Source organism: Ferribacterium limneticum (assembly GCF_020510625.1).
Taxonomy (GTDB): Bacteria; Pseudomonadota; Gammaproteobacteria; order Burkholderiales; family Rhodocyclaceae; genus Azonexus; species Azonexus limneticus_A.
In genome coordinates, this window is record NZ_CP075191.1 from 2311154 (window position 1) to 2541839 (window position 230686).

The following is a 230686-nucleotide window of genomic DNA, read 5'->3' on the forward strand; positions in this document are numbered from 1 at the left end:
TTGGCGGATGGGCACGGCGAATCCCGGTGAAGGCAAGCATTCAGGTTAGCAAAATCGCCCGGCCCGGCAAATGTCGAAAAGACAAATAGTTACGCCGGCTTAACGGCAATTTACGCGACCTCTGCCGACAATTCGGCATCCTTCACCCTCTCATTTCAAGCATGAAAACCCAAGCCACCACCCTGCTCATTTTCTCATTGCTGGCCATCACGGCCTGCGCGCCGATGGATGGACGCAACGGCCCGGATGGCGGCCAGCCACGGCACGGCCAAATGGAAGGCGGCGGTGGCGCAACGGTCGTCGACAACCTGCAGACCCAATTGCAGAAAACGGCCGAAGCCCTGAATCTGACGCCGCCTCAGGCCGTGCTGTGGGATGCCTACCAGGAAAAAGTCGGCGCCCTGATGGCCGACCAGATGAAAATGCCGCCATATGCTGCAAGCCGCCAGAATGCCCTGCGGCAGATCAGCCAGAAGGTCGAGACCGTTCGCAACCGCCTGACGGCCATGGAGGAAATCCAGGAAGCGGCTAGCAAGCTCTATGGCTCACTCGACGAAAAGCAGAAAGCCATCGCCGACCAAACCCTGCCGCAGACCGTTCCGGCGCTCTACTCCGGGCTGGGCAGTGGCTCAGGCGGCAAATCCGGCGGAGAGCGCAACAGCGAACGCCCAAGCGGCCGCGGTGGCCCCGGCGGCGGTGGCGGAATGGGTGGCTCCGGCGGCGGAATGGGCGGGGGATTTGGTCGGATGTAGCAGCCCGTTTCGCCCCAACCCTGGCATTCGCCGATTCTGAGCGCCAGTGCCAGGCTTCTGATTGCTACTGCCGTTCAGGGCAAGTACTGAATGCGAACTGATCGGCCTTAGCGGCCGTTGATGTATGTCGCCGCCAATGGCGGCAACGAGAGGGGCAACGGACATCGCACAAAGAGTGGCCGCTAATGTACGCTTTGCACTTCAGGCTACAGCCGGCCCCGACCCAAAGCGGCCATTCGGCCTAATGTGGCGACTGCAGTCCAACAACCGGACATTTTGAGCGATCCATTAATCCACTCTCTCAGGCTCACCAATGCTCTTTAGCAAGGCGTTGTACTGCGCCTTGTCAGCGGCATAAATTTTATCCAGAACGTAGTTGGCAACCTTGGCAATCTCTGGAATTTCAACTGGCTTGAAACTCCGATCAGGAACAGCTTCAAGGTGGGAGAACTCATTGTTGAGACGGTTGACTAGTGCAACGGCTGTGTCTTCCTCTTCTCCGAAAAATTTCTTGATTCGTTCAAAGGCATCACTCCTATCATCGTGATGTGGATACTTGAAGAACAGGAATGCTTCTAGGAATTTACGCAGATTGTTGCCAAAACCGAAGAAGGGTTCATGGTTATCTGCTGCCGCAGCTTGGTTTTTGCACTTGTAGATTTGGTGGAAGAGATAGTGAAATTCCGTAACGTAGTCTTTGAGATAGGACGGCATGAGCAGGATGTTGCTTGACGCCCCATTGCGCTCAATCATGAAGTGCTCATGATCGCTGACATTCTTAGTTTTACCTTCTCCAGCCGGAATCTTTTTTGTCGGAATGGACAGTCGCTTAAGGTACTTTAGGAAGTCCAGGTTGTGTGTGGATATGAAGAGTTGCTTGTAGCGATATGAGTTAGAGCCGTCTGGCCGCTTAGTCGGTTTTGCGATCAAGCTCTCAATTAAGCTAAACATGAAGAAGATGTGATTTCCGTCCAAGCTTGAGATTGGATCATCAATGTAGATGATCAAGTCTTTGCCCTTGCTCTCTGGATCTTCAAGTTTTGCCATGAAGTAGCAGAATGCGATAAGGCTGCACTCGCCCTCACTGAGGTTGTACGCTGCCTTTCCGTTTCGCGTGATCTCAAACTTCATAGAGGCTTTGTCAGCACCGTCACGTGCTTCTAGCTTGATACCGTCATGGCCGAAAAAATTGTTCAACAAGGAGTTGACCCGTTCGGCACCCTTTCGCTCGTCCTTCTGCTTGGCCCTCAAAGCTTGGACTTCTGCCTCGGCGTCACGAATCAGTTTTTCCGCCTCCGTATGGGCCGTGCTTGCCAGGTCAGCCTCCGTCTTCAGGGTGGCTATGCAGTCAAGTTCCTTGTCGTAGCTGATTGCGTCCACAAACGCGAACACGTCAGCCAAGCGAAGTGCATCTCTGGCCGCGGTCTTGTCCTTTTCCAGTGTGGCAGTTTTGCCGTTGCTAGTGACGATCAACGCATTGATATCGTCAACATGCTTCCCAATTTCCTTTGCGTTATGCGAAGAAGCCTTCAACGACACAGGCTGGAACAGGTTGTTCTTCCGAGTCTCAAGCGATTTATTCAGCGCTTCCAAGTCCTTTTTGTAGAAGGCCAGAGCTTGCGACAGCGCTTTGCTGCTTGCTTCAAACGCTGTGCGTTCATCAGCGTAAAACTGAGCACCTGTGAAGGTATTGAGTCCTGCAATGGTGTCTATTTCGTTCGTAACTGCCGTGATAGCAGCGTCTAAGGCTGTTTCTAGGTCGCCTGATTCTTTGCTGAAGTGTTCATCGAGCACCTGCCATATGTCGTGCGGCAGATCTTGTCGGCAGAAAGCACAGGTGCTTCGTTTCTCCCGGTGGTGCCCCATCCCCTGCTTGACCCAGAGTTGCAATGCGCTGTCTTTGAGCAGTTCCTCAATCGCCTTGGTTGGGGTTATCGCCTTGGAAAGCAGAGGTTCGGCAGTTGCCTGCAGAACCTCCAGCTTAAGGGTGATGGCTAGGTTGTCAGTAATGTCAGGCAGGGCTTCTTGCTTGAGCAAGTTGAGTTTACTTGCCTGTTCCTCAGTGGTCAGTGCGACAAAGCCGGGCTTCTTGGTGGAAGCAATATCGCGTTTGATGTGGTCAATGTTGTAAACAGCGGTGCCGTACTGACGGTTCTTTTTTATTTTCTCCGCAGCATGTGAACGCAGCTTGCCCTCCAGAGCACCTACCGCGGAGGTGTGGGCAGAATTGGTGCGATCACCCTCTTTCCTCTTGGCTTCCAGATCAAAACGTAGTCCAGCTTTACCTTCCACGCTCCCAAGCTTGACTTCAATGGCAGCAATGGCGTCGTCAATTTCCTTGTTCTGCTCACCGACGATGGCGAAGGTCTTGATGACGCCAGCGTTTTCCTGATTGACAAGGAAACTCAGGTTGTCGGTCACGAAGTCGCGGTTGTAGACCCGAACGTCGTAGTTGTGGGTCTGCAGGCCAGCATGAGTGACTGCACCCTTATCACCTGTCACGGTGAAGGATGAACCTACATAGTTTAGGGGAAGCTTACCTGTCTCCAACGAACGGAAGATGCGAGAGAGCGTCGTCTTGCCAGAGTAGTTGCGCCCGTAGAGGATGTTCAGACGCTGGAAGAGCTTGACGTTTTTTCCGTTGTCCCGAACGGTTTTTTTCCATTCCAGACCTTGGAAGCTACCAAAGTTTGCAATATCTACATGATTGATCATCGGCTCAGTCCCTCTCCTGTGGCGCCCAGACTTTTCAAAGCACAATGCTTCTCAAGCTTACGATGCCTGCTTTGAATATGGAGGCAGCATAGCTTTCAAGGAGGCGCAGGTCGAGAAAAAGGGCTATTTGCTCCATCTGTGCGTACCACAATAATATTTCCATTCCCCCTGAATAAAAAAATGCCTATGGTCTTAGTGGATACCCTTGGCTTCTCTGCGCGAGTTAACGGCTAAGCAATCTGGCTCCGTCTGCTTGGAAATGGAAAGCAGACATTTATCGAAAAATGGCGAAGGACTGCTTCGGCCGAGGAGCCAAAGTAGGCCGTCCGGCAGCTTTCTTAGTGGAACTGACGCTCAAATGGCCGTGGTTACAAGAGGGCCACCGGCGGCATTCTGGCCGAATGCCGACGTCTCGAGAGCCGGGTTTGGGTAATTTGTTGAATCAAACTCAGGGAGCCTTTTTGACAACCCCGATGCCGGCAATTTAACCCTGGTTCCCCTGCCCAGCCGCCGCTCCGCAAGCATGACAGAAGCGGGCGAAGGCGCTCTTGCGTTCCTTGCAGGCGCCGCAATGGTCGAACAGGCAGATGCCGCAATGCGGGCAGTAATCGATGGCCGTATTGGTCAGATCGACCGGCCGCTCGCAGCCCGGGCAGACTTTCTTGGCCAGCCGGGCCAGCGCGGTGTCGTAGCTCAATTCCTTGCGCCGCTCGACATCTGGCATTGCTTCGGCCAGCTTCTGCTTCTCCAGATAGCGATTGAGCGCCACGATGGCGTAACGGCCGACCAGCACGGTAATGACAATGCCGACCACGTAGCGCACATAACCGCCGTAGCTTGGCAAATAGGGCACGAGCTCGACAAAGAAGGCAAACAGCGCAAAGTAGATGAAGCCCCAGACGAACGGCCACCAGGTGCTTTGCCGTTTTTTGGCGAACAGCCAGCCGGCAATGCCGAGTAGCGGCAGGGTCAGCGCCAATCGATAGGCGAAAACACGCAATTCCTGATCGCGATAGGCGACGGCGAGCTTGCCGGAGGCATCCCGCTCCAGTTCGCGCATGTCGCGCTGCGCCCGCTCCTCGGCCTGTCGCGCATCGAGCAGACCCTGCTGCTGGCGCTCAACATCGGCCAGCGCCTTGCGTTCGAGTATCTTCAGCTCATCAAGCGCCTGCGTCCGGGCAATCAGCTCCGCATCCTGGTCCGGCTGTTTGGTGGCGTGGCGCGTCGCCAGCCAGTTGTTGAAGGTGTCACGCGCTGCCGCTGAATTGGCCCGGGCGCCGTTGAGCTTGAGCTGGGCCTGATCGTGGGCATCCTGCGCCGCCTGCCGCTTTTCCTGCATCGCCTTCACTTCGGCCCGCAAGGTCTGTGCCGCCGGCTTGTCGATGAAATCTTCGAGCGTGACCCGGTGCTCGACCTTGGGCAGATTCTGGACAATCGTCCCGCCCAGCCCGATCAGGAAGCTGGCAAAAACGAAGGCCACGATCCACAGACCGAAGCGGAACCATTTTTCCGACCAGCGCAGTGCCTTGCTCATGCCTTTGCTCCTTTAGCCGCTCCAGCCAGCTTGCCGAAAGCGGTCACCGCGACCAGGGCCAGCGCCCCGCCGATGATGCCGACCAGGCCATCCAGGCCCATCGTGACGATACCGCCGAGCGCTCCGGCCAGCCCGCCAACATGCTCGATCCAGTGATGCACCGGCCCGATGCCATGGACCAGAATGCCGCCGCCCACCAGAAACATGGCCGCCGTGCCGATCACCGTTAAAGCTTTCATCAGTTTCGGCGCAGCGAGCAACAGCAGTTTGCCGACACCCCGCATGGCACCGCTGCCTTTCTTGAGCAGGTAATAACCAAGATCGTCCATCTTGACGATGCCGGCCACGAAGCCATAAACACCGACCGTCATCAGCAACGCGATGCCAACCAGCACCGTGATCTGCGACACGAAAGGCTTGTCGGCCACCGTGCCGAGCGCAATGACGATGATTTCAGCCGACAGCACGAAGTCGGTACGAATCGCGCCCTTGATCTTCTCCGCCTCGAAAGCGACGAGATCGACTGATTCGTCAGCCACCGCCGCCACTTCCTCGGCATGGTGCGCGGCATCTTCGTCGGCGCTGTGCAGCCATTTGTGCGCCAGCTTCTCGACACCTTCAAAACACAGGTAGAGGCCGCCGATCATCAGCAGCGGCGTCACTGCCCATGGAATGAAGGCACTGATCGCCAGGGCCGCCGGGACCAGGATGGCCTTGTTTTTCAATGACCCAACGGCCACCGCCCAGACCACGGGTATTTCCCGCTCGGCCCGCACGCCCGAAACCTGCTGCGCATTGAGCGCCAGATCGTCGCCCAGCACCCCGGCGGTTTTCTTGGCGGCGACCTTGGTCATCACCGCCACGTCGTCGAGAATCGTCGCAATATCGTCAAGCAGGGCGAGCAGGCTGGCACCGGCCATATCAGGATTCCGTATTCGTTGAGCCGTCGCCGGCCGTATCCAGAGAAAATTCGCGTATCCAGGTCGCCCGCCGCTCGCAGGGCGAACGTCGCTCGACGACCACCTTGCCCTCACGCGTGTAGAAAGGCGGCGGAGAAATGCGGGTCACGCCGCGGCGATCCTTGCCGCGCGGGCGCAGCGTGCGCTGCGGACCTTCGTTCTGGATTTCGTTTCCCATGGCAGTCTCCTCAAGCGAGGTGGTTCAGACCGACGATTATGCCACGCTGGTATCCGGGCAGCCCTGCCCGGAAGCGGGCATCGCCGGAATCAGATATCCGTGAAAACAGCCGTATCCGGCAGGCGCGACTTGGGCAGTTTGGCGTTGAAATCGCCTTCGCTGCGATAACCAAGCGCCACCATCACCACGGCACGCAGGCCCTTTTCACGGAGGCCAAGCGCGGCATCGACGGCCGCGACATCGAAACCTTCCATCGGGCAGGCATCGACGCCAAGCGCGCCGGCCGCCTGCAACAGCGTACCGAGGGCGATATAGACCTGACGGTCGATCCAGACATCGAGATCTTGCTTGTCGCGGTGCAGGCCGACATAAAAACTGCGCGACGTATTCTGGGTCGCCTTGGCTTCCGGCGTGGCAAAACGGCCATCGGCATCTTCCTGAGCCAGCACGGCGGCCAGATGCGCCTCATCCAGGTCGGTACGCGCGCAGAGCACGACGAGATGCGAGCAGTTCTGAGCCTTTGGCGCGTTGTAGGCAAAACCACCGGCCAGGGTAGCGACGATCTTCGCCTTGCCTTCATCGCTGGCCGCCACCACGAAATGCGACGGCTGGGAATTGACCGAGGCCGGCGCGAAACGCAGCACAGTGCGCAGGTCATCCATCACTGCCGCCGGAATCTTGCGGGCAGGGTCGAAGGCCTTGCAGGTATGGCGGGTGGTGGCGATCTGGGCGATGTTCATCGGGGCTTTCCTTTTTCGAAAAATGCTTTGGAGGATTACGGCAGGCGCGCTGGCAGGTAGAATCCGGGTCCGCGCCGCAACCTGCGGTGGACCGCCATTATCACCCGAATCTCAGAGCGCATGACCGACTACTCCGCCGCCTCAATCCGTGTCCTCAAGGACCTCGAACCCGTCAAGGAACGTCCCGGGATGTACACCAGGACGACCTGCCCGACCCATATCGTGCAGGAAGTCATCGACAATGCCGCCGACGAGGCGCTGGCCGGTTTTGCCAAGAAGATTTCCGTGGCGATTCGCGCCGATGGCGTGATCGAGGTCTCCGACAACGGCCGCGGCATTCCGGTCGAAATTCACCCGGAAGAAGGCCGGCCGGCGGTCGAACTGGTTTTCTGCAAGCTGCACGCTGGCGGCAAGTTCAACAAGAAGGAATCGGGCAACGCCTACCGTTTCTCGGGCGGCCTGCACGGCGTCGGCGTTTCGGTCACTAACGCCCTGTCGATCCGGCTGGAAGTCGAGATCAAGCGCGGTGGCGGCATCCATCACATCGCCTTCGGCGCCGGCTTCGTCACCGAGCCACTGAGCCGTCTCGGCGACTGCGGTCAGCGCAACACCGGCACCACGGTGCGCATCTCGCCCGATCCCAAGTATTTCGACTCGCCCAAGGTCAACCTCGCCCAACTGGAGCACCTGCTGCGCTCCAAGGCCGTGCTGATGCCCAATGTCACGGTCGAACTGGACATCGAAGGCCAGGACAAGAAGGTCTGGTGCTACCAGAACGGCATGGCGGACTACCTCAACGAAATGATGGTCGGCACGCCGGTGGCACCGATTTTCGTTGGTGAAAAATACGTTGAAACCGCCAATGGCTTTGCCGTCGGCGAAGGGGCGACCTGGGCGCTGGCCTGGTTCGAGGAAGGCGGCGGCAAGCCGGAAAGCTACGTCAACCTGATCCCGACGCTGGACGGCGGCACCCATGAAGCCGGCCTGAAGGCGGGCGTCTTCGAGGCGATCAAGGCCTTCGCCGACCACCACGCCATCCTGCCGGCCAAGGTCAAACTGGCGCAGGAAGACGTCTGCGGCAAGATGACCTATTTGCTTTCGGCCAAGGTACTCGACCCGCAATTCCAGGGCCAGACCAAGGAGAAACTGACCAGCCGCGACGCCTACAAGCTCGTTTCGCAGATGGTGCGCGACCCCTTCGAGCTGTGGCTCAACAGCCACGCCGATTTCGGCAAGAAGATTGCCGAACTGGCCGTCAAGGCAGCGCAGAATCGGATGAAATCGACCCAGAAGGTCGAAAAGAAGAAGTCGTCGGGCATCGCCACCCTGCCCGGCAAGCTGACCGATTGCGAATCCGACGATATCCTGCGCAACGAAATCTTCCTGGTCGAGGGTGACTCGGCCGGCGGCTCGGCCAAGCAGGGCCGTGACAAGGAAACCCAGGCCGTGCTGCCCCTGCGCGGCAAGGTGCTGAACACCTGGGAAGTCGAGCGCGACCAGTTGTTCAAGAACAATGAAGTACACGACATTTCGGTGGCCGTCGGCGTTGATCCGCACGGTATCGAACAGATCGACAGCGTCGATGTCACCGGCCTGCGCTACGGCCGCATCATCGTCATGTCCGACGCGGACGTCGACGGCTCGCACATTCAGGTGCTGCTGTTCACGCTCTTCCTCAAGCACTTCCCGGCCCTGGTCGAACGCGGCCACATCCACGTCGCCCAGCCGCCGCTCTTCCGGGTCGATGTCGAAGCCCGTGGCCATACCCGCAAGGTCTATTGCCTGGACGAGGCCGAGAAAGAACAGACGCTGACCAAGCTGCGCGACGAAGGCGTCTCGGAAAACAAGATCACCGTCTCCCGCTTCAAGGGCCTCGGTGAAATGAACCCGGATCAGCTGTGGGAAACCACGCTCTGCCCGGATACCCGTCGTCTGGTGCCCTTCCAGGCCAGCCGCGAAACGATCAAGGAAATGGCCACCACCTTCACGCTGCTGATGGGCAAAGGCGAAGCCTCCGGACGGCGGGCCTGGATGGAGAAGGACGGCGGGCTGGTTGAGGCGGACGTCTGATTTGTAGATGGGTGGATCGTGAACGGTTTGCCTCAGCCATACCGTGTCGCGATTCTGGGGGCCATATTGGCCGCAAGCTTGTCCGGGCTACTCAACGACTGCAACAGAAGACACAGCCAGCCCGCGCAAGTGGATCGCGTTTATACAGGCTATCGGATGTTTCTGGAGCGCTTGAACGCGAGCGATGCGCCGCAACTCACCCGCTTGATCAGTCTCGCCAACAGAATTCCGTTTCTGGCTACGGACGGGGAAATCCAAGGCTTTGAAGATCAAGCCGAAATCCTGCTTGAAAGACAAGGCATTGAGGAAATTTTGGTGCAATTTGATGTTGCAACCACCCCGCTCAAGGTCTACGGAACGAACGAAGTTCGCGTCATTCTGGATGACATCGGTAAAGCCTTGCTGTTGCGAGATGAGGATATCGATTGGCGGCGATACGGAACCATGATCGCATCTCGCCACGAATCAATACGTGAAGCGCAGGCGTCAGGCAGCGCCTACGGCCATGAAGAGCGAATTTCCCCGGACGAGCGACTGATGATCTACTCGTTCGCCCTTCTCAGCCAAAGATTGTTCGATCAACTCCGGTCAGAAACAGCTTGCAACACTTCAGCCCCCGGCAGAAATAGCTGACTTACATGTTTGCGCTTTAATCATCTCCAGCGCGGAACATTCCGCCAGTGATGATCAAGGAGAAAAAACATGTTGAAGAGCAAGAAACTGCGTATCGCCGCCCTGGTTATCGGTGCTACTGCTGCCGTCCTCTCCGCCCCAAGCTTCGCCCAGCGCGGCGGCTGCATGGGTGATGGTCCGATGGGCGGCCGTTATGCCGAAGGCCGCTACGCCGACCGCATGAAGATGCACCAGCAACGCCTGCACGATGCGCTGAAGCTGACGCCGCAACAGGAAGGCGCCTGGAGCAAGTTCCAGGAATCGCACCCGTTTGCCGGCAGCGCCAAGCGCCCCGACCCGGTCGACATGGCCAAGCTGACGGCACCGGAGCGCGCCGAGAAGATGCTGGAACGGCAAAAGCAGCATCAGGAAGCGATGAGCCAGCACGTCACCGCGATGAAGGATTTCTATGCCCAGCTGACGCCTGAGCAGAAAAAGACCTTTGACGAGCAGACGCAGATGGGCAAGCGCGGCCAGCGTGGCGGTATGCGCGGCCCAGGCCCGCAAGGCCCGGTCAACCCGCCGCCGGCCAACTGACCCCACCTTCGCTGCCAGACCCAAGGCCGGTGCTCATCCACCGGCCTTTTTGCGTGTTGCAAACCAGCACGCGCTGCTACGTATCGTTACGCCTCGCAACCGGGGTGGCAGGATAGAATCGTGCCTCCTCAACCTGAGCCCTCCCCCTGCATCGTGTTCCGTTCAACCCGCCGCCAGCTCTCCACCTATCTTGTTCTCACCGCCAGCCTGATCGTCCTCTCCGGCTGCGCCGGTTTCGGCAGCAAGCCGACGCCCGCCCCCGCGCCGCTGGCCCAGAAGCCGAAGATCGGCCTTGCCCTCGGCGGCGGCGCGGCGCGCGGTTTTGCCCATATCGGCGTGATCAAGATGCTTGAATCGCACGGCATCTATCCGGACTATGTGGTCGGCACCAGCGCCGGAGCCGTGGTCGGTTCGCTCTACGCGGCCGGTTATGACGCCTTCGCCATGCAGAAAATTGCCCAGCAACTCGACGAGAAAATCTTCGCCGACTGGACACTGGGCGGGCGCGGTCTGCTCAAGGGCGAGGCGCTGCAGGACTTCATCAACCAGCACCTGAACAAGCGGCCGCTGGAAAAGCTGAACCGCCCCTTCGCCACCGTCGCCACCGACCTCAACAGCGGCGAGCGCGTCGTCTTCCGGACTGGCGACAGCGGCATGGCCGTACGTGCCTCGGCCTCAGTGCCCGGTGTTTTCCAGCCCACCCAGTTTCGCGGCAAAAGCTACGTCGACGGCGGGCTGACCAGTCCGATTCCGGTGCAGGCAGCCCGCGAAATGGGCGCCGACATCGTCATTGCGGTTGATATTTCTTCCAAGCCAGAAGGCCAGCCGGTCGATAGCCTGACCGCGATCATCTGGCAGACGACGACCATCATGGGTGGCGCGATCGGCGCCAATGAACTCAAAGGCGCCGACATCGTCATCCGCCCGAAGCTGCCCTACGTCAAGTCCTGGGACTTCACGGCCCGCAACGACGCGATGCTCGAAGGCGAGCGCGCCGCACAAGCCGCCCTGCCCGCCATCAAGCAGAAACTTGGGCGCTGACCATCTGCCGTCCCCAAAGCGTCACGAATTTCTGCCAGAATTCCATTTTTGCAACAGTCCAGCGGATTCACCATGACCTATAAAGTCTTTGTCGACGGCCAGGAAGGCACTACCGGCCTGCAGATCAACGAATACCTCGCCAAGCGCAGCGATGTCGTGCTGCTCAAGATCGATTCCGACAAGCGCAAGGATCTTGCCGAGCGCAAGCGCCTGATCAACGAATCCGACGTCACCTTCCTCTGCCTGCCGGACGACGCGGCCAAGGAATCGGTGTCGCTGGTCGACAACCCGAACACCTGTGTGATCGACGCTTCGACCGCGCACCGCGTCAATCCGGCCTGGACCTTCGGCCTGCCGGAACTGGCCAAGGATCAGCGCGCCAAGATCAAGGCATCCAAGCGCATCGCCAACCCCGGCTGCCACGCCAGTGCCTTCATCCTGGCACTGCGCCCGCTGGTCGAAGCCGGCCTGCTGCCTGCCGCCACGCAGATCGCCGCCAACTCCATCACCGGTTACTCCGGCGGCGGCAAGTCGATGATCGCCGATTACCAGAAAGCTGCCGAAAGCCAGACCGCGCTCAAGGCGCCGCGCCCCTACTCGCTCGGCCTGGCCCACAAGCACCTGCCGGAAATGCAGGCTTATACCGGCCTGACCGTCGCTCCGATCTTCCAGCCCATCGTCGGGCCGTTCTACAAGGGCCTGGCCGTCACCGCCTATATTCACCCGCAGCAATTCACCCGCCCGGCAACGCCGGCTGAGGTGCAGAAGATCATCGCCGACTACTACGCCGGCGAGCCCTTCATCCGCGTGCTGCCGGTCGATCTCGACGCCACCACCGAAGGCGGTTTCTACAACGTGGAAGCCAACAACGATACCAACCGTGTCGATATCGCCGTCTTCGGCAATGAAGAGCGCATGCTGATCGTTGCCCGCCTCGACAACCTCGGCAAGGGTGCTTCCGGCGCCGCCGTGCAGGCGATGAACGTGCATCTGGGCGTCGAGGAAAGCCTCGGCCTGGTCTGAAGCTTCAGCACGCTCGGTAGCAAAAGAAAAAAGGCCATATCCCGCGGGATATGGCCTTTTGCATGGCAGCGGCAAACCGGCGATTAAACGCCCAGCCACTCCAGCAGCTTGCGCAGTCGGCTTTCTTCGGTGGACACGAAGCCAGTGACGCCGACCCGCTTCAGCACTTGCATGCCGTTCTCGGAATTACCCAAGCCGGCCAGTGCCGCCTGCATCTTGGCAACCTGATCAGCGCTCACGTCCTGCGACGCGACCAGCGGCATGTACGGCTGTGGCTTGGATTGGTGGATGACGCGGTTGCCCGATTTTTGCCACTGGACATACGCGCCGGAGTAGGACGCGATGCCGCCAACGTCCGAAATCCGGTTCTCGATCGAGAACGGAATGGCGCCCTGCTCACGGACATAGGTCACCGTTTCATTGTCGAGAATGATGCCCTGATCACGCAGTTCGGCGCGGCAGAAGCGCGTCATGTAGGCATTCTTTTCAGGCATCACGAAGCTCTTGCCCTTGAGATCGGCCAATTTCTTGACCGGCGAATCCTTGTGCGCGATCAATATGCACTGGCCATCCGGCTTGGCTGTGGCAACGAACTTGTAGCGGTAATCGCGCAGGCCGCGCGCCGGATAGTCGGATGGGCGTGCCAGCACCAGATCGAACTGGTTGTCCTTCATGCCCTTTTCGAGGGCCGAGAATTCGCGGACAAAGGCAACCTTGACTTCTCCGCCGATGGCGCGGCCAAGCACATCCGCCAAGGGCTGATACTTGGCGCGAGCCGCATCGGCATCGATGCCGCCGGAGGTGCCTTCGCTGACCGCAAAGACCAGTTGCTTCCTGGCTGCCTGCTGAGGCTCGGCAGCAGAAGCGCAAAATGCCATTGAAATAAGACAAAGAGGGTAAAGACGACGCATATTTTGAAACTCCAGGGGCTAAATTCATTCATAAAGCATCAGATTATTAATTTCTGATTTGCCGATGAATGATAAACGAAGGCCCCGAAATATCATCGTCATATTTGTTAATTTAATCTATTTTTTATTCATAAAATTAATTTTTATAACAAATTCGATACCGTACCCGATCAAATCCAGGCATCAACAAACATCAGCAGCGCCCCCGGAGGATGTCATTGGCACCATCCGCAATGCAGGTTCTTGATCCTTCAGCGCGAGAGCTGCAAACTCTTCCGAGCGGCCACATTTCCGGCTGAACTCCTTCCCTGCCAATGTCACTCCGGATGGCAGCGCTATCGCCACACACATCAAGCACCAGCATGGAGTCACAATGAACTACGTCATCGGCCACATCACGATCAAAGATGCTGCCAAATGGGACGAATACCGCAGCCAGGTGCCGGCCACGCTGTCCCCCTGGCAAGCCGAACTGGTCTTTCGCGGAGAAAAGCTGGCCGTGCTCGGTGGCGAGCATAAACACACCGATACCGTCGTCATCCGCTTTCCCAATGCCGAATCGGCCAACGATTGGTACAACTCGCCGGCCTATCAGGCACTGATTCCCCTGCGTCTGGAAGCCGCCGAAGTCGACCTGATCAGCTACGCGGCGAGCTGATCGAAATAACGCCGTCGCGCCACAGTGGCATGATCTTGGCAGTCCAGCATTGCAACAGGAGCACCGCATGCCCATTCAAGCAAGCACAACCCGCATCAGCCTCGCCCTGCAAGGCGGCGGCGCCCATGGCGCCTTCACCTGGGGCGTACTCGACGCCCTGCTCGAAAAGGGAAATTTCAGCTTCGACGGTGTCAGCGGCACCAGCGCCGGGGCGATGAACGCGGTTTGCCTGGCCCATGGCCTGATGACCGGCGGCCCCGAGGGCGCTCGCGAGGCGCTTGAGCGTTTCTGGCTGGCGATTGCCGACTCGGCCTTGTTCCAGAGCAACGACGATGGCACGGCCAGCCTCTCCCCCGCCCTGAAAATGATGCTGCAATGGACCAACCACCTCAGCCCGGAGCAACTTAACCCTTTCGACCTCAACCCGCTGCGCGACATTGTCGAAGCCCAATTCGACTTCGCCCGCCTGCGCCAGGAAAGCCCGGTCAAGCTGTTCATCGCCGCGACCCATGCCAACTCCGGCAAGCTGCGCATCTTCCACAACCACGAAATGTCGGCCGACGCCCTGCTCGCTTCTGCCTGCCTGCCGACCATCCACCGAACCATCTACATCGACGATCAACCTTACTGGGACGGCGGCTACAGCGCCAACCCGGCCATCTTTCCGCTGTGCTACCAGTGCGAATCGCCGGACATCCTGCTCATTCTGCTGACGCCGCTGCGCTACAGCGAAACACCGGACACCGCCAACGAAATCCGCGAACGTCTGCGCGAACTCGCCTTCAACGCCACCTTCCTGCGTGAAATGCGCATGTTCGCCCACCTGCGCGAACAGATCAGCCCCAGTCGATTGCCAACCTGGCTGCTTGACCGCCTGCCGGGCACCAGCCTGGAACGACGCCTGGCCCGACTGCGCTTCCATGCCATCAGCGCCGAACATTTTCTGGGCGAACTCCCCGCCGACAGCAAACTCGCCGTCAGCCGTCCCTTCTTCGAAAAACTGCGCGACGAAGGCCGGGCGCACGCCAAACGCTGGCTGGAAGGCAATCGCGATGAAGTCGGCAGGGCCTCGACACTTGACCTGGGCAAGCTGTTCTACTGAGCGTATCCGCAGGAAAATCCGTCGGCTTCCTGGTCACGCCATCGCCTCGTTCATGCACGAGACAGGACCTACATTCGGCGGACCGTTTCAACCTCGGTCATTAACCAGTCGCAAAATGCGGCGACCGGGGGCCGTTCGGCAAAGACCTTCCGCATGATCAGAAAGTAGGCGTAAGGCGACGGAACGCTCAGGTTGAAGGGAATGATCAGTCGTCCCGCAGCGATATCGGCCTCGACGAGCGGCAGCAAGGCCAAGGCAACCCCCTGCCCGTCCAGTGCGGCCTCGACAGCCAGCACGGCGTTGGAGAAACGCGGGCCACGCTCGGCATCAATCCCGCTCACACTCGCCCGGCTCAGCCACTCCTGCCAATTGGGCGGGTATGGATCGTCATGGATGGTTTCATCGTGAATCAGCACGTGGCGAGCCAGATCATCCGGGGTATCCAGCGGTCGTTCAGCCGTCGCCAGACGGGGCGAGCAGACAGGCACCCAGGCCGGGGCGAAAAGCTGCCGGACATGAAAACCGGGGTAATCGCCGGTCCCGTAGCGAATCGCCAGCGAAATATCGGCCGTTCGCAAATCAAGCGGCTCATCAGCCATTGCTGACTCGCCGGGCCGGTCGACCGCATCGCTCTGGCTCGACAGGCGCAATTTGACTTCAGGGTGCTCGGCAGCGAAGCGGGGCAAGCGGGGAACCAGCCAGCGCGTCGCGAATGAAGGCGGCGCGACGACGGTCAGCACGCCTTCGCCCGGCGGTCGCGTCGTATCCAGCGCCGCGGCCAGGCACTCGAAGCCCTCACGCAACTTCGGCAGCATCGCCTCGGCCTGCGCAGTCAGCGCCAGCGCCCGGGTCAGACGATGGAACAGGCTGAAACCGACGTATTCCTCCAGCGCCTTGATCTGCTGGCTGATCGCCGCCGGCGTGACATGCAACTCTTCCGCCGCCTTCTTGAAGCTTAGGTGGCGGCTGGCCGCCTCGAAGGCGCGCAGAGCAGCAAGGGGAGGCAGGCGATAGCTCATCGACGATTAAGTTTTTCTAAACCGCCGGATCATAATTTGTCGTTTGTTCCATCGCAAGCGATTCCCTATCTTTGCCATCCGGCTTATCCACAAGCCATCCCGCAAATTAGTGAAAGGAAATATCCCTGATGAAACGCTCCCTGCTCATGGTCGCACTGCTGGCCGTCGCCCTCTCGGCCTGTACCAAAAAAGAAGAAACCATCACGCTGCCGGCACCAGCCACGCCGCCCAGCCTGCCGGCAGCAGCGCCGAGCGCTCCGGCCGAAACCAGCCAACCGGCTGAAGCCCCGGCTCCGGCTCCGGCGCCCGAAGCAGCGGCTCCCGCCGAAACGAAGCCAGCCAACTGATTTTTGAGCCGAACGTGACGATTTAGTTTTTCTTAAGCATGGAGTAAAAATATCTCGTTCGTTCGGTTTCCGTATTTTCGGTAGATTTGCGCACTGTCTCCTCCAGACCTTCATGCGCTTAGGATCTGGATTTGGCCCGCCACCGTGCGGGCTTTTTTTCGATCTGGTCGTGGAGACTCCCTCTCTTTCATAACGCTATTCAGGAGCCTTTAGCCATGGGTGGAGCATCCCGCGTCCTTAACACCGCTTTGCGCAGCAAGATCATGTCGGCCAGCGAGGCGGCCAGCCTCATTCCCTCGGGAGTCAATGTCGGCATGAGCGGTTTTACCGGTGCCGGCTATCCCAAGGAAGTGCCAACCGAACTGGCCAAGCGCATCATGGATGCCAACCTGCACGGCCGCAAATTCAAGATCGGCGTGTGGACCGGCGCCTCAACCGCCCCTGAACTGGATGGTGCGCTGGCCATGGTCGATGGCGTCGAAATGCGCCTGCCTTACCAGTCCGACCCGACCTGCCGCAAGCGCATCAATGCCGGTGAGATGGAATACATCGACATCCATCTTTCCCACGTGGCGCAGTTTGTCTGGTTCGGCTTTCTCGGCAAGCTCGATGTCGCCGTGGTCGAAGTCTCGGGCATCCTGGAAGACGGGCGGCTGATTCCGTCGTCGTCCATCGGCAACAACAAGACCTGGCTGGATCAGGCCGACAAGATCATCCTCGAAGTCAATTCGTGGCAGAACCCGCTGCTCGAAGGAATGCACGACATTTATTACGGCACCAACCTGCCGCCCCACCGCCAGCCCATCCCCCTGGTTCGCACCGGCGACCGCATCGGCGAGCCGTATTTCAAGATCGATCCGAACAAGGTCATTGCGGTGGTCGAAACCAGCAGCCCGGACCGCAACTCGGCGTTTTCGGCACCCGACCATAATTCCCGCGATATTGCCGGCCATATCCTTGAATTCCTCGAGCATGAGGTCAAGAAAGGTCGCCTGCCCAAGGACCTGCTGCCGCTGCAATCCGGCGTCGGCAACATTGCCAATGCCGTTCTCGCCGGCCTCAACGATGGCCCGTTCGAGAACCTGACCGCCTATACCGAAGTGCTGCAGGACGGCATGCTGGAAATGATAAAGTCCGGCAAACTCAGCATGGCCTCGGCCACTGCCTTTTCATTGTCGCCTTCGGCACTGACCGAGTTGAACGCCGATCTGGCTCGCTTCAAGGACAGCATCATCCTGCGTCCGCAGGAAATCTCGAACCACCCGGAAGTCATCCGCCGTCTGGGCGTGATCGCCATGAACGGCATGATCGAGGCCGACATCTACGGCAACGTCAATTCGACCCATGTGATGGGCACCCAGATCATGAACGGCATCGGCGGCTCCGGCGACTTTGCCCGCAATGCCTACATTTCGATCTTCATGACGCCATCGCAAGCCAAGGGCGGCCAGATTTCCTGCATCGTGCCGATGGCCTCGCACGTCGATCACACCGAACACGACGTGCAGGTGCTGGTCACGGAGCAAGGCCTGGCCGATCTGCGCGGCCTGTCGCCCAAGCAAAGAGCCAAGGTGATTATCGAGAACTGTGCCCATCCGAATTTCAAGCCGTTGCTGATGGATTACTACAAGCGCTCGCTCAACCTGTCACCGGGCAAACAGACGCCCCATCTGCTCGACGAGGCACTCAGCTGGCACCTGAACTATCTGCGCAAAGGCAGCATGTGAAATAGCCACAGCCAGGCGATTGATTGCTGACCGAGAGCGCAGCGATCAATCGCCTGCATGGGCGCCTGGCGAGCCGCCTGATCAACGTAATTGACCAAGCCGTACGAAACGATTCTGCGCATCCACGGGTAAACTAAGGGCAATGACCTCTGCCGCCCCCACCCGCCCGCGCATCCTCTCCGTCATCCCGCCGATGACGCAGTTGAATACGCCCTACCCGGCCACCGCCTACCTCACTGGCTTCCTGCGTTCCCGTGGCTTCCAGGCCGAACAGACCGATCTCGCCCTGGCCCTGGTGCTCGAACTGCTCTCCCCGGCCGGCCTGCCGAAGATCAAGGCGGCGGCCGAAGCCATCCCCGGCAAGAAGCGCTCGAATACGCTGAAGGTTTTCCTCAACGAGTTCGACCGATACCTCGCCTCCATCGGCCCAACCATTGCCCTGCTGCAGGGCCGTGACAGCTCGATTGCCCACCGCATCTGCACCCGCGCCTTCCTGCCCGAGGGGCCACGTTTCGCCTCGCTCGACAATTACGTTGACGAAGAGGGTGGCGACCCGCTGGCCTGGGCTTTCGGCTCGCTCGGCGTGCAGGACCGGGCGCGGCACCTCGCCACGATGTACCTGAACGACCTGGCCGACGTGCTGCGCGAGGCGGTCGACACCCGCTTCGAATTCGTCCGCTACGCCGAATCACTGGCCCAGAGCCAGGCCAGCTTCAACCCGCTGGCCACGGCCTTGGCCGCACCGAAAACGCTGGTCGATTCAACGCTGGACACGCTGACCCTGCAAGCCATCGAGCGCAGCCAGCCGGCGGTCGTGCTGATTTCCGTGCCCTTCCCCGGTTCGGTCTATGCCGCCTTCCGCATTGCCCAGACGATCAAGGCCAGACACCCGAAGATCGTCACCGTGCTTGGCGGCGGCTACGTCAATACCGAGTTGCGCGAACTGGCCGAGCCACGCGTTTTCGACTATTTCGATTACATCACCCTCGACGATGGCGAAACGCCGCTGCTGGCGCTGTTCGAGTATCTGGCCGGCCAGCGCCCGCGCCTCAACCTCGTCCGCACCTTCACTCGCGTCGATGGCGCCGTCCGCTACTTCAACACCGGCGAAGCGGACGTTCCCTTCGAGGAAGTCGGCACGCCGACCTGGGATGGCCTGCCGCTCGACCGCTACCTGTCGCTGCTCGACATGCTCAATCCCATGCACCGACTGTGGTCAGACGGACACTGGAACAAGCTCACTGTCGCCCACGGCTGCTACTGGAAGAAATGCAGCTTCTGCGACGTCAGCCTCGACTACATCGGCCGCTACGACGCGGCCAGCGCCAAGGTGCTGGTCGACCGCATCGAGCAGATCATCGCCGAAACCGGCCACACCGGTTTTCACCTCGTCGACGAAGCCGCCCCGCCGAAAGCCCTGCGCGCGTTGGCCGAGGAACTGCAGCGGCGCAATCTGGCGATTTCCTGGTGGGGCAACATCCGCTTCGAAAAGTCCTTCACGCCGGAACTCTGCCTGCAACTGGCCGACAGCGGCTGCATCGCCATTTCCGGCGGTCTGGAAGTCGCCTCCGACCGCCTGCTCGACCTGATGAAGAAAGGTGTCTCGGTCGATCAGGTCGCCCGCGTCACGCGCGCTTTCACCGACGCCGGCGTGCTCGTCCATGCCTATCTGATGTACGGCTTCCCGACACAAACCGTGCAAGACACCGTCGATGCGCTGGAATACGTCCGCCAGTTATTCGCCGAGGGTTGCATCCAGTCCGGCTATTTCCACCGCTTCGCCTGCACCGTGCATTCGCCTGTTGGCATGAACCCGGCCGAATACGGCATCAAGCTTCAGCCACTGCCGCCCGGCAAATTTGCCAAGAACGACGTGCAGTTCATCGACCCCACCGGCGTCGATCACGACCGCCTCGGCAAGGCACTGAACAAGGCGCTCTACAACTACATGCACGGTATCTGCCTCGATCAGGATGTGCGTAGCTGGTTCGACGAAAAAGTGCCGCGCCCGACCGTGGCCCGCCACAAGATTTCGCGGGCCCTGTCAGGCCAGTCTTAAGGCGCCGAGCACCGAGACAATTTCAGCGAACAGCGGGCGGGCTGCGACGTTTTCCTGGGCGCAGTTGGCCTGCAGGGATTGCAATTTTTCGATTTTTTCCCGGTCGCCCCCAGGGCCAGCCTTTGTCTCTGTGGTCGCAAAATCAGAGTTAGGCACAGAGAGCGCCAGCAACTCTTCGAGCAAACAGGAAAACGCCCGCACTTCGATGCGCTGCAGAGCCGTGGCGACAAGCGGGTTGTCCGCCGGCACAAACGAGGCCGCGCCGAAATCGCCGAGCAGGGCCTGCCCGTCATCGCCATGCAGGATATTGTGGCCGTACAGATCGCCATGCACGATGCCCTGGGCGTGCAGGTGTTCGGCCGCCGAGGCGATGCCGTGTGCAATGCGAATGGCGGCGTCGAGGTCGAAACTGGCCTCTTCCGGATAAACGTCACGCGTACACGAATCGAGGCTGGGCGGCCCGGCCAGGTTGCGGAAGCTGCTATCGATCAAGGCCATGACCAACCCGTGGGCCTCCTCCGGGTGCGCCGCCAGCTTGCCGAGCACCGGAATCAGATGCGGGTGCATTCCGGCCGTGATGCAGGCATTCATCTCGTTGAGCGGCAAGCCGTCGCTGGTCATCGCGCCCTTGAAGAGTTTGAGCGCCACCGGCTGCGTACCCTCTCCACAGCGCCATTCAGCCTGATGAATGACGCCCGAAGCCCCCTCGCCGAGTTGATGACTGACCTGCAGATCGTCCCAGTGAATGGGCGACACTTCAGCTTGAACCGGTGCATCCTGGCAAAACGGATTGCCGGCGAAGGCGAGCCAGGAAAGCCGTGGCAGCGACAGCAGCCATTCCGGCAAGGCCGCAAGCTGGTTGGCTGCGATACGCACCAGTTCCAAATTGGTACAGCTTGCCATCTCGGCCGGCAGCGTTCGCAATTGGTTACCGGCCAACATCAGCTTCTGCAAGCGAAGACAACTGCCGATTTCCGGCGGCAGTTCGGCAATCCGGTTATCGGTCAGAATCAGCCAGCGCAGTCTGGGCGGCAATGCCGCAGCCGGCACCTGCCGAATCTGGTTGGCCTTGAAGCCAACCATTTCCAGCTGGGCACATTGCCCTATCACCGCCGACAACTCGGTGAACCGGTTGTCCGAACAAAACAGGATGCGCAGCTTGTGCAGTTGCGGAAGATCATCGGGCAAGGCCGACAGATCATTGCCCGACAAATCGAGAATCTCCAGCGTGTCGGCCAAAGCGAAAATCTCGCGCGGAAACTCACTCAGTCCGCAGGCCAATTTGATGCGCCGGCTCCCGGCCAGCTTGCCGGTGCGCAGGTCTTCAAGGGTGTTCAGTGGCATTCGGGGTATTCCACCGGGCGGGCGTGATAAGGTGCGGCAGGATAACAAAAGATGGTGAAAAAATGACTTGGGAGAAGGCTGCCGCTCCATCAATGACCGAACGCGGCATGCGCATCGCGCTGATTTTTGCGCTGGCCGCCGAGCGCCTGACGGCCTTCTACGAATACGGCCAGTGGCTGACTGAAGCTCAGGGCGCCAGCCTGGCCGCCGACTGGCTGTCTCGTTCAAAAAACAAGATGTCGCTCGCCGAACGCCGGCAACTCTCCGCCCTCAGCGACCAGCTCGCCCGCCAGATCGAAAGCAGCCTGTCGCGCGAAGCCGGCATGTACACGGCCCACGAAATGATGGAATCGCTCGACCCGAACCATCATTCGGAAATCGCCGAATCGCTGATGGTCGAATGCGAACGTCTGCTCGACGAGAGCCTCGCCGGCTGAGCCGCCAAATAATAAGGCCCGCCAAGAAAGCGGGCCTTCGAACAGAAACCGGGCAGGAAAATTACAGCAGTTCAGCCGGAATATTGCCGCCGTTTTCAGCCAGCTTCTGCAGCACGGTCTTGTGCAGCCACATGTTCATCTGCGCCGAATCGCCCATCTTATCGGCCGGGCAACCGAGTTCGGCAGCCAGTTCCTTGCGCACCGCCAGGCTGCTGTCCAGACCCAGCAGTTTCAGCAGATCGACGATGGACACCTTCCAATTGAGGTTTTCGGCATGCGCGCTCGCCAACGACTCCAGCTTGGCCACGACATCGACGGCACTGATCGCCACCGGCGCTGCAGCAACGGGCGCCTCGACGGCGGCTGGCGCTGCCTCGGCAACCACTTCCTTCTTCTCATCGCCAAAACCCAGTTTGGCCAAAATGTTGCTGAAAATTCCCATGCGATTTCTCCTGTGTGGCTGATTGAACAAATACGCCACCGGTAACGAATGACCGAGCGCAGCTTCATGGTAGTGGCATTCGACGACAGGTTTGGTGAATTTACATGAAAGGATTTTTACAATTCATCATGTTGCACCGGACAAGCGGCATCCCGGAAAGCCAACGAACTGCCCCCGCAGCATGAAAGTGCGTTAAATTCCCAGCCATGTCATATGCAAGTGACCACCACTGAAGCCGGGGCCTGACCATTTCCAGCAATTTCGCCTTTCTCGCCGAACATGATCCCGTTTTCCTGCAACTGGCCGCCACCGCCGAGCAGGTCTTCGCCGCCGACCCCAATACCACGCTGATCAAGCTGCGTCAGTTGGGCGAAGCGCTGGCCCAGGACATCGCGGCCCGCAGCGGTATCGAGTTCGACAGCGAAACCACGCAAGCCGACCTGCTGTTCCGGCTCAATCGCGAAATCCGCCTCGACCCTACCATCCGCGAGATGTTTCATATCCTGCGCATTGAGGGCAACAAAGCCACCCACCAGTTCCGCACCCGGCACAAGGAAGCCATGGATGGCCTCAAAGTCGCCCGGACACTGGCCATCTGGTTTCACCATTCCTTTGGCAAGGCCGGTGCCAGTTTCCGGCCCGGTCCTTTCCTGCCGCCAGCCGATCCCAGCCTTGCGGTGCGCCAGCTGCAAAGCGAAATTGACCAACTGCGCGCCGAAGTCGGCAGCCAAAACGCCGCCCTCGAAAGCAAACAGCAACTCGCCGAACTGATCGCCCGCGAAAAAGAGGAATATGCCGTCCTAGCCAGTCAAATGGACGCCGAAGCCCGCACCTATCAAAGTCTGGCCGAAGAACAGGCAGCCACGCTGGATCGCGTCAAACAGGAATTCGAGCACCGCCTGCAAACCCTGCAAGGCCAGCTCGAAGCCAGCCAGAAATCGGCGCAACAAGTCAGCCAAAGCACCCATGCCGCCAGCCAGCAACTCAGCCTCAATGAAGAACTCACCCGCATCCTGATCGACCAGCAACTGATCGAAGCCGGCTGGCAGGCCGACACTCAGGAAATCACCTACGCCAAAGGCAGCCGCCCGGAAAAAGGCAAAAACCGCGCAATCGCCGAATGGCCGACGCTCGGCAATGAAGCCGCCGATTATGTGCTGTTCGCCGGCCTGACACCCATCGCCGTGGTCGAAGCCAAGCGCGAAAACACCAATGTTGCCGGCAAGATTCCGCAGGCCGAACGCTACTCGCGCGGCTACCGGCAATTGCCGATCGCCCTGCCCGCCTGGCAACTCGAAGGCCTTGCCGCCGGCTGGCCCGACGCCCAGGGCAGCCACTTCGAAGTCCCATTCGTCTATTCCAGCAACAGCCGGCCCTACCTGCAACAACTGGCCGAACAAAGCGGCACCTGGTTCCGCGACGTCCGCAACCCGGCCAACCTCGCCCGGCCATTGATGGACTTCCACACCCCGGCCGGCCTGCTGGATATGCTGACGCGCAACAAGAGCGCCGCCGAAACCCGGCTGCAGCAAGAAGGCTTCGCCTACCTCCACCTGCGCAACTATCAGGAACGCGCCATTCAGGCCGTCGAAACAGCGCTTGCCGCCGGCCAATCCGATTGCCTGCTGGCAATGGCTACCGGCACGGGCAAGACGCGCACCATCATTGGCCTGATGTACCGGTTCCTCAAAACCGAACGCTTCCGGCGCATCCTCTTTCTGGTCGACCGCAGCGCCCTCAGTCAGCAAGCGCAGGAAAACTTCGACGAAGCCACGCTCGAACAAAACCTGCCGCTCTCCAAGGCCTACAACATCGCCGAAATGGGCGACATGGCGGCAGAGGCCGAAACCCGCATCCAGGTCGCCACCGTGCAGGCCATGGTCAAGCGTATCTTCCAGTCCGACACCCCGCCCGGCATCGACGAGTTCGACTGCATCATCATCGACGAAGCCCACCGCGGCTACACGCTCGACCAGGAGATGTCCGAAGGCGAACTGCAGGTGCGCGACCAGGCGCAATACCTCTCCACCTACCGCCGTGTGCTCGACTACTTCGACGCCACCCGGATCGCCCTGACCGCCACGCCGGCCAAGCACACCAGCGACATCTTCGGCCGGCCGGTCTACACCTACTCCTACCGCGAAGCCGTCGCCGACGACTGGCTGATCGACCACGAACCGCCGATCCGCTACGAAACCCTGCTCAGCAAGCACGGCATCAAGTTCGCCAAGGGAGAGCAAGTCAGCGCCATCGACCTTGGCACCGGCGAAATCGAGCAATCGGAACTCGAAGACGAACTCAAATTCGACGTCGACAGCTTCAACCGCCGCGTCATCAACGAAGACTTCAACCGCGTCATTTGCGAGCAACTAGCCCAGGAACTCGACCCCTTCGGCGAAGAAAAAACCCTGATCTTCTGCGCCACCGACCTCCATGCCGACATGGTCAAGCGCCTGCTCGACGCCGCCTTCAAGGCCCTCTACGGCGACGAATACGTCGAGGCCGCCGTGCGCAAGATCACCGGCCAGTCAGACAAGATCAAGCAACTGATCGCCCGCTACAAGAACGAGCGTTTTCCAAGCATCGCCATCACCGTCGATCTGCTGACCACCGGCATCGACGTACCCGCCATCAGCCACATCGTCTTCCTGCGCCGTGTTCGCTCCCGCATCCTCTACGAACAGATGATCGGCCGCGCCACGCGCCGCTGCGACGACATCGGCAAAACCGTTTTCAAGATTTACGACCCGGTCGGCATCTACCAGGCACTTGAAGCCGTCAACACCATGCAGCCGCTGGTCAAAGACCCGAACATCACGCTCGAACAACTGGTCGGCGAACTCGACAACCCGCTCAGCCACACCGCCCCCGGCAGCCGCAAGGGCCAGACCCACGCCCACGACGTGCTCGACGCCATCAGCCAGAAACTTATGCGCATCCTGCGCAGCGCCACCCATCAGGCCGAGAAAAAGCCAGCGCTAAAAACCCGGCTGGACGAACTCGAGCAACACTGGGGCGTCGCCCCCGCCATCCTGCACAAGCACCTGCGCGAACAAGGGCCCAAAGCCGCCCTCGACTTTCTGAATCAGCATAAAACGCTGATCGCCCAGGTCGAAGGCATCCGGCTGATGATCGGCAGCACCTACAAGCCCATCATCTCCGGCCACAAGGACGAACTGCTCGCCCGCGAACAAAGCTACGGCGACTACAACAAGCCCGAGGACTATCTCGACAGTTTCAACCACTTCATTCACCAGCAACTCAACCAGTCCGCCGCACTGGCCGTCGTCGTCAATCGCCCGAAAGACCTCTCCCGCGAGCAACTGCGCGAAGTCCGCCTGCTCCTTGATGAACACGGCTACTCCGAAGCCCGCCTGCAAACCGCCTGGCGCAACCGCAGCAACCAGGACATCGCCGCCAGCATCATCGGTTACATCCGCCAGGCCGCGCTCGGCGAAGCCCTGCAACCTTTTGAACAACGCGTCGCCCGGGCCATGCAGCGTATCTACACCCTCACCGCCTGGAGCACCGTGCAGCGAAAATGGCTCGACCGTCTCGCCAAGCAACTGCACCACGAAGTCGTCATCGACCAGCAATTCGTCAACCGCGCCTTCGCCACCGACGGTGGCGCCAAACGGCTCGACGCCATGCTCGGCGGCAAGCTCGACAACGTACTGACCGCGCTCGCCGAAGGGCTTTGGCCAAATGCGGCCTGACTTGACGCCTGCACCTGGCGTGCTATCCTGATTTACCACAAATGTAGCAAGAGGTTCCAATGTCGACCACCACATCCATCCGCATCGACCAAACGCTCTACGACCTGGCCAAAGCCGATGCCGCCGCCGAGCACCGGACCATCGCCGGCCAGGTTGAATACTGGGCAAAACTCGGGCGCGCTGCCCTTGATAACCCTGACCTGCCAGTAAGCTTCATTGCCGAATCCTTTGCCGCCATGGCCGAACCCCGGGAGCAAAGCACCCCCTTCGTACCAAGGAGTCGTGGGGCATGAGCTATGGCGTTCGCCAGACCCGCCGCTTTGCCAGACAGTACAAAAAACTTCACGACAACATAGCGGCCGATGTCGATACCGCCGTTGAGGAAGTCGCCGCCACCCCGGGCATTGGCGAACGCAAAAAAGGCGATCTGGCTGACTTGCTGGTCCACAAATTTCGCAGCCAGGGCCAACTCTATTTGCTCGGCTACACGCTCGATGACGAAGTCAGGCTGGTCTATCTAGAAGCACTCGGCCCACATGAAAATTTCTACCGCGACCTCAAGCGCGGTAATTGACGCCTCCTGAGCCGAACAAGCCCACGCATCGGCTCATTTGGTGAGCCGAATAATGCTAACATTCGGCTCATCGACCTAAACATCAGCCGCCCCCATGCCCCGCTGGATCTGGCAACACCCCGATTGGCCCAACTTCGGCCGGCAAGCCGAAACCCTCGCCCCGACGCTGCGCCAGGCCGCTGTCGCCCAAGGGCGCCTGCTCGGGCGCACCCGGGCCGGTGACGAAACCCTGCGCGCCGAATTCAATCTCGACACCCTGCTCCAGAACATCATCAACTCCAGCGCCATCGAAGGCGAACGCCTCAATGTCGCCTCCGTGCGCTCCAGCTTGGCCCGCAGGCTCGGGCTGCAAGCCGACGACAACCGGCCGGAGCCGGGCAGCGAAGGCCTTGCCCGAATGATGTGGGATGCCACCACCAACCTCGAAGCCCCCCTCGACGAAACCCGCCTCAAACAATGGCACACCTGGCTGTTTGCCGGCGACGACGGCTTTCTCGGCCGCAAAATCCGCATCGGCGACTGGCGCGGCAACGAAGCCATGCAAGTCGTCTCCGGCCGAATCGACCGCCCCACCGTGCACTTCGAAGCCCCGCCGCGCCGGGGCCTCGAAACCCGCGTCGTCGAATTCCTCGCCTGGTTCAACGCCAGCCGAAACGACGCCGGGCTCGACCCCCTGCTGCGCGCCGCCATCGCCCATTTCTGGTTCGTCACCCTGCACCCCTTCGATGACGGCAACGGCCGCATCGCCCGGGTCCTCACCGACCTCGCACTAGCCCAGGGCGAACCTGAAAGCATCCGCTTCTACGCCATGTCGGTCGCCATCCTGGCCGACCGCAAAGGCTATTACCAACAACTCGAAAGCGCCCAGACGCTGCCCGAGCACGAACAAGCGCTCGACCTCACCCCCTGGCTAAGCTGGTTCCTCGCCACCCTGCTCGACGCCATCGCCCGCGCCGAAAACCAGATCGACCGCGTGCTCGGCAAAAGCGACTTCTGGCGCCAGCACCGCCAGCACAGCCTCGGCCCCGAACAAATCAAGGTACTCAACCGCCTGCTCGACGGCGACCAGGCCGAGCGCGGCGGCTTCGCCCAAGGCATCAGCGCCGCCCAATACCAGGCTGTCGCCAAAGTCAGCAAAGCCACCGCCACCCGTCACCTGGCCGATCTCCTCGCCAAAGGCTGCCTGGTCAAGCTCCCCGGCGGCGGGCGAAACACCCGCTACCAGATCCACTGGCCCGCCTCACTAATCCCCTCGCCCCCTGCGGAAGAGTGGCTGGGGGAGAGGGGAAACAGCGCCACCATTTCACTTCAAGAATCACCATCAAGGCCCACCCCATGAGCAACAACGAAATCGTCCAGAAACTCTGGAACCTCTGTGACGTCCTGCGTGACGACGGCATCAACTACTCCGACTACGTCACCGAACTCGTCCTGCTCCTCTTCATCAAGATGGAACACGAAAACGCCCAGAGCGGCGTCATGCTCGGCCACAAGCTGCCCGAAGGCGCCCGCTGGCCGGACATCGCCCGGCTCGATGGCGCCAACCTGCTCAACCACTACAAAGCCACACTGCTCGGCCTCTCGCAAAGCACTGACCCGCTGATCGCCGCCATCTACGCCGACGCCCAAACCCGGCTCAAGGAACCCCGCCATCTGCGGCAACTGATCAGCGCCATTGACGGCATCGACTGGTTCTCCGCCCAGCGTGACGGCCTCGGCGACCTCTACGAAGGCCTGCTCGAAAAGAACGCCACCGAAACCAAATCCGGCGCCGGCCAGTACTTCACCCCGCGCCCGTTGATCGACACCATCGTTGCCCTGCTCGACCCGCAAGCCGGCGAAACCGTGCAAGACCCCGCCGCCGGTACCGCCGGCTTCCTGATCGCTGCCGACGCCTGGATCAAGGCCAAGACCGACAACCTCTACGACCTCAACGACAAACAACGCGAATTCCAGCGTAACCAGGCCTTCATCGGCATGGAACTCGTCCCCGGCACCCGCCGGCTCGCCCTGATGAACTGCCTGCTGCACGGCATGGAAGGCGATGCCGAAGGTGTCATCCACCTCGGCAACACCCTCGGCAACGCCGGCAGCAGCCTGCCCAAAAGCGACATCATCCTCAGCAACCCGCCCTTCGGCACCGCCAAAGGCGGCGGCGGCCCGACCCGCGACGACTTCACCCACAGCACCAGCAACAAGCAACTCGCCTTCGTCCAGCACATCGTCCGGCACCTCAAGGATGGCGGCCGCGCCGCTGTCGTGCTGCCCGACAACGTCCTCTTCGAAGCCGGCGTCGGCGCCGACATCCGCCGCGACCTGATGGACAAATGCAATCTCCACACCATCCTGCGCCTACCCACCGGCATCTTCTACGCCCAGGGCGTCAAGACCAACGTGCTCTTCTTCGACAAAGTAAGCCAACACGCCAGCGGCGGCACCAAGGAAGTCTGGGTCTATGACCTGCGCGCCAACATGCCCCGCTTCGGCAAACGCACCCCGCTTACCCGCCGGCACTTCGCCGAATTTGAAGCCGCCTTTGCCGGCACGCCGCCCTCTCCCCAACCCCTCCCCCCGGACGGGGGAGGGGCTAAAGCCGCCACCATCCCCAGCACCACCTCTCCCCTCGCCCATCCAAGCGCCGAGACCAACACCACCACTCCCCTCGCCCCAGCGGGGAGAGGGGCCGGGGGAGAGGGGGCGCCCCACCACCAACGCATCGACCAAGGCGAAACCGGCCGCTTCCGCCGCTTCAGCCGCGAATGGATCAGGGAACGCGCCGACAGCCTCGACATCGCCTGGCTCAAAGACGACAACGCCGAAGACGCCGCCGATCTGCCCGAACCCGCCGTGCTGGCGCAGGAAGCGATGGGCGAACTGGAAGGCGCACTGGCTGAATTGCAGGCGATTTTGGCGGAGTTGGGTCACGCGGAATGATCAATCAAGCCAAACGCGACCGCGCCCGCGAACTACGAGTCAACGCCACGCCTTTTGAGCAAACTTTTTGGAAAGTAGTCCGCGGGCATCGTTTCGCCGGCTTCAAGTTTCGCCGCCAACAAGTCATCGGCCCGTTTATCGTCGATTTCGTCTGCCTGTCGGCAAAACTCATTGTTGAACTTGATGGCAGTCAGCATGCAGAGGCGGTTGCCTACGACACGCCGCGCGATGCATGGCTAAATGCTGAAGGCTACCGGGTATTTCGCATTTGGAACAACGAATGGACTCAGCAGCAAGAAGCTGTGCTTGAACGGCTTTGGGAAATGCTGAATGCCACGGCGCCCTCTCCCCAACCCCTCCCCCCGGACGGGGGAGGGGCTAAAACCGCCACCACCACTCCCCTCTCCCTTCAGGGGAGAGGGGCCGGGGGTGAGGGTGCAGCGGCAAGCGCCGCTGACGCAGCGCAAACCACAGAGGAGGAAGCCGAATGAGCGATCAGCCAGCCGGCTGGACACAGACAACCCTCGGCGAAATTGCAGCCTGGGGCTCTGGCGGCACCCCCTCACGAAGCGAACCGAGCTATTACGGTGGCGGCATTCCATGGATCAAAACAGGAGAGCTTGGGCCACGCTTTGTTAGTTCAACCGAAGAATCCATTTCGGTGGAAGGTCTTTCCAAGTCCAGCGCCAAGCTATTCCCTGCCGGCTCCGTTGCAATCGCGATGTATGGCGCCACGATTGGCAAAACAAGCATTCTCGGCATCCCGGCCACGACCAACCAAGCCTGCGCCGTTGGGATTCCGCACGCCGAAGCAACGACAAAGGAATACCTGTACCACTTTCTCTGCTCACAAAAAGAAGCCTTTGTCGAAGCGGGAAAAGGCGGTGCACAACCCAACATTTCGCAAGCAGTCATTAAAGACTGGAAAGTCCCCCTCGCCCCGCTCCCCGAACAAAAACGCATCGCCGACAAACTCGACAGCGTGCTAGCGCGGGTGGATGCCTGCCGCGACCGCCTTGACCACCTCCCGGCCCTGCTCAAACGCTTCCGCCGATCTATCCTCGCCGCCGCCACTTCGGGACGGCTGACTGAGGATTGGCGTTTGGCTACGGGGGATACAGAAATTTACCCTTATCCCAAAGCAAAACTATTAACAGTTGCGACTTCCCGTTTAGGAAAAATGCTGGACAAAGGCAAGAACAGCGGCAGCCTTACCCCATATTTACGGAATGTGAACGTTCGGTGGTTTGACTTTGATTTGAACGACATCCAAGAAATGCGGATCGAAGACAGCGAACGGGATGCACTGTTGGTTAAAACTGGCGACCTTCTTATCTGCGAGGGTGGTGAGCCTGGCCGTTGTGCCATTTGGGAAGGTGAAAATGAACGATATATCTTTCAAAAGGCATTGCACCGCGTCAGACCAGACCCTAATAGGCTTTTGTCACAGTGGCTTGCGTTTTCACTGAAATTCGCAGCCGACAACAACACCCTTGAGGATTTGTTCACCGGCACGACAATCAAGCACCTGACAGGTGTTGCATTGGCAAACTTTGAAATTCAACTGCCCTCGCTCCCCGAACAAACCGAAATCGTCCGCCGCATCCAGCTCCTCTTCGCCTTCGCCGACCGCCTCGAAGCCCGGCTCGCCACGGCCCGCCAGCAGGTCGGCCAATTGACGCCGGCCCTGCTCGCCAAGGCTTTCCGGGGCGAACTGGTACCGCAAGACCCGGCCGATGAGCCGGCGGCGGAATTACTGAAGCGCCTGGCGGCCCAGCGGGCGGCGGCACCTTCGGCCAAGCGGGACCGCGCCAAGGCTTGAAGCCCCGCCGCTAGCGGCTGTCGTAGCCGAGCAGCCGCTTTTCGACGATCAGCCGGGCGACGCCTTCGGGCACACAGTTTTGCCAGTCGCTGCGGTGGTGTTGCAGGCTGGACAGGACTTCCCGGGCGTCGATGCAGAGGTGGCTGTCGTCGACCGGCTCGACGGCGAGCAGCTTGGTGTTTTCGACGAGGTGGGCCAGCAGATGCGACAGGTTGGCTGGCACTTCAACGTTGGCCAGCGTGATCAGCTTCGATCCTTGCTCGGCGCACAGGCGCACCGGATAGACGTAGACGTGGGTGTTGTCCGGGAAGAGTTTGCCGAAGGCTTCGAGGATGCCGCCTTCCAGCGAGTCGTAGAATTTCTCGTCAAACAGCACCTCGAATTCGCGTACCGAGAGCACGATGCCGATCGGCTTCTGGGTATAGCGCCGGAGATAGGCGCGTAGCCGGAAATAGCGCACGTAGTCCGAAATCATCACCGTGTAGCCGAGCGAGGCGAGCAGATCGACACGGGCCAGGAAATCGGTGCCGTCGAGCCGGTCGCCCCTGAGCAGCGAGCTGAGGGTCATTTCGGCCAGCGAAACGATGTCGCTTTCATCTACCGCAGCAAGCTGGCTGAACTGCTTGAGGCCGGCGGAAATCATGTCGACGTCGATGCAGGTGACCGGCTTGTAGTCGCCGCGCATGACCATGACTGGCTTGCTATGAAAGAGATCGCCAGGGACGACGATATTGCCGTCGGGATTGAAGACGACGGCCGGGGTCAGGCCGCTGCGGATCAGATGCAGGTTCATCAGGCGGTTTTCGACTTCTTCGAAGTGCGGCCCGGAGAAGTGGATGAGGTCGACCTCCATGCGTTCCTGAGTCAGGCCGTCGGCCAGCCCTTCGATCACCCATTCCGGATGTTCGTGATTGAAGCAGGCGCCGTAGATGAGGTTGACGCCAAGGATGCCGAGGGCGTCGGCCTGATGGACATTGTCGTTGTCGAGCATGCGGACATGCAGGATGACGTCGCTGGGCGGCGCGCCGGGATGAAGTTGCAGACGGATGCCGACCCAGCCATGGCATTCGTTCTTCTGCTTGAAGCTGCGCGCCGTGACGGTGGCGGCGTAGGCGAAGAAGGTGGTGTTCTTGGCGCGCAGCGGGGTCAGGTGGTCCACCACTTGCCGGAATTCGGTATCCAGCATCTGCAGCAGGCGGTCGCGACTGACATAGCGGTGCACGTGTCCGTAAATATCGTCGCTGATCGCCATGTCGTAGGCCGACATGGTCTTGGCGATGGTGCCGGCGGCCGCCCCAACCTTGAAGAAGCGGCGCGCCACTTCCTGCCCGGCACCGATTTCGACGATGGAGCCGTATTTGAACGGGTCGAGATTGACCGCCAGCGCCTTCTGGTCGGTCGTCAGGGAGGTGTCGCGCTGATACATGATGCCCTCTGATTCGATGAGGTTCGTCATCGGAAGCAAGCTCCGAACTGACCACTGGCCGACCGGGCCAAGCTTCTGTCGCCGCAGCATGCCGAATGGTTTCAGATAGCCTACTCGCCTCGCTAGAGCAAAGGAAGGGCTGATCGCTCCGCCATCAAGTGGCGCGGCAACCTTTCCGGACGATCACTCAAAACATGGGCAGCGGCCGTTTTGCCCAAGCGGGCCGAATTCAGCCTGCCGCCGGGCGCTCCGTCCAGCGGACTTCGCACGGATACGAAATAAACCGGACTTGCCCCGTAATCTCCTGCGGGATGTCGCTCTGACTCAAGGCCGGTCGTACAATGGAAGGCTGCTATCGGGAGGAACCATGCTCTTAAAAAAACTGTTTGGCCGTTGCCTGTTCATCGCGCTGCTTTTTTCCCTGCCATCCGCTCAGGCCCAGGAAAAGGAACTGCTGATTTATTGCGGCATCACGATGGTGCGGCCAATCACCGAACTGGCCCGACAGTTCGAGCAGACGGAAAAGGTACGCATCACCATTTCCCAGGGTGGTTCCGAAGACCTGTACCAGAGTGCCAAACGCAGCCAGCTTGGCGACATTTACTTCCCGGGCGAACCATCGTATCGGGCGCGTCATCAGGCCGAGGGCCTGCTTGGTTATCACAAGCTGGTCGGCTACAACCAGGTTTCCATCGTCGTTCCCAAGGGCAACCCGAAGCAGGTCAAGGCTGACTTGAAGGAATTGCTGCGCAAGGATCTGGTGTTGATTCTTGGCAATGTCGAAAGCGGCAGCATCGGCCAGGAGAGCAAACGGGTGCTTGATGGTGCCAGGATGTACCCGAAAGCCGTCGCCAAGGCGGCGCTGATGATGCCGGATTCGCGGGCGATCAACCTGAGCCTGCGCCGCGGCGAAGGCGATATTGCGCTGAACTGGCGGGCAACCGCCTTCTTTCCGGACAACGCGCCGCATCTTGAGGTCATCGACCTTGATACCAAGCTTGCCGCGCCACAGGCCTTGCTCCTGATTCAATTGAATTTTTCCAAGTCCCCGGCGCTTGCCCAGAAGTTCATCGACTTCGCGGCATCCCCGGAAGGTCAGGCCATCTTTCGCAAATACGGTTTTCTCGACAACCGCACCCGCTAAACCTTGTTGATGACGGAAACCGCCGACCGCCCCACGTCATTTTCCAGCAAGCGCGCAACGCTCTGGCTGATCGCGCTGCTTTGTTTCGGCCTGATGGCCGTGGTCGCGATCAGCGAAATCACCACCAACCTGATTGCAGATCTTGAGCGGCGCCGCAGCAATGAACGGGCCCGGCTCTCAATCGGCGAACACATCGTCAATTCCGTGCGCAACATCGAAAGCGTCTTCTTCCAGCTGTCAACGGCCAACCTCGCTGCGCGCAAGCGTCTGCTGCAGCAGATCGACCTCGACTCACAGGAGCTGGCTGGCGCCATCGAAGTACTGCACAGCGGTGGCGTGGTCACAAAGCGCCTGGCCCTGAATATCGAGGGTCAGGACGAAATGGTCCGCGAATATCGCTACATGCCCGAGGAAAAAAGTTCGGCCGCGGTGCTGGAAGTCATTGAAATCGCGCCCTACATCGAGCAGATCAATCAGCGTGCCAGGGCCTTGATTGCCGCCCTTGAACAGCGAGATCAATGCGGCCTGAACAAACCGGCCTGCCTTGAAGCGGCCACGGCATCGATCCAGTTGCAATACAAGACCATTCCCTCGTTCTTCTTCCGCCTCAACGAAAATGCCAACCGGCTGTTCTTTGCCGGCCACAACAGCCTGCTCCAGCTGGAAGATCGCCACGCCAGTCAGCAGAGCAACATGCGGCGCCTGCAGTTCATCCTGATCGGGCTGGTTATCCTGGGCGTTACCGGGCTGTCGTGGCGTTTCCTGCGCCTCATTCATGCCACGCAGCTGCAATTGAAAACGGCCAAGGAAGTGGCCGAAGACGCCAGCATTGCCAAATCGCAGTTCCTGGCCAACATGAGCCATGAAATCCGGACCCCGATGAACGGCGTCATCGGCATGACCGACCTTCTGCTCGACACCCCGCTGGACGCTGAGCAGCGCGAGCAACTCGGCATCATCAGGATCTCGGCTGAGCATTTGCTGGATGTCATCAACGATATTCTTGACTTCTCCAAGATCGAATCCGGCAAGCTTGAACTGGAGGCAATTCCGTTTGCCATTGCCGACCTCTTTCGGGAATGCCTGCAGACAGTCTCGGCCCGCGCCCGCGAGAAGCAGCTAGAACTCGTCGCCGAGATTGCCCCCGGTGTGCCGCAGCATCTCATTGGCGACCCGGCTCGATTGCGCCAGATTCTGCTCAACCTGGTCGGCAATGCGATCAAATTCACCGAGGCCGGACGTATTTCACTGCGCGCCGAAGTCCTGCCCGGTGCCGATACCGGCTATTGCCCCCTGCAAATTACTGTCGAGGATTCGGGCATCGGCATTGCCGCCGACAAGCTCGATGCCGTTTTTGAAGCCTTTACCCAGGCCGATACTTCAACGACCCGGCGCTATGGCGGCACCGGGCTCGGGCTCTCGATCTGTAACCGCCTGCTTGACTTGATGCAGGGCAAAATCCGCGTCGAGAGCACGCCCGGCCAGGGCAGCACCTTTTTCATTACGATCAAGCTGCCGATTGCTACGGAAATGCCGGCCGAGGATGCTGCACCGTCGGCCACTCCGGCTATAGAGCCACGCAGCCTTGAGATCCTGCTGGTCGAGGACAACCCGATCAATCAGAAGGTGGCGGCCAAAATGCTGCATAACTGGTCGCATCAAATCAGCCTGGCCTGCGATGGCCAGGAGGCCCTGGACATTCTGCAAGATCGGCATTTCGACCTGATTCTGATGGATATGCAGATGCCGGTCATGGGCGGTCTGGAGGCAAGCAGGCGGATTCGCGAGATGGAATCGGGCAACCGGCACATGCCGATCATCGCCATGACGGCCAATGCCACCGAAGCCGACCGTCAGGCCTGCCTCGAAGCCGGTATGGACGATTTCCTGGCCAAACCCATCCATAGCGCCCAACTCAAGGAAATGATCGCCCGCCATTCGCCTGACTGACCGGGCTGGCAACGCCGCGGTCAGTAACTTCGAGTAAGATCGCGCGCTCACGGAAAGAACTCCTACGCCGAACAGCATGACCGACCAATTGAACCTCTTCGACCCAAACGCCCCGCTCGCCACTGGCAACGAAACTGCCCAGCCGCTTACCGACTTGCCGGCCCCCGAAACCGAACTGGAGCCCTCGGCCGAGCAATCGGGAACGCCGCCGGATCTGCCGCCCTCGGCCAACGGCCCGGCCAGCGACATCCCCTCGCCGGCCGACTACGCCGCCCGCCGCTATCTCGAATACGCCATGAGCGTCGTCACCGGCCGCGCCCTGCCCTCGGCCGCCGATGGACAGAAGCCGGTGCAGCGCCGCATCCTCTACGCCATGCACCGGATGGGCCTGTACAAGAGCCCGCGCCATGTGAAGTCGGCCCGCGTCGTCGGTGACGTGATCGGTAAATATCACCCGCACGGCGATTCGTCGGTGTACGATGCCATGGTCCGCATGGCGCAGGACTGGAGCCTGCGTTACCCGATTGTCGATGGCCAGGGCAATTTCGGCTCGCGCGACGGCGACAACGCCGCCGCCATGCGCTACACCGAAGCGCGCCTGACGCCGATTGCCGAACTGCTGCTGGCCGAACTCGACGAAGGCACGGTCGACTGGAAGCCCAACTACGATGGCGCCAACGACGAACCCGCCCTGCTCCCGGCCCGTCTGCCCTTTGCGCTGTTGAATGGCGCTTCCGGCATTGCCGTCGGCATGGCGACAGAAATCCCCGCGCACAACCTGCGCGAAGTGGCCAATGCCGCGGTCAATCTGATCAGGAATCCCGATTTCAGCGAAGACGACGTGCTGGCGACGATCCCCGGACCGGATTACCCGGGTGGCGCGCAGATCATTTCTTCGCCCGAGGAAATCGCCGCCACCTACCGCAGCGGCCGCGGCAGCCTGCGCGTCCGCGCCAAGTGGAAAATCGAAAACCTGGCCCGCGGCCAATGGAAGCTGGTCATCACCGAACTGCCGCCGGGCGTGTCGACGGCCACGGTGATGTCGGAAATCGAGGCCTGCTCCAACCCGGTTGCCAAGGAAAAGGCCGGCAAGAAGGTGTTCACGCCGGAACAGCTGAACCTGAAAGCCGCCTTCCTGTCGTCCATCTCGGAAAGCGGCGTGCGTGACGAATCAGGCAAGGAACATGCCGTGCGCCTGGTCATCGAACCCGCCTCGTCGCGCCAGGGGCAGGATGATCTGGTCCGCATGCTGCTCGCCCACACCAGCCTTGAAACCAACGCTTCGATCAACCTGACGATCCTCGGCGTCAATGGCACGCCGCGTCAGGCCTCGCTGTACAGCATGATCGCCGAGTGGTGCCGCTTCCGGCTGACCACCGTTGAGCGCCGCACGCGCCATCGCCTGACCGCCGCCGAAAAGCGCATCCACATCCTCGAAGGCCGGCAGGCCATCCTGCTCGACATCGACCGCGTCATCAAGGTCATCCGCGAATCGGACGATCCCAAGGCCGACCTGATGGCGCACTTCAAGCTGTCGGAAATCCAGGCTGAAGACATTCTCGAAATCCGCCTGCGTCAGTTGGCCAGGCTGGAAGGCATCAAGATCGGTGAAGAACTGGCCAAGCTGCGCGAAGAAGCGGCCGGCCTGAACAAACTGCTCGACTCCGAAGAAGCCCTGCGCGCCTGCGTCGCGGCCGAAATCGAGGCTGATGCCAAGAAGTACGGCGACGACCGCCGGACATTGATCGAAGCCGACGCCAAGGTCACGATGTCCGATGCCAAGACGGTGTCCATCGTCGATGAACCAACGACGCTGATTGTCTCCAAGCATGGCTGGCTGCGTTCGCGCACCGGCCACAACATCGACCCGACCCAGCTGACCTTCCGTTCCGGTGACGGCCTGCTCGCCTGCCTGCCCTGCCGGACGGTCGATTCGCTGATCATCCTCGACCACCTCGGCCGCGCCTATTCCATTTCCGCCGCCGACATTCCCGGCGGCAAGGGCGATGGCGTGCCGGCCACTTCGGTGATCGACTTCCAGGATGGCGGCAAGCTCTGCCTTGCCCTCTCCGTCTCGCCCGACAAGCGCTATCTGGTCGCCGCCGACGGTGGCTACGGCTTCCGCTGCCAGGGCAGCGACTTCCTGTCGCGCGGCAAGGCCGGCAAGGCCTTCCTGACGCTCGGCGACGGCGAAGCCCCGGCCATCTTCATGCCGGCCCCGGCCGAAGGCGAAATCGCCTGCGTGACCAAGGATGGCCGCGCTCTGGTCTTCAACATCGAGGAAGTCCGCCTGCTGGCCAAGGGCCGCGGCCTCAAGCTGATCGACGCCGCTCCCGGCAAGACGGCGCTGGAAGAGGTCATCCCGGTCGTCGAAGGCGTTGCCGGCAAGCTGAAAGGCGAACGCCTGGAAATCTGCCGCGGCAGTCGCGGCGGCAAGGGCAAACCGATGAAGGCGCCGCGCAAGTAAACACGCGGCGTATCTTCAAAAATAAAAACGGGGCCAGTCAGCCCCGTTTTTCATGCGTGTTCCGCCTGATCAGGCAGCGTTATCCGCCGCATGCATTTCCTCGACCTGCTCGTGCTCCCACTCCTTGATCGTGTCGGAGACGAGTCGGGCTTTTTCGTGGGCGTCCGGCTGGTGGTGATGCACTTCCTGAAAAACCTCCAGTGCATCGTGAATCGCTTCAGCCTTCGTTGAGGCGTGGGTATGAGGCATGGGAATATCCTTTCCGAATCATCAAAGAAAAAGCCCTTGACCAGGCAAGGGCTTTTTCGGTGGCCGCAGACTGGCTCCGGCTTATTGGCTCAGCATCTTTCGACGCTTAGGCAGCCTTCTTGCCAGCCTTCGGGGCGGCAACGACGTTGGCAGCCTTCATCGTGGCGCTGGTAGCAGCAGCAACGCTGGCTTCAGCAACTTCAGCAGCTTGCTTGGCAGCCTTGTTCAGACCTTCGTAAGCTTCGTTGGCCGACTTGATGGCGGTCTTGACAGCAGCAACGGCAACTTCGGAACCAGCCGGAGCGGAAGCCAGAGCCTTTTCGACCAGGCCGGAAACCTTGGCGTTGGTTTCAGCAACGTGGGTTTCAACTTCCTTGGCGATCTTGTCCTTGGTTTCGGCAGCGATGGAGATCACGTTGCGCGAGTATTCCATGCCCTTTTCGATGGACGGGGAAGCCAGTTCCTTCTGGATGGCAACGAAGGACTGAACATCCTTGGCGCCCAGCAGGGTGGTGATGTTGGACAGGGAAGCTTCGAAAACGGAACGGGCAGCAGCCAGGTTCAACAGGGCCAGACGCTCGATACCGTCAAAGGTGGTGTTGGCAAAGAACAGGGCAAAATTGACGCCAGACTTCGCGAAATCTTCGGGTTTGGTGAACATTGTGATTCTCCTGGGGTTGGGGTGATTTTTTTGCCGCACCATTTATGTTGCAGTGCAGCATGAGTTCATTCTAACCGCAGTTCGTGGCTTGTCAACAACTTTTTGTGCACCGCACCATTCCCATCACGCGTGCCTGTGGCAAAGGCCACAAAAGTCAGCAATCGTCCGGGTCCAGCCCCAGCCGCTCGACGATCCCGCTCATCGCCTCGGCCGCCCCGAGCGGCAAATAATAATCGACGGTATCGCTGAGCTTGGTTCGCGCCGGGTTGATTTCGACGGTCGGTATGCCGCTGGCCGCCGCCAGCACGACCGGCTGCACGATATAGGGAAAGACGCTGGACGTGCCGATGCTGAAGACGATATCGAAGCCCTCCTGAAAGGCTTCGATGAAGCGATCCAGTTCATCCTCCGGCAAGGCTTCGCCAAACAGCACGACCTTGGGGCGGAGCACGGCGCCGCAAGCGGGACATAGCGGCGGCACCTCGCGTCCGCTCATGTCGGTGGCAGCTTCTTCGTGGCTGCAGGCCGTACACATCAGCTCCTGCAGGTTGCCATGAATCTCGACGATCTCCTGGCTCCCCGCCGCCCGGTGCAGGCCATCGACGTTCTGGGTGAACACCATGACCCGGTCGAGATGGCGTTCGAGGCAGGCAATCGTCCGGTGCGCAGCATTCGGCTTCGCGCCACGGCAGTTTTCCTCGATCTGGATCAGGTATTTCCAGGTGATGTCCGGACGCATCGAAAACACCTCGCCGGAGAGCGCATCCTCGATGCGCAGGCCCTCTTCGGTAGTTTCACTGTCGTAGAGACCACCGACACCGCGATAGGTCGGCAGGCCTGAGTCGGCCGAAATGCCGGCACCGGTAATGAACAGGGCGCGCCGCGCATTCCTTAGCTGCTCGGCCACGGCATCGAGCACCGCATCGATCGACGTGGAATAAGGCGTCATTGGGGCTATGGTTCCGGAATTACTGAATCAGGAACTTGGTAAACAAGACGTCCTTGACGCCCGTCTTTTCGTTTTCTTCGATGACATGGTTGGCCAGTTCGACGATCTCCTCGATCAGAGCCTTCTTGCCTTCCAGGGTCCGTAGAGTCGCCGAGTCCTTGCCGGAGAGCATCAGGATGATCTTGTGCTGAACCTGCGGCTTGTGGCTGGCCAGCAGATGGGCCGCCTCCGGCGAAGCGGTCTCGAAGATCAGGCCAAACTGCAGGTAATTGCCCGTGCCAAGATTGACCGTGAAAACCATCGGTTCAGGCGCACCGCCACCACCGTGGTCACTCGCCAGGGCGGTCAAGGGCAAAAGCAGCGACAAAACCATCAGCAAGCACGCCGCAAAGGCTTTGAGTATCCGGGAAGCGACGTTCATATCAGTCCTAGCAATTCAAATGGCAAATCGGGTGGTTCATGGCCTGGCCAGCGAACCTCGGGGCTTTATACCGCCTGAAAATGAAAAAAGCCACCGTGAAAAGGTTTGTCAGTTGATTTTCGGTAGCGGTAAAACGTTTCAATTGAAGCCAGCCGACAGTAAATCAACTGTCTTGTGCGATACCTCAAAACACCATCGCAACGGCGTTACGCAGGGGATGCGGCAATATGTCGCATCCCCTGCGCAGCACAAACTGGGTAGGATGGCGCAAACGCGTTAGGGAGAGCGCCATGAATCAAAAACCGAATACTCAGAATCAGCCAGAAATGGCTTCCTTGTTGCTTGGTGCTGGCTTTGCCTTGGCCTCGCTGATCATCCTGCCGGCCGTTGCCCAACGTGTCGGCCTCGGTTCAGCCGTGACCATCGCCCTGCGTGGCGCCCTGATGCGGGCCTCGAACCGTTTTTGATCTAACTGCTGGCAAAGCGGCATCACCACAGGCAGACTTCGCGTCTGCCCTTTGTTTTTCCGGACCATGAAAAAATTTGTCGTAATTGCCGTCGCCCTGGCGATGGTGGTGTTGCTCGGATGTCAGCAGGCACGGGATCCGAAATTGCCGGCTGGCGCCGATTTCGTGCTGCAGTCAGCCGATGGCCCGATCGATTCCAAAACCCTGCGCGGGAAAGTGTTGCTGGTCTATTTCGGTTACACCAACTGCCCGGACATCTGCCCGGCCTCGCTGGCTTCCGGTGGCCAGGCGCTGAAGGCGTTGAGCGGCGAGGAGCGCAGCCGGGTCAAACTGATCATGATCTCGGTCGACCCCGAGCGCGACAGCGTCAAGCATCTGAAGGAATACACGGCCTTCTTCCATCCGGAAATGATTGGCGCGACCGGTACCGCTGATGAAATCGCCGCGCTGGCCAAGGCATTCGGTGCGGGTTACATCAAGCAGGCGAAGCGCAGCGACGGCAGTTACGCCGTCGATCACACCACCTCGACCTACGTCATCGGGCCGGATGGCAAGCTGGCCAGCGTTCTTGAACTCGGCGCACCGACTGACAAGGTAGTCGCTGCGGTCAGAAAACTGCTTTGATGCGTCCATCGACTGTCGCACTCGGACTACTCGCGGCGCTGGCCGCTGCGTGCCTTTTGATTTTTGGCCTCTTTTTCCGCTTGACCATGGAAGACGAGCAAAAGCTGTCCGCCAACCGGGCGCTGGTCGAGAAATTCGGCCTGACCGATCTGGCACTATTCACCGAAGCCCGCTACACCCGCCATCCGACCCAGGCCGACCTGCATTCGGCGCTGCAGGATCACCCCGGCGCCTTCGACCATTTTCCGAGCGGCTCGCTGCTCCCTCCCCCGGCTATCCTGACCCAATCCCATGCGAATCTGGCTGGAAAAACAACGTCACCTGATTGATTTCACGCTGGCCTCACTGGCCCGGCGCAAGACGAAGAACATCGGCCTGCTGCTGGCCTACACGCTGCTCGTCTTCGTGCTGGCCTCGCTGACGCTATTCACCCACGCCCTGCGCAGCGAGGCCACCTTCGTCCTGGCGGGTTCGCCGGAAGTGATTTTGCAGCGCATGGTCGCCGGCCGGCATGACCTGATCCCGCCCGGCTACCTTGACAAGATCGGCCGCATCCGGGGCGTGCAAAAGAAGGAAGGCCGGCTCTGGGGCTACTACTACGACCCGGTGCTGAACGCCAATTACACTTTCATGGCGCGCCCCGCCGACGAAGTGGCCGATGGCCACATCATGGTCGGCAACGCGCTGGCCCGCGAGCGGGGGCTGGACAAGCACAACACGATTTCCTTCCGCTCCTATTCCGGCAAGCTGTTCACCTTCGAGGTCTCGGCCGTGCTGTCGCCGGACTCCGAGCTGCTTTCGGCCGATCTCGTACTGCTCTCCGAAAGCGATTTCCGCAGTTTCTTCGAGTACCCGGCCGGGCATTTCACCGACATTGCGCTGTCGGTGGCCAATCCACAGGAAGTCCGCACCGTCGCCGCCAAGCTGTCGAGCGCGCTGCCCGATTCCCGCCCCATCCTGCGCGAGGAAGTGCTGCGCACCTACCAGAGCGTCTTCGACTGGCGCGAAGGCATCATCCTGACGGTGCTGGCCGGCGCCATCCTCGCCTTCGTCATCCTCGCCTGGGAGAAGGCTTCCGGCTTGTCGGCCGAGGAAAAGCGCGAAATCGGCATTCTCAAGGCCATCGGCTGGGAGACTGGCGACGTCATTCGGATGAAGACCTGGGAGGGCCTGCTCATTTCGCTGACCGCTTTCCTGCTTGGCTTCATCGCCGCCTACGTCCATGTCTTCCATTTCGGTGCGGCGGTCTTCGAGCCGGTGCTCAAGGGCTGGTCGGTGCTCTACCCGAAATTCACGCTGGTGCCAGCAGTGGACGGCCTGCAGATCGCCACCCTTTTCTTCTTCACGGTGTTTCCCTACACGGCGGCGGTATTGGTGCCGATCTGGCGGGCGGCAATCACCGACCCTGATGCGGTGATGCGATGATCGAACTCAGCAACATCAAGAAAGCCTTCAACCAGAACCAGCCCAATGAATACTGGGCGCTGCACGGCATCGACCTGAATATCGAGGCCGGCAAGGTCACCGCCTTCCGTGGCCCGAGCGGGTCTGGCAAAACCACGCTGCTGACCATCGTCGGCTGCCTGAGCCGGCCGACCAGCGGCCGCGTGCGCTTCAAGGGCGAGGACATTTCCGGCCTGCCCGAACGTTTCCTGACCGACATCCGCCGGCAAAGCTTCGGATTCATCTTCCAGCAGTTCAACCTGATCAAGGGCCTGTCGGCGCTGGAAAACGTCATCCTGCCGGCCTTCCCGACCGGCCGGCCGCGCAGCGAACTGGTCACGAAGGCGGGCGGCATCTTCGACCAGCTCAAGCTCGGCCACCGCAGCGCCGCCAAGGTCGAATGGCTGTCCGGTGGCGAACAGCAGCGCGTCGCCATCGCCCGCGCCCTGATCAACGACCCGGAAGTGATCATCGCCGACGAACCGACGGCCAATCTCGACACGGCGCTATCGAAGGAATTCATGGGCATCCTCGAAGGCTTCACCGCCGCTGGCAAGACGGTATTGCTGACCAGCCACGATCCACTGGTCGTCGAATCGAGTGCCGTGCATCGCGTCGTCGGTATGCGCGACGGTCGCTTGACCGAAGACTGATGCTCTTCCAGCCCGCTATCATCGCGCTGCTCATGGCCGCCGGCGTCGCGGTGCTCATGCTGCTTGCCGCCGCGCCGTTTGCCGTGCAAGTCATCCGCTACTGGGACATCAACAGCGGCTCCGAGCGGCAACTGGCGCTCGAACGCCGTACCTACCTGTTCTCGACGCTGCTGTCCTTCGTCATGCTCGCCCAGCTGGCGGCGCTGCTGCTCTTCGTCTTCAACGCCGACCGGCTGTCGGTGATGTTCGTCGGCGCCATGTGCGCAGTCGGCACGCTCAACGTCAATGGCTACGGCTTTCCGTCGCTGATCACGCAGATGGCCATCTTTTTCCTGGCCGCCATGTGGCTGGCCATAAACTACGTCGATACTCAGGCCCGCGATTACCCGCTGGTGCGCATCAAGTACGGCCTGCTACTGCTCCTGCTGCCCGTGCTGGCCAGCAGTTTCTGGCTGGAATTCCAGTATTTCTCGGCCCTCAAGGCCAACGTGATCACCTCCTGCTGCGGCAGCATGTTCTCGGAGGAGTCGAAGACCATTGCCGCCGAGGCCTCCGGTCTGGAACCGCTGCCGGCCCTCTGGCTGTTCTATGGCACGATGGCCACCACCATCGGCGTTGCACTCTGGCACTGGCGGCGTGGCAGCCGGGTTAGCGGCTATCTGCTGGCCCTGACCAGCGCGGGCGGCTTTGTCGCCGCCATCACCGGCGTGCTCTCCTTCATCTCGCTCTACATCTACGAACACCCGCACCACCACTGCCCGTTCTGCATCCTGAAGCCGGAATACGATTACCAGGGCTACTGGCTCTACATTCCGCTCTTCGTCGCCACGGCGGCCGGCCTCGGTGCCGGCGCCATGCAGCCCTTCGCCCGGGTGCCGAGTCTGGCCAAGATCATTCCTGCCATTTCCAGCCGTTTCTCCGGCTTGGCCGCAGCAGGCTATATTCTGTTCACGGCGCTGGCCACCTGGTTCGTGCTGACTTCCAATCTGATCCTGATCGAACATTGAGATGCGCATTTTTCTCCTGATTCTTGCCCTGTTTCTAAGTGCCTGCGGCAAGGAAGCACCCAAGGCCAACGTCAACATCGGCAGCATTGCGCCCACCTTCCAGACTTTCCGGGCCGATGGCGGGGCCGAGCATTTCCCCGCTGCCTATTTCGGCAAGCCGCTGGTCATCCGTTTCTGGGCCGATTGGTGCAAGTATTGCGAAGGCGAAATGAAGGCCATTGAAACGGTCTATCAGGCCAACAAGGGCAAGCTGCAGGTGCTGGCCATCAACGCCGGACAGGACAAGGCGACGATCAATGCCTTCATCAAGAAGATCGGCGTCACCTACCCCGCCCTGCTCGACGAAAACTCGGCCATCGCCCGCAGCTACGGCGTGGTCGGCCTGCCGACCACCTTCTTCATCGACAGCAAGGGCATCGTGCGCGGCAAGATTGTTGGCGAGGCCGATGAAGCCACCTTCGCCCGTCATGTCCAGGAATTGCTGCAATGAGCGAGAACCGCGCCTGCGATCTGTGCAGCCTCGATGTCGGGGTCAAGCCCTTCGTGCTCAATACGCCGGAAAAGCAGTATCAGTTCTGCTGCGAGGGTTGCCGGGGAATTTACGAGATGTTGCATGACATCAAGGAAGCACCGGTTCAAAATGAGCAGAATCAACCGAACAAATCCTGAAAGGAAACGACCATGATGACCGAAGAAATGATGAAGCAGATGCCGCACATGATGAGTCAGGCCGGCCACATGATGACCAAGCCGGTCGCCACCGGCGCGATGATGGCCGCCACCGGCTTTGCCGCCGGCAAGGGCCTGATCGGCAGCGCCCTGTTGCGCAATCCGCTGACCCTGCTGGCGGTTGGTGCGGCGGGCGGTATTGCGGCCGGTTTCCTGCTCTTCAAATACCAGAAGGAAATCGTCGATGGCCTGTCCAAGGCGACCGGCATGGGCAAGGATTTCGCGCTGCATCAGAAGGAAAACCTGAACGACCTGATGGCCGAAGCCCAGGACAAGATCGAGGGCAATCCGCCACCGGCCGCACCGGCCAGCGAAACCCCGGCGGCCTGACGGAGGCAACATGACGCAAACCGCCGAACTGGCGCAACGAATCGTCGTTTTGCACCGCGAGCCGGGCTATCTGCGCCTGGAACTACCGGCGGAGATCTGTGGCGAAGCGGCCGTGGCCGCCATCGAGCAGGGCATGAAAACCCTGGCCGGCCTGAGCAGTGCGGCAGTGGACCGCGGCTGGAAGCGAATTTCCATTTGCTACGATGCCCAGACATTGAGCACGGCCGAGGTCGCCCGCCACCTGTTCAGCCTGCTGCCCGGCCTGCCGCTTGATGCAGCTCCGGCCGCCGAGCCGGAAGCCGCCCCGTCCTTCGACCTGAACAACGGCTTCCAGCCGCTGCTCGACAAGGTCAAGGCTGTGATCATCCCGGCAGCGCCGCCACCCGAAGGCTCACTGCAAGCCCGCTTCCAGCCGATGGTCGAAAGCGCGCTGACCGAAAAGGCGATCACCAATTTCTTCAATGACATCGTCGCCTTCTACCTGATCCGCGTGCATTGGGACCTGATCACCAAGCGCTGGCTGCAGAACCCGGTAGCCAACAGCAACGCCTGGCTGACCGTGTTCTATCTCGTCTTCCTGCTCGTTCGTTACCGCAAGACCAAGTGACCCCATGAAGCATTTCCGGATTGCCCACCGCCTGAGCCGCCGTCTGCGCATCCTCGCCCCTTCGCTCGTCAGGGAACAGGAGCGGTGCTACATCCTGGAAATCCTGTTGCGCAAGCATCCGGCGATCAAGGAGGTGCGCATCGTCGCCGACATCGGTTCGCTGGTCGTCGAATACGACCCCGCAGCCTTGCCGGAAGAGCGGCTGCTGGCGACGCTGGATGCCGTACTCGGCAACCTGATCGCCGCACCCAAGGCGGCGCCGGTCGTTGCCGCGCCGGTCGACGGCCCGGTGCAGGAATGTTCGCTGGCCATCGAAGGCATGAGCTGCGCGTCCTGCGCCCTGCTCATTGAAATGAAGCTCAAGCGCGACCCGCGCGTGCGCTACGCCTCGGTCAATTTTGCCGCCGAGACGGTGACGGTCAATGGCGTGATCGACCGCGATGGCGTGGCCAAGGTGGTCAGTGCGCTGGGCTATGCAACGCGGCCGATGGACACGCTGGCGCAGCGCCGGCTGATCGTCGAGCGCGAAAAGGAGCGCGTCGAGGAAGCCAAGAAGCGTTTCATCCAGGCAGCCATCCTGACCGTGCCGGTGATGATTTCCGGCATGGCCATGCATCGCTCGCCGGCGTTACGCGTTATGGAGTTCGCGCTGTCGTCGGCCATCCTGTTCGGCAGCAGCAACAGTATTTTTCGCAAGGCCTGGATGCTGACCAAGCAGGGCGAAGCCAACATGGACACCCTGATCGCCATCGGCGCCGGCGCCGCCTGGGCCTACAGCATTCCCGGCGTATTGCAGATGCATCACCACGTCTATTTCGAGTCGGCGGCTGGCATCTGCACCTTCGTGCTGCTCGGCCGCTACATGGAAGAGCGAGCCAAGGGCAAGGCTGGCGAAGCGATTCGCAAGCTGATCGAACTGCAGCCGGAAACGGCGCTGCGCATCGAGGCCGACGGAACTGAATTTGAAGTGGCCATCGACGAGGTGCAGACCGGCGACCGCCTACGTGTGAGAGCTGGCGACAAGATTCCGACCGACGGCTGCTTGCTCGAAGGCGCTTCCTCGGTCGATGAAGCGATGATCACCGGCGAATCGCTGCCGGTGGCCAAGGCGCCCGGCGACAAGGTGATTGGCGGCTGCCTGAATGGCAATGGCAGTTTCGTCATGACGGTGACCGCCGTCGGCGGCGACACCGTGCTCTCCGGCATCGTCAAACTGGTCGACCAGGCGCAGGGCAGCAAGCTGCCGGTGCAGAAACTGGCCGACCGCATTTCGGCGCGCTTCGTGCCGGCCGTCGGCGGCATTGCCGCGCTGACCTTCGGCGGCTGGGCCATGGCCGGCGCCCCGGTGTCCGCAGCACTGGCGCATTCGGTCGCCGTGCTGCTGATCGCCTGCCCCTGCGCGCTTGGCCTCGCCACGCCGACGGCGATCATGGTCGGCACCGGCCAGGCCGCCAAGCGCGGCATCTACATCCGCAACGGCGAGGCACTCGAAACAGCGGCCAAGCTGACCACCGTCGTCTTCGACAAGACCGGCACGATCACCGAAGGCAAGCCGGTAGTCACCGACACCTTCATCCTGCCCGGCATGGGTGAAGCGCGGCTGGCCAGCCTGATCGGTGCGGCCGAAGCCGGTTCTGAACACTTCCTGGCGCGAGCCTTGGCTGACTGGAGCAAACCGCGCCAGAAAGATGCGCTGGTTGCCGACTCCTTTGCCGCCCACCCGGGGCGTGGCGTTACGGCACAGGTTGACGGGCTGGACATCATCATCGGCAACGCCGCCCTGCTCGACGAAATGGGCGTCGCCTATGCGCGACTTGCCGATGAGGCGCACCGCCTGGCCGAGCAAGGCAAGACACCCGTATTTGCTGCGGTCGACGGCCATACGGTCGCCATTTTCGCCATCGCCGACCAGCCGCGCCAAGGCGCCCGGGAAGCCATCGCCCTGCTCCATCGCCTCGGCCTGAAAACCGTGATGGCGACCGGCGACCTGGAAGCCGTCGCCAGCCACGTCGCCCGTGAAGTCGGCATCGACCATGTGCTGGCCCGCTGCACGCCGGCCGACAAGCTGGCGGCCATTCGCCAATTGCAGGAAGCCGGCGAAAAAGTCGGCATGATCGGCGACGGCATCAACGACGCGCCGGCACTGGCGGCATCCGACGTCGGTTTTGCCATCGGCGGCGGTGCCGACATTGCCGTCGAATCGGCCGACATCACGCTGGTCGGCGGCGATATCGCCCGCGTTGCAGCCGGTATCGACCTGTCACGCCGGACCATGGCGATCATTCGCCAGAACCTGTTCTGGGCGCTCGGCTACAACGTGATCGCCATCCCGGTCGCCGCAGCCGGCCGACTCAACCCGATGATCGCGGCAGCCGCCATGGCGATGAGCTCAACCTCGGTCGTCGCCAACTCCCTGCGCCTGCAACGTTAAATACAGGTCGGGCAAGCCGTTCGCCCCCGGCGAATCAACATCCTTAAGTAACAAATGGCCAACATCAATAAAACACACAAATGCTCTGGACGCAGCAATTGCTTCACCTGTTCACTACGCAGCACGATGGTCTGCGCCGATGTGAGCCTTGAAGATCTTCAAGCCTTCCACATCCCCATCAACGATTTCGTTTTTGACGCCGGCGCCACCATTTACAACATGAATGATCCGGCCAACGCCGTCTATTGCGTCCGCCACGGTGCCATCAAATTGATGCGCTACGACGCAAGTGGCAATCAGCGGATTGTCCGGCTCCTGAAAAAGAATGACGTCGTCGGCCTGGAGTCGGTTTTCTCAGGTGAGCAGCAACATACGGCGATGGCGCTGACCGAGGCACATTTGTGTCGCATCCCGATTGCACATTTCCGTGATTTCATAAACAACCACCCAGGCTTGCAGCTGCGGCTATTTGAAAAATCACAAGAGGCGTTGCGCGATGCCGACAACTGGCTTTCCGAACTGGTCAGCAACACCGTGCCAGCCAAGGTCAGATTGGCCAGGCTCCTGTTGCAACTGCAGATTGGCGACAGCGACCGGGTGCATCGCCTCGGCCTGACCGACTTCGGCGGAATTCTGGGTATCACGCCGGAAACCGTGAGCCGTTTGCTGACTGAACTCGGCGACAAGGAAGTCCTGATCAAAACGGGGCGCGGCCCGAACGGCAGGAACTATCAGGCAGACATTCCGGCATTGACCGCAATCGCGCGCGAAGGAACCCGCGCCCGCGAGGCAGGGAAAAGCTATTAAGCTGAAATTAACCGGGGTTACGAATCGTTTCCCCGGTTAATTTCTTTGTGCTTACGCCAATAACTTCCGATTACGGGTTACGGCAGCTCAAGCAGCCGGCTTGGCGTCCCGTTTACGCCGCAAGCGCTCCAGATCGTTGTCGTAGCGGCGAAGCAGGCTATTGGCCGTTTCTTGCATAGACGCACTGATCGCCGTTGCAAAGCTGCCAATTTCGCCGCCGTAAGTCAGTTTCGCCTGCAAAGCTGCTTCACGGCTGGCGAATGAAACCTTGCTGACCGGCGTCATCACGCCGCGCAGATCACTGCCGATCAGGTAAGTCGCGGACGAAACCTCAATCAACGGCTTGGGGTCAGCACTTGCCGCAAAGTCAGGAGCATAGATGGCCTGAAAGCCACGCCGCCGCTCACGCAGCATGCACTCGCCGACACAATGCACCGAGCAGGTACCCTGCACATGGCCGTCGGCGTAATGCAGCAGATGCCGGGCGTAATGAAATTTGCGGCGATCCATGTTGCAGATGACACAACGCGGATATTTCTCCAGTTCGTTGTCGAGTGGCGCAGGATCGACAGTCTCTGTGCGAACGTCCTTGCTTTCCTGCGCCGATCCATTGCCCGCCATGGCGAGCAGGATTAGGCCGCCGAGCAGATCTCTTCTTTTCATCCCCATCTCCGGTTAAAGCCCGGAGTCTCCTCCGGGCCAGGTGTCAGATCATCAATAGCTGGCGCGAAGTGTCAGCACCACATTCCTCGGGTCGCCATAGGTGTTGTAGGTATTGGTTCCGCCAAGGCGGGTGTAGTACGTCGTGTCGAAAAGGTTGTTGATATCCAGGGTCAGGGCGTAATTCTTGTCGATCGTGTAGCCGATCTGTGCCTTGACGACGGTGTAGCCGTTTTGCTCCCGGGCGGCGACAGTCGCACTCGGGGCGCCGCTCGCTGACTGGGTCGCCCCGTTGATGCCCAGACCAAGGCTGAAACCGCTGAGCGGGCCTTCACCGAAACGGTACTTGCTCCACAACTTGTAGATCTCCTTGGGATACCAGAAGCTGACCGGCTGGCCCGTACTCGTCCCGTTGTTGAGCCACTTGGTGTTCAGGTTCGTGTAGCTGGCGGAAATATCCCAGCGCGCCAAGGGACTGCCGACCAACTCCAACTCCCAGCCCTTGCTTTCGAGTTCACCGGCCGAGATGTAGTAGCCTGGATTATTGGCATCAGACAGCGCCCGGTTGGTGTCGCGAATCTTGAATAGCGCTCCCGTGACGGCCAGTTTTCCCCCGAAGAAATCAATCTTGCTGCCAATTTCTGTCTGCTTGCCAACGCGTGGATCCAGCGTGCTTAGATCAACCCGTTGCTGGGTCTGCGGGACAAAAATATCCGCATAGCTGCCGTAGAGCGTGATGTCCCGGGTTAAGTCGTAGACCAGACCGGCATAGGGCGTAAATTCACCGCTGGCCTTGCCGCCTTGTATCCAATCGGTCGGCGTCGGGTGCGGTGCAATATTGTGGGACTTGTAGCTGTAGTTGCTAAAACGACCGCCGACGGTTGCCTTGAGCGGATCGGCGATATTCAGGGTCAGCCGGCTGTAGATGCCACTCTGCTTCGTGACGTTCTGGCTACCGGCCTTGTAGATGACATCCGGTTCGGGTACCGCCGGGGGGTCGGACAACCTGACATTGGCAACATTCAGGTAAGCACTGCCGGCAGAATTCGGGTTCGCTCCCCGCCCAGTGCTTTCAAAACGACTGTAGTTGGCACCAACCAGCAGCTCATGCTTTCTGCCCAGCAAGTTGAAGGGACCAGCGGCATAGAGATCAACGCCATCGTTCTGGTAGTCATACTGGAACTCCCGGCGTGCGTAGTTGGCAATCGTCATGGTTGCCGGATTGACCCCTGTGGTGGGATAGCTGTCCTTGAAGAAGAAACTCTGGTCGCGCCGCTGGAGCTTGAAGGCGGCGATCCATTCGTTATCGAACTTGTGGTTCAGTTCGCCGCCAATATCAAGCGTATCCCACGCTGACCTGTTCCAATCCGGATAGGGATTGAACGATCTGGGCACCGACAGAAACGATCCATTTGTGTAGGAAGGCAGCCCTGAGAAACCGGTCGAATCATTCTTCTGGTACGCGAAGAAGACATTCGCCTTGGTCGCCGACGTGAAATCGAAATCCAGCGTGCCATAGGCCAGCCATTTTTGGTCATGAACCCGGTTGTAAACGTAGTCGCGGTCGATGTATGAGGCAACAGCCCGGCCACGCAGGGTTCCGCTCTCGTTGAGCGGGCCTGTCACGTCGCCTTCCAGCCGGTAGTTATTCCAGGTGCCGCCTGAAGCAACCATGGTGGCAGCAAAGACATCCTTGGGACGCTTCCTGACAAAATTGACAGTACCTGAAAAGGAGCCGGAGCCCTGCAAAACGCCAGCGGGGCCGCGAAGGACTTCGACCCGCTCGTAGATCGGCAAGTCGAACTGTTGATAACCGGATAGCGGCATCGAGGACGGAATACCGTCATGCTGCAACTCCAGCGCCCCACCCCGTGAATGGTACTGACCTTGGGTGATATCGTTTGAAATCGCCTGAACGCCGGCAACTTGCGACAGCGCATCCCAAGTGGTGACCATATTCTGGTCATCCATCTGGTCGCGGGTCAGCACCGATACAGAATTTGGAATTTCGCGCAACGTCTGCGGTGTCTTGCCGGCAACCGTGATTTTCGCAGCCTTGTAACCACGTTCGGCGGAGGCAGTGACTAAAACAGCAGGGAGCGTATTCACCCCCTCCGCCGGCGGCCGCTTCTGGATCACGAAGCTCCCTTTGCCGGTGCTGCTGGCCATGAATCCGCTGCCCTCAAGCAGCTTCCGCAATGCCTCTTCCGGCGTCAGACTGCCTTGCAGCTTGCCGGCTTGCAGACCTTTCAGCTCGTCGGCATTGAACAGGATCTGGATGCCGCTTTGCGTCGCAAGCGTGGTCAGCGCCTTGGGCAGGCTTTGGGCGGCGATGTCGAAGGTTTTCGATTGCGCGAGCGCGCCGCAGGAATAGATGGCTGCGACAACTAAAGCAAGACGCAGTGGCTGGTGCATTTGGGTTCCCCTTTTACGTTGTGTTTTTATCCGGCCTTACCGCCTGATAATTGTTAAGACGTAAAAAGGCGCCCTGCCCTGACATTCATTTTTGAAAATTTTTATTCAGCGCCGCCTGAGCAAGGTTTCATCGCGATTTTCTTCGACCTTGAGCGGCAGAATGGCGACCAGGGACTTGAGCAGCCCGGAGCGGTCGCTGCGGTCGAAAACGCCGCTGACCCGGTAGTTGTCGAGCGAAGCGTCGGCCAGCCTGAGCGGGTGTTCGTGCTGGCGGTTGATCTCGCGAACGACCTCACCCAACGAGACATTGTCAAATATCCAGCGATTGCTCCGCCAAGACGGGGCGACGTTGACCGACTGCGCCGGAGCGGCGGAAATCCGGCCATTCTGGTAATCCGCCTGCTGGCCGCCGGTCAGCAGATATTTTTGTGCGCTGCTGCGCAGGCTGATTTCGACGGCACCTTCCTGCACCGAAACGCTGACCTTGCCCTGGTCTTCGCGCACATTGAAGGTCGTGCCAATGTCACGCATCGTGCCATCGCCGGCGACCACCTCAAACGGTCGCAGACCCGGCGCCACCTTGAACTGAGCCTGTCCGCGTTCAAGCACGATCCGTCTTTTCCACAGCGAATACTCAACCCGCAGCAAGGTGTCGGCATCCAATTCAAGCACCGAATTGTCGGCCAGGACAAGTTGCCGGACCTCGCCGATCTTTGTGACATTTTCCGCATCGACAGCAAACTGCCCATGAACAAGAAAAAGAGCAGCAAATGCGGCTACGGTGGTCGCCACTACTGCCCGCCGTTTGTTTTTCCTGCGGGGACGTGGCAATCCATCAAGATCGCCCCATAGCTTCTGGAAGTTCGCGTACTCACGCTGATGCAGCGATGAGGCCTCGAGCCAGCGCTGAAAGTGTTGGCGCTCATGTGCGCTCACCTGCGGCTCGCGCATGCGGACAAACCACGTGGCCGCCTCTTCGGCCAGCGATTCAGTTGCGCTCTGGGCGTTCAGTCGATCATTCATGCCAGCGCGACGTTCAGGCGAAGGTGAACCAGTGCTCTGACCAAGTGCTTCTCGATGGCATTCACAGTAACGGCATATTCCCTGGCCAGTTCGGCCTGCGGCAATCCGTCGAATTTGTGGCGGATAAAAATCTCCCGGCACTTGGGAGGCAAAGCCTCGATGGCACGCCGCAATTGATCCAGTTGCTGCCGGGCAATGGCGAAACGCTCAGGTTCAGGATAGTCGGAGACGAGCTCGGTGCAGTCGGCAATATCGACCGATTGCCACGGCTTTTGCGGGTTGGCCCGAATGTGGTCGATGGCAATGTTGCCGGCGATCCGGAACAAAAAAGCACGCGGGTTTTGAACGGGGGATTGCGGCTGGGACACCATGTAACGGATAAACACCTCGTGCGCCAACTCGGCGGCGGCTTCGACACAGGAAAGTCGACGCGCCAGAAAGCGGCGGATTTCTCCGATATGTTCAATGTAGAGGCCGGTGATGGCGTTGGCCATGAATTGCAGTCGTCAGCCGAAAAAGCGATGGGTAAGCGGTGGCCGCATTTTAGAGAGATATTTTCCATCGCCCCTGCGGCTAATTGCCGCATTGAAAGCGCTCGTAAAATTGCACGAATGGCCACAAAGAGCGTATGTTTTGCCCTGCATTTGCCCAGCCAGACTCAATCTTCCGCCAAAAACCATGGATCACACACAGCACCACGCCATCGCCGAATTCTCCTACTGGCTTGCCTTCATGACCGGACTGCTCGGCAGCGGCCATTGCCTGGGCATGTGCGGCGGGCTGGTTTCCGGATTTTTCATGAAACTCGGCGCCAAGGGCATCTGGCCGTATCTGGCCTACCACATGGCGCGGGTTGGCATTTATGGCGTCGTTGGCCTGATTGCTGCCGCCATTGGCGCGGTGCTCGTCTCCACCGGGGAATTCGGCCGTTTGCAGGGCTTGCTGCAGATCATCGCCGGCCTGATCGTCATCCTGCTCGGCCTTGATCTGCTCGGCGTTTCGCCCTTTCGCAACCGCCTCGGCTTCGCGCCCATCGCCTGGCTGCGCAAACAGTTCACGCTGGCGGTGCAGAAAGGTCCGGTCGTTGGCGCGCTGATCGGCGGCGCGATCAACGGCCTGATGCCCTGCTCGATGACCATGGCGATGGCGGTCAAGGCAACGACGGCGCCATCCGTGCTGGAAGGCGGTCTGCTGATGCTGGCCTTCGGTGCCGGCACCCTGCCCTCGATGCTCTCGGCCTCCTTCCTGTTCGGCAAGCTCGGCCCAAAACTGCGTGGCTGGCTACTCAAAGGCGCCGCGCTGTTCGTCATCGCGCTGGGCGTTTCGACGCTGTGGCAGGGTATTCGCTACTACACGGTGATGAACAATCTGCTGGGCTGAGTGCGACACTATGTCGCAGGTGGTCCGCATCACCGGCGGCTAATATTGAACAGCCAATAAAACACTTCAGGGAGAGCCAAATGAAACGCCGCGACCTTCTCAAACTATCCGCCCTGTCCGGCCTCGCCGCCGTATCAGCACAGGCCAGTGCAAACACCGCCTGCGCTACCGACGGAACGCCAAACCAGTTCATCCCCAAGAAGGCGGCTGATGCCAAGCCGCTGGAAAACGAGTTCGAAAAATATCCGAAGTGCCCGTATTGCGGCATGGATCGCAAGGAACATCACCGCGCCCGCATGCTGGTCCAGTACGCCGATGACCTGAGCGATGGTGTCTGCTCCATCCATTGCCTGTCGCTCAGCTTGGGCGTCAATATCGACCGCGAGCCGAAGAACATCTGGGGCCCGGATTACGGCTCCACCGTCGAACCGCGTCCGCTGACGCCGGTCGATGGCATGGTTTACCTGATCGGTGCCGATCTCAAGCACGCCATGACCAAGCGGTCGAAACATTCCTTCGCCTCGCTGAGCACGGCCAAGGAATTCCAGGCCAAGCATGGCGGCTCGCTGGGCAACTTCAATGACGCACTGCGCGAGTCCTACCTCGACATGGCTTCCGACGTCGGCATGATCCGCAAGAACCGCGAAGAGCGCCGCAAGCGTGCCGCAGAAATGAAGAAGGGCTGATGAAACGCCGCGCCCTTCTCGGCCTCGGGCTGGCGCTCTGCGCCAGCCTGGCCTTTGCCCAGGCCGTGCCCAAGCCCGGCGCCAAGGACCTTTGCCCGGTTTGCGGCATGCTGGTCTCCAAGTATCCGAACTGGGTTGCCGTGGTGACCTGGAAGGATGGTCACGCTCATTTCTTCGATGGTGCCAAGGACATGTTCAAGTTCCTCAACGACCTGAACAAGTACGCCCCGAATCATCGCAAGGAAGACCTTACCGGCATCTACGTCACCGATTTTTACAATCTGGAACGCATTGATGCGCGCAAGGCGCTGTTTGTCGTCGGCTCGGATGTTCTTGGCCCCATGGGCCACGAATTCGTGCCGCTGGCCAGCAAGCTCGACGCCGACGATTTCATGAAGGATCACAAGGGCAAGAAAATCCTGCCCTTCGAGCGAATCACCACCAGCATGGCCAACGGGCTGGACAACGGCCGTTTCGAGTAAAGCCCGCACCGGCGGAGGCCTGGCCTCCGCGGCTACAGGCCTTGCGGTTCCAGGCGCAGCCAGACGGTAAAGCTGGCTCCCTGTTCGCGCCCGCTTTCCGCGCTGATCTTTCCGCCGTAACGTTCGACCAGCGCTTGGCTGACCCACAGCCCCAGGCCATTGCCGCCCGGCTTCTTGGCGGTAAAGAAGGGTTTGAAGAGTTGTGCGAGATCGGCATCGCTGATGCCGGGGCCGGAATCAGTCACAATCAGGCGAATACCGAGCGGCATGTCGGCCTGATCCCAGTCTTCGATGGCGATTTTCAGCACCCCGCCCTCGGGCATGGCCTGAATGGCATTGACGAAAAGATTGATGATGACCTGCTGCAACTCGTTCTTGTTGCAGAGGATCTGACGTGTCGAATCGATGTGCTGCTCGATGGCGATATCGCCCTTGTTCAGCAGGTGGCGCACCAGCAACAGGCAATCCTGGATCAGTTGGCCGGTCTCGACCGGTTCGAGATAGCCGACATAGTCCTGCGGCCGGGCAAACTGCAGCAGTTTGGCGACGATCAGGCGCACCCGCTGAACCTGATCGTGGATCAGCTTGATCTCCTTGGCCACCGGCTCGGCCTGCGGCCCGAGCACATCGCGCAGCACATCGAGATTGCCCTGGATGACGGCAATCGGATTGTTGATTTCGTGAGCCACCCCGGCCGTCAGCTGGCCGATGGCCGCCAGCTTTTCGTTCATCACCAGTTGCGACTGGGCCGCTTTCAGATCGGCTACCGCCTGCTGGAGCTCTGCCGTGCGCTCGGCCACCTTGGCATCGAGCGATGCCCCCCAGCGTTTCAGCGAATCGGCCTGGGCCTGCAGCTGGTCGAGCAGACGGTCGAAATGCGCCGCAACCTCACCGAGCTCATCCTGGCTTTCGACGTTGCCAACCCGTGCATCCGGGTTGCCGTGCTCGATGGCGTGCATCGTCGTGTGCATGCGCTCGATCGGCTTGAAAACACGACGCGCCGACATGACGGCGAAGGCGCCAGCAATCAACATGGCCAGGACGAACAGCCCGGCCACCGCAGCAAACGCCTGCAGACGGGCCGCCTTGAACGGGCCTTCGAGAAAGCCGACGTAGAGCATGCCGATCCGCCGCTGTTGGCCATCGAGCAAGGGTTCGTAGGCCGAGACATACCAGTCGCTGACGACGAAGGCCCGATCCAGCCAGGTTCGCCCCTGGCCGATGACCGTATCGTGCACCACCACTGAGACCCGCGTACCGATCGCCCGGGTATCGCCGAACAGCCGGACATTGGTCGCAACGCGCACATCATCGAGGAACAGGGTTGCCGTGCCGGCGCTGCCAAAAGGCAAGGCGCCTTCCGGATAGACGATGGCATTCATCTGGTCGATGAAATCGAGGTTCTTGTTGAGCAGCACGCCGCCTTCGAGCACACCGATCAGCCGGCCGCCAGCGTCATAGACCGGGGCCGCCGAATGCACCACCAGACCACGCGTTTCCACTTCCCGCTCATCCGGCCGGGCATTGGTGGTGGGCAGCAAGGGGGTTTTGGCACGCGCCGCCAACGCCGGATTGATCGCGCCCAGCTGTTCGGTGGAAAACACCTCGGTTGCAGTCCCGGCCTTGCCATCCAGCGCAGCGGCGATCACCGGCCAGACGCGGCCGTCCTGTTGGCTACGTTCGATGTCCAGAAAATGCAGGAAATCGAGCTTTTGCTCAAGCTGGGTCAAGCCAAGCAATTTGGCCACATTGGCTGCGCTGCGCTGCGTATCGTTCTTTTTTTCCCGGCCAAGCGCCCGCGCCAGCCGTTCAGAATCCGCCAGACTCGTTACCGAACGGCCAACGCCTTCGGCGACGCGCTCGAAATAACCATGGGCAACAGCAAGATCGCTGCGTACCTTGGTGACCAGCAACTGGTCGAAATAATTGCCGCCCCAGTAAGCCAGGGCCAGCATGATCAGCGGCAGCACGACGCCAAGCGGCACCAGCGCCAGCAAAAGCAGGCGGGTGCGAATGGAGCGCCGGTCAGGCGTGGTCAGAGACCCCAGGCCTGACACTTTCGGTCCATGGTCTTGCGGGAGATCCCGAGCCGCCGGCTGGCTTCGGACTTGTTGCCTTCACAGGCGGCCAGCACGGCAAGAATGTGGCGTTTCTCGACGGCCTCCAGCGTTTCATCGCTGCCAGCGGTCACGCTGATGCCCATTTCCGGCTCCGGCCCGATGTCGAACCAGCCGAGAATCAATGAACGCTCGACCAGGTTGCGCAGTTCGCGGACATTGCCTGGCCAGTCGTAATCGGCCATCCGAGCCAGGGTGCGCGGATCAAGGCTGAGCGGCGGGACGCCGAGGTTGGGGGTGAGCTGGGCCATGAAATGCTCGACCAGCAGCGGAATATCCTCCGGCCGGTCGCGCAGCGGCGGCAGCGTGACTTCCAGCACCTGCAGCCGGTAATAAAGATCCTGCCGGAAGCGCTGGGCGACCACTTCGGTTTTCAGGTCACGGTTGGTTGCCGCGATCACCCGGACATCGACCGCCACTTCCTGCTCCGAGCCGACCGGCCTGATCCGGCGCTCTTCCAGCACCCGCAACAGCTTGGCCTGCGCGGCGGGCGGCAACTCGGAAATTTCGTCGAGGAAAAGCGTGCCGCCCCGGGCGTAATAAAACAGGCCTTCCCTGCTCTGCTGCGCCCCGGTGTAAGCCCCCTTGATGTGCCCGAACAGCTCGGACTCGATCAACTCGGCTGAAATGGCGGCGCAATTGACTGGCACGAAAGGCCCGGTCGCGCGCAGGCTCATCCGGTGCAAGGCCCGGGCAGCGACTTCCTTGCCGGTCCCGGATTCGCCGCTGAGCAGCACGGTCGCCGGGGTTGGCGCGATGCGTTTGAGGCGCTCACAGACCTTGATCATCAACTCGGACTGCCCAACGACCCCTTCGATATCCGCCGCATGCGTGCTGATCTCGCGGCGCAGCACAAAGTTTTCGCGAGCCAGCGTCGAGCGCTCGAAGCAGCGCTGGATGGCATTCAGGGCCAGCGCCAGCGAGAAAGGCTTTTGCAGCAAATCGGCGGCACCGGCGCGCAAGGCGTCGATGGCCGTATCGAGGTCAGCGTAGGCCGTCATCAACACGACGTCACCGGCGTAGCCATCCTGGCGCAGCTCGTGCAGCCAGTCGATGCCCGAGCAACCGGGCAGCGCAATGTCGAGCACGATCAGGTCATAGCGATTGCGACTCAACATCGGCCGCGCCGCCTCGACCGTGTCGGCGCAATCGACCAGGCCGCAACGCGAACTCAAGGCCCGCTGCAGAAAGCTGAGCATCCCGGGCTCATCATCAACAATCAGTACCGAATACTGCCGCCAAGGCGCCTCGCGTCCGCCGACCAAGCTTTCTTCCATGTCCCCGCCAGTAATTGTTTTCTGTTTTGAACAGTAATTTTCGCACGCATTCCCGACAGCCGCGCTGGACAATTTGTCCAAGCGATCGGGGACAAAATGACACATTTCCCGCTTGGCATGCTGCTTCGACCGATTGGATTCGTCCTCGTGGGAAATGCTTATTTATTTGGAAATGTCATTCCCGCACCGGCGGGAATCCCGAAAAATCAACGGATTGGATCCCCACCGGCGCGGGGATGACGAACTAATCAGCGCCTCCCTTGGTGCTGGCCCCGCTTTTGCTAACGACAGAAACGGCTATCATGCCGCCTGCGGTCTGCGTACCGCATCGAATGGTTGGCGCTTCGGCGCCTTTGTAAGCCGCCGTGACATCCGCACGGCGGCGGTTGCTGGAAAAATCGGAGTACAACATGAGCTTTTCTTCCCTGCGCCGCGTGGCGCTCAAGGGTGCGCTTGCCTGCGCTTTCGCTGCATCCGTTTCTGCCGCCCTGCCGGCCCTCGCTTCCGACGCAGTCCTGCGTGTCTCGGCCATCCCCGACGAAGCACCGACCGAACTGCAACGCAAGTTTGCCCCGCTCGGCAAATACCTCGAAGCGCAGACCGGCATGAAGGTGGTTTTCACCCCGGTTTCCGACTACGCCGCCGTGGTCGAATCGCTGGCCACCAGAAAAATCGACCTTGCCTGGCTGGGTGGCTTCACCTTCGTGCAGGCCAAGATCCGCACCAACGGCACAGCCATTCCCATCGCCCAGCGCGAGGAGGATGCCAAATTCACCTCCAAATTCATTACCGCTGACCCGGCAATCAAGTCTCTGGCTGATCTGAAGGGCAAGACCTTCGCTTTCGGCGCACCGTCGTCCACCTCGGGCAGCCTGATGCCGCGCTTCTTCCTGCAACAGGCCGGTCTAAACCCGGAAAAGGACTTCAAGAACGTCGCCTTCTCCGGCGCGCATGACGCCACTGTCGCCTTCGTCGCCGCCGGCAAGGCCGAAGCTGGCGTATTGAACGCCTCCGTCTGGGACAAGCTGGTCGAGGCCAAGAAAGTCGATACCGACAAGGTCCGCGTCTTCGCCACCACGCCGCCCTACTTCGACTACAACTGGACGGTGCGCGGTGACCTCGATCCCGCACTGGTCAAGAAGCTGACCGACGCCTTCCTGAAGCTCGACCCGGCCAACCCGGAACACAAGGAAATCCTCGCCCTGCAACGTGCTGCCATGTTCATCCCGACCAAGAAGGAAAACTACGACGGCATCGAGAAGGCAGCGCAAGCCGCCGGCCTGCTGAAGTAAGCCGGGCATGGGTTTCAGACTGAACGGCGTGGGCTTGACTCACGCCAATGGCTTTGCCGCGCTGAAAGGCATCACGCTTCAGGCAGAGAAGGGCGAGCGCATCGCCCTGATCGGCCCTTCCGGCGCCGGCAAGACCTCGCTACTTTCGGTGCTTGGCACCGCCTTGGCACCGACCGTAGGGACGGCGGAGGTTTTGGATTTTGGGCAAAATTTCTCCCCCAAGGGGACTTCCTTCGGGGCGCGGTTGACCGTGGCAGCAACGCCGTCATTCCCGCGCAAGCGGGAATCCAGGCTGCCGATGGATTCCCGCTTGCGCGGGAATGACATGCGCGCGTTGCGTTCCCGAATCGGCACCGTCCATCAATCGCCACCGATTCCCGGTCGGCAACGGGTGGTGACCGCCATCCTTGCCGGCAAGCTCGGTCAATGGCCGGCCTGGAAGTCGCTGGCCTCGCTGATCTATCCGCTCGACATCCCGGGCGCCCGTGTCGCGCTCGAACGCGTCGATCTGGCCGACAAGCTGTTTGCCCGCTGCGACCAACTCTCCGGCGGCCAGTTGCAGCGCGTCGGCATTGCCCGCGTGCTCTACCAGCAGCCTGCACTGATCCTGGCCGACGAGCCGGTCTCCGCCCTCGATCCGGCTCTGGCACTGGCGACCATCCGCCTGCTCATCGCCGAGGCTGAAGCGCGCGGCGCGACGCTGGTCGCCAGCCTGCACGCCGTCGATCTGGCCATCGGCAATTTCTCGCGCATCGTCGGCGTCAAGGCTGGGCGGATCGCCTTTGATCTGCCGGCTGGCGACGTCAGCGTGCCGTTGCTGCACGAGCTGTACGCCAGCGAAGGCGACGAACTGCCGGTGCAGGCGCATGAACCGCTTTTCCTGTTACAGGCAGCCGCCAATGATGCGGCGACGCGGGCGGCATGTTGCTGACTGTTTTCCGTCATTCCCACACCCCAAGGGTGCTTCCTGCGGGGCGCGTAGGCCGGAATCCAGGAAGCCTCTGGGTCCCCGTTTTCACGGGGACGACGGCTGGATCAACGTGAACAGGATCGACCGCGATCCCTCTGCCCGCTCGCGCCTGATCGGCGCGCTGGCGACGCTGGTCATCCTCTGGCCGCTGTTCCAGGCTGCCGAGGTCAAGCCCGGCGTGCTGTTCGATCCGGGCAACCTCAAGGTCATCGGCAACTTCCTGGCCGGTTTCCTGCCGCCGGAAACCGCTGGCGAATTCATGGGCTATCTGGTCAAGGCGACGCTCGAAACGCTGGCCATCGCCACCGCTGGCCTGGCGCTGGCTTTCCTGATCGCCGTGCCGATGGCTTATCTGGCGACCGGTGCCGGGCGCGAAAAGGCCACGCTGAACCCCATTACCCGCAGCCTGCTGACCGTCCTGCGCGGCATTCCGGAGCTGGTCTGGGCGCTGCTCTTCGTCCGCGTCTTCGGCCTTGGCCCGGCGGCTGGTGTGCTGGCGCTGGGCCTGACTTACGGCGGCATGCTGGCCAAGGTCTATGCCGAAATTCTCGAATCGGTCGATGCCGCCCCGGCCCGGGCGCTGCGCCACAACGGCGCCGGACGGCCATTGGCCATCCTTTATGGCTTGGTTCCGCAGGCCTCGAAGGAACTGGCTTCCTACACGGTTTATCGCTGGGAATGCGCCATCCGCGCCTCGGTGGTCATGGGCTTCGTCGGCGCCGGCGGTCTTGGGCAGTTGATGGACCAGGCGATGAGGATGCTCAACGGCGGCGAAGCGGCGACCATCCTGCTCGCCTTCATGGGCCTCGTCTTCGCGGCCGACGGCCTGTCGGGCTGGCTACGCCGGGCGCTCGACACACCGCCCGCGAATCAGGCCTCGCCTTTCGGCTGGCGGAGCATCGGCATACTAGTCACGCTGCTCGCTGCAATCGTCGCCAGCTTCCGCTGGCTCGACATCGGCTTTGGCGAACTCTTTTCGACCGAAGCCGCCCATTCCATCGGCGAATTCGTCGCCGGCTTCTTCCCGCCCGACCTTTCGGCCGACTGGCTGGCCAAAGTCGGTAAGGGCATCTGGGAAACGCTGGCCATTTCAGTGGTCGGCACCCTGCTGGCGGCCATCGCCGGGCTGTTGCTCGCCCTGCCCAAATGGCGGGCGCCGTTCAGCATCCTGCTCAACACACTGCGCTCGGTACCCGAACTGGTCTGGGCCACCATCACCGCCCTCGCTGTCGGCCTCGGCCCTTTCGCCGGCGCGCTAGCGCTGGCCCTGCACACCGCCGGTGTGCTCGGCCGCCTCTACGCCGAAGCGCTCGACAACGCGCCGCCTACGCCCGGCAATGCGCTACGCCTGGCCGGCGCCCCCGGCGGCTTCGCCTTCCTCTACGGCACCTTGCCCGGCGCCGCGCCACAGTTGATCGCCTACACGCTGTACCGCTGGGAAATGAATATCCGGATGGCCGCCATCCTCGGCTTCGTCGGCGCTGGCGGCCTTGGCCAGCTGCTCTATTTCGAGCTTTCGCTGTTCCACCACGCGCAAGCTTCGACCGTAATCATCGCCATGCTCTTGCTGTCGATTGCCGTCGATCAGGCCAGTGCCTGGCTGCGCCAGCGAATGCGCTGACCGCTCGCCCGGCCCGGCAGACCGGCGTATATTTCGCCCCTTCCGCGACCGTCACCCGACGGCCCAATCTGCCTCCGCTCCAAGACCATGCCGCTCCCGACTTTCGACCCCGCCGACTACCCGATCCAGCTTGCGACCAAGGTCGCCCATTTCGAGCAAAACTTCGCCCCTTTCGGCGTTGCGAATACGGCCGTGCATGCCTCCACGCCGCTGCATTACCGGATGCGCGCCGAGTTCCGTATCTGGCACGAAGGGGACGATCTCAACTACGCCATGTTCGATCCGGCAGATCCCAAGCAACCAATTACCCTTGAGACCTTCCCGCCGGCCGCCGAATCGATTTGCGCCTTGATGCCGCGCCTGCGCGACAAGCTCCGGGGCAACGAGAGCCTGCGCCGCCGGCTGTTCCAGGCGGATTTCCTCGCCACGCTCAGTGGCGAAATGCTGGTCACACTGATCTACCATCGCCAACTTGACGAGGCCTGGGAGACTGCCGCCCGTGAAATGGCGGCCGAACTGGGCATCGGGCTGATCGGCCGCAGCCGGGGCCAAAAAATCGTCGTCGACCGCGGCTGGGTGCTCGAAGGCTTCGAGCTGAATGGCCGTCAGTTGCGCTACAAACAGGTCGAAGGCAGCTTCACCCAGCCCAACGGCGGGGTCAATCGCCAGATGCTGGGCTGGGCCTGCCAGCAGGCAGCCGGCTTTGGCGGCAACCTGGTCGAGCTTTACTGCGGCAACGGCAATTTCACCATCGCGCTGTCGCCGCTGTTCGAGCGCGTGCTGGCCACCGAAGTCAGCAAGTCGTCGGTGCATGCCGCCCAGTACAACCTGGCCGCCAACCATATTGAAAACGTGGCGCTGGTTCGCATGTCCAGCGAGGAATTCAGCGATGCCCTGGCCGGCCGCGAAGAATTCCAGCGTCTGAAGGACATCGATCTCGACCCCTTCCGCCACGCCACCCTGTTCGTCGATCCGCCGCGCAGCGGGCTGGATGGCGTCACGCTGGAACTGGCCCGCAGTTTCGATCGTATCCTGTACATCTCATGCAACCAGGAAACCCTGCGCGACAACGTCGCCGCGCTGCAGGACACCCACCAGATCGCCGCTTCGGCCGTGTTCGACCAGTTCCCCTACACCCACCACCTGGAATGCGGGCTGTTGCTGACACGGCGATAGCGGTACGATCGGGCATCCTTAGCGCTGACTGATCGACTTAAGCAGAACAGACCTGATGCCCGCTTCGCCACAGCCCATCGAGCAGACTGCCCCCATGGACGAAGAGTCGAAGGCCAAGATCGGCTTCCTCTACAGCGTCTTCCTGTTCGCCGGCCTGGTGGCCAGCATCATGGGCTTTGTCCGCTGGCAGACCAGCGTCACCATGGGGATCGTCGATTTCGTCTTTGCCGGCTTCAACTTCGGGCTGCTGCTCTACCTGCGGCGGAATCCGCAAAAGGTCGAAATCGTCAGCACCCTGTCCATATCGCTGTCGTTCGTCCTTTTTCTGGCCATCTACCTGCTGGCGACGAACAACACGATGCGCCTGTCGCTGTTCTTCCTGCTCTCCGCTTCGGGTTTCTTTCTCAAGGGCCGGAAAATCGGCCGCCTGTGGCTGGGTGGCATCATTCTGTCCATCGTCGCCGTCCATGTCTCGGGGCTTTTCGCGACCGGCTACTCAACGCTGGATATCGCGACAACCTGCGTTTACCTGATCGCCCTGTTCTTCATTTTCGAGAACTATGAATCGTTCAAGGAAAAGGAACGCGAACGCAAGCGGTCCGAAGAAGAGGCGCTCAAGGCCAAGGAAATCGCCGAAGCCGAGAATCTGGCCAAGAGCCGCTTCCTGACCACCATGTCGCACGAAATCCGGACGCCGATGAACGGCATTCTCGGCATGGCGCAGCTGATGCTGGTTTCCAGGCTAACCGAGCAGGAACAACACGATCACGCCAGGACGATACTCAACTCCGGCCAGAGCCTGCTGACACTGCTCAACGACATCCTCGATTTCTCCAAGATCGAAGCCGGCAAGCTGGCGCTGACGCCGACGGTCTTCTCTCCCCGGCAAATCGTCGACGAAGCAGCCACCCTGTTTGCCGAATCGGCCAAAGCCAAAGGGCTCGTCATCGAGGCAGTCTGGCACGGCCCCGTCGACCAGCGTTATCTGGCCGACCCCATGCGCCTGCGTCAGATGCTCGCCAACCTGATCAACAATGCGATCAAATTTACCGCCAGCGGCTTCATCCGCATTGAAGGCCGCGAAGTTGAGCCGAGCGCAGACGCCAGTCTGCTGGAATTTTCCGTTACCGACAGCGGCATCGGCATTCCACCGGAAAAACTCCCCCTGCTCTTCAGGCCATTCTCCCAGGCCGACAGCTCGACGACCCGCGAGTATGGCGGCAGCGGCCTCGGCCTCTCCATCGTCCACAACCTGGCCAAGCTGATGGGGGGCGATGTCGGTGTCGACAGCGAACCCGGCAAGGGATCGCGTTTCTGGTTCCGGATTCAGGCGATTCACCAGACCAGCAATGTCGATAGCCGCAAGACGGTACGCGCGACCACCGTCGAGGTTTCGACGGCGTCACCGACATTGGTGGGCCTTGTCCTGATCGTCGAGGACAACCCCGTCAACCGCAAGGTCGCCCAAGCCATGCTCGGCAAGATGGGCATCCAGTGCAAGAGTGTCGACAACGGCCAGGAAGCCGTCGATGCCATTGCCCAGGGAATGCGGCCCAGCCTCATTTTGATGGATTGCCAGATGCCGGTCATGGACGGTTTCGAGGCGACCACGCAGATTCGCCGCTGGGAAATGGCCAATGGCCAGCCCCGCCTGCCGATCGTCGCCCTGACTGCCGGCGCCTTCGAAGAAGACCGCCAGAACTGCCTGGCCGCCGGCATGGATGATTTCCTGACCAAACCCATCAACATGGCTGACCTCTCCGCAAGCATCAACCGCCTGCTTGGCAAGCCAAAGTCGTAGTTTTTTCCTTTATCGCATCACTTCGGATACGCCCATGCAAAACATCCTGATCATCATCCACGCCCCACCCTACGGCAGCGAACGCTGCCTTTCCGCGCTGCGTCTGGCCACCGCCCTGGCTGGCCGGGACGACAAGCCGGAACTGAGCATTTTCCTGATGTCCGATGCCACCGTCGTCGGTCTGCCCAACCAGATCGACGGCGCCGGCAACGGCCTGCAGGGCATGGTTGAGCAACTGGTCGCCGCCGGCGTCACCATCAAGCTGTGCCGGACCTGCGCGCTGGCCCGTGGTCTGGGCGATTTGCCGCTGATTCCCGGCACCAGCATCGGCACCCTGATCGAACTGGCGGAATACACGGTAAGGGCCGACAAGGTCATCACCTTCTGATCATCGGCGAGGGCCGCGAGGCAGCGGCGGGTTAAACTCCCGCCTTTCCGCTTTTTACTGCCCGCCATGACCTTCTCTTCGCTCGGCCTCGCCGCCCCACTGCTCCAGGCCCTCGAAACGCTCGGCTACGAAACGCCGACACCAATCCAGGCTCAGGCCATTCCAGCCGTTCTCGCCGGGCGCGACCTGATGGCTGCAGCGCAGACCGGCACCGGCAAGACCGCCGGCTTCGCGTTGCCCATCCTGCAGCGCCTGAGTGAAAGCGAAGACAAGGTGGCCAGCAATTCGATCCGTGTGCTGGTCCTGGTGCCGACGCGCGAACTGGCCGAGCAGGTCCATGCTAGTTTCCGCCAGTATGGCGAGCATCTGGCCGTCAGCACCTATGCGGCCTACGGCGGCGTCAGCATCAACCCGCAGATGATGCGCCTGCGCCGCGGTGTCGATGTGCTGGTCGCCACCCCGGGCCGGCTGATCGACCTGTTCACCCAGAACGCCATCAAGTTCAAGCAGGTGCAGACGCTGGTCCTCGACGAAGCCGACCGCATGCTCGACCTTGGCTTCGCGAATGAACTCGACACCCTGTTCGCCGCCCTGCCCAAGAAGCGCCAGACCCTGCTCTTCTCGGCCACCTTCTCCGACGAAATCCGCAGCATGGCCAAAGGCCGCCTGCGCGATCCGCTGTCCATCGAAGTTGCACCGCGCAACAGCACCGTCAAGGCGATCAAGCAGTGGGTCGTGCCGGTCGACAAGAAGCGCAAGACTGAACTTTTCCTGTTCATGCGCAAGGACCGCAAGTGGGGCCAGGTGCTGGTCTTCGTCAAGACCCGGCGCGGTGTCGATGAACTGGTTGCCACCTTGCTGGCCAAGAAGATCAAGGCCGACGCCATCCACGGCGACAAGCCGCAACCGGCCCGCCTGCGCGCCCTGGAAAGTTTCAAGGCCGGTGAGGTGCAGATTCTGGTCGCTACCGACGTCGCGGCCCGCGGTCTGGACATCGACGACCTGCCGCAGGTGGTCAATTACGACCTGCCCATCGTCGCCGAAGACTACATTCACCGTATCGGCCGCACCGGCCGGGCCGGTGCCACCGGTCAGGCCATCTCGCTGGTCTGCGCCGACGAAGCCCCCCTGCTCGCCGCTATCGAGACGCTGATCAAGCAGACCCTGAGCCGCGAAGAAGAACCCGGTTTCGAGCCGGATCATCGCGTCCCATTGACTGGCGCCAGCGCCATCGCGGCCAAGAAGCCGAAAAAGCCCAAGGTCGTCGGGGGCCGGGGCGGCAAGGGTGTACCGGGCAACTGGGTTGGTTTCGATGAAGGTGGCGGAAAGCGCACGGGTGCTCGCAGCACCGGAGGAGCGCGACCTGCCGCCAAAGGCAGCCCGAAAGCCGGCAAGCCGCGCGGCCGCTGAAGCGGTTTTAACAGACGTCCTGGGGGCGCCCGGGACGATCGGTTTTTCCTCAAGACGCCCGTCAACAGGCCGACTCAGCTCTCTGAATGGTAGGACAAAACCGGGACAATTTGTCCCGACCCGCCGCCAGATGGACAAAATGTCCCACCTCTGCCGCAAGACCTGAACCCCCGATTCCTCAATGTTCAACGACTTAGCCGAAATGGCACGTTCGTTGCAATGTACCTCCATTGCGACATGGGGTCGCATGAGGAGGAAAGCTCAATGAACATGAATAGGCGGCAGTTCTTCAAGGTCTGCTCCGCCGGGCTAGGGGGGTCGTCCATCGCACTGATGGGATTCTCACCGACCGCAGCCCTCGCGGAAGTACGTACCTTCAAGCTCGCCCGCGCCACCGAAACACGGAACATCTGTCCGTACTGCTCGGTGTCCTGCGGCGTGCTGATTTACTCCACCGGCGACAAGTCGAAAAACTCGCAGGCGGAAATCATTCACATCGAAGGCGACCCGGACAATCCGGTCAATCGCGGCACGCTGTGCCCGAAGGGTGCCGGCCTGCGCGACATGGTGCAAAGCGCCAATCGCCTGAAGTGGCCGGAAGTGCGTGAAGCGGGCAGCAATGAATGGAAGAAGATTTCCTGGATGGAAGCCTTCGACCGCATCACCAAGCACATGAAGGCGGATCGCGACGCCAATTTCGTCGCCCAGAACAAGGATGGCCTGACGGTTAACCGTTGGCCGACCACTGCATTCCTCGCATCATCAGCAGCACCGAATGAGGCCGGCTACCTGACTGTGAAGACGATTCGCGCGATGGGCATGACCTCGATCGACACTCAGGCGCGCATTTGACACGCTCCCACGGTGGCCAGTCTGGCTCCGAGTTTTGGGCGTGGTTCGATGACCAACCACTGGGTGGACATCAAGAACGCTGATCTGATTTTCGTGATGGGTGGCAACCCGGCTGAAGCGCATCCCTGCGGCTTCAAGTGGGTGATCGAAGCCAAGAAAAACCGCAAGGCAAAGCTCGTGGTCGTCGACCCGCGCTTCAACCGCACTGCGTCGGTGGCCGATTTCTATGCGCCTGTCCGTTCCGGTTCCGACATCGCCTTCCTCGGCGGCGTCATCAATTACCTGATCTCCAACGACAAGATTCACCACGATTACGTCAAGGCCTACACCAACGCGGCTTTCCTGATCGATCCGGGCTTCAAGTTCGACGACGGCATTTTCTCCGGCTACAACGAGGAGAAGCGCAGTTACGGCAAGGACAGCTGGAAGTACCAGATGGGCGAGGATGGTTTCGCCAAGGTTGACGAAACCTGGCAAGACCCGAACTGCGTCTGGCAGATCATGAAGACCCACTATTCGCGCTACACGCCGGAGGTGGTGAGCAAGGTCTGCGGTACGCCGAAGGACGCTTTCATCAAGATCTGCGAGATGATTGCCGAGACGGCCGCGCCGAACAAGACAATGACCAACCTGTACGCGCTGGGCTGGACCGAGCACTCTGTCGGCTCCCAGAACATCCGCTGCATGGCGATCATCCAGCAATTGCTCGGCAACATGGGCATGGCGGGTGGCGGCATCAACGCGCTGCGCGGTCACGCCAATGTTCAGGGCATCACCGACTTCGCGCTCTACGCCCAGCAGTTGCCGGGCTACCTGGCGGCGCCGACCGATGCCGACACCGATCTGAAGAGCTTCCTGGAAAAGAAGACGCCGAAGGCCATGCGCCCGGGGCAGATGAACTACGGGCAGAACTTCCCGAAGTGGTACATCAGCCTGCAGAAGGCCTGGTGGGGGGATGCGGCGACGAAGGACAACAACTTCGCCTTCGACTACATGCCCAAGCTGGGTGGCGCCTCCGACGTGCTGTCAATCTTCGACCAGATGTATCAGGGCAAGATCAACGGTTTCTTCTGCCAGGGCTTCAACCCGCTGGCTTCCGTCGCCAACAAGAAGAAGGTGTCGGATGCAATGGCCAAGTTGAAGTACCTGGTCGTCATGGACCCGCTGGCCACCGACACTTCCGAGTTCTGGAAGCCGCACGGTGAGTTCAACGAAGTCGATCCGACCAAGATTGCGACCGAAGTCTTCCGTCTGCCGACCACGCTGTTTGCCGAAACCTCCGGCAGTTTCACCAACTCCGGCCGTGTCATTCAGTGGCGCTGGAAGGCGGCGGATGGTCCGGGTGATGCCAAGGACGACACCGAGATCATGGCGGCCCTGTTCCTGAAGCTCAAGGAAATGTACGCCAAGGATGGCGGTGCCTTCGCCGACGCCATCCAGAAGCTGACCTGGGCCTATCGCATCCCGACCAAGCCGTCGCCGGAAGAGCTGATGATGGAGTTCAACGGCAAAGCCTTGGCCGACGTCACCGATCCGAAGGATCCGACCAAGGTGCTGGTCAAGGCCGGCGATCAGCTGGGCACTTTCGCCCATCTGCGCGACGACGGCTCGACGACCTGCGGCAACTGGATCTACTGCGGTGTCTGGTCACAGGCCGGCAACCTGTCGGCACGACGTGACAACGCCGACCCGTCCGGCCTCGGCCAGACGATGAACTGGGGTTATGCCTGGCCGGTCAACCGCCGCATCCTCTACAACCGCGCCTCGGCCGACCCCTCGGGCAAGCCGTGGGATCCGAAGCGGACGGTGTTGAAGTGGACGGGCAAGGTCTGGGGCGGCAATGACGTTCCCGACATGCGCCCGGATGCAGCACCGGAAGAGAACGTGATGCCTTTCATCATGAATCCGGAAGGCGTGGCGCGTCTGTTCTGTCGTGACCTGATGGCCGAAGGGCCGATGCCGGAGCACTACGAGCCGTTCGAAAGCCCGCTCGCCGCCAATCCGATGCACCCGAAGAACCCCAAGGCCAAGTCCAATCCGGCCGCCCGGGTGTACAAGGGCGACATGGAAGCGTTCGGCACGGCCAAGGACTTCCCGTACGTGGCAACCACCTACCGCCTGACCGAGCATTTCCACTACTGGACCAAGCAGAGCCGCATCAACGCGATCATGCAGCCGGAACAGTTTGTCGAAATCGGCGAGGAACTGGCCAAGGAGAAGGGCATCGTGGCCGGCGACAAGGTCAAGGTGCGCTCCAACCGCGGCTTCATCAAGGCCGTGGCCGTGGTGACCAAGCGGATCAAGGCGTTGGACGTTGATGGCAAGAAGGTGCACACCGTCGGCATTCCCATCCACTTCGGTTTCAAGGGGGCGACGAAGCCTGGCTTCCTCACCAACACCCTGACGCCGTTCGTCGGTGACGCCAATACGCAGACGCCGGAGTACAAGGCGTTCCTGGTCAACATCGAGAAAGCGTAAAGGAGAGCTGATATGGCACTGCAATCGCTAGACATCAAACAGCGCTCCGCGACGACGACGCCCTCCACGCAAGTGCGGGAAACCATCGAAATCGCCAAGCTTATCGACGTATCCGCCTGCATTGGCTGCAAGGCGTGTCAGGTGGCCTGCTCGGAGTGGAATGACATCCGCGACGAAGTGGGCAACTGCCACGGCGTCTACGACAACCCGATGGATCTGACGGCCAAGTCGTGGACGGTGATGCGTTTCACCGAGGTCGAGCAGAACAACAAGCTCGAGTGGCTGATCCGCAAGGACGGCTGCATGCACTGCGCCGACCCCGGTTGCCTCAAGGCCTGTCCGGCCCCGGGCGCCATCATCCAGTACAGCAACGGCATCGTGGATTTCCATCAGGAAAACTGCATCGGCTGCGGCTACTGCGTGACCGGCTGTCCGTTCAATGTCCCCCGCATCTCGAAGGAAGACAGCAAGGCCTACAAGTGCTCGCTGTGTTCCGACCGGGTGGCCGTCAACCAGGCGCCAGCCTGTGTGAAGGCCTGCCCGACTGGCGCGATCCAGTTTGGCAGCAAGGAGGACATGAAGGACTACGCGGCCAAGCGCGTCACCGACTTGAAAGAGCGCGGTTACGATCAGGCCGGCTTGTACGACCCGCAAGGGGTGGGCGGCACGCACGTCATGTACGTGCTGCACCACGCGGACAAGCCTGACCTGTATGCCGGCCTGCCGGCCAATCCGTCGATCAGCCCGCTGGTCTCGCTGTGGAAGGGCTTCGCCAAGCCGCTCGCCACGCTGGCTCTGGCCGGTGTCGCACTGGGTAGCCTTTTCCATTACGTGACCAAGGGTCCGAACGAGGTCTCGAAAGAGATCGAGGACGAGATCGAGAAGGAGGATGCAAAATGATCCGCGATCCGAAAGACCTGAAGCGCTATGAGCCCAAGGAACGGGCCAATCACTGGGTGGTGGGCATCAGCTTCATCCTGCTCGCCCTCTCCGGTCTGGCCTTCTTCCACCCGGCCTTCTTCCCGCTGACGCAACTGTTCGGCGGCCCGACCTGGGCCCGCATCATCCACCCCTACCTCGGGGTGCTGATGGCGCTGTCCTTCCTCGGGCTGTTCTTCCGCTTCAAGCATCTGAACAAGATGACGCCAGCGGACAAGGAATGGCTGGCCAAGGCGAAGAACATGGTGGATGGCAACGACCACGACATGCCGGAACAGGGCAAGTACAACGGCGGCCAGAAAGTCATGTTCTGGGTGATGGCCATCTGCATGCTGCTGATGACCGTCTCCGGCCTGCTCATCTGGCGCGCCTGGTTCGGTTTCGACATCACGCTCGTCCGCTTGGGTGCCGTGGTGCACGCTGCGGCCGGGGCAGTGATGATCGGCATGATCTTCGTCCACGTCTATGCCGCCATCTGGGTCAAGGGCACCATCCGCGCCATGTGGTACGGGACGGTGACTCGCGGCTGGGCCAAGCAGCATCACCGTGGCTGGTACCGTCAGGTGACTGGCAAATGAAACACTGCCGTCATTCCCGCATAAGCGGGAATCCAGAAAGTACTGCTGGATTCCCGTTGCTTTGCACGCTTTGGACTCCGCTTCGCGGGGGAGCGAATCCGGGAATGACGGATTAACCGTTTTACCTTGCGTTCAGAGGGGCTCTGCGGGGAACATCCCGCATCCCCTTCTTTTTTCAAAAACAACTCCTGATAGCCCGCCGCAAGATTTCGCCAAGGGCGGAAAAAAGCCGATATAACCATGCAGACCCAACCGATCGATTTCCACCCTCCGGCCGAAGAGGCTGCGCCCTACCTGCTGCCGAATCCCGGTTCGATATTCGCCGACCGCGCCGCGCGCTTTGCCGCGCTGGCCGAAGAACACAGCTTGGGTGACTGGCTCCGCTTTCTCGGCCAACTCAGCCAGGCCCAGCACGAAATCCTGAAATGCCTGCCGACGCTGCCCTTGCCCGACGCAGCCAGCCTCGAACAGGCGCGCACCCACGGCATGCCGCCGCTCAATGCATCTTCCCTGGCCCGCCCGGCTGCCTGGCGCTTTGCGCTGCAGCAACTGGCCCAGCGCCTGGAAAAAGAAGTTCCTGAGGGCGCCCAAAAGGCACTCAAGGGTTTGTTTTCCGCCAGCGAAGCCGATCTTGAAAAGCTGGCCGACATGCTGCTGGCCGGCGAACCCGATAGCGAACACGCCGCCCAGTTGCCCTTCGTCGCTGCCGCCCTGCAAATCGTTTTTACGGCACTGGCCAGCCAGCTCGATGCCAGCCAGCTTCAACCGCTCGATGTCCATGGCGTCTGCCCCTGCTGCGGCAGCCTGCCAGTCGCCAGCATCGTCCGCCTGGGTGCCGCCATCAACAACCTGCGCTACCTCCATTGCAGCCTGTGCAATACCGAATGGAACGTGCCGCGTGCGACCTGCACGGCCTGCGATACCGACAAGGGCGTCGCCCTGCATGAAGTCGAAGGCTCGAAAGGTGCCGTCCGCGCCGAGACTTGCGATGCCTGCAAGAGCTACCTGAAGATCGTCTATCAGGAAAAAGACCCGCGCGTCGATCCGGTGGCCGACGACCTCGCCACCCTGGCGCTCGACATGCTGGTCGACGAGGCCGGCTACGAGCGCTCCGGCCCCAACCTGTTGCTGATCGGCGCCAACGCTTAAATCCATTGATCAACCTTTCTGCCCGGTCCGGGTGAAAGCCTATGAACGAAAAACGAAATCTCCCTGCGGTTGACCGCGTACTGGCGCAACTAGCCGATCTCATCGAAGCGCATGGCCGCCAACTGGTCACCGGCTGCATCCGGGCTGAACTGGCGGCCGCCCGCGAAAGCCTGAAACATGGCCTGCCCCTGCCCGATGAAGCCGCCCTGCTCGCCGCCATCCAGCGCCGGGCCAACGATGCCGGCCAGGCCAACCTACGCCCGGTCTTCAACCTGACCGGCACGGTGCTGCACACCAATCTCGGCCGCGCCCAACTGGCCGAAGAAGCCATCGCCGCCATGGTCGAAGCCGCCCGTTCGCCCTGCGCGCTCGAATACGACCTCGCCTCCGGCGGCCGTGGCGACCGCGACGATCTGGTCTCCGGCTTGCTCGCTGAACTGATCGCCGGCGGTTCGCCTGATATCGCCGCGACCATCGTCAACAACAACGCCGCCGCCGTGCTACTGACCCTCAACGCCTTGGCACAGGGCAAGGAGGCCGTGGTCTCGCGTGGCGAGCTGGTCGAGATCGGCGGTGCCTTCCGCATCCCAGACGTGATGCGCCGGGCACAGGTCAAGCTGCACGAAATCGGCACGACCAACCGCACCCATGCCAAGGATTTTCAGGAAGCCATCGGGCCGAAAACGGCGCTGCTGATGAAAGTCCATACCAGCAACTATGCAGTGACCGGCTTCACCAAGTCCGTCGATGAAAAGGAAATTGCCGACATCGCCCACGCCGCCGGACTGTCTTTCATGATCGACCTCGGCAGCGGCACGCTCTGCGACTTCGCTGCCCACGGCCTGCCGGCCGAACCGACGCCTCAACAGGCACTGGCTGCCGGCGCCGATATCGTCACCTTCTCCGGCGACAAGCTGCTCGGTGGCCCGCAGGCCGGGCTGATCGTCGGCCGCAAGGACTTGATCGCCAAGATCAAGAAGAACCCGTTGAAGCGCGCCCTGCGCGTCGGCAAGACCACGCTGGCCGCACTGGAAGCAACGCTGCGCCTGTACCGCGACCCGGATCGCCTGGCCGAACGCCTGCCGACCTTGCGCCTGCTGACCCGGCCGGTGACCGAAATCACCGCGCTGGCCGAACGTGTGCTGCCGACAGCCCAAGCAGCACTCGGCGAATTGGCCGCTGTCAGTGTCGAAGCGTGCAGCAGCCAGATCGGTAGCGGCGCCTTGCCGGTTGAGCGCCTCCCCTCTGCCGCCCTGGTCTGCCGCCCCACCGCCAGAAAGCCCGGCAAGATATTGCTCGCCATCGAGGCTGCCTTCCGTGGCCTGCCGACGCCGGTCATCGGCTACATCCGCGATGACACGTATCACCTCGATCTGCGCTGCCTGGAAGCAAAGGACGAAGCCCGCTTCGTCACCCAGCTGCAGCATCTGAAGTTTTGAAAGCAGCATGGTGGTCTGTTTTGCAATGAGCGAAACATGAAAGCTTGTCTTTGCGTCCCTGGCGTTGTTGCTCATCCTCGCGATAGCTACGGCTATCGCTGCGGTTTGCGCCTAGCCAGGAAAGCAAATCCAGCGCCTTCATTTCGTTTCGCCCATCACAAAGCAGACCACTAATGGGCGGTCTGCGTACCGCCTGCTGTTTTCTTTTGTGCCCGCAAGGGCGCCCCCGTAAATCCGGGCATCTCCGTGTCCGGGTGGTTTAGAAATGGAGAAATAACCATGACGTTCAATCGCCGGAAATTCCTGGCGGCGGGCGCCGCGCTGGGGGCCACGACGGCCATCGCCCAGCCGACCAGCCCGCTGCCTTTCCTGATCAACATGCAGTCCGATCCGCTGTTGCCGAAAGCTACCGGCAAGCGCGTCGTCATCTGTGGTGGTGGCTGGGGCGGCATCAGCGCCGCCAAGCACCTGAAGAAGCTGGATGCCAGCCTTGAGGTCGTCGTCCTCGAACGCAACCCGGTCTTCTTCTCGTGCCCGATGAGCAACAAGTGGCTGGTCGATGTCGTCGACGTCCAGTTCCTGACCTTCAGCTATCTCGAAGTCGCCCAGAAATACGATTACAAGTTTATCCAGACCGAAGTCACCGCCTTCGAACGCGAACGCAAGCGCGTCATCACGGCCCAGGGCTGGCTGGACTACGACTACCTGATCATCGGCGCCGGCATCCGTTACAACTACGAGGCCTGGTTCGGCAATGACCGCAAGGCGGCGGAATACACCCGCGCCATGTTCCCGGCCGCTTACATTCCTAATGCCGAGCACTTCCGCCTCAAGCAGAGCATCCAGAATTTCACAGGTGGCGATCTGGTGATGACCCTGCCGCCTCCGCCGCATCGCTGCCCGCCGTCGCCCTACGAGCGCGCCTGCCTGATCGCCGGCCTGTTCAAGGAGCGCAAGATCAAGGGCCGGATCACCATCCTCGACCCGAAGCCGAGCCCGGCGCCGATTACCGGCGGCTTCCAGGAAGCCTTCGAAAACCTCTACAAGGACCAGATCACTTACGTGCCAAAGGCCGTGATCAAGGAAGTCGATCCCTTCAACAAGAAGATCAAGACCGCGGTGGGCGACTTCAGCTTCGACCACAGCATCCTGATGGCCCCGCACCAGGCCGGCGACATGGCCTGGAAGGCTGGCGTCATCGGCAAGAACGAAGAAGGCAAGCCGACCGGCTGGGCTGGCGTCGATCCCTTCTTCCTGAACATGAAGGACGACCCGGACGTCTACGTCATCGGCGACGCGGTCGGCATGGTCTCGCCACAGTTCCGCTTCTATCCCAAGGCTGGACACGTCGCCAACTACCAGGGCCGCATCGTCGCCAATTACATTGCCCAGCGCGTCAAGGGCCGCGAACCCAAGTACGCGCTGCCCGACAACCTGTGTTTCATGATGGTCAATACGGCCCCGCGTGAAGACGTTGCGGTCCGCTTCAAGTACTACGTCAACGAGAAAGGCATCATCATTCAGGATCAGGACGACGACAACTTGCGCCGCGACGAGCTGGTCACCGAAGACTTCGCCTGGGCCGGGCGCATGTACGAGGACATGTTCGGATAAGCCATGACGGCCCGACCCGGATAACGGGTCGGGCATGCCAGAATAGGCATGTTTTCCAACTCAAATACTGCTATGTCCCATTTCCTCTTCCTGAACGCCAGCACTCGCGAACCCGGCCATGTCGGCAATACCGAAACGCTGGCCCGTCGTGCTGCCGCCAGTTTGCCGGCCGGCACCGAGCAAACCTGGGTCAAGCTGGCTGATCTGGAACTTCCCCCCTTCGTCGATCTGCGTCATACCGCCGGCACCTATCCGATGCCGATGGCCGATGCCAAGTCCATGCTCGACGCCACGCTGGCCGCCACCGATCTGGTCTTTGTCTCACCGGTCTACTGGTTCTCCATCCCGTCGCCGCTGAAAACCTACCTCGACCACTGGAGCGCCTGGCTGCGCGTCCCGGACCTCGATTTCAAGCAAGGGATGGCCGGCAAGCGCCTGTGGGTCATCGCCACCAGCGGCAACCGCGAAAAGGCCCAACCCATGCTCGACAGCTATCGACTGTGCGCCGAATTTCTCGGCATGCAATGGCAGGAGCCGCTCTGGGGCAAGGGCGGCGCGCCAGATGCCGTGCTGGCCGACAGCGCGGCGATGGCCGCGGCTACCGACTACTTTTCGGGCCAGTCCGCGTAGATGCTCGTCGAACGCCTTTTCCTCAGTCCATCCCGTGGCGAAGCGCAGCGCGAATGCCGGCAAATCGAGGTGCTGGCCGGGCAAGGCATGGTCGGTGATCGCCATTTCGCCAAGGCGGAGTGGGCCGGACAGCAACTGACGCTGGTCGAGGCCGAGGAAATCGAGCGTTTCTGCGCCCATACCGGGCGCACCAACGATCTCGCGATCACCCGCCGCAATATCGTGACGCGTGGCATCCGCCTGAACAAACTCGTCGGGCGCCAGTTCCGCCTCGGCAACTGCCTGCTGCTCGGCATCGAAACCTGCGAACCCTGCCGCACGCTGGGGCAGCGCTTGGCGAACGAAGCCCTGTCGGCGCCCGAGGTTGTCAAATACTGGGTCGGGCGCGGCGGGCTGCGCGCCAATGTGCTCACCTCCGGCCAGCTGGCCTGCGGGGATGCGCTGATGCTCGTTGAAGCAGGGGAAGGCGCGGCATGATCATCGGTACCGCCGGCCACATCGACCACGGCAAGACCACGCTGGTCAAAGCCCTGACCGGCGTCGACTGCGACCGCCTGAAGGAAGAAAAGGCCCGCGGCATCACCGTCGACCTTGGTTACGCCTACACGCCAACGCTTGGTTTCATCGACGTCCCCGGCCACGAAAAGCTGATCCACAACATGCTGGCCGGCGCCACCGGCATCGACTTTGCCCTGCTCGTCATCGCCGCCGACGATGGCCCGATGCCGCAGACCCGAGAGCATCTGGAGATCATCGAACTGCTCGGCATCAAGCGCGGGGCGGTAGCACTGACCAAGATCGACAATGCCTCGCCAGAATGCCGGCACCAGGCCATTTCCGAGATTGCCGAACTGCTGGCCGACACCGCATTAACCGCGGCCCCGGTTTTCCAGGTTGCGGCCACCAGTGGCAAAGGCATTACCGAACTGCGCGCCTATCTCGAAGAGCAATCCAACCTCCCCTCGCCCGCAAGCGGGAGAGGGGCCGGGGGAGAGGGCAGCAATTTCCGCCTCGCCATCGACCGCTGCTTCACCCTCTCCGGCGCCGGCACCGTCGTCACCGGCACCGCCTTCGCCGGCAGCGTCAAAGCCGGTGACCAACTGCTACTCTCGCCGCCCAACAAACCCGTTCGCGTGCGCAGCCTGCGCGTGCAGGACGCGCCGGCCGAATCCGGACACGCCGGGCAACGCATCGCCCTCGCTCTGTCCGGCATCGAAAAAGCCGACGTCGAACGCGGCATGTGGATCGTCGCCCCAGCATTGCATGCACCGGTGCGCCGTTTCGACGCAACAATCCGCGTCCTCTCCGGCCAGCCCGCCCTCAAGCACTGGACGCAGGTGCATCTACACTTGGGCGCCGAAGACGTTCCGGCCCGCGTCGCCCTGCTCGGTGCAACCGAGATCGCGCCCGGTAGCGAGCACTGGGCACAAATCACGCTCGACCGCGAGATCGGCACACTGGCCGGTGACCGTTTCATCCTGCGCGATGCCTCGGCCCGCCACACCATTGGCGGCGGCCGAGTGCTCGACATCTTCCCGCCCAGCCGCAAAAAAAGCAGCCCGGAACGCCTAGCCATGCTCGCCGCGCTGGCCGACGACAACCCTGCCACCGCGCTGCAACTCGCCACCGAACAACAAGCTGCCGGCGTCGAACTCGATACCTATGCGCTGAATCGCAATCTCGATCCGGCCACGCTGCAGGCCATCACCGGCCAACTGAGCCTGAAGCGGGTCGGCAACACCGCATTCTCGCCAGACCACTGGCTGGCCCTCGAAGAAAAACTGCTCGCCGCGCTGGCGGCCGAACACGAGCGCGCCCCGGATATGCCCGGCGTCGAACGCGACCGCCTGCGCCGCCTGACGCTGCCCACGCTCTCCCGCCCGGCTTTCGATGCCCTGCTGGCCGCGCCATTGGCCAGCGGCCGTATCGCCCAGACCAACGCCTGGCTGCATCTGCCCGAGCACCGAGTGCAGATGGCCGCCAGCGACCGCGACCTGTGGCAGACGCTAAAGCCGCTGCTTGATGCCGAACCCTACGGCCCGCCGCGTGTTCGCGATGTCGCCAAAGCCACCGGCGTCGGCGAAGACACCGTCCGCGCCCTGTTCAAGCGAGTCGCCCGCATCGGCGAAGCCTACCCGGTGGCGCACGACCACTACTTCACCGCCAGCGCCGTTGCCGCCCTCGCCCGCTACGTCGCCACGCTCAATACCGAACACGGTTTCGCTAGGGCCGCCAACCTGCGTGACCAGATCGGTGGCGGCCGCAAAGTCGCCATCCACATCCTCGAATTCTTCGATCGCATCGGCTACACTCGCCGCGTGCGCGACACCCACGTGCTGCGTGGTTCGCCGGAGCAATTCGGTTCATGAACAACGGAAGGAATCGTTCCCCGGTGGGACGGACGGTCTTCAAAACCGTCAGGGCCTGTCAAACAGGCTTGGGTAGGTTCGACTCCTGCTTCCTTCCGCCAGCTTTCGCTCGCAATGCATCCATGACTTTGTCCCCCAAGGGGACTTCCTGCGGGGCGTCGCTGTCGCCTTGCCGTGCAAGAGCACTGCCTTCGGCTCGTCTTCGCGTCCTGAATGCATTGCGAGCGTAGCTTTTTACTTTTCCCCGCCATGGCCCACACCCCTTTCTCCGGCAGCATCCCCGACGACCGCCTCTACTTCCCCCGCTACGACATGTGGGTGCAGCCCGGCGACAACGGCGAAGTCCTGATCGGCGCCACCAGTTTCGGCATCTTCCTGGCCGGCGAAATCATTGCCTTCACCGCCAAGCCCAAAGGCGCCGAAGTCGAACTCGGGCGCGGCATGGGCACCGTCGAATGCCGCAAGACCGTGCTCGCCGTCCACGCCCCGATTTCCTTCGTCCTGCTCGAAGGCAACGAAGCCGCCGAAGAACGCCCGGCCCTCGTCAATAAAGCCCCCTACGGCGCCGGCTGGATGGCCCGTGCCAGACCAACCAATTGGCAGGAAGACTCGACCACACTGGTCGATGCCAACGCCTACCGCGCCCACATCCTGAAAATCGAACCCGAGGCCAGTTTCGATGAGCAGCAATAATCCGCCCGCCCCAGAAAATCTCGCCTTCCTGATCTGGGCCGCCACCCCGGACCACCCGGAACTGATCACCACCCCGCTCGTCCACGCCCTCGCCGCCCGCGCCCTCGACTGCCAGGTCGAAATCCACTTCGCCGGCCCAGCCGCCCGCTGGCTGGTCGAAGGCATCGCCGCCAACAGCTACGCCACCCCAACCCGCGAAAAATCCATCCTAGCCTTCCTGCGCGAACTCGCCGCCGAAGACGTCCAACTGCTCGTCTGCAGCATGGCCAAAGAAGCCTGGATCAGACCAGATGAAAAACTGATCGCCGAATGCCACGGTGCCGTCGGCGCCACCGCCTTTGTCGCAAGGACACTGGAGCCTTCCTGGCGAACGGCGGTTTATTGATGAACTGGCAGCGAAAATAGAAAAAGCCACCGAATCGGTGGAATGCCGTTCAGTTAAGCGTCATTCCCGCGCAGGCGGGAATCCAGAACCTTGAAATCACTGGGTTCCCGCCTGCGCGGGAACGACGAATTCGAAGGGTTTTCCTCTTAACTGAACGGAATTGCACCGAATCGGTGGCTTTTCCTATTACGGTTATTCCGTACCAAAGGTGTTGCACTTCATATTTGAAGCCAACCCCCGATTATTGCCACAGGATCCAATTCGAAATTACCGTGCATTGGGGGGTATTGGCGATGTCACTGACGATGACGGCGAAAGAGGTGTCGGCGCTGGCGATGCCGGAGGAGGACTTGAGTAATCAGGAAGGGAGGCGGGGCCTGGTGCAGCAGCTCTTTCTCTTGCATTCTCAGCCGCTTGCCTTGCTGTGTAAGCCTTTTGTCTTTCAAGCTCTTGCTTGGCAGCGGCGGGATCACTGTCCGATTCACTTGGGCTTATTTTTTCAATCACCGCGCCCTTGGCACAAGGGGTATCGGAATAAACAGTTTCTCCAGATGACGTGTGACATGTAAACACATCTGCGCTGGACACATTCGAACAAAGTAGCAGTGCAAAAAAAACACAGTAGCGCATGGAAACCTCCTTTACGTTACCAATCTACACCCCAAAGATTACTGCTACAAAAACTTTAAATCCATTTCCAGGACAAAAAAAACACAGGTGTATATCCAACTGAAACAGATTGGTGAGAGAAACCTAAAATTCCACGCAGAAAACAAAAAAGCCACCTGAACGGTGGCTTTTGCATGTTTTTAACTGGTGCGCCCGGAGCGATTCGAACGCCCGACCCCTTGGTTCGTAGCCAAGTACTCTATCCAGCTGAGCTACGGGCGCACTGCTAAAAACAACTGACCAAACTATTGATTGGTCTTATTTCTGAATGGTGCGCCCGGAGCGATTCGAACGCCCGACCCCTTGGTTCGTAGCCAAGTACTCTATCCAGCTGAGCTACGGGCGCACTGTCAGAGCGGCGCATTATACGGACACGAGCGTAGAATGCAAGGGTTTTCAGGAAAAAAGCGATGTCCACAGTCTCCGTCCGAATGCCGAAATACCCCGAGTGCTGGTCAAGTTGCGGTTCGTGTGCGAGCGGCAACGTGTTCATTCTCGAACTTTTGGTCAAGGTCGGTGATGTCGTGGAACGGGACGACAACATCCTGACGCTGGAAACCGGCAAGGTGGCGCTGGATATTCCCTCCCCCTACGCTGGCCGGGTGGTGGAAATCCACGTCACCGAGGGCGATACAGTTGCTGAAAACGCACTGCTGGTAACGCTGGAATCAGCCTGAGCCAGCCCTGAAGCAAGCCCGGCTCGCCGCGGCACCTTCATTTTTGGGCATCGACCGCCATGCCGTTGCGCACCTCGCGCACGCCGCGCACGCTGCTGGCGAGATCGAGCGCCCGACGCAAGGCATGTTCGTCGGGAACCGTGCCGGCAACGGTAACTACCGCAGATTTGGAAGAGACCCGAATCCTGGAGCCGGCCAGACCGACATCGGTACGCAGGATGGTTTCAACCTTGTCGGTGAGCGTGCTGTCGAGCGCATCGTTATTGGCAACCACGGCGGCCAGGACTTGCGGGTCATCGGTGGCGAAGGCGGAAAGCGCCAGACCGACAAAAGTGGCGACGGCAACCAGCGTGGCGACAAAGAAATTACGAATGAGCATGGCGATTCCCCTTTTTATTGAATGCCAATGCTCAATGCGAACTTCGTGCCAGATTTAATTTACCGCTTTAAATCATATGCTTAATAAAAAACAAGGCGAAACCATTCGCCTGATTCAGTCGTCTGCCAGCGACAGGTATTTCCCGTCAGCCTGATTGACCCTGCCGGATCAGCGTTCGGCCATCGCCTCGCTGTCACTGCGGAACATCGCCGGGGTCAGGTCATGCTTTTGCAGCAGACGGTAGAACTCTGTCCGGTTGCGTTCGGCAATGCGTGCTGCATCGGCAACGTTGCCATCGGTCAGCTTGAGTAGCTGAACGAGGTAATTGCGCTCGAAACGCTGCTTGGCGTCGGCGTAGGTCAAGGCATCCATGGCCGGCACACGCAGGGCGCGCTGGACGAGGGTCAGTGGGATCAATGGCGTCGAGGTCAGCGCGCAGCTTTGTTCGACCACATTGAAGAGCTGCCGGACGTTGCCCGGCCAGGCGGCAGTAGCCAATGCCTCCAGCGCCTCCGGGGCGAAGCCATTGACCTGCTTGCCGTACTTGCCGGCGAGTATCTGGACGAAATGGGAAGCGAGCAGCGGGATGTCTTCTCGCCGTTCATCAAGACGCGGCAGGGTCAGGGAGACGACATCGAGGCGGTAGTAGAGATCCTCGCGGAACTGGCCTTGCGCCATGGCGGCATCGAGATCGCGATGGGTGGCCGACAGCAAACGGACATCCACCGGCTCGGCCTTGGTCGTGCCCACCGGCCGGACGACGCGCTCCTGCAACACGCGCAGCAGCTTGACCTGCAGGGCCAGCGGCATGTCGCCGATTTCGTCGAGGAAGAGCGTGCCGCCATTGGCCGCCTGAAACAGGCCGACGCGGTTGGTGGCTGCGCCGGTGAAGGCGCCCTTGGCATGGCCGAACAATTCCGACTCGAGCAATTGCTCGGGGATGGCCCCGCAATTGATGGCGATAAACGGCCCCTTGGCGCGCGGACTGGCCCGGTGGATGGCTCGCGCCAACACCTCCTTGCCGGAGCCGCTTTCGCCACGGATCAGCACGCTGGCGTCGGAGGCAGCAATCATGCGCGCTTCAGCCATCAACTCGGCCATGCGGCTGCTGCGGAAGATAACGCCGGCCATCCAGGCATCGTCTGCCTCGGCAGTCACTGGTGGCAGTTCGCCGACATGCGGCGTTGGTGCCGATAGCTGCAGGGCGCGATCAATCTTTTCGAGCAGGATCTGGCTGTCGAAAGGCTTGGTCAGGTAGCCAAAGACACCACGGGAGGTGGCATCGACGGCATCAGGAATATTGCCGTGCGCCGTGAGCAGAATGACCGGCAAGGTCGGCCGCGTGCGCCGGATTTCCTCGAACAATGCCAGACCATCGAGACCGGGCAGACGAACATCGCTGACAACGAGCCGCGGCGGATCGACTGCGATCTGGGCGAGCGCCTGTTCGGCCGAGCCGACCGCAGATACCCGGAACCCCCTCGCCCGCAGGCGCATAGTCAGCAAGCGGAGGATGTCCTCATCGTCATCGACCACCAGCACATGGGCGCCGACCGCCTTTGCCGGCGCCGCGATCATCGCTTGACTCCTTCGGGGCGTGTCGTCCGTGAGCGTGGGGTCAGTGTCCGTTCGATATCGGCCAGGCTGTCGAGTTTTTCCTGGAGTTCGGTGGCCTTGCGCTGGCTTTCTTTCATTTGCTGCCCCTGCTTGTCGAGCTGGCTTTCCAGCCTGGCGCGCTCGATGTAGTTGTCGGAAAGCAAGCGGGCCAGCGGATGGAATGGTGTCGCCGCCGGATCGCTGGACTTGAGCACGTTGTCGAGCAGGGCGAGTGCCTTGCCCAGATCCTGCTGCACACGCGGGTGGCCAAGCCACATCGCCATCCTGACCTGCGTATAGGGTGTCTGCGGCACGGCATTGAGCACCATGCGCTCACGGCCAAGTTCCGCTGCCGTCATTTTGTTCAGGCCGTGGTTGTAAATCAGGGCCGCTTCCGGCGTCGTTTCATCAACGCGGACCGGCTTTTTGACAACCGGCGCACTCGTACAGCCGGCAATCGCCAAGGCTAGCGAACAAATCGCAACCAGCTTGAGGAAAGATATTTTGCTATTACTGCTCATCAGGTATTTCCACACAAAAATGGGCGCCCGCAGCCTGCGGGAGAAGATAGACCGCACCGCCCATGGCTCGGACGAGTTCGCGCACGATGGACAGGCCGACACCGCTGCCCTGGCGTGGCGCAGGAGCCTCGCGCTGGCCCTGAACGAAGGGATCGAAGATCCGCTGCCGGTCTTCATCGGCAATGCCCGGCCCCTGGTCGATGCATTCAAAGCGCCAGAGGCCCTCGGCATGCGAAGCCACCAGACGGACCTCGCCACCTTCCGGACTGAAATCGATGGCGTTCGACAACAGATTGTCGAGGACGACCGTCATTTTCTCGGCATCGAGCATGGCCTGCTCTTCAGGAGCCTCGACAACGATATTCAACTGCCGTGACTGGCTGTGCAGTTCGCGGCGCTGCGCCACCGAGGCCAGCAACTTGCGCGGCCTGACCGGGGCGATCTGCAGGCGACGTGCCTCGAAGGCTGCCGCGTTAAGGGTCAGGAGGCTTTCAATCTGCTCCTGCAGGCCACGCACATTGTGCTGAAGGATCTCGACCACTTCACGCTGTCCGGAAGCCAGAGGCCCCGGAACTTCTTCACGGAGCAACGAAATGCCCTCCTTCAAGGCAGTCAAAGGAGTTTTCAGCTCATGTGACACGTGGCGCAAGGCCCGCTCGCGATCGGATTCCAGCTCGGCCAGGCGTTGCCGCAACCAGTCGAGCCGTTTGCCCAGTTGCCGCAAGTCGGCCGGACCGCCGACCTTGACCGCTTCGTCAAAGCGACTGGCGCCAAGCCGGATGATCGCCTGTTCGAGATGGCGCACCGGGCGCACCAGCCACCAGCCTATGGCCAGCGCCACCAGCAATGCCCCAAGCAAGGCCAAGCCGATCCGCCCGCCAAGACGAAGCCGATTGACTTCAAGTTCGTCCAGCGATTTGCGGTTCTGCGCCTCGATCCAGCGCTGCCCACCCTGCTTCAGCAAGTCGTTCAATTCGGCCATGCGGGCCAGCAGCGGAATGATCTCGGCCTGCGGGATGTTTTGTTCCAGGCCACTGCGCAACGCCTCGGCGACCATGCGCCAACCGCCCAACAAAGGAAGCAGCGGTTCGGCGGCCATGCCATCGAGCCGATCGACCACCGCCAGCGATTGCGTCAGATGTTCGTCGAAGCGTTGGCGAAATACCGGGTTATCCAGCACCAGATACTGGCGCGCGCTACGTTCGATATCGACCGTACGCTCCCCCAATTCCTGAATGGCGGCCGTCAACTGAATGGCCTGCTCACTTCCACGGCGACTTTGCTCAACCAGCTGCTCGACCACCAGCCAGCTTTGCACGGCGGCGCCGCCAAGCAGCAAAACGATCAGTGCAAAGCCAAGCAGCATGCCCTGGCGAAAGGAAATTCGATTCATTTGCGTACTGATTTGGAAACTCCCAGTGTAAACCGCATCGATCATTCCCCTAATTGAACGAGGCATCGCGAACGAGTCAGAAACGCCCTGTCCTGCAATAAATTATCGATAAGAAACAGACAATTACAGTTTTGTCGCATTTTGACGACAGCTATTTCTTATAGCCTAGTCACGTTTCCGGGTAATGCCAAATAAACCTGTCGCCATTTCACGACAGCAGGGCCATTCATTTCAATATACAAGTTTAAATAATTTTTATAACTTATTGTTTATATTAAATTTTTGTTTCATGGCACGCTTATCGCAATAGCTCCCGGGACACCAAATCATCGCAAACCTCAAAACGGGAGTTTTCATGTTCAACAAACCCAGCATCACAAACCGCAATGACAGCATCACCCGCAAGGAGGTCAATAGCATCCTCGGCTCAAGCGCAGCCAGCCTGAAACCGGTCACCGAATCACCTGCCCCGGCAGCAACGCCAACCCCCCCTGAAAAACCGGAGACCACCACCGCCTCCGAAAACGTCATGGGTGCCCGCCTGATCGTCGGCCCCGACGTCAAGCTGAAGGGTGCCGAGATTCTCGATTGCGACACCCTGGTCGTCGAAGGTCGCGTCGAAGCCACCATGGACAGCCGGGTAATCCGTATTGCCGATAAGGGCTCGTTTTCCGGCAAGGTCAGCATCGACATCGCGGAAATTCATGGCAGCTTCGACGGCGAACTGACCGCACGCTCCCAGTTGATCATTCACGCCACCGGCCGGGTCAGCGGCAAGATTCGCTATGGCAAGCTGGTCATCGACGAAGGCGGTGAATTGTGTGGCGACATCAACGCACTTTCTGCCGAAAAGCCAGGCCAGTTCTACCATCGGGACGAACCGGCAATCGCCCTCAGCGCCGTTGCTGGTTGATTACATTTTAGGCAGACCATAAAATGCAATCCATGCATCATGTAGTACCTCCGAAATTTCCTCCCCCGCAAGGTCACTTGGGCGCCCATTTATTGCCTGACATAAGTGGCTTGGGTAATGGCACGTGCGCAGATTCCGGTTCGCAGGAACTGATGATCGCCCCGGCAGTGACCTATCAGCAGCATCGTGCCTGCGGCGCTCTGGTTCGCCGCATGTACTCCTGGCGCGGTTACCGACTTTCTCCGCCCCGCCATCAGCTTGACGATCCAAACCACGTCACGCTCGGCGCCTGGCTGGATCGTGAACTGGTCGCGACCCTGACCGCTTCGCGTGACTCGGGCTCCGGACTACTGGCCGATGCGCTCTACGCTCAGGAAATGTCCAGGCTGCGCAAACCAGCCAAGGTGATCTGCGAAGTGACTCGATTGGCGGTTGATCTTGATTGCCACGACCCGGAATTGATGCAGTCACTCTTCAAGGCCGCCTATCAGTACGCCAGGGCTGTTTTTGGCGGGACCGATGTCGTCATCGAAGTCAATCCCCGCCACGCCGGCTATTACCGTCGGCAGCTTGGCTTTACCCAGGTCGGAACACTCCGTACCTGCCCACGCGTCGAGGCACCTGCCATCCTGCTGCATCGCACGCTCGGCAACCTTCACTTCTAGTTTTTCACTTTACCCAAACAAACAATGGCCAGCCCCCGGTATCCGGGAGGCTGGTCATTTGCATTGAAGCCCCGTAGACTTCGCGCATCGAAAAAACTCACTCATAAAGACAGGCAAGCGAATGGCTCAATATGTAATGTCGATGCTGCGCGTCAGCAAGATCGTCCCGCCCAAGCGTCAGATCATCAAGGATATTTCCCTCTCCTTCTTCCCCGGCGCCAAGATCGGCCTGCTCGGCCTGAACGGCTCGGGCAAGTCCACCGTCCTGAAGATCATGGCCGGCGTAGACAAGGAATACGACGGCGAAGTGCAACACCTGGCCGGCGTTTCCATCGGCTACCTGCCGCAGGAACCGCAACTCGACCCGGCCAAGACCGTGCGCGAGGAAGTTGAATCGGCGCTCGGCGAAGTGATGCAGGCCCAGGCCAAGCTGGATGAGGTCTATGCCGCCTACGCCGACCCGGAAGCCGATTTCGACAAGCTGGCTGAAGAACAGGCCCGCCTGGAGGCGATCATCGCTACCGCCGGCTCCGACACCGAAGCCCAGATGGAACTGGCCGCCGACGCGCTGCGCCTGCCGCCCTGGGATGCCGTGATCGGCGTGCTATCCGGCGGTGAAAAGCGCCGTGTCGCGCTGTGCAAGCTGCTGCTCGCCAAGCCCGACATGCTGCTGCTCGACGAACCGACCAACCACCTCGATGCCGAATCGGTCGAATGGCTCGAACAGTTCCTCGTCCGCTTCCCGGGCACCGTCGTCGCCGTCACCCACGACCGCTACTTCCTCGACAACGCAGCCGAGTGGATTCTCGAACTCGACCGTGGCCACGGCATTCCGTACAAGGGCAATTACTCTTCCTGGCTGGAGCAGAAGGAAGCCCGCCTGGAAACGGAAAACAAGCAGATCGACGCCCACATGAAGGCGATGAAGCAGGAACTGGAGTGGGTTCGTTCCAATCCGAAGGCGCGTCAGGCCAAGTCGAAATCCCGCCTGGCTCGTTTCGAGGAACTGTCCAGCCAGGAATACCAGAAGCGCAATGAAACGCAGGAAATCTTCATTCCGGTCGGCGAGCGACTGGGCGACAAGGTCATCGAGTTCAACGGCGTCACCAAGACCTTTGGCGACAAGTTGCTGATGGACAACGTCAGCTTCAACATTCCGGCTGGCGCCATCGTCGGCATCATCGGTCCGAACGGTGCCGGTAAATCGACGCTGTTCAAGATGATTACCGGCCAGCAACAACCGGACTCCGGCGAAGTCATCGTCGGCCCGACAGTCAAGATGGCTTACGTCGATCAGTCGCGCGACTGCCTGGATGGCACGAAGACCGTTTTCGAAGAGCTGGCTCAGGGCAGCGACATCCTGCAAATCGGCAAGTTCGAGATGCCGTCGCGCGCCTACATCGGCCGCTTCAACTTCAAGGGCGCCGACCAGGGCAAGCAGGTCGGCAACCTCTCCGGCGGCGAACGCGGTCGCCTGCACCTGGCCAAGACCCTAATGGCCGGCGGCAATGTGCTGCTGCTTGACGAACCGTCCAACGACCTCGACGTCGAAACCCTGCGTGCGCTGGAAGATGCGCTGCTCGAATTCGCTGGCTGCGCGATGGTTATCTCGCACGATCGCTGGTTCCTCGACCGAATCTGTACGCACATCCTGGCCGCCGAAGGCGATTCGCAGTGGAACTTCTTCACCGGCAACTATCAAGAATACGAGGAAGACAAGCGCCGTCGCCTGGGCGAAGAAGGCGCCAAGCCGAAGCGGATTCGCTACAAGCCGATTACCCGCTGATTCCGGGCTGGCACCGCAACGAATCATTGCGGAGCCCCAATGCAAAACGGGCGCCATTTCGGCGCCCGTTCTTCTTTCGTGCCCCGCCAATGCGAGGCTCAAAACCGGTGTATGTGGATTTTAGTGCTTCAGGCTGGCTGAGAAAACCGCCTTGCTCTTTTCGGAAAACTGGAATTCGTTGAACGCACGGTCGATCTCGGCTTCATTGCGGCCTTCGGAATGATCTTCAAAGCAGATTCCGATGGTCTTGCCGTTGGCGGCCAGGGTCTGGAAGGCGAAACGCCACCGTTGTGCTTCAGCCAAACGCTCGCGCAGTTCGACTTCGTTGGAAATTGTAATACCGGCTTTCTTCAGGGAATCCAGAAACTGCTCGAAGGATTCATTGCTCAGACTGCCCATTTCTCACTCTCCGTAGGTTTGCGGTGTTTGATCACCATGAGCCTAATAACGACCCGACTTTGATTCGGTTGACACAATTTCAATAGAACTTTGAATGCGATAATTGCGCCCCATGAAGACGCCAAAACCACCTGCCGCCATCCCGGAAATCCGCCCCGGCCAGTCCCTTGAATTACTCAAGGAACTACACATCCTGACCCGCGATGGAAAGCTCAATCAGGACACGCGGCGCAAGCTCAAGCAGGTCTATCACCTCTATCAATTCATCGAACCACTGCTGGATGGCGCCGAGACCTTGGTCGACCACGGGGCCGGCAAGTCCTACCTCGGTTTCATCCTCTACGATCTCTATTTCAAGGAACGTGCCAGCGGCGAGATCGTCGGCATCGAAACCCGCGCCGAACTGGTTGAAAAATCCTGCGAACTGGCCGCCCGGCTTGGCTTTCCGCGGATGCGCTTCATGGCCTGCACGGTCGAGGATTCGCTGTCGTCCAGCGAACTGCCGGAGACCGTCGATGTCGTCACCGCACTACACGCCTGCAACACAGCCACCGACGACGCCATCCGTTTCGCCCTGACCCGCAACGCCCGCCATATCGTCCTCGTCCCTTGCTGTCAGGCCGAAGTGGCCGCCAGCATGCGCGCCAAAAAGAATGAATCGCTGGGCAAGACACCGTTGTCAGAACTTTGGCGACACCCGATCCACACTCGCGAACTGGGCAGCCACCTGACCAACGTGCTGCGCTGCCTGCTGCTCGAGTCGCATGGCTACGACGTCACCGTCACCGAACTGGTCGGCTGGGAACATTCGATGAAAAACGAACTAATCATCGCCAGCAAGCGCGGCAACCCGCGCAAGAATGCCCGCGAACGGGCCGAAGCCATCCTGCGCGAGTTCAATATCGAAGAACTTGCCCCGCGTTTCACGTACTAAGGCGCCATGACTCGAATTCAACACCCTCTCGAACTCCTTGCGCCGGCCAAAAACGCCGATTTCGGCATTGAGGCCATCAAGCACGGGGCCGATGCCGTCTATATCGGTGGCCCGACTTTTGGCGCCCGTTACGGCGCCGGCAACAGCGTCGCCGAAATCCGACGCTTGTGCGATTTTGCCCACCGTTACCGGGCAAAAGTCTTCGTTGCGCTGAACACCATCCTGCACGACGACGAACTGGAAGGCGCCCGCCTACTGGCCTGGGAACTCTACGAAGCCGGCACCGATGCGCTGATCATCCAGGACATGGGGCTGCTCGAACTTGACCTGCCGCCGATCCAGTTGCATGCCAGTACGCAGACTGACAACCGGAATCCGGCCAAGGTGAAGTTCCTTGAAAAGGCCGGTTTTTCGCAAGTGGTCCTGGCCCGCGAAATGTCGATTCAGGAAGTCCAGGCTGTCGCCGACGAAACCACCCTCGCCCTCGAATACTTTGTGCATGGCGCGCTGTGCGTCGCCTTCAGCGGCCAGTGCTACATCAGCCAGGCCCACACCGGGCGCAGCGCCAATCGCGGCGAATGCTCGCAGGCCTGTCGCCTGCCCTACACGCTGGTCGACGACAAGGGCAAGACGATCACCGAGAACCAGCACCTGCTGTCGATGAAGGACAACAACCAGACCGACAATATGCTGGAACTGGCCCGCGCCGGAATCAGTTCGTTCAAGATTGAGGGGCGCCTGAAAGACCTGTCCTACGTCAAGAACATCACGGCGCATTACCGCACGCTGCTCGACGAGATCATCGCCAACAACCCGGAATTCACCCGCGCCTCCAGCGGTCGCAGCACCTACACCTTCACGCCGCAGCCGGACAAGACCTTTAACCGTGGCTACACGGATTACTTCGCCAATGACCGGCAGGACGACATCGGCGCCTTCGATTCGCCAGCCTTCGTCGGCGAACTGATTGGCGATGTAGCCGAGATCGGCGACGGCTGGTTCATGGTCAATACCGACCAGGACTTCCACAATGGCGATGGCGTCTGCTTTTACGACGCACACGGCGATCTGCTCGGTATGCGCATCAACCGGGCGGAAGGCAAGAAGCTCTTCCCGGCCGAAATGCCGGAGGCGCTGACCGAAGGCGCTACGCTGTTCCGTAACCGCGATCAGGAATTCGAACGGGCGCTGGAAAAGGACTCTGCCGACCGTTGCATTTCGGTGAAGCCGCTGTTCTCCGAGACAGCAGACGGCTTCCGCCTAACGCTGACGGACGAAGACGGAGTCACGGCTGCAGTCGATCTGCCGAGAAGCGACAAGATAGGTAACGAAATTGCCCAGAACGCCGATCAGGCATTGGCCAAGCTCAAGGAAAACCTGAGCAAATTCGGCAACACCATGTTCATCGCTGAGCCGGTCGAACTACAACTGTCGCAGCCGTGGTTCCTGCCCGTCAGTGCGATCAACGCCCTGCGCCGTGAAGCCACCGAAAAGCTCGAAGCCGCCCGTATCGCCAGTCACCCGCGCCCACTGCGCGCCACGCCGGCCGCCAACCCGGTGCCCTACCCGCAGGAAGAACTGACCTACCTCGGCAACGTCTTCAACGCCAAGGCCCGCCAGTTCTACGAGAAACACGGCGTCAAACTGATCGAAGAAGCCTACGAGGCTGGCAACGAAAAAGGTATGGTCTCGCTGATGATCACCCGCCACTGCCTGCGCTACAGCTTCAACCTGTGTCCGAAAGAGGTAAAACACCTGAAGCCGGACCCGATGACGCTGATCAACGGCAACGAAAAGCTGATCCTCAAGTTCGACTGCAAGGCCTGCGAAATGCACGTCATCGGCAAGATGAAAAAGGGCGTCAAGCTCAACCTGGGAACCATTCGTCCGGCATAATATCGGCATGAAGCCCTTGCCCTGCCCGTCCTGCCAGCAGACCATGACCAAGCACCGCCTGGAGCGGCTGCATCATGGCGAAGTCGTCCTCGACCTGTGCTTCCATTGCCAGGGCATCTGGTTCGACGAATTCGAAAGCGCCCAGATCACGCCAGGCGGCATCATCGAGTTCTTCAAGCTGCTGCATGAGCACCATGATGATCAGCGCACGCCGCTGCGTGACCCGCTGAAATGCCCGCGCTGCAACGAACGGCTGCTGCATGGCCTGGATGTCGCCAAACATGGTGGCCAGTTCAATTACCACCGCTGCCTGCAGAAACACGGTCGTTTCACCACCTTCGCCCAGTTCATGATCGAAAAGGGTTTCGTCCGGCAACTCAACCCGGCAGAAATCGACGAGTTGGCAGCCAAGGTCGGCATCATCCGCTGCATGGGCTGTGGTGCCCCGGTCGATATCCGCAAGGATCACGCCTGCGGCCACTGCCGCGCACCAATCACCATCCTCGATTCCGGTGCCGTCGAACAGGCGCTGAGCCGCTATCAGCATGCCGAAGTCCACCGCACGACCCGCGATGTCGAATTACTGGGGGACGCTATCGTGATGCGCGAACGTGAAAAGTCACGCCTGAAGCGCATGAAGCAGGAGCCGGAAAACGCCGGCATCATCGATACCATTGACCTGATTTCGGCCGGCGCGGAATTCGTCTGGAACATCATCAAACGCTGAGAATTGCCTCGCGTTTGATTAGCTGCTCGCGCAGCGCGAACCTTCACCCTGATTCTGGCCAACAACACCCTGCCATTTTCCGGGCAGTGCAATTGGCCGCCACCACGCATCCGCCGTGTTTTTCGGGCTCGTATTGCCTTCGTGAATAGTGCAGAGGGTCAAGCCGACATCGAGAAGATCATGGACTTCACTGGCATCGGCCGTCCAGACAAACAGGTTGTCCTCGCCAACCGTAATATCGGCAAAGCGGTTTTGCTGCCAGTAGCACCGCCGGTAGGCCAATGTCGCACCGCAAACCCATGGGCGATCTCGGTTCTCGTAGCCGTACTCCCAGCATCGGGCTGTCGATGCTTCGTAAAAATGCACCCGGCTCGACCCCGATACAAGGCATTCCGGGCCGGCAAAGGCAGCCAGCTGACGCGCAAGGCGATCAGGCGCCTGCCAGTCGTCATCATCCCAATGGACCAATATGTCCCCCCGCGCCGCCTCACAGGCCAGATTGCGCTTCTCCCCCAGGCTGAGCCCGGTGCGGCAATCGATGACGCGAATATCGGGATTGGCCGCCATCAGCCGGGCAGGCAGCGCCTCTTCGCTGACAATGACCAGTTCGGCATCCTGCCGCTGCTGGGCGCGAAACATGGCAATCGCCCGCGGCAACAGATACTGGCGTGAAAACGTCGGCATCAGGCAGGAAACAGCAATCCCGTTGCTCAAGTCGCCAGCCCCCCGCTGCCTCGGGCTATTTTTTCACCCTGTCGACCGGCTGGAAAACGGTCGAGTCCGGCGGTGAGCTGATCCGTAGATCGCGAGGCGGCTTCAATCTGATCGTGTTCAAATCCGGCGGAAGCTTGCCGCCACGCGCCGGCTCGACGGTATCGGTGCGCGCTGCATCATCCTTGGGCTGTTTCTGTTTTTTCACGCTGCCATCCTTTCACCGGAAATCGATTGTTCATTCGCCTATTTTGCCGCCAACATGAGGCCAATAATCATCCCGGCCCCAAAAAGCAAAAAGGCAAGCCGCAGCCTGCCTTTTCATCGCCCAAAACGCGCCCTTTACTGGACGCGAATCTCGACGCGACGTCCCTCTTCCGGACTCCCGGCACCAACGGTCGATTCCGGCTTGCGGAACTTGACACGCTCAGCCGCAACACCACCGGCCACCAGCGCATCGCGAACCGCCATGGCGCGTTGCTTGGCCAGTTCGGCGTTTCTGGCCGGATCGCCCGAAGGATCATGGAAGCCGGACAGCAGCACGATGGCCTTTGGATTCGCACCCAGCGCTTCCAGCGTCTTGGCGACCACGCCCTTGTCGGCATCGTCGAGCGCCGCGGCGCCAACGGCGAAGTAGACCTTGGCCAGCGCCTCGCCCACCGGCGCGATTTCAGCCTGCTCGGCAACCTGCGCCGCAGGCTTGTAGCCCTTGCCGGCACTGGCGCCATAAACCACAGCAACCACCGCCAGAACGATACCGGCCAATACCCCAACGATTACCGCTGTGGACTCGTCATCATCATTTGCCGCCATAGTCACCTCGCAAAAAGAAGTCAGTCGGAAGGAAAAATTATTCCAACATTCTATGCCGATTCGGGTGCCTGCAAAACTTTCGGTGTCAGCTCGAGGTGGCCCTGCTCGCCGCCCAGCCAGATCGTTCCGTCCTGAATCGTGCACTGCAGCCGCATGCCGCGCTCAGCCAGGCCGGCCAGGGCTTTGCTGTCCTCGACACTGAGCGCCAGCACGCGCAGGTTCTTCTGGCCGGACACCTTGCCCTGCGTTTGTTGCCACCAGATTTCGGCCGTCCGGCCGCCGTAACTCAGCACCATGACGTGACGTGCCCGATTGCAGGCGCGGCGGATCAGCTTTTCATCGGGCAGGCCGACATCGATCCAGCGTTCGACGCTGCCGGTGGCGTCCAGATCCTGCAAATCCCCTTCATCGTCGGTGGCAGACAGGCCACGCCCGAAGGTCAGCGTTTCCGAAGCATTCAGCGCAAAGGCCAGCAGACGGACCATCATCCGTTCATCGGTTTCCGACGGGTGCCGGGCAATGGTCAGCGAGTAGTCGCCGAAGTGCGAACGGTCGAGATCGGCGAGCTGCAATTCGGCCTTGAAAATAGTGGATTTGAGCGCCATGGCTGCCCCGGAAAAAACGTGGATTATCCCATGCGGACGGGAACCTCGCGGCTGGCGATGCAGTCAATTGGCCAGTCGGACTTAAAGTCTATAATCAGCGTTTTCTGATAAACGAGATTGCCATGCGCCACCTTTTTCTTGCCTGCCTGATTGCCGCAACCGGCTTCGCCCACGCCGAAGTGATCGACATCGACAATGCCCAACTCGAAAAACTGACCAAAAGCGGCGTTCCGGTCATCGACATCCGCCTGCAATCCGAATGGGAAGAAACCGGCATCGTCGCCGGCAGCAAGCTGCTGACCTTCTTTGACGCACAAGGGAAATACGACGCCGCCGGCTGGCTCGAAAAGGTCAAGCCACTCGCCAAGCCAAACGAGCCGGTCATCGTCATCTGCCGCACCGGCAACCGCACCAAGCCGGTCAGCCAGTTCCTGTCGCAACAGGCCGGCTACGCCACCGTTTACAACGTCAAGCACGGCATCAAGGGCTGGATCGGCGCCGGCGGCCCGGTTGCCCCGGCCGCCCAAACCATCGCCTCCTGCAAGGCCGCCAAGACTTGCTGAGCCAGGCCGTCGACCGCAAACGCTGCGCCAGTTGCGAGCGCTGGAGCGGTTGGCGCCAACCCGGAACCGAGCCGGGCACCGTAATCATCGAATCCGAAACATCTGAAGGCCTGTGCATAGGCGGCGGCTGGGACAACTCCGAACGCCGCGCCCGCTCGGCCTGCGGGCATTGGCGGATCTGGCCGGTGCTGGACCAGACGGCGCCTTAGCTGAACGCTCTTCTTGTTACGTTCAACCGAAAGTTACGGCCAAAATTGAAATGGCGTTGAGGCGGAGGCAAAGACAAATCAAGCTAACCACCATTGTCAATTTGAGAGCTATTTTGAAAACAAAATAGCCCGAATCTGGTTGGCAAGTTCTGTGCACTTTTGGCTGTTCTTGAAAAACACTGCCAAATACGCTTCGGGATAGTTTCCCTTTACAAATCCATCTGTGACTTCCATAGCCTTGCTAAGAAAGGTATCCAAGGAAGTCTCATCATTTATATCAACAACATTTGCTGCATTGAATACAGCCCATGACAATACGCGATTGCCATGAGTAAAGATTTGCTTCTTCTTGGAATCTGCAGTTGAAGCCTGAACTCGCGATAAGGCTGACTCTATCTTTCTAAGCTTTTTTACTTCGCTCCAAAGAGAGTTCCCAGAAATCCCAGTATGAAACAGTGATTGATAAGTGGAAGATTTCCGATCAAGCAACGACCCAATATTTCGCTTGGCAAGTACTGCATTGGCAACATCGCGGGAAGAACAGGCCAAAGCAAGTATCCCTTCCGTAACATCAAATCCTATTTTCTTATCAACTACGCTTTCACCGGATCTAAAAACATATTGTATTTGTTGCGAAGCCAACTCTAGTTTTACGCGAGTCTGATTTTGATCGAGTGATAAGAAGTCCTTTTCTTCTACCCTGTTCTGTTTATTTGTTGCGAGAGTGACAATATCAGTAAAACCAAGAGGTGTTCCCTCCAAAGAAATTACTTTAAGCGCAGCGAATGCTTTTGCGACTTTTGTCGGTGATTTTTCATAGGCTTTTAAAATTGCACCTATGGTTTGAGCGCCGTTTACGATTTGAATACCATCAAAAACAAATGTCCCCGCTTGTCGAGTGTCACCCCCGCCAAAAGCAGTTTTTGAATATTTTGTACAGATACCGGTAATTCCGTTATTCAAATACCAGAAATCGTCAGGTCGATTCAAAAGCGTAGACACTATCTGGTTGTTTACTTCACTATCGCCCAAGAAAGACCGAATGTTTGGTTCAAATAAAGTCTCACCGACGTCTCGATACAACTTCGCAAGCTCCTCGCAGCAAACCCTCCCATAAACTGCTTGGTGAGGTTCGGTGGTCTGCCCCCAATCTAAGAGCATTGCGGTAAATGGGGACTGGCTAGCTAGAGTGGCGGCCCGAAAAAGTCGGTGAAGGGCGCGCAAATCCAATACTTTTACGTCCAAAAAGTCACCCACAGTATTCTGCTCAGACTCAAACTGCTTCAATACCTCATCACATTCATCTCCTAATCGATTGTCACCTGTAAATGACACAGCAACAGTTACAGAAACATCTGGTTTTAGAAGCACCTGCTCAATAAGAGATTTGTGCGTTTGAAACTTAGGTGAAAACGTATCCCAATTAGCAGACAACACCAGCTTTATTCCATGCAAAAACTTGAGGACGTCACCTTTTGCAATAGTCTTTGTTCCGCTGTTGTGCCATTTTGATTGCACAAAAACTAAGGTATTTTTGATCTCGTCATAAAAACAACCATCGATACCTTGATCGCGTCCGCCATCTAATACAAACGGTGCTACTTTATCGACTGAAACTCCCGTTAGTCCTATTATCGAAAATGCAGTAAGTGCCCGGCTAAGTGAAGCTTGTTGAATATTTGTATCCGGCATACCTGCGAGATCTGTAACATCAATCAAAGGCACTATTGCATTCGAGAGATATTGCTCTAACTGTCTAACATGGACTTCTGACACGCCCTTTCCTTTCTAATTTTGCTGGTATCGCAGTTTCGCTATCGTCTAAGTACTGCGAGGGCTATCGATCAATGAAAAACACCAGTCTATGTCTTTGCCCTACCGGTCGCAATGAAATCGCCATACACAATAGGCATACGCGTTGTGCGCAACACGGCAATATGGCGACGTGCTCCGTCACTCGCATCAAAGGAAACAACAGGTGATGGCGCCCTATTGTTGGGTATCGCAGGCAATGCGCCGAGTTTGGTTAGCGAAAAACCCGGCAGGCGTATTCAGTCCGGGCCTCGATACGGCCAAACAGCGGGCCGAGATCCTGGCTCAAGTCGATGCCCAGTTTTTCGCTGGCGGCGGCTGACAGGTTGGCGACCATGTTTCCGTCGCGGCCAGTCAGATCCAGCGCATTGGAGAGCACTTCTGCCACATGGGTGATGGCGACCAGGCTTTCGCCCAGGCCTTGGTCGGGATCGTGGTGGAAGTAGATCGCATCAATGACCGATTGCGGTAAACCCCAGTTGGTCGCCAGCAAACGCCCGATGTGGCAGTGGTCTACGCCAAAGTAGCGTTGCTCGATTTCGTTGATGCCCTGGCTGCCGCTACTGGCGGCGGAACGCACCATCTGGAATTCGAGGGGGTGGAAATGCGCCATCCAGAGTTGCCCGATGTCGTGCAGCAAGCCGGCAACCAGCGCGTAGTCCGAAGCCTGGTGGGTAAAGCGGCCGACTTCCAGCGCGCAGATACCGACGGCGACGCTGTGCTCCCAGAAATACGAGGCCATGCGGCAGCCATGCGCGAATTCGGCCAGACTGACGGCCAGCGTGATTTCCCGGATTTTTTGCAGGCCGATCAGCGAAACGGCCTTGCGAACGTCGTGCACATCGGAGCCTGAGTGCCCGGCCATCGCCGCCGAATTGGCGATCGACAGCACACGGGCGGTGATTACCGGATCGCGCTCGACATGATGAACCAGCGCCCCGAGGGTTGCGCCATCATCGTCCAGCGTGGCAAGTATCTCGGTCACCACCCGCGGAAAGGCGGGCATGCTTTTCGAGCGTTCGATGATTCCCTGGTCGGTGAGCTGTAGCGCCATCATGTTCTCCGATAGGCGCGCACCGCCTCGTAAAGATTGGCCATCGCCGGCAGGCTCAGATCGGCGGCGCGAAATATCCGTTGCAGCCGGGCCTCGGCTTGCGCCCAGGCATCGGCCCGCTCGTCATCGCTGCGGGTATCTTCTTCCCGCACGCAAACAAACTCGGCGTGACGGACTTTCATTTGCTGGAGATTGGTTTCCGTCAGCAGATGCCCTTCCGGCAGGCTGAAACTGATGACCCCCTTCTCGGTGAGGATCAGCGGGGCGCCGAGGACCATGCCCTCGGTGACATCCGGCAACGGCAAGTATCGCAGGTGGTAGTTCATGGCAAATAGCCCCCTATGGATTGAAGGCAATTTTAACCAATGAACTGACAAAATCACTACATATATATCAAAAACATCAAATATCTTCGGGTGCCTGCTTGGCCGCGGCCGCCAAGCGCGCCTGACGCGCCGCCCGAAGTTCAGGCGTTTCCAGGCTGATGCGGCCGAGGGCGCCGGAGCGGTAGTCGAGGATCAGGATGGCGGCGGCTCTTTCCATATCGATTTCGCCGCCCCGCCCCTTGATCACGCAGCCGCGCTTTTTGCCGATGGCTTCGATGACGCCGACGGCATCCATGCCTTCCGTGGCAAAGCCATAGCGAGCCTTGAGCAGCGCCGGGTAGGTTTCGAGCAGGAATTCAGCCAGCCAGGTGCCGACTTCTTCGTCGATGTAGGCATTGACGCCCACCGCGTGGCTGGCGGCGAGCATCAGGCCGTCGATGGGGTGGTCGATCTTCGGCCAGAGCATGCCCGGGGTGTCGTAGAGGGTCAGGCGGTTGCTGATGTCGATGCGCTGCTGGCTCTTGGTGACGGCCGGCTGGTCGCCGACAGCGGCCACCTTTTTCTTGACCAGCGCGTTCATCAGCGTCGATTTGCCGACGTTGGGGATGCCCATGATCATCAGGCGCAGCGGCTTGACGGCGTCGTTGCGGTGCGGCGCCAGCTTTTGGGCCAGACCGGGGATACGCGCCACGTCGCTGGCTTTCTTGCAGGAAATGGCGACGGCCTTGACGTTCGGCTGGGCATCAAAAAAAGCCAGCCAGGCCTTCGTTGCTTCGGGGTCGGCCAGATCGGCCTTGTTGAGCAGCTTGAGACACGGGCGCTGACGGAAGACGCGCAGTTCGTGGATCATCGGATTGCTGCTCGCCTGCGGCAGGCGGGCGTCGAGCACTTCGACGACGACATCGGCCACGGCCAGCGTTTCGCCGGCCTTCTTGCGGGCCTGGGTCATGTGCCCCGGGAACCATTGGATGGACATTTTTTATCTTTCTATTTTCAGCCGCCGGTTACGGGCGGGAAGAAGGCTATTTCGTCGCCGTCTTTTATTGTGGCATCAAGCTTGGCCATGTCCTGATTGACGGCGCAGCGCAGGTTTTTGGCGGTGGCCAGCTTGTCGCGCCCCTGCCCGACCAGCCAGTCGCGCAAGCCGCCGACAGTGGCGACGCCGGCCGGCAGATCGATGGTTTCGCCGGGCAGGCCGAGGGCCTCCTTGAGGCCGGCGAAGTAGAGAATCCTGACGCTCACGACAGCAGCTCCGCGAAGGATACAAAACGCACGGTGTCGCCGACGGCGATGGTGTTACCCGGAGGGTTGAGGACCAGCCCGTCGCTCCAGCACAGCGAGGTGACGACGGCCGAGCCCTGATTCTTGTACAACTCGACGGCGCCATCGTCGTTGAGCCAGCCGCGCAGGAATTCGAGGCGGGCGCCATCGGCCCTGCCCCACACCGAGGCAGACGGCAGATTCAGGACACGCGGCGAAACGCTGGCCGCCCCCTGCAAACGCAGGATGAACGGGCGAACCATGGTCAGGAAGGTGACGAAGGCGGCGACCGGGTTGCCCGGCAGGCCGAGGAACCAGGCCTTGCCATCCTGTTTGCGGATTTCGCCGAAGGCGAGCGGCTTGCCGGGCTTGATGGCGATCTTCCACATGTCGAGCCGGCCTTCGGCTTCGACGGCCGGCTTGACGTGGTCTTCCTCGCCGACCGAAACGCCGCCGCTGGTCAGCACCAGATCGTTGTCGGCAGCCGCACGGCGCAGGGCATCGCGGGTGGCTTCGAGCGTATCGGCGATGGCGCCGAGGTCACGGACTTCGCAGCCCATGCCTTCGAGCAGGGCGCGCAGGGCGTAGCGGTTGGAGTTGTAGATGGCGCCCGGCGGCAGTGGCTCGCCCGGCTGGACGAGTTCGTCGCCGGTGAAGAAGACGCCGACGCGGACGCGGCGATAGACCGGCAGTTCGGGCAGGCCGGCCGCGGCGGCCAGGGCGATTTCCTGCGGGCGCAGCTTGGTGCCAGCCTTGAGGATTTCGGCGCCGACCGAGATGTCTTCGCCGGCCCGGCGGATGTTTTCGCCATCGCGCGGGACGTGGTTGATGACCACGCCGTTTTCACCATGCTCGCAGCGTTCCTGCATGATCACGGCGTCGGCACCGGCCGGGACCGGGGCGCCGGTGAAGATGCGGGCGGCGGTTCCCGGCTGCAATGTGGTGCCGACCGTGCCGGCCGGAATGCGCTGGCTGACTGGCAGACAGACGCCGGCGGCGGTGATGTCGGCGACGCGCACGGCGTAGCCGTCCATGGCCGAGTTGTCGAGCGGCGGCACGGCGACGGTGGATTGCTGGGAAGCGGCGAGAATGCGGCCAGCGGCGGCGGTAATCGGCAGCGAGCGGATTTCCTCGACCGGCTGGGCGGCGGCCAGCAGCTTTTCCAGGGCTTGTTCAAAACTCAGCATGGGCGGGCCTGCAAATTAAGGTGGTTCATGACGAAATCGGCCATCGCGGCGTAGTCGTTGAGCGGCAGCGTCGGCAGGCCGGTTTCGATGGCGGCATCGGTGGCCACGGCGACGATGTCGGTGCGCTCGGGGAACAGTGGCGGCTTGTCGTTTTCAGGGCGGTAGACTTCGAGCTTGGGCACCGGTTCCTGCTTGAAACCTTCGATCAGCACGAGGTCACAGGGCGAGAGGTGGCCGATCAGTTCGTCGAGTGTCGGCTCAACCTCGTCGCGCCGCTCGTGCATCAACGCCCAGCGGTCACCGCAGGAGAGCAACACCTCGGTGGCACCGGCTTCGCGGTGACGGTAGGAGTCCTTGCCCGGGCGGTCGATGTCGAAGCCATGGTGGGCGTGCTTGATCACCGACACCTTGAGGCCACGCGCCGTCAGTTGGGGGATGAGCTTTTCCAGCAAGGTCGTCTTGCCGGAACCGGAATAACCGGCGATACCGAAAACTTTCATGGGCAGATTTTACTCGCTCAGGCCACGAAAACCGGGGCAAAACCGCCGCCCGGCGTCCGGAAATTGGTGGTTTGGCCCTGGTACAGGCGGGCAGCGACGAGCTGGATGCGGCCGGCGTAGACGTAGCAGCGGATGTCGGCCTTCATGGTCGTTTCGACACCATCGACCGGCACGACATGCTCGGACGGATGCGCGATTTCCTGGGCGATGTAGCCGCCGTGCAGGATTTCTTCGAAGACGCGCTTGGTCAGCTTGTCGCCGCGGTAGGCGGCACGGCTGCCAAAGCCGGCCGGCGGCTTGAAGAACCAGCGCTTGCGTTCAGCCCAGAATTTCTCAGCCTGCTCCGGCGAGACCATCACGGTTTTCGGGATACCGGCGAGCAGCGTCTGGCGGGTGGATTCATCGACGCCGAGCGCCTGCAGCGCAGTGTCGTCGGAGAGCTGCATGAGGTTGCGCTTGTCGGCGTACAGGGCATGGGCACGTGGATGCGGCGTGATAACGACACCACCCGATTCGAAAATTGCGCGAATTTTCCGGTTCACCGTGGCATCGAGGGGAAAGTCGGTCAGGCGGTTGTAGATCAGGTCGATGGGCTGGCCGGCGTGCAGAAGCTGCTGGCCATCGCTCTCGAATTCGCCCGGATCGGCCACCACGGCGGCGATGCCGTGCTGCTCGAACAATTCCTTGAAGAGCGCGAATTCGGGGGCGAGAAACTGTTCGGCCGGGTTTTCGTCGACGATGGCGATGCGGCGCAGCGGTGCATCGCCCCGTTCCAGACGCCATTCCTCGCGGAACATGGCGACGTATTCGTCGCGAATCCGCGCGGCCTCTTCAGCGTGGCCATGCGAGGCGAGCAGGTAGGCGTTGAGCAGGCCTCCACCGGCATTGGTGTTGATCTCGATGAGCTTGGGGCCGGTTTCGGTCAGGTGAAAATCGTAGCCCATGAAGACGCCGTTCGACTTGACCGGCAGGCGGGCGATTTCCGGCGCCTGGGCCAAGGCGTGCGCCTGATAGGCCGGCATGGCGACGACCGACTCGATAGCGGTAATGATGTCGGCCATGGCCTGCATCGGCCCGGCGGATATGGTGATGTCGGCGCTGGAGAAGAATTGCGGCTGCTGCGCGCGCATTTGCTCGAAGATGGTTTTCATGGATTTACCGCGACCACCCTGAAATGTCATTCCCGCGTAAGCGGGAATCCAGTGCACACCTGAATATCTGGACTCCCGCCTGCGCGGGAGTGACGGCGTTATTTGAGAGTTGGGTCATGGTCAACGATGGGCAAAGAAGTCGAGGACGACCTGCAGTTCGCGGGTTCGTTTCATTGGCGGCAGACTTTGCCAGACGCGGCGGCCGTAGGGCTTTGATATGAGTCGTGGATCGCACATCATCAGCACGCCCTTGTCGTTCTCGTCGCGAATCAGCCGGCCGGCGCCCTGCTTGACGTTGATGACGGCGCGCGGCAGCTGGTATTCCATGAAGGCGTTGCGGCCTTCCTTTTTCATCTGCTCGATGCGTGCCGAGAGCACCGGGTCGTCGGGCGGCGCGAAGGGGATCTTGTCGATGACGACCAGCGACAGCGCCTCGCCGCGCACGTCGACACCTTCCCAGAAGCTCTGGCTGCCGACCAGGATGGAATTGCCGTGGTGGCGGAAGCGTTGCAGCAGGTCGTTCTTGCTGCCCTCGCCCTGAACCAGCAGCGGCATGTCGATGTTTTCGTCTTCGAGCTTGGTCTTGAGCAGTTCATGCGTGCGGCGCATGGCACGCAGGCTGGTGCACAGGAAAAATGCCCCGCCGTTGGCAGCCTTGACGGCCGGCCAGGCGGCGTCGACGACGGCGTCGGTGTAGTTCCAGGCGTTCGGGTCGGGCATGCCGAGCGGCGCGTAGAGGATGGCCTGCTTGTCGTAGTCAAACGGGCTGTGCCAGCAGGCCGAATCCGGCTCGCCGAGGCCGAGTTCGGCGCAGTAGTGGTGGAACTTGCCCTGCACGGCCAAGGTGGCCGAGGTGAAGATCCACGCCCGCGGATGGCCGCCCATCTGCTTGCGGAAAATTTCGGCGACGTTGAGCGGCGTTGCGTTGAGCTGCAGCGAATGGGTGAAGGCTTCGGCCCAGCGGACGTAGCCGGGCGTTGGGTTCTGCCACTGGCCGAGGTGCTGGACGAGTTCGGTGGCGCGCTGCCAGCATTTCTCGAGGCCCTCGGCGCGTTCGGCCTGGGTTTCGAGCAAGGCGGCGAAGGCGATGACCTCGGCTTCGAGCGCCTTCAGCGAGCTTTCAAAATCGGGCTTTTCTTCCAGTTGACCGTAGGAGAAGCGGCCGCTGTCGACGCCGACGGCCAGACGCAAATCCTTGGCGGCCTTTTCGACTTTTTTGCTGGTTTCCGGCAGCGCCAGGCAGTCGCGGGCGTTGGTCAGCGCTTCGGCGCGCACATCGCGGGCCAGATCGAGCACCTGCGCCGTCGAAATGCTGTCGCCGAAGAACAGCGTCGCGACTTCCGGCAACTGATGGGCTTCGTCAAAGATGACCGTGTTGCAGGCGGGGAGCAGTTCGGCCATGCCTTCGTCGCGCAGCATCACGTCGGCGAAAAACAGGTGGTGATTGACGACAACCAGATCGGCCGCCATCGCCTCGCGCCGCGCCAGCATGACAAAGCATTCCTTGTAGTCCGGGCACTCCTGGCCGAGGCAGTTGTCGCGCGTCGAAGTGGCGTGGCTCCACACCGGTGAATTCTCGGAAACCTCGATGCATTCGGCCTTGTCACCGCTCTGCGTGGTCTTGGCGAAGACCGAGATGCGACGGGCGTCGGCAGCATCCTCGCGGGTCAGGAAACGACCGTCGGCGATGGCGTGCTGCAGGTGGTAGGGACAGACGTAGTTGGCCCGGCCTTTGAGCAGCGCGATCTTGACCGGCGCCTTGAGGGCGTCGCGGACCATCGGCAAATCTTTGTTGAACAGCTGGTCCTGCAGGGTTTTGGTGCCGGTCGACACGATCACCTTGCCGTTCGACTGCAGCGCCGGGACGAGGTAGGCGAAAGTCTTGCCCGTGCCGGTGCCGGCCTCGGCGATGAAGACCGAACAGCCCTTGATGGCGGCGGCAATGCGCTCGGCCATGTCGAGCTGCTGTTCGCGGATGCGATAACCGCTGATGGCCCGGGCGAGCGGGCCTTCGGGAGAGAATATTTCCGGGAGGGAGGACAAGGAGGAAGGCCTTAAAAATCAGGGCCGAATTTTACCAGATGGCGACAACAGGCCATTTCATACTGCATCGCAAAATCAGGAACCGTTCCGCAAAAAACAAGCTGCCGCTACAAACAATGTTGCGTTTGGGGCAATCAAACCGCTATTTTGTTGCTGCGCAGCATTATTCCCATTGACATCAATTTTGTTGTGCTAAATTGAGTTCATAACAACAAGTGCTGGAGACAAGCAGCATGTCAGTGGCTGGCATGTGGCGTGCGCTCCCTGCCGTGACAGCGCCCGTTCAGCCACTGGCCCTCGCCTTCGCAGTTCAAAGGTTCTTGCAAGGAAAATGGCCATGAGCAGCCTGATCAAAACCAACGCCAGCGGCCAGTTGAGCGTTGAAGCACTTCCCCAATCCCGGACGCATGGCACGGCACGCAGCACGCCGCGCAAAAGCCCTTGGCCGGCCCGCCTTGACCTGTTGCAGAGCGCCACCGGATTCGCCCTCGCCGTGTTCCTGATGGCGCACATGTTCTTCGTGTCTACCATCCTGATCAGCCAACAGGCTTTTTACACGGTGGCCCGCTTCTTCGAAGGCGCTTATTTCCTCGGCAAACCTTATCCGATCCTCGTCTCCGGTGTGGTCGCGGTCATCTTTGCCCTCTTTGTCGGCCACGCCGGTCTGGCGATGCGCAAGTTTCCCGCCGGCTATCGCCAGTTCAGCGCCTTCCGCAAGCACAAGAACCGCCTGCAGCATGGTGACACTTCGCTGTGGTGGCTTCAGATGCTGACCGGGTTTGCGCTGTTCTTCATGGCGACCATCCATCTATATGACATGCTGACCCAGCCTGCGCTGATCGGCCCTTACGAATCTGCCGACCGGGTATGGACCGGCAACATGTGGCCGCTCTATCTCGGACTATTGTTTGCCGCCGAACTGCATGGCGGAATCGGGCTGTACCGGCTGGCGATCAAGTGGGGCTGGCTGGAAGGCAGCGATCCGCAGCGCAGCCGCCGTCGCCTGACCATCGTTCGCCATTCGATCAGCGCCTTCTTCATCACCCTCGGCCTGCTCACGCTATTGGCCTACGTCAATCTCGGGCGCGCCCATGCCGAGCATGCCGGCGAACGCTACATCCCGCCCCAAAGCATTTCTGCCACCGACAGGCACTGACATGGAAACCATCCATACCGACGTCCTCGTCATCGGCGGCGGGCTGGCCGGGCTGCGCGCCGCGCTGGCGGCCCGCAAGCGCGGCAATTCGGTGCTGATTCTCAGCCTGGTGCCGCCCAAGCGTTCGCACTCGGCTGCGGCCCAGGGCGGCATGCAGGCCAGCCTCGGCAATACAACCAAGGGTGCCGGCGACAACGAGGATGTGCATTTCGAAGACACGGTACGTGGCAGCGACTGGGGCAACGACCAGGATGTGGCCCGCATGTTCGTCCATACCGCCCCCAAAGCCGTACGCGAACTGGCCGGCTGGGGAGTGCCGTGGAATCGCGTTCAGGCCGGCGACCGCGAGGCGATCATCGATAACCAGCGGGTCACGCTGAACGAGCCGGAAGAGGCTCACGGCCTGATCACCGCCCGCGATTTTGGCGGCACCAAGAAGTGGCGTACCTGCTACGTTTCCGATGGCACCGGCCACGCCATGCTCTACGCCGTCAGCGACCAGACCATTGCCGAGGGCATTCCGGTCCATGAGCGCATGGAGGCCGTTTCGCTGATCCATGATGGCCAGCGCTGCTACGGCGCCATCGTCCGCAACCTGATCGACGGCAAGCTGCTGGCCTACGTTGCCCGCGCCACCTGCATCGCCACCGGCGGATTCGGTCGCATCTACCAGTCGACGACCAATGCCGTGATCAACGAAGGCATTGGTGCTGCCATTGCGCTGGAAACCGGCGTCGTACCGCTCGGCAATATGGAGGCGGTGCAGTTTCATCCGACGGCCATCTTCCCGGCCGGCATTCTGGTCACCGAAGGCTGCCGCGGCGATGGCGGCCTGCTGCGCGATATCGATGGCCACCGCTTCATGCCCGACTACGAACCGGAAAAGAAGGAGCTGGCTTCGCGCGACGTCGTTTCGCGGCGGATGGAAGCGCACATTCGTTCCGGCAAGGGAGCGAAGAACCGTTTCGGCGAACACCTTTGGCTGGACATTACCCAGCTCGGCGCCCGGCACATCGACCGCAAGCTGCGCGAAGTGAAGGAAATCTGCCATTACTTCCTGGGCATCGACCCGGCCAAACAATGGATTCCCGTTCGCCCGGCCCAGCACTACTCGATGGGCGGCATCCGCACCAATGCGCACGGCGCCGCCTACGGCCTGAGCGGACTGTTTGCCTGCGGCGAGGCTGCCTGCTGGGATCTGCATGGCTTCAACCGGCTGGGTGGCAACTCAGTGGCCGAAACCGTGGTTTCAGGGATGATCGTCGGCGAAGCCATTGCCGATTTCTGCGCTTCGCCCGCTGGTGACATCTCCCTTTCGACCGCCCTGCTGCGCGAATGCGCCGACAAGGCACAAGCCGAATTCTCGGCCATTACCGACAACCACGGCCCGGAAAACCCGGCGGCCCTACTCGGCGCCATGCAGGCAATCATGACCGACAAGGTCGGCATTGTCCGTCATGGCGACCAACTGGCCGAAGCCGTCAAGGAACTGACGGAGCTTGCGGCGCGCAGCCGGCAGATCGGCCTGCGCACTCACCGGCCCGGCGCCAACCCGGAATTGACGCTGGCCTGGCGTCTGCAGAAAATGCTCAAGCTGGCCATCTGCGTCGCCCACGGGGCCCGCCAACGCACTGAAAGCCGCGGCGCCCACTTCCGTGAGGATTACCCGCAGCGCAACGATGCCGAATGGCTGAAGCGCACGCTGGCCTACTGGAGCAATCCCAAGCAGGTAGTTCCCTCTTTGCACTACGAAGCGCTCGATGTCCGCCGCATGGAACTGCCACCCGGCTGGCGCGGCTACGGAGCCCGCGATGCCATCGAACATCCGGAAACGGCCCGCCGCATGGACCAGATCGAAACAATCAAGGCACAGTTGGCCAATGCTGATCGCCACAGCGTGCAGCACGCCCTGATGCCTTTCCGCCACCTGCTCCCCGCCCACCTGCGCGGCGACAATGCCCGCCCGGGAGAACCCGTATGATCCCCCTGCTCCGCCGCCGGAAGCCAGATGGCCAGCCACGCCGCCTGACCCTTGAAATCCTCCGCCACAACCCGGCCGATCCGGCCAGTGTGCCGCACCTGCAAGCCTACGAAATCGAGGAAGCCGAGGGCATGACGCTGTTCATCGCCCTCAACGAAATCCGCGCCTTGCAGGACCCGTCGCTGATGTTCGATTTCGTCTGCCGGGCCGGCATCTGCGGCAGTTGCGCCATGCTGGTCAACGGCCGCCCCGGCCTGGCCTGCCGGACCTTGACCCGCGATCTCGGCGAACGCATCACGCTGGCGCCGCTGCCCGTGTTCGAGCTGATCGGCGACCTATCGGTCAATACCGGCAAGTGGATGCGCGGCACCAGCGAGCGCCTTCAAACCTGGATCCACAACAACACGCCGACCGACCTCGACGCCCTCGAAGCGCGCATGGAACCGGCCACCGCCGAAGCGATCTACGAACTCGACCGCTGCATCGAGTGCGGCTGCTGCATCGCCGGCTGCGGCACTGTTCAAATGCGGGAAAAGTTCGTCGGCGCCGTCGGCCTCAACAAGATCGCCCGCTTCCGGCTCGATCCGCGCGATACGCGCAGCGACGAGGATTTCTACGAGCTGATCGGCGACGACGATGGCGTCTTCGGCTGCATGTCGCTGGTCGGCTGCCACGATGTCTGCCCCAAGCAGTTGCCGCTGCAAACGCAGATCGCCTTTCTGCGGCGAAAGATGGCACTGGAAGGCATGCGATAAATGGAAACTGCAGCCTTGATCAAAGTTGTGTCAAAGAAATATGAATCGGGAGCCGAAGCTCCCGATTCATTGCCGACCCGAGCAGGAGATCAGCTACGGCGGCGACGCATCATGATGCTCAAGCCAGCCAAACCAATCCCCAAAAGCACCAGCGAACCGGGTTCCGGAACATTGTTGCGCGGCAACACTGGGTCGCGCGCCCAAAACACCAAGTTAGAGATCTCTTTATTATCTAAATCGCTCGTACTCCAATTGCCGCTAAAGGAATAAGCCGTCGTGTAATCGAACGTACCAGACGGCAGTTTCTGTCCCAAAATGCTGAAGTCGAAGTCATACACTGCAAAATAATTACCTGCCTTCATAACGAAGGCGAGATGATCAAAAGCATTGGGGCCCAGAATGTCCTGAACAGCCGGGATGATGCTCGGGTCCAACTTCAGTTCCCAGGTTCCGGAGGTGCCACCCATACCACCTACCGTGATGGTGAGATACTTCGCCAGATTCAGCGTGCCAAATATGCCATAGTCACTACCGTTTTTCCCGAGATATATCCAGCCCGGATCATCGGCAACGCCGTCACGGTCCATATCCACCAAGGCACTGGTAGTTGTCAGAGGGGAATAGGCGCTATTGAAATGAACCTGACTGTCGCTTTGAACACCTGGCAGATAGTAAGGGTCGAAATAAGTGTTCTGGCCAGTTGACCCGCCATTAAGCACACTTGTATCAATCACACCAAGGTTATCGCTCCCACCCGGCTCGGAAACAACGTTATTCCCATTAGCTACCCCGTAGCAGCTCGTAGCTTGGATGCCAGCCTCAGATAAAATATTGGTGCTAGAACCGGTAACCCACATATTTTCCAAAGTCACGGTTTTGTCAAACGTGCACGGTGCAGCAAATGCGCTACCCGTCATCAAGAGCGATACTGAGGCCAGCGTCAGGGCTGACAAGGTTTGGTTGACATTCACGATTTTCTCCAAAAAAACCAAATATGATTTACTTGGCACAGATAGAGCAAATATCATTCCACAAGATCAAAACAGTCTTATATTGATGTTTTTTATATATATTTTTCTGAACCGTGCGCCAGCGCAGGCTCGATATGTAAAAAATATCGACACAAGGCCGCTTCACTATAAATGGCAGAAACAAGGCGGGAACTGGCGTTGCACCTCAGTCTAGCAACGCCAACAACGGTTAAGACATCGGTACGATGCGAAACCGGATGAAAATCCGAAACACCAAATATGATTTTTTCATAAATACTACAAACGCAATCTGCTTAATTAAAAAGCAAGCTGTGTTCGTTGCATGTGAACCATTTTTTTGGTTGGTCTTGAAGACCACGCGCTAGGCGCGCTTCGCCAGCCGGCGCACCATCGCCGACATGGCAATACTCCCCTGGCTGGCAAAGGCCTCGAGATTGGTTTCGATGTCATCCGGGCTGTACAGGTAATTCACCATCAGGCCAAATGACTGCCGGAAACCCTTGGCCGAACTGTCGCCGAGGTAATTGATGCGCTCGACCCGGGCGCCATTGCCAAGATGGAAGCGTGACACCGGGTCGAACGGCGCACCGGTTTCGCCACCGCCCTGCTTGGCGCTGGCCAGATAACGGGCGCCGAGACGGCTCAGCGGATCGCGCAGGGAACGAACCAGTTTCTTGTCGGCCGCCCAGGTACCGGTCGACAACTCCTCCAGCGACAACTCGATACCGGCATCCGCCAGGGCCTGCGGATTCTTGCGCAACCAGGCTGCCATCGCCGGCATCGGCGACAGCGTGGCGAAATTGGCCAGTTTGGGAAAATCGCGCTTCAGATCGTCGATCACGCGCTTGAGCAGGAAATTGCCGAAGGAGACGCCACGCAGACCGACCTGGGTGTTCGAGATCGAATAGAAAATTGCCGTATCGGCCTTGCGGTTGTCGAATACTGGCGCATGTTCATCCAGCAAGGCCTGCACGTTGTCGGCCAGATGGTCGGTCAGCGCCACCTCGACAAAGATCAGCGGCTCGGCCGGCATGCGCGGGTGGAAGAAGGCGTACAGGCGACGATCCGAATCGAGGCGATTCTTCAGGTCGGTCCATGAACGGATTTCGTGCACTGCCTCGTACTCGATCAGTTTCTCGAGCAAGGCGGCTGGCGAATTCCAGGTGATGCGCTGCAACTCAAGAAAACCGACGTCGAACCAGGCGCTCAGGCGAGATTCAAGCTCGCGATCGAGCACGGCCAGTTCCCGGTCATCCTCAAGGTAGCGCAGCAAGTCGGCACGCAGATCGACCAGGAACTTCACGCCCTGCGGAATCGCATTGAATTGGGTGAGGATGCGGATGCGTGAAGAGCGCATGGCGATACGCATCGCCGCTTCAGCCTTCCACTGCTCCGGCGTGCCAACCGCCTTCTGGTAGGCCGCGTGTGCCTTTGCCACCTTGGCCGGATCGGGCCCAAACTCCAGCGCGATCAGCTTGAGGAAGCGATGCCGCCCCTGATCGTTGAGACCAAGGTAAGTATCGGCCAAGCGTGCCGCCCGAGCGCGGGCCGAAACCTCGCCGCCCTGGCCTTCGGCGCATTCGCGCAACTGGGCCCGCAACTGCTCGACACCTCGTGCCGTCAGCGCGACGCGCTCCGAACCGGAGCCGATCATCGAACGCAATTTATCGACCAAGCCTTTCGCAACCATCTCTCACCTCCTGGAGCTATTGTGCCCCAAGGCAAACCCTGATGACTCGGCGAGCCGGCACATTTTCAGCCATCCGCTGGATTTGACCTGCGCGTCTGATAGCAAAGCTGCACCGCCGGAAGAGGCCGGGATGCAGCAAGCAATCGTTCCTGCCCGGCCCTCATCTCGATCGAGGCAAAATCGTACTGCTGCTGGAAAAACTCAACCCGAAAGATCAGGAAACCCCATTTTTCTTGCTGCAGCGTGCCAGCGCATTTCGCCGCTGGCAAACCAGTAGTCACCAAGGATATCCAGAGCGCCGGCCACTTCGGCGGGGCTGTAGCTCATCAGGCTGACGCGCTCGATTCGATAGCGCAGCGCTGCGCCGGAAACAAAGCCAGTCAATCGCCGTTTCACACTTTCTACCGGCCATTTATCGGCATAGAGCCCGACGGTAACGTGTGGCACATAGTTTCCAAACAATCGATGGCTGCCATCCACAGCGAGACATTTCCGCAGTGCTGCAATGGAGCCGCCCCGGTCGACGACGCTCAGAAATGGCGCCGAAGAGAAACTGGAAAGCCCGCCCAGTTCAATTTCGAAATCCGACAGACCTGCCAGGCGTAGCGCATCGCATTGCTTCTGCAAATACTCGGCACCAAAGTCATCGGGATGCCGGGGCGCCTGGGCGGGAAACCCGCATAGATCGAGTGTGATATGAGACTGGCGACGATAGTCATCGAGTAGTAAGCCGGCCATATGTTGCCCGGCCACAGCAACCCGTTCACGAACAGCCGGCATATCGGCATCAAGCGCCCAAAAAACGAAGGGCGAGCGTCCCAGGTGCCATTCCGGAAAATCGCGGCGCACGTTGCGCAGTGTGCTTGAGCCCTCGATCAGGCAGGTCTCGTTATCACCATTGCTATCCGCCATCACTGCTTCCGCCCGTTAAAGGCCGCATTATCGGGATAATTTCACGCTGACGGTACAGTCAAGTTTGCAACGAAGAAGGCCGGTTGTCCGGTCTTCTTCGTTGGCCACCGTTTAGCAGCGGGCGAAAGCCCCTGAACTGCGAACGGGTCTAGCCGTTACAACGACGTTGGCGCCATGCCAGGCCCATAAAGCCCAAGACCATCAAGGCCAGGGTCGCCGGCTCAGGAACTGCATTTCTATCAATAACGGAGAGCATTTCGTTGGCCAGCAATGCGTGCATCGGCGTACTCGGATGAATGCCGTCCCAATAGAAATACTTGGCGGGATCGGTGCATGCCGGATTTCCGAGGCAGCTAGCCTCGACGTTGCTCAGCCCATAAGCGGCCGGGTTATCGAGAATCTGCCCACTAAAGCCAAAAACATCCACCGTCAGCAGATCGATGGAAAATAGTGATTCCACCCGGGCGATCAGTGCGGCCAATCCCATGTTGTAAGCCTGAGTGCGAGCCATCATCAGGTCGGCATTCGAAGACGCCTGGGGCGTTCGCCCCAGGTCAGGGGAATTCGGGATAAGGATATTGGTAGCGCCCTGCTTGATCAGCGCACCAAGAATCAGGCCCAGATTGCTCAGGGAATCAGCCAGATTGACACTCGGGTCATTGATGTCATTCCCTCCGCCATAGACGATGAACAAGGCATTGGGATCGGCAAGCGCATGGCTATTGGCGTACATGCCGTACTGCGCTAGCAGCCCCGGTGGCGACATGCCAGCATCGATCTTGGCGCCCCCGAAAGCGTAGTTGTTGCCCCCTGTCAGCGCTGCTGTATTGCTTACGCCGAGCGAAGCCGCCAGATAGTCCGTGTAATTCCCGCCATTGGTGAAGCGGCCATCGACATAACCAGACGCCGCCGGCGGTTGAGCGCCACTGGTAGCCGCCGAAATATTCCCCACATCCGACAGACTGTCGCCAAATACATACATGTCGCTGATCGAATAACCGGTAGCGGTTCGATAAATACTCGCATTCGCCGGCGCAGCAAACGCCACAACCAGCGAAGTGGCAACTGCCATGGCGGCGAGACGGCCGAATCGGTGCTTCATAGATAACTCCCCAGATTTTTGCATGAGAGACACAGAATCCTGATCTGCGCCTCAATTTGAAAAAATCGCCTATTTTAAACCTGCTTATTCATATTAAATATCCATATATGAAGTTCAAGATTGGCGCTTTTCACCCACCCAACGCGAAACTAAGCCGGCGTTAATCAATAGGAAGAATGGACGACAGGCTGTGAAAATGCTCAAACCTGACAACCAAGGTGACACCAAACATCCAATTGGCATCGAATTTGCATAAGACCAGGCACACCATGTCCACCCGGCCATGGTGATTGATCAATAAAGGACCTACATTGAAAAAAATCATCACACTCAGCCTGATCGCCGCCGCTACCGGCTTTAGCAACCTTGCTGTCAGCGCCGCCGAGTTTGGCAGTGCAACCGAAGCCAAGGCCATGCTCGAAAAAACCATTTCCGCCGTAAAGGCTGACAAGCCGGCAGCGCTGGCCCAGATCGCCAAGGGTGAAAATGGTTTCCGGGATCGTGACCTCTACCCCTTCTGCGGCGGACCGGACGGCAACTTCACCGCTCACCCGACGCTCAACGGCAAAAGCATGAAAGGCCTTGTGAACGCCGCCGGCGAAGCGGTTGGCAGCAAACTTTACGAAGCCGCCAAGGATGGCGCCATTGCCGAGGTTTCCTACAAGTGGCCACGCCCGGGCGCCACCGAGCCGGTGCAAAAAATCAGCTACGTCACCAGGATTGGCGACCAGGTCTGCGCCGTCGGCTACTATAAATAAGCCTTAGTCTTCGTTCCTCTTCCTCCTGCACAGAGGGAACAAGCGAACGATAAATTTGAAAATTCAGTGGCTCGTTGATTTTTGACGAGCCACTGTCGTTTTTTGCCAACGGCATTTTATGAGAATCTGTTCAAACCACCTTACAACAACAGCCTTGGCTGTCTGAAAATAGCGACATGATGTTTTTATCGACATAAAAAAGCCGGGTTTCCCCGGCTTCTTCTTGTCAGCGCTCAATCAAGCGGCGCAATCAGGCCTTCTTGTGGCTCGCCAGACGCGTCCAGGTATCAACCACGGTATCCGGGTTCAGGGAGATCGACGAGATACCCTGATCCATCAACCATTCGGCCAGATCGGGGTGGTCGGATGGGCCCTGACCGCAGATGCCGATGTACTTGCCGGCCTTGTTGGCGGCAGAGATGGCCATGGCCAGCAGCATCTTGACAGCCGGGTCGCGTTCGTCGAACAGGTTGGCGACGAGGCCGGAGTCGCGGTCGAGACCGAGGGTGAGCTGGGTCAGGTCGTTGGAACCGATCGAGAAGCCGTCGAAGACCTTGAGGAAGTCATCGGCCAACAGGGCGTTGGACGGGATTTCGCACATCATGATCAGCTTCAGGTCGTTTTCGCCCTGCTTCAGGCCATGATCGGCCAGCAGATCGACCACCGCCTGGCCTTCGCCAACGGTACGGACGAACGGCACCATCAGTTGCACGTTGGTCAGGCCCATCTCTTCACGAACGCGCTTCATGGCGCGGCATTCCATTTCGAAACAGTCGCGGAAGGACTGAGCGACGTAACGCGAAGCACCGCGGAAGCCGAGCATCGGGTTTTCTTCTTCCGGCTCGTACAGCTCGCCGCCGAGCAGCTTGCGGTATTCGTTCGACTTGAAGTCGGACAGGCGGACGATGACCGGATTCGGCCAGAAGGCAGCAGCAATCGTCGAAACACCTTCAACCAGCTTCTCGACGAAGAAGTCCTTCGGCGAAGCATAGCCGCGGGCGCGACGCTTGATTTCCTCGCGCTTCGAAGCCGGCAGGCGCTCGACATCGAGGATGGCCTTCGGGTGGATGCCGATGACGTTGTTGATGATGAACTCGACGCGAGCCAGACCGACGCCGGCGTTCGGCAGCTGGGCGAATTCGAAGGCCAGTTCCGGGTTGCCAACGTTCATCATGACCTTGACCGGGACGTCCGGCATGGCGGTGATGTCGCGGGTGGTGACTTCGAAATCGAGGCTGCCGCGATAGACGTGGCCGGTGTCGCCTTCGGTACAGGAGGCCGTGACGATTTCACCTTCGGTCAGCGTTTCGGTCGCGTCGCCGCAACCGACGATGGCCGGAATGCCCAGTTCGCGGGCGATGATGGCAGCGTGACAGGTGCGGCCGCCACGGTTGGTGACGATGGCCGAAGCGCGCTTCATCACCGGTTCCCAGTTCGGGTCGGTCATGTCGGCGACGAGCACGTCACCCGGCTTGACCTGGTCCATTTCCTTCGGGTCCTTGACGATGCGGACCGGGCCGACACCGATCTTCTGGCCGATGGCGCGACCGGAGGCCAGCACCTTGGAGAAGGACTTGAGCTTGAATTTCTCAACCTTGCCGGCATGGGCCTGCGACTGCACGGTTTCCGGACGTGCCTGGAGGATGTACAGCTTGCCGTCGACACCGTCCTTGCCCCATTCGATGTCCATCGGACGACCGTAGTGCTTCTCGATGATCATCGCGTAGCGGGCCAGTTCCATGACTTCTTCGTCGTTGATCGAGAACTCGTGACGCTGGGCTTCCGGCACATCTTCGGTAATCGTGGACTTGCCGGCGACCTTTTCGGCGGCGAAGGTCATCTTGATCATCTTGGAACCGAGGTTGCGGCGCACGACGGCCTTCTTGCCGGCGGCCAGCATCGGCTTGTGCACGTAGAACTCGTCCGGATTGACAGCACCCTGCACCACCGTTTCGCCCAGACCATAGCTGGAGGTGACGAAGACGGCATCGCGGAAACCGGATTCGGTATCGAGCGTGAACATCACGCCAGCCGCGCCCTTGTCGGAACGGACCATGCGCTGGATACCGGCCGACAGGGCGACGTCGGCGTGCAGGAAGCCCTTGTGGACGCGGTAGGAAATGGCGCGGTCGTTGTACAGGGAAGCAAACACTTCCTTGATCGCGTGCATGATGTTTTCCAGGCCGACGATGTTCAGGAAGGTTTCCTGCTGGCCGGCGAAGGACGCGTCCGGCAGGTCTTCGGCGGTGGCGGAAGAGCGCACGGCGAAGGACATGTCGGCGGTGGAATCGGCCACCAGGCGCTGGTACTGCTCGGTGATGGCGATGGTCAGATCCATCGGGAACGGCGTGTCGAGCACCCACTGGCGAATCTCGGCGCCGGCCTTGACCAGGGCATTCACATCTTCGACATCCAGCGTGTCGAGGACGGCATTGATCTTGGCGTCGAGGCCGGACTGGGCCAGGAAGACGCGATAGGCGTGGGCTGTGGTGGCAAAGCCACCCGGCACGCGAACGCCGGTATCAGCCAGCTGGCTGATCATTTCACCAAGCGATGAATTCTTGCCGCCGACTTGCTCGACGTCATTCATGCGCAGTTTTTCAAAGGGGATGACAAGCGCTTCCATGGGGAGTCCTTTCGGGGTCAAATTAAAAATCAGGAAGTTGAGAAATCGGTATTCAGGCGTCGCTCGGCCGTTTCGCGACGGGCAACGGAACGCAGTGTCTGGGCCAGCGTTTCGCGCACAAAATCGATGTGCGTTTCAGCGGCGGAACGGGCCGCCTGCGGCTTGCGCTCACGCACGGCGGAATGGATGGCGGCGTGCTGGCTCATCAGCAGGCGGCTGGCCGCCGGCACCATCTTCAGCTCGCCGAGGTTGAGGCGAATGTTGTCGTGCATCAGGCGCAGCAAGGCGGCTGACAGGTGAGCAAGCAGTACGTTGTGTGCGGCATCGCCGATGGCCTGATGAAAGGCAATGTCGGCATCCGAACGCTTGGCCGTGTCGTCGCCCTCAAAAGAGGACTGCAGGGCATTAAAAGATTGATCCAGGCGCTGCAGGTCAGCATCGGTGGCACGTTCGGCGGCCCATTCGGCCGCCTGGCCTTCGAGCATGCGGCGGAATTCAAGCATGTCTTCGCGCAGGTTGGGGTAGCTGCCCATCATGTCCTGCCAGGGGTCGAAGAAAGTCGATTCCAGCGCATCGGTCACATAGGTACCGCCCCCTTGGCGGCTGGTTACCATGCCCTTGGAGGCCAGCTTCTGGATGGCCTCGCGCAGGCTCGGGCGGGAAACGCCCAACTCGATCGCCAGTTCGCGCTCGGGCGGCAGACGATCGCCGGACTTCAGCGAGCCCTCAAGGATGCGGCGCTCCAGTGTCGAAGCGACGGCATCTGAAATACGCGGAACCTGCACCTTGTTTGGCATTGGTAAGACCACTTTGATTGGTAAGACCAACACATTTTAGCCAGCCATTCAGCAAAGCGCAAGCATAGGACTTTCCCTTAGATAATTGACTAAGTCACGGTATTCACGTAAATTTTCACTTACACGATTATTGGTCTTACCATTTGACCGTTAAATAATTCACACCGGAGACGAGATGACCCAAGCGCAAACCCCGCCGCCCCGCCCCGGCGACGTTTATTTCTTCGCCACCTGCGTCGTAGACCAGTTCTTTCCCGGTGCCGGCATGGATGCCATCACCCTGCTCGAACGCCAGGGCATCCGTGTGCACTTTCCGGAAGAACAGACCTGCTGTGGCCAACCGGCCTACACCAGCGGCTTTCCCGATGAAGCGCGCAAGGTCGCGGCGCATCAGTTGACGCTATTCCCGAATGACTGGCCAGTCGTGGTGCCATCCGGCTCCTGTGCCGGCATGATGAAGCACCACTACCCCACCCTTTTTGCCGCCGATCCGGTACGCAAGGGACAGGCCGAAGCCCTCTCCGCCCGCATCTATGAGCTGACCGACTTCCTGGTCAATGCCCTGAATTTCCAGCCGGAAGACCTGGGCAGCGACTGCACCGTCGTGCTGCACACCTCCTGCTCGGCGCGTCGTGAAATGGGCGTGCATCTGACCGGGCGCAAGCTGCTTGGCAGTCTTAACAAAGTGACGGTCGCCCAGCAGGATCATGAATCTGAATGCTGCGGCTTCGGCGGCACCTTCTCGGTCAAGCAGCCGGAAATTTCCGGGGCGATGGTCGAAGACAAGGTCAAGGCCTTGAAAGCCACCGGCGCCGAACGCGTCGTCAGCGCCGACTGCGGCTGCCTGATGAACATCCTCGGCCACGCTGCCTGGAAGGACCAACAGGCCGGCCTTTCGAAACCCAGCCTGCCCGGCGAACATATCGCCAGCTTCCTGCTGCGTCGTACCGGAGGTGCCAAATGAGCGCCCGTGATCGCATTCTCGCCAAGCTGAACGCCGCCCCGGTGCTGCCGAAAGCCGCCCCGGATGTCGCCGCCTGGTATGCCGCGCATCGCAGCAGCGAAAGCACGGCCGAAAAAGCCGCCCGTTTCCGCAACTGCATCGAGTTCGCGCATGCCGAAGTCTATGCCGTCTCCCGCGCCAGCTGGCTGCAAAAGCTGTGGGAAGTGCTGTCGGCCAAACAGGTCGGCAAACTGCTCGTCGCGCCCGGCACGGCCCACGGTGCGCGGGCCATCGCCGAATTGCCAGCCGGTGAAATCGAATGCAAAGGCTACGACCACCGGATCGAAGACTGGAAAGAGGAGATGTTCCACGACATCCCGGCCAGCCTGACCGTCGCCCGCAGCGCCATTGCCGAAACCGGCACGTTGGTGCTGTGGCCTGATGCAAACGAGCCGCGCCTGATGTCGCTGGTGCCGCCGCTTCATATCGTCCTGCTTGATGCTTCGACCATCCACAACACCTTTTACGAGGCGATGACGGCCGAAGGCTGGTCTGATGGCCTGCCGACCAACGCCCTGCTCATTTCCGGGCCGTCGAAGACCGCCGATATCCAGGTAACGCTGGCCTACGGCGCCCACGGCCCGAAAGAACTGGTTGTCCTGCTGATCGGAGACGAAGCATGAGCGAACATGCAATGAATTTCATGCCCTCCGAGGGCTTCCGCGCCCGCGCCAAGGACGTGGTTGAAAATCCCTTCCTGCGCCAGAGTTTCCGTGGCGCCATGGATTTCCTGATCAACAAGCGCATCACCCAGTTCCCCAGCCCGGAAGAACTGGAAACCCTGCGCACGCTGGGCGAGCAGATTCGCCAGTACAACCTCGGCAAGCTGCCCAGCCTGCTGGTGCAACTGGAAGAAAACCTGACCCGCAACGGCATCAAGGTGCATTGGGCCGAAACGCCGGATGAAGCCAACGCCATCATCCTCGGCATCTGCCAGGCACATTCGGCCAAGCTGATGGTCAAGGGCAAGTCGATGGTCAGCGAGGAAATCGAGCTGAACCACGCCTGCGCGGCGGTCGGCATCGAGGCCATGGAGTCGGACATGGGCGAATACATCGTCCAGCTAGCCGGCGAAAAGCCCTCGCACATCATCATGCCGGCCATCCACAAGACCAAGGAAGAGATTGCCCGGCTGTTTGAAGAGAAAGTCCCGGGCGTCGATTACACCGACAACGTCGATGAACTGATCCAGATCGGCCGCAAGGTGCTGCGCGAGAAGTTTCTCGTCGCCGACATCGGTCTGTCCGGCGTCAATTTCGCCGTCGCCGAAACCGGCACCCTGTGCCTGGTCGAAAACGAGGGCAATGGCCGCCTGAGCACCACCGCGCCGCCGGTGCATATCGCCATCACCGGCATCGAGAAGATCGTCGAAAAGCTCGACCACGTGCCGCCACTGCTCTCGTTGCTCACTCGCTCCGCGACCGGCCAGAACATCTCGACCTACTTCAACATGATCTCCGGGCCGCGCAAGGCCGACGAGAAGGACGGGCCGACCGAAGTGCATCTGGTGCTGCTCGACAACGGCCGCACGCAAGCCTACGCCGATGAGCAATTGCGCAAGACGCTGCAATGCATCCGCTGCGGGGCGTGCATGAACCACTGCCCGGTTTATACGCGGATTGGCGGGCATGCTTATGGCACCACCTACCCCGGCCCGATCGGCAAGATCATCTCGCCGCATATGCTCGGGCTGGAGGCGACTTCTTCCATGGCGACCGCCTCGTCACTGTGTGGCGCTTGCGGGGAGGTTTGTCCGGTGAAGATTCCGATTCCGGATTTGTTGATGCGGCTGCGGGAAGAGGCGTTTACGGCACCGCATGCGAATCCGGCGATGCGAGGTCAAGGAGCGGGATATAGCTGGTTGATGACGTCCATATGGCGGGGATGGGCGGCGGTTTATCGGTCGCCGTCCCTGTACGGTGTTGTGAGCTGGCTGGGGAGTCGGTTTGCGTGGCTGATGCCATCGAAGCAAGGGGCCTGGACGAGCGTTCGGGTGCCGTTGAAGCCGGCGCCTAAGCGGTTGAGGGATATGTTGAAAGACCGCGGCTAAATGAGCAGCGCTCTATTGGAACCGCTGGTTTTCGCGCTTGAGGCGCGACATCACTTTCTTTTGCTTCGCCAAAAGAAAGTAAGCAAAGAAAAGGCGACCCCGAGTTACGCGGTTGGCTACGCCAACTTCCCTGCGCTACTCGAAACCGCCGGGGGCTGCGGAACTCGGGCTATGCCCTCAAACAGTCCTCGCCCTTTTTCCGCCGCTTTCTCCGTTGCTCAGCGCTCCACAAGGGGCCCTAAAGGCGTCTCGGAACCATGCACCGACCAAAAAATTAGCCGCCACAGCCAACCGGCAAAAAAATTAAAAAATATATCCCACAGGTTCAGCGTGGACGCCTCACCGGGCCCCTTGGAAGGTGCCGAGCAACGCAGGAATGCCGGGGGCCTTCGGCTGGCGTTGTTTGAGCCGCAGGCGAGTTTAGCCAGCCGCGCCCTGAGCGATGCGAAGCAGCGCGAGGAAGTACTCTTGGGGTGCCCGGCGTTTCGAGTAGCGCAGGGAACCGGGCGTAGCCCGGCACCGCCCCAGGGGTCGCCTTTTCTTTGGCTACTTTCTTTTGGCGAAGCAAAAGAAAGTACGCCCGCCAGCAAGGCGGAAACTCAAGCTTACTCAAGCCGGATAGCCAATTAAGCGCAACACAAAGAATACCGAGACAAACCCATGAGCGAACTCATCCAGCACCTGAGCCAACACCTGCCGCCAAACCAGATCATCGTCGATGACCTGCGCCGCCTGGCCTATGGCACCGATGCCAGCTTCTACCGCCTGATCCCGCAGGTCATCGCCGTCATCGAAAACGAGCGTGAAGCCCAATTGGTCCTGCAAACGGCTAGGCAAAACAACACCCCGGTCACCTTCCGTGCCGCCGGCACCAGCCTCTCAGGGCAAGCGATCACCAACGGCATCCTGGCGCTGATCGGCGAAGGCTTCGCCACCTACGAGCAGAATGCCGACGCCAGCAAGGTCAAGGTTGGCCCCGGCATCATCGGTGGCGAGGTGAATCGCCGCCTCGCGCCGCACGGCAAGAAGATCGGCCCCGACCCTGCTTCCATCGGCGCCGCCAAGATCGGCGGCATTGCGGCCAACAACGCTTCCGGCATGTGCTGCGGCACAGCCCAGAACAGCTACCGGACACTGGCCGGCCTGCGCGTCATGCTGGCCGACGGTTCGCTGCTCGACACCGAAGACCCGCTCAGCGTCGATGCCTTCACCCAGACCCACGCCGTCATGCTCGGCGAACTGGAGCGTCTGGGCAGCGACACCCGCGCCAACGCCAAGCTGGCCGAGCGTATCCGCCACAAGTTCAAGATCAAGAACACCACCGGCTACAGCCTGAATGCGCTGGTCGATTACGAGCACCCGATCGACATCCTCAGCCACCTGATGATCGGCTCGGAAGGCACCCTCGGCTTCATTTCGCGCATCACCTACAACACCGTCGTCGAAGACCCGTTCAAGGCGAGCGCGCTGGTCTTCTTCCCGGATATCCGCACCGCCTGCGAGGCAGTCATCCGCCTCAAGCCGCAACCGGTTTCCGCTGTCGAATTGCTCGACCGTCCCGCACTGCACTCCGTCGAGAACAAGCCCGGACTGCCGGCCATCATGCGCCAACTGGGCGAGGATGCCGCCGCGCTGCTGATCGAAGTACGCGCCGCTACGGCAGAGGGCATCAACGAAAAGATCGCTGCCGTTCATGCCGCCATGGCCGGCATTGCCACCGTCGAGCCGATGCAGTTCTCAACCGACCCGGCGACCTGCGAGATGTACTGGAAGGTCCGCAAGGGCACCTTCCCCTCAGTCGGTGCCATGCGCCGGACCGGCACCACCGTGCTGATCGAGGACATCGCCTTTCCTGTTGCCTCACTGGCTGATGCCACGCTCGACCTGCAGGCATTGCTCCGCCACCACGGCTACCACGAAGCCATCATTTTCGGCCACGCGCTGGAAGGCAACCTGCACTTCGTCTTTACCCAGGATTTCGGCGACCAGGCCGAAGTCGACCGCTACGCCCGCCTGATGGACGACGTTTGCGACCTGGTGGTCAAGAAATACGATGGCTCGCTGAAAGCCGAGCACGGCACCGGCCGCAACATGGCGCCTTTCGTCGAGATGGAATGGGGCAAGGAAGCGACCGACCTGATGCGCCGCATCAAGAAGCTGTTCGACCCGGACAACCTGCTCAACCCCGGCGTCATCCTCAACGACAATCCGCACGCCCACCTCGAAAACCTCAAGCCGATGCCGGCGGCCGAGGACATCGTCGACCGCTGCATCGAATGCGGCTTCTGCGAACCGCTCTGCCCCTCGCACCGCCTGACCCTCAGCCCGCGCCAGCGCATCGTCAGCGTCCGCGAACTGGCCCGCCGCGCCGTTGCCGGCGAGCCCGCCGGGCCCATCGGCGAAGACTACGCCTACATGGGCCTCGACACCTGTGCCGGCTGCGGCCTGTGTTCGACAGCCTGCCCGGTCGGCATTGACACCGGCGATCTGACCCGCCGCCTGCGTGGCCGCAAGATCGGTGAGACGGCACGCGCGGTTAATGCATGGACCGGTGAAAACTTCGGCACCCTGGCCAATGCCTCGCGCCTCGGCCTCAAGGTCGGTCACGCCGTCTCCGGCGTCCTCGGCGACAACTTCCTCGGCCGTATTTCCGGCGGCGCGTGGAAGAAAAACATGCCGCATGCCGGCAAGGCCCCCGTGGTGCGAAGCACTAACGGCGACCCGGTCGTCTATTTCCCGACTTGCGGTGGCCGTATCTTCGGGCCAGCGAAATCAGGCGACTCGCAACTCGGCGACGTCATCATCGAACTGCTGACCCGCGCCGGCTATGCACCCATCCTGCCCGAAGGCTTCGACAAACTGTGCTGCGGCCAGATGCTGGCCAGCAAGGGCATGGTCGAAGAAGCTGAAGGCATGTCGAAGACGCTGGAAGCGGCACTGATGAAGGCCTCGGAGAACGGCAAGTATCCAGTGATCATGGATGCCAGCACCTGCTCGGCCCGCATGCAGAGCCATCTCGCCGGCCGTCTCAAACTCTACGACTTCCACGAATTCGCCCACGATGCCCTGCTGCCACGCCTGATGATCACCAAACAGGCCGAACCGGTCGCCCTGCACGTCAATTGCAGCGTTCGCAAGACCGGTGCCGATGGCAAGCTGCGTGCCCTGCTCAAGGCCTGCGCCGGGCAGATCATCGAGCCAGCCGGCGTGACCTGCTGCGGCTTTGCCGGCGACCGCGGCTTTGTCGTGCCGGAATTGAACCAGCATGCCCTGCGCCACATCCACAAGGCTCTGCCGACCAACTGCGCTTGCGGCGTATCGACCAACCGCACCTGCGAAATCGGCCTGACCGCCGAAACCGGCATCAACTACCAATCCATCGCCTATTTGCTCGAAAAATGCAGTCGCCCACAGCCAACGTGTTGAGGATTTCCCTAACAGCGCAAACGCAAACGAATTGTTAAGTTACGTCCCATACGCCAAATTTATCGGAGAACTCCATGTACAAGAAAATCCTCGTCGCCATTGATGACAGCGCCACCTCCCGCAGCGCACTGGCAGAAGCCCTGCATATTGCCAAATGCAGCAATGCCAAGCTCTACATCACGCACGTTGCCGACGAAACCATGCTGAACATTCACGGCCACGCCCTGTCCAGCGTCATCAATCTTGAAGGCGCCGTGGCCAGCATTACCCTGGCCGGACAAAAGCTGCTCGATACCGCCATGCAGCAGGCAACGGGTATCGATGCCGAACCGCTGATGCTGGAAGCGCTCAATCGCCGCATTTCGGAAACCATTTCCGACAAGGCCAAGGAATTGGGCGTCGACCTGATCATCATCGGCCGTCATGGCCAGCGCGGCCTGGCCACGCTTCTTCTTGGTTCGGTCGCCGAACAACTGGCTAAAATTGCCGATGCCTCGGTGCTGCTGGTCCGCAAGCACTAAAGCAGCCTGCCACACCTCCCGCTACGGCGGGAGAGCCCTGTTGCAACAGTTACCTGATCCCCGCCTGACCGGGGATCATTCATGATGGGAATAGCAATGTCTGAACGCGCGCTCGATAGCAACAAGGACGAACCCCTCCGCAACGACATCCGCCTGCTCGGCCGTATCCTCGGCGATACCGTGCGCGAACAGGAGGGCGAGTCGGTGTTCGACATCGTCGAGCGCGTTCGCCAGACCGCCGTCCGCTTTGCCCGCGATGGCGACCCGGCGGCCCGCAATGAACTCGCCGCCCTGCTCGACCCCTTGCCGGGCGACACGACACAGGCCGTCGTCCGCGCCTTCAGCTACTTCCTGCAACTGGCCAACATCGCTGAGGACGAGCACCACATCCGCCGACGTCGTGCTCACGATCTGGCTGCTTCGCCACCACGCGAAGGCAGTCTGGTGTTCGCCCTTGATGCGCTGGCCACCGCCAAGGTCTCGCCAGAAACCATCGCCGATTTCTTCGCGCATGCCGTCGTTGCCCCGGTGCTCACCGCCCATCCGACCGAAGTCCAGCGCCAGAGCCTGATCCGCAACCACCGCGATCTCGCCCGCCTGCTCGATCAGCGCGAACGCCTGCAGATGACGCCGGAAGAGGAAGCCGACAACGACCTCGCGCTGGCCAACTCTATCCTCACCCTGTGGCAGTCACGCATGTTGCGCCCGGTTCGCCTGAAGGTGCTGGACGAGGTCAAGAATGGCGTTACCTACTTCAAGGAAACCTTCTTCACCGAACTGCCGCGCCTCTACATTCAGGCGACGGAGCAACTGCAGAAGCGCTACCCCGATACGCGTTGGGCCCTGCCGCCCTTCTTCCGCGTCGGTAGCTGGATCGGCGGCGACCGCGACGGCAACCCCTTCGTCACCGCCGACATCCTGCGCGAAGCCCTGCGCCTGCAATCCTCCGCCGCACTGAATCACTACCTCGACGAAGTGCATGAACTGGGCGGAGAACTGCCGCTCTCCGACCTGCTGGTCAAGGTCACGCCAGAACTGCTGGCCCTGGCCGAGCACTCGACCGACCACTCGCCGCAACGCTCCGACGAACCCTATCGCCGCGCCCTGTCCGGCATCTATGCCCGCCTGGCGGCAACGGCGCGTTTCCTGGACGGCATCGAGCCGGTCCGTCACGAAATCGGCAATGCCGAACCCTACGCCACCCCGGATGCCCTGCGCGCCGACCTCAAGGTACTGAACAACTCTCTCAAGCTCAACGGTAGCGCCAGGCTGGCCGGCGGCCGCCTGCGCCGACTGTTGCGCGGTGTCCAGGTCTTCGGTTTCCACCTCGCGCCAATCGACCTCCGACAGAACTCCGAAGTGCACGCCCGCAGCGTTGCCGAACTGCTGGCTGGCGCCGGCCGCTGCCCGGATTACGAGGCGCTGTCCGAAGCCGAGCGCATCAAGCTGCTGGTCGATGAAATCAGCACGCCGCGTCCGCTGTACTCGCCGTATCTGAACTATTCAGAAGAAACGCAGGGCGAACTGGCCATCTTCTTCGCCGCCCGCGAACTGCGCCAGAAATACGGCGATGCGGCACTGCCCAACTGCATCATCTCGAAGACCGACGGCGTTTCCGACCTGCTCGAACTCGCCCTGCTGCTCAAGGAATCCGGCCTGCTCCTGCCCTCACTCCCTCCCCTTCAAGGGGAGGGTCGGGGTGGGGATGGGTCTCGCCAGCCGCAACTCAACGTCAACATCATCCCGTTGTTCGAAACCATCGAAGACTTGCAGAAGAGCGCCGCCACCATGGCGGGTGTCTTCACCATTCCGGCCTACCGCGAACTGATTGCCGGCCGCGGTGACGAACATGAAGTGATGCTCGGTTACTCCGACAGCAACAAGGATGGCGGCTTCCTGACTTCGGGCTGGGAACTCTACAAGGCCGAGATCGAACTGGCCCGCATCTTCGGCCAGCACGGTGTCCGCCTGCGCCTGTTCCACGGCCGCGGCGGTTCCGTTGGCCGCGGTGGCGGCCCGACCTATCACGCCATCCTCGCCCAGCCGGCCGGCGCTGTCGCCGGCCAGATTCGCCTGACCGAACAGGGCGAAGTGATCTCGACCAAGTACGGCAACGCCGATACCGGCCGCCGCAACCTCGAAGTGCTGCTCGCGGCAACGCTCGAAGCCAGCCTGACCGACCATGAAAACCGCGTCGAGCCGGCCGAGCAGTTCCACACCGTGATGGATGAACTCTCAGCCCGCGCCTTCAATGCTTACCGTGGCCTGGTCTATGAAACCCCGGGCTTCACCACCTATTTCCGCCAGTCGACGGTCGTCTCCGAAATCGCCTCACTGAACATCGGCAGCCGCCCCGCCTCGCGCAAGGCCTCCGAGCGCATCGAAGACCTGCGCGCCATTCCCTGGGTCTTCAGTTGGGCACAATGCCGCCTGATGCTACCCGGCTGGTACGGTTTTGGTGCTGCAGTCGATGGCTACCTGCAAGCCAATCCCGATGGTCTCGTCACGCTGCGTCGCATGGTCCACGCCTGGCCCTTCTTCAAGAGCCTGCTGTCGAACATGGACATGGTGCTGGCCAAGACCGATCTCGCCATCGCCTCGCGTTATGCTGAACTGGTCGCCGATGTCGAACTGCGCGAGCACATTTTCAGCCGCATCAAGGCCGAATGGGCGCTGACCCGCCAGCACCTGCTGGCCATTCTGGAACAGGATGAATTCCTCGCCGACAACCCGATGCTCGCCCGCTCGCTGCAGCTGCGCTCACCCTACATGGACCCGCTGAATCATCTGCAGGTCGAACTGCTCAAGCGCCACCGCGCCGGCGATACCGACGAGCGCCTGGCCCGCGGCATTCACCTGACCATCAACGGCATCGCCTCCGGATTGCGTAACAGCGGGTAAAATCACCGAATGCCTACCACTATCAAACGCACCGTTTTTTTCGTGTCCGACGGCACCGGCCTGACGGTCGAAGCCCTCGGCCACAGCCTGATGACCCAGTTCGAGGACATCGAGTTCAAGCAGATCCGCATCCCCTTCCTGACCACGGTCGAGCAGGCGCAAGAAGCGGTCGCCCGAATCAACGGCCAGGGAGAAAGCGACGGGATGCGCTCCATCGTCTTCACGACGCTGGTCAATCCCGAACTTTCCAGCATCGTTCACCAAGCCGATGCCTTCTGCCTATCGTACTTCGACACCTTCCTCGCCCCACTGGAAGCAGAACTCGGTATCAAGTCGAACCACACGGTTGGCCGTTCGCACGGCTCGGCCGAGAGCTCGGAATACAAGAAGCGCATCGAGTCAATCAACTACACGCTGGCGCACGATGACGGCATCACCGACCGCGATCTGGAAGAAGCTGATGTGATCCTCGTCGCCGTCTCCCGCTGCGGCAAGACCCCGACTTCGCTCTATCTGGCCATGCAATTCGGCCTGAAAGCGGCCAACTTCCCGCTGATTCCGGAAGATTTCGACCGCGGCCGCCTGCCCGGCACGCTGGAAAAGCATCGCTCCAAGCTGTTCGGCCTGACCATCCAGCCCGAGCGTCTGCATCAAATTCGCGAAGAGCGCCGCGCTTCAAGCAATTACGCCTCGCTGGCCAACTGCCGTTTCGAGATTGCCGAAGCCGAAAAGATGATGCGCCGCGAAGGCATACGCTGGCTGGATTCATCGACCAAGTCAATCGAGGAAATCTCGACGACGATCCTGCAGGAACTGAAGCTGCGCTGATCGGGTGTCTTTTGGGTCATTCCAGCGCCCCGCAGGAAGTACCCTTGGGGTGCGCAAGCGGGAATCCAGTTCAACCATGGACTCCCGCCTTCGCGGGAGTGACGAATTTGATGGCCGGGTCAATCAGCAGCGATTGTGGCCAGTAGCGCCCTTTACCCGAGCCGCCGACGCAATGCCTCGAACAGGCAAACCGCTGCCGCCGCGCCGACATTCAGTGATTCGACCGCACCCGGCATGGGAATTTTGATCCTCAGCTTGGCCGCTTCGATCAATTCTCGGCGCACGCCCAGCCCCTCGGCGCCGAACACCCAGGCTAGTGGCCCGGTCCAACGCGCCTCGTAAAGCGAGGTCGCACCATCCAGGCAGGTCACGGCCGTCGTGCCACGATAGTCAGCCATGAAAGCCGCCAGATCTGCCTCTTCATGGATGACGAGGACAAAATGCGCGCCCTGCCCGGCCCGCAAGACCTTGGGTGACCAGGCCGAGGCACAGCCCGGCGCCAGTAACACCTGCTTCACCCCCGAGGCTGCCGCCGTCCGCAACAGGGTGCCGACATTGCCTGGATCCTGTACACCATCGAGCAAGACGGCATCATTCCCAAGGTCAATCGCCGCCGTCTGCTGCGGCATGGGCGCCACAGCCAACAGGCCGCTCGGCGTATCCACCAGGCCCAAGTCGCGCATCAGCGCATCAGCCAGCACCACCGGCTGACGCCCTTCGAGATAAGCCGCAATCTCCCCGCCAGCCAGCGCCGACTCGGCGACGATCAAGTTCTCCAGCGGCCCGAAGGCTTTCTCGTAAGCCTCGACCAGATGCACGCCATCAAGCAAGGTCTGCCCGGTCTTCCGGCGCTCACGTCCAGACTCGGCCAGCCGTTTGAGTTGCTTGAAGAATGCGTTGTCGCGCGACTGGATCAGTTTCATAGCAACGACAACTGCCTTGCCACCGGCCCGAAGCTGCGCCGATGCACCGGTGATGCACCATGCGCTTCCAGGGCCGCAAAATGCGCCGCCGTCGGGTAGCCCATGTGCCGGTCAAAACCGTATTGCGGATACTGCGCATGCAAGACCAGCATGCCGGCATCGCGCACAGTCTTGGCGAGGATGGAGGCCGCCGCAATCGAGGCGATCTTGCCATCCCCCTTGACCACTGCTTCGCAAGGAATATCGAGTTTGGGGCAGCGATTGCCATCCACCAACGCACTTTCCGCCTTCACCTGCAAGGCGGCCACGGCGCGCTGCATGGCCAGCATCGTCGCCTGCAGAATATTCAGGCGATCGATTTCCTCGACGGTCGCTTCCGCCACCGCCCAGGCCAGTGCCCGTTCCCGGATGATTTCGGCCAACGCATCGCGCTTCTTCTCGCTCAGCTTTTTGGAATCGTTCAGCCCGGCAATCGGGCGCTCTGGATCGAGAATGACCGCAGCAGCGACAACCGGCCCGGCCAGCGGGCCGCGCCCGGCCTCGTCAATGCCACAGACGAGGCCGACCGGGACAATCAGTTCAGGCATTCAATGACCGCATGAGCGGCCTTGTCAGCGGTGTTCTGGCGCAATTGCAGATGGATATCGGTAAACGCCTCTTCAACCGCCTCGGCGTTCTCCTTGTCCTCGTACAGCTTGACCAAGGCCTCGGCGAGGTTCTCCGGCGTCGCTTCATCCTGCAGAATTTCCGGCACCACAAAGCGCCCGGCCAGCACATTGGGCAAGCCGACATACGGCAGGTAGGCCATGCGCTTCATCAACCAGTAGGAGAATTTGGCGATCTTGTAGGTGATCACCATCGGCCGCTTGATCAGCGCCGCTTCCAGCGTCGCCGTACCACTCGCCACCAGCGATACATCGGCTGCGCCAAGCGCATCCTGGGCATGGCCGAACAGCAGGCGGAACGGCACATCGCCAGCCTGCTGGTTATAGATGGCCAACTCGAACTGCAGGCGTGTTTCACGCGTCGCCAAGGGCACGACAAACATCGCGTTCGGCAAATGTCGTTCGCGAATGATCTTGGCCGTTTCGACAAAAGTCTCGGCCATCATGGCCAGTTCACCTTGGCGACTGCCCGGCAGCATGGCAAAGATGGGGTAATCACGCGGCAGCGAAAGCTTTTCCCGAACCGCCTGCTTGTTGGTCTGCAAAGGAATGATGTCGGCCAGCGGATGACCGACATAGGTCACCGGCACCCGCTCCTTTTCGTAGAGCGCCGGCTCCATCGGGAACAGGGCCAGCACACGGTTAACCGCCTTGGCAATCTTCTTGACCCGGCCACCACGCCAGGCCCAGATCGACGGGCTGACGTAATGGATGGTCCGCACGCCGGCTGCCTTGAGATTGGTTTCCAGACCCAGGTTGAAATCCGGTGCGTCGACACCGATGAAAATATCCGGTTTCAGATCAAGTAGCCGATTCCTCAACTGGCGGCGGATACCGGCAATTTCACGGTAATGCTTCAGGGCATCCCAATAGCCCATGACCGACAGCTTTTCCATCGGCCACCAGCTATCGAAACCCTGAGCCTGCATCTTCGGCCCGCCGATCCCGTAAAAAACGGCATCCGGCAGGTGCGTCTTCAATGCAGCAATCAGGTGGCTGGCCAGGAGATCCCCGGAGGCCTCCCCTGCCACCATGGCAATCCGTACAGCGCTTCCCATATCAGCGAATGATGCCTCGCTTGGAGACCTCGAGAAAATCGACAAGGCGCTGGATATCCGGCTGGGTCTTGGCCTCTTCAGCCAATTTGGTCTTGGCTTCTTCAAGCAGTAGGCCAGATTTGTACAGGGTGCGATAGGCACGCTTCAGGGCAGTAATCGCATCGGCAGTAAAGCCGCGACGCTTCAGACCTTCGACATTGATACCGTAAGGCGTCGCCGTATTGCCGGCCGCCATCAGATAAGGCGGCACATCCTGCAGGATCACGGTGCTGACTGCCGTCATCACATGCGCGCCAATGCGGCAGAACTGATGCACCCCGGTAAAGCCGCCGAGAATCGCCCAGTCATCGACAATCACATGCCCAGCCAACTGGGTATTGTTGGCAAAGGTCGTCTTGTTGCCGACCTGGCAATCGTGCGCAATATGCACATAAGCCATGATCCAGTTGTCGTCACCAATCCGGGTAACGCCCGCATCCTGAACCGTACCGAGATTGAAAGTGCAGAACTCGCGGATCGTGTTGCGATCGCCAATTTCGAGACGGGTCGGCTCACCGGCGTATTTCTTGTCCTGAGGCACCTCGCCGAGCGAGCAGAACTGGAAAATCCGGTTATCACGACCGATCTTGGTATGTCCCTTGATAACAGTGTGCGGCCCGATCTGGGTGTTGTCACCAATCTCGACGTTGGCACCGATGATGGCGTAGGGGCCGATCTCGACATTGGCACCGATCTTGGCACCCGGATCGACAATAGCGGTCGAGTGAATCATTTCAGAGATCCCGTTTGGCGCACATCAACTTGGCCGAGGCAGCCAGCTGCCCATCGACGCGTGCTTCTGCCTTGTACTTCCAGACGCCACGCATCTGACGCTCGATTTCAACGTGCAGGTGCAGCTGGTCGCCTGGCATCACCGGCTTCTTGAAACGCGCCTCATCAATGCCAGCGAAGTAGAACACGGTATCCGGCGACGGTTTTTCATCCATCGACTTGAAAGAAAGAATGCCGGCAGCCTGAGCCAGTGCTTCCATGATCAACACCCCCGGCATCACCGGATGATGCGGAAAATGCCCAACGAAGAACGGCTCATTGATCGTCACGTTCTTGTAGGCATGAATGGATTTGCCCGGTTCGATTTCGAGTACGCGGTCAACCAGCAAGAACGGGTAACGATGTGGCAGATGTTCAAGAATCTCGATAATGTCCATTTGATCAACCTTCTATATCTTTTTCTTTAAGTTTTTTCTCTAGCTCGGAAACACGCTCTGCCAACTTCGAAAGACGACGAATATGCGACGCGTTACGCAGCCATTCTTCATGGGTATCCAGCGGGAATACGCTGGTATAGACGCCGGGATTCAGAATGCTCTTCATCACCGTCGTACCGCCGGAAATCGTCGTCCCTGCAGCAATATTCAAATGCCCGGAGATCAAACTACCACCGCCGACAATACAGTGTTCGCCAAAAACCGTACTACCCGCAATACCAACGCAACCAGCCAGTACCGTATTTGCGCCAATGCGGCAGTTGTGGGCGACATGGACCTGATTGTCCAACTTGCAGCCATCGCCAATCACCGTGTCTTCAAGTGCACCGCGATCGATCGCCGTGTTGGCGCCGATTTCCACATCATCGCCAATCACGACCTTGCCAATCTGTGGAATCTTTATCCAGGACAGACCTTCCGGCGCGAATCCGAAGCCATCGGAGCCGATCACCGTACCCGAATGAATAATGCAGCGGCGCCCGATGTCGCACCCAAAATAGACAGTCACATTGGCATGCAAAAGCGTACCTGCGCCGATGCTGGCACCGTCACCAATCACGCAACCGGCGTTGATCACGACGTTTTCACCCAAAACAACGTCTTTACCGACGTAAACATTGGGGCCAATTACGACGCTGCCCGGAACAGGCGAATCGACAACAGCACTCGCGTGAACGCCGCTAAGTCCGCTCTGATAAGGATTCAGTAGCGTCGCAACCCGAGCGTAGTAAGCGTAGGGATTAGCGGTAACGATACGCGGACCGGAAAATTCGCTGGCCACATCCGGGCGCAGAATCACGGCTGAAGCCCCGCAAGCACTCAATTGGCTTCGGAATTTTGGATTCGCCAGGAAGGTTATCTCCCCCTCTCCGGCAGTAGCAACAGGAGCAACCCTTGAAACCGGCGTTTGCGAATCTCCAAGCACATCGCCGCCCAATTGGGCGGCGATGTCAGCAAGCGTCAGCACAACCTTGCCTAGCGAAGCCATTACTTGGCTTCCGACAGCGCCTTGATTACACGTTCGGTCACATCCAGACGCGGGCTCACCCAAACTACATCCTGCAGGATCAAATCGAACTTCTCGGCCTCGGCAATCTGCTTGATTGCCTTGTTGGCCTTCTCGATCACTGCGGCATTTTCTTCATTCTGACGAAGGTTGAGATCTTCGCGGAACTCACGCTGACGGCGCTGGAATTCGCGGGAAAGTTCGCCAAATTCCTTTTCCTTCGTGCGACGTTCACTTTCAGCCATGGTCACCGAATTTTTTTCCAGGTTCTCCTGCAAGCCCTGTAACTGCTTGGCCATGCGCTGTAGATCCTGGTCCCGCTTGGCAAATTCGCCCTCGAGTTTCTTGGCAGCTTTCTGTGCAGCCGGCGCATCACGGAAAATACGCTGCGTATTCACATAGCCAACCTTCAATTCGGCGGCACAAGCACCGGTCACGAACAAGGCGGACATCAACGATGCGAGAACAACTGTTTTGACTTTCAACTTGACACTCCTGAATTAAAACGTGGTGCCCAACTGGAACTGGAACACTTCGGACTTATCGCTTTCTTTCTTGTTCAAAGGCCGACCAAAACTGAACTTTAGCGGCCCGATTGGTGAAATCCAGGCTGCAGAAAGACCTGATGAATAGCGCAGATCAGCCATATCCAACTTTTCATCGCTGCCAAAGACTTGGCCCACATCAAAGAACCAACCCATACGGAAGGACTTATCCATTCCCGGCAGACTCCACAGCAACTCGGCATTACCAATCACGCGGCGATTTCCACCCAGGCGATACTGCGTATTCGTGGAAGGATCTGTATAGACCGGCCCCAAGGACGAGGCCTTATAGCCGCGTACAGAGGTTACACCACCGGCATAGTAATTCTTGAAGAACGGAAGCCCGGAAGTACCATAACCATTGGCCATCCCGTATTCACCGTTCAGCATCAAGGTAAATTTCGAGTTCAGCGGTACAAAATGCTGAAGTTGGTAGCTGGCCCGATAATAGGTCAAATCGCCACCAGGCAAAGCGACTTCCAAAGAAGCTTTCTGGAATGTTCCCTTGGTCGGAAAGAAATAACTGTCTTTTCCATCGCTGGCCCAACTCAGGGTAAGCGGAACCGAAATGTTGGTCTCGCCAAACTTATTTACAAAATCCTTGTAGTAAGACGGCGTTTCTGTGTAGGTGGTAATGCTGGTTGAATCAAGCCCCAGGCCAAGACCGATGGACTCTTTTTCCCCAATCGGGAAACCAAAGCGGATACCGCCACCGGTCGATGATGACGAATAATAAGCAAGCGTCGTTGACGTCGTATTGACGGTCCGGTGATAGACGTCAAAGCCCTGACTCACCCCATCCTGCGTGAAGTATGGGTTGGTATAGGAGAATACGTAGGTTCTGTACGTCTTGGCAGAATTGACCTGGATGGCGACGTTGTTGCCGCTACCCATGAAATTGTTTTGCGCGATGGAACCCGAGAGGATGACCTTGTCGGTGCTGGAGGTACCCACGCCCAGCATCAGGTTGCCGGTCGGTTTTTCGGTAACGTTGACGTTGACATCCAACTGATCGGAAGTTCCGGCGACGGCAGGGGTTTCAACCGCCACTTCCGAGAAGAAACCCAGCTTATCAACTCGCTGCTTGGATGCGGTGACTTTGTCGGCATCGTACCAGCCGCCTTCCATCTGACGCATTTCGCGACGAACCACTTCATCCCGAGTTTTGGTATTGCCGGTGATATTCAGGCGGCGAACATAGACTCGCTTGCCCGGGTCGACAAAGATCGTGAAAGCGACATGGCGCTTTTCCTTATCGATTTCCGGTGCAGCGTTAACGTTGGCAAAGGCATAACCTTCCTTGCCGAGGCGATCGCTGATCGCCTTGGTCGTCGCGTTCAGCTTGTCCCGCGAAAATACATCACCGGGCTTGATCGTGACGAGTTTTTTCAACTCATCTTCAGACATCGAAAAATCACCGGCCATCTTGACCGAGGAGACCTGGTAGCGATCCCCTTCGTTGATGTTGGCAGTGATATAAACGTCCTGCTTGTCAGGAGAAATGGAAACCTGCGTCGATTCGACTGCAAATTCCAGATAGCCCTGATTCATGTAAAAAGACTTCAGTTTTTCAAGATCAGCCGACAATTTCTGCCGGGAATACTGGTCATTTTTCGTATACCAGGTAATCAAACTCGGGGTCGTCAATTCGAACTGGGCGAGCAAATCCTTCTCCCTGAAGGACTTGGCACCGACAATATTGATCTGCTTGATTTTGGCAGCAGATCCCTCTTCGATATTGAAATTGACTCCAACGCGGTTACGCTCAAGCGGCGTGACTGTCGTGGTGATATTGGCAGCGTATTTGCCACGCGTCAGATATTGGCGCTTGAGTTCCTGCTCGGCCTTTTCCAGCAAGGCGCGATCGAAAATACGACCTTCGGCGATCCCTGTTTCCTTGAGCGCCTTGATGATGACATCCTTGTCGAACTCCTTGAGACCGACAAAATTAATCGTCGCAACAGCCGGGCGCTCCTGGACGACAACGACCATCACATCTTTTTCGACCTCAATCCGGACATCTTTGAAGAATCCGGTCGCAAACAGTGCCTTGATCGATTGCGCAGCCTTTTCGTCGGTCAAAGTCTCACCGACCTTGACGGGCAGATACCCGAAAACCGTACCCGCTTCGGTGCGCTGAATACCCTCAACCCGAATGTCCTTGACTGCAAAAGGTTCGAATGCCAAGGCAGGCGTGGCAAACATGCCGGCAATCAGAATGGACAACAGGGATTTTTTCATCGTTCAGCCGTTAAACAGGCGGGTCAGGTCATTAAAAAAGGCGAAAGCCATCAAGGAGATGAGAATAGACATACCAATCTGCTGTCCAATCTCCATGGCCCGCTCTGAAAGCGGCCTGCGCCTGACGACTTCAATCATATGATACAACAAATGCCCACCGTCCAGCACCGGGATGGGCAGCAGATTCAGGACACCTAGACTGATACTGACCAGCGCCATGAACTTGAGGTAATAGTCCAGCCCGAGTCGGGCTGACTGCCCGGCATAGTCGGCAATCGTTACCGGCCCTGACAGATTTTTCCACGACACCTCGCCAGTGAGCATCTTGCCCATCATAACCAGGCTGAACGCCGACTTATCCCAAGTCTCGACCAGTGCCCGACGGCCAGCCTCGAAAAACCCGTAACTGACAAAGGATCGTACCTCCCGTCTGGAATCGGGATTTTCAGCAACAGCCACCCCGATTTTGCCGACGTTACGTCCCCGCTCGGAAGCCGCTTCCGGAATTACATCGACAGACACATTGCCACTGACACGTTCAAGATCAAGCCTGAGCGAGCGCCCAGCTGAATCCCGCACCTTCGCAACAAATTCCATCCACCGCGCGACCGGCTGGCCATCGATCGCCAGCACCCGGTCTCCCGATTGCAAACCCGCCTTGGCACCCGGACCACCAGCCACAACCTTACCGATCACCGGCGGCATATCTGGGCGATAAAAACGGATACCCAGCCTTTCCAGCGCATCGCCTTCCCAGCCCTGCTCTCCGGCAGCGGCAAGATAGAGGCGATGCGAAGCAATTTCACGCCGCTCGTTGACCACCTCCAGTTCGACACTTTCCCGATCGACTGCCTTCTGTAGCAACAACCAGCGCAGGTCGTTCCAGGTTGCGACCGGCTCCCCATCAACGTGGCGAACCTGCTCACCGTTCTTGATAGTAGCCATCGCTGCCGGAGAACCATCCGGCGGCGTCCCGAGCAACGGCAGCAATTCCTCGCTGCCATGCATGAAGATCGCCCAATAGAGAAGTATCGCCAAAGCAAAATTGGCCAAGGGTCCCGCCGCAACGATAATGCTGCGCTTCCCGACCCCTTGCCGATTGAAGGCGCGATGAGCCTCACTGGCCGCCACGTCGCCCTCGCGTTCATCAAGCATCTTGACATAGCCACCCAGCGGAAAAACGCTCAACGCCCACTCTGTGCGATCTTCACCCAGTTCTTTTTTACACAGGATGCGACCAAAGCCCACAGAAAAACGCAAAACCTTGACACCGCACCAGCGCGCCGCCAGATAGTGGCCCAGTTCATGGACAACAATCAGGACGCCGAGGACCACCGCAAAAGCAGCGAGATAAAACGGCAGATCGTTCACGCGAAACGCTGTTCCCGGATCAATTGGCTGGCCAGATGGCGAGCTTCGGCATCGGCAGCCAGAACATCGGCCAGGCTCCCCTCGGGACCGGTCGGCATCGCCTGCAAAACAGCTTCGTTAAGCACGGGAATTCCAAGGAACGGCAGTCGACCGCCAAGGAAGGCGGCGACTGCGATTTCGTTGGCTGCATTGAGAATGGCCGGCGCCGTACCGCCCTCGTGCAAAACATCGTAAGCCAGTTGCAGACAGCGGAAACGCTCGAAGTCAGGTGCAGAAAAATCGAGGCGGGCAATCTTGAAGAGGTCGAGTGGCTCGACACCTGCGGCAATTCGCTCAGGCCAGGCCATCGCATAGGCAATCGGGGTCCGCATATCGGGATTGCCCAACTGAGCCAGCACCGAACCATCTGCATACTGCACCGCCGAATGTATCACGCTCTGCGGATGCACGACGACCTGAATCATTTCGGGCGGCGCAGCGAAAAGCCAGTGTGCCTCGATGACCTCCAGCCCCTTGTTCATCATCGTTGCCGAGTCGACTGAAATCTTGCGCCCCATGACCCAGTTTGGGTGGGCGCAGGCCTGCTCCGGCGTGACATTGGCCAGATCGGCCAGCGGCGAGTTACGGAAAGGTCCACCTGAGGCCGTCAGCAATATCTTTTGTACACCACAAGACCCAAGCCCGCGCGCAAAATCAGCTGGCAGCGACTGGAAAATGGCGTTGTGTTCACTGTCGACCGGTAGCAAGGTCGCGCCATGCTCACGCACCGCATGCATGAACAACTCACCGGCCATGACCAGAACTTCCTTGTTAGCCAGCATGACCTTCTTGCCCGCCCGCGCTGCGGCCAGGGTCGGTTCGAGACCGGCCGCACCAACGATGGCAGCCATCACCGCATCAACCTCGGGCAACGACGACAATTCAATCAGGGCCTCGACGCCATGCCGGACCTCTGTCTCCAGCCCGGCGGAGCGACAGCGCTCAGCCAGCTTTTCGGCCAAAGGGGCATCGCGCAACACGGCAAAGCGCGGGTGGAATTCAACGCACTGCTCAAACAACTTGTCGACCTGGGAATGCGCACAAAGGGCAAAAGCGCGATAGCGATCAGGATGACGGCGAATCACATCCAGCGTACTGACGCCGATCGATCCGGTAGCGCCCAGGACAGTGATATTTTGCAACGTCAAACTCACCGATAAGCCAACAGCAACCAGACCAGCGCTACCACCGGCAAAGTCGAGGTCAGACTGTCAATGCGATCAAGCACGCCACCATGCCCCGGCAGGATATTGCTGCTGTCCTTGATGCCCGCCTTGCGTTTGAGCAAGGACTCGTAAAGATCGCCGATGATGCTGATCGCGGTCACGCCAACCAAGGCAGCAATCCACATAGCCCAGGGCATCGTGTCCAATCCGAACACCAAGCGAACAACGGTGCCATAAATAACGACGCCGACACAGGCGCCAATCGCACCTTCGCGAGTTTTTCCGGGGCTGATTGACGGGGCCAGCTTGTGCTTGCCGAACGCCTTGCCGGAGAAATAGGCAGCAATGTCGGCCATCCAGACCACGGCCAAAATGCCAAGCAGGGCGCCAGCACCCAGCCCACGCAACTGCACCATCGCCAGCCAGGTCGGCAGCAACACAACAGCACCAACCAGCACGCCGCCAAACCCCTGAAGCGACCACTTGTTCTTCAGCCAGAATGGCATCACCAGACACCAGAAGACCGCTGAAATACCATAGGCAAGAAGTGCCCAAGGATTGGCCGGAGCAAAAATCTCACCTGCACCAATCACGTTCGGATCAACGGCAGAGAGCGAAGCGCAGAGCAATGCGGTCGACACACCAAGAATCACGCGAGAAATTGCCAACCAACCGAGCAACGCCCCCCACTCCCAGGCAGCGATCCCGATGAAGCCGGCAACCAGCAGCGCCCAAGTCGCCTGCGACGAATAGAACAGGCTGGGCAGCAGCAAAGCTATCAGAACGAGCGCCGTGATGACGCGCGTTTTAAGCATCGGTTTTTTCCACCAATTGCTCACTGGTCCGGCCAAAACGACGCTCGCGCTGTTGGAACGAGGCAATCGCCTTGTCAAATTCTGTTGTATTGAAATCGGGCCACAGCGTCGGCGTGAAATAGAGCTCGGTATAGGCCAACTGCCAAAGGAGGAAATTGCTGATCCGCTCTTCGCCGCCAGTGCGAATGAACAAATCAGGCTCTGGCGCAAAGCTCATAGAGAGATGCGGTTCGAGATCGGACTCCTGCCAGCCCTCGCGCTTTTCCGGCTGCGCGGCAAGCATCCGATTGGCGGCCTGCATGATGTCCCAACGCCCACCATAGTTGGCTGCGATGGTCAGATCGAGACGGGTATTACCGGCTGTCTTGGCCTCGGCCTGCCGGATCAGTTCCTGCAAACGAGGTTCGAAGCGGTCAAGATCGCCGATCACACGCAGACGGACACCATTCCGGTCAAGCTTCTCGACTTCCTGCTCGAGCGCTTTGACAAAAAGTTGCATCAGCAAGGTGACCTCTTCCTGAGGCCGGCGCCAATTCTCGGAAGAAAAGGCAAAAAGAGTCAGATACTGAACGCCACGCTCAAGGCAAGCACGGACCATCTCGCGGACTAGCTCGACCCCTTTGACATGACCAGCCACGCGCGGCAAAAAGCGCTTTTTTGCCCAGCGACCGTTGCCATCCATGATGACGGCGACGTGCTTGGGCACAGCCGCCGATTCCGGAACCTGTCGCGTTGAACTTGAAAAGAAGGCCATTTAGCCGGCAATCCTGGCGGAACCGGCTTAAACCTGCATCAGCTCAGCCTCTTTCGTGGCGAGCATCTTGTCGACTTCTACGATATAGCGATCAGTCAGCTTCTGGACATCGTCCTGAGCCTTGCGCTCGTCATCTTCCGGGATTTCACCCTTCTTCAGCGCATCCTTCAGGTGGGAAATGGCATCTCGACGCAGATTGCGGATCGCCACCTTGACACCCTCGCCTTCGGTCTTGACGATCTTGATCATTTCCTTGCGGCGCTCTTCGGTCAATGCCGGCATCGGCACACGAATCAGATCGCCCTGCGAAGCCGGGTTCAGGCCCATATCGCAATCACGAATCGCCTTCTCAACTTTTTGCAACATGCCCTTTTCCCATGGCTGCACGCCGATAGTGCGTGCATCGACCAAGGTCACGTTGGCGACCTGATTCACCGGCACCATGGAACCGTAGTAATCAACCTGGACGTGATCCAGCAAGCCGGTATGCGCACGGCCAGTACGGACCTTCTGGAGATCAAGTCGCAGCGCTTCTAACGACTTCTGCATCTTTGCTTCAGCAGTTTTTTTAAGTTCAGGAATCATTTTTTGTCTCCTTCAGCAATAGACCAGCGTACCTTCATCTTCACCACAAACCACGCGCTTCAGCGCGCCCGCCTTGAAGATCGAAAATACGTTGATCGGCAATTTCTGGTCGCGGCAAAGCGCGAAGGCAGTCGCATCCATGACCGCCAGACTCTTGGAGATCGCTTCATTGAAGCTGATCTTGTCATAACGCGTCGCCAAAGGATCCTTCTTGGGGTCGGCCGAGTAGATGCCGTCGACCTTGGTCGCCTTCAGCACGATTTCCGCGCCAATTTCCGAACCGCGCAATGCTGCAGCAGTATCGGTCGTGAAGAATGGATTGCCGGTACCGGCGCCGAAGATGACGATCTTGCCTTCTTCGAGATAGCGGATAGCTTTGCCGCGAATGTACGGCTCGACTACCTGCTCGATATTCAGCGCCGACTGCACGCGGGCGTTCAGGCCGCATTGACGGAAGGCATCGGACAGCGCCATGGCGTTCATCACCGTGGCCAGCATGCCCATGTAATCTGCAGTGGCTCTATCCATCCCGGTGGCCGTACCGGCCATGCCACGGAAGATATTGCCACCGCCGATCACGACGCCGATCTCCACACCCATGTCGGCGACCGCCTTGATCTCTCCGCAAATGCCCGCGATGGTTTGCGGATTGATGCCATAGGCGTCGCTCCCCATCAGGGCCTCGCCGGAGAGTTTCAGGAGGATGCGCTTGTATTTGGGCGTAGACATCGGCATTCCTTTCAATTACTTCTTGGCAGCAGCTGCGGCAGCTTGGGCAGCGACTTCGGCAGCGAAGTCATCAACCTTCTTCTCGATGCCTTCACCGACCATGTACAGCGTGAAGCCGGCGACGGAAGCGCCCTTTTCCTTCAGCAACTGCTCAATGGTCTGCTTGCCATCAGCGGCCTTGACGAAGACCTGACCCAACAGGGTCACGTCCTTCAGGTACTTCTGGACGGTGCCTTCGGCAATCTTCTCGAGCATCGCTTCCGGCTTGCCGGCTTCGCGGGCCTTTTCGATAGCGACACGACGCTCAGTTTCCAGCAGTTCAGCCGGGACACCAGTGGAATCCAGCGACTTCGGCTTGGAAGCGGCGATATGCATGGCCAGATCCTTGCCCAGTTGCTCGTCACCGCCAACCAGATCGACCACGACGCCAACCTTGGCACCACCGTGGATGTAAGAAACCAGCTTGCCCTTGGCTTCGAAACGAACGAAGCGACGGATGGTCATGTTTTCGCCGATCTTGCCGACTAGTGCGGAACGGGTCGATTCGACCGTGCCTTCGCCCATCGGCAGCGCGGACAGCGCAGCAACGTCGGCCGGGTTCTGGTTAGCCACCAGTGCGGCACAGCCATTGGACAGGGCGATGAATTCGTCGTTCTTGGCAACGAAGTCGGTTTCGCTGTTGACTTCGATGATCGAGCCAAGCTTGCCATCAGCAGAGATGCTGACCGCGACGATGCCTTCGGCTGCGATACGGACTGCAGCCTTGGAGGCTTTGTTGCCCAGCTTGACGCGAAGAATTTCTTCAGCCTTGGCCATGTCGCCATCGGCTTCGGTCAGGGCCTTCTTGCATTCCATCATGGGCGCGTCGGTCTTGCCGCGCAGTTCTGCCACCATGCCTGCGGTAATTGCCGCCATATTTTTTCTCCTGAGCTTTTAAAACAGGCGGAGCTTAAAGCTCCGCCGTTACAACTTTACTGAGCAGCTTCCTGGACTTCGACGAACTCGTCGTCGCCGCCGGCGGCCACGATATCCTGAACAACCTGGCTGCGGCCTTCGAGGATCGCATCAGCCACGCCACGGGCGTACAGCTGGATGGCGCGGGAAGAGTCGTCGTTACCCGGGATGACGAAAGCAACGCCTTCCGGAGAGTGGTTGGTATCAACCACGCCGATCACCGGAATGCCCAGCTTTTCAGCTTCGGTGATGGCAATCTTGTGGTAGCCGACGTCGATGACGAAGATGGCATCCGGCAAGCCGCCCATATCCTTGATGCCGCCGATGGACTTCTGCAGCTTTTCCAGTTCGCGACGGAAGGTCAGCGCTTCCTTCTTCGGCATCTTTTCCAGCTCACCGGCTTCAACGGCAACTTCCATGTCCTTCAGACGCTTGATGGAGGTCTTGACGGTCTTGAAGTTGGTCAGCATGCCACCCAGCCAACGCTGATCAACAAACGGAGCACCGGCGCGCAGCGCTTCTTCACCGATGATTTCGCGAGCCTGGCGCTTGGTACCGACGAACAGGATGGTGCCGCGACCGGAAGCCAGCTTCTTCACGAAAGCCATGGCTTCGTTGTACTTGGCCAGGGTCTTTTCGAGGTTGACGATGTGAATCTTGTTGCGGGCACCGAAGATGTACGGGGCCATCTTGGGGGACCAGAAACGGGTCTGGTGACCGAAGTGGACACCAGCCTCCAGCATTTCGCGCATGGTAACGGACATAGCAATATTCCTATTAAGGGTTGAACCTCCACCCGCCGGAAACGCCCGTCATTATTGAGTTTTGACGGACACCCTTAATCGGCGGATGTGTGGATTTTGGTCGCCTGCACCACGCAGGCAACCGTTTTTTCCAGCCATGATGACCGAGAAAAACCCAACGATTATAGCAGCACACGGGACAACTAAAAAGCCCAAATGGCGGTTCAGTAGCCGTTCTGCTTCAAGGCCAGCAATTGCAGCATCCGTTCAAGGTAAGGCTGCCAGTCCGGCATCTGCAAACCAAAGTCGTTCTCCAGTCGGCTGCAGTCGAGTCGTGAATTGGCCGGACGGCGCGCCGGCGTCGGATATTCCGCCGTGGATATCGCCTGTATCGCCTCGGGCTTCAGGCGCAGATCAAAGCCGGGCGCCTGTCCGGCCAGCCCGACGATCGTCCGGGCAAACTCGCACCAACTGACCGGCCGGGCAGCCGCCAGGTGATACAGACGGTTTTCGCCCGGCTCAAGCAGTTTCCCCTGATGCAGCATGGCCAGCACAACGCCGGTCACCGTCGCGATCAGGGCGGCCGGGGTCGGTGAGCCGATCTGGTCGGCAACGACATTCAGACTTTCCTTTTCCCTAGCCAGACGCAGGATGGTCTTGACGAAGTTGCCGCCGCGCGCGCCGAATACCCAGCTGGTTCGAAAAATCAGCGACTTGCCGCCAGCGGCGCGAATCGCCTCTTCGCCAGCCAGCTTCGTCCGGCCATAGACACTCTGTGGCGCTGTCGGATCGGTTTCCAGATAGGGAGAAGTCTTGGTGCCGTCATAGACGTAGTCCGTCGAGTAATGGACCAGCAAGGCATCGAGCGACCTCGCTTCCTCAGCCAAAATACCGGGCGCTTCGGCATTGATGCGTTGCGCCAGTTCAATTTCGGATTCCGCCTTGTCGACTGCCGTGTAAGCCGTGGCATTGACGATGACGGAAGGGCGAACTTCGCGCACCACGGAACGAATCTGCTCGGGATCGGACAAATCGCACTGCGCCCGACCACAAGCCACGACCTCACCATGCGGCGCCAAAGAGCGCTGCAACTGCCAGCCGACCTGACCATCCTTACCGAGCAGAAGAATCTTCATCGCAATACGAGCAAGTTGAAAACCTGTGCAGTATGCCATTTCCGCCGCGCCCTGCTTTGCGAAACAAGCCCCATCATTTATCCTTCTCCATCCCCAACGCACCATAGAAAAACCATGAGCATCACCATCAAGACCCCGGAAGAAATCGAAAAAATGCGAGTTGCCGGGCGTCTCGCCGGAGAGGTTCTCGACTACATCGAACCCTTCGTCAAACCCGGCATCACAACCGACGAACTGGACAAGCTTTGCCATGACCTGATGGTCAATGTCCAAGGTTGCATCCCCGCCCCGCTCAACTACGCCCCTTCCGGTTACGATCCTTACCCGAAATCGATCTGCACTTCGGTCAACCAGCAGGTCTGTCACGGCGTTCCGGGCGAGCGCGTGCTGAAGAGCGGCGATATCATCAATCTCGATATCACGACCATCAAGGACGAATATCACGGCGACACCAGCCGGATGTTTATTGTTGGCGAAGGCTCGATCCAAGCCAAGCGCCTGTGCGAAATCACCTTCGAATGCATGTGGCTGGGCATCTCGGTCGTCAAGCCAGGCGCGTTCCTCGGCGACATCGGCGCCGTCATCCAGAAATACGCCGAAAAGAGTGGCTATTCGGTCGTTCGCGAGTTCTGCGGTCACGGCATCGGCAAGAAATTCCACGAAGATCCGCAGGTGCTGCATTACGGCAAGCCGGCCACCGGCCCGAAACTGGAGCCGGGCATGATCTTCACCATCGAACCAATGATCAACGCCGGCAAGGCAGCAATCCGTGAAATGGCCGATGGCTGGACCATCGTGACCAAGGACCGCAGCCTGTCCGCGCAGTGGGAACATACGGTGTTGGTGACCGAGACCGGCTACGAGGTGCTGACCCTCTCGGCCGGATGCCGCCCCAAGCCTGACTGGATCGGCTGATGGCCTGCGACGTTGCCGCCCTGCGGGCCGAAGTCAAGGCCAACCAAAACCAGCTGCGACTGAATTACGAACAAAGCAACGATGCCCCGGCCTTGCTCAGGGAACGTTGCCAGCATGTCGATGCCGTCCTCGAAAAACTCTGGCAGTCGCTGGACTTTCCGGCCTCCCTGGCTCTGGCGGCGGTCGGCGGCTACGGGCGCGGCGAACTTTATCCGGCATCCGACATTGACCTGCTCATCCTGTTGCCGCAGGAAGCCAGTGCCACCCTGCAGGAAAAGCTCGAAAGGCTGGTGGGGCATTTCTGGGATATTGGCCTGGAAATCGGCCATAGCGTGCGGACTGTCCAGGAATGCCTGAATGAAGCGGCCAGCGACATCACCGTACAGACCGCGCTACTTGAAGCACGCCTGCTGACCGGCAACGCCAAGCTGTTTGCCACTTTCCAGAAACGGCTGCGCGGCAATCTCGATCCGCTGCTCTTCTGCGAAGCGAAGCGCCTGGAACAACAGGAACGTTACCTGCGCTTCAACGAGACCCCGTATAGCCTGGAGCCGAACTGCAAGGAGTCGCCCGGCGGACTGCGCGACATCCAGGTCATTTTCTGGATTGCCAAGGCGGCCGGCTACGGATCGACCTGGGCTGAGTTGCAGCAAGGCGGGATTGTCACCGAGGAAGAAATGCTTCGGGCCGAGCGATGCGAGGAATACTTGCGCCACCTGCGCATCCGCCTTCATTTCATGCTGGGTCGGCGTGAGGATCGCCTGCTTTTTGATTACCAGGGCAACCTGGCCGCCAACTACGGTTTCGTTTCGAATGAGGCCAAGCGCGCCTCGGAACAATTGATGCAGGTCTATTACCGGAATGCCAAGACGGTGACCGTGCTCAATACCATCCTGCTGCAAAACATGGGGGCTGCCCTTACCCCGGAGAGCGAGCAAACGCCGCAGCAGCTCGACGAAAATTTCCAGATGGTCGGCAACCTGCTCGACATCCGCGACGAAAACCTGTTCGAACGCCAACCCGCGGCCATCCTGGACAGTTTCCTGGTCATGCAGGAAAGCCATGAACTGTTCGGCATGACGGCTCGTACCCTGCGCGCCCTGTGGCGCGCCCGGGAGCAGATCACACCGGAATTCCGCGCCGCCCCGGAAAACCGTGCCGCCTTCCTGAAGCTGTTGCAAGGCGAGCGTGGTGTCGTCCATGAATTCCGGCGCATGAATCAACTCGACATCCTCGGCACCTATCTGCCGAATTTCGGGCGCATCGTCGGCCAGATGCAGCACGACCTGTTCCACGTCTACACCGTGGATCAGCACATCCTGCAGGTCATGCGCAACATCCGCCGCTTCACGATGAGCGAATTCGCTCACGAATACCCGCTGTGCTCACGGATCATGAGCGAGCTTGAGCAGCCTTGGCTGCTCTATATCGCCGCCCTCTTCCACGATATCGCCAAAGGGCGCGGCGGTGACCACTCCGAACTCGGCACGGTCGACACCCGCGAGTTCTGCATCGATCACGGCTTGAACGAAGAGGACACCGAGCTGGTGGTCTGGCTGGTCAAAAATCACCTGGTCATGTCGCAGGTCGCCCAGAAGGAAGACCTCAGCGACCCCGAAGTGATCGCCAGATTCATTCGGCTGATCGGCGACACCCGCCACCTGCAGGCGCTCTACCTGCTGACCCATGCCGACATTCGCGGCACCAGCCCGAAGGTCTGGAACCACTGGAAGGGCAAGCTGCTGGCCGACCTTTACTACCAGGCAAGCCACCACATCAATCAGGGTGAGGCACCGGCAGCGCATGGGATCATTGCCGAACGCCAGGCTGAAGCAATGCGCCTGCTGCGTTTCTTCGCGCTCTCGGCCACCGTGCATGAACGCCTGTGGAAGCAGCTCGACACCGTCTATTTCCTGCGCCACTCGGCCGAAGAAATCGCCTGGCACACGCGCTCCCTGCATTACCGGATCTACAACAACCAGCCGGTCGTCCGGGCCCGTCCGTATCAGGAAGGCGAAGGCCTGCAGATCATGGTTTACACCCAGGATCAACCCGATCTCTTCGCCCGCATCGTGGGCTTCTTCGCCCGTGCCGGCTACAGCATCGTCGATGCCAAGATTCACACCACGGCCCATGGCTACGCCCTGGACAGCTTCGTTGTGCTGGATGTCGAAGACCGCGACAACGATCGCGAAATGGTGGCCTATATCGAGCATGAACTGGAGCAGCGCCTGTTGCACCAGATGCCGCCAGACGTACCGTCGTCGGGCAGATTGTCGAGACAGGTCAAGCATTTCCCGATCAAGCCGGAAGTCAGCATCCGTGGCGACGAAAAGGGTACGCACTTCATCCTGTCGCTGGTCGCCGCCGACCGCCCGGGTCTGCTCTACACGGTGGCCAACACGCTCACCGAGCATGGCGCCTATCTGCATACGGCCAAGATCACCACGCTCGGCGAACGGGCGGAAGACGTCTTCCTGATCAGCGGCGGTGACTTGCGGGATACCCACAACCGCATCCGTCTGGAAACGGAATTGATGGAGCGGCTGAAGGTTTAAGGGATTTCACGGGCGCCGGGAAAGCGGTGCCCGGTGAAACCAGGCCGGTCACCAGTTTGTCACGCACTTCATGCAGCATGCATGGATATCCACTTCCGCGACAGCCATGCTCCTGCGCTCACCCACTGGCACCGCCTACCTGCCCGACGGGGGCGTCGACCAGCCCGAATCCCGCCAGCCACGCCCGGCCGCCGGCTCGCTGATTCTTTTTCTGGCGGTTTTCGCACTGCTGCAGTGGGGATGGCAGTCGGCCCGTGGCACCTGGGTCGAGCGCCTGGTTATTGATCAGGCCACTGTCGTTCCGGCCGCCATGCTGGTCCGCACATTGACGCCGGAAATTGCCGCCCGAGCGAACGGATCGAGCATCAAGGCATCGGGTGGCGGCCTCAACATCCTCAACGGCTGCGAAGGCACCGAAGTGATGTTTCTGCTGATTGCCGCCTTCATCGCCACCCGCATGCCCTGGCGCAGCAGATTACTGGCACTCGGCGCCGGCCTTGGCTGGGTCTTTCTGCTCAATCAGGCCCGTATCCTGACGCTCTTTTACACCTTCCGCGCTGACCGCAGCTGGTTCGACATCCTGCACACGGCCGTCCTGCCTGCCCTGCTTGTGGCGCTGACTGCCGGCTATTTCTATGTCATCCTCCACGCCCTCCGCCGCCGAGTGGCCTGAACCTGCCGCCGCCATTGGCGGGCTGCTCGCCGGATTTGCCCTGTCGATCGCCCTGGCCGCGCTTGGCGGACGGCATCTGGTCGAATTCCTGCTACCGCTGGTCCAAACACTGATCGTCTGGCTTGACGACCGTTTTGTCATTCTTTTCCTCGGTATCGACCACACCAGCCAGGACACGGTGATCCGCCTGAAGGTCAATCTGCTTCGCATGGCGGTCGTCGGCACGCAGGTGGTCCAACCGCACCCCAAGGGCTGGCTGGAAGTCACCACAACGGTGGGCGCCATGCTCCAACCCTTGACCATCGGCCTTGGCCTGGCCCTCGCCTGGCCGGGTGGAATCAGCCGGCGACTCGGGCGCGCCGCCCTGGCCAGTGCCGGCGGCCTGCTCTTCATGCTGATCGACATCCCGCTCACCCTGCATGCCTATGTATGGGACATGTTTCTCGCCGCCTACGATCCCGACCATTTCTCGCCGTTGATGGCTGCACACCGCTTCCTCCACGGCGGCGGCCGACTGGGCATCGGGGTCGCACTCGGCGCCATGGCGATACTGGCGCTCAGTCAGGACCGACGGGCATCTCTGGACACTGAAGCCAAGCAGCTTAGCGCCGGCTCGTAACGACGCCGCGCCACAGCGCGACCGCCATCAACAGCAGGCTCCAGGCGGGCAAAGGAACGTCGCCATTGTCACTGCTTGGCGCTGCGACAATGACCGCCGAACCGCTGGCGCTGTCGTTGCTCGCCACCAGATCGCCCCAAGCCCCGTCGACACTGGCCGAAAGCGTCAGATTTCCGGACGCCGCCGCCAGCACGACCACCTGTCGGGTCAGCGCTTGAGCCACGGCCATGTTGCCAAGTTCGCAGGCCACTGCGCCAATCGCCACCGTGCAACCGCTGCTGGCCGAACGAATCGTCGCATCGGCCGGTAGCGCGATGTTGAGCAGTACCGATTCCGCCAGGTAAGGGCCGTTATTGGTGACCGTCGCCGTGTAGGTGACATCGCTCCCCGCCTCCGCCGGATCGGGTGTTGCCACCAAAGTGACGGCCAAGTCTGCCACCGGCTCGACCAAACTCCAGTTCAGCGAGACGGCGCCGGTAGCCCCGGCATTGCCGGCGACAGCCAGGAAATAGGTGGTTCCCGCCGCAGCACGAAAGCTGATCTTGCTGCTCGTCAGCGAGCCCGATTCGTTGTTGTTGGCCGCGACAGACGCCAGTGCACCAACCGTGCTGCCGGTGTAGGCAGCCAGCACCGTGTCGAATCCGCTGCCGCTGGTAGTGAATGTCGCATCCCCGCCGGCCGGCGCTGTCCACTTCCACCATACGGAGCGATTGGGTGAGGCGCCTGCATGTGCCGGTTCGCCGCTTTCGGCGGTCGACAGCACGGAGCTGCCAAGAATGGAGCCACTGCGACCAGCGATCACCGTCGCCGAGGAGAAGGCATCGTTGGCCGGCAGTTGCAATGCTGCAGCCAGATTGATCCGCGGAAAGCTCAGGCCATTCCGGCCATCGGTGACCGCAACGCCGAAACTGCTCAAGCGAGTCAAAGAGGCCTCGGCGCTCTCGGTCGGGCGTGCACCGCGCAGAACCGCATAGGCCCCGGCGGCATGCGGTGCGGCAAAGGAGGTGCCGCCGCCCGACGAGCCGATGACGGAGATCAGCGCCCCCGGCGCCAGTAGCCCGAGCTGGCTGGAACTATTGGAAAAACAGGCAACCCGGTCGGCTGCGGTCGTGCTGTCGGTGCAGGACGTCCAGGTCAGGCCGCCAACATTGGCATCGTAGACGGCCCCCACGGCAACCGCCCCTGTGGTACAAGCCGGCATCGAAATTCCATCGGTGTACCCATCGTTGCCACTGGCAACAAAACTGACGATACCTGCCGTGCGCGCCGCCTGGATTGCCACCCGAAACGGATTTCCGTTATCGCACGCACTGGTGAATTTGGTCGTGCCACCCAGGCTCATGTTGATCGTGGTGATGTTGTGGGTAACGCGATTAGCGATCACCCAGTTGATGGCTTCGACGACATCGACACTGGAAGCACTGTCGCCGTCGAAAACGTCCAGCGCAATGATCTTCGCCGCCGGCGCCGTCGACGAAGCGATGCCGGCCACCATTGAACCATGCCCATTGTCATCCCGCCCTCCGTCATCCGTCGCGGTATCCAGGGCGACTGCCACCTTGCAGCCAGCGGGAACACCTGGCGCCGTACAACTGCCGAAGAGAGCGTTGGTGTAATCGACGCCGGTATCGAGCACCGCAATGGCTGTGCCGCTCCCCTGCTGCGCGACGGCACTGGCGGTCGGTTGGCCGATCAGCGGCAGACTCTGGCTCAGGATGGGATAGAGCGGAATGTCTTCAAATATCTCGAGCACTTCGCTGCGGGCAGCCAGACGCTCCAGGGCCGCGACATCGCGTACGCGCACTGCCAGCATCGGCAGTTGATCGTAGGTCTTAAGGCGTTCGAGATTCTTGCCGACGACGGCTGTCAGCATCTGCTCCTTGATGGCGCGACGTAGCGCCGGTCTGGTGATCGCCGCCCTGCGTCCGGTTTCCGGCAACAGCGCGACATCCTCGGCAAGGTGAATCAGCAAATTGATCGTTTCGCCTCGCTCGACCTGGGTGCGAGCCTTGGGCGGGATGCGCCCATCGGCGGTTTCGGCCAGCACCTGGCCAGCCCCGAGCAGGGTCAGGGTCAGGAATGCGCAGCAATGAATTCGCCGAATGGTGGCAAAACAGGCGTATCTGGCGAGCACCGGAAGCATGCACCGGGCTCCAACCAGGATTTCCGCTGCCGCCGCCAACTGGCCGGAAGGCGAGCCCTCGCAGGATGTTCGATCAGTCATTGCGCCGGCCATCCGGAGGTTGTTAGAACCTCCAGATTAGCCACGGCGCATTACGTCATCGTGTCTGCACAACGACCAACGGACTAGACCGAAATCCCCATCGGCAGGCAATTGTCCGGGCTGCCAACAAGTTTCTCGACGACGGACTTGACCCGCCCCATCGCCTCCTGCAGCACATGCTCCAGGCTTTCGAAATGGATGCCATTGACGCTGCTGCCGCGGCCGGCCGCATGATTGGCCACGACATTGATCGCCGCATAGGGCAAGCCCAGTTCGCGGGCCAGGATGGCCTCGGGCATGCCGGTCATGCCGACCACATCCGCTCCGTCGCGCTCCAGCCGGTTGATCTCGGCCGCCGTTTCGAGGCGAGGGCCTTGCGTTGCGGCATAAACCGCATCGACCTTGATATCGATGCTCAACTGTTGGCCGGCACCGAGAATGCGGCGGCGCAATTCGGCGTCGTAAGGCTCGGTGAAATCGACATGGGTGACCGGCGTGCCAACACCGTCGAAGAAGGTCGATTTGCGCCCCCAGGTGTAGTCGATGATCTGGTCCGGCAAAACGATGTCGCCCGGCTGCAGGTCGGCGCGGATGCTGCCGACCGAGGCCACCGAGATGACGCCGCTGACTTTGTGGTGGTGCAGCGCCCACATGTTGGCCCGGTAATTGACCATGTGCGGCGGGATGGTGTGGCCGTAGCCGTGGCGCGGCAGGAAGACCGCCGGCTGGCCACAGATCTGCCCGAAAACCAGGGCTCCTGAAGCTTCGCCGTAAGGGGTACGCACAACTTCCCGGTGCGATACGTCGAGGTTGGACAGCGTGGTCAGACCGCTGCCGCCAATGATTGCCAGCATGCTAATTCTTCCTTTCAGCCAGCAGTGATGCCAGCGTCGGCACCGCGCCTTTCAGCGACGGGTGCGTTTTCATCCGGGCCATCTCGGCCGTGTTTTCTTCCAATTTGCGGTAGAGCGCATTGCGCCGCTCGCCGGCAAATGGCAACTCAGCCAGTGTCTTGCCATTGTGGTAACCAACCAGCGTATCCCTGCCAATATCCTTGGCCTGCCAGGGAATGACGGTGCGATCAACGAAATGCAGAAACTGCACGGTCGGCAAGCTGGCGGCCAGTTCGGCCACGACACGGTGGATCTTTTCGCGATAGGCGATGACCGCTTTGCCGGCATCGCTTGGCGTCGCACCAGTGACTTCTGCCGGGGCGCCCATCAGCCAGCAGACGACTGTGTCCGGCGCAAAGGCGTCGATCACTGCCCGCTGCTCGTCGGTCAGCTTGGAAATATCGGCCAGCAACAGGGTGACATCATTGCCCGCGACACGCGGCCGGGTCGTTTCCAGACACTCAGCCAGCGAGTCGATGGAGAGCACCGCCAGGCTACGGCCGGCCAGGGCCTGCGTCGCAAAGCCAACGCCGCAGCCGATTTCCAGCACACGTTTGCCGGGGACCAGCGACGCCATCCACTCATAGTCGCCACGCCGGACATAGGCTTGCCCTTCGGCTTCCCAGTACCCGATGAACTCAGCGACAGTCGCACCGCTCACACATCATCCTTCATGGCGTAGATGGCCGGCAGATTACGCCAGACACCACCGGCATCCATGCCAAAGCCGAAGACGAAACGGTCCGGTACGGTCAAGCCGACAAAATCAGCGGCAATCGGTTTCTCCTTGCCGTTCAGCTTGTCGGCGAAAACGGCCGTCAGCACCTCTTCGGCGCCCATGCGGCGCAGGCTTTCCTTGACGGCAGCCAGCGTCACCCCTTCGTCAAGGATGTCATCGACGACCAGCACCGAGCGCCCCTTGACCGAAGTCCATGGCGCGGAGCGCCAGGAAATCTTGCCACCCTGCGTTTCCGGGCCGTAGCGCGTAGCGTGCAGGTAGTCGAAGTCGAGCGGGAAATCGAGCTGGGTGAGCAGTTGACCGCAGAACACCACGCCACCGGTCATCACGCACAGGACCAGCGGATACTTGTCGGCCAGCCGCTCACGAATGGCGGCAGCCACTTCGGTCACCGCCCCCTGAACAACCGCTTCGCTGTGGATCAGTTCGGCGTTGGCCAGCATGGCCTGGGCTTTTTTCAAGTCCATTCAGGCTCCCAGCGTTTTCAGGTAGGCGTCGAAATCCGCGCCGACTTCCGGGTGACGCTGGCCAAATACCACCGTCGCCTGCAGGTAGCCGAGCTTGGAGCCGCAATCGTAACGCGTACCCTCGTAGCGGTAAGCCAGCACCTGCTCTTCGCTGAGCAGCGAAGCGATGCCATCGGTCAGCTGGATTTCGCCACCGGCACCCGGCTTGACGTTTTCCAGGTGATGGAAGATGCGCGGCGTCAGGATGTAGCGACCGACCACAGCCAGCGTCGACGGCGCGTCCTCGGGCTTCGGCTTCTCGACGATGGCATTGATCTGCTCCACACGATCGGCCACCGCACGGGCATCGACGATGCCGTAGCTGCGCGTGTCGGCACGCGGCACGTCCTGCACGCCGAGCACCGAGCAGCGGTAGTAGTCGTAGGTATCGGTCATCTGCTTCATGACGGCCGGCTTGCCATCGAGCAGGTCGTCGGCCAGGATAACCGCGAAAGGCTCGTCACCGATCACCGGCTTGGCACACAGCACGGCGTGGCCGAGACCCAGCGCTTCGGCCTGACGGATGTAGATGCAGTTGATGTTCTTCGGAATCATGTTGCGAACGAACTCAAGCATCTGGTGCTTGCCGCGCGCCTCCAGTTCGCTCTCCAGCTCATAGGCCTTGTCGAAATGATCCTCGATCGAACGCTTGGAACGACCAGTCACGAAAACCATGTCGGTGATGCCGGCGGCGACAGCTTCCTCAACGGCAAACTGGATCAGCGGCTTGTCGACGATGGGCAGCATTTCCTTGGGGCTGGCCTTGGTGGCGGGCAGGAAACGCGTCCCCATGCCGGCGACGGGAAACACCGCTTTGCGAACTTTCTTCATTCTTCGACTCCCTTTTCGAGCAATTTCAACAATTCAGCCTCATCGATCACCGACACACCCAGTTCCTGCGCTTTTTCAAGCTTGGAACCGGCTTCCTCGCCGGCGACCACGTAATCCGTTTTCTTCGATACCGAGCCAGCGACCTTGCCGCCCGCCGCCTCGATCATCGCCTTGGCGTCGTCACGTTTCAGCGTCGGCAAGGTACCGGTCAGAACCAGCGTCTTGCCGGCCAGCAACTTTGGCCCCGAATCGGCGGGCTGCCCTTCGCTCCATTGCAAGCCGGCCGCCAGCAAGCGGGCAATGATTTCACGGTTATGTGACTCGTTGAAGAAAGCGACGATGCTGGCCGCAACCACCGGGCCGACATCCGGCACCTGCTGCAAGGCTATCGCCTCGGCCCCCATAATGCCTTCCAGTTGCCCGAAATGCCGGGCCAGGTCGCGGGCCGTCGCCTCGCCGACATTGCGGATACCGAGCGCAAATATGAATCTGGCCAGTGTCGTCTGCCGGCTCTGGGCAATGGCGGCGACCAGATTCCGGGCCGACTTTTCACCCATGCGTTCCAGTCCGGCCAGCGTCTCGACGCTCAGGCCATAGAGATCGGCCGGCGAATGAACCAGCCCGGCATCGACCAGCTGATCGACCAGCTTGTCGCCCAGGCCTTCGATATCCATCGCCCGCCGCGCCGCAAAGTGCCACAGCGCCTGCTTGCGTTGGGCCGGGCAATAGAGGCCGCCGGTACAGCGGGCAATCGCCTCGTCTTCGCCGCGCGTTACGGCTGAGCCACATTCCGGGCAGGTTTTGGGCAACTCGAACGGCGGGTGTAGCGGCTCGCCGCCAAACAGGTCGCGGGTCGGCCGCTTCTCGGGAACGATGGCGACGACCTCGGGAATCACATCACCGGCGCGACGAACGATCACTGTATCGCCCACCCGGACATCCTTGCGTCGCACCTCGTCCTCGTTGTGCAAGGTTGCATTGGTCACCGTCACGCCACCGACGAAAACCGGCTTCAGGCGGGCAACCGGCGTGATCGCCCCGGTGCGGCCAACCTGGACGTCGATGCCGAGCACTTCGGTCAGCGCTTCTTCGGCCGGAAATTTGTGGGCGATGGCAAAGCGCGGCGCCCGCGAGACAAAGCCCAGCCGGTCCTGCCAGTCGAGACGATTGACCTTGTAGACGACGCCGTCGATGTCGTAGGGCAGCGCCGGACGTTTTTCGCCAATCTCCGCGAAATAGCCAAGCAAGCCGCGCGAACCGGTAACGACACCGCGCTCGACGGCCACCGGAAAACCCCAGCCAGCCAGTCGATCCATCAATTCACCATGCGTCCTGACGGCCAGTTCATTGCTACCCGCCCCGACGCCGTAGGCAAAGAAGGACAGCGGTCGCCCGGCCGTTATTTTCGAGTCGAGCTGACGCAGGCTACCAGCCGCCGCGTTGCGCGGATTGGCGAACTCCTTGTCACCACGTTCGCGCTGCCGGGCATTCAGCTCGGCGAAATCGGCCTTGAACATCAGCACCTCGCCGCGAACTTCGATCAGCGCCGGCCAGCCCTCGCCCCTCAAGCGCAGCGGAATGCAGCGCAGGGTGCGCAAATTGGGCGTCACGTCCTCGCCGGTCACACCATCGCCGCGCGTCGCGCCGCAGGTGAAGAGACCGTTTTCATAAGTCAGGCTGATGGCCAATCCGTCGAATTTCGGCTCCACGGCGTAGTCGATCGCGGCGATCGTTTCCAGACCGTCACGGACACGCTTGTCGAAGGCCTCGACCTCTTCCGGTGCAAAGGCATTGTTCAGCGACAGCATCGGCACGCCATGCAGGCGGGGCGGGAATTCCTTGAGCGCCGCAGCACCAACGCGCTGAGTCGGCGAATCGGCGGTCAGCAATTCGGGATATTCAGCCTCCAGCCCCTGCAGTTCGCGGAACAGCCTGTCGTACTCGGCGTCGGGGATGGTAGGCGCATCGAGTCCGTAATAGGCATGGTTATGCCTGTCCAGTTCGGCGCGCAGCCAGGCGGCGCGCTCGACTGTCACTGCCGGAACCGCCATCAGGAAAAGAGCCGCAGGGCCTGGGGCGAACCGGCGGGCAGGCCGAAGCTGGCCATTGTCGCCTGCGGCTTGCCGATGAATTCGCGGCGAATGTGGTCGAGTTGCGACTCGCTCAGGGGCTGGCGATTGTCATCGACCAGCGCGCCTTGCAGCGTATCGGCAAAGCGCTTGGCGATCTCGCTCATCTGCATGAAGACGCGCTCGCCGTGATCAACCCGCGGCACGTCGAGCAGGAAGGTCAAACCGTGTGTCGTTACCGTGCGCAGGGCATCGGCCGAGAATGGCGTGCTTTCGTAGTTCTGCAGACTGAACTGGGCTCGGCCGTTATCGTCGTAACGGGTAAACAGGCCATCGACACCCAGCGCCATGCCCGCTGCTTCAGCCAGGGCGCGTATCTTTGTCCCGGAGAAGGCGCTGGCCCGACTGACCAGATTCAGGCCGATTTCGAGGTCGACTGCGGCACAGAAACTGTCGATTTCCGCTGCCTGATCAAGCACGCGAGACGACGGCATGTCGGCCACGGCCATCAATTCGTCAGCCAGGGCCTGCATGGCATTGGTGAAGATGGTGACATCGCCTTCGGAAACCGGTCCCAGACGATTGACCAGTTGCAGGCCAACACGCAGGCGACGCAGGTTCAGGTCGCAGTCCGGCGCCAGGCGTTGCCATTCGCGGGTCCGCTCGTTGAAGCCGACCCAATGCACCGGCTTGTTCAAGCGATGCAAGATGGAACGTTGCGAATGCAGTATCTGGATGGCCGATACCGGTTCGACCAGTTCCATGGCGACAATGAATTCCAGCCGCGGGTCGAGTAGTTCGGCCGGCACTTCGCCAGCCGCCACTTCCGGCATTTCCTCGTCGGCAACCGGGGCAACCGGCAGAGTCTCGACAGGGGGAAGTGGCGTATCAACAAAGACCGGCATTTCCGGCGTTGCAACAGGCGTACTGGCTGGCTGCATGTCATCCGAAGGCAAGGTCGGATGCAGGTCAACGAAGACAGGTTCAACGCGCTCCTCAACCGACGGTGCTGCCTCGATACGGATTTCCGGTTCGTTGCGCTCGATCTCGGCTGGCGAAGGCGAAGCTTTCGGCCCATCGCCCAGCAACACGTCTTCGTGATGCGGTTTCATGACCGCCTGGGCCAGCTTGCGCTGACGATATTCCTGCCACTTGTTGTAGCCAAGGACGCCGACCACCGCCGTCGCGCCCAGGCCAATCAATCCCATCTGGAGTTCGGTCATCTCAATCTCTTTCCCGGGCGCGCCAAACAGACCACTAGGCAGCATCCCTCATTTTCAAAGCTTCCTGGATATCCACTTCCACCACGCGCGACACGCCGGATTCCTGCATGGTGACGCCGACCAGCTGCTCGGCCATTTCCATCGCGATTTTATTATGGGAAATGAACAGGAACTGCGTTGCACCTGACATTTTCTTGACCATGGCGCAGAAACGTTCGGTATTGCTGTCGTCGAGCGGCGCATCAACCTCATCGAGCAGGCAAAACGGTGCCGGATTGAGCTGGAACATGGAAAACACCAGCGCGATCGCCGTCAGCGCCTTTTCGCCGCCGGACAGCAAGTGGATGGTCGAATTTTTCTTGCCTGGCGGCTGGGCGATGACCTGGACGCCGGCATCGAGGATTTCCTCGCCGGTCATCACCAGCTCTGCCCGACCGCCTCCGAACAATTCCGGGAACAGTTGCCCGAAATGGCCGTTGACCGTGTCGAAAGTGCTTTGCAGCAGGTCGCGCGTTTCGCGGTCGATGCGGCGAATGGCGTTTTCCAGCGTTTCCATCGCCTCGTTCAGGTCGGCCGCCTGCATGTCGAGGTAGCCCTTGCGCTCGGTGGCTGTTTCCAGCTCCTGCAAGGCGGCCATATTGACCGCACCAAGCTCGGCGATGGCGTTGGCCAGGCGGGTGATTTCGCCCTGCAAGGCCGGTGGTCGGGCGTTGCCGAGTTCGGTCTGAAGCGCTGCTTCGTCAGCGCCGGCTTCGACCAGCTGCTGAGCGAACTGCTCGGTATTGAGCGCCGCCGCCTGCTCCTTCAGCTTGAGGTCGCCGATGCGAACGCGCAGCGGCTCCAGGCCCTGCTCGATGCGCAGACGCTGTTCCTCGAAACCACGCAGCGCATTGGTCGCCGACTCCAGCGCATCGCGCTTTTCAGCCAGCACCTTCTCGGCTGCCTGGCGCGCCTCCAGTGCCGCCTGCAAGGCACCTTCCATGACATCGGGTGGCGCTGCCTCGACTTGCTCGGCGCACTGCGCCCGGTCCTTCTCGATGCGATTCAGTTCGCGCTGAGCCGTCGCCTGCTGGGCGAAAACATCCTGCAACTTACCGTCGCTTTCCCGCAGCGAGAACTGCGCTTCGCGCAAGGCACGATCGAGATCGGCGTTGCGCTCACGCTCGGCACGCACGGCACGCTCGCACTCGTCGAGCCGCGACTGGGCACCATGGACCAACACGCGGATGCGGCCCAGGCCGTCGCGGATTTCCTCGATGCGTTCATCGGCCGACATTTCCCGTTCGCGTTCGCCCTCTTCCTCCTCGGCCAGTTCAGCCAACTGCTCGGCGATGCGCTCTTTCTGTTCCTTGTAGCGCTCGATGGCCTGCGTCAGCTTGAGCACTTCCATCTGCACCGCATGTACACGCTGTTGGCGATCGGTGACGTACTGCCGAATCTCGCCCATTTCTTCCTGCTTGTCTTCGAGCTGCTCATCGAGCACCGCCTGTTGCTCGCGCAGGCTCTCGGCCTGCTCTTCGGCCAGGGCGACACCTTCGGCCAGGGCCTCGATTTCGCGCTGGCGCTCAAGCAAACCATGCTCGCCCTGATCCGGTGCAAAGAAAGTAACGCTGTTGCGGGTCAGCAGATCGCCGCCACGAGTCACCAGCAAGCCGCCATCCGGCAGTTCGCCGCGCCGGGTAAGCCCGTCAGCCAGCGATTCTGCCGTACGCACGGCACCCAGCCAGTCGACCAGCACGCTGCGGATCGCCGGATCGTCGCTGCGCACGCGGGCCGCCAGCGTCGCTCCCGCGGCATCTGAATTCCCGCCTTCGCGGGAATGACTGGAGGCGCCAAGAACCACGGCCAGTCGGGCTTCCGGCCGGTCGTTAAGCCATTCGTCGATCTTGGCGGGGTCGTCACAGGCGATGGCGCTCAAGCGCTCGCGCAGCACAGCCTCGACCGCATCCTCCCAGCCGGCCTCGACTTGAATCCTCTGCCACAGCGGCGGTGCGCCTTCCAGATTGTGGCGGCGCAGCCATTCCGGCAGTTTGCCGGTCTGCTGGGTGCGCGCCTGCATCTGCTCCAGCGCGGCGCGGCGAGCCTGACCAGCGGCCAGCTCGCGCTCGATGCGCTGCAACTCAGCCTGCGCTTCGCGACGGCGGGATTCCAGTTGCGGCAATTCCTGCTGGAGTTGTTGCAGATGGTCCTGGTCGCCAGCCAACTCCTCGCGCAGCAGGGCGAGTTCCTCTTCCTTTTCGGCCAGTTCCAGTTCGTCCGGCGCCTCGCCGAAGGTTTCCTCGCGCAAGCGTTCCCGGCGCTGGATGATCGCCTGCAGGGCGCGCTGGGCATGCGACTTGTTGGTCAGCTCGACTTCCAGCTTTTGTTCGCCACTGGTCGTTCGCGTTCGCAAACGCTGGAGTTCCTCCTGAGCCTGGGCATGGTCTTCCTCCACCTGCGGCGCAATATTCATCTGCTGGTGCAGACGCTCCTCGGCCTCTTCGACACGCAGCTTGGTGATTTCCTGGGTTTCTTCCCACTTCAGGCGATCTTCCGCCAGCCTCTCGGCCGTCTCGCTCCAGTGCTTCAGCTCGTCCTCAAGCTGAGCCAGGCGAGCTTCAAGCTGGCTGCGTGACTCGCGGCGATGGCGGATTTCCGCCTCCAGCCGGGCAACTTCGGCATTGGCCGTGTACATCTCGCTTTGTGCATTGTGCAAAGCATCGCCGGCGGCAAAATGGGCCTCACGCGTTTCCTCGGCACGCGCTTCGGTTTCGCGCAGTGCGGCGCTTTGCGCTTCAAGTTCGGTCACGGCCCGCTCGACTTCCAGCGACAGCCGCTGCCGCTCGGCCTCGGCCTCACGCTTCTTGAGCAGCCACAATACCTGCTGGCGCTGGACCAGCTGTTCGTTCAGGCCCTGGTAGCGGCGCGCCACTTCAGCCTGCACTTCCAGCCGCTCCATCTGGTTGCCGAGTTCCTGGCGGATATCCTCGACGCGCAGCAGATTTTCGCGGGTATCCTCCAGCCGGCCGTTGGTTTCCTTGCGCCGCTCCTTGTAGCGGGTAACGCCGGCTGCTTCTTCCAGGAATACACGCAGGTCGTCCGGCCGCGCCTCGATGATGCGCGAGATCATGCCCTGGCCGATGATGGCATAGGCACGCGGGCCGAGGCCGGTACCGAGAAAGAGGTCGGTAATGTCCTTGCGCCGGACTTTCAGGTTGTTGATGAAGTAATCCGACTGCCCCTGCCGCGTCAGCGTGCGCTTGACCGACAGCTCGGTGTATTGCGACCACTGGCCGAGCGCCCGGCCGAGCAGGTTCTCGAAAATCAGCTCGACGGAAGCACGCGACACCGGCTTACGGTTCGACGAACCGTTGAAGATGACGTCCATCATCGACTCGCCGCGCAGCTCCGAGGCTTTCGATTCGCCCAGCACCCAGCGCACGGCATCCATGATGTTGGATTTGCCGCAGCCATTGGGGCCGACGACGCCGACCAGCTGGCCGGGAACGGCCACAGCGGTTGGGTCGACGAAGGATTTGAAGCCGGCGAGTTTGAGTTTGGTGAGACGCATGCCTGATTGCGGCGGGGCAAATGCCCCCGCCATGTTGGGGGCCGTATAATAGCATCGACCTATTTGATCGACTTCGCAGTACCGTGGAGGGATCGCCCAGATGAACCCGGATGACCAGTTTCTCGCCCGTGCCATCGAACTGGCGCGACAAGGCAGCGCAAGCGGCGAAGGCGGCCCGTTCGGTGCCGTCATCGTACGCGACGGCAAGATCATCGCCGAAGGCTGGAACCGCGTCGTCGCCAGCCACGACCCGACCGCCCATGCCGAAATCGGCGCCATCCGCAGCGCTTGCGCCGCCCAGGATCATTTCCACCTGCACGGCTGCACCCTCTACGCTTCCAGCGAACCCTGCCCGATGTGCCTGTCGGCCGCCTACTGGGCACGCATCGAGCGCATCATCTTTGCCAACAGCCGGGCCGAAGCGGCCGCCATCGGCTTCTGCGACGACGAGTTGTACTGCGAACTGAACCGCCACTTCTCGGCACGCAGTATCGTCATGGAACACCATCCGCTGGCCGGTTCGCTGGAACCGCTGGAACGCTGGGCAGCCAATCCCGGTCGAATCCTCTATTGATCCGCCGGAGCCGACCATGCCGTTCGCCGCCATTCCCCAGCGCGCGGAAACACTGCAGGTACTGCGCCTGATCAGCGATTTCGAACCTATGCTGATGCTGAGCGGCGACGACGAAGGTTATGGCTCGCGCTGGACGCTATCCGGCCAGCAGGTGCAACCGGCCATCGCTCGTTACCTGATGGAATCTGGCTTCGTCGCCGAAATCGGCAAGACTGAATTCGGCGCCCGAAAGCTGGTGCTGACCGAAACGGGTAGCGATTTCCGGGAAAGGGGAATGAGGTGGTGGGCCGAACTGAATTTCCTGCAGAAACTGAAGATCACCCTGTTCGGCTAAGCGAATCGGAAAAATGCCGGACGCCCGGGCTAGCTCCCCTGCTTGGCCGAGGGCCGCGCCACAAACGCCACCGGTATGTGAGCCGTATGGCCGCCGCTGCTTTCCAGCACGAAATGCAATTCTCCCTGCTTGAAAACCCCCCGATAACGATGAGTCACCTCGCGACCAGGCCCCTCCCCCAGGACCTCCTGGCTATGCGTGATAAAACTCAGTTGCTCTCCATCCACGCGCCCCTGTTCCAGCATTCGTGGCAGGCCAAGATAGCTGGCAGTGCCGTGTATTTCGCCCTTGCTTAAATGCAGATCCAAAATCTCCGCGTGTTCAGCGCCCCAATCGTATTTCACCTGGGCAACCCAGCGCCCGGACAAGGCTGGCGTCAATTGCCCGGAAGCAGGGCTACCCGCGTCAGGTGATCGCTCCGGCCAAAGCCCTTTCAAGCCAAGCGCCACCAGAGCGACCAAGACCAAGCCGGCCAATCCCCAAGGCATGGAAAAGCGTCGCCTGACAGGAGAGAAGGACGAAATCAGCTCGACCAGACGCGCCACATCCGAACCCCAAGCCGCGTCCGACAAAACGAAGGACTGGCGGCGGGCCAGCTCCTCAATGGCCGGTGGCAAATCCTTTTCCGTTGGCATCGAAGCCCCATCAACCAGCACCGGTAGCACCACCTTGCCCGATGCCAGCCCGGCCTGAATCTCCCGCCGGACAAAGTCATCCGGCTCGTCCAGTCGGCGAACACCGTTCCGGCTCGCCGTCAGCCAAGCCGGGCCGATCATGACCAGCATCACATCGACAGATTTCAGCTGTTTTTCGATGGTCAGGACGAAATCCTGCCCCGGATGAATATCCTCGATATCCCGAAATACGTTGTCCGCACCAAAAGCTGAGGCCAGCGCGTCGGCCAGTCGCCCGGCGAACCCGGCCAAGTCGTCGCGACGATAACTAATGAATATTCCAGACATCGGGTAGCCCTCCATGACAGGACGGTTTTACGCTCGAAACGGTTGAACAGCGTCTGCGAAGCTTTAGCCCGGCTGACTCAGGTCGACACCAAAAATCAGCGATTTTAGGAAGCGATCAGAAAGCAAGCTTCATGAATTGATCGGCTGCGCCACCAGACGAACACCGAGTGCCGCACAAACCTTGCTGACGGTTTCAAAACGCGGGCTGGCATTCGGGCGCAGCGCCTTGTAGAGCGCCTCCCGGGTGATACCGGAAGCCTTGGCCACCTCGGTCATGCCACGAGCGCGCGCCGCCACACCCAGGGCGTGGGCGAGCTCAGCCATGTCGCCATCGGCAATAGTCTGGTTCAGGTACTCCGAAATCGCCACTTCGCTGTCCAGATATTCGGCCAGATCAAATTCGGGCAGACCCACAGGGTCAATTTTCTTGGTCATCACCATCACTCCTTGATCGTCGCCGCCAACTTCACGGCTCGGGCTAGATCGGCGGCCTGCGTCGATTTTTCGCCACCGCCCAGCATCACAATCAAAAACGCTCCGCGCTGCACGTAATACATCCGCCAGCCCGGCCCGAAATGCTCACGCATCTCGAATACGCCATGACCGACCGCCTTCACATCGCCAAGATTGCCACGCTGAACCTTGTCCAACCGACGGACCAAGCGGATCAGCGTCGACTTGTACTTCAGAGCGCTTAGCCACTCGGTAAATTCAGGCAGGGTTTTGATCGAATACATAGGTGAATTGTAATCGTTCGATTACAACAATCAAGGTTCACGAGAACGAAACATCTCCATACCGTCTGGGCAGCTCTAATGGGCAGCCTGGGCAGATAGACGGCGAATGATCAGCTCTTCGCCCTTCTTGTCCATCACGTATATTTCGCCGGTGTTCTTGGCAATACTGAAACGCATCGAGATCGGCAACTCCGTCAGAATTTCTGCCTGCTTGCCCTCGCGATTGGTTCGCACCAAATACCATAGGTAGTTGCCACCGCCTGGATTGGCCTTGGCCGAGACGAAATACAGGTTGCCCAATGAATCGCGTAGCGGATTAGAGAAATCAAAAATACTGCTACTTTGATCGATAGCAAGAAGAGACATCCGGCCTGTGGCCAGTTCGTACATGAACAAGGCATTTCTGGATTCCTTACCTTGAGCATCCTTGATATGTTTACTGAAATTGGGTGTGGCGTGAAATAGCACGGTAGCTTGTGTTTCGTCACCCTTGGCGGCTTGATAAAACTCTTCGTGGGTCAGCCGGGTTTCTTGGCCGCTAGCCAAGTCGACGGCATATAGGTCGTAGCGGCTGGCCGGAGTTTTGCCACTCTCCCGTTTTGCTCCCTTGAAGTAGAAGACCCTTTTGCCGTCTGCCGAAAAAAACGGGGAAAACTTGACCCCATCCCCCGCTGCAATGCTTCGTCGCTGCCAGGAGCCGACCTCAAGAAGCTCAATTTCCATACCATCGAGGCTGTAAACGTTGTTCCGCACCTCTGCCGACACCACGGCAAGCTGCTTGCCGTCGGGAGACCAAGCGGGAAAACCGAAATTGCGCCCCACTCCCTCCGGAATCATCGCAGTGACCCCTGAACGCAAATCCAGCAAACGCAAGCCGTGGGTCATTCGATCCGTCGTGAAAACAAGCTGCTGCCCATCAGGCGACACCGCCAGCCTTCCCTTTTTTGCCTCGAGCCCGGTGCGATAAATTTTCTCTGCCTCGGCGAAAGCTACTGGGCAAGATATCGCGGCGAACGCAAATATCAGCATGCACGACGATATCCCGCGCATCCAACGTACAAGAAACGGCGTCAGATTCATTTGGTTTTCCCGGTTGTTAATCTGCATTGTCATAGAGCATCGACCAAAAATGGGAGAATTTGCAACGCCGGGGCACGCTCCGTGCTCAAACCCTATCTCCTGCGGTCAACCCGAAAAATCAGCCGATTTCCAAATTTATCCTCGCCGCTGCCCTCGAACGAGCGGCAGGTGATCGCCGTCCACCGCACCGCCACTTCGCGGCCATCGCTGCAACGAACGATGCCCTTCCCGCTCTCTCCCTCGCAGCTGCCGGGTATTGGCGAACTGTCCGGCGGCGTCAGTTGTCCATCGCATTGCAGTTGCCCGTCACGGCCGACCAGCGCGAAACGTCCGCCACCGCTGGCATTGCCGGGAAAGCCCTTGCCCCGCATCTCTCCGGGCACGTCGCTCAGGCTGCCGCGAGCCTGATAACCAACGGCACATGCCGCCAGCAGCGAGACGGCAAGAATCAGGCAGGGGAAAGCATATTTGTTCACGAGGCAGCGAAACCGTTTTCAGGGATAATCCGCTTTTTACACCCATTCGACGCCCGACGTGAATCCGCACCTCGCCCAACTCCAGCCTTACCCCTTCGAAAAACTGCGCGCCCTGTTTGCCGGCGTGACGCCGAATCCGCAACTCAAGGAGATCAAGCTCTCCATCGGCGAGCCGCAGCACGCGACACCGCAATTCATCATGGATGCGCTGGCCGGCGGCCTGAAGGGCCTGGCCAACTATCCAACCACCCAGGGCGTGCCGATGCTGCGCCAGGCCATCGCCGCGTGGTGCGACCGCCGCTATGGCGTTTTCCTGAATCCGGAAACCGAAATCCTGCCGGTCAATGGTTCCCGCGAGGCGCTGTTCTCCTTCGCCCAGACGGTCATCGACCCCAGCCGCGGCCATGTGCCGCTGATCGTCAGCCCGAACCCGTTCTACCAAATCTACGAAGGCGCCGCCTACCTGTCCGGCGCTGAGCCGCGCTTCCTGAACAACCTGCCGGACAACGATTTCGCCTTCGATTACGCCAGCCTGAGCGAAGAAGAATGGTCGCGCGTCCAGCTGTTCTATGTCTGCTCGCCCGGCAACCCAACCGGCAAGGTGCTTTCGCTGGACGATTGGAAAACCCTGTTCGCGCTGTCCGACAAGTACGGCTTCATCATCGCTTCCGACGAATGCTATTCGGAAATCTATTTCGACGAAGCCAACCCGCCGATCGGCGGCCTCCAGGCAGCCAAACTGCTCGGCCGTACGAACGAACGGCTGGTCATGTTCTCCAGTCTGTCCAAGCGTTCCAACGTGCCGGGCATGCGTTCCGGCTTCGTCGCCGGCGACGAGAAGATTCTCAAGAAATTCCTGCTCTACCGCACCTACCACGGCTGCGCCATGGCACCGCCGGTGCAGACCGCCTCCGTCGCTGCCTGGAACGACGAAGCGCACGTGCTCGACAACCGCAACCAGTACCGCGAGAAGTTTGCCGCCTGCACGCCGCTGATCGCCGAAGTGCTCGACACCGGCATGCCGGACGCCAGCTTCTACCTGTGGGCGAAGACGCCCATCGCCGATACCGAGTTCGCCCGCGGCCTGCTCGAACACTATAATGTCGTGGTCCTGCCCGGCAGCTTCCTGGCGCGCGAAGTGCGCGGCGTCAATCCCGGGGCCAACTTCGTTCGCATCGCGCTGGTCGCATCGCTGGCGGAATGCCTCGAAGCCACCCAACGCATCCGCCAATTTGCCCAACAATTGTAATCAGAGAGAACTGAACATGAGCCATCCGCTACAAGCCATCATCGAACAATTCTGGGAACGCCGCACCGAGCTGTCCCCGCAATCCCCGACCGACACCATCGCTGCCATCAACCAGGTGGTCGGCATGCTCGATTCCGGCGCCCTGCGCGTCGCCGAGAAGATCAACGGCGACTGGGTCACCCACCAGTGGATCAAGAAGGCCGTGCTACTCTCCTTCCGCGTGCGTGACAACCGCATCCAGGAAGCCGGCGACATCCGCTTCTTCGACAAGGTCGATACCAAGTTCGAAGGCTGGAGCGAAGCGCAATTCCGCGAAGGCGGCTTCCGCGTCGTGCCGGGCACCATCGTCCGCAAGGGTTCCTACGTCGCCAAGAACGCAGTGCTGATGCCATCCTTCGTCAACATCGGCGCCTATGTCGATGAAGCCACGATGGTCGACACCTGGGTCACCGTCGGTTCCTGCGCCCAGATCGGCAAGAACGTACACCTCTCCGGCGGCGTCGGCATTGGCGGCGTCCTTGAGCCGCTGCAGGCCAACCCGACCATCATCGAAGACAACTGCTTCATCGGTGCCCGTTCGGAAGTCGTCGAAGGCGTCATCATCGGCGAGAACTCCGTGCTGTCCATGGGCGTCTATATCGGCCAGAGCACGCCGATCTACGACCGTGAAACCGGCGAAGTGACCTACGGCCGCGTCCCCCCGGGCTCCGTCGTGATCAGCGGCACCTTGCCGAAGGCCAATGGCGCCTACAGCCTGTACGCCGCCATCATCGTCAAGAAGGTCGACGCGCAAACCCGCTCGAAGACCAGCATCAACGAACTGCTGCGCCCTTAAGCCAAGCCAACCCACGAAGGTCTTGTCATGATTCTCGACAAACTGTTCCAACTGATGGCCGAAAAGCAGGCCTCGGATATCTTCATTTCCGCAGGCGCGCCGATCCACATCAAGATCCAGGGCAACACGATCCCGGTCAACCAGCAGGTCATGCTGCCGGACATGATCGAGAAGATCGCCTACGAACTGATGTCGCCGGATCAGATCAAGACCTTCGAGGCAACGATGGAGATGAACCTCTCCTTCGGTGTGCCCAATGTCGGCAACTTCCGCGTCAACATCTTCCGCCAGCGCGGTTCGACCAGCATCGTCATCCGTTTCATTCTGGGCAACATCCCGGCCATGGGCGACCTCGGCCTGCCGACCATCCTCGGCGAACTGATCATGGAAAAGCGCGGCCTGATCCTGATCGTCGGCGCCACCGGCTCGGGCAAGTCGACGACCATCGCCTCGATGCTCGATCACCGCAACGCCAACCGTTCCGGCCATATCCTGACGGTTGAAGACCCGATTGAATTCCTGTTCAAGCACAAGAAATCCATCGTCAACCAGCGTGAAATCGGTATGGACACGATGGATTGGCAAAATGCGCTGAAGAACGCCATGCGCCAGGCGCCGGACTGCATCCTGATCGGCGAAATCCGCGACAAGGAAACCATGCAGGCCGCCATCGCCTACGCGCAAACCGGCCACCTCTGCCTGGCGACGCTGCACGCCAACAATAGTTATCACGCGCTGAATCGCATCATCAGCTTCTTCCCGCTCGAAAACCGGCCGGCCCTGTTCCTCGACCTGTCGGTCGCCCTGCGCGCCATCGTTTCGCAGCGCCTGGTCAAGAAGCCGGACGGCAAGCGCATCCCGACCAGCGAAATCATGCTCAACACCCGCCACATCAGCGAGCTGATCGAGCGCGGCGAAGTTCAGGGCATCAAGGACGCCATGGAACAAACGCTGGCCCCGGGATCGCAGACCTTCGAGCAGGATCTGTTCAACCTGTACAGCAGCGGCACCATCACCATCGACGAAGCCTTGGCCAACGCCGATTCGCCGACCAATCTGTCGTGGCTGATCAACAATTCCGAATTCGGCAGCACCAACGGCAAGGACGACAAGAAGACCGATGCAGCACTCGAGTTCGACAGCACCAGCGACGGCGGCACTTCCTTCAAGGAGTTCACCCTCAGCCTGGCCGACCACGACGAAGAAACCCACTGATGTCCGACCCGACGTTTGAACTGGCCCGGCAGATCATTTCCTGCCACTCGGTCACGCCCGAAGATGGCGGCTGCATGGAAATCATCACCGAGCGCCTCAAACCGCTCGGCTTCAGCATCGAATTCATCAACCGTAACGGCGTCACCAACCTCTGGGCCCGGCGCGGAACGACCGCCCCGCTGTTTGTCTTCGCCGGCCACACCGATGTCGTGCCGACCGGCCCGCTCGACAAATGGACCTCGCCGCCCTTCGCCCCTGAAGTTCGCGACGGCATGCTCTACGGGCGTGGCACAGCCGATATGAAGTCCTCTGTCGCCGCCTCGGTGACGGCTACCGAAGCCTTCATAGCGGCCAACCCGAACCACCCGGGTTCCCTCGCCTTCCTGCTCACCTCCGATGAAGAAGGCGACGCCACCGACGGTACCGTCATCGTCGTCGAAGCGCTGAAAGCTCGCGGCGAAACGCTCGATTTCTGCATCATCGGCGAACCAACCTCGGTCGACAGGCTCGGCGACATGATCAAGAACGGCCGCCGCGGCTCGTTGTCCGGTGTGCTGACGGTCAAGGGCATCCAGTGCCACATCGCCTATCCGGAAAAGGGTCGCAATCCAATCCACGAAGCCGCCCCGGCGCTGGCCGAACTGGCCGCGACTGAATGGGACCAGGGCAACGAATATTACCAGCCGACCACCTGGCAGATTTCCAATATCCACGGCGGCACGGGCGCCACCAACGTCGTACCGGGTAGCGTCGAGGTCAAGTTCAATTTCCGTTTTTCAACGGCCAGCACGCCGGAAGGTCTGCAACAACGCCTGTGCGCCATCCTGGAAAAGCACAAACTCGATTACGAAATCAAATGGACGCTCGGCGCCCGCCCCTTCCTGACCGGCCGCGGCCCATTGGCCGATGCAGCAACCGCCGCCATCCGCGAAATCTGCGGCATCGAAACCGAACTATCGACCACCGGCGGCACCTCCGACGGCCGTTTCATTGCCGAAATCTGCAAGCAAATGCTGGAAATCGGCCCGGTCAATGCCACCAGCCACAAGATCGACGAATGCATTGCCGTCGACGCATTACCCAAGCTGTCCGCCATCTATCGCCGTATCCTTGAACAATTGATGACCGCATGAGCGACCTCTCCGCAAAAAACGAACTGATCACCGTTCGCGACTATCTCCGTTACGCCGTCAGCCGCTTCAACGCCGCCCAGCTTTTCTTCGGGCATGGCAGCGACAACGCCTGGGATGAAGCGGTCTACCTGACCCTGCACACCCTGCACTTGCCGCTCGACCGGCTGGAACCCTTCCTCGATGCCCGCCTCCTGCCGCACGAACGCGAAGCACTGCTCGAAATCTATCGCCGCCGCTGCGAGGATCGCCTGCCAGCCGCCTACCTGACCAATGAAGCCTGGCTCGGCGAACATCGTTTCTATGTGGACGACCGCGTCATCGTGCCGCGCTCCTTCATTGCCGAATTGCTCGACGATCAGTTGGCGCCCTGGATCGATGACCCGTGGGCCATCGAATCGGCTCTCGATCTGTGCACCGGTTCCGGCTGCCTGGCCATCCTGACCGCCCTTGCCTTCCCGAATGCCGAAGTAGCGGCGGTCGACCTGTCCGAACACGCCATTGCCGTTGCCGAGCGCAACGTCGCCGACTACGGTCTGTATGACCGCATTGAACTGATCCAGTCCGATGCCTTCAAGAATATCGAGGGCCGCAAGTTCGACCTGATCGTCTCCAACCCGCCCTACGTCAATGCCGAATCCGTCGCCGCACTGCCGCCGGAGTATCTGCATGAGCCCGAACTGGCACTCGGCTCCGGTGAAGATGGTCTGGACTTCACGCGCATCATCCTGCGTGAAGCCAAAAAGCACCTGACTGAGAACGGCATCCTGATTGTCGAAATCGGCCACAACCGTGAAGCGCTGGAAACTGCCTACCCGAAGCTGCCCTTCACATGGCTGGATACCGCGGCTGGAGACGAGTACGTCTTCCTGCTGCACGCCGCCGACCTGCCGGGCTAAGTTGGCCGCTTGACCAAGCTTTACGAATTACCCAGCCCGTTCGAAGTCGAAACCGGCACCGTGCTGATGCTGGAGCCGGCCTGGGCCAAGTCTGGCGAACTGCGCGCCCAGTTGCTCGACGAAAGCTACCCCAAGCCCTTCGTCATCGACGACGGCAAATCGCGTTTCCTCTATTTCAACGTCCGCCTCATGCAGAGCGAAATGTCGCTCAAGGCGCCGCACGATCTGGCCATTCGCTACACGCAGAAAATGATGGCCTTCCTGCTCTTCCAGCCACGGCCGAAACGCATCGTGCTGATCGGTCTCGGCGGCGGCTCACTGATCAAGTTCTGCCACCGCCGCATGCCCGGCACGCAACTGACAGCGATCGAACTCGACCCCAACGTGATCGCCTTCCGCGATGCCTTCATGGTGCCGCCTGACGACGAGCGCCTGCAGATCATCGAGGCCGATGGCGCGGAATATCTGGAAAACACGGAAAAGGGCATCGATACCTTGCTCGTCGATGCCTTCGACAAAACGGGCTTCGCGCCCAGTCTGGCCAACCGCGAGTTCTTCGACAACGCCTACGCCAAGCTGTCAGGCAACGGCGTGCTGGTCATCAATCTGGCTGGCGAAAAGGAAAGCTACGCTGGCCTGATCGGCGAAGCGATGCACGTTTTTGATGATCAGGTCATCGTGATTTCGGTACCCGACGATGGCAACCACGTGCTCTACGCTTTCAAGGAACGCTATTTCGAGCCACGCTGGCGCTGGTTGCACAACTACGCCAAGGAACTGCGCGCCAAGTTCGGCCTCGACTTCCCGGCCTTTGTCCAAAAGATGGAACGTTCGACCAAGCTTGGCCTCGCCCGGCGTGAAGCCATCCGCCGTCGCTAAAGGCTATTTCGTCGCTTCCTCGGCCTGCGCCGCGCGCTGCGCCACCTGCTGATTGGCTGCATCCAGATCGCGCTGAACCTTCTCCATCGCCGCACGCCCCTGCTCGATTTCCTGTTTTTTCATGGCTGCAGCAGTGGCCGCCGTACCGGCCGTCTCGACACTGCAAGCAGCCAATCCGGCCAGGGACATCAGGATCAAGGCAATTCTCATCGGTTGCTCCCTCTCAATGCAATTCGGCCAGAATCGCCGTCAGCAAGTTCCAGCATTTTTCCACCGAAGCCACTTCGACCCGCTCACCCGGCGCATGCGCACCGCGAATCGTCGGACCAAACGAAACAATATCCATCCCCGGATACTTGTCGCCGATGATGCCGCACTCCAGACCGGCATGGATGACCTGAACCTTCGAGTCGGTGCCAAAATCCCGCCGATAGACCGACTGGCAAAACTTGAGCAACTGCGAATCCGGATTCGGCGCCCAGCCTGGGTAATAACCCTCCTTTTCGACCTTGCTATCGCTCAAGGCCCACAAACTGGCGATTTCATCAGCCAATGCCATGCTGCCACTGCCGATCAGCGAACGCACCATGAAGTTGCATGAACCACCATTCGGGTGCAGTTCGACCATACCAAGGTTATTGGAGGTTTCAACCACGCCCGGCACCTGGCGGCTCATCCGACGCACACCATGCGGCGCAGCGTGCAGCGAAGACAACCAGATTCGTTGCTCACTCGACGACATCACCGCCGTCACCTCGCAGGCAGAGACGCGCAGTTCCAATCCGTCCTCGACACCGCGCAGTTCGCCCCGCAAACAGCGCTGCGCTTCGAGTACCGCTGGAGCGAGAGAGTCGGCCACATTTCCTGGCAACAGGATCACGGCCGAAGCTTCACGCGGCAAGGCATTCCGAGCCGTCCCCCCGGAAAGTTCAGCCAGACGCAACGGAAACGTTGCCTCCAGTTCGCGCAGCACACGAACCAGCAACTTGATCGCGTTACCCCGTTCCTCGTGAATATCAACCCCAGAATGCCCGCCGCGCAAACCGCTCAGTTCGATCCGCCAAGCCTGATGCCCCGCCGGAACAGGCTCGGAAAGACCACTACGCTCAACATTGACATCAAGACCGCCAGCGCATCCCAGATAAAACTCGCCCCAATCTTCAGTATCAAGATTCAGCATCAACTGGCCTTGCAGCACTCCCGGCGCCAGACCACGCGCGCCGCCCATGCCAGCCTCTTCATCGACCGTCAGCAAAGCTTCAATAGGACCATGCCGGAGCGAGTTGTCGTCCAGAACGGCAAGAATCAAGGCGACACCGATACCGTTATCCGCCCCCAGGGTGGTCTTTTCGGCCACCAGCCAGCCGTCACGCAAGACTGGAACGATCGAATCGCGAGAAAAGTCGTGATTGCTATCGGCGTTCTTCTGGCAAACCATGTCGAGATGCGCCTGCAACACCACACCCGGATACTTCTCGCGCCCGGTGCTGGCCGGCTTGCGGATAATCAGGTTACCCGCTGCATCGATCTCGACGGCAAGGCCTCGATTGATCGCCCATTGCCGCAATGAATCGCGCAGCACGGCTTCCTGCTTAGAAGCACGTGGCGTAGCGCACAGGGTAGAAAAATGCACCCAGACAGTGGCTGGTTGCAGACCGGAAAACACAGCGTCGTTCATGTTTCGCGAACTCCAAAGTGAAAACCCCCGCAGACCTTGCGGTGTGCGGGGGTTAAATTCTGGGGCGACTGATGGGGCTCGAACCCACGACAACCGGAATCACAATCCAGAACCAACCCCTTTACCGCTGCTTACTAGGAGTTACTATTTAAACTAATTTCCTTGTTATTCCTATACTTACGCATTACTATTAGTCCGGTTGTTAGGCAAGAAATTACTAACTTTTACCGCTCTCTGCTTACCATGTGCTTACCAGAGCGAGAAGTAAGCAGAGAAAAACCGAACTAATAGGGGTGCGAAATGGCGAAGCTAACCAAGGTCGAAGTCGACAATCTTAAGCCATCTGGCAAGGATGCCTTTGTATGGGCTGACGACCCGAAAGGATTCGGGGTTAAGGTTTTCACCTCCGGTGTAAAGTCGTTCGTCTTTCAGTACCGCACCGAAGAAGGCAAGACCCGTCGTTACACCATCGGCAAGTTGTCCGACACGCTTACCGTGGAACAGGCCCGCAAGCGTGCCAAGGCCCTATCCCTTGAGGTGCTAAATGGTGGCGACCCGATGGGGCATAAGCAAGCACGCCTTGCCGCCATTACAGTTGCAGAACTGCTGACGCAATACCAAGCCTCGCCCAAGTTTGCGGAAAATGCAGAGACGACGAAGGCCACCGACAAAGGACGAATTGAGCGCCATCTGATTCCCCTACTTGGCGATTCAATCGCGGACAAAATTTCCGCCGATGACGTGCGACGGGCGCAAGCTGCAATCCGTGACGGGAAAACCGCAGGGAGATTCAAGACGGGTCCGCGTGGCTTGGCAAAGGTCACGGGCGGTGCCGGCACCGCTGACAAATGCGTCCTGCTGTTACGGGCTGCCTATGCCTGGGCTATCTCCGAAAACATCCTGAAGGACAACCCCGCCGCCCCGCTCAAGGTGGCAGGCTCTGGCCAACGTGAGCAGATCATGGAAACGGCAGCCGATTACACCGTGCTATTCAACGCCCTGGACAAGATGCAGAAGGAGCTCCGCATACGCCCCGCCGCTGCCGATGCCATCCGCTTGATTGCCTTGACCGGTGCTAGGCGCGGCGAAGTTTCAAATCTAATTTGGCAGTATTGCGACCTTCGAACTGGCCTAATCACCTTGCCACCGAAAGCCCACAAAGCCGGAAAGCGAACAGGCAAGCCCCGCATCATTGCTTTGCCGGCTGAAGGCGTGGCCATTCTGAAGCGCCAAGCCAAGGGGAAACCTGAGGACTACGTTTTCAAGCCAGCCAAGGGCGATGGGGCCATCGCGCTAGCAAAGCCTTGGATAGCTGTTCGTGAAGAGGCAAAGCTGCCCGCCAATTTTGGATTGCATGGCCTTCGCCATAGCCTAGGCAGTCATCTAGCAATGAGTGGAGCTAGCTCTCACGAGGTAATGGAAGCCCTAGGCCATAGGCAGGCTTCAACCACACAACGCTATATCCACTTTGCAGAGCGTGCCCGTTCCACATTGGCTGAGCGTGCTGCATCTGTTGCTATGGCAGGCATGGTGAGCAGCAAGGCAAGCACAGAACCTTTACCGGAATAGATAGCCAGTTCTTTCGCCTTACCGAATTTGCTATTCCATACCCGTTTCTTACTTCATATAATCGCACCAACCCCAAAAGGGGCCGTACGCAGGCAACGTGAGCATGGCAGCCGAAGCCTGACAGCGTACTACCAAGGACAAGGGACTTACAGCCCGGGGCAACCCGAAAGACACTGACAGACAGCCCAAACTGAAAGCCCATGCACCAAACCGCAAATCAACTTGCGGGCTGGTGCATGGGCTTTTTCATGCGCCGCCCCGATAAAAATAAGGCCTCGCCATGACCACAGAAGAAAAATACCTGGACCGCCCCGCCGCCTCTGAATATGTCCGCTCCAAGGGTTTGCCCTGCTCAAAAACTACGCTTGCAAAACTTGTGACTGTAGGTGGAGGCCCTGCCCTCCGGAAGTTTGGAAATCGTGCGGTCTATTTAGCTGCCGACCTTGACGCATGGATTAACAGCAAGCTGTCTGCTCCCCGTCACTCTTCATCTGCAACCGTTTAAGGAAATCCACCATGACCACACACCTAGCCAGCCTTGGACGCGAGCACCTGCTATCGATGATCGAACGTGCAACGGAAACCTTCCCGAAGCCGTTTATCCCTCGCCAGCCTGAAATTACGGTCAATGTGAATATCGAGTTCAAGGAGCCAACCGAATTGGCCCCCAGCTTCCTGGCACACCTCGCCATCATTGCCGGCGCTGTTCCTGACATTGACCACGGATTCACGTTCAACGGGAACCCAATCAACAAAGACGCAATCACTTGGTTTTTGGCCGGCGCCTACAAGATCGAAGCGACATGTGGAAAATCCATCCTGGCCGCGGGGGCAGCATTTGCACGCGAGGCCAAGGACCGAGCGAAAGCCATCAAGATTGCCGCCGCTCTACGTGCAGTGGATCGCGGTAATGACGGCATGTTCGACCCGCTGAAAATCGTACAGCTTGCCCTGATGGACTGACGAAAAAAGGCCCCTCGCCTATCCCAAGGTGAGGGGCTGGTGTAGCTTTGATCTGGTTGCGGTCAGATCAAGGCAAATTATAACCTAACCGCATTGATTACAAAAGGATAATTACAAAAAAACAGCTTGGAAGTCGTTGCGGCGACATCGTTGCGGACCACCGCGGTTACTTCCTTTCAGGGGTGCTGAAAACCCTGGCCTCATGTTGGCAAGCATGATGCCCCTGCCCACAGCGTGGCAGGACGCAAACAACAGCCTATGCCGTTTAACGGTACGCGACGACCTCAATATGGAGATCGTCAAAAATGACATCATCAAGCAGCATGCATTTCTTCTGGCAACCGTCAGAGCACAGCAAGTGGATAGCCGCCCCGGCTTCCCAGCGCGAACACATCGCGCACACCTTCAAGCCAATGCTTGCCACCGTCCTTGACGTTAATCACGACTTCGAGACCGACGCCGACGAACTTAAATATTCCGGCCCGCTGTATATCGACTTCGACGGTAAAGACGGCCTGGAATCTGTAATTCCCCACTTTCAAGCATGTATCCAAAAGCTGATTGACCTTGATGTTAATCCGGCACAAATCCGGCTGGCATGTTCAGGCGGGCGGGGCTTTCACATCGAAGTGCCAATGGCCTGCTTCATGGTCAAGCCCGGTGCTACTGAACACCTGCCGAGCATTTATAAGCTGATGGTTAAATCCCGCTGGCTACAAACTCCGACTATCGACGATGTTGTCTATTCGGAAAAGAAGGGCCGCATGTGGCGTCAATACAATGTGCAACGCCCTAACGGCCTGCACAAAGTATCTATATCGTTTAGCGAGGCCATGACCATAACCCCGGAACTGTATAACGAGTTATGCAGCACGCCGCGCCCTGTCCTGGAACCGGCTACACCGACCCTTGCAGGCGGTCTCGCTGAAATCTTCAGCGGCATGCAGCGCAAGCAGGCTGCTGAACGCGTCAAGAAGGATGCCCGCAAGCGCGAGACATCCAAGGTTGGCGCCGCCCTTAAGGAGCGATTCCACACCCGCGGCGCCGCCCTACCGCCAAGCCTGTTGTTGTTGGCAGCCGGCAAGGTTGATTCACCAAAGGGGTTTAACCAGATCGCCATGCAATTGGGCGTAACCGCTGAGGCCATGGGGCTTAGCGAAGATCAGTTGATCACGCTGTGCACTAGCCTGATAGCCAATCACAAGGGCGATGGCAGCAAGTACAACACGCCCCGCAAGCGGGAAGAGCAATTGCGGGATCAATACCGCAATGCATGCGATGGTGACCTTAACTTAAGCATTGGGGGCATCCGTTCAATCATGCCGGCATCGATGCCGTGTAACGACTTGCGGGGGTTTTAACATGGTGACCATCGATATTCAGAACCTCGTTTCCCCTGAAGCTGCAAGCGCCTTTACCCGCACCGCCGCACAATGGACAGATGCTTTTCAGGCTGCCGGCAAGGACGATGTTTTCACCCTTGCGACTGACATGCACCTTGACCCCAACTTGAAGGAGTTCGAGCGAAACAGCTTGATCAAGCTGGCAGCCAAGCGAATGGGCGTCACTTATCGTGACCTCGTCAAAGACCTCCGACAAGGTTCGAGCGAGCCGAAAAAGGATCATTTGTACTTTGCCCGACAGACGCTTGATTTTTTCCAAGCGGGAAACGTTCTGTACTCGCAGGGGGCTTTCTGGGTCTGGCGAGATGCCGGCGTCTGGGAACGTGTCCTTGACCACGAGATTCGACGGGCTGCCATGGGCATGCTACAGGGACAGGAGGCCGTAACGGACGGCACCGTCCGTTCCGTGGTGGCCCTGGCAAGGGACGAGGCCTATTCAGCCGCCGCCCATTTCGACCAGCCGGCGCCGCGCCGAATCAACGTGCAGAACGGCACGCTGCACTATCAGGCGGGGGCCTGGGCATTGCGTGAGCATGATCGCGGCGACTACCTGACGACGCAGCTACCCGTAACCTTTGACCCGCAAGCGACCTGCCCGCGGTTCGATAGGTTCCTGGCTGAAATCTTCGAAGGGGACGAGGACGCAACCGACAAGGCACAAGTCATATTGGAGATGATCGGATATACCTTGACGCAAAGTTGTCAGTTTGAAAAATTCATAATCCTGGTTGGCAGTGGCAGCAACGGCAAGAGCGTTTTGCTTGACGTGCTGCGCTCCCTGGTTGGTCCTGGTCAAGTGGCATCCGTTGAACCGGGCAAGCTGGGGGATCGTGTTGAACGCGAGCGCCTGCATGGCAAGCTGGCGAATATCTGCCCTGAATTGCCAGTCGGCGCGATGCTGGCTGATGCTGCGCTCAAGAGCTTTACAAGTGGCGACCTCGTGAGCGGTGCGGCGAAGTTTGGCCAGCCGTTCGACTACAAACCGTATGCCACGTTTTGGACGGGCACGAACCACATGCCGCACACGCGTGACCTCTCGCACGGCATGTTCCGCCGTGCATTGATTGTTCAGTTCAACCGCACATTCAACGAGAGCACGCGGGAAATCGGCCTTGCCGACAAGCTGCGTGACGAGTTGCCCGGCATCCTGGTTAAGGCCCTGGACGCGTTTGCAAGTGTTATCGAGCGTGGGGGCTTTACCGTTCCAGCATCGTCTGATGCAGCCCTCAAGGCGTGGCGTACCGATGCTGATCAGGTGGCCCAGTTCCTGGAAGATCGATGCCTATGCGATGCCAGCGACACGCAGGCATTCATTTCGCATGCTCTGCTGTTCCGGGAGTTCCAGAACTGGGCACACGATCAGAACCTTAAGCATTCGGTCACAGGCAAGGCGTTCAGCTTGCGCCTTGTCGCCTTGGGTTATCAGGCCAAAACCAAGCGTGATGGTGGCAGTCGTGACCGAGGCTTTCAAGGTATCGGGCTTGCTTGATGCAAGGTTGATCATTCAAGGCGCCGCAAGGCGCCTTTTTCATTGGGGGTGGCTACTTAAACGCTTGTGCTGCAAGGGTTTCAAAATCTGTAGCCACTTAGATCGTTGCAGCACAAGGGTTTCGGGCTGGTGGCTACAGGGTGGCTACAGGTTGGCTACAGATTTTTAAAAACCTGTAGCCACTTAAACGCTTGTGCTGCAAGGGTTTCGGGCTGCTGGCTACAGGTGCTACAGGTTTTCTTCTATTAAACGCGTGGAAAATTGTTTTTTTAAAAGAAGAAAAAAAACATTTCTATAGAGAGAAGTTGAGGCCAAAACCTGTGTCATCTGTAGCCACCCTTGCAAATCCCTTGTGCTGCAAGGCTTTAGGTGGCTACAGGTTTTTAAAAACCTGTAGCCAACCTGTAGCCACTTGGCTAAAACCTGTAGCCACCCTTGCAGGCAGCGACCTGAAACCCCTGTCCCTGTCCCTGTCCCTGTCCTCGACCTCGTCCGCCATTCCATAGCGAACAGCTATTGCATATGATTCGCCTATCAACTTAGGCAATGATTATGGCAAGCATGTACGGGCACCGCTGGCGTATCGCAAGGGCAAGGCACTTGGCCTTGCACCCGCTTTGCGTCTATTGCGCCGCACAGGGCTACCGCACCCCTGCAAGCGTCGTTGATCACGTAACGCCGCACCGCGGCGATAGCGCCTTGTTCTGGGCTGCCAGCAATTGGCAAAGCCTTTGCAAGACCTGCCACGACGGCGCCAAGCAAACGCTAGAGAAGTCCGGTTATCTCAAGGGATCAACCCTTGAAGGCCTGCCGTTAGACGTACGTCACCCGTGGCACAGGGGCACAGATGAATAAGAACCTTGACCCTGCCCTGGTCCGCGCCCTGTTCGACTACAAGGACGGCGTCCTTTATTGGAAAGCCCCAGCACCGAAGCGCACCCAAGCCGGCGCCGTCGCTGGTTGCCTGCATAAGCAGTCCGGCGCATGGCATATCAATTATATGGGTTCCAAATACCTGCGCAGCCGCCTTGTGTGGCTTTGGCACCATGGCGAGTTCCCGGCAAAGGCTTGGATACGCCGCCGCAATGACAACCCGACAGACGACCGTATCGAGAACCTGCACGCTCGCACGAGTTTGGAAAACACCCTTGACCTTGGCACTTACCGCGGCACCGTCCCCGGCGTTACGTGTGCTGAAAGCGGGTTCATAGCTCGCCTGAATGACCAATACATCGGCATTTATCAATCATTGGACGATGCTGAACAGGCATTCGCCCTTGCATATACCAAGCGTTACGGAACCCCGCCACCACAGGCCAAGGGGGGTGTAAATAAGTCTGCCGGATGTAGTTTCAATACATCGCCCCCGCCACCTTTTTTTATCGCAAACGGAATTTCGCCGGCAAATATTCAAGGGGCTGGCGAGTGAGAACACGTGCTGATTCCACCGGGTTTGCTGTAGAGACGGCCAAAGCTTTGACCGAGTCCCTGCCCTTGCCACCGCAAAGCCTTGAACCTCAGGCTTTGCAGTACTGGCCTGCAATCATTGGTGCTAAGCGCCTAAGCGCCTGGACTGAAACGGACTTGATCCTTGCATGCCTGCTCGCCAAGGACTTAGCCGCCCTGGAGTCACTGGCTGAAGAACTGGCCAATGATGGCCACGTCCTGACCGACAACAAGGGCAAGAAGTACGCACACCCCGCGGCCAATCTATTGGACCAAGCCACGCGGCGAACCGTGACCACCTGCCGCGCCTTGCAAATCCACGCCATTGCCACCAGTGGCAAGACCGACCACCAAGGCAAGAAGAACGAAACCGCCCGCGGCATCGCCGCCAAGATCGATGCTGCCGACGACCTTATCCCGCGTGCGAGGTTGAATTGACCCGCGGCGAACGCGTCATCCGGTTTATTGAAAAATTCTGCCGCGTGCCTGAGGGCGTGCTCGTTGGTTCGCCTATAAAGCTTGCAGACTTTCAACGCCGTTTCATTTTGGATGTGTATGACAATCCGGTAGGCACAAAGAAAGCCTACTTGAGCATTGCTCGAAAAAATGCCAAAACTGCCACAATCGCATGTCTCGTTTTGGTGCATCTAGTAGGCCCTGAAGCCCTCCAAAATTCGCAGATCGTTTCCGGCGCCATGAGCCGGGATCAAGCGGCCATCGTTTTCAACCTCACGGCGAAAATGATCAGCCTGAACCCCGACCTTGCCGACCTCGTCCGCGTTGTTGATTCCCGCAAACAGTTGTTTGGCCTGCCAATGGGCACCGAGTACCGCGCCCTTGCTGCTGAAGCTAAGAACTCACACGGCCTGTCGCCTGTATTGGCAATCCTGGACGAAGTCGGCCAAGTCCGCGGCCCGCGTTCCGAATTTGTCGACGCCATCACGACGAGCCAAGGCGCCCACGAGGCCCCGCTACTGATCGCAATCAGCACGCAGGCAGCCGACCCTGCCGACCTGTTCAGCATCTGGCTTGACGATGCCGCGGCATCGGGTGACCCGCGCATCGTGTCACACGTCTATGCAGCACCTGCTGACGCCGAGCTTGACGACCCCGCCGCCTGGAAGGCCGCTAACCCCGCCCTTGGTATCTTCCGCAGCCTTGCCGACGTGGAGCAGCAAGCCGCAGAAGCCAAGCGCATGCCGTCCGCTGAAGCCACCTTCAGAAACTTGGTATTGAACCAGCGCGTAGCCCTGACGAATCCATTCATGAGCCGCAGCACCTGGGAAGCTTGCAGCGAGCCTGCCGAGTACCTGGACGGCATGGAAGTATTCGCCGGCCTTGACCTGAGCGCCCGAACCGACCTTACCGCCCTGGTGCTGATTGGCCGTGACCCTGCCGGCCAATGGCATATCCAGCCGCATTTCTGGACGCCTGCCAATGGCTTGGCAGAGCGCGCCCGCCGTGACCGCCAGCCATACGACGTATGGGTGGAACAAGGTTTCATGCGAACGACACCCGGCGCAACCGTTGATTACGCACAAGTGGCCAAGGACATTGCCGAAATCACCGACGGCCTGAACGTTCAGGGCGTGGCCTTTGACCGGTGGCGTATCGACATCCTGAAAAAGGAATTCGACGCAATCGGCCTGACCCTGCCCCTGATCGAACACGGCCAAGGCTTCAAAGACATGAGCGTCGCATTGGACGCAGTGGAAGCCGAGTTCCTGAATGGGCGCGTTCGCCATGGCGGGCACCCAGTTTTGACCATGTGCGCAGCCGGCGCCGTCGTCGCTCGAGACCCTGCAGGGGGTCGAAAACTCGACAAAAGCAAAGCGACCAGCCGCATTGACGGAATGGTTGCCCTCGCCATGGCCTTTGGCCTTGCAAGCAAGACCCTTGAGCCGGCCCGCCAACCTGATTACCAGATGATATTCCTATGAAAAAAACTGCTTTCTGCCAGCTTCAAATTAAGTCCTTTGATGATGAAGGAATCATCCGGGGCATTGCCACGACACCGACCACGGACAGAGCCGGGGACATCGTTGAGCCCATGGGCGCAACCTTCACCCTGCCCCTGGTTCTGCTCCACGAGCACGACCGCAAGGCCCCGCTAGGCCATGTCATTGAAGCCACCGCAACCCCTGCCGGCATCGAGTTCGTTGCACGCATCGCCAAGGACGCAACTGCCGGCATTGCTGAAGTCTGGCAACAGGTCAAAGCCGGCTTGATTCCCTTCGTATCGATCGGATGCAACGTGACCGAAAGCGTGCCGATCGCCACCGGTTACCGATTCAAAAAATGGGAATGGCTGGAGCTATCGCTAACCACCGTGCCCGCCAACCCCGAAGCCGCTATCCGGCTTGTAAAAACCCAGCCTCAGGAGAAACACACCATGACCCTTGCAGAACAAATCCGCTCTTTCGAGCAACAAAAAGCCGCCGCCATTGCCAAGATGGACGGCCTCGTCACCAAGGGCGCTATGCTCCAAGGTGACGACGCAACCGCCTACGACGCCGCACAAGATGAAGTAACGCAGATCGATAAGCACCTCGCCCGCCTGCAAGCTGCCGAGCAGCGCCAAGCCCAGACCGCCGCCCCGGTCTCCAAGAGCATCGCCGCCCCGTATATCGAAGTACGCGACGCAGCACCGAAGGGCACGGACTTTGTGCGATTCACCAAGGCCCTGGCCTTGTCGCACGGCAACCCCATGCAAGCCCTGGAAATTGCCAAGGGTATGGGTTACGGCAGCCGCGTCGAAACCTGCCTGAAAGCTGCCGTTGCTTCCGGCACGACCACCAGCGCGGAATATTCCGCCTTGGTCGAACCGCAACTGATGGCCTCTGAATTTATCGAGCTGCTGCGCCCGGCCCTGATCGTCTCCAAGATGACGCAGGTTCGCAATGTTCCGATGAATATCAAATTTTCTAAGGCCACCTCTGGAACCTCCGCTAGCTGGATCGGCGAAGCCAAGCCGGCCCCGGTCACGTCCGCAGCTTTCGCCAATGTGGCCCTTGGCGAGGCAAAGCTTGGCGCCATCGCCGTGTTTTCTGAGGAACTGCTGCGCCGCTCTGAGCCGTCCGCTGAAGCCCTGGTCCGTGACGACCTGATCGCCACTTGCGCCAATGCAATCGACATCGCGTTCATTGACCAAGCGAACGCAGGCGTGGCCAACGTCAAGCCGGCTTCTATCGCCAATGCTGCGACCACCGCCGCAACGACCGGCACCACCGCAGCCGCCGTTCGTGTCGACGTGAAAGCCGCTTACGGTGCAGCCGCCGCAGCTAACCAGCCGCTTGCCTCCGCCGTCTGGGTTATGCACCCGACTACGGCACTGGCCTTGAGCATGATGCGCAACGTCAACGGCGCCCGGGAATTTGAGGGTATCGACTTTGTGACCGGTGGCACCTTCGAAGGCCTCCCGGTAATTCTCAGCACCAACGTACCGGGCACCGCTGTTGCGGGCTATGACGTGATTCTGGCCGTACAGAATGAAATCCTGCTGGCTGAAGGTGGCCTTGCAATCGACGCCTCCCGCGAAGCATCGCTTGAAATGGACTCCGCACCGGCTGGCAATGCCGCAACCCCGACCGCTGCCCAGCTTGTGAGCCTTTGGCAGAACGGCGCCGTGGCCATCAAGGCAATTCGCGGCATCACCTGGGCGCGTCGTCGTCCGACTGCCGTCTATCGCATCTCTGCAGCCAAGTACGCCTAAGCACCACCGGGGCGGACTCGTTCCGCCCCAACAAGGAACCAGCCATGAAGATTTTAGGATTCGACTTAAGTTTCAAAAAAGCCTTGCAGCCCGTTTCATCCGGGTCTAATGGCTGGTTCCCGCTCGTTCGTGAAAGCAGCCCCGGCGCGTGGCAGAACAGCACGCCAATTGAAGTAGATACAGCCCTTGCCCATTCAGCCGTTTTCGCTTGCGTCTCGCTGATCAGCAACGACATTGCAAAGCTACCCTTGCGCATCACCAAAGACATGGGCACGTATTGGGCACCGACCGCGCACGAGTACAGCGCCCTGCTCCGCAAGCCGAACCAATACCAGAACCGCGCCCAATTCATTAGCCAGTGGATCACCAGCAAGCTGCTCCACGGCAACACGTACGCCCTCAAACGTCGCAACGCCCGCGGCATTGTCATCGCCCTGCATGTCCTTGACCCGCTGAGCGTTACGCCGCTGGTCTCTGAGGATGGCGCCGTATTCTATCGGCTGAAAACTAGCCACCTCGCCACCATTGGTGACGTCGTTGTCCCGGCCCGTGAAATTATCCATGACCGGGCCATGACCCCGTTTCACCCGCTTGTAGGGGTCTCGCCCCTGGTTGCTGCCGGCCTTGCAGCAACCCAAGCCCTGAACATCCAGAATTCAAGCAGCAAGTTTTTCCAGAACGGCAGCCGGCCCGGTGGCATCTTGACTGCTCCCGGCATCATCTCGGACGACACCGCCAACCGCCTTAAAACGCACTGGGAAGCCAACTACACCGGGGACAACGCCGGCAAAACTGCCGTGCTTGGCGACGGCCTGAAATATGAAAGCATGGCGACCACAGCCACCGATGCCCAGCTAATCGAACAGCTTGCATTCAGCGCTCAGGACGTTTGCCGCGCCTTCCACGTTCCGGCCTGGAAGATCGGCGCCGGCCCTGCAGCGCCCTACACGTCATCCGAAGCAACGAACCTCCAATACCTGACCGACTGCTTGCAATCGCATATCGAGGCCCTGGAACTCTCCCTGGACGACGGCCTGGAACTACCGCCAACCCTGCGCACCGAACTGGACGAATCCAGCCTGCTACGTCTCGACACGGCAACCCGTACCACCGTCCTTGCCGCATCAATCAAAGCCGGCTTGATCACGATCAACGAAGGCCGCGCAAGCGAAGGCCGCGCCCCAGTCGCAGGCGGGGACGAGATTTTCCGCCAGATTCAGGACGTGCCACTGGCTGCACCGAAGGAGCAAGCGCAATGACCATCACCGTTGTCGACGCCCGCCGCCATCTCCGCATCGATGGAACCAATGACGACATTGAACTGTATCAACGCTTAGCCATGGCTGAAGCCCTGATTCAGGCCTATATCGGCACGCCGCCTGCCGATGCCCTGCAAGCTATCCAACGCCGCACCGACTACGCCGCCGCTCTGGACGCCGTCACCCTGCTAGTCCTGGGTGAGCTATGGATGAACCGCGAAAGCTCAACCGCTGCCCCGCTCTCTGAGCACGTGAAAACCTTGCTTCAGATGTTCCGTGAGCCGACCTGTGTCTAAGCCCCTTGCAGCCGGACGCCTCCGGCATCGCGTCCGCATTGAGTCCCCGACCCGCACGCAAGACGCGGGCGGAACCCTGGCGACCACCTGGGCACTGGTGGCAGAAGTGTATGCATCCATTGAAGCCTTGAGCGTTCGCGACTTCATTGCAGCACAGGCCGTGCAAAGCAAAGTGAGCGTGCGCATCACCATCCGCCACCTCTCCGGCCTGACCACCGACATGCGCCTGATCGGCCCTGACGGCACGATTTACAAGCCCCTGGGCTTCCTGCCTGACCCTGATTCAAACCGTGAATACCTAACCGTGCCCTGCACGACCTAACCCGAGGAATACCACCATGCCAACAAAAGACCTCTACCTGTTGCAAGGCGCAATGACCATTGTTCGTATCGGTTCGCCAATCAACCGCGTGACCAATGACGACAACAAGTTCCCGCCTTTCACGTTCCCGAAAGCGACCTCAACACAGGCCGCACTTGATGTAATCAATGCCCTGCTGACCTCCAAGGCAATTGCGCAATGGACCTTTGGCGATGATGACGGCGTAACCGCCCCGACCGTATTGGGCGCAAGCTTTGACAGACCCGCTGGCAGATCGTGGTTACCGTTCCCGGCCCGCGTATCAAACATCACTGAGCGCCTGACCGAGACCGGCCCGCAGATCACCGTTCATTTCGAAGTTCGCCCGGCTGCCTGATGCTCAAGGTTAATCAAGCCGAGCTAGCGGCCATCCTCGAACGCCTGAAAGAGACCGCCGAAAAGGTAGGTAAAAAAGGCGTTCGCACGGCTGCCCGCAAAGCGATGGTGCCGGTTCGCGATGAAGTCCGCGCCAATGCGCCGGAAGACCTGAGCGAGCCGGACGACATCCGGGTCAAGTCGTCCGTTGCCCTGGTCACCAAATGGCGGGGTAATAAGTTCGTTGCCCGTGTCGGCATCAAGGGCGGTGCCAAGAAAAATCCAAATACGCCGTTTTACTGGCGTATGCATGAATTCGGCACCAAGAACCTGCCGGCCCGCCCGTTCATGGCCCCTGCCCTGGAGAGCAACGCGCAAGAAATCCTGGACACGATTACCGAAGAACTCAGGAAGGCACTTTTTAAATGAGCCTATTCGCCCTGGTCAAAGCCGGCGCCCCTAGCCTGGGTACCAACCCCACGCGGTTTTTCGAATTCGGCACCGCGCCCGAATTGGAGCAACTCCCCTATGCAACGTGGCAGGAACTGAACGGCTCCCCGTTCAACGTCCTGGAGGGCGCCCCGAGCACCGACCACATCAAGGCGCAAATCGACGTATGGGCAGAAACCGCCGCCCAATGCCGAGCCGTTACCCGGGAAATTCGCCGGGCCATAGATTCAGCCGGCACCGTCACATTCTTTCAAAACACCTGGGACGAGCCGAGCCGGCTTTACCGGTCAACCCTGCACTACACCTACACCAAGGAGATTTAAAAAAATGAACTTAGAACAACTCCGCACCGCTGGCGCCTTCGTTTCCTCTGAGCCGGTCAAAGTCCCCGTCACCTGGAAAGATCATTCCTTTGACCTCTATGTCCGCAAGCTGGCTTTCGGCGATGCCGAGCGCCTGATGAACGACGAACAGAATTCGACCGTGGCCTTGATCGCCGCCGCCGTCCTGCTTGGCGAAGGTGCCGAACAAACGCCGATTACACGGGACGACGCCGAGCGCCTGGACGTGTCCCTGGCCGCTGCCATGCTGACCGCTATCAATCAGGTCAATGCAGTAAAAAACTAACGCCCGCTGATGAAGCCTGGATCGAAATAGCTCAGGCGATAGGCGGGACAGTTGAGGAAGTGAAACAGCGCATGACGTATTCAGAAGCGTGCTTGTGGATGGAATACCGCCGAAAGCATGGCGGCATTGGTCAAGCACGCCTTGCTTACTTACTGGCCTGCCTCGCAACGATGTTTAACCGGGCCAATGGTGGCGAAGCGCAGTTGCATGACTTCCTGCCGGGCGTGCCTGAGCAGAAGCCGGTGGAGATTATCGACGCTGAGCAAATGATGATGTTTTGGAGCAAACCCGCATGAGCGCAAACAGCCTTGGCACCCTTAGCCTGGACTTGATTGTCCAAACCGGTGGATTCGAAGCCGGCATGGATCAAGCCGCCCGCATCGCCGACCGGAAAACCCGCCAAATCGAGCAACAGGCGATTCAACGGGCCAAGGCCATTGAGCTTGCTTTTGGCAACATGGCAAGGGGCATAGCCGCCCCGCTAGCCGGCGCCGCGTCAATTGCTGGCCTTGCTTCTAGCGTCAATACGGCAGTCGATAGCCTTGCCGACCTGAAGGACATGGCAGAAAAAACCGGCGCCGCTGTCGGCAACCTGTCCGCCCTTAAGGACTTGGCCAAGATCGGAAACCACGACATGGGCGAAGTTGAGGGTGGCATCATCCGCCTGAACAAGGCCCTGCACGGCACGGACGACGAATCCAAGGGAGCCGGCAAGGCCCTTGCTGCCATGGGCTTGGACCTCAAGAAATTGCGGGACATGGACCCGGCCGAGGCCATGCTTGAGCTCGCCAAGGCGCAAGAAAACTTCGCTGATGGCGGGGGCAAGTCCGCTGCCATGATGGCGATTTTGGGCAAGAACGGCGCCGCCCTAATCCCCTACCTCAAAGACCTTGCCGAGCAAGGCCAGCTTGTTGGCAAGGTGACGACTGAGCAGGCCATTGCTGCTGACGAGTATCAGAAGAACGTCAAGAAGTTGCAATTTGCTTGGGGTGACCTGTCCAAGCAGATGGCCGTGGCCGTTGTCGGCCCTGCCAAAGATATTACCGATTGGATGGTCAAGGCTCAGAAGGAAGGCGGCGCCCTGAATGCCGTCTTTGTCGGCCTGGGAATGAGCATGGCCAAGGCCATGGGCGTGGAGATCAACCCGACCCAACGCGCCGAAAATCAGGTCAATGACCTGTTCAAGGAATTGCAGGAAAAGCGCCGCATTGCAGAGCAACAGCGTAGCGCCGGCTGGAGTGTGGGCGATTGGCTGGCAGAAGGCACGGAACGCGACATCAAGGCTATCGAGGCGAAGTTAAAGGGGGCCATTGCTTCCCGAAACCGCCTGCTCCAAAAAGCATCCGACGAGAGCGCACCGAAAAGCACCGCCCTGAATACTCAGAATTTCGGCAGCACGCCGAAAGCACCTGACACCCCTGACCCGCACGCCAACGACTACAGCAAGACCATCCAAGGCCTGAACGAGAAAATAGCCGTTCAGACTGAAGACCTGCTGAGCGTTGAAAAGCTGACGCAGGCACAGAAGGAGTACGCCAAGTTTCAAGCCGATATTTCATCCGGCGCCCTGGTCCTGACCGAATCACAGAAGCAAGTTGCCGGCGCCTATTGGGAAGTGTATCGAGCCCGCACCGCACAGAACGAGACCGACAAGGCGGACAAGAAAGCTGGCACGATGCTGGACGACTACAAGCGAGCCAATGAACTGATCACTGATCGCATCGGCCGTGAATCTGAACTGGCCACGATGTCACAGCGCAGCCTTGCCATTGCTCAGGCCCTGTACAAGGTTGAGGACGACGGCAAGGCCATTCGAGAGCGCATCATTCGTGACATTGAGGACGAGACCGCACAGAAACGCGCCTTGATTGGTGCAGAAACCGAGCTTGCCCTGCAACGAGCGCGGGTAGCCAGTGCGACCGGTAACAGCTTCGATAGCCAAAAGACTTTTGCTTTCGGCTGGAAGAAGGCTTTCAACAGCTATGCCGAGGATGCAGGCAACGCGGCCAAGCAGGCACAGGACACGTTCCAATCGGTTACCGGCGTCCTTGAAAACGCTATTGTTCAATTCACCACCACCGGCAAACTGGCCTTTAAGGATTTCGCGAAGTCCGTGCTTCAGTCCTTGGCCCAGATCGCAGCCAAGCAGGCAGCCATGGGCTTGGCCAAGTTAGCCATTGGTGCAGTCGGCAGCATGTTTGGTCCAAGCACCTCAAGCGCTGGCCCTTCTGCTGCCGCTGGGGGTGGCACATGGCTTGGAAACACGTCAAGTTACAGCCTGAACGCCAATGCAAAGGGCGGGGTCTATAGCTCCCCGAGCCTGCACCAGTACGCCAATCAAATCCACGACACGCCAAAGCTATTTCAATTCGCCAAGGGTGGCGTCTTTGCTGAAGCCGGCCCGGAAGCCATCATGCCGCTTTCCCGCGGTGCTGACGGTAAGCTTGGCGTTCGTGCTGAGGGTGGCCATGGTGACGTTTCGGTAACGAACAACATCACTATCAACAGTGACGGCAGTTCGAAGGTTGAGACGCACACCGGCAACGAGGGCAAACGCCTGGGTGACATGATGGCCAATGCGTGCCGTCAAGTGCTCGTTGAAGAAATGCGAAGCGGGGGCATGCTGAGTGCGGTAAAGGCGAGATAGCACCATGAAAAACGGGAACCGAAGTTCCCGTTTTTCTACCAGTGAAGCTGGATAGTTACCTCTTCTTACGACGAGCAACCCCAGCCAGCAACCCCAATCCCGCTAGAAGCATGGCGTAGCTCTCGGGCTCCGGAACGGCAGCGACATCACCTGAGCGAACCGCCCAACCAAACAGTAAGTTGGACTGGGTCACGTAGGTCTGCATGCCGTCGAGGGGGCGGAAGTACCAGGCATAGCCCTCCGGATCGATCGCGAACGCCGACCCGGACCAGTAGTAGTACGACTGGAGGTTGAGCACCGGCCCGACGTCGGCCTGTCCACCGGAAGTGCCGTTGCCGAACACGCCGTAATCTGGCTGGGAGGCACCGGAGGTGCTGAAGTGGCTCTTGAGGCCTAGATTGATGTGGTACATGTAGGCTAGCTCGTTCTTGGGGCTAGTGATGTTGTAGCCCCGGTCTGTGCCGCCACCGTACGAAAAGGTGTAATTCCAGTCGGCACCCACTGGGGCATTGGCGGCGAGGCGCCAGTCGCTGTAGTCCACATTGCGCGCGCTGTCGTGGAATGTCAGGTTGGCCGCCCACGTATTGGCTTCCGTCCAGGTCATGAGCCCGTCGGCATCGTAGCCGCTGGTCTTGGCATAGTTCGCGTCCTGCAGCCAAGTGATGTTAAGTACGTCGTCGTATAGCAGACCACCACCGCGATCAAACAATTCCGCCTGTGCCGAACCACTTGCCAGAACAAGTGCGACCGATGCCGCGAGTGTTAGTTTTTTCATTGATGCGCCCCAAAACGTAGATTATTTGAAACACCAGTAAAGTCTATGCGCATATAAATATACAGAATAAATATTTCAAAGCAATGCCGCGCCGTATCGTTTAAATAGTCCGAACGGACTATGCGCCTACGCAATCTTTAATACGGGACAAAAAAAGAGGCCCTGCAAGGGCCTCTAAAGCATTACAGCTTTATCGTTCTTCTAATGCTCTGCTTGAACCTTCAACCCTGATTTAATCAGCCAAAAGAAATCAGCCGGCGCCGTCAATACGTCCTCAAATTCGGATTCATCGCGCCCTTGCGCCTGTCGCCAATCGTTGCGCATGCTGGCGAACAGGGACAGGGTCAAGCGCCCTAACGTGCGTTCCCAGTCTGCCTGGGTCATAGTCGGGACGCCCTCCGCATAAAACAAATCAGGCGGTGCCTCGCAAATGGCCGCGGCATCGTCCGAGTCCAAACAATCACCGGGCCGTGACCAGATCATCAAGCGCAGGGCATCGGCGGGATTAAGGATTGAATGGGCTAGCGTCTCCTGGTTCATATCGAGGGCGAATTGCGTGTCCTCGCTATTGAGCACCGCCATTTTGAACTGCTGACCCCGCATAGCCACCCGCATTGCGTGTTTCATCATGCTGCAAACCCTCGTTTGATTGAAAGAGGGGTCAGCATATCGAGCAAAAAACGCCGTGTAAATCCTAACACTATGATTTATAACGGTATTTGTCAGGATTGCACTACACTAGACACACCTGAAAAGCATCTGAATCAACAGCTTGGCCGGCTGAATAAATATTTTCAGGTTTTGGAGTGTGTAGGGTCTATCTATAACGCATAGACCATGGGCGGTTTTCGCCCTCGCTCCCAGTACTTCAGGGCGGTGCATGTATCAAATCTCGTGCTGAATTCGATAGCTCTGCTTACCGGGCGGCTTGCTTACCATGCGCTTACCAGAGAAAGCGCAAAAGAAAAAGGCCACCGGGTTGGTGGCCTAAGTCTTTGTTTCTTCAGAGCTTTTTGGGGCGACTGATGGGGCTCGAACCCACGACAACCGGAATCACAATCCGGGACTCTACCAACTGAGCTACAGCCGCCGCTGAAGAAGGCGCGCATTGTACGAACTTCCGCTGATGCTGTCTACTTCTCGCTCAAGAAAAAGCTCACCGGCTCCAGAGAATGGCTCTAAGCATCGCGCGGAAGAGTGACCGTGATATTATTGTCAGCTTTATTTTTCGGCTCCGTAGTCACAAGGAATTCTCATGGAAGCAACTACTGCACAAGCTAACGAACTCGAACGCCGCGTCGATCTCTCCATCGCCATTGCCGATGTCGAGAAGGAAATGGAACAGCGCCTGAAGCGCATGGGCAAGAACATGAAGGTGCCAGGCTTCCGCCCGGGCAAGGTGCCGTTCAACATCGTCAAGCAGCAGTATGGCGACCAGGCTCGCCATGAAGTGCTGTCCGAAGAACTGGATCGCGTTTTCGGCGAAACCGTCACCGAAAAGAAGATGCGCGTTGCCGGCTATCCGCGCATTGAGCCGAAGACCAGCGAAAGCACCTCGCATCTCGAGTTCTCGGCCATCTTCGAGGTGTATCCGGAATTCACCCCGGGCGACCTGTCGGCCTCCGAAGTCGAGCGTCCAGTTCTTGAAGTCAGCGCCGCTGAAGTCGACAAGACCCTCGACATCCTGCGCAAGCAGCGCGTTTCCTACGCCGACGCCGACCGCGCCGCCGCCAAGGAAGACCGTGTCGTCATCGACTTCACTGGCAAGAAGGACGGTGTGCCGTTCGCTGGCGGCCAGGCCAATGATTACCCGTTCGTGCTCGGTCAAGGCATGATGCTGCCTGATTTCGAAAACGCCGTTGAAGGCGCCAAGGCTGGCGAAACCAAGACTTTCGACCTGACCTTCCCGGCTGATTACCACGCCAAGGATCTGGCTGGCCAGACAGTTCAGTTCGACATCACCGTCAAGCAGGTCCAGGCCCCGGTTCTGCCGGAACTGGATGCCGAGTTCGCTACCAGCATGGGCATCGCCGACGGCGACGTGACCAAGATGCGCGCCGAGATCGAAGCCAACCTGAAGCGCGAAGTGAAGCGTCGCATTGAAGGCAAGCTGAAGGACCAGGTCATGGAAGCCCTGCTCAAGGCCAACCCGATCACCGTACCGGTTGCTCTGGTCGACATGGAAATCCAGCGTCTGATGCAAGCTGCCCGCCAGGATATGGAACAGCGCGGCATGAAGGTCAAGGATATGCCGATCCAGCCCGAGTGGTTTGCCGACCAGGCCAAGCGCCGCGTCACCCTTGGCCTGATCCTTGCTGAAGTCGTCAAGACGGAAAAGCTTCAGGCTAACCCGGAACAGGTTCGTACGATGGTTGAAGAAACCGCCCAGAGCTACGAGCACCCGGAAGAAGTGATCCGCTGGTACTACGCTCAGCCGCAGCGTCTGCAGGAAGTCGAAGGCGTCGCCATCGAAAACAATGTGGTCGAGTGGGTGCTGAGCAAGGCCAAGGTCACCGAAAAGGCCGCAGTTTTTGATGAACTGATGGGTCAGAAGCAGTAATCCAGACCTTGTCGCGAAAGCGACAATCGTCTTGAATGTAACCAACAAGCAACAAACAAGGGCTGACATGAATATCGACAACGCAAGCAACTGGGATCCGCAGGCACTCGGCCTCGTCCCGATGGTGGTTGAACAGAGCGGACGCGGTGAGCGCGCGTACGACATCTATTCGCGCCTGCTGAAGGAACGCGTGATTTTTCTTGTCGGCCCTGTCAACGACGCCAGCGCCAACCTGGTCGTCGCCCAATTGCTGTTCCTTGAAGCGGAAAACCCGGACAAGGACATTTACTTCTACATCAACTCGCCGGGTGGCTCGGTGACGGCTGGCATGTCGATCTACGACACCATGCAGTTCATCAAGCCCGATGTATCGACACTATGTATCGGCCAAGCCGCCTCGATGGGCGCCTTCCTGCTCAACGCCGGCGCCAAGGGCAAGCGTTTCGCCCTGCCGAATTCCCGCGTGATGATTCACCAGCCGCTCGGTGGCTTCCAGGGCCAGGCCTCGGATATCGCCATCCACGCCAAGGAAATCCTGTCGATTCGCGACCGCCTGAACCGGATCATGGCCGAGCATAGTGGCCAGCCGCTGGAACGGATTGAAAAAGACACAGATCGCGACAACTTCCTTTCTGCCACTGAAGCCGCAGAATACGGTTTGATCGACAAGGTATTGACCCGCCGCGACGCGGCTTGAACGGAGAGCTAACGATGTCTAAAGGCGGCCAGGAAAAACTGCTCTACTGCTCCTTCTGCGGCAAGAGCCAGCACGAAGTCAAAAAGCTCATTGCCGGACCGTCGGTGTTCATCTGTGACGAGTGCATCTCGCTTTGCAACGACATCATCCGCGACGAGCTTCCCGAAGAAGCCGCCAAGGCTGGTCGCTCCGACCTGCCGACGCCGCGCGAAATCAGTTCCATTCTTGATCAGTATGTCATCGGACAGGAAGTCGCCAAGCGCATCCTCTCCGTCGCCGTATACAACCATTACAAGCGCCTGCGCCATACGGCCCGCAATGCCGATGACGTCGAGCTTTCGAAGAGCAATATCCTGCTGATCGGCCCGACCGGCTCTGGCAAGACGCTGCTCGCCCAGACGCTGGCTCGCCTGCTCAACGTCCCGTTCGTCATGGCCGATGCCACGACGCTGACCGAAGCCGGTTATGTCGGCGAAGATGTCGAAAACATCATCCAGAAACTGCTCCAGAAGTGCGACTACGACGTCGAAAAGGCGCAGCAGGGTATCGTTTATATCGACGAAATCGACAAAATATCCCGGAAATCCGACAATCCGTCGATCACCCGTGACGTTTCCGGTGAAGGCGTACAGCAAGCGCTGCTCAAGCTGATTGAAGGTACTACTGCTTCCATTCCTCCCCAGGGTGGCCGCAAGCACCCGAACCAGGATTTCGTTCAGGTCGATACCACCAACATCCTGTTTATCTGCGGTGGCGCTTTCGCCGGTCTGGAAAAGGTTATCCAGAACCGCTCCCAGAAGGGTGGCATCGGCTTTGGGGCTGAGGTCAAGAGCAAGGATGATGGCAAGGCCATCGGCAGGATTCTCCTTGAAGCCGAACCGGAAGATCTGATCAAGTTCGGCCTTATTCCCGAGCTGATCGGCCGCCTGCCGGTAGTTGCCACCTTGCAGGAACTGGAAGAGTCGGCACTGGTGCAGATTCTGACCGAACCGAAGAACGCGCTGATCAAGCAATACCAGAAACTCTTCTCAATGGAAGACGTGGAGCTGGAAATCCGCCCGACAGCCCTGTCGGCAATCGCCAAGAAAGCCCTGGAACGCAAGACCGGTGCCCGTGGCCTGCGCTCGATTCTGGAACATGCCCTGCTCGACACGATGTACGAACTTCCAGGTATGGAAAATGTCGAAAAGGTGGTTATCGATGAAAACATGATCAGCGGCGACACCCCGCCCCTGCTCATTTACGCTGACCAGCCCAAGGTTTCCGGCTCGAACTGAGCCGGGACTTGAATTGCGGTTCCCCGCCCCCACTTAGGGGGCACATACCTATTTCAAAGGCATCGTAATGTCGAACCCCAACACGCTCCCGGAAACCGTCGAACTGCCGCTGCTGCCGCTGCGCGACGTGGTCGTTTTCCCGCACATGGTCATCCCGCTGTTCGTCGGCCGCCCCAAGTCGATCAAGGCGCTCGAAATGGCCATGGAAGCCGGCAAGAATATCCTGCTGGTCGCCCAGAAATCGGCTGCCAAGGACGAACCGGAGCCGGAAGATCTTTACCGCATCGGCTGCCTGGCCAACATCCTGCAGATGCTCAAGCTGCCCGACGGCACCGTCAAGGTGCTGGTCGAAGGCACGCAGCGCGCCCGCGTCGAAGCCATCGAGGTGCAATCCTCGGTCTTCATGGCCACCGCCGTTCCGCTCGTCCAACCCGGCGTTGAAGACCACGAAATCGAGGCCATGCGCCGTGCCGTGGTTGCCCAGTTCGACCAGTTCGTCAAACTGAATAAAAAAATCCCGCCGGAAGTGTTGTCCTCCATCGCCGGGATCGAGGATGCCGGTCGCCTGGCCGACACCATAGCCGCTCACCTGCCGCTCAAGCTGGAGCAAAAGCAGGAAGTGCTGGAGATGGAAAGCATCCGCGAGCGTATCGACCGCCTGCTCTCCCAGCTCGAAGCTGAAATCGACATCCTGCAGGTCGAGAAGCGCATCCGTGGCCGCGTCAAGCGCCAGATGGAAAAGAGCCAGCGCGAGTACTACCTGAACGAACAGGTCAAGGCCATTCAAAAGGAACTCGGCGAAGGCGAAGAAGGTGCCGATCTCGAAGAGCTGGACAAGAAGATCAAAGCGGCCGGCATGAGCAAGGAAGGCCAAGCCAAGGCCGAGGGCGAGTTGAAAAAACTTCGCCTGATGTCGCCGATGTCGGCCGAAGCCACGGTCGTCCGCAACTTCATCGAAACACTGATCGGACTGCCGTGGCGCAAGAAGACGCGTATCAGCAAGGATCTGCGTGAAGCCGAGAAGGTGCTTGATCAGGACCATTACGGCCTGGACAAGGTCAAGGAACGCATCGTCGAATATCTTGCCGTGCAGCAGCGCGTCGACAAGGTCAAGGCACCGATTCTCTGCTTAGTTGGCCCTCCTGGCGTTGGCAAGACCTCGCTTGGCCAATCCATCGCCAAGGCGACGAACCGCAAGTTCGTGCGCATGGCCTTGGGTGGTGTGCGCGATGAAGCCGAAATCCGTGGTCACCGCCGGACCTATATCGGCTCGATGCCGGGCAAGATTCTGCAAAGCCTGACCAAGGTTGGGGTACGCAATCCGCTCTTCCTGCTCGATGAAGTGGACAAGCTCGGCCAGGACTTCCGTGGCGACCCTTCTTCCGCGCTGCTCGAAGTACTCGACCCGGAACAGAACCACACCTTCCAGGACCATTACGTCGAGGTCGATTTTGACCTTTCCGACGTCATGTTCGTCGCTACCGCGAACACCCTGAACATTCCTGCCCCATTGCTCGACCGGATGGAAGTCATCCGCCTGTCCGGCTACACAGAAGACGAGAAGGTCAATATCGCCATGCGCTATCTGCTGCCCAAGCAGATCAAGAACAATGGCCTGAAGAAAACCGAAATTTCCGTTGCCGACAGTGCAGTACGCGACATCGTCCGCTACTACACCCGTGAAGCCGGTGTCCGGGCGCTGGAACGCGAAATCTCAAAGATCTGCCGCAAGGTGGTCAAGACCTTGGTGCTGAAGAAGCGTGACTCGAAGATCTTGGTCAACGCCAAGAACCTCGACAAATTCCTCGGTGTTCAGCGTTATAGCTATGGCATGGCCGAAAAGGAAAACCAGGTCGGTCAAGTCACCGGTCTGGCCTGGACGGAAGTTGGCGGTGAACTGCTGACCATCGAATGTGCCAACATGCCGGGCAAGGGCAATATCCTGCGTACTGGTTCGCTCGGTGACGTGATGAAGGAATCGGTCGAAGCCGCCCGCTCCGTTGTCCGTGCTCGTTCGCGCCGCCTTGGTATCAAGGATGAGGCCTTCGAGAAGACCGACATCCACATCCACGTTCCGGAAGGCGCAACGCCGAAGGATGGCCCGTCCGCCGGCATCGCCATGACCACGGCGCTGGTCTCCTCCTACACCGGCATCCCGGTCCGCTGCGATGTCTGCATGACCGGCGAGATCACCCTGCGCGGCGAAGTGCTGGCCATCGGTGGTCTCAAGGAAAAACTCCTGGCGGCCGTACGTGGTGGCTTGAAGATCGCCTTGATTCCGGAAGAGAACGTCAAGGACCTCACCGAGATCCCTGACAACATCAAAAACAAGATAGAAATCATCCCGGTCAAGTGGATTGATCAAGTACTGGAACGCGCGCTGGAACACAAGCCAGAGGCCCTTCCTGAGCAAGCTGATGCCAATTCCGGCACACCAGCGTCAACCGAGGCCGCAGGGGCTACAACACTGCTTACTCATTGATTTTGAAGGAAAGGATGCCGACGTACTATCTCCGGCAACCTTTCCTCTCTGATCGAAGCCCGTCGATTGCCCGAAAATCCGCTTGACACAAGGATTTCGGCGGAGATATAAATCCGTCCTCACGAATTTCAACCACACCAATTTGATCCATTAGGGGACCTAAATGAACAAGACTGATCTGATCGATTCCATCGCTTCCGAAGCTGATATTTCCAAGGCTGCTGCCGGTCGCGCACTGGATGCCGCCGTTGAAGCCATCAAGGGTGCACTCAAGGCCGGCGACAGCGTCAGCCTGATCGGTTTCGGCACCTTCTACGTTGGCGAGCGCGCTGCCCGCACCGGTCGCAACCCGCGTACCGGCAAGACCCTCGAAATCAAGGCCGCCAAGCAGCCGAAATTCCGTCCGGGCAAGGGCCTGAAGGATGCTTGCAACTAATCGTTGCCCGGGCGCTTAGCTCAGTTGGCAGAGCGTCTGCCTTACACGCAGAATGTCGGCGGTTCGACCCCGTCAGCGCCCACCAAATCTCTGTCTAGAGAAGATGACCCCGCCCACAAGGCGGGGTTTTTGTTGAATAATGCAGCCATGAAGACTGCTGATCTCCCTGCTCCCAACGATCCGGACAAGAAAGGCGATGCCCTGAAGGCACAGCGCTTTCAGATGTTGGCCGATATCGCCAAGGAACTCTCTGGCGAGGTGGTTTTTCCAACTTATTTCGATGCTGTACTACGTCTGCGCAAAGCTCTGCAGGATCGTGATCAGAGCATCGCCAACATTGCCCATGCGGTTTCAGTAGAGCCGCTGATTTCAGCCAAACTGCTTCATCTGGCCAATTCCGTCGCCTTCAACCCGCAGGGAAATGAGGTGGTCGACCTTAAATCAGCCATCGTCCGCCTCGGACTCAACGCAGTGCGCACGGCTGCGCTCTCGATTGTGATGACCCAGTTGATGCGCGCCAAAGGCATGGCCGAGTTTTCAGAAATCACCCATGGCCTCTGGGAGCATTCAATCCAGACCTCTGCCGCAGCCTGTGTCATCGCCAGGCAGATGACCCGCATGAACGCAGACGAAGCCATGCTGGCCGGGCTGATTCATGACCTGGGTGCGTTCTATATGCTCTATCGGGCTACCCAGTACGAAGAGCTTCGCCATCGCCCGGAGAGCATCAAGTACCTGATCGTCAATTGGCATGAAAGCATTGGCGTTTCTTTGCTTAACGCCTTGGGACTACCGGCGGAAATCGTCGAGGCCACGGCTGACCACGATCACATGCGGCCAACACCGACAGCGACCAAAACCCTGTCAGATGTCATCTATGTGGCCAACATGCTCTGTGGTGGGCATTTCGAATGGCTGATGCAGGATCAACCGGAGCTGACTTCCGAACTCGCAACGCTGGAAGAAGAATACGGCCATCTACGGCCGGAAATCGAAGCCTTGACGGCAGAAATGCGCGACAGCTTCAGCTGATTGCGCTCAGCCCTTGCGACCGTGGCCGGTCTTTACCTGAGTCGAGGCCAGGATGCCACGCAGGATATTGATCTCATCCTTCTCCAGGCGGACTCGGCCGAACAAGCGGCGCAGTTTCGGGAACAAGCGCCCCGGCTGCTCGGGGTTGTAGAAACCACTATCGGTCATGATCGTTTCAAGGTGACCATAAAGCCCCTCGATCTCGTCGTGCGTCGCCACCGGTGAGGCGAAAGGCGTCACCCCCGGCACCACCACGGGTGGCTGCTCCAGGAATGCGGCCATCCGGCACTCGTAGCACAGCACCTGAACGGCTGAACCAAGATTGAGCGAACTAAAATCCGGGTTGGTCGGGATCGTCACCGCCGCCTGGCAATGCAGGATTTCTTCGTTGGTCAGACCGACAGTCTCGTTGCCGAAAACCAGCGCCACATCGCTCCCGGCGGCAGCCTCGGCAATCAGTCGGGCCACCGTCTCGCGCGGCGCCCCGAGAACCGGACCGATGTCACGCTGCCGCGCCGACAGCGCAACGGCAAAGGCAGTCCCGGCCAGCGCTTCCTTCAGGGAAGTGGTGACGGTGGCTTGCGCCAGCACATCAACAGCGCCGGTTGCCCGCGTATCCGCCTCGGGATCGGGAAACTGCTTCGGGGACACCAGATACAGATTGGACAACCCCATGGTCTTCATGGCCCTTGCTGCTGCACCGATATTGCCCGGGTGGCTCGGACGGCACAGGACGACTCTGATACGCGACAGCAGGACTTCTGGGTTCATGGTGTAAAATTCGTTCTTTCAAATATATATCGGGTGGCACTGGCCGCCCGTTAGCTCTTTAAGCCCATGCATCCAGCTCTGAATATCGCCATCAAGGCAGCGCGTCGCGCCGGCCAGATCATCAATCGCGCTTCGAACGACCTCGACTTGCTCAAGGTGACCGCCAAGCAGCCCAACGATTTCGTGACCGAGGTCGACAAGGCTGCCGAAGCCGCGATCATCCAAACCCTGCAGGAGGCCTATCCGAATTACGGCATTCTAGCAGAGGAGTCTGGCGAGGCCGCCGGCAAGGGCGATGGGGAATACCAGTGGATCATCGATCCGCTCGACGGCACCACCAACTTTATTCACGGCATGCCGCAATATGCAGTTTCGATCGCCCTCGCTAAGGGCGGCATTGTCGAACAGGCCGTCGTCTTCGATCCAAACCGCAACGAACTCTTCACCGCCAGCAAGGGCGGCGGCGCCTTCCTCAATGAGCGCCGTATTCGCGTCTCGCGCCGCACCCGCCTCGGTGAATCGCTGATTGGTACCGGCTTCCCGTACCGGATGTTCGACAAGATCGATCTCTACCTGTCCATCTTCAAGGAACTGGCCGAGAAGACCGCCGGCCAGCGCCGCCCCGGTGCTGCCTCCCTCGATCTGGCCTATGTCGCCTGCGGCCGTTACGACGGCTTCTGGGAATTCGGCCTGTCCCCGTGGGACATGGCAGCCGGTGCGCTGCTCATCTCCGAAGCCGGCGGCCTGGTCAGCGACCTGCGCGGCGACGCCAACTATCTAGAAACCGGCAATCTGGTTGCCGGCACGCCGAAGGTTTTCGGGCCGCTGCTCAAGATCATCCAGGACAAGTTGCCGGAAAGCGTTCGCGGCTAATTCGGCCGGAAGCCAAGGAAAAAGCGCCTCAGGGCGCTTTTTTTACGACTTTGACGCAAGCGGTGAGCGGCTTACTGCAGCCCCCTTGCCTGCCCGCTGAGCCATCAAGTAGCTGCGACGTTCTTGATCACCGCGATCGGCGCCGTCGCGCTGGCCTGCAGCTTGCCGCTGGTATCGCGCAGGACGGCGCGGGCGTTGATCAGCATCCGGCCAGCCTTTTCCAGTTCTGCCTCGACGAACAGTTCGCCGGCCAGCACCGGGCGGAAATAATTGGTCGTCTGCGACACGGTGGTCACCGAAGATTCAGCCGAAACTTGCGAGAAGGCAGCGAAGACCATGCCGAAATCGAGCATGGCCGAGATGATGCCGCCCTGCACGAAACCGTTGCCCTGCGTGAAGGGCGCTCCGACCACGTAGCCCATGCATACCCGGCCCTCGCTGGCCGACACGATGCGCATGCCGAGGGCGATGGCCAGCGGATTGGTGTCCACCGCCACGTCGGCCAGCCCTTCATCGATCACCCGGCGGACGATGGCGCGCTCCGGGTGCTGCCGCATCTCGCCGCTGCCGCTCATTTGGCAAGCAGGACGTCGAGCATGCCGATCATCTGATCGATCTCGGCTTCGCTGACGTTGAGCGCCGGCATGAAACGCAGCAGGTTCGGGCGCGGGGCGTTGAGCAGCAGGCCAACCGGCGCCTGGGTCAGTGCCTTCTGGACGATTTCCGGGCCGCGCTCGTCGTCGAGGATCAAGGCACGCAGCAGACCTGAACCGCGTTCGCCCTGCAGGCCGTGCTTGGCCGACAACTCACGCACGCTGGCTCAGGTATTGCCCCTTGGCCGCCACGTCAGCCAGGAAACCCGCTTCCAGCATGCGCTTGACGACCGCGACACCGACCGCCGCCATCAACGGGTTGCCGTTGTAGGTGCCGCCCTGGTCGCCCGGCACGAAGCAGCAGATGGCCTCGCGGGCGAGCAGCGCGGCCAGCGGCACACCGCCGCCAATACCTTTGCCGAGGGTCATGATATCCGGCGCGATGCCGGCATGTTCGTGGGCGAACAGCTTGCCGGTACGGCCGACACCGGTCTGCACTTCGTCGACGATGAGCAGGATGCCGCGCTGTTCGGTCAGCGCGCGCAGTGCCATGAGGAAATCGAGGTCGGCGGGAATGACGCCGCCCTCGCCCTGCACCGGTTCGAGCATGACCGCCACCGTCTTCGGGCCGATCAGCGCTTCGACCGAGGCGATGTCGTTATAGACCGCCTTCGGGAAGCCGGAGACCTGCGGGGCGAACAGCGTATCCCAGCCTGCCTTGCCGGAAGCCGACATGGTGGCCAGCGTGCGGCCGTGGAAGGAATGACCAAAGGTGATGATCTCGAAGGCACCTTCGCGGTTCAGTTGCCCCCATTTGCGGGCCAGCTTGATCGCCCCCTCGTTGGCCTCGGCCCCGGTATTGGCGAAGAAGACCCGGTCGAAGCAGGAATTGGCGGTGAGCAGGCCGGCCAATTCGACCATCGGGCCATTGTAGAAGGCCGGGCTGGGATTGAGCAACTTGCCGGCCTGCGCGGTCAGCGCAGCGGTGATTTCTGGCGGGCAGTGGCCGAGACAGTTGACCGCCCAGCCCTGGATGAAGTCGAGATAGCGCTTGCCCCGATGGTCAGTTAGCCACGATCCTTCGCCACTCTCAAAGACGAGATCGGGACGGTTGGTGATGGTCATCAGGGAATCGGTCGAATAAGCGCCGTATTGCATGAAAGGCTCCGAAGTTAAGCGGGGAAAACTGAAGTATAAGTTGGTCATGCGGCTGTGATTATTTCGCCGCCACATTTTCCGGCCAGGCGACCAGGCCTGCTTCGCAGAAGGGCGCGCCCTGCGCCTCTTCGCCACCGAAAATGATTGCACGGATGGGTGCCCACCGTCCGGGTAAAGCTCCCGGAGCGGAAGTGAAGTTCAGTTTCCTCGGCTGATGCCTGCCAGACGTCGCCAGAGTCAAGACTGACTATTGCGTCATGCCCGCCGAGCGGCGACAAGATCGGGAATCTGCCCGGCCGGCACGCCGGGACTGCAATAGAAACCCTGGTATTCGTCGCAATGATGGCTACGCAGGAATTCGAGTTGCTCAACGGTTTCAACACCCTCGGCAATCACTTTGCGCTCCAACTCCATCGCGATGCCAATCACCATGCGGACGATCGCTGCATCGTTGTCGCTACGCCCAAGATCACGGACAAACGAACGGTCGATCTTGATCTTGTCGATCGGGAATCGCTTCAGGTAGGACAGGCTGGAATAACCCGTCCCAAAATCATCAATCGACAGTCCAACCCCCAGCGCCTTGAGCTCTTCCATGATGCGAATCACTCTTTCCGGATCCTCAATGATGACGCTTTCGGTAATTTCCAGCTCAAGATAGCGCGCTTCCAGGCCGGAGCTCTGCAGCGCCTGCGACACCAGGGCAACAATATCAGCACCATGAAACTGGACCGCTGACAGGTTGACGGCCACTACCTTGGGCGCCATCCCGGCATCCTGCCACGCCTTGTTTTGCCGGCACGCCTCTTCCAGCACCCAGGAGCCAATCGGCAGGATCAGCCGGCTCTCTTCGGCAAGGGGGATGAACCTCACCGGCGAAACCATGCCCAGCTCCGGGTGTTGCCAGCGGAGCAGACACTCGAAACCGATGATTTCGCCGGTATTGATATCGACCTGAGGCTGGTAATGCAGCAGCAGTTCATTGCGCGAGAGAGCCCAACGCAAATCACTCTCCAGACGCAGACGTTCTGCCATGCGAACATTCATGTCAGCGGAGAAGAAGCGGAAGATATTTTGCCCCGCGTCCTTGGCATGATGCAGCGCATTGTCGGCATTTCGCAACAGGGTTGCCACATCGTGGCCATCGCTGCCCAGCAGACAAATACCGGCCGAAGCCGTGGTCACGACATCACTTCCTTCAATCATCACCGGCTTGGCAATCGCATCCAGCAGCTTGCGGGCAACCACTTCCGCCAGAATGGGACGTGTGCCCTGAGCCAGCAGAACGCCAAACTGATCACCGCCCAAACGACCAAGGAAATCGCCATCGCGAAGTATTTTTCGCAAGCGCACGCTGATCCGGCGCAGCACGGCATCGCCAGCGGCATGACCAAAGGCATCGTTCACCCGGCTCAACTGATCAAGATCAATAAGGATCAGCGCCCCCTCCCTTGCCGCCGCCAGCCACTCGCCCATGATCCGGGAAAACCCCTGACGATTGGGCAATTCGGTCAGCTGATCGACGTGGGTCAGCGACTCGATGCGCGCCTCGGCTGCCTTGCGCTCGCTGAGATCGGTCACGAATACTGCCCAGTTGACGACCTCGCCGGCATCATTGCGAATTGAAGTGACGTTGCAAAAGATCGGAAGCAAACTTCCATCCTTGCGTACCGCTCTCATCTCACCCCGCCAGCCCCCCTGCTCCTCAAGCATCAGCACCATGCCATCAAGCGAAGCCTTGTCCTGAAAACTCTCGAGCATGAAGCGCGGCTGTTGGCCCCGAAGATCATCCAGGTTATAGCCGCTGATCGTCGTTACCGCCTTGTTCAGCGTAAGCACCCGACGCTCAGCATCAAGGATCAATACCGCATCATTGGCATGATCGAAGAAGTGGGCAATCAGGCGCTGCCGCTCCTCGGCCTCGTAGCGGTCCGTCATGTCCCATGCCACGCCAGCCAGGCCTCTTGGCTGACCATCGTCGCGATAGACCGGCACGCGAAGGAACTCGAACGGCGACAACTTGCCACGCAGATTCAGCCAGACGACCTCGCGCACCGGCTCCCCCCTACGATAGACCTCAAGCTGGCCGGCGCGCAGCACCTTGGCCTCTTCCGCCGGGAATAGCTCATCAACGGTATGACCAATAACCTGATCCATCGGCAAGCCCTTGTAGTGACAAAAGGCTTCATTGACCGCCAGATAATGGCCTTCGTTATCCAGCAGCCAGGCTGGATCGGGAATCGAATCGAGCAAGGCCCGGCTTTCGCGGGATTTGTCGGCAAAATCCTTGGCCAGTTTTTCGGCCAGCGCCTCAGCCTGGCGATACCCCATGACCCAGGAGCGCATCAACGCAATCAGCGCGGCCACCAGCATGACACCCAAAAGCGCATAAACCAGCGCCCGGCGCTGCCATTCGGCCAGCACCTCGGCTTCGGCCAAGCCCACCGTCACGACAAAGGGAAAGCCTTCGACAGCGCGAAAAACGAATATCCGTTTCACACCATCCAGGCCACTCGCACCATGAAAACTGCCCGTAGTTTCCCCTGCCTGCAAATTTGGAAGAATCGGATTGTCAGGCAGTTGGCGACCTTGCCAGCCGGGCAACTCAGGCCAACGAGCAAACAACGCCAGATCCCGACTCCACAGCGCAATAACGCCGTGCGGACCGACATCCAGGGCATGGTAGTAACGTTCGAAATAATCGGCGCGCAATGTAGCCAACACGATGCCAGCAAAGTTTCCGGCGCTGTCCTGCAAGCGACGGGCAAAGACAATCACCACCTCGTTCGTCACGCGAGAAACCAGCGGCGGGGAAATCACCAGCCCGGCATTAGCATCATCGCGGAGACGAATGAAATACGGACGGTCAGCAATATTGACATCAGCCAATGTTCCGCTGGCATCGTAGAGATAGCGACCTTCAGCATCGGCAACCCGAAAGCTGCGCACTTCTGGAAAATGGACAAGATAGCGCTTCAACTCGGATTCCAGGCGCGCACGCGGTGTACGGTCGACCACATCCTGTTGAAAATGCTGCACGAAATCCGAGAGATGAAAATCGACCTTGCTCGCCGCTCCCTGAAGATGGCTCTCCAGCAATTTTCCCAGCGTTTGGCCGATATGTTCGGCTGCCTGCAATTCTCGTTCGCGCGATTGATGAAGATCTTTAGCGACCCATCCGAACAGGGATAGACATAGGAGCGCAACCAGCAGCACACCAGAATGCAAAGAAAAATTCGCCGCCATCTCCCCCCCTGATTGAGCTTAAGCACTCATTTTTTCAGTCTACCACGCGAAACTTGGGTATCCAGGCGAATAAATCACGTTTGCATCGCTTGACGAGACAGTGTCTGAGCCGATGTTACCAATCGCCTGGACAGCCCTGCCCGCAGCGAGCCGGGCAGCACACCATCGAAAAAGGTAGGTGAAATGGCGGGTAGAAATGCAAAACGGCCCGAGAAGGGCCGTTTTGCATCGAATTCTGGCGGAGGAGGCGTCCCCACACTTAGCATCCAAAACGATCCGCCAAACTCTTTAACCACCACTTGTTTACCTCTACTATTCATAGTGTTACACAGAAAATAGTACAATAGCGTCCACAGAAATCTACCGAAATCCCCCTGCAATGTGGTGGGCTAAATGGTGGGCTGAAACATACACAAAGGATGCTATGTCACTCACTGCCAAAGAAATCGAACACGCCAAACCGGGAATGCACGCGGATGGCAACGGCCTGTATCTGCGCGTCCAGGAACGCGGTACCAAAAGCTGGATATTCCGTTTCCAGCTCAACGGCAAGCGGCGGGAAATGGGCATTGGCACACTGGCAGATCATCCCGCAAAATCCGCTCGCGGAAAGGCGGCTGAACTGGGGGCAATGGTTCGCTCAGGGATCGACCCCATCAACCAGCGTGAGCAAGCTCAAGCCGAGGCCATTGCTGCACTCAAGGCATCCCAAGCAAAAGCCATTTCCTTCGACATAGCGGCTGCCGAATATATCAAGACGCACAAGGCAGCATGGAAGAATACCAAGCATGCCCAGCAATGGGAGAACACCCTCGCTGCCTACGCTTCCCCCGTCATCGGCAGCAAACCGATTGACGAGATCACGACCGAAGACGTGCTGCAAATCCTCAAACCGATCTGGACCACCAAGACAGAAACAGCAAGCCGCCTGCGCTCCCGGATCGAATTGATCCTCTCATATGGCAAGGCCATGAAATGGCGACAAGGAGAAAACCCTGCCTTGTGGCGCGGACATCTCGATGCACTCCTGCCCCCGGCAGCCAAGCTCAAGAAAGTACGGCATCACCCCGCCCTGCCTTATGTGCAGATCAGCACCTTCATGAAGGAATTGCGGAAGATACCCGGCTCCGGCGCCAGAGCGCTGGAGTTTGCCATTCTGACTGCAACCCGTTCAGGTGAAGTCCGCTTAGCTACGTGGCGTGAAATCGAACTGGACAAAAAACTCTGGACTGTCCCGGCTGACCGCATGAAGGCCAACCGGGAACATTGGGTTCCACTTTCCCGGCAGGCCATAGCCCTGGTCGAAGCCTTACCGAAGTTTGAGGATTGCCCTTACCTGTTCCCCGGCCCACGGGATCAAAAGCCGCTCTCAGATATGACGCTGACAGCAGTCGTTCGCCGGATGAATACCACGGAGGATGAAGCCCCCATGCCGTGGATAGATCCCAAGAACGGAGACAGCATCGTGCCGCACGGTTTCCGCAGTACGTTTCGCGATTGGTCAGCAGAGGTGGGGCACTACCCGAGGGACCTGGCAGAACATGCCCTGGCGCACAGTCTTCCTGACAAGGTCGAGGCTGCTTATCAACGCGGCACCATGCTGGAGCGTCGAGCGCCGATGATGCAGGATTGGGCGGATTATATTGATCGGAAAGATGAACCGGTGGGGTGATGAAGCGTGGGATTACGCTTTTTTGATTCAACGGTTTTCCTGAGGGTACCGCCCGCCTATGGAAAAATTTCTGATGAATACGACCTTAAGAGAAAAGCGCTCGACACCGACCGTGAATCCGACATAAATGCGATACAAGAAAGTTATTTTAAAAAACTAAAGGAACTTGAACAGACGGATCGGGTGGGGAAGTTCCGATTGATTCCAGAATACGCCCCTGGCGGGTATTTCGTTAGAAGCAGGAATGAGAAATAGGAATGCAGAAGAACAATCGATTCCGAAAAATACGCCAACGAACATCGCCGATTGGGAAAAACTTCGCGAAGATAGGGCCTTCCCTCTTGATCAACCTAACCGCCTATCCGTCGATGTCCACTGTACCGTCAGGCTTTGTCCTTGACGCGAGGTAGCGCAGGATCTCATCAATGTAAATTTACAGAAGTTCCACGCACACGATGCCCTCCAGGCCTGCCTGCAAGCCCTCACACTCTTCCTTCATGTAAGGCGTCTGTTTGTGTAGCCCCCCCCCGCCAGGGGAGACGCAAGTTGGCTTCGAAGAAGAGTTCACTGATATCTCTGTATCGCCCTGATACTATTGACATCAATTACGACGACCAGCGAGGTGCCTATGAAAGTCCGGGCGAGCATTACAGCTTGGTTGCTGTTGCTGGTACTTCTACCAACGCTAACCTTGCTCTTGTTCTCGGTCTATTCCTCGTATCGCTATGCCGAGGAGCGCCGCATTGCGATTGAAACAGCGCTGGTGCAGAGAGGTGATGCGCTGGCATCGGAGGTTCGCGACCGCTTGGCCAAGTCGCTCGGTTATGTGCAAAGCCTCTCTATTTCCAATGCAGCAAAGGCAGGTGATATAGAAGGGCTTTATAGATATGCGCGCCGCATCCAGGAACTGGACACGGATATTGCAGCCATATCGCTCATCGCCCCGGACAACCGGATGGTTTTCCTGACCCTGCGCCCATTCGGCCAGCAATTTCCGACCAGCGACATTCCGGCTGTTCGAAAAGTATTTGAAACTGGCAAACCGGTACTTTCTGCACCATTCAAATCGCCAATCAGCGATCGGACCGTCGTCGCCCTTGGTGTGCCAGTCATTCGCGATGGCGAGGTGGCCTATTGTTTGCGTGCCGTCATTAGCACAACGGTGCTGAATGCCCTTCTGCAGCCTAGCCAGTTGCCGGATGGCTGGATCGCTTCCTTGATCGGCGCGGATGGAATTCTGGTCGCACGTTCGCACTCGCCAGAGCGTTATGTCGGTCAGGCAGGCCCTCCTCTGCTCATTGAGGCAATGGAAAAGAAAACTGCTGGTGTATGGGATGGCATCAGTAAAGAGGGGGTCCCTACACGCACCATTCTCCGGCCAATTGGAGAATGGGGGTGGTATCTCTCCTTGGGGGTACCGAAGGACTTGCTTCTGGAACCGCTCAAACAGGAGGTGCTGGTAAATGTCCTCTGGGGGGTATCTCTGCTGCTGATTGGTTTGGGTTCTGCGGTGGTCGTTTCCCGGCGCATTGCCAAGTCATTGCGTCAAACCGTTGATGCTACCAAGGCGGTTCTCGGCGGGGCGTCACCACCAGTGCACTCAACCGGCATTGTCGAACTGGATCAGATGCGAGACACACTGACCGAAGTCGATGAGTACGGCCGTCTCCTCGAACAGCAGGTTTCGGTAAGAACCCGCGAATTGGTCGAAGCCAAGGAGCGGATTGCCAGTTTCGCGACACAACTGGAGGATTCGGTTGAAGCGGAACGGCAACGTATTTCACGCGAGGTCCACGATCAGATTGGCGCCGTTCTGACCGGTATCAAGATGATTTTCCGTGGCCTTCCCAAAGGAACTTTGGCTGAGCCACAGGAAAAGGGGCTGCTTGAAGCACTCGATGTTGGCGTCGCAACGGCAAGACGCATTGCCGCAGAGCTCCGCCCTCCGTTGATTGATGACCTTGGTTTGCAAGCTGCGGCAGAGCAACTGCTGGAAACATCACTACGTCCGGTTCGGGTGCTGTACAGCGTCAATCTCGAAGATTGTGATTGTTTGTCCAAACGTCAGACGCTCGGGGTTTATAGAATCATCCAGGAGGCTTGCACCAATGTAGTACGCCACTCCGGGGCTGCCCGCTTTGTCGTTCAAGGGGCGCTCGCCGATGGCGAAATCTATGAAATCTCCATGATCGATGATGGTGTCGGTATGCAAGACGGAGCGACACGCAAAGTGACGCTGGGTATGGCGGGGATGCTGGAGCGCGCCGAACTCATGGGGGGCAGGTTGACTTATACAAGTACGCCCCATCATGGCGTTACACTAAGTCTTGTCCTGCCTGTTACTGCTGAAAAGTTGTCCGATGAAAATTCTGCTGCTTGAAGACCATCCTATCGTTCGCATTGGCGTTCGCCAACTCATCCTCCAGCGTTGGCCAGACGCCGAGGTAGTCGAGGCGGAAACCCTTGCGGCAGCGTTGGAGCTGGCTCGCCGTGATGGCTTGCTGGCAGCCGTCGTCGATCTGAATCTGCCGGATGCAGAAGGTTTGGAGAGCGTTTCCCAATTGCGTAAAGCAGCGCCCCATCTGCGCATTCTTGTTCTGAGCCTGAATGCAGAGACGGCCTATGCAACCCGCGCCCTACAAATGGGGGCAGCCGGTTACCTCAACAAGGATAGAGCCGCCGAAGAACTGGTGACAGCCCTGGAGAGGGTGATGGCCGGCGGACGCTATATCACGGACACCCTGGCCGAGCGACTGGCCGACCTGATGGCGGGAGAGTCGTCCAAAGCCCCGCACGAAGATCTGTCGGCACAAGAGCACCGCGTCCTGGTGCAATTGGCCGAAGGCAAGCGGCTGACAGAAATTGGCGAGCTGATGCATTTGTCGCCCAAGACAGTAACGACCTACAAAACCCGTATCTTCGAAAAGCTGGAGGTTTCCAGCAATGCCGAACTGATTCGTTACTGCATCAGCCATGGGCTGATCGCCGACATCAAGTAGGCTTTCCCCTACGCACGAATCCGGCAAGCCCTAGGCCGACATCAGGGCAACCCGGCATATTTTTGACAGGGCATCGGCAACACTGCAAGCGTCAATTAACGCCTGCAGGAAATAGCCATGAAGCTTGTCATCGTCGAAGACTCCGAACTCATTCGGAACCAACTGGCACACCTGCTGGCCCAGCAGCCGCGCTTTTCGATCATCGGCACCGCCACCGAAGAAGGCGAAGCCGTCAATCTGATCCTCAGCACCAATCCGGATGCGGTGCTGCTCGATCTTTCCCTGGCACCCGGCAGTGGGGTTCAGGTATTGAAACGTATCCGGGAAGCAGGCTGTGGCGCCCGGGTCCTGATCCTGACCAATAACACCGGCCAAGCCTTGCGGCTTGCCTGCGAGGAATTGGGCGCCAATGGTTTTTTCGATAAAACCCTGGAGTACGAGACCTGCCTGGAAAAACTGAATGCCTGGCTCCCCCCGTTGCCTGGCAACGAAGCCCGGCGTTTGGAAATGCTTCATGGCACCCATTTGCTGGATACCCAGGAACAGGAGGTGTTCGATAACCTGACCCGCCTGGCCGCCGAAATCGCTGATGTGCCGATTGCTCTGATCTCGCTGGTCGATGCCGACCGCCAATGGTTTCTTTCGCATACCGGAACATCCCTAAGAGAAACCTCGCGCTCGGTCTCGTTCTGCGCCCACGCGATTCTGAGGAATGAAATGCTGGAAGTACCGGATGCGCTTGCTGATCCACGCTTCCAGGACAATCCGCTGGTCATCGGCGCCACCCACATCCGGTTCTATGCGGGTGTGCCGCTAGTCCTCGCATCAGGTGAGGCACTGGGTACGCTCTGTGTCATAGACGACAAGCCCAGGCAGCTTTCCGATACTCAGCGGCGAGCCCTCAAGACATTGGCTAGTAGCGCCATTGCCGAGATTGAACTGCGCCGCCGGATCATCTATCTGGAGCAGGAATCCGAGCGGCGTCGGGTTGCCGAAGCACACATCCTGCATTTGGCCACCCGTGACCCGCTGACTGCCTTACCAAACCGGGCTACCTTCCGCGATCGCCTGGATCAGCATGTTCGCTTCGCCCTGCGGCGCAACGCCAATCTGGGCGTGCTGTTCATCGATCTCGATGGCTTCAAACCCATCAACGATACGCTTGGGCATGATGTCGGCGATGACGCACTGGTCATCGTGGCAGAGCGACTCAATGCCTGCCTGCGCGGTTCGGATACCGTGGCCCGTCTGGGCGGGGACGAATTCGCTGTCGTCCTGCCGGATATTTCTGGCAGTGCCGAAGCCCTGCAGGTCGCCGGCAAGATCATTGCGGCGCTGGAAGAACCCGTCTTGGCCAAGGGCCACAAGCTTCATCTCAGTGCCAGTATCGGGGCCTCAATCTTCCCCGAGCACGGTCGTCTGGGCGATCAGTTGCTGCGCCATGCCGACCTCGCTATGTATCGTGCCAAACAGAGCGGCGGCCATCGTTCCTGCCTCTATTCGAAAGAACTGAGCGACCGTGCCGAGGAAATGCAGGCACTGGACAACGATCTGCGCGAAGGCTTAAAGCGCGACGAACTACTACTTCATTTTCAGCCGCAAACGGTATTGGGCGACGGCAAGCTCTGTGGTGTCGAGGCCCTGTTGCGCTGGCGCCATCCGCATTTCGGCATCTTGCCGCCGGATCATTTCATTCCATTGGCCGAACAGCGGGGTTTCATCAGCGAACTGACCCGCAAGGCGCTTGACCTAGCCCTTGCCCAGTTAAAAGCCTGGGATGTCAGTGGATTTCATGTGCCCAAGATGGCAGTGAATATCTCGCCGAGCGAAATTCGGGCCGACTTTCCGGACATGGTCGAAGCCGCCTTGGCGCGGCATGGGCTCGACCCTCATCGCCTTGAACTGGAAATCACCGAATCGACGCTGACGGCAGACGGCATTGAAACGATGCAAATGCTGAATCACCTGCGTGCGCTCGGGATCAGTATTTCGGTCGATGACTTCGGGGTCGGTTATTCCTCCTTGGCCCAATTGCATCGCCTGCCCATCGACTGCCTGAAAATCGATCGCAGTTTCATTCAGGATCTTGAAACCTCAGCCTGCGACCGGGCCATCGTCCAGGCCGTGATCACCATGGCGGACGCCCTGGGGCTTCGCACTGTCGCAGAAGGGATCGAGAAGGAAGAGCAAATCGGCATCCTGGAGAACCTCGGTTGCCAATGCGCCCAAGGCTTTTTTGTTTGCAGACCAGCACCGGCCTCAGAGGCCGAAACCTGGATGCGCAACTTTCTTGCTGCCGGGGAGGCGCCATGAACCTCAGAATCCGCCTGATCCTGCTCTGGGCAGGGCTATTTCTTCTTTATGTGATTCTGGCGACCAAGCTTTGGAGCGACTATCACGAGTCGGAAAAGAAGATGTTCGTTTCGGTACGTAACTATTCATTGCTGCTGGCCGAGCAGGCCAATGGCGGCTTCAAGGCAGCCGACCTGGCCCTGCAGGGTGTGAGCAACGACCCGCGGTTTCGGCAATTCCTGGTGGAGCAGCGCGTTGGGCGCCAAGACAGTGACAAAGTGGCGCTCAATCAAAGCCTGATGGCCTTCCTGAAAACGCTTTCCGGGGCCGTCAATATTTTCATCAGCGATGCCGAAGGGAATTTGCTTCTGGGTGCCATCGGCGCCCCCGAAGGAACCAATATTTCCGACCGGGATTACTTCCGCCAACTATCGATCTCGCCGACCGGTGACACCGTTTTCTCGGAAACCATCAAAGGGCGCACCAGTGGCAAAAGGTCGTTGCAGATGGCACGTCGCCTTCTGGGTGAGGATGGAGAGTTCTTGGGGGTAGTCGGTGTCAGTATCGGCATTGAAGAACAATTCTCCCGTTTTTATGGCTCCATTGATTGGCCGGAGGGTACAGCCATTTCCCTGTGGAGCCAGCAACAGCGACTGTTGATGCGCTATCCGATGTTGCCCGATCAGATTGGCAAACAATCCACCGGCAATTTGTTGGGCGGAGCCGCGCATTTATGGTCTGGCAACAGCGTTGAAGTCGGGCCTTCCGAATTTGACGGCCAGATTCGGGCACGGGCATTGCAGAAACTGGGCAATTATCCGATCAGCGCTATCGTTGCCGTACCGCGTGAGCAATATTTAGCCAACTGGAAGACAACGCTGGCGGTGGCCGGCCTGATCGGTGGCGTGGCTTTCCTTGCTGCCTGCCTGTTGACGGTGCTTTTGCTTCGTCAGAAAAAGAGTGCGGACGCACTGGTACGGGAGCGGAAACAGCACAGCGAACAACTTGAGTCCTACGGAAAGATAGTCCGTTCGAGCCAAACCGCCTTGATCTTGCTGTCTCCCAATTTGCGCTGCGTGATCGCAAACCCGGCGATCGGCAACCTGCTCGAATGCGATGCCGATAAACTGGTTGGCAAGCCGATTCTGGACTTGTTTCCGGACCCGGCGCGCAACACGATTCTGCAAGAGGTGCAGGCCAGCCTGCTCGGTGAGAACCGGAAAGTCCAGATCGAGTTCGAGGGCGCCGACGGCATGAGTTTCTATACGCTGGAAACATCACCTTTCTTCAACGGCGGCACGGTCAGCGGGATCGTACTCAGTTTGCGCGACATCACCGTTCAATGCCTTGCCGAAACCGCCTTGCAGCAGCGGGAGACGGAGCTTAAGGCAATTTTTGATTGCGAGCCGGATTGTGTGAAGGTATTCGATCTTGAGGGGCGCCTGCGCAAGATCAACCCGGCCGGCATTGAGATGATCGAGGCGGACAATCTGGATCATGCCTTGGCAATCTGGATTGAGGAGCTTGTCGTCAGTGAAGATCGTGAGGCCTACCTGGCATTTTCTTCACAGGTGCTTGGTGGTCTGAGTGGGGTATTGCAGTACCGAGCCATCGGGCTGAAGGGCTCGCCCCGTCATGTTGAAACCAATGCTGCACCACTGCTTGGCCCGGGTGGGCAGATCGTCGGCATTCTCGCTATATCGCGTGATATTTCCCGGCAAAAAGAAACCGAATTGCAACTGGAAAGCACGCTTGAAGAACAACAGGCGATGCTCGATAACGGTATCGTTGGGCTCGTCAAGCTTAGAAAACGCCACTTCGTCTGGGCCAATAGCGCTTGCGAAAACCTGTTGGGCTATTCGGTCGATGAAATGATCGGCCAATCAACCGAGATACTTTTTACTGATCAGGATACAAACAGGCGTGTTTTGGCCGCCTATGTGCATTTGGCCAATGGCGAAATATGGCGCGGAAAAGTGCCGCTGCTGCACCGGGATGGTAGCAAGCGCTGGTTCCTGCTTGGCGGCAGCCAACTGCGCAATGGCGATTCGCTGTGGGCACTGGTCGATATCACCGCCCAACAGTCTGCCGAGGAACAATTGCGCCGTTCCTACCTGGCCATCGAGCAGAGCCCGGACGGCATCATGATTACCAATACGAAGCCGGAGATCGAGTACGTCAATCGGGCCTTCTCGGAAACGACAGGTTATCGGCTGGACGAGTTGCTTGGGAAGAACCCGAATGTCCTCAACTCGGGGAAGACAGCTTCGGCAACCTATGCCAGCCTGTGGCAAACGCTTTTGGCTGGCCAGGTCTGGCGCGGGGAATTCATCAACCGGACCAAGGATGGCCAAGACTACATTTCACAGGAAATCATCACGCCGGTTCGGCAATCCGACGGCGAGATCACGCACTACCTGGCAATCAAGGAAGATGTCACGGAACAAAGGCAAATTGACGAGCAGCTAAAGTCCTATCAGGAAAATCTGGAGCAAATGGTTCAGAACCGCACTGCGGAGCTTGATTCGCTCTATAACCAGGCACCCTGCGGCTATCTCTCCTTCGATGCTGAGGACCGGATTACTGCGATCAATGACACTGCGCTGGGGCTCCTGGGCTACGAGCGCTCCGAAGTGGCTGGCTCGCTAAAGGTGCGGGATTTGTTGGCCTCCTATGAGACAGAAAGATACGAAGAGCGCCTGAAAGTCTTGTTGGGCATGGGTGTCGCCCATGACCAGGACTACGATTTTCTGCGCAAGGATGGTTCGATATTCCCTGCACTCGTGAGCATTGAGATCGTACGCGATGAGAACGGACAATTCGTCGCCATACGCGCCACATTCAATGACAATCGCGAGAGGCAGGCCAAGGAGAGGCAGATGAACTCCCTGAATCTCGAACTGGCGCAGCGGGCAGATGAGGCCATTCAGGAGAGCGATGCCAAGAGCTCATTCCTTGCCAACATGAGCCACGAGATTCGTACGCCACTCAACGCCATCATCGGCATGAGCCATTTGCTGCGCAAGACAACACTTTCCGAAAAACAGTCTGACCAACTGAACAAGATCGAATCGGCTGGCGAGCATCTCCTGAAAGTGATCAGCGATGTTCTGGACATCTCAAAAATCGAGGCCGGAAAACTGACGCTGGAAGAAGTCCCTATCGCGCCGAATGACTTGTTGCCCTGTGTCGCGTCGCTCATCGAGCAGCGGGCTATCGACAAAGGACTGCAGATCGTTACCGACTCGCAGCCTGTTCCTTACTGGCTGAAGGGCGATCTAACACGATTACGCCAGGCCCTCCTCAACCTGGCCAACAATGCAGTCAAATTTACTGACCGAGGCGCTGTCACCTTGCGCATGCGCGTGCTCCAGGAAATGGAAGGCAGGGTTCATCTGCGCTTCGAGGTTGAGGATACGGGGTGCGGCATTCCTGCCCCTGTCCTTCCGACCTTGTTCTCGGTATTCCAGCAAGCCGATAACTCCACGACCCGAAAGTATGGAGGTACCGGTTTGGGCTTGGCGATTACCCGACAACTGGCCGAAATGATGGGAGGGAGCGCTGGCGCATCGTCCGAGGTTGGCAAGGGGAGCACGTTCTGGTTCACTGTCTGGCTAGAGCAGTCCGTCGAAATCGTCAAACGCACACGTGGCAGTCAGCGACTTGGTGCCAGCATTCATCATGTCGATACCTTCGGCATGGCTGGGCGGCGCTTGCTGCTCGTCGAAGACGAACCGATCAATCAGGAAATTTTCCGGGAAATTTTGCAGGATTCGGGGTTTGTCGTCGATGTGGCCGATAACGGGGTCGAGGCGATCGAGCTTGCGCGCCAAGGTAGTTATTCCGTGATCCTGATGGACATGCAGATGCCGGTTATGGATGGCCTGACCGCAACTAGGCACCTTCGCCAACTGCCTGAGTTGCACAGGACGCCGGTCATCGCCATGACCGCCAATGCCTTTGCCGAGGACAGGGCCAAGTGTCTGGAGGTCGGAATGAACGATTTTTTGACCAAACCAGTTGATCCGGATTTGTTCATTGCGACTGTCGCAAGATGGATACAAAAGGGGGATTCGCTTGCTGCAACGGGCAAGTCGAAGGCTGAGCAGTTGCCTTGAGCCTGCGCCATCCTCCACTTCATCTCGGCAACGGAAACATTGTTAGAGTCCAGACATGACCAAGCCGAAAACCACCAGGGGCGTCTGAAGGCGCCGATATGGACCCGGCCGGGACAACCCGGAGGATCGTGTTCATTTATGCGATCTTCGCGGGTCTGTGGATACTGATCTCCGACAATGTCGTTACCTGGCTGCTCAGAGATGCGGCGCAGATCACTCGGGCCGGCATGCTGAAAGGCTTTGTCTTCATCGCATTGACCTCGTTGCTTCTCCACGGGCTGATCAGGTCGCTGCTCGATAAAATCCTGAACGCCACGACGCGTGAACGCCAGGCGCCCCACGAGCAACAGGTCATTGTGTATCTCAAAGAACTACATTGCCTCACAGGTACCGGTCGCCTGCTCTTCCCTTCAATGACCAACAGGAATCGCCCCATCTCCGAAAATACCGTGACCTATGCCCTCGCCCGAATGGGATTCAAAGGACGGATGACTGGCCACGGGTTTCGTTCAGTTGCTTCGACCATCCTGAACGAACAAGGCTACCGGCATGATGTTATCGAGCGGCAACTTGCTCACTCGGAACAAAACCAAGTACGAGCCGCCTACAACCGAGCCGAGTACCTTCCCGAACGGAAGAAAATGATGAAGGAATGGGCAGACTATCTGGATAAGCTAAAGACTGGCGCGGAAATTATTCAATTAGCTGGTAATTCAGCCTAATCAGGCAATTTTCATACAGTCCAAAGACCGTTTACACAAAAATTCTTACGCACTCTGAAAACGCAGCAAGTACCGACGCGCTGAGTAATCACAACTATGGCATTTGACGCTCATGCCACCTTGGCTTCCCAATCAAGTGCGCAGTCAGCGCGCGACGTAGGTCATCTCGGCATTTTTACCTCAAGGGCGCCTCAACGCCACTGAAGGCAAGTACCGCAGCTGGCAGGCGTTCGCCCTGGATCGTGATGCCGGCCAGCTCTGCATTCAGTGCCTGCAAGTCATCGGCAGTGAAGATGACCTCTGTTGCGCCGATGTTGTCGAGCAAGTGGGCCATCTGGGTGGTGCCTGGAATTGGCACGATCCAAGGCTTCTGCGCAAGGAGCCAGGCCAGAGCAATCCGTGCTGGTGTCGTCTTCTTGCGATCTGCCCAGGCCTTCACAAGGCGTACGAGAGCCAGGTTATTCGCCAGGGTCTCGGGAGAAAAGCGGGTCTCGGTCTTGCGGAAGTCACCATCGGCGAAGCGGGTCATCTCGTCGATGGCGCCGGTGAGGAAACCCACCCCGAGCGGACTCCATGGCACGAAACCAATGCCCAGTTCCTCGCACAGCGGCAAAACTTCCTTCTCTGGGCCACGCCAGAGCATCGAATATTCGCTCTGGACGGCTGTGACTGGCAATTCGGCATGGGCGCGACGCAGGGGGTTCAGCCCCATTTCGGACAAGCCCCAGTGCAGTACCTTGCCCTGGGCCCGCAAATCCTTGATGGCACCGGCCACATCTTCGATCGGTACTTGCGGATCGACCCGGTGTTGATAAAGCAAATCGATACGGTCTGTGCGCAGACGCTTGAGCATGCCCTCGACAGCCCGCTTGATATGCTCCGGACGGCTGATCAAGCCGGGGCCGCGCTCACCGGTCTGAGGGTCGATGTTCCAGCCGAACTTGCTGGTGATCACAACCTTGTTCCGAAACGGTTCAATGGCTTCGCCGAGAATCCGTTCACACTCAAGGGGGCCGTATGCCTCGGCAGTATCGAAAAAGGTGACGCCGCGCTCGTAGGCCGTGCGGATGATCTCGATCATTTTGGGCCGGGCGGGGATCGTCGTCTGATAGGTTCGCGCCATGTTCTGGACGCCGAGGCCGATACTGGAAACCTCCAGTTGCCCCAGCTTTCTCCGGGAGTTTTTACGAGTTGAGGTAACTCCACGGGCATTCACCGAAGCGGACGGCGTCTGCGCCTGTACGCTCCCCAAAAACCCCGATCCGGCTACGGCTGCACAGGACGACACCAGCACCGACGTGCTGATGAATTGGCGTCTTTGCTTGTCGATCACTGCATTGGTCATCATTGACTCCTTGGTTCCATTGATTGCGGATTGAATGCATAGGCTCAGCGAGCGACATTCGAATGCTGTGCGGCCCGAATAATTTCGGCCGCATCACGTGGCAAGACATAAGCTTGATCAACAAGCTGTTTCATCGCGGAGCGAAGTTGCGAAACGTAGGCATTGCGATTGGCCTAGTGCGTTTTTCTGCGCGAGTGCGCGAGCAATCGGGGCGCCTGCTGCGCCCCAATTGCCTCAGAGCGACCGACCGTAGAACCGTGTCAGCTTTTCCACCGCTTGATTGACATACATCGGCACCCAATAGGTTTCAATATGGGTGGCCCCTTCGATTTGGAATAGTTCCTTGTCCTTTGTGCCAGAAGCCTTGGCGAAAGCGTCCTCGGTCATGTAAAGACTGTCGGCCTTGCTACCGGCAATCATCAGCAAGGGCTTGTCGATCAGCTCGATCTGGTTGGTGGCATCAAAACGCATCAAATCCAGCAAACTGCTCGTGGTGTACTTGAAAGTCGAGTTGGGATGCGCATGCGTCTTCCAGTAATACTCGTAACCCTGCCGATACAGATCAAACGGCAACTTGGCGATCTGCTCATCGGTCAGGTTGGCATCGCCGGAATAGAGCACCGTACCGCCCGCTGCTTCCTGTGCGCGAGCTGCCGAGGCCTGCTGTAGGCGTGTCTGGATGGTATTCAGTGCCGAATCCGCGTAGCCATTGCGACGAACGCGCCCGGAGTTGAACATGCTCACCGTCGCAATCGACTTGAAACGCTTGTCGGTTTGCGCGGCGGCCAGCGAATAGCCACCACCTCCGCAAATGCCCAGCAAGCCAAGGCGAGTTGCATCGACACCGGCGTACTGGCTGATGAAGTCGGCCATGCCGTGGATGTCTTCAATCCGATTGGACGGCTTGTCCACATTGCGCGGCTGGCCGCCGCTGGCGCCTTGATACGCCGCATCCGCCGCGATGGTGATATAGCCTTGCTCGGCCAGGCGCTGGGCATACAAACCAGCAACTTGTTCCTTCACGCCGCCATTCGGGTGGGCAACCACAATTGTCGGGTATTTCTTGTGGGGATCGTAGTTCGCGGGGGTATAGACGTTGGCCGAAATATCGAGGCCATTGAGCTTGTACGTCACCGTGCGAATATTGACCTTGCCTTTCACGTTTTCGGTAATGGCACCGTCGTAGGCCAGGGTGAAGGGGTTTTGCTTGTAGTCCGCGGCCATGGTGACTCCCGATAGAACGCTGATGATTGCGCCGAGTGCTGCTGCTTTAATCAATGTCGATTTCATGGGAAAACCTCCTGAATGCTTGAGTTGAATGTGGAATCAGTCCAGATGCTTTTCGGCAAGAAATTGCGACATCAGGTCAGCAACCTGGACATTGTTGAGATCGGAAAACGGAAAGTGCGTATTGCCCTTAATGCCGATCTCCGGCAGGTGGATGACCTTCGCATCCCCACCATGGCGATTGATCGCATCTGCCCACTGTTTAGCCATGGCGAGGCGTACGCGCCAGCCATCCTGACCGGGATTGGCGACAGGTTCCTTGAGGATGAAATCGCCGTAGTAGATAACAATGGGGATTCGGGTCAGCTTCATGAACTCCGCCAGCGGGATACTGGTAGCTTCCAACTGGCCGGCAGCACTGGGCATCGCTGCCGGCACTTCGCCTTCCGGAAAGACAAAGCCGCTCCCCGGTTCGTAGGAAACAATGGCGCGGATACGCGGATTCTTCATCGCGGCCAGCCAACCCATACCGCCACTGTGCGAGTGGGTCACCAGGATGCCTGCACCGATCTTGTCGAACAGGGCCGAGACGGCGTTACTGGTCAGGTTGGTGTCGATGGGGCCGGTGTCCGGCGTCATCGACCGGAAATACTGATCCAGCGCCTCCGGTGAGCGGGAGAACTGGACGCCTGGGAAGTAGTTCGGCCAGATACCGACACGGAAGGTATCAAACCAGCGCTGGTCATCCGGCGTGGCGCTGATTGTCGCAGCTACGCTGCTTCGCCCCGCAGAACCGCGACGAGGCTGATCAAGTACATAGGTCGCGAAGCCGCGACGTAAAAAGATATTTTGGTAGCCCTCACGGCCATCCGGCGTCGATTCCCAGGTTTTGGTGGATTGGCCAAAGCCATGCCACATCACCAAGGGCAATTTGCGAGCCTTGACCGGAACCTGGTAGAACACGCGGGCATGGTCGCCATGGAGTGTCTGGCCACCGGAAGTCAGATTGAGCGGGTCGTAGCTGCCGGGGCTCTGAACAACTGTTCCACCCACGGAGAAACTGCCTTGTTTCTGGATCACCAGCGGTGTAACAGGCTTCTGCGGCGCCGCCACGGAGAGTCCGGCCGCAAACAGCATGCAGCCTGCCAAGGCGAGCACGGTCTTTCGCAAGTTTGAAGTCATGATCGAAACTCCTTCAGTTGAATGGTTCACTTGGCTGGCAGCACTTCTTTGGCAGCCGAAACCGCCGAGACAGCACTAGGCCAACCGGAATAAAAGGCCAGATGGGTGATTGCTTCGGCGAGTTCTTCACGCGTCAGGCCATTCTGAATTGCCAGCGCGAGATGCGAGCGCAGTTGGTCAGGACGATTCATTGCAATCAGCGCACTGACTGTTGCCAGGCTTCGGTCCCGTTTTGACAGCCCGGGACGTTCCCATATGTCGGCATACAGCACGTTGTCGGTCAATTCGGCCAGCTTCGGGGCAAAATCGCCCATCAACTGCTGGGCACGGGACGGCTGCGCGGCGGGTGCAGCGCTCTCCTTGGCCGAGGGCGTGTTGCGATATTGGGTATCACTGACCTTCTCCAGCCAGGCCACCGATTTGCCATCGACTTGCTCCTGGATGGCCAGATGGGTCATCGCCGCTGTCGCCGACGCGCCATGCCAATGCTTCTGGCCAGGCGGGATTGTCACCACATCGCCACGCTCAATGCGTTGAATGGGTCCATCCCAGAACTGGATCAGTCCGCTGCCTTCGGTGACAACCAGCGTCTGCCCCAACGGATGGGTATGCCAATCGGTGCGTGCGCCAGGCGTAAAGGTGACATAGGCAGCCGAGGCCCTGGCCGGTGCAGTCGGCGAAAAGAGCGGTGCGACGCGGGCTTTGCCGGTGAAATGCTCGGGTGGCGCGTCGTAAGGCGTTCGCGTCGCGCTCCGCGAAATGCTTGCCGCGACAGCATGCTCATGCTTTTTGACAGAAGCCTCCCTATCGCTGCTACTTGTTTCAGCGAATGCCGACGAGACAAGCGGCATCAATAGCAGGAGGAGAAACGATGTTTTCATGATGGATACCTTTCCTGGTTCATTGGTGCGGAGGATGGATGGCATTAAATGAGGTCTGGCTCAGGTTCGAGACTAGCCGAATCTGAGCAAGGTCTATCGATCTGCTGGCGTTGAGCAGGAAGAATCATGGCCAGCACAGCTACCAAGGACAGGGCAAGCATGACTGCGCTGGCATCCATGACGGAGGCAATGCGATGGGCCAGGATTTCCGGGGCTGTCGCCAGCGAGGAGGATGCAGCTGAAAAAACGACGACCAGCACGCCGAGACCCAGCGAGCCACCCAACTGATGAGCCACGTTGACCAAGCCGGAAGCCGCGCCGGCATCTTCGGCAGCAACGCCGGTCACGGCTGCGATGGTGAGCGGTCCCAGGGCAGCTCCTTGGCCGATCCCAAGCAGAATCATTGGGAGTGCGATGCCCGTCAGATAGGGCGTAGGGGCAGTGGCTTGACCGAGCCAAACCAGGCCGGCCACGCAAAAGGCCAGCCCACCTATCAGAAGACTGGTATTGCCTAACTTGCGAACGAGCTTCGGAACACTCATGGCAACGACCAACTGGGGCAGCGTCGTTGGCAAAAATGCGAGCCCGGCCTCCAGTGGGCTATAGCCCAAGACGCCCTGGAGAAACTGGGTAGCAAAAAACCAGAAACCCACCATACCGCCCAAGAAGAGCATGCGGGCTACATATGCTCCGCAGCGCGACTTACTGGCAAACAGTCTCAGGGGCAGAACGGGTTGTTTGGCATGCCGCTCAATGACGATGAATATGAGCATCAAGGCAATTCCGGCGCTGATAGCCCAAGCCGTCAAGGGATGGGCCCATCCTTCTTCCGCTGCATGAACGATGCCGAAAACCAGCGAACTCATGCCCAAGGTCGAACTTACAGCACCGGCAATGTCGAAATGGCCGACATGCTTCGGCGTCTCCGCAACCAAGCGGTGTGCCGCCAGCATCAACGCGATACCGATGGGCAGGTTGATGAAAAACCCGGCGCGCCAAGACAAGAGATCGGCAAACAAGCCCCCCAGCACCAAGCCTAGTGTCGCCCCGATACCAGCTGCCGCCGCATAGTACGAAAGCGCCCGTGTACGCTCCGGTCCTTCGGGAAAGTACATGGCGAGCAGGGCCAGCGTTGAAGGTGCCAGAATGGCGGCCCCCACCCCTTGAATGGCACGAAACACCAGAAGCCAGCTCGGGGATGGAGCCATCCCGATCACCAAGGAGGCGCAGGTGAAGAGTCCAAGCCCCCAGATGAACATTCGGCGGCGGCCCAGAAGGTCGCCAGCGCGAGCGCCAAGTAGAAGCAGGCCACCGAATGCCAGGGTGTAGGCGTTCTGCACCCAGGACAGGGTTGCGGGCGAGAAGCCGAGCGCATCCTTGATTTTCGGAAGCCCGGTGATGACGATTGAGATGTCGATAACAATCATCAGGTAGCTCGCCATGATGATGGCGAGCACCGCCCCCTGCCGTTGCTTGATCTCTCCTGGTGAAAGATGATCCATGGCAGCCATTACAGCCCGGTCATGTTCAGCGCGTACTCAGGCAAGCGCGCACCTTCCAGATGTAGCTTGGAGGCGGCTGAGTCGATTTTTTGCAAATCATCGGCAGTCAAGTCAACAGCGATGGCGCCCAGATTTTCTTCCAGACGATGCAGCTTCGTCGTACCGGGAATCGGAACGATCCATGGCTTCTGAGCCAGCAGCCAGGCCAGTGCAATCTGGGCTGGCGTCACGCCCTTGGCCTCGGCGACTTCCCGAACCAGACTGACCAGTGCGACATTGGCTTTCAGCGCCTCCGGAGAGAAGCGCGGGACTTGCGAGCGGAAGTCTGAACTGTCGAAACGGGTGTTCTCGTCCATTTTTCCGGTCAGGAAGCCAGCACCGAGCGGGCTGAAAGGGACAAAGCCGATGCCCAGTTCTTCCAGCGTCGGCAGCAATTCGCTTTCCGGACCTCGCCACCACAAGGAGTATTCGCTTTGTACGGCAGTAACCGGCTGAACGGCATGGGCACGGCGCAGCGTCTGGATACCTGGTTCGGAGAGGCCGAAATGCTTGACCTTGCCTTCGGTGATCAACTCCTTCACGGCACCAGCGACGTCCTCGATGGGAACACTGGGATCAACGCGGTGCTGATAGAAAAGATCAATCGCCTCGACCTTGAGGCGCTTCAGCGATGCTTCGGCAACGGCCTTGATGTGCTCTGGGCGGCTGTTAAGGCCTCCGGTACGCTGCGCTGACGCCGGATCGAGATCGAAACCGAATTTCGTGGCGATGACCACCTGCCCCTTGAACGGTCCCAGTGCTTCACCGAGCAACGCTTCGTTGACGAACGGGCCGTAAACTTCGGCTGAGTCGAAGAAGGTGACACCCCAATCGACAGCCTTACGGAGGAGCGCGATCATTTCCGCTTTATCGCCGGCCGGACCGTAGGCTGAACTCATGGACATGCAACCGAGCCCCAGTGCTGATACCTCAAGGCCACTGTTTCCCAGAATGCGCTTTTTCATGACGAATCTCCTATGTCTATTCAGGCGCACACGGCTGTGTCGAATGCTGAACAGTACCGAGTGCTGATGTTCGTCAATGTAAGTTCTGCGGATTGATTTGTTAATACGCTAAAATCAGCATGGGTTTATGCATGGGACTGATAAATGGCTGCCGGCGACTTTAGTGATCTTGTTGCGTTCATTGCAGTAGCGCGGGAAAGGAACTTCACCCGTGCAGCGGCTCAATTAGGAATTTCGCAATCCGCGCTGAGTCACACGATCCGTAGCCTGGAAACGCGGCTTGGCGTTCATCTGCTGGCCCGTACCACGCGGAGCGTGTCGCCGACCGAAGAAGGCGTCCGATTGCTGGAAGCCGTCGCACCACGATTGGAAGAAATCAATAACGAACTGGCTGCGTTAAGCGAGTTGAGAAACAAGCCCAGCGGCCTGATCCGCATCACAACCGCCGAGCACGCCGCCAATACCGTACTTTGGCCTCGCCTACAGGGATTTTTGCGGGACTACCCAGAAATCAGGGTTGAGATAAACGTCAATTACGGCATGACCGATATCGTCGCGCAGCGTTTCCATGCCGGCGTGCGCCTGGGGGACCAGGTCGAGAAGGATATGGTGGCGGTACGGATCAGCCCTGACCTGCGGGTAGCCGTTGTCGGCTCGCCGGACTATTTCACTCGCCATCCACGGCCACAGTCCCCGCAAGATCTTTCCAGCCACAACTGCATCAATCTCCGACTGCCGACCCATGATAGCTACATGGTTTGGGAGTTCGAGAAAAAGGGGAACTCCTTGAAAGCCCACGTCGAGGGGCAGTGGACGTTCAATATGGGGTCCCACATTCTTAGAGCAGCGGTAGCTGGTTGTGGTCTGGCATATCTGCCAGCCGACATGGCGAAAGAGGAAATCGCCAGCGGCAAGCTGATTTCAGTGCTGGAGGACTGGTGCCAGCCGTATCCCGGATATCACCTTTACTATCCGACAAGCCGGCAATCTTCTCCTGCATTCAGGCTGTTGGTGGAATGTCTAAGATACCGTAATTGAACGAATCAATGTCGGTTTAGTCCTCGGCTGAGGTGTAGCCTGATCCCCGTTGCATGAGGCAGTGAATCAGGCCGCAGTCGTTTACGTGCCGCTCAGCCTTGAGAGATTGCGAACGGTAGTTTTTTATGCAGCGAATGCCTAATCCAGACCTAAAGGCGGCATATTGCGACTAACCGAACGCGGTGACTGCCTTCACTCCGAACGCAAAACCAAAACACATCCGAGTGACCTAGTGTGAGTGGTAGTTCGCTCAGTTTCTGCTCTACTGCCCCCTCTGGTCTTTTCAGGATCGCTGTCAGGCCAATTGCGCACCCTGCAGCAGGGTGTCGAGCATGGCAATCATCTGGTCGATCTCGGCTTCGCTGACATTCAGTGCCGGCATGAAGCGCAGCAGATTGGGGCGCGGCGAGTTGAGGAGCAGTCCGGTCGGTCCACCTTCGAGCGCCCGGCGGACGATGTCGGGGCCGCGCTCGTCTGCCAGAACCAGTGCGCGCAACAGGCCGGAACCGCGTTCGCCTTGCAAGCCGTGCTTTACCGAGAGTTCGAGCAGGCGCTTCGACAGATATTGCCCGCGCGCCTCGACGCCAGCGAGGAAGCCTGGCGACAGCAGGCGCTTGAGCACCACCGCCCCAACCGCTGTCATCAGCGGATTGCCGTTGTAGGTGCCGCCCTGATCGCCCGGCTCGAAACAGCAGATTTCCTCGCGAGCCAGCAGCGCTGCCAGCGGCACACCGCCGCCGATGCCCTTGGCCAGCGTCATGATGTCCGGCGTGATGCCGGCGTGTTCGTAGGCAAACAGCTTGCCGGTGCGGCCCATGCCGGTCTGCACTTCATCGACGATGAGCAGGATGCCGCGTGCCGTGGTCAGCTCGCGCAGCGCCTTGAGGAATTCGATATCGGCCGGGATCACCCCGCCCTCGCCCTGCACCGGTTCGAGCATGACGGCTACCGTTTTTGGCCCGATTTTCTCGTTGACCGTAGCAATGTCGTTGTAAATCGCTTTCGGGAAGCCCGGCACCTGCGGCGCGTAGATCGTGTCCCAGCCCGCCTTGCCGGACGCCGACATGGTGGCCAGCGTGCGGCCGTGGAAGGAATGACCGAAGGTGATGATCTCGTAGGCGCCGTCCTTGTGTAGCCGGCCCCACTTGCGCGCCAGCTTGATCGCCCCCTCGTTGGCTTCGGCGCCGGTGTTGGCGAAGAAGACGCGGTCGAAGACGGAATTGGCGGTGAGCAGGCTGGCCAGTTCGATCATCGGCCCGTTGTAGAAAGCCGGGCTCGGGTTGATCAGCTTGCCGGCCTGGGCAGCCAGCGCCGCAGCGATTTCCGGCGGGCAATGGCCCAGCGTATTCACCGCCCATCCCTGGATGAAGTCGAGATAAGCCTTGCCCTGATGGTCGTAAAGCCACGACCCTTCGCCACGCTCGAAAACGAGATCGGGGCGGTTGGTGATGCTCATCAGGGAATCGGTCGAAAATGCTCCGTACTGCATGGCTGGCTCCAGATTTTCAAAAACAGAAAGTCTATATCCGAGAAAGCTACTGGCCGATTAAGCTGGCTGGCTTTGCCGCCAGGCTGCGAGTGCGGCTTCGCCGAAAGCCACATCCTGCGCCTCGCTCCCTCCCGAAATACCGATGGCGCCGACCCGCACCACGCCGTGCTTGATCGGCAGGCCGCCGCCGAAGCTGACGAAACGCTCGCGGTGCATCAGACCGTGGCGCAACATTTCGCTGCCCTGAGCCAGGCTTTTGTCCCATTTTCCGGTCGCAAAACCGAAGCTGACCGCCGTATAGGCCTTGTCTAGGGCGATGTCGATCGAGTGAAAAGGGGCACCTTGCTGGCGCTTGAAAACCAGCGGGTGACCGGCACGATCGACCACGGCAACACAGATTTTGACCCCGGCATTGGCTGCTTCAGCCAGCGCCAGGTCGGCGATCTCTTCGGCGGAAGCAAGATCGATGGATGCAATCATTTCAATGGCCATCCTGAACTCCTTGATGGGCGGCCGCGATTTGCGTTTGCAGGCGCTGCCGGCGGGTAAATAGAAACACGACGAAAAAGAGCAGCACACAGCCTTCGACCAGCAGGGTGTGCCCTGCCCCGAAACCCGCCGCGACAAAGCCGGCGAGCAGGCCGCCGAGCGCGTCGAAACCAAAGCGGGCCGAGGTGAAGAAAGAGACGATGCGCCCGCGCAAGGCTTCCGGGGCGGTGCTTTGCAACACCATGTTGATGCCGACATTGCACACCGAGATACCGAAGCCGAGGCCGACCATGCCGCACAGTGCAAGCGGCAGCCAGGTTGTTGTTGAAAAAACGAGCAGCGATCCGGCGCTGATCGCAACGCCGGCAACGACTGCCGAGATGATAACCGGCGCCGATTTACGGGTAGCGAGAAAGACCGTCGAGGCAAAAGCTCCGCAACCCGCCGCGCCCCACAACCAGCCTAGCGTCGTCGCATCGCCGGCGAAGACGTCGCGGGCGAAGACCGGGAGCAGCACGGCGTAGGCCGAGGCGGTCAGGTTCAGCGCGATGAGCGTGATGATCAGCATTCTTACGGTCCACGTCTGCCAGGCATACAAAACGCCTTCCTTGAAAACCTGGCCAACCGAGCCGGTGGCGCGCAGCGGCGGTTGGCTGCGAACGACGAGAATGGCGGCGATCAGCGCCAGGAAGGAAAAGCCGTTGATGGCGAAACAGACAGCTTCCGAGGTCAGGCCGAGGAGCAGGCCGGCAATCGGCGGGCCGATGAAGCGGCCGGCGTTGAAGAGCATGGCGTTGAGGGCCAGCGCGTTGGGCAGGTCGTCGCGGCTGCCGACGAAGCTGCCAATCAGCGACTGGCGTAGCGGCGCATCGAAGCTGCTAAAGACGCCGAGGACCAGCGCCATGAGCACGATGAAGCCGGGAGTTATCCAGTCCAGCCAGCACAGGCCGGCGAGGACGAAAGCCTGGACGGCCATTAGCGACTGGACACCGACGAGCCATTTCTTCTTGTCGTGCTTGTCGATCCACGCGCCGGCCAGCGGGCCGACAACCAACTGCGGTATCAGGCCACAAAAAGCGGTGATGCCAAGCAACGCAGCTGAGCCGGTGAGCCGGTAGACCAGCCAGGCGAGCGCGACCTGCTGGATCCACGAACCGAGGATGGAAATGGCCTGGCCGGTAAAATACAGACGGAAATTACGGTGTGCTAGGGCGCGCATGCCGGCCGGCAGAGCCATGGCTAACGCTCCGTCAGGCGGTGGCGCCTCGATGGAACGACAGATTCAAAGATGGGTTCGGAAAACATGGTGTTCGGAAATCGGATGTTCAGCGTGAAACCCGCCGGAACAACAGATATCCAGCCAGCGAGATAGCGGCCGTGACCAGGATGACCCAGGCCATCGGCCGGCCGCTACCGTCGTGAGTGTAACTGACTGCCGCGCTCGCCCACATGCCGAAGCCGAACTGGCTCGAGCCAAACAGCGCGGCGGCTGCCCCGGCATTTTGCGGATAGCGGGCCATGAGCAGGCCAACGCAATTGGCACCAAGCAGGCCGGTCATGCTGACGACAATGAACAGACCTGCGATGACCGCCGGCACGGCTTCGCCGACACTCATCGCCATCCACAGCAGCAAGGCCCCGGCCAAGCCAGAAG

215 protein-coding genes and 5 tRNA genes (2 of these 220 cut by a window edge) are annotated in these 230686 nt (G+C 59.7%); 122 read left to right on the forward strand and 98 right to left on the reverse strand.

Annotated features, from left to right (window positions below):
- Positions 1 to 15, reverse strand: the beginning of a protein-coding gene (locus tag KI617_RS11015; protein ID WP_226446198.1) for an RtcB family protein. 1182 nt of this gene lie to the left of the window's left edge; 15 of the gene's 1197 nt are visible here — the first part of the coding sequence; it begins with the start codon at positions 13 to 15; its stop codon lies off the left edge, out of view.
- Between the two features lie 146 nt (positions 16 to 161).
- Here KI617_RS11015 and KI617_RS11020 point away from each other — a divergent pair, with 146 nt between their 5' ends.
- Positions 162 to 752, forward strand: coding sequence for a Spy/CpxP family protein refolding chaperone (locus KI617_RS11020; protein WP_226446199.1), 591 nt, complete (start codon positions 162 to 164; stop codon positions 750 to 752).
- A gap of 288 nt (positions 753 to 1040) precedes the next feature.
- On the opposite strand, the gene KI617_RS11025 is transcribed toward KI617_RS11020, so the two are convergent.
- From KI617_RS11025 to nfsB, 5 genes are all read right to left on the reverse strand, one after another.
- Positions 1041 to 3467 carry an AAA family ATPase gene (locus tag KI617_RS11025; RefSeq protein WP_226446200.1) on the reverse strand — a complete coding sequence of 809 codons (2427 nt, stop codon included), beginning with the start codon at positions 3465 to 3467 and terminating at the stop codon, positions 1041 to 1043.
- 484 nt (positions 3468 to 3951) lie between these two features.
- The gene (locus KI617_RS11030; RefSeq protein ID WP_226446201.1) at positions 3952 to 5001 is read right to left on the reverse strand and encodes a zinc ribbon domain-containing protein; all 1050 of its coding nucleotides are present in this window, start codon (positions 4999 to 5001) and stop codon (positions 3952 to 3954) included.
- A complete protein-coding gene (locus tag KI617_RS11035; RefSeq protein WP_226446202.1) occupies positions 4998 to 5921 on the reverse strand; it encodes a DUF808 domain-containing protein in 924 nt (307 codons plus the stop codon). The genes KI617_RS11030 and KI617_RS11035 overlap by 4 nt, the downstream gene beginning before the upstream one ends.
- Position 5922: 1 nt before the next feature.
- Complete coding sequence (locus KI617_RS11040) at positions 5923 to 6138, reverse strand: hypothetical protein (RefSeq protein ID WP_226446203.1); 216 nt, start codon at positions 6136 to 6138, stop codon at positions 5923 to 5925.
- Positions 6139 to 6227: 89 nt separating this feature from the next.
- Positions 6228 to 6878: an oxygen-insensitive NAD(P)H nitroreductase gene (nfsB, locus tag KI617_RS11045; RefSeq protein WP_226446204.1), complete on the reverse strand. Its 651-nt coding sequence runs from the start codon at positions 6876 to 6878 to the stop codon at positions 6228 to 6230.
- A gap of 120 nt (positions 6879 to 6998) precedes the next feature.
- Between nfsB and parE the strand changes: the two genes are divergently transcribed.
- From parE to argC, 5 genes are all read left to right on the forward strand, one after another.
- Positions 6999 to 8948, forward strand: a complete 1950-nt coding sequence (parE, locus tag KI617_RS11050; protein ID WP_226446205.1) for a DNA topoisomerase IV subunit B — start codon at positions 6999 to 7001, stop codon at positions 8946 to 8948.
- Positions 8949 to 8966: 18 nt separating this feature from the next.
- The gene (locus tag KI617_RS11055) at positions 8967 to 9581 is read left to right on the forward strand and encodes a hypothetical protein (protein WP_226446206.1); all 615 of its coding nucleotides are present in this window, start codon (positions 8967 to 8969) and stop codon (positions 9579 to 9581) included.
- A gap of 69 nt (positions 9582 to 9650) precedes the next feature.
- Positions 9651 to 10157, forward strand: coding sequence for a Spy/CpxP family protein refolding chaperone (locus tag KI617_RS11060; protein WP_226446207.1), 507 nt, complete (start codon positions 9651 to 9653; stop codon positions 10155 to 10157).
- 120 nt (positions 10158 to 10277) lie between these two features.
- Complete coding sequence (locus tag KI617_RS11065) at positions 10278 to 11198, forward strand: patatin-like phospholipase family protein (RefSeq protein ID WP_226446208.1); 921 nt, start codon at positions 10278 to 10280, stop codon at positions 11196 to 11198.
- Positions 11199 to 11270: 72 nt separating this feature from the next.
- Positions 11271 to 12221, forward strand: a complete 951-nt coding sequence (gene argC / locus KI617_RS11070) for an N-acetyl-gamma-glutamyl-phosphate reductase (RefSeq protein ID WP_226446209.1) — start codon at positions 11271 to 11273, stop codon at positions 12219 to 12221.
- An 83-nt stretch (positions 12222 to 12304) separates the two neighbouring features.
- Here argC and KI617_RS11075 read toward each other — a convergent pair whose 3' ends face one another.
- Positions 12305 to 13099, reverse strand: a complete 795-nt coding sequence (locus KI617_RS11075) for a phosphate/phosphite/phosphonate ABC transporter substrate-binding protein (RefSeq protein WP_226452029.1) — start codon at positions 13097 to 13099, stop codon at positions 12305 to 12307.
- Between the two features lie 406 nt (positions 13100 to 13505).
- Between KI617_RS11075 and KI617_RS11080 the strand changes: the two genes are divergently transcribed.
- Both KI617_RS11080 and KI617_RS11085 read left to right on the forward strand, forming a co-directional pair.
- Positions 13506 to 13790 carry a DUF1330 domain-containing protein gene (locus KI617_RS11080; RefSeq protein ID WP_226446211.1) on the forward strand — a complete coding sequence of 95 codons (285 nt, stop codon included), beginning with the start codon at positions 13506 to 13508 and terminating at the stop codon, positions 13788 to 13790.
- 67 nt (positions 13791 to 13857) lie between these two features.
- The gene (locus KI617_RS11085; RefSeq protein WP_226446212.1) at positions 13858 to 14892 is read left to right on the forward strand and encodes a patatin-like phospholipase family protein; all 1035 of its coding nucleotides are present in this window, start codon (positions 13858 to 13860) and stop codon (positions 14890 to 14892) included.
- Positions 14893 to 14960: 68 nt separating this feature from the next.
- Here KI617_RS11085 and gcvA read toward each other — a convergent pair whose 3' ends face one another.
- Positions 14961 to 15911: a transcriptional regulator GcvA gene (gene gcvA, locus KI617_RS11090; protein ID WP_226446213.1), complete on the reverse strand. Its 951-nt coding sequence runs from the start codon at positions 15909 to 15911 to the stop codon at positions 14961 to 14963.
- Between the two features lie 128 nt (positions 15912 to 16039).
- On the opposite strand from gcvA, the gene KI617_RS11095 reads away from it, so the two are divergent.
- From KI617_RS11095 to KI617_RS11105, 3 genes are all read left to right on the forward strand, one after another.
- A complete protein-coding gene (locus KI617_RS11095) occupies positions 16040 to 16258 on the forward strand; it encodes a hypothetical protein (protein WP_226446214.1) in 219 nt (72 codons plus the stop codon).
- 215 nt (positions 16259 to 16473) lie between these two features.
- Entirely contained in the window at positions 16474 to 17985 is a 1512-nt protein-coding gene (locus tag KI617_RS11100; protein WP_226446215.1) for an acetyl-CoA hydrolase/transferase family protein, read from the forward strand.
- A 142-nt stretch (positions 17986 to 18127) separates the two neighbouring features.
- Entirely contained in the window at positions 18128 to 20044 is a 1917-nt protein-coding gene (locus KI617_RS11105; protein ID WP_226452030.1) for a B12-binding domain-containing radical SAM protein, read from the forward strand.
- Here KI617_RS11105 and KI617_RS11110 read toward each other — a convergent pair.
- Positions 20030 to 21388: a leucine-rich repeat-containing protein kinase family protein gene (locus tag KI617_RS11110; protein WP_226446218.1), complete on the reverse strand. Its 1359-nt coding sequence runs from the start codon at positions 21386 to 21388 to the stop codon at positions 20030 to 20032. The genes KI617_RS11105 and KI617_RS11110 overlap by 15 nt on opposite strands.
- Positions 21389 to 21450: 62 nt before the next feature.
- Between KI617_RS11110 and KI617_RS11115 the strand changes: the two genes are divergently transcribed.
- The gene (locus KI617_RS11115; protein ID WP_226446219.1) at positions 21451 to 21825 is read left to right on the forward strand and encodes a hypothetical protein; all 375 of its coding nucleotides are present in this window, start codon (positions 21451 to 21453) and stop codon (positions 21823 to 21825) included.
- A gap of 61 nt (positions 21826 to 21886) precedes the next feature.
- Here KI617_RS11115 and KI617_RS11120 read toward each other — a convergent pair whose 3' ends face one another.
- On the reverse strand, positions 21887 to 22267 hold the full coding sequence (locus tag KI617_RS11120; protein WP_226446220.1) for a DUF3597 domain-containing protein: 381 nt from the start codon (positions 22265 to 22267) through the stop codon (positions 21887 to 21889).
- Positions 22268 to 22566: 299 nt separating this feature from the next.
- On the opposite strand from KI617_RS11120, the gene hsdR reads away from it, so the two are divergent.
- The 7 genes from hsdR to KI617_RS11155 all read left to right on the forward strand — a co-directional run bounded on the left by hsdR (position 22567) and on the right by KI617_RS11155 (position 31313).
- Positions 22567 to 25983, forward strand: coding sequence for a type I restriction-modification system endonuclease (gene hsdR / locus KI617_RS11125; RefSeq protein ID WP_264180075.1), 3417 nt, complete (start codon positions 22567 to 22569; stop codon positions 25981 to 25983).
- Between the two features lie 59 nt (positions 25984 to 26042).
- Positions 26043 to 26276, forward strand: coding sequence for a ParD-like family protein (locus tag KI617_RS11130; RefSeq protein WP_226446221.1), 234 nt, complete (start codon positions 26043 to 26045; stop codon positions 26274 to 26276).
- Positions 26273 to 26557, forward strand: a complete 285-nt coding sequence (locus tag KI617_RS11135) for a type II toxin-antitoxin system RelE/ParE family toxin (RefSeq protein WP_226446222.1) — start codon at positions 26273 to 26275, stop codon at positions 26555 to 26557. Before KI617_RS11130 ends, KI617_RS11135 begins: the two co-directional genes overlap by 4 nt.
- Positions 26558 to 26651: 94 nt before the next feature.
- The gene (locus tag KI617_RS11140) at positions 26652 to 27896 is read left to right on the forward strand and encodes a Fic family protein (RefSeq protein ID WP_226446223.1); all 1245 of its coding nucleotides are present in this window, start codon (positions 26652 to 26654) and stop codon (positions 27894 to 27896) included.
- Positions 27893 to 29491, forward strand: a complete 1599-nt coding sequence (locus KI617_RS11145) for a type I restriction-modification system subunit M (RefSeq protein WP_226446224.1) — start codon at positions 27893 to 27895, stop codon at positions 29489 to 29491. The genes KI617_RS11140 and KI617_RS11145 overlap by 4 nt, the downstream gene beginning before the upstream one ends.
- Positions 29488 to 29982 (forward strand): endonuclease domain-containing protein, encoded by a 495-nt coding sequence (locus KI617_RS11150; protein WP_226446225.1) that lies wholly within the window; start codon positions 29488 to 29490, stop codon positions 29980 to 29982. Before KI617_RS11145 ends, KI617_RS11150 begins: the two co-directional genes overlap by 4 nt.
- On the forward strand, positions 29979 to 31313 hold the full coding sequence (locus KI617_RS11155) for a restriction endonuclease subunit S (RefSeq protein WP_226446226.1): 1335 nt from the start codon (positions 29979 to 29981) through the stop codon (positions 31311 to 31313). The genes KI617_RS11150 and KI617_RS11155 overlap by 4 nt, the downstream gene beginning before the upstream one ends.
- Before the next feature lie 10 nt (positions 31314 to 31323).
- Here the strand turns inward: KI617_RS11155 and KI617_RS11160 are convergent, their stop codons facing one another.
- Entirely contained in the window at positions 31324 to 32739 is a 1416-nt protein-coding gene (locus tag KI617_RS11160; protein WP_226451871.1) for a TonB-dependent receptor, read from the reverse strand.
- Positions 32740 to 33106: 367 nt separating this feature from the next.
- Here KI617_RS11160 and KI617_RS11165 point away from each other — a divergent pair, with 367 nt between their 5' ends.
- The 3 genes from KI617_RS11165 to parC all read left to right on the forward strand — a co-directional run bounded on the left by KI617_RS11165 (position 33107) and on the right by parC (position 38300).
- Positions 33107 to 33883 carry a substrate-binding domain-containing protein gene (locus tag KI617_RS11165; RefSeq protein WP_226446228.1) on the forward strand — a complete coding sequence of 259 codons (777 nt, stop codon included), beginning with the start codon at positions 33107 to 33109 and terminating at the stop codon, positions 33881 to 33883.
- A 9-nt stretch (positions 33884 to 33892) separates the two neighbouring features.
- Positions 33893 to 35833: a hybrid sensor histidine kinase/response regulator gene (locus KI617_RS11170; RefSeq protein WP_226446230.1), complete on the forward strand. Its 1941-nt coding sequence runs from the start codon at positions 33893 to 33895 to the stop codon at positions 35831 to 35833.
- A gap of 76 nt (positions 35834 to 35909) precedes the next feature.
- Positions 35910 to 38300 (forward strand): DNA topoisomerase IV subunit A, encoded by a 2391-nt coding sequence (gene parC, locus KI617_RS11175; protein ID WP_226446232.1) that lies wholly within the window; start codon positions 35910 to 35912, stop codon positions 38298 to 38300.
- 69 nt (positions 38301 to 38369) lie between these two features.
- On the opposite strand, the gene KI617_RS11180 is transcribed toward parC, so the two are convergent.
- The 4 genes from KI617_RS11180 to KI617_RS11195 form a co-directional block, all read right to left on the reverse strand.
- On the reverse strand, positions 38370 to 38549 hold the full coding sequence (locus tag KI617_RS11180; RefSeq protein WP_226446235.1) for a hypothetical protein: 180 nt from the start codon (positions 38547 to 38549) through the stop codon (positions 38370 to 38372).
- 106 nt (positions 38550 to 38655) lie between these two features.
- Positions 38656 to 39210 (reverse strand): phasin family protein, encoded by a 555-nt coding sequence (locus tag KI617_RS11185; protein ID WP_226446236.1) that lies wholly within the window; start codon positions 39208 to 39210, stop codon positions 38656 to 38658.
- 154 nt (positions 39211 to 39364) lie between these two features.
- The gene (locus KI617_RS11190; protein ID WP_226446238.1) at positions 39365 to 40159 is read right to left on the reverse strand and encodes an NAD-dependent deacylase; all 795 of its coding nucleotides are present in this window, start codon (positions 40157 to 40159) and stop codon (positions 39365 to 39367) included.
- A gap of 19 nt (positions 40160 to 40178) precedes the next feature.
- Positions 40179 to 40580, reverse strand: a complete 402-nt coding sequence (locus KI617_RS11195; protein WP_226446239.1) for a flagellar basal body-associated FliL family protein — start codon at positions 40578 to 40580, stop codon at positions 40179 to 40181.
- Positions 40581 to 40870: 290 nt separating this feature from the next.
- Here KI617_RS11195 and KI617_RS11200 point away from each other — a divergent pair, with 290 nt between their 5' ends.
- From KI617_RS11200 to KI617_RS11255, 12 genes are all read left to right on the forward strand, one after another.
- Positions 40871 to 41047 carry a hypothetical protein gene (locus KI617_RS11200; RefSeq protein WP_226446242.1) on the forward strand — a complete coding sequence of 59 codons (177 nt, stop codon included), beginning with the start codon at positions 40871 to 40873 and terminating at the stop codon, positions 41045 to 41047.
- A 66-nt stretch (positions 41048 to 41113) separates the two neighbouring features.
- Complete coding sequence (locus KI617_RS11205) at positions 41114 to 41671, forward strand: SCO family protein (RefSeq protein ID WP_226446243.1); 558 nt, start codon at positions 41114 to 41116, stop codon at positions 41669 to 41671.
- A complete protein-coding gene (locus tag KI617_RS11210) occupies positions 41671 to 42000 on the forward strand; it encodes a hypothetical protein (protein WP_226446244.1) in 330 nt (109 codons plus the stop codon). Before KI617_RS11205 ends, KI617_RS11210 begins: the two co-directional genes overlap by 1 nt.
- The gene (locus KI617_RS11215) at positions 41963 to 43096 is read left to right on the forward strand and encodes an ABC transporter permease (protein ID WP_226446248.1); all 1134 of its coding nucleotides are present in this window, start codon (positions 41963 to 41965) and stop codon (positions 43094 to 43096) included. Before KI617_RS11210 ends, KI617_RS11215 begins: the two co-directional genes overlap by 38 nt.
- Positions 43093 to 43767 (forward strand): ABC transporter ATP-binding protein, encoded by a 675-nt coding sequence (locus KI617_RS11220; RefSeq protein WP_226446249.1) that lies wholly within the window; start codon positions 43093 to 43095, stop codon positions 43765 to 43767. The genes KI617_RS11215 and KI617_RS11220 overlap by 4 nt, the downstream gene beginning before the upstream one ends.
- Positions 43767 to 44774, forward strand: coding sequence for a hypothetical protein (locus tag KI617_RS11225; protein WP_226446251.1), 1008 nt, complete (start codon positions 43767 to 43769; stop codon positions 44772 to 44774). Before KI617_RS11220 ends, KI617_RS11225 begins: the two co-directional genes overlap by 1 nt.
- A gap of 1 nt (position 44775) precedes the next feature.
- Positions 44776 to 45264, forward strand: coding sequence for a TlpA family protein disulfide reductase (locus tag KI617_RS11230; protein ID WP_226446252.1), 489 nt, complete (start codon positions 44776 to 44778; stop codon positions 45262 to 45264).
- Positions 45261 to 45443: a heavy metal translocating P-type ATPase metal-binding domain-containing protein gene (locus tag KI617_RS11235; protein ID WP_226446254.1), complete on the forward strand. Its 183-nt coding sequence runs from the start codon at positions 45261 to 45263 to the stop codon at positions 45441 to 45443. Before KI617_RS11230 ends, KI617_RS11235 begins: the two co-directional genes overlap by 4 nt.
- A 12-nt stretch (positions 45444 to 45455) precedes the next feature.
- A complete protein-coding gene (locus KI617_RS11240; RefSeq protein ID WP_226446257.1) occupies positions 45456 to 45833 on the forward strand; it encodes a hypothetical protein in 378 nt (125 codons plus the stop codon).
- 10 nt (positions 45834 to 45843) lie between these two features.
- The gene (locus KI617_RS11245; protein ID WP_226446259.1) at positions 45844 to 46440 is read left to right on the forward strand and encodes a hypothetical protein; all 597 of its coding nucleotides are present in this window, start codon (positions 45844 to 45846) and stop codon (positions 46438 to 46440) included.
- Between the two features lie 4 nt (positions 46441 to 46444).
- Positions 46445 to 48871, forward strand: coding sequence for a heavy metal translocating P-type ATPase (locus tag KI617_RS11250; RefSeq protein ID WP_226446261.1), 2427 nt, complete (start codon positions 46445 to 46447; stop codon positions 48869 to 48871).
- Between the two features lie 54 nt (positions 48872 to 48925).
- The gene (locus KI617_RS11255) at positions 48926 to 49678 is read left to right on the forward strand and encodes a Crp/Fnr family transcriptional regulator (protein ID WP_226446263.1); all 753 of its coding nucleotides are present in this window, start codon (positions 48926 to 48928) and stop codon (positions 49676 to 49678) included.
- 87 nt (positions 49679 to 49765) lie between these two features.
- Here the strand turns inward: KI617_RS11255 and KI617_RS11260 are convergent, their stop codons facing one another.
- The 4 genes from KI617_RS11260 to KI617_RS11275 form a co-directional block, all read right to left on the reverse strand.
- Positions 49766 to 50341 carry a nitrous oxide reductase accessory protein NosL gene (locus tag KI617_RS11260; RefSeq protein ID WP_226446265.1) on the reverse strand — a complete coding sequence of 192 codons (576 nt, stop codon included), beginning with the start codon at positions 50339 to 50341 and terminating at the stop codon, positions 49766 to 49768.
- A 51-nt stretch (positions 50342 to 50392) separates the two neighbouring features.
- Positions 50393 to 52753, reverse strand: coding sequence for a TonB-dependent siderophore receptor (locus KI617_RS11265; protein ID WP_226446267.1), 2361 nt, complete (start codon positions 52751 to 52753; stop codon positions 50393 to 50395).
- A 105-nt stretch (positions 52754 to 52858) separates the two neighbouring features.
- Complete coding sequence (locus KI617_RS11270) at positions 52859 to 53776, reverse strand: FecR family protein (protein WP_226446268.1); 918 nt, start codon at positions 53774 to 53776, stop codon at positions 52859 to 52861.
- Positions 53773 to 54270 carry an RNA polymerase sigma factor gene (locus KI617_RS11275; protein WP_226446269.1) on the reverse strand — a complete coding sequence of 166 codons (498 nt, stop codon included), beginning with the start codon at positions 54268 to 54270 and terminating at the stop codon, positions 53773 to 53775. Before KI617_RS11275 ends, KI617_RS11270 begins: the two co-directional genes overlap by 4 nt.
- A 184-nt stretch (positions 54271 to 54454) precedes the next feature.
- Here KI617_RS11275 and KI617_RS11280 point away from each other — a divergent pair, with 184 nt between their 5' ends.
- The 3 genes from KI617_RS11280 to KI617_RS11290 all read left to right on the forward strand — a co-directional run bounded on the left by KI617_RS11280 (position 54455) and on the right by KI617_RS11290 (position 56324).
- Positions 54455 to 55156, forward strand: coding sequence for a sulfite exporter TauE/SafE family protein (locus KI617_RS11280; protein ID WP_226446270.1), 702 nt, complete (start codon positions 54455 to 54457; stop codon positions 55154 to 55156).
- Between the two features lie 80 nt (positions 55157 to 55236).
- Positions 55237 to 55842, forward strand: coding sequence for a nitrous oxide reductase accessory protein NosL (locus tag KI617_RS11285; protein ID WP_226446272.1), 606 nt, complete (start codon positions 55237 to 55239; stop codon positions 55840 to 55842).
- Positions 55842 to 56324, forward strand: coding sequence for a nitrous oxide reductase accessory protein NosL (locus KI617_RS11290; RefSeq protein ID WP_226446274.1), 483 nt, complete (start codon positions 55842 to 55844; stop codon positions 56322 to 56324). Before KI617_RS11285 ends, KI617_RS11290 begins: the two co-directional genes overlap by 1 nt.
- Before the next feature lie 32 nt (positions 56325 to 56356).
- Here the strand turns inward: KI617_RS11290 and KI617_RS11295 are convergent, their stop codons facing one another.
- Both KI617_RS11295 and KI617_RS11300 read right to left on the reverse strand, forming a co-directional pair.
- Complete coding sequence (locus KI617_RS11295; RefSeq protein WP_226446275.1) at positions 56357 to 58381, reverse strand: sensor histidine kinase; 2025 nt, start codon at positions 58379 to 58381, stop codon at positions 56357 to 56359.
- Positions 58360 to 59718 (reverse strand): sigma-54-dependent transcriptional regulator, encoded by a 1359-nt coding sequence (locus tag KI617_RS11300; RefSeq protein WP_226446276.1) that lies wholly within the window; start codon positions 59716 to 59718, stop codon positions 58360 to 58362. Before KI617_RS11300 ends, KI617_RS11295 begins: the two co-directional genes overlap by 22 nt.
- A 410-nt stretch (positions 59719 to 60128) precedes the next feature.
- On the opposite strand from KI617_RS11300, the gene KI617_RS11305 reads away from it, so the two are divergent.
- The 19 genes from KI617_RS11305 (at position 60129) to KI617_RS11395 (ending at position 81502) form a co-directional block, all read left to right on the forward strand.
- On the forward strand, positions 60129 to 61010 hold the full coding sequence (locus KI617_RS11305; protein WP_226446278.1) for a putative selenate ABC transporter substrate-binding protein: 882 nt from the start codon (positions 60129 to 60131) through the stop codon (positions 61008 to 61010).
- A gap of 7 nt (positions 61011 to 61017) precedes the next feature.
- On the forward strand, positions 61018 to 61941 hold the full coding sequence (locus KI617_RS11310) for a phosphonate ABC transporter ATP-binding protein (RefSeq protein ID WP_264180007.1): 924 nt from the start codon (positions 61018 to 61020) through the stop codon (positions 61939 to 61941).
- Between the two features lie 109 nt (positions 61942 to 62050).
- The gene (gene phnE / locus KI617_RS11315) at positions 62051 to 63601 is read left to right on the forward strand and encodes a phosphonate ABC transporter, permease protein PhnE (RefSeq protein WP_226446281.1); all 1551 of its coding nucleotides are present in this window, start codon (positions 62051 to 62053) and stop codon (positions 63599 to 63601) included.
- 87 nt (positions 63602 to 63688) lie between these two features.
- The gene (gene trmA / locus KI617_RS11320) at positions 63689 to 64777 is read left to right on the forward strand and encodes a tRNA (uridine(54)-C5)-methyltransferase TrmA (protein WP_226446283.1); all 1089 of its coding nucleotides are present in this window, start codon (positions 63689 to 63691) and stop codon (positions 64775 to 64777) included.
- A gap of 55 nt (positions 64778 to 64832) precedes the next feature.
- Positions 64833 to 66578 (forward strand): ATP-binding protein, encoded by a 1746-nt coding sequence (locus KI617_RS11325; RefSeq protein WP_226446287.1) that lies wholly within the window; start codon positions 64833 to 64835, stop codon positions 66576 to 66578.
- A 34-nt stretch (positions 66579 to 66612) separates the two neighbouring features.
- Positions 66613 to 66966: a DsrE/DsrF/TusD sulfur relay family protein gene (locus tag KI617_RS11330; RefSeq protein WP_226446291.1), complete on the forward strand. Its 354-nt coding sequence runs from the start codon at positions 66613 to 66615 to the stop codon at positions 66964 to 66966.
- A 66-nt stretch (positions 66967 to 67032) separates the two neighbouring features.
- Positions 67033 to 68376, forward strand: coding sequence for a DEAD/DEAH box helicase (locus KI617_RS11335; protein WP_226446293.1), 1344 nt, complete (start codon positions 67033 to 67035; stop codon positions 68374 to 68376).
- A gap of 264 nt (positions 68377 to 68640) precedes the next feature.
- Positions 68641 to 71706, forward strand: a complete 3066-nt coding sequence (gene fdnG / locus KI617_RS11340; protein WP_226446294.1) for a formate dehydrogenase-N subunit alpha — start codon at positions 68641 to 68643, stop codon at positions 71704 to 71706.
- Between the two features lie 12 nt (positions 71707 to 71718).
- Complete coding sequence (gene fdxH, locus KI617_RS11345; RefSeq protein ID WP_226446296.1) at positions 71719 to 72606, forward strand: formate dehydrogenase subunit beta; 888 nt, start codon at positions 71719 to 71721, stop codon at positions 72604 to 72606.
- Positions 72603 to 73223: a formate dehydrogenase subunit gamma gene (locus tag KI617_RS11350; protein WP_226446298.1), complete on the forward strand. Its 621-nt coding sequence runs from the start codon at positions 72603 to 72605 to the stop codon at positions 73221 to 73223. Before fdxH ends, KI617_RS11350 begins: the two co-directional genes overlap by 4 nt.
- A gap of 240 nt (positions 73224 to 73463) precedes the next feature.
- Entirely contained in the window at positions 73464 to 74372 is a 909-nt protein-coding gene (gene fdhE / locus KI617_RS11355; protein WP_226446304.1) for a formate dehydrogenase accessory protein FdhE, read from the forward strand.
- A gap of 41 nt (positions 74373 to 74413) precedes the next feature.
- Entirely contained in the window at positions 74414 to 75811 is a 1398-nt protein-coding gene (gene selA, locus KI617_RS11360) for an L-seryl-tRNA(Sec) selenium transferase (protein ID WP_226446306.1), read from the forward strand.
- Between the two features lie 279 nt (positions 75812 to 76090).
- Positions 76091 to 77425 carry an NAD(P)/FAD-dependent oxidoreductase gene (locus tag KI617_RS11365; protein ID WP_226446310.1) on the forward strand — a complete coding sequence of 445 codons (1335 nt, stop codon included), beginning with the start codon at positions 76091 to 76093 and terminating at the stop codon, positions 77423 to 77425.
- A gap of 72 nt (positions 77426 to 77497) precedes the next feature.
- Positions 77498 to 78055 carry a flavodoxin family protein gene (locus tag KI617_RS11370; protein WP_226446311.1) on the forward strand — a complete coding sequence of 186 codons (558 nt, stop codon included), beginning with the start codon at positions 77498 to 77500 and terminating at the stop codon, positions 78053 to 78055.
- Positions 78056 to 78532 carry an MOSC domain-containing protein gene (locus tag KI617_RS11375; protein WP_226446313.1) on the forward strand — a complete coding sequence of 159 codons (477 nt, stop codon included), beginning with the start codon at positions 78056 to 78058 and terminating at the stop codon, positions 78530 to 78532.
- Positions 78529 to 80424 (forward strand): selenocysteine-specific translation elongation factor, encoded by a 1896-nt coding sequence (gene selB / locus KI617_RS11380; RefSeq protein WP_226446315.1) that lies wholly within the window; start codon positions 78529 to 78531, stop codon positions 80422 to 80424. The genes KI617_RS11375 and selB overlap by 4 nt, the downstream gene beginning before the upstream one ends.
- 5 nt (positions 80425 to 80429) lie before the next feature.
- Positions 80430 to 80525 (forward strand) — tRNA-Sec (locus KI617_RS11385).
- Positions 80526 to 80673: 148 nt separating this feature from the next.
- Positions 80674 to 81117 carry a glycine cleavage system protein H gene (locus KI617_RS11390; protein ID WP_226446318.1) on the forward strand — a complete coding sequence of 148 codons (444 nt, stop codon included), beginning with the start codon at positions 80674 to 80676 and terminating at the stop codon, positions 81115 to 81117.
- Positions 81104 to 81502, forward strand: a complete 399-nt coding sequence (locus tag KI617_RS11395) for a DsrE family protein (protein WP_226446323.1) — start codon at positions 81104 to 81106, stop codon at positions 81500 to 81502. The genes KI617_RS11390 and KI617_RS11395 overlap by 14 nt, the downstream gene beginning before the upstream one ends.
- Before the next feature lie 267 nt (positions 81503 to 81769).
- Here the strand turns inward: KI617_RS11395 and KI617_RS20545 are convergent, their stop codons facing one another.
- From KI617_RS20545 to KI617_RS11410, 3 genes are all read right to left on the reverse strand, one after another.
- Entirely contained in the window at positions 81770 to 82132 is a 363-nt protein-coding gene (locus tag KI617_RS20545) for a DUF4124 domain-containing protein (RefSeq protein ID WP_226446325.1), read from the reverse strand.
- A 184-nt stretch (positions 82133 to 82316) separates the two neighbouring features.
- Positions 82317 to 82393 (reverse strand) — tRNA-Arg (locus tag KI617_RS11405).
- Positions 82394 to 82440: 47 nt separating this feature from the next.
- Positions 82441 to 82517 (reverse strand) — tRNA-Arg (locus tag KI617_RS11410).
- A gap of 64 nt (positions 82518 to 82581) precedes the next feature.
- Between KI617_RS11410 and KI617_RS11415 the strand changes: the two genes are divergently transcribed.
- A complete protein-coding gene (locus KI617_RS11415; protein WP_226446327.1) occupies positions 82582 to 82848 on the forward strand; it encodes a biotin/lipoyl-containing protein in 267 nt (88 codons plus the stop codon).
- A gap of 37 nt (positions 82849 to 82885) precedes the next feature.
- Here the strand turns inward: KI617_RS11415 and KI617_RS11420 are convergent, their stop codons facing one another.
- The 4 genes from KI617_RS11420 to KI617_RS11435 all read right to left on the reverse strand — a co-directional run bounded on the left by KI617_RS11420 (position 82886) and on the right by KI617_RS11435 (position 86737).
- Entirely contained in the window at positions 82886 to 83227 is a 342-nt protein-coding gene (locus tag KI617_RS11420) for a BON domain-containing protein (RefSeq protein ID WP_226446329.1), read from the reverse strand.
- Between the two features lie 168 nt (positions 83228 to 83395).
- The gene (locus KI617_RS11425; RefSeq protein WP_226446333.1) at positions 83396 to 84805 is read right to left on the reverse strand and encodes a sigma 54-interacting transcriptional regulator; all 1410 of its coding nucleotides are present in this window, start codon (positions 84803 to 84805) and stop codon (positions 83396 to 83398) included.
- Positions 84802 to 85344, reverse strand: a complete 543-nt coding sequence (locus KI617_RS11430; RefSeq protein WP_226446334.1) for a permease — start codon at positions 85342 to 85344, stop codon at positions 84802 to 84804. The genes KI617_RS11425 and KI617_RS11430 overlap by 4 nt, the downstream gene beginning before the upstream one ends.
- Positions 85334 to 86737, reverse strand: coding sequence for a sensor histidine kinase (locus KI617_RS11435; RefSeq protein WP_226446336.1), 1404 nt, complete (start codon positions 86735 to 86737; stop codon positions 85334 to 85336). Before KI617_RS11435 ends, KI617_RS11430 begins: the two co-directional genes overlap by 11 nt.
- A gap of 355 nt (positions 86738 to 87092) precedes the next feature.
- Between KI617_RS11435 and KI617_RS11440 the strand changes: the two genes are divergently transcribed.
- The 3 genes from KI617_RS11440 to ettA all read left to right on the forward strand — a co-directional run bounded on the left by KI617_RS11440 (position 87093) and on the right by ettA (position 90101).
- Positions 87093 to 87650, forward strand: coding sequence for a bactofilin family protein (locus tag KI617_RS11440; RefSeq protein WP_226446338.1), 558 nt, complete (start codon positions 87093 to 87095; stop codon positions 87648 to 87650).
- Between the two features lie 152 nt (positions 87651 to 87802).
- Complete coding sequence (locus KI617_RS11445; RefSeq protein WP_226446340.1) at positions 87803 to 88315, forward strand: N-acyl amino acid synthase FeeM domain-containing protein; 513 nt, start codon at positions 87803 to 87805, stop codon at positions 88313 to 88315.
- A 121-nt stretch (positions 88316 to 88436) separates the two neighbouring features.
- Positions 88437 to 90101, forward strand: coding sequence for an energy-dependent translational throttle protein EttA (gene ettA, locus KI617_RS11450; RefSeq protein ID WP_226446345.1), 1665 nt, complete (start codon positions 88437 to 88439; stop codon positions 90099 to 90101).
- A 120-nt stretch (positions 90102 to 90221) separates the two neighbouring features.
- On the opposite strand, the gene KI617_RS11455 is transcribed toward ettA, so the two are convergent.
- Entirely contained in the window at positions 90222 to 90500 is a 279-nt protein-coding gene (locus KI617_RS11455) for a hypothetical protein (protein ID WP_011287549.1), read from the reverse strand.
- 112 nt (positions 90501 to 90612) lie between these two features.
- Between KI617_RS11455 and KI617_RS11460 the strand changes: the two genes are divergently transcribed.
- Genes KI617_RS11460 through KI617_RS11470 form a run of 3 tightly spaced genes read left to right on the forward strand, consistent with a single transcriptional unit; the run spans position 90613 to position 94057 of the window.
- On the forward strand, positions 90613 to 91434 hold the full coding sequence (locus KI617_RS11460) for a class I SAM-dependent methyltransferase (RefSeq protein ID WP_226446347.1): 822 nt from the start codon (positions 90613 to 90615) through the stop codon (positions 91432 to 91434).
- Positions 91435 to 91440: 6 nt separating this feature from the next.
- A complete protein-coding gene (locus KI617_RS11465) occupies positions 91441 to 93330 on the forward strand; it encodes a peptidase U32 family protein (protein ID WP_226446348.1) in 1890 nt (629 codons plus the stop codon).
- A gap of 7 nt (positions 93331 to 93337) precedes the next feature.
- Positions 93338 to 94057, forward strand: a complete 720-nt coding sequence (locus KI617_RS11470) for a zf-TFIIB domain-containing protein (protein WP_226446349.1) — start codon at positions 93338 to 93340, stop codon at positions 94055 to 94057.
- An 18-nt stretch (positions 94058 to 94075) separates the two neighbouring features.
- Here the strand turns inward: KI617_RS11470 and KI617_RS11475 are convergent, their stop codons facing one another.
- The 4 genes from KI617_RS11475 to KI617_RS11490 all read right to left on the reverse strand — a co-directional run bounded on the left by KI617_RS11475 (position 94076) and on the right by KI617_RS11490 (position 96186).
- Positions 94076 to 94771 carry a glycosyltransferase family 2 protein gene (locus KI617_RS11475; RefSeq protein WP_226446353.1) on the reverse strand — a complete coding sequence of 232 codons (696 nt, stop codon included), beginning with the start codon at positions 94769 to 94771 and terminating at the stop codon, positions 94076 to 94078.
- 25 nt (positions 94772 to 94796) lie between these two features.
- Entirely contained in the window at positions 94797 to 94976 is a 180-nt protein-coding gene (locus tag KI617_RS11480; protein ID WP_226446354.1) for a hypothetical protein, read from the reverse strand.
- 134 nt (positions 94977 to 95110) lie between these two features.
- Positions 95111 to 95581 carry an OmpA family protein gene (locus KI617_RS11485; protein WP_226446355.1) on the reverse strand — a complete coding sequence of 157 codons (471 nt, stop codon included), beginning with the start codon at positions 95579 to 95581 and terminating at the stop codon, positions 95111 to 95113.
- Positions 95582 to 95631: 50 nt separating this feature from the next.
- Positions 95632 to 96186 (reverse strand): YaeQ family protein, encoded by a 555-nt coding sequence (locus KI617_RS11490; RefSeq protein WP_226446356.1) that lies wholly within the window; start codon positions 96184 to 96186, stop codon positions 95632 to 95634.
- A 122-nt stretch (positions 96187 to 96308) separates the two neighbouring features.
- On the opposite strand from KI617_RS11490, the gene KI617_RS11495 reads away from it, so the two are divergent.
- Both KI617_RS11495 and KI617_RS11500 read left to right on the forward strand, forming a co-directional pair.
- Positions 96309 to 96749 carry a rhodanese-like domain-containing protein gene (locus KI617_RS11495; protein WP_226446357.1) on the forward strand — a complete coding sequence of 147 codons (441 nt, stop codon included), beginning with the start codon at positions 96309 to 96311 and terminating at the stop codon, positions 96747 to 96749.
- Positions 96743 to 96958, forward strand: a complete 216-nt coding sequence (locus tag KI617_RS11500) for a hypothetical protein (RefSeq protein WP_226446359.1) — start codon at positions 96743 to 96745, stop codon at positions 96956 to 96958. The genes KI617_RS11495 and KI617_RS11500 overlap by 7 nt, the downstream gene beginning before the upstream one ends.
- A 108-nt stretch (positions 96959 to 97066) precedes the next feature.
- Here the strand turns inward: KI617_RS11500 and KI617_RS11505 are convergent, their stop codons facing one another.
- From KI617_RS11505 to KI617_RS11545, 9 genes are all read right to left on the reverse strand, one after another.
- A complete protein-coding gene (locus KI617_RS11505) occupies positions 97067 to 98734 on the reverse strand; it encodes an AIPR family protein (protein ID WP_226446361.1) in 1668 nt (555 codons plus the stop codon).
- Between the two features lie 250 nt (positions 98735 to 98984).
- Complete coding sequence (locus KI617_RS11510) at positions 98985 to 99827, reverse strand: HDOD domain-containing protein (RefSeq protein WP_226446362.1); 843 nt, start codon at positions 99825 to 99827, stop codon at positions 98985 to 98987.
- Positions 99824 to 100150: a hypothetical protein gene (locus KI617_RS11515; protein WP_226446366.1), complete on the reverse strand. Its 327-nt coding sequence runs from the start codon at positions 100148 to 100150 to the stop codon at positions 99824 to 99826. The genes KI617_RS11510 and KI617_RS11515 overlap by 4 nt, the downstream gene beginning before the upstream one ends.
- Before the next feature lie 76 nt (positions 100151 to 100226).
- The gene (gene ylqF, locus KI617_RS11520; protein ID WP_226446369.1) at positions 100227 to 101126 is read right to left on the reverse strand and encodes a ribosome biogenesis GTPase YlqF; all 900 of its coding nucleotides are present in this window, start codon (positions 101124 to 101126) and stop codon (positions 100227 to 100229) included.
- A gap of 17 nt (positions 101127 to 101143) precedes the next feature.
- Positions 101144 to 101392 carry a molybdopterin converting factor subunit 1 gene (gene moaD / locus KI617_RS11525; protein WP_226446370.1) on the reverse strand — a complete coding sequence of 83 codons (249 nt, stop codon included), beginning with the start codon at positions 101390 to 101392 and terminating at the stop codon, positions 101144 to 101146.
- Positions 101389 to 102597, reverse strand: coding sequence for a molybdopterin molybdotransferase MoeA (locus tag KI617_RS11530; protein ID WP_226446372.1), 1209 nt, complete (start codon positions 102595 to 102597; stop codon positions 101389 to 101391). Before KI617_RS11530 ends, moaD begins: the two co-directional genes overlap by 4 nt.
- On the reverse strand, positions 102591 to 103097 hold the full coding sequence (gene mobB / locus KI617_RS11535) for a molybdopterin-guanine dinucleotide biosynthesis protein B (protein ID WP_226446373.1): 507 nt from the start codon (positions 103095 to 103097) through the stop codon (positions 102591 to 102593). The genes KI617_RS11530 and mobB overlap by 7 nt, the downstream gene beginning before the upstream one ends.
- Before the next feature lie 17 nt (positions 103098 to 103114).
- On the reverse strand, positions 103115 to 104248 hold the full coding sequence (locus KI617_RS11540) for a hypothetical protein (RefSeq protein WP_226446375.1): 1134 nt from the start codon (positions 104246 to 104248) through the stop codon (positions 103115 to 103117).
- Positions 104249 to 104368: 120 nt separating this feature from the next.
- Positions 104369 to 106291 carry an ATP-dependent DNA helicase gene (locus tag KI617_RS11545; RefSeq protein ID WP_226446376.1) on the reverse strand — a complete coding sequence of 641 codons (1923 nt, stop codon included), beginning with the start codon at positions 106289 to 106291 and terminating at the stop codon, positions 104369 to 104371.
- A 337-nt stretch (positions 106292 to 106628) separates the two neighbouring features.
- Here KI617_RS11545 and KI617_RS11550 point away from each other — a divergent pair, with 337 nt between their 5' ends.
- Genes KI617_RS11550 through KI617_RS11560 form a run of 3 tightly spaced genes read left to right on the forward strand, consistent with a single transcriptional unit; the run spans position 106629 to position 110183 of the window.
- Complete coding sequence (locus KI617_RS11550) at positions 106629 to 107447, forward strand: fumarate reductase cytochrome b subunit (protein WP_226446378.1); 819 nt, start codon at positions 106629 to 106631, stop codon at positions 107445 to 107447.
- Between the two features lies 1 nt (position 107448).
- Complete coding sequence (locus KI617_RS11555; protein ID WP_226446379.1) at positions 107449 to 109428, forward strand: fumarate reductase flavoprotein subunit; 1980 nt, start codon at positions 107449 to 107451, stop codon at positions 109426 to 109428.
- On the forward strand, positions 109425 to 110183 hold the full coding sequence (locus KI617_RS11560) for a fumarate reductase iron-sulfur subunit (protein WP_226446380.1): 759 nt from the start codon (positions 109425 to 109427) through the stop codon (positions 110181 to 110183). Before KI617_RS11555 ends, KI617_RS11560 begins: the two co-directional genes overlap by 4 nt.
- Positions 110184 to 110272: 89 nt before the next feature.
- On the opposite strand, the gene KI617_RS11565 is transcribed toward KI617_RS11560, so the two are convergent.
- The 4 genes from KI617_RS11565 to KI617_RS11580 all read right to left on the reverse strand — a co-directional run bounded on the left by KI617_RS11565 (position 110273) and on the right by KI617_RS11580 (position 114879).
- Positions 110273 to 111154 carry a PEP-CTERM sorting domain-containing protein gene (locus tag KI617_RS11565; RefSeq protein WP_226446382.1) on the reverse strand — a complete coding sequence of 294 codons (882 nt, stop codon included), beginning with the start codon at positions 111152 to 111154 and terminating at the stop codon, positions 110273 to 110275.
- A gap of 382 nt (positions 111155 to 111536) precedes the next feature.
- Positions 111537 to 112865, reverse strand: coding sequence for a malonyl-CoA decarboxylase (locus KI617_RS11570; protein ID WP_226446384.1), 1329 nt, complete (start codon positions 112863 to 112865; stop codon positions 111537 to 111539).
- A gap of 201 nt (positions 112866 to 113066) precedes the next feature.
- Positions 113067 to 113777 carry a 2'-5' RNA ligase family protein gene (locus tag KI617_RS11575; protein ID WP_226446386.1) on the reverse strand — a complete coding sequence of 237 codons (711 nt, stop codon included), beginning with the start codon at positions 113775 to 113777 and terminating at the stop codon, positions 113067 to 113069.
- Positions 113778 to 113925: 148 nt separating this feature from the next.
- Positions 113926 to 114879, reverse strand: a complete 954-nt coding sequence (locus tag KI617_RS11580) for an SGNH/GDSL hydrolase family protein (protein ID WP_226446392.1) — start codon at positions 114877 to 114879, stop codon at positions 113926 to 113928.
- Between the two features lie 311 nt (positions 114880 to 115190).
- Between KI617_RS11580 and KI617_RS11585 the strand changes: the two genes are divergently transcribed.
- A complete protein-coding gene (locus tag KI617_RS11585) occupies positions 115191 to 115637 on the forward strand; it encodes a cache domain-containing protein (protein WP_226446394.1) in 447 nt (148 codons plus the stop codon).
- A 250-nt stretch (positions 115638 to 115887) separates the two neighbouring features.
- Here the strand turns inward: KI617_RS11585 and ppsA are convergent, their stop codons facing one another.
- Positions 115888 to 118263 carry a phosphoenolpyruvate synthase gene (gene ppsA / locus KI617_RS11590; RefSeq protein WP_226446396.1) on the reverse strand — a complete coding sequence of 792 codons (2376 nt, stop codon included), beginning with the start codon at positions 118261 to 118263 and terminating at the stop codon, positions 115888 to 115890.
- Between the two features lie 29 nt (positions 118264 to 118292).
- Entirely contained in the window at positions 118293 to 119060 is a 768-nt protein-coding gene (locus KI617_RS11595) for an FCD domain-containing protein (RefSeq protein WP_226446398.1), read from the reverse strand.
- 175 nt (positions 119061 to 119235) lie between these two features.
- Here KI617_RS11595 and KI617_RS11600 point away from each other — a divergent pair, with 175 nt between their 5' ends.
- From KI617_RS11600 to ppsR, 7 genes are all read left to right on the forward strand, one after another.
- Positions 119236 to 120024 (forward strand): (Fe-S)-binding protein, encoded by a 789-nt coding sequence (locus KI617_RS11600; protein WP_226446399.1) that lies wholly within the window; start codon positions 119236 to 119238, stop codon positions 120022 to 120024.
- Positions 120021 to 120686: a LutC/YkgG family protein gene (locus KI617_RS11605; RefSeq protein WP_226446402.1), complete on the forward strand. Its 666-nt coding sequence runs from the start codon at positions 120021 to 120023 to the stop codon at positions 120684 to 120686. The genes KI617_RS11600 and KI617_RS11605 overlap by 4 nt, the downstream gene beginning before the upstream one ends.
- A complete protein-coding gene (locus tag KI617_RS11610) occupies positions 120683 to 122113 on the forward strand; it encodes a LutB/LldF family L-lactate oxidation iron-sulfur protein (protein ID WP_226446403.1) in 1431 nt (476 codons plus the stop codon). Before KI617_RS11605 ends, KI617_RS11610 begins: the two co-directional genes overlap by 4 nt.
- Positions 122114 to 122773: 660 nt before the next feature.
- The gene (locus tag KI617_RS11615; RefSeq protein WP_226446405.1) at positions 122774 to 125539 is read left to right on the forward strand and encodes an FAD-binding and (Fe-S)-binding domain-containing protein; all 2766 of its coding nucleotides are present in this window, start codon (positions 122774 to 122776) and stop codon (positions 125537 to 125539) included.
- Positions 125540 to 125613: 74 nt separating this feature from the next.
- On the forward strand, positions 125614 to 126060 hold the full coding sequence (locus KI617_RS11620; RefSeq protein WP_226446406.1) for a universal stress protein: 447 nt from the start codon (positions 125614 to 125616) through the stop codon (positions 126058 to 126060).
- Positions 126061 to 126156: 96 nt separating this feature from the next.
- A complete protein-coding gene (gene ppc / locus KI617_RS11625) occupies positions 126157 to 128961 on the forward strand; it encodes a phosphoenolpyruvate carboxylase (protein WP_226446410.1) in 2805 nt (934 codons plus the stop codon).
- A gap of 9 nt (positions 128962 to 128970) precedes the next feature.
- On the forward strand, positions 128971 to 129789 hold the full coding sequence (ppsR, locus tag KI617_RS11630) for a posphoenolpyruvate synthetase regulatory kinase/phosphorylase PpsR (protein WP_226446411.1): 819 nt from the start codon (positions 128971 to 128973) through the stop codon (positions 129787 to 129789).
- A 152-nt stretch (positions 129790 to 129941) separates the two neighbouring features.
- Here the strand turns inward: ppsR and KI617_RS11635 are convergent, their stop codons facing one another.
- From KI617_RS11635 to rfbD, 17 genes are all read right to left on the reverse strand, one after another.
- Complete coding sequence (locus KI617_RS11635) at positions 129942 to 130712, reverse strand: TrmH family RNA methyltransferase (RefSeq protein WP_226446414.1); 771 nt, start codon at positions 130710 to 130712, stop codon at positions 129942 to 129944.
- The gene (rnhB, locus tag KI617_RS11640; RefSeq protein ID WP_226446416.1) at positions 130709 to 131299 is read right to left on the reverse strand and encodes a ribonuclease HII; all 591 of its coding nucleotides are present in this window, start codon (positions 131297 to 131299) and stop codon (positions 130709 to 130711) included. Before rnhB ends, KI617_RS11635 begins: the two co-directional genes overlap by 4 nt.
- Positions 131287 to 132435, reverse strand: coding sequence for a lipid-A-disaccharide synthase (lpxB, locus tag KI617_RS11645; RefSeq protein ID WP_226446418.1), 1149 nt, complete (start codon positions 132433 to 132435; stop codon positions 131287 to 131289). The genes rnhB and lpxB overlap by 13 nt, the downstream gene beginning before the upstream one ends.
- 1 nt (position 132436) lies before the next feature.
- Complete coding sequence (gene lpxA, locus KI617_RS11650) at positions 132437 to 133207, reverse strand: acyl-ACP--UDP-N-acetylglucosamine O-acyltransferase (RefSeq protein ID WP_226446420.1); 771 nt, start codon at positions 133205 to 133207, stop codon at positions 132437 to 132439.
- Position 133208: 1 nt separating this feature from the next.
- Positions 133209 to 133643, reverse strand: a complete 435-nt coding sequence (gene fabZ / locus KI617_RS11655) for a 3-hydroxyacyl-ACP dehydratase FabZ (RefSeq protein WP_226446422.1) — start codon at positions 133641 to 133643, stop codon at positions 133209 to 133211.
- Between the two features lie 4 nt (positions 133644 to 133647).
- Entirely contained in the window at positions 133648 to 134691 is a 1044-nt protein-coding gene (gene lpxD, locus KI617_RS11660; RefSeq protein ID WP_226446427.1) for a UDP-3-O-(3-hydroxymyristoyl)glucosamine N-acyltransferase, read from the reverse strand.
- Positions 134691 to 135161: an OmpH family outer membrane protein gene (locus KI617_RS11665; RefSeq protein WP_226451873.1), complete on the reverse strand. Its 471-nt coding sequence runs from the start codon at positions 135159 to 135161 to the stop codon at positions 134691 to 134693. Before KI617_RS11665 ends, lpxD begins: the two co-directional genes overlap by 1 nt.
- Positions 135162 to 135209: 48 nt before the next feature.
- Complete coding sequence (gene bamA, locus KI617_RS11670; protein ID WP_226446429.1) at positions 135210 to 137495, reverse strand: outer membrane protein assembly factor BamA; 2286 nt, start codon at positions 137493 to 137495, stop codon at positions 135210 to 135212.
- Between the two features lie 3 nt (positions 137496 to 137498).
- On the reverse strand, positions 137499 to 138866 hold the full coding sequence (rseP, locus tag KI617_RS11675) for an RIP metalloprotease RseP (RefSeq protein WP_226446430.1): 1368 nt from the start codon (positions 138864 to 138866) through the stop codon (positions 137499 to 137501).
- A complete protein-coding gene (gene ispC, locus KI617_RS11680) occupies positions 138863 to 140059 on the reverse strand; it encodes a 1-deoxy-D-xylulose-5-phosphate reductoisomerase (RefSeq protein ID WP_226446436.1) in 1197 nt (398 codons plus the stop codon). Before ispC ends, rseP begins: the two co-directional genes overlap by 4 nt.
- The gene (locus KI617_RS11685; RefSeq protein ID WP_226446437.1) at positions 140056 to 140886 is read right to left on the reverse strand and encodes a phosphatidate cytidylyltransferase; all 831 of its coding nucleotides are present in this window, start codon (positions 140884 to 140886) and stop codon (positions 140056 to 140058) included. The genes ispC and KI617_RS11685 overlap by 4 nt, the downstream gene beginning before the upstream one ends.
- Entirely contained in the window at positions 140879 to 141640 is a 762-nt protein-coding gene (gene uppS / locus KI617_RS11690; protein WP_226446439.1) for a polyprenyl diphosphate synthase, read from the reverse strand. Before uppS ends, KI617_RS11685 begins: the two co-directional genes overlap by 8 nt.
- 27 nt (positions 141641 to 141667) lie before the next feature.
- Positions 141668 to 142225 (reverse strand): ribosome recycling factor, encoded by a 558-nt coding sequence (gene frr / locus KI617_RS11695; protein ID WP_226446441.1) that lies wholly within the window; start codon positions 142223 to 142225, stop codon positions 141668 to 141670.
- 12 nt (positions 142226 to 142237) lie between these two features.
- Positions 142238 to 142954 (reverse strand): UMP kinase, encoded by a 717-nt coding sequence (gene pyrH / locus KI617_RS11700; RefSeq protein ID WP_226446442.1) that lies wholly within the window; start codon positions 142952 to 142954, stop codon positions 142238 to 142240.
- A gap of 15 nt (positions 142955 to 142969) precedes the next feature.
- Complete coding sequence (gene tsf / locus KI617_RS11705) at positions 142970 to 143869, reverse strand: translation elongation factor Ts (RefSeq protein WP_011287494.1); 900 nt, start codon at positions 143867 to 143869, stop codon at positions 142970 to 142972.
- 56 nt (positions 143870 to 143925) lie between these two features.
- The gene (gene rpsB, locus KI617_RS11710; protein ID WP_226446444.1) at positions 143926 to 144672 is read right to left on the reverse strand and encodes a 30S ribosomal protein S2; all 747 of its coding nucleotides are present in this window, start codon (positions 144670 to 144672) and stop codon (positions 143926 to 143928) included.
- Between the two features lie 203 nt (positions 144673 to 144875).
- Positions 144876 to 145787, reverse strand: coding sequence for a dTDP-4-dehydrorhamnose reductase (gene rfbD / locus KI617_RS11715; protein WP_226446445.1), 912 nt, complete (start codon positions 145785 to 145787; stop codon positions 144876 to 144878).
- Between the two features lie 114 nt (positions 145788 to 145901).
- Between rfbD and map the strand changes: the two genes are divergently transcribed.
- From map to KI617_RS11735, 4 genes are all read left to right on the forward strand, one after another.
- Positions 145902 to 146702, forward strand: a complete 801-nt coding sequence (gene map / locus KI617_RS11720) for a type I methionyl aminopeptidase (RefSeq protein WP_226446446.1) — start codon at positions 145902 to 145904, stop codon at positions 146700 to 146702.
- A complete protein-coding gene (locus KI617_RS11725) occupies positions 146702 to 149260 on the forward strand; it encodes a [protein-PII] uridylyltransferase (protein WP_226446448.1) in 2559 nt (852 codons plus the stop codon). Before map ends, KI617_RS11725 begins: the two co-directional genes overlap by 1 nt.
- Before the next feature lie 106 nt (positions 149261 to 149366).
- Positions 149367 to 149933, forward strand: coding sequence for an exosortase/archaeosortase family protein (locus KI617_RS11730; RefSeq protein ID WP_226446450.1), 567 nt, complete (start codon positions 149367 to 149369; stop codon positions 149931 to 149933).
- Positions 149896 to 150552 (forward strand): hypothetical protein, encoded by a 657-nt coding sequence (locus tag KI617_RS11735; RefSeq protein ID WP_226446452.1) that lies wholly within the window; start codon positions 149896 to 149898, stop codon positions 150550 to 150552. Before KI617_RS11730 ends, KI617_RS11735 begins: the two co-directional genes overlap by 38 nt.
- On the opposite strand, the gene KI617_RS11740 is transcribed toward KI617_RS11735, so the two are convergent.
- The 8 genes from KI617_RS11740 to smc all read right to left on the reverse strand — a co-directional run bounded on the left by KI617_RS11740 (position 150536) and on the right by smc (position 162587).
- Positions 150536 to 152776: a S8 family serine peptidase gene (locus tag KI617_RS11740; RefSeq protein WP_226446454.1), complete on the reverse strand. Its 2241-nt coding sequence runs from the start codon at positions 152774 to 152776 to the stop codon at positions 150536 to 150538. The genes KI617_RS11735 and KI617_RS11740 overlap by 17 nt on opposite strands.
- A gap of 83 nt (positions 152777 to 152859) precedes the next feature.
- Positions 152860 to 153630 (reverse strand): S-methyl-5'-thioinosine phosphorylase, encoded by a 771-nt coding sequence (locus KI617_RS11745; protein WP_226446456.1) that lies wholly within the window; start codon positions 153628 to 153630, stop codon positions 152860 to 152862.
- Position 153631: 1 nt separating this feature from the next.
- On the reverse strand, positions 153632 to 154330 hold the full coding sequence (locus KI617_RS11750) for a class I SAM-dependent methyltransferase (RefSeq protein WP_226446458.1): 699 nt from the start codon (positions 154328 to 154330) through the stop codon (positions 153632 to 153634).
- A complete protein-coding gene (locus tag KI617_RS11755) occupies positions 154327 to 154875 on the reverse strand; it encodes a hypoxanthine-guanine phosphoribosyltransferase (protein ID WP_226446459.1) in 549 nt (182 codons plus the stop codon). Before KI617_RS11755 ends, KI617_RS11750 begins: the two co-directional genes overlap by 4 nt.
- Positions 154876 to 155745 (reverse strand): UTP--glucose-1-phosphate uridylyltransferase GalU, encoded by an 870-nt coding sequence (gene galU, locus KI617_RS11760; RefSeq protein ID WP_226446461.1) that lies wholly within the window; start codon positions 155743 to 155745, stop codon positions 154876 to 154878. It lies immediately after the preceding gene.
- The gene (ligA, locus tag KI617_RS11765; protein WP_226446463.1) at positions 155742 to 157796 is read right to left on the reverse strand and encodes an NAD-dependent DNA ligase LigA; all 2055 of its coding nucleotides are present in this window, start codon (positions 157794 to 157796) and stop codon (positions 155742 to 155744) included. Before ligA ends, galU begins: the two co-directional genes overlap by 4 nt.
- Positions 157796 to 159037, reverse strand: a complete 1242-nt coding sequence (locus KI617_RS11770) for a cell division protein ZipA C-terminal FtsZ-binding domain-containing protein (RefSeq protein ID WP_226446465.1) — start codon at positions 159035 to 159037, stop codon at positions 157796 to 157798. Before KI617_RS11770 ends, ligA begins: the two co-directional genes overlap by 1 nt.
- A 34-nt stretch (positions 159038 to 159071) precedes the next feature.
- Positions 159072 to 162587, reverse strand: coding sequence for a chromosome segregation protein SMC (smc, locus tag KI617_RS11775; RefSeq protein WP_226446467.1), 3516 nt, complete (start codon positions 162585 to 162587; stop codon positions 159072 to 159074).
- A gap of 100 nt (positions 162588 to 162687) precedes the next feature.
- On the opposite strand from smc, the gene KI617_RS11780 reads away from it, so the two are divergent.
- Positions 162688 to 163161: a nucleoside deaminase gene (locus tag KI617_RS11780; protein WP_226446468.1), complete on the forward strand. Its 474-nt coding sequence runs from the start codon at positions 162688 to 162690 to the stop codon at positions 163159 to 163161.
- Positions 163162 to 163177: 16 nt separating this feature from the next.
- Positions 163178 to 163495, forward strand: a complete 318-nt coding sequence (locus tag KI617_RS11785) for a hypothetical protein (RefSeq protein ID WP_226446470.1) — start codon at positions 163178 to 163180, stop codon at positions 163493 to 163495.
- 29 nt (positions 163496 to 163524) lie between these two features.
- Here the strand turns inward: KI617_RS11785 and KI617_RS11790 are convergent, their stop codons facing one another.
- The 5 genes from KI617_RS11790 to KI617_RS11810 all read right to left on the reverse strand — a co-directional run bounded on the left by KI617_RS11790 (position 163525) and on the right by KI617_RS11810 (position 166750).
- The gene (locus KI617_RS11790; protein WP_226446471.1) at positions 163525 to 164457 is read right to left on the reverse strand and encodes a toll/interleukin-1 receptor domain-containing protein; all 933 of its coding nucleotides are present in this window, start codon (positions 164455 to 164457) and stop codon (positions 163525 to 163527) included.
- A 129-nt stretch (positions 164458 to 164586) separates the two neighbouring features.
- The gene (locus tag KI617_RS11795; protein WP_226446473.1) at positions 164587 to 164892 is read right to left on the reverse strand and encodes an addiction module antidote protein; all 306 of its coding nucleotides are present in this window, start codon (positions 164890 to 164892) and stop codon (positions 164587 to 164589) included.
- A 5-nt stretch (positions 164893 to 164897) separates the two neighbouring features.
- Entirely contained in the window at positions 164898 to 165194 is a 297-nt protein-coding gene (locus KI617_RS11800) for a type II toxin-antitoxin system RelE/ParE family toxin (RefSeq protein ID WP_226446475.1), read from the reverse strand.
- Positions 165195 to 165269: 75 nt separating this feature from the next.
- On the reverse strand, positions 165270 to 166274 hold the full coding sequence (locus KI617_RS11805) for a TolB family protein (protein ID WP_226446476.1): 1005 nt from the start codon (positions 166272 to 166274) through the stop codon (positions 165270 to 165272).
- 92 nt (positions 166275 to 166366) lie between these two features.
- Complete coding sequence (locus KI617_RS11810; protein WP_226446478.1) at positions 166367 to 166750, reverse strand: hypothetical protein; 384 nt, start codon at positions 166748 to 166750, stop codon at positions 166367 to 166369.
- A gap of 58 nt (positions 166751 to 166808) precedes the next feature.
- Here KI617_RS11810 and dapC point away from each other — a divergent pair, with 58 nt between their 5' ends.
- From dapC to KI617_RS11840, 6 genes are read left to right on the forward strand one after another with little or no spacing between them, the layout of a single operon-like run.
- The gene (dapC, locus tag KI617_RS11815) at positions 166809 to 167999 is read left to right on the forward strand and encodes a succinyldiaminopimelate transaminase (RefSeq protein ID WP_226446480.1); all 1191 of its coding nucleotides are present in this window, start codon (positions 166809 to 166811) and stop codon (positions 167997 to 167999) included.
- Positions 168000 to 168015: 16 nt separating this feature from the next.
- The gene (dapD, locus tag KI617_RS11820) at positions 168016 to 168834 is read left to right on the forward strand and encodes a 2,3,4,5-tetrahydropyridine-2,6-dicarboxylate N-succinyltransferase (RefSeq protein WP_226446482.1); all 819 of its coding nucleotides are present in this window, start codon (positions 168016 to 168018) and stop codon (positions 168832 to 168834) included.
- 27 nt (positions 168835 to 168861) lie between these two features.
- Entirely contained in the window at positions 168862 to 170049 is a 1188-nt protein-coding gene (locus tag KI617_RS11825) for a PilT/PilU family type 4a pilus ATPase (RefSeq protein WP_226446484.1), read from the forward strand.
- Positions 170049 to 171182, forward strand: a complete 1134-nt coding sequence (dapE, locus tag KI617_RS11830; protein ID WP_226446486.1) for a succinyl-diaminopimelate desuccinylase — start codon at positions 170049 to 170051, stop codon at positions 171180 to 171182. Before KI617_RS11825 ends, dapE begins: the two co-directional genes overlap by 1 nt.
- A complete protein-coding gene (prmB, locus tag KI617_RS11835; protein WP_226446488.1) occupies positions 171179 to 172078 on the forward strand; it encodes a 50S ribosomal protein L3 N(5)-glutamine methyltransferase in 900 nt (299 codons plus the stop codon). Before dapE ends, prmB begins: the two co-directional genes overlap by 4 nt.
- A 9-nt stretch (positions 172079 to 172087) precedes the next feature.
- Positions 172088 to 172957, forward strand: a complete 870-nt coding sequence (locus KI617_RS11840; RefSeq protein ID WP_226446490.1) for a spermine/spermidine synthase domain-containing protein — start codon at positions 172088 to 172090, stop codon at positions 172955 to 172957.
- Between the two features lie 3 nt (positions 172958 to 172960).
- On the opposite strand, the gene KI617_RS11845 is transcribed toward KI617_RS11840, so the two are convergent.
- Together KI617_RS11845 and KI617_RS11850 are read right to left on the reverse strand one after the other, a co-directional pair.
- On the reverse strand, positions 172961 to 173167 hold the full coding sequence (locus KI617_RS11845; protein WP_226446492.1) for a hypothetical protein: 207 nt from the start codon (positions 173165 to 173167) through the stop codon (positions 172961 to 172963).
- Between the two features lie 13 nt (positions 173168 to 173180).
- Complete coding sequence (locus tag KI617_RS11850) at positions 173181 to 174635, reverse strand: aminoacyl-histidine dipeptidase (protein WP_226446494.1); 1455 nt, start codon at positions 174633 to 174635, stop codon at positions 173181 to 173183.
- A 300-nt stretch (positions 174636 to 174935) separates the two neighbouring features.
- Here KI617_RS11850 and KI617_RS11855 point away from each other — a divergent pair, with 300 nt between their 5' ends.
- The 19 genes from KI617_RS11855 (at position 174936) to KI617_RS11945 (ending at position 191172) form a co-directional block, all read left to right on the forward strand.
- Positions 174936 to 176204: a site-specific integrase gene (locus tag KI617_RS11855; RefSeq protein ID WP_226446496.1), complete on the forward strand. Its 1269-nt coding sequence runs from the start codon at positions 174936 to 174938 to the stop codon at positions 176202 to 176204.
- A gap of 280 nt (positions 176205 to 176484) precedes the next feature.
- Positions 176485 to 176709, forward strand: a complete 225-nt coding sequence (locus KI617_RS11860; RefSeq protein WP_226446498.1) for a helix-turn-helix transcriptional regulator — start codon at positions 176485 to 176487, stop codon at positions 176707 to 176709.
- Positions 176710 to 176765: 56 nt separating this feature from the next.
- Positions 176766 to 177167: a hypothetical protein gene (locus KI617_RS11865; protein ID WP_226446500.1), complete on the forward strand. Its 402-nt coding sequence runs from the start codon at positions 176766 to 176768 to the stop codon at positions 177165 to 177167.
- Positions 177168 to 177472: 305 nt separating this feature from the next.
- Complete coding sequence (locus KI617_RS11870; RefSeq protein ID WP_226446502.1) at positions 177473 to 178528, forward strand: hypothetical protein; 1056 nt, start codon at positions 177473 to 177475, stop codon at positions 178526 to 178528.
- 1 nt (position 178529) lies between these two features.
- Positions 178530 to 180059, forward strand: a complete 1530-nt coding sequence (locus tag KI617_RS11875; protein WP_226446504.1) for a DNA primase family protein — start codon at positions 178530 to 178532, stop codon at positions 180057 to 180059.
- Positions 180060 to 180620: 561 nt separating this feature from the next.
- Entirely contained in the window at positions 180621 to 180914 is a 294-nt protein-coding gene (locus tag KI617_RS20550; RefSeq protein ID WP_226451874.1) for an HNH endonuclease, read from the forward strand.
- Positions 180907 to 181488 carry an HNH endonuclease signature motif containing protein gene (locus KI617_RS11885; RefSeq protein WP_226446506.1) on the forward strand — a complete coding sequence of 194 codons (582 nt, stop codon included), beginning with the start codon at positions 180907 to 180909 and terminating at the stop codon, positions 181486 to 181488. The genes KI617_RS20550 and KI617_RS11885 overlap by 8 nt, the downstream gene beginning before the upstream one ends.
- A 155-nt stretch (positions 181489 to 181643) precedes the next feature.
- Positions 181644 to 181943 (forward strand): hypothetical protein, encoded by a 300-nt coding sequence (locus KI617_RS11890; RefSeq protein WP_226446508.1) that lies wholly within the window; start codon positions 181644 to 181646, stop codon positions 181941 to 181943.
- The gene (locus KI617_RS11895; RefSeq protein WP_226446510.1) at positions 181940 to 183445 is read left to right on the forward strand and encodes a terminase large subunit; all 1506 of its coding nucleotides are present in this window, start codon (positions 181940 to 181942) and stop codon (positions 183443 to 183445) included. Before KI617_RS11890 ends, KI617_RS11895 begins: the two co-directional genes overlap by 4 nt.
- Positions 183442 to 185217, forward strand: a complete 1776-nt coding sequence (locus KI617_RS11900) for a phage major capsid protein (RefSeq protein WP_226446512.1) — start codon at positions 183442 to 183444, stop codon at positions 185215 to 185217. The genes KI617_RS11895 and KI617_RS11900 overlap by 4 nt, the downstream gene beginning before the upstream one ends.
- 44 nt (positions 185218 to 185261) lie before the next feature.
- A complete protein-coding gene (locus tag KI617_RS11905) occupies positions 185262 to 186476 on the forward strand; it encodes a phage portal protein (RefSeq protein WP_226446514.1) in 1215 nt (404 codons plus the stop codon).
- Positions 186473 to 186772, forward strand: coding sequence for a head-tail connector protein (locus tag KI617_RS11910; RefSeq protein ID WP_226446516.1), 300 nt, complete (start codon positions 186473 to 186475; stop codon positions 186770 to 186772). The genes KI617_RS11905 and KI617_RS11910 overlap by 4 nt, the downstream gene beginning before the upstream one ends.
- Positions 186765 to 187094 carry a phage head closure protein gene (locus tag KI617_RS11915; RefSeq protein WP_226446518.1) on the forward strand — a complete coding sequence of 110 codons (330 nt, stop codon included), beginning with the start codon at positions 186765 to 186767 and terminating at the stop codon, positions 187092 to 187094. The genes KI617_RS11910 and KI617_RS11915 overlap by 8 nt, the downstream gene beginning before the upstream one ends.
- Before the next feature lie 16 nt (positions 187095 to 187110).
- Positions 187111 to 187470: a hypothetical protein gene (locus KI617_RS11920; RefSeq protein WP_226446520.1), complete on the forward strand. Its 360-nt coding sequence runs from the start codon at positions 187111 to 187113 to the stop codon at positions 187468 to 187470.
- Entirely contained in the window at positions 187470 to 187877 is a 408-nt protein-coding gene (locus KI617_RS11925; RefSeq protein ID WP_226446522.1) for an HK97-gp10 family putative phage morphogenesis protein, read from the forward strand. The genes KI617_RS11920 and KI617_RS11925 overlap by 1 nt, the downstream gene beginning before the upstream one ends.
- Positions 187874 to 188221, forward strand: coding sequence for a DUF3168 domain-containing protein (locus tag KI617_RS11930; RefSeq protein WP_226446524.1), 348 nt, complete (start codon positions 187874 to 187876; stop codon positions 188219 to 188221). The genes KI617_RS11925 and KI617_RS11930 overlap by 4 nt, the downstream gene beginning before the upstream one ends.
- A gap of 4 nt (positions 188222 to 188225) precedes the next feature.
- Positions 188226 to 188525: a phage tail assembly chaperone family protein, TAC gene (locus KI617_RS11935; RefSeq protein ID WP_226446526.1), complete on the forward strand. Its 300-nt coding sequence runs from the start codon at positions 188226 to 188228 to the stop codon at positions 188523 to 188525.
- Between the two features lie 59 nt (positions 188526 to 188584).
- Positions 188585 to 188821, forward strand: coding sequence for a phage tail assembly protein T (locus KI617_RS11940; protein WP_226446528.1), 237 nt, complete (start codon positions 188585 to 188587; stop codon positions 188819 to 188821).
- Entirely contained in the window at positions 188818 to 191172 is a 2355-nt protein-coding gene (locus tag KI617_RS11945) for a phage tail tape measure protein (protein WP_226446530.1), read from the forward strand. Before KI617_RS11940 ends, KI617_RS11945 begins: the two co-directional genes overlap by 4 nt.
- Positions 191173 to 191227: 55 nt before the next feature.
- Here the strand turns inward: KI617_RS11945 and KI617_RS11950 are convergent, their stop codons facing one another.
- From KI617_RS11950 to KI617_RS11960, 3 genes are all read right to left on the reverse strand, one after another.
- Positions 191228 to 191947, reverse strand: a complete 720-nt coding sequence (locus KI617_RS11950) for a PEP-CTERM sorting domain-containing protein (protein WP_226446532.1) — start codon at positions 191945 to 191947, stop codon at positions 191228 to 191230.
- A gap of 201 nt (positions 191948 to 192148) precedes the next feature.
- Complete coding sequence (locus tag KI617_RS11955; protein WP_226446538.1) at positions 192149 to 192577, reverse strand: hypothetical protein; 429 nt, start codon at positions 192575 to 192577, stop codon at positions 192149 to 192151.
- Between the two features lie 384 nt (positions 192578 to 192961).
- Positions 192962 to 193037, reverse strand: a tRNA-His gene (locus KI617_RS11960).
- Positions 193038 to 193202: 165 nt separating this feature from the next.
- Between KI617_RS11960 and tig the strand changes: the two genes are divergently transcribed.
- From tig to KI617_RS11995, 7 genes are all read left to right on the forward strand, one after another.
- Complete coding sequence (tig, locus tag KI617_RS11965) at positions 193203 to 194507, forward strand: trigger factor (RefSeq protein ID WP_226446548.1); 1305 nt, start codon at positions 193203 to 193205, stop codon at positions 194505 to 194507.
- Positions 194508 to 194574: 67 nt separating this feature from the next.
- Entirely contained in the window at positions 194575 to 195204 is a 630-nt protein-coding gene (gene clpP, locus KI617_RS11970; protein WP_226446550.1) for an ATP-dependent Clp endopeptidase proteolytic subunit ClpP, read from the forward strand.
- Between the two features lie 14 nt (positions 195205 to 195218).
- Positions 195219 to 196481 (forward strand): ATP-dependent Clp protease ATP-binding subunit ClpX, encoded by a 1263-nt coding sequence (clpX, locus tag KI617_RS11975; protein ID WP_226446552.1) that lies wholly within the window; start codon positions 195219 to 195221, stop codon positions 196479 to 196481.
- Positions 196482 to 196548: 67 nt separating this feature from the next.
- Positions 196549 to 198963: an endopeptidase La gene (gene lon / locus KI617_RS11980; protein ID WP_226446554.1), complete on the forward strand. Its 2415-nt coding sequence runs from the start codon at positions 196549 to 196551 to the stop codon at positions 198961 to 198963.
- 163 nt (positions 198964 to 199126) lie between these two features.
- Positions 199127 to 199399: an HU family DNA-binding protein gene (locus tag KI617_RS11985; RefSeq protein WP_226446556.1), complete on the forward strand. Its 273-nt coding sequence runs from the start codon at positions 199127 to 199129 to the stop codon at positions 199397 to 199399.
- A gap of 9 nt (positions 199400 to 199408) precedes the next feature.
- Positions 199409 to 199484, forward strand: a tRNA-Val gene (locus tag KI617_RS11990).
- 62 nt (positions 199485 to 199546) lie between these two features.
- Positions 199547 to 200431 carry an HDOD domain-containing protein gene (locus KI617_RS11995; protein ID WP_226446558.1) on the forward strand — a complete coding sequence of 295 codons (885 nt, stop codon included), beginning with the start codon at positions 199547 to 199549 and terminating at the stop codon, positions 200429 to 200431.
- A 6-nt stretch (positions 200432 to 200437) separates the two neighbouring features.
- On the opposite strand, the gene KI617_RS12000 is transcribed toward KI617_RS11995, so the two are convergent.
- On the reverse strand, positions 200438 to 201202 hold the full coding sequence (locus KI617_RS12000; protein WP_226446560.1) for an RNA methyltransferase: 765 nt from the start codon (positions 201200 to 201202) through the stop codon (positions 200438 to 200440).
- 66 nt (positions 201203 to 201268) lie between these two features.
- Here KI617_RS12000 and KI617_RS12005 point away from each other — a divergent pair, with 66 nt between their 5' ends.
- Positions 201269 to 202075 (forward strand): inositol monophosphatase family protein, encoded by an 807-nt coding sequence (locus tag KI617_RS12005; RefSeq protein ID WP_226446562.1) that lies wholly within the window; start codon positions 201269 to 201271, stop codon positions 202073 to 202075.
- Positions 202076 to 202179: 104 nt separating this feature from the next.
- On the opposite strand, the gene KI617_RS12010 is transcribed toward KI617_RS12005, so the two are convergent.
- The 4 genes from KI617_RS12010 to KI617_RS12025 form a co-directional block, all read right to left on the reverse strand.
- Complete coding sequence (locus KI617_RS12010) at positions 202180 to 202650, reverse strand: PaaI family thioesterase (RefSeq protein ID WP_226446563.1); 471 nt, start codon at positions 202648 to 202650, stop codon at positions 202180 to 202182.
- Positions 202647 to 202889: a PLP-dependent aminotransferase family protein gene (locus KI617_RS12015; protein ID WP_226446565.1), complete on the reverse strand. Its 243-nt coding sequence runs from the start codon at positions 202887 to 202889 to the stop codon at positions 202647 to 202649. Before KI617_RS12015 ends, KI617_RS12010 begins: the two co-directional genes overlap by 4 nt.
- Positions 202882 to 203826 (reverse strand): acetylornithine transaminase, encoded by a 945-nt coding sequence (locus tag KI617_RS12020; RefSeq protein WP_226446567.1) that lies wholly within the window; start codon positions 203824 to 203826, stop codon positions 202882 to 202884. The genes KI617_RS12015 and KI617_RS12020 overlap by 8 nt, the downstream gene beginning before the upstream one ends.
- 255 nt (positions 203827 to 204081) lie before the next feature.
- Positions 204082 to 206964, reverse strand: coding sequence for a bifunctional diguanylate cyclase/phosphodiesterase (locus tag KI617_RS12025; protein ID WP_226446569.1), 2883 nt, complete (start codon positions 206962 to 206964; stop codon positions 204082 to 204084).
- A gap of 532 nt (positions 206965 to 207496) precedes the next feature.
- On the opposite strand from KI617_RS12025, the gene KI617_RS12030 reads away from it, so the two are divergent.
- The 6 genes from KI617_RS12030 to KI617_RS12055 all read left to right on the forward strand — a co-directional run bounded on the left by KI617_RS12030 (position 207497) and on the right by KI617_RS12055 (position 218875).
- Positions 207497 to 208744: a tyrosine-type recombinase/integrase gene (locus tag KI617_RS12030; RefSeq protein WP_226446571.1), complete on the forward strand. Its 1248-nt coding sequence runs from the start codon at positions 207497 to 207499 to the stop codon at positions 208742 to 208744.
- A 628-nt stretch (positions 208745 to 209372) separates the two neighbouring features.
- Positions 209373 to 211124: a sensor histidine kinase gene (locus KI617_RS12035; RefSeq protein ID WP_226446573.1), complete on the forward strand. Its 1752-nt coding sequence runs from the start codon at positions 209373 to 209375 to the stop codon at positions 211122 to 211124.
- Positions 211105 to 211743, forward strand: coding sequence for a response regulator (locus KI617_RS12040; RefSeq protein WP_226446575.1), 639 nt, complete (start codon positions 211105 to 211107; stop codon positions 211741 to 211743). Before KI617_RS12035 ends, KI617_RS12040 begins: the two co-directional genes overlap by 20 nt.
- A gap of 117 nt (positions 211744 to 211860) precedes the next feature.
- Complete coding sequence (locus KI617_RS12045) at positions 211861 to 214056, forward strand: EAL domain-containing protein (RefSeq protein WP_226446577.1); 2196 nt, start codon at positions 211861 to 211863, stop codon at positions 214054 to 214056.
- Entirely contained in the window at positions 214053 to 218153 is a 4101-nt protein-coding gene (locus tag KI617_RS12050; protein ID WP_226446579.1) for a PAS domain S-box protein, read from the forward strand. The genes KI617_RS12045 and KI617_RS12050 overlap by 4 nt, the downstream gene beginning before the upstream one ends.
- A gap of 128 nt (positions 218154 to 218281) precedes the next feature.
- The gene (locus tag KI617_RS12055) at positions 218282 to 218875 is read left to right on the forward strand and encodes a tyrosine-type recombinase/integrase (protein WP_226446581.1); all 594 of its coding nucleotides are present in this window, start codon (positions 218282 to 218284) and stop codon (positions 218873 to 218875) included.
- Positions 218876 to 219050: 175 nt separating this feature from the next.
- Here KI617_RS12055 and KI617_RS12060 read toward each other — a convergent pair whose 3' ends face one another.
- The 6 genes from KI617_RS12060 to KI617_RS12085 all read right to left on the reverse strand — a co-directional run bounded on the left by KI617_RS12060 (position 219051) and on the right by KI617_RS12085 (position 226016).
- Positions 219051 to 220223 (reverse strand): aldo/keto reductase, encoded by a 1173-nt coding sequence (locus KI617_RS12060; RefSeq protein ID WP_226446583.1) that lies wholly within the window; start codon positions 220221 to 220223, stop codon positions 219051 to 219053.
- Positions 220224 to 220454: 231 nt separating this feature from the next.
- Positions 220455 to 221510 (reverse strand): alpha/beta hydrolase, encoded by a 1056-nt coding sequence (locus KI617_RS12065; RefSeq protein WP_226446585.1) that lies wholly within the window; start codon positions 221508 to 221510, stop codon positions 220455 to 220457.
- A 36-nt stretch (positions 221511 to 221546) separates the two neighbouring features.
- Entirely contained in the window at positions 221547 to 222629 is a 1083-nt protein-coding gene (locus tag KI617_RS12070) for an alpha/beta hydrolase (RefSeq protein WP_226446587.1), read from the reverse strand.
- Between the two features lie 26 nt (positions 222630 to 222655).
- Complete coding sequence (locus tag KI617_RS12075) at positions 222656 to 223510, reverse strand: (R)-mandelonitrile lyase (protein ID WP_226446589.1); 855 nt, start codon at positions 223508 to 223510, stop codon at positions 222656 to 222658.
- 44 nt (positions 223511 to 223554) lie between these two features.
- Complete coding sequence (locus tag KI617_RS12080; RefSeq protein WP_226446591.1) at positions 223555 to 225021, reverse strand: MFS transporter; 1467 nt, start codon at positions 225019 to 225021, stop codon at positions 223555 to 223557.
- Complete coding sequence (locus KI617_RS12085; RefSeq protein WP_226446593.1) at positions 225021 to 226016, reverse strand: aldo/keto reductase; 996 nt, start codon at positions 226014 to 226016, stop codon at positions 225021 to 225023. The genes KI617_RS12080 and KI617_RS12085 overlap by 1 nt, the downstream gene beginning before the upstream one ends.
- A 144-nt stretch (positions 226017 to 226160) precedes the next feature.
- Between KI617_RS12085 and KI617_RS12090 the strand changes: the two genes are divergently transcribed.
- Positions 226161 to 227054 (forward strand): LysR family transcriptional regulator, encoded by an 894-nt coding sequence (locus KI617_RS12090; protein WP_226446595.1) that lies wholly within the window; start codon positions 226161 to 226163, stop codon positions 227052 to 227054.
- 295 nt (positions 227055 to 227349) lie between these two features.
- Here KI617_RS12090 and KI617_RS12095 read toward each other — a convergent pair whose 3' ends face one another.
- The 4 genes from KI617_RS12095 to KI617_RS12110 all read right to left on the reverse strand — a co-directional run.
- Complete coding sequence (locus tag KI617_RS12095) at positions 227350 to 228543, reverse strand: acetylornithine transaminase (protein ID WP_226446597.1); 1194 nt, start codon at positions 228541 to 228543, stop codon at positions 227350 to 227352.
- 57 nt (positions 228544 to 228600) lie between these two features.
- Complete coding sequence (locus KI617_RS12100; protein WP_226446599.1) at positions 228601 to 229035, reverse strand: GlcG/HbpS family heme-binding protein; 435 nt, start codon at positions 229033 to 229035, stop codon at positions 228601 to 228603.
- Positions 229025 to 230269: an MFS transporter gene (locus tag KI617_RS12105; RefSeq protein ID WP_226446601.1), complete on the reverse strand. Its 1245-nt coding sequence runs from the start codon at positions 230267 to 230269 to the stop codon at positions 229025 to 229027. Before KI617_RS12105 ends, KI617_RS12100 begins: the two co-directional genes overlap by 11 nt.
- Before the next feature lie 88 nt (positions 230270 to 230357).
- On the reverse strand, positions 230358 to 230686 hold the end of the coding sequence (locus KI617_RS12110) for a Bcr/CflA family multidrug efflux MFS transporter (protein WP_226446603.1). Its footprint extends 868 nt past the window's final position; the window shows 329 of its 1197 coding nt (coding positions 869–1197); its start codon lies off the right edge, out of view; the stop codon is at positions 230358 to 230360.

Bases quoted from the DNA above. Each gene is read 5' to 3' on its own strand.
- KI617_RS12105 (WP_226446601.1), bottom strand. From the start codon at position 230,269: ATGGCTCTGCCGGCCGGCATGCGCGCCCTAGCACACCGTAATTTCCGT.
- KI617_RS12060 (WP_226446583.1), bottom strand. From the start codon at position 220,223: ATGATGACCAATGCAGTGATCGACAAGCAAAGACGCCAATTCATCAGC.
- ylqF (WP_226446369.1), bottom strand. From the start codon at position 101,126: ATGTCCATCCAATGGTTCCCGGGGCACATGACCCAGGCCCGCAAGAAG.
- KI617_RS12100 (WP_226446599.1), bottom strand. From the start codon at position 229,035: ATGGCCATTGAAATGATTGCATCCATCGATCTTGCTTCCGCCGAAGAG.
- lpxD (WP_226446427.1), bottom strand. From the start codon at position 134,691: ATGGCTTCGCTAGGCAAGGTTGTGCTGACGCTTGCTGACATCGCCGCC.
- KI617_RS11800 (WP_226446475.1), bottom strand. From the start codon at position 165,194: ATGTATTCGATCAAAACCCTGCCTGAATTTACCGAGTGGCTAAGCGCT.
- KI617_RS11115 (WP_226446219.1), top strand. From the start codon at position 21,451: ATGACTTGGGAGAAGGCTGCCGCTCCATCAATGACCGAACGCGGCATG.
- KI617_RS11350 (WP_226446298.1), top strand. From the start codon at position 72,603: ATGATCCGCGATCCGAAAGACCTGAAGCGCTATGAGCCCAAGGAACGG.
- KI617_RS11605 (WP_226446402.1), top strand. From the start codon at position 120,021: ATGAGCGCCCGTGATCGCATTCTCGCCAAGCTGAACGCCGCCCCGGTG.
- lpxA (WP_226446420.1), bottom strand. From the start codon at position 133,207: ATGATTCACTCGACCGCTATTGTCGATCCGGGTGCCAAGATCGGTGCC.
- ppsR (WP_226446411.1), top strand. From the start codon at position 128,971: ATGCCTACCACTATCAAACGCACCGTTTTTTTCGTGTCCGACGGCACC.
- KI617_RS11025 (WP_226446200.1), bottom strand. From the start codon at position 3,467: ATGATCAATCATGTAGATATTGCAAACTTTGGTAGCTTCCAAGGTCTG.
- KI617_RS11150 (WP_226446225.1), top strand. From the start codon at position 29,488: ATGATCAATCAAGCCAAACGCGACCGCGCCCGCGAACTACGAGTCAAC.
- KI617_RS12040 (WP_226446575.1), top strand. From the start codon at position 211,105: ATGAAAATTCTGCTGCTTGAAGACCATCCTATCGTTCGCATTGGCGTT.
- KI617_RS11170 (WP_226446230.1), top strand. From the start codon at position 33,893: ATGACGGAAACCGCCGACCGCCCCACGTCATTTTCCAGCAAGCGCGCA.
- rnhB (WP_226446416.1), bottom strand. From the start codon at position 131,299: ATGCCTGAACTGATTGTCCCGGTCGGCCTCGTCTGTGGCATTGACGAG.
- KI617_RS12095 (WP_226446597.1), bottom strand. From the start codon at position 228,543: ATGCAGTACGGAGCATTTTCGACCGATTCCCTGATGAGCATCACCAAC.
- KI617_RS11225 (WP_226446251.1), top strand. From the start codon at position 43,767: ATGCTCTTCCAGCCCGCTATCATCGCGCTGCTCATGGCCGCCGGCGTC.
- KI617_RS11725 (WP_226446448.1), top strand. From the start codon at position 146,702: ATGGCCTGCGACGTTGCCGCCCTGCGGGCCGAAGTCAAGGCCAACCAA.
- KI617_RS11795 (WP_226446473.1), bottom strand. From the start codon at position 164,892: ATGACCAAGAAAATTGACCCTGTGGGTCTGCCCGAATTTGATCTGGCC.
- lon (WP_226446554.1), top strand. From the start codon at position 196,549: ATGTCGAACCCCAACACGCTCCCGGAAACCGTCGAACTGCCGCTGCTG.
- KI617_RS11085 (WP_226446212.1), top strand. From the start codon at position 13,858: ATGCCCATTCAAGCAAGCACAACCCGCATCAGCCTCGCCCTGCAAGGC.
- KI617_RS11240 (WP_226446257.1), top strand. From the start codon at position 45,456: ATGATGACCGAAGAAATGATGAAGCAGATGCCGCACATGATGAGTCAG.
- KI617_RS12005 (WP_226446562.1), top strand. From the start codon at position 201,269: ATGCATCCAGCTCTGAATATCGCCATCAAGGCAGCGCGTCGCGCCGGC.
- KI617_RS11445 (WP_226446340.1), top strand. From the start codon at position 87,803: ATGATCGCCCCGGCAGTGACCTATCAGCAGCATCGTGCCTGCGGCGCT.
- KI617_RS11265 (WP_226446267.1), bottom strand. From the start codon at position 52,753: ATGCACCAGCCACTGCGTCTTGCTTTAGTTGTCGCAGCCATCTATTCC.
- prmB (WP_226446488.1), top strand. From the start codon at position 171,179: ATGAGCGACCTCTCCGCAAAAAACGAACTGATCACCGTTCGCGACTAT.
- KI617_RS11275 (WP_226446269.1), bottom strand. From the start codon at position 54,270: ATGGCCAACGCCATCACCGGCCTCTACATTGAACATATCGGAGAAATC.
- KI617_RS11105 (WP_226452030.1), top strand. From the start codon at position 18,128: ATGACCTCTGCCGCCCCCACCCGCCCGCGCATCCTCTCCGTCATCCCG.
- map (WP_226446446.1), top strand. From the start codon at position 145,902: ATGAGCATCACCATCAAGACCCCGGAAGAAATCGAAAAAATGCGAGTT.
- KI617_RS11365 (WP_226446310.1), top strand. From the start codon at position 76,091: ATGACGTTCAATCGCCGGAAATTCCTGGCGGCGGGCGCCGCGCTGGGG.
- KI617_RS11530 (WP_226446372.1), bottom strand. From the start codon at position 102,597: ATGCTGAGTTTTGAACAAGCCCTGGAAAAGCTGCTGGCCGCCGCCCAG.
- lpxB (WP_226446418.1), bottom strand. From the start codon at position 132,435: ATGGGAAGCGCTGTACGGATTGCCATGGTGGCAGGGGAGGCCTCCGGG.
- KI617_RS11790 (WP_226446471.1), bottom strand. From the start codon at position 164,457: ATGTCTGGAATATTCATTAGTTATCGTCGCGACGACTTGGCCGGGTTC.
- KI617_RS11575 (WP_226446386.1), bottom strand. From the start codon at position 113,777: ATGGCGGATAGCAATGGTGATAACGAGACCTGCCTGATCGAGGGCTCA.
- KI617_RS11120 (WP_226446220.1), bottom strand. From the start codon at position 22,267: ATGGGAATTTTCAGCAACATTTTGGCCAAACTGGGTTTTGGCGATGAG.
- KI617_RS11270 (WP_226446268.1), bottom strand. From the start codon at position 53,776: ATGAATGATCGACTGAACGCCCAGAGCGCAACTGAATCGCTGGCCGAA.
- KI617_RS11190 (WP_226446238.1), bottom strand. From the start codon at position 40,159: ATGACGCCTTATTCCACGTCGATCGATGCGGTGCTCGATGCCGTGGCC.
- KI617_RS12080 (WP_226446591.1), bottom strand. From the start codon at position 225,021: ATGGCTGCCATGGATCATCTTTCACCAGGAGAGATCAAGCAACGGCAG.
- KI617_RS20550 (WP_226451874.1), top strand. From the start codon at position 180,621: ATGTACGGGCACCGCTGGCGTATCGCAAGGGCAAGGCACTTGGCCTTG.
- KI617_RS11135 (WP_226446222.1), top strand. From the start codon at position 26,273: ATGAGCTATGGCGTTCGCCAGACCCGCCGCTTTGCCAGACAGTACAAA.
- KI617_RS12030 (WP_226446571.1), top strand. From the start codon at position 207,497: ATGTCACTCACTGCCAAAGAAATCGAACACGCCAAACCGGGAATGCAC.
- parC (WP_226446232.1), top strand. From the start codon at position 35,910: ATGACCGACCAATTGAACCTCTTCGACCCAAACGCCCCGCTCGCCACT.
- pyrH (WP_226446442.1), bottom strand. From the start codon at position 142,954: ATGTCTACGCCCAAATACAAGCGCATCCTCCTGAAACTCTCCGGCGAG.
- KI617_RS11930 (WP_226446524.1), top strand. From the start codon at position 187,874: ATGAGCCTATTCGCCCTGGTCAAAGCCGGCGCCCCTAGCCTGGGTACC.
- KI617_RS11060 (WP_226446207.1), top strand. From the start codon at position 9,651: ATGTTGAAGAGCAAGAAACTGCGTATCGCCGCCCTGGTTATCGGTGCT.
- KI617_RS11490 (WP_226446356.1), bottom strand. From the start codon at position 96,186: ATGGCGCTCAAATCCACTATTTTCAAGGCCGAATTGCAGCTCGCCGAT.
- galU (WP_226446461.1), bottom strand. From the start codon at position 155,745: ATGAAGAAAGTTCGCAAAGCGGTGTTTCCCGTCGCCGGCATGGGGACG.
- KI617_RS11870 (WP_226446502.1), top strand. From the start codon at position 177,473: ATGACATCATCAAGCAGCATGCATTTCTTCTGGCAACCGTCAGAGCAC.
- fabZ (WP_226446422.1), bottom strand. From the start codon at position 133,643: ATGGACATTATCGAGATTCTTGAACATCTGCCACATCGTTACCCGTTC.
- KI617_RS12075 (WP_226446589.1), bottom strand. From the start codon at position 223,510: ATGAAAACATCGTTTCTCCTCCTGCTATTGATGCCGCTTGTCTCGTCG.
- KI617_RS12050 (WP_226446579.1), top strand. From the start codon at position 214,053: ATGAACCTCAGAATCCGCCTGATCCTGCTCTGGGCAGGGCTATTTCTT.
- KI617_RS11745 (WP_226446456.1), bottom strand. From the start codon at position 153,630: ATGCTGGCAATCATTGGCGGCAGCGGTCTGACCACGCTGTCCAACCTC.
- KI617_RS11165 (WP_226446228.1), top strand. From the start codon at position 33,107: ATGCTCTTAAAAAAACTGTTTGGCCGTTGCCTGTTCATCGCGCTGCTT.
- KI617_RS11075 (WP_226452029.1), bottom strand. From the start codon at position 13,099: ATGGCATTTTGCGCTTCTGCTGCCGAGCCTCAGCAGGCAGCCAGGAAG.
- KI617_RS11455 (WP_011287549.1), bottom strand. From the start codon at position 90,500: ATGGGCAGTCTGAGCAATGAATCCTTCGAGCAGTTTCTGGATTCCCTG.
- KI617_RS11110 (WP_226446218.1), bottom strand. From the start codon at position 21,388: ATGCCACTGAACACCCTTGAAGACCTGCGCACCGGCAAGCTGGCCGGG.
- KI617_RS11925 (WP_226446522.1), top strand. From the start codon at position 187,470: ATGCTCAAGGTTAATCAAGCCGAGCTAGCGGCCATCCTCGAACGCCTG.
- KI617_RS11580 (WP_226446392.1), bottom strand. From the start codon at position 114,879: ATGAAGCACCGATTCGGCCGTCTCGCCGCCATGGCAGTTGCCACTTCG.
- KI617_RS12070 (WP_226446587.1), bottom strand. From the start codon at position 222,629: ATGACTTCAAACTTGCGAAAGACCGTGCTCGCCTTGGCAGGCTGCATG.
- KI617_RS11855 (WP_226446496.1), top strand. From the start codon at position 174,936: ATGGCGAAGCTAACCAAGGTCGAAGTCGACAATCTTAAGCCATCTGGC.
- KI617_RS11510 (WP_226446362.1), bottom strand. From the start codon at position 99,827: ATGATGGCGCTACAGCTCACCGACCAGGGAATCATCGAACGCTCGAAA.
- KI617_RS11290 (WP_226446274.1), top strand. From the start codon at position 55,842: ATGAAACGCCGCGCCCTTCTCGGCCTCGGGCTGGCGCTCTGCGCCAGC.
- ligA (WP_226446463.1), bottom strand. From the start codon at position 157,796: ATGGCGGTTCCGGCAGTGACAGTCGAGCGCGCCGCCTGGCTGCGCGCC.
- KI617_RS11195 (WP_226446239.1), bottom strand. From the start codon at position 40,580: ATGAACGTCGCTTCCCGGATACTCAAAGCCTTTGCGGCGTGCTTGCTG.
- tsf (WP_011287494.1), bottom strand. From the start codon at position 143,869: ATGGCGGCAATTACCGCAGGCATGGTGGCAGAACTGCGCGGCAAGACC.
- KI617_RS11180 (WP_226446235.1), bottom strand. From the start codon at position 38,549: ATGCCTCATACCCACGCCTCAACGAAGGCTGAAGCGATTCACGATGCA.
- dapD (WP_226446482.1), top strand. From the start codon at position 168,016: ATGAGCCATCCGCTACAAGCCATCATCGAACAATTCTGGGAACGCCGC.
- fdxH (WP_226446296.1), top strand. From the start codon at position 71,719: ATGGCACTGCAATCGCTAGACATCAAACAGCGCTCCGCGACGACGACG.
- KI617_RS11200 (WP_226446242.1), top strand. From the start codon at position 40,871: ATGAATCAAAAACCGAATACTCAGAATCAGCCAGAAATGGCTTCCTTG.
- KI617_RS11785 (WP_226446470.1), top strand. From the start codon at position 163,178: ATGCCGTTCGCCGCCATTCCCCAGCGCGCGGAAACACTGCAGGTACTG.
- KI617_RS11435 (WP_226446336.1), bottom strand. From the start codon at position 86,737: ATGAATCGAATTTCCTTTCGCCAGGGCATGCTGCTTGGCTTTGCACTG.
- fdhE (WP_226446304.1), top strand. From the start codon at position 73,464: ATGCAGACCCAACCGATCGATTTCCACCCTCCGGCCGAAGAGGCTGCG.
- KI617_RS11215 (WP_226446248.1), top strand. From the start codon at position 41,963: ATGCGAATCTGGCTGGAAAAACAACGTCACCTGATTGATTTCACGCTG.
- KI617_RS11540 (WP_226446375.1), bottom strand. From the start codon at position 104,248: ATGAAAACCATCTTCGAGCAAATGCGCGCGCAGCAGCCGCAATTCTTC.
- KI617_RS11280 (WP_226446270.1), top strand. From the start codon at position 54,455: ATGGATCACACACAGCACCACGCCATCGCCGAATTCTCCTACTGGCTT.
- KI617_RS11245 (WP_226446259.1), top strand. From the start codon at position 45,844: ATGACGCAAACCGCCGAACTGGCGCAACGAATCGTCGTTTTGCACCGC.
- KI617_RS11555 (WP_226446379.1), top strand. From the start codon at position 107,449: ATGGAAACCATCCATACCGACGTCCTCGTCATCGGCGGCGGGCTGGCC.
- KI617_RS11095 (WP_226446214.1), top strand. From the start codon at position 16,040: ATGAAACGCTCCCTGCTCATGGTCGCACTGCTGGCCGTCGCCCTCTCG.
- bamA (WP_226446429.1), bottom strand. From the start codon at position 137,495: ATGAAAAAATCCCTGTTGTCCATTCTGATTGCCGGCATGTTTGCCACG.
- KI617_RS11845 (WP_226446492.1), bottom strand. From the start codon at position 173,167: ATGAGAATTGCCTTGATCCTGATGTCCCTGGCCGGATTGGCTGCTTGC.
- KI617_RS12010 (WP_226446563.1), bottom strand. From the start codon at position 202,650: ATGAGCGGCAGCGGCGAGATGCGGCAGCACCCGGAGCGCGCCATCGTC.
- gcvA (WP_226446213.1), bottom strand. From the start codon at position 15,911: ATGAGCTATCGCCTGCCTCCCCTTGCTGCTCTGCGCGCCTTCGAGGCG.
- KI617_RS11140 (WP_226446223.1), top strand. From the start codon at position 26,652: ATGCCCCGCTGGATCTGGCAACACCCCGATTGGCCCAACTTCGGCCGG.
- KI617_RS11235 (WP_226446254.1), top strand. From the start codon at position 45,261: ATGAGCGAGAACCGCGCCTGCGATCTGTGCAGCCTCGATGTCGGGGTC.
- tig (WP_226446548.1), top strand. From the start codon at position 193,203: ATGGAAGCAACTACTGCACAAGCTAACGAACTCGAACGCCGCGTCGAT.
- KI617_RS11220 (WP_226446249.1), top strand. From the start codon at position 43,093: ATGATCGAACTCAGCAACATCAAGAAAGCCTTCAACCAGAACCAGCCC.
- clpP (WP_226446550.1), top strand. From the start codon at position 194,575: ATGAATATCGACAACGCAAGCAACTGGGATCCGCAGGCACTCGGCCTC.
- KI617_RS11430 (WP_226446334.1), bottom strand. From the start codon at position 85,344: ATGAGCAGTAATAGCAAAATATCTTTCCTCAAGCTGGTTGCGATTTGT.
- KI617_RS11040 (WP_226446203.1), bottom strand. From the start codon at position 6,138: ATGGGAAACGAAATCCAGAACGAAGGTCCGCAGCGCACGCTGCGCCCG.
- KI617_RS11210 (WP_226446244.1), top strand. From the start codon at position 41,671: ATGCGTCCATCGACTGTCGCACTCGGACTACTCGCGGCGCTGGCCGCT.
- KI617_RS11300 (WP_226446276.1), bottom strand. From the start codon at position 59,718: ATGGAAGAAAGCTTGGTCGGCGGACGCGAGGCGCCTTGGCGGCAGTAT.
- nfsB (WP_226446204.1), bottom strand. From the start codon at position 6,878: ATGAACATCGCCCAGATCGCCACCACCCGCCATACCTGCAAGGCCTTC.
- KI617_RS11250 (WP_226446261.1), top strand. From the start codon at position 46,445: ATGAAGCATTTCCGGATTGCCCACCGCCTGAGCCGCCGTCTGCGCATC.
- KI617_RS11665 (WP_226451873.1), bottom strand. From the start codon at position 135,161: ATGTCCGCCTTGTTCGTGACCGGTGCTTGTGCCGCCGAATTGAAGGTT.
- selB (WP_226446315.1), top strand. From the start codon at position 78,529: ATGATCATCGGTACCGCCGGCCACATCGACCACGGCAAGACCACGCTG.
- KI617_RS11185 (WP_226446236.1), bottom strand. From the start codon at position 39,210: ATGTTCACCAAACCCGAAGATTTCGCGAAGTCTGGCGTCAATTTTGCC.
- KI617_RS11100 (WP_226446215.1), top strand. From the start codon at position 16,474: ATGGGTGGAGCATCCCGCGTCCTTAACACCGCTTTGCGCAGCAAGATC.
- KI617_RS11415 (WP_226446327.1), top strand. From the start codon at position 82,582: ATGTCCACAGTCTCCGTCCGAATGCCGAAATACCCCGAGTGCTGGTCA.
- KI617_RS11285 (WP_226446272.1), top strand. From the start codon at position 55,237: ATGAAACGCCGCGACCTTCTCAAACTATCCGCCCTGTCCGGCCTCGCC.
- KI617_RS11805 (WP_226446476.1), bottom strand. From the start codon at position 166,274: ATGAATCTGACGCCGTTTCTTGTACGTTGGATGCGCGGGATATCGTCG.
- KI617_RS11985 (WP_226446556.1), top strand. From the start codon at position 199,127: ATGAACAAGACTGATCTGATCGATTCCATCGCTTCCGAAGCTGATATT.
- KI617_RS11325 (WP_226446287.1), top strand. From the start codon at position 64,833: ATGCCCGCTTCGCCACAGCCCATCGAGCAGACTGCCCCCATGGACGAA.
- KI617_RS11615 (WP_226446405.1), top strand. From the start codon at position 122,774: ATGAGCGAACTCATCCAGCACCTGAGCCAACACCTGCCGCCAAACCAG.
- ppc (WP_226446410.1), top strand. From the start codon at position 126,157: ATGTCTGAACGCGCGCTCGATAGCAACAAGGACGAACCCCTCCGCAAC.
- KI617_RS11130 (WP_226446221.1), top strand. From the start codon at position 26,043: ATGTCGACCACCACATCCATCCGCATCGACCAAACGCTCTACGACCTG.
- KI617_RS11865 (WP_226446500.1), top strand. From the start codon at position 176,766: ATGATCGAACGTGCAACGGAAACCTTCCCGAAGCCGTTTATCCCTCGC.
- KI617_RS11620 (WP_226446406.1), top strand. From the start codon at position 125,614: ATGTACAAGAAAATCCTCGTCGCCATTGATGACAGCGCCACCTCCCGC.
- KI617_RS11370 (WP_226446311.1), top strand. From the start codon at position 77,498: ATGTCCCATTTCCTCTTCCTGAACGCCAGCACTCGCGAACCCGGCCAT.
- KI617_RS11755 (WP_226446459.1), bottom strand. From the start codon at position 154,875: ATGGACTTGAAAAAAGCCCAGGCCATGCTGGCCAACGCCGAACTGATC.
- KI617_RS11955 (WP_226446538.1), bottom strand. From the start codon at position 192,577: ATGATGAAACACGCAATGCGGGTGGCTATGCGGGGTCAGCAGTTCAAA.
- KI617_RS11730 (WP_226446450.1), top strand. From the start codon at position 149,367: ATGCTCCTGCGCTCACCCACTGGCACCGCCTACCTGCCCGACGGGGGC.
- KI617_RS11395 (WP_226446323.1), top strand. From the start codon at position 81,104: ATGAGCAGCAATAATCCGCCCGCCCCAGAAAATCTCGCCTTCCTGATC.
- mobB (WP_226446373.1), bottom strand. From the start codon at position 103,097: ATGAAAGTTTTCGGTATCGCCGGTTATTCCGGTTCCGGCAAGACGACC.
- rpsB (WP_226446444.1), bottom strand. From the start codon at position 144,672: ATGTCCGTTACCATGCGCGAAATGCTGGAGGCTGGTGTCCACTTCGGT.
- KI617_RS11080 (WP_226446211.1), top strand. From the start codon at position 13,506: ATGAACTACGTCATCGGCCACATCACGATCAAAGATGCTGCCAAATGG.
- KI617_RS11495 (WP_226446357.1), top strand. From the start codon at position 96,309: ATGCGCCACCTTTTTCTTGCCTGCCTGATTGCCGCAACCGGCTTCGCC.
- KI617_RS11305 (WP_226446278.1), top strand. From the start codon at position 60,129: ATGAGCTTTTCTTCCCTGCGCCGCGTGGCGCTCAAGGGTGCGCTTGCC.
- uppS (WP_226446439.1), bottom strand. From the start codon at position 141,640: ATGGCCTTCTTTTCAAGTTCAACGCGACAGGTTCCGGAATCGGCGGCT.
- argC (WP_226446209.1), top strand. From the start codon at position 11,271: ATGACCTATAAAGTCTTTGTCGACGGCCAGGAAGGCACTACCGGCCTG.
- KI617_RS11905 (WP_226446514.1), top strand. From the start codon at position 185,262: ATGAAGATTTTAGGATTCGACTTAAGTTTCAAAAAAGCCTTGCAGCCC.
- ettA (WP_226446345.1), top strand. From the start codon at position 88,437: ATGGCTCAATATGTAATGTCGATGCTGCGCGTCAGCAAGATCGTCCCG.
- KI617_RS11310 (WP_264180007.1), top strand. From the start codon at position 61,018: ATGGGTTTCAGACTGAACGGCGTGGGCTTGACTCACGCCAATGGCTTT.
- KI617_RS12000 (WP_226446560.1), bottom strand. From the start codon at position 201,202: ATGAACCCAGAAGTCCTGCTGTCGCGTATCAGAGTCGTCCTGTGCCGT.
- KI617_RS11260 (WP_226446265.1), bottom strand. From the start codon at position 50,341: ATGAAAAGAAGAGATCTGCTCGGCGGCCTAATCCTGCTCGCCATGGCG.
- KI617_RS11255 (WP_226446263.1), top strand. From the start codon at position 48,926: ATGGCCAACATCAATAAAACACACAAATGCTCTGGACGCAGCAATTGC.
- KI617_RS11375 (WP_226446313.1), top strand. From the start codon at position 78,056: ATGCTCGTCGAACGCCTTTTCCTCAGTCCATCCCGTGGCGAAGCGCAG.
- KI617_RS11205 (WP_226446243.1), top strand. From the start codon at position 41,114: ATGAAAAAATTTGTCGTAATTGCCGTCGCCCTGGCGATGGTGGTGTTG.
- KI617_RS11390 (WP_226446318.1), top strand. From the start codon at position 80,674: ATGGCCCACACCCCTTTCTCCGGCAGCATCCCCGACGACCGCCTCTAC.
- frr (WP_226446441.1), bottom strand. From the start codon at position 142,225: ATGATTCCTGAACTTAAAAAAACTGCTGAAGCAAAGATGCAGAAGTCG.
- KI617_RS11550 (WP_226446378.1), top strand. From the start codon at position 106,629: ATGAGCAGCCTGATCAAAACCAACGCCAGCGGCCAGTTGAGCGTTGAA.
- KI617_RS11600 (WP_226446399.1), top strand. From the start codon at position 119,236: ATGACCCAAGCGCAAACCCCGCCGCCCCGCCCCGGCGACGTTTATTTC.
- KI617_RS11230 (WP_226446252.1), top strand. From the start codon at position 44,776: ATGCGCATTTTTCTCCTGATTCTTGCCCTGTTTCTAAGTGCCTGCGGC.
- KI617_RS11460 (WP_226446347.1), top strand. From the start codon at position 90,613: ATGAAGACGCCAAAACCACCTGCCGCCATCCCGGAAATCCGCCCCGGC.
- clpX (WP_226446552.1), top strand. From the start codon at position 195,219: ATGTCTAAAGGCGGCCAGGAAAAACTGCTCTACTGCTCCTTCTGCGGC.
- KI617_RS12085 (WP_226446593.1), bottom strand. From the start codon at position 226,016: ATGAAAAAGCGCATTCTGGGAAACAGTGGCCTTGAGGTATCAGCACTG.
- KI617_RS12065 (WP_226446585.1), bottom strand. From the start codon at position 221,510: ATGAAATCGACATTGATTAAAGCAGCAGCACTCGGCGCAATCATCAGC.
- KI617_RS11420 (WP_226446329.1), bottom strand. From the start codon at position 83,227: ATGCTCATTCGTAATTTCTTTGTCGCCACGCTGGTTGCCGTCGCCACT.
- KI617_RS12020 (WP_226446567.1), bottom strand. From the start codon at position 203,826: ATGCAATACGGCGCTTATTCGACCGATTCCCTGATGACCATCACCAAC.
- KI617_RS12035 (WP_226446573.1), top strand. From the start codon at position 209,373: ATGAAAGTCCGGGCGAGCATTACAGCTTGGTTGCTGTTGCTGGTACTT.
- KI617_RS11945 (WP_226446530.1), top strand. From the start codon at position 188,818: ATGAGCGCAAACAGCCTTGGCACCCTTAGCCTGGACTTGATTGTCCAA.
- KI617_RS11515 (WP_226446366.1), bottom strand. From the start codon at position 100,150: ATGAACTACCACCTGCGATACTTGCCGTTGCCGGATGTCACCGAGGGC.
- KI617_RS11160 (WP_226451871.1), bottom strand. From the start codon at position 32,739: ATGTATCAGCGCGACACCTCCCTGACGACCGACCAGAAGGCGCTGGCG.
- KI617_RS11995 (WP_226446558.1), top strand. From the start codon at position 199,547: ATGAAGACTGCTGATCTCCCTGCTCCCAACGATCCGGACAAGAAAGGC.
- KI617_RS11335 (WP_226446293.1), top strand. From the start codon at position 67,033: ATGACCTTCTCTTCGCTCGGCCTCGCCGCCCCACTGCTCCAGGCCCTC.
- KI617_RS11465 (WP_226446348.1), top strand. From the start codon at position 91,441: ATGACTCGAATTCAACACCCTCTCGAACTCCTTGCGCCGGCCAAAAAC.
- KI617_RS11560 (WP_226446380.1), top strand. From the start codon at position 109,425: ATGATCCCCCTGCTCCGCCGCCGGAAGCCAGATGGCCAGCCACGCCGC.
- KI617_RS11920 (WP_226446520.1), top strand. From the start codon at position 187,111: ATGCCAACAAAAGACCTCTACCTGTTGCAAGGCGCAATGACCATTGTT.
- KI617_RS20545 (WP_226446325.1), bottom strand. From the start codon at position 82,132: ATGCGCTACTGTGTTTTTTTTGCACTGCTACTTTGTTCGAATGTGTCC.
- KI617_RS11770 (WP_226446465.1), bottom strand. From the start codon at position 159,037: ATGACCGAACTCCAGATGGGATTGATTGGCCTGGGCGCGACGGCGGTG.
- KI617_RS11825 (WP_226446484.1), top strand. From the start codon at position 168,862: ATGATTCTCGACAAACTGTTCCAACTGATGGCCGAAAAGCAGGCCTCG.
- KI617_RS11950 (WP_226446532.1), bottom strand. From the start codon at position 191,947: ATGAAAAAACTAACACTCGCGGCATCGGTCGCACTTGTTCTGGCAAGT.
- KI617_RS11740 (WP_226446454.1), bottom strand. From the start codon at position 152,776: ATGACTGATCGAACATCCTGCGAGGGCTCGCCTTCCGGCCAGTTGGCG.
- KI617_RS11330 (WP_226446291.1), top strand. From the start codon at position 66,613: ATGCAAAACATCCTGATCATCATCCACGCCCCACCCTACGGCAGCGAA.
- rfbD (WP_226446445.1), bottom strand. From the start codon at position 145,787: ATGAAGATTCTTCTGCTCGGTAAGGATGGTCAGGTCGGCTGGCAGTTG.
- KI617_RS11610 (WP_226446403.1), top strand. From the start codon at position 120,683: ATGAGCGAACATGCAATGAATTTCATGCCCTCCGAGGGCTTCCGCGCC.
- KI617_RS11595 (WP_226446398.1), bottom strand. From the start codon at position 119,060: ATGCCAAACAAGGTGCAGGTTCCGCGTATTTCAGATGCCGTCGCTTCG.
- KI617_RS11780 (WP_226446468.1), top strand. From the start codon at position 162,688: ATGAACCCGGATGACCAGTTTCTCGCCCGTGCCATCGAACTGGCGCGA.
- KI617_RS11935 (WP_226446526.1), top strand. From the start codon at position 188,226: ATGAACTTAGAACAACTCCGCACCGCTGGCGCCTTCGTTTCCTCTGAG.
- smc (WP_226446467.1), bottom strand. From the start codon at position 162,587: ATGCGTCTCACCAAACTCAAACTCGCCGGCTTCAAATCCTTCGTCGAC.
- KI617_RS11035 (WP_226446202.1), bottom strand. From the start codon at position 5,921: ATGGCCGGTGCCAGCCTGCTCGCCCTGCTTGACGATATTGCGACGATT.
- KI617_RS11875 (WP_226446504.1), top strand. From the start codon at position 178,530: ATGGTGACCATCGATATTCAGAACCTCGTTTCCCCTGAAGCTGCAAGC.
- KI617_RS12090 (WP_226446595.1), top strand. From the start codon at position 226,161: ATGGCTGCCGGCGACTTTAGTGATCTTGTTGCGTTCATTGCAGTAGCG.
- KI617_RS11685 (WP_226446437.1), bottom strand. From the start codon at position 140,886: ATGCTTAAAACGCGCGTCATCACGGCGCTCGTTCTGATAGCTTTGCTG.
- KI617_RS11850 (WP_226446494.1), bottom strand. From the start codon at position 174,635: ATGAACGACGCTGTGTTTTCCGGTCTGCAACCAGCCACTGTCTGGGTG.
- KI617_RS11425 (WP_226446333.1), bottom strand. From the start codon at position 84,805: ATGATCGCGGCGCCGGCAAAGGCGGTCGGCGCCCATGTGCTGGTGGTC.
- KI617_RS11885 (WP_226446506.1), top strand. From the start codon at position 180,907: ATGAATAAGAACCTTGACCCTGCCCTGGTCCGCGCCCTGTTCGACTAC.
- KI617_RS11735 (WP_226446452.1), top strand. From the start codon at position 149,896: ATGTCATCCTCCACGCCCTCCGCCGCCGAGTGGCCTGAACCTGCCGCC.
- KI617_RS11900 (WP_226446512.1), top strand. From the start codon at position 183,442: ATGAAAAAAACTGCTTTCTGCCAGCTTCAAATTAAGTCCTTTGATGAT.
- KI617_RS11860 (WP_226446498.1), top strand. From the start codon at position 176,485: ATGACCACAGAAGAAAAATACCTGGACCGCCCCGCCGCCTCTGAATAT.
- KI617_RS11020 (WP_226446199.1), top strand. From the start codon at position 162: ATGAAAACCCAAGCCACCACCCTGCTCATTTTCTCATTGCTGGCCATC.
- selA (WP_226446306.1), top strand. From the start codon at position 74,414: ATGAACGAAAAACGAAATCTCCCTGCGGTTGACCGCGTACTGGCGCAA.
- KI617_RS11030 (WP_226446201.1), bottom strand. From the start codon at position 5,001: ATGAGCAAGGCACTGCGCTGGTCGGAAAAATGGTTCCGCTTCGGTCTG.
- KI617_RS11910 (WP_226446516.1), top strand. From the start codon at position 186,473: ATGACCATCACCGTTGTCGACGCCCGCCGCCATCTCCGCATCGATGGA.
- KI617_RS11145 (WP_226446224.1), top strand. From the start codon at position 27,893: ATGAGCAACAACGAAATCGTCCAGAAACTCTGGAACCTCTGTGACGTC.
- trmA (WP_226446283.1), top strand. From the start codon at position 63,689: ATGCCGCTCCCGACTTTCGACCCCGCCGACTACCCGATCCAGCTTGCG.
- KI617_RS11470 (WP_226446349.1), top strand. From the start codon at position 93,338: ATGAAGCCCTTGCCCTGCCCGTCCTGCCAGCAGACCATGACCAAGCAC.
- KI617_RS11635 (WP_226446414.1), bottom strand. From the start codon at position 130,712: ATGAAACTGATCCAGTCGCGCGACAACGCATTCTTCAAGCAACTCAAA.
- KI617_RS11155 (WP_226446226.1), top strand. From the start codon at position 29,979: ATGAGCGATCAGCCAGCCGGCTGGACACAGACAACCCTCGGCGAAATT.
- KI617_RS11570 (WP_226446384.1), bottom strand. From the start codon at position 112,865: ATGGTTGCGAAAGGCTTGGTCGATAAATTGCGTTCGATGATCGGCTCC.
- KI617_RS11440 (WP_226446338.1), top strand. From the start codon at position 87,093: ATGTTCAACAAACCCAGCATCACAAACCGCAATGACAGCATCACCCGC.
- KI617_RS12045 (WP_226446577.1), top strand. From the start codon at position 211,861: ATGAAGCTTGTCATCGTCGAAGACTCCGAACTCATTCGGAACCAACTG.
- ppsA (WP_226446396.1), bottom strand. From the start codon at position 118,263: ATGGAAGCGCTTGTCATCCCCTTTGAAAAACTGCGCATGAATGACGTC.
- KI617_RS11485 (WP_226446355.1), bottom strand. From the start codon at position 95,581: ATGGCGGCAAATGATGATGACGAGTCCACAGCGGTAATCGTTGGGGTA.
- parE (WP_226446205.1), top strand. From the start codon at position 6,999: ATGACCGACTACTCCGCCGCCTCAATCCGTGTCCTCAAGGACCTCGAA.
- dapE (WP_226446486.1), top strand. From the start codon at position 170,049: ATGTCCGACCCGACGTTTGAACTGGCCCGGCAGATCATTTCCTGCCAC.